183 protein-coding genes, 1 other RNA gene and 2 pseudogenes (1 of these 186 running past the window's edge) are annotated in these 193741 nt (G+C 62.6%); 85 read left to right on the top strand and 101 right to left on the bottom strand.

Annotated features, from left to right (window positions below; translation table 11 throughout):
- The 10 genes from APH25_RS01650 to APH25_RS01695 all read right to left on the bottom strand — a co-directional run.
- On the bottom strand, window positions 1-629 hold the 5' portion of the coding sequence (locus APH25_RS01650; RefSeq protein ID WP_060480854.1) for a MotA/TolQ/ExbB proton channel family protein. Its footprint begins 91 nt before the window's first position; 629 of the gene's 720 nt are visible here — the first part of the coding sequence; its start codon is at window positions 627-629; the stop codon falls past the left edge of the window.
- A 32-nt stretch (window positions 630-661) separates the two neighbouring features.
- Entirely contained in the window at window positions 662-1468 is an 807-nt protein-coding gene (locus APH25_RS01655) for an energy transducer TonB (protein ID WP_060480855.1), read from the bottom strand.
- Window positions 1469-1840: 372 nt separating this feature from the next.
- Window positions 1841-2815, bottom strand: a complete 975-nt coding sequence (locus APH25_RS01660; protein ID WP_028632110.1) for a sulfate/molybdate ABC transporter ATP-binding protein — start codon at window positions 2813-2815, stop codon at window positions 1841-1843.
- A gap of 3 nt (window positions 2816-2818) precedes the next feature.
- Window positions 2819-3691, bottom strand: a complete 873-nt coding sequence (gene cysW / locus APH25_RS01665; RefSeq protein WP_028632111.1) for a sulfate ABC transporter permease subunit CysW — start codon at window positions 3689-3691, stop codon at window positions 2819-2821.
- A gap of 11 nt (window positions 3692-3702) precedes the next feature.
- The gene (cysT, locus tag APH25_RS01670; RefSeq protein WP_028632112.1) at window positions 3703-4521 is read right to left on the bottom strand and encodes a sulfate ABC transporter permease subunit CysT; all 819 of its coding nucleotides are present in this window, start codon (window positions 4519-4521) and stop codon (window positions 3703-3705) included.
- Window positions 4522-4621: 100 nt separating this feature from the next.
- Window positions 4622-5629, bottom strand: coding sequence for a sulfate ABC transporter substrate-binding protein (locus APH25_RS01675; protein ID WP_028632113.1), 1008 nt, complete (start codon window positions 5627-5629; stop codon window positions 4622-4624).
- A 49-nt stretch (window positions 5630-5678) separates the two neighbouring features.
- Complete coding sequence (gene oscA, locus APH25_RS01680) at window positions 5679-5861, bottom strand: sulfur starvation response protein OscA (RefSeq protein ID WP_012274726.1); 183 nt, start codon at window positions 5859-5861, stop codon at window positions 5679-5681.
- A gap of 202 nt (window positions 5862-6063) precedes the next feature.
- A complete protein-coding gene (locus tag APH25_RS01685) occupies window positions 6064-9135 on the bottom strand; it encodes an efflux RND transporter permease subunit (protein WP_060480856.1) in 3072 nt (1023 codons plus the stop codon).
- Complete coding sequence (locus APH25_RS01690) at window positions 9132-10199, bottom strand: efflux RND transporter periplasmic adaptor subunit (protein ID WP_060480857.1); 1068 nt, start codon at window positions 10197-10199, stop codon at window positions 9132-9134. The genes APH25_RS01685 and APH25_RS01690 overlap by 4 nt, the downstream gene beginning before the upstream one ends.
- Window positions 10196-11284: an efflux RND transporter periplasmic adaptor subunit gene (locus APH25_RS01695; protein ID WP_060480858.1), complete on the bottom strand. Its 1089-nt coding sequence runs from the start codon at window positions 11282-11284 to the stop codon at window positions 10196-10198. Before APH25_RS01695 ends, APH25_RS01690 begins: the two co-directional genes overlap by 4 nt.
- Before the next feature lie 184 nt (window positions 11285-11468).
- Between APH25_RS01695 and APH25_RS01700 the strand changes: the two genes are divergently transcribed.
- The gene (locus APH25_RS01700; protein ID WP_060480859.1) at window positions 11469-11924 is read left to right on the top strand and encodes a transposase; all 456 of its coding nucleotides are present in this window, start codon (window positions 11469-11471) and stop codon (window positions 11922-11924) included.
- A 242-nt stretch (window positions 11925-12166) separates the two neighbouring features.
- Here APH25_RS01700 and APH25_RS01705 read toward each other — a convergent pair whose 3' ends face one another.
- The 7 genes from APH25_RS01705 to APH25_RS01735 all read right to left on the bottom strand — a co-directional run bounded on the left by APH25_RS01705 (window position 12167) and on the right by APH25_RS01735 (window position 20467).
- The gene (locus tag APH25_RS01705; protein ID WP_060480860.1) at window positions 12167-13060 is read right to left on the bottom strand and encodes an ABC transporter permease subunit; all 894 of its coding nucleotides are present in this window, start codon (window positions 13058-13060) and stop codon (window positions 12167-12169) included.
- On the bottom strand, window positions 13057-13977 hold the full coding sequence (locus APH25_RS01710; protein ID WP_060480861.1) for an ABC transporter permease subunit: 921 nt from the start codon (window positions 13975-13977) through the stop codon (window positions 13057-13059). Before APH25_RS01710 ends, APH25_RS01705 begins: the two co-directional genes overlap by 4 nt.
- Window positions 13974-15116, bottom strand: coding sequence for a polyamine ABC transporter ATP-binding protein (gene potA / locus APH25_RS01715; RefSeq protein ID WP_028632975.1), 1143 nt, complete (start codon window positions 15114-15116; stop codon window positions 13974-13976). Before potA ends, APH25_RS01710 begins: the two co-directional genes overlap by 4 nt.
- A 72-nt stretch (window positions 15117-15188) precedes the next feature.
- Entirely contained in the window at window positions 15189-16283 is a 1095-nt protein-coding gene (locus tag APH25_RS01720) for a polyamine ABC transporter substrate-binding protein (RefSeq protein WP_028632974.1), read from the bottom strand.
- A gap of 158 nt (window positions 16284-16441) precedes the next feature.
- Window positions 16442-17539 carry a polyamine ABC transporter substrate-binding protein gene (locus tag APH25_RS01725; protein WP_028632973.1) on the bottom strand — a complete coding sequence of 366 codons (1098 nt, stop codon included), beginning with the start codon at window positions 17537-17539 and terminating at the stop codon, window positions 16442-16444.
- A gap of 159 nt (window positions 17540-17698) precedes the next feature.
- Window positions 17699-19060 (bottom strand): aspartate aminotransferase family protein, encoded by a 1362-nt coding sequence (locus APH25_RS01730; protein ID WP_060480862.1) that lies wholly within the window; start codon window positions 19058-19060, stop codon window positions 17699-17701.
- Between the two features lie 48 nt (window positions 19061-19108).
- Window positions 19109-20467: a glutamine synthetase family protein gene (locus APH25_RS01735; RefSeq protein ID WP_028632971.1), complete on the bottom strand. Its 1359-nt coding sequence runs from the start codon at window positions 20465-20467 to the stop codon at window positions 19109-19111.
- A 574-nt stretch (window positions 20468-21041) separates the two neighbouring features.
- On the opposite strand from APH25_RS01735, the gene APH25_RS01740 reads away from it, so the two are divergent.
- A complete protein-coding gene (locus tag APH25_RS01740) occupies window positions 21042-22418 on the top strand; it encodes a glutamine synthetase family protein (protein WP_028632970.1) in 1377 nt (458 codons plus the stop codon).
- A 63-nt stretch (window positions 22419-22481) separates the two neighbouring features.
- Here APH25_RS01740 and argA read toward each other — a convergent pair whose 3' ends face one another.
- Together argA and argE are read right to left on the bottom strand one after the other, a co-directional pair.
- On the bottom strand, window positions 22482-23780 hold the full coding sequence (gene argA, locus APH25_RS01745) for an amino-acid N-acetyltransferase (protein ID WP_028632969.1): 1299 nt from the start codon (window positions 23778-23780) through the stop codon (window positions 22482-22484).
- 124 nt (window positions 23781-23904) lie between these two features.
- Entirely contained in the window at window positions 23905-25047 is a 1143-nt protein-coding gene (gene argE, locus APH25_RS01750) for an acetylornithine deacetylase (protein ID WP_060480863.1), read from the bottom strand.
- A 116-nt stretch (window positions 25048-25163) separates the two neighbouring features.
- On the opposite strand from argE, the gene APH25_RS01755 reads away from it, so the two are divergent.
- Window positions 25164-26531 carry a CYTH domain-containing protein gene (locus tag APH25_RS01755; protein WP_060480864.1) on the top strand — a complete coding sequence of 456 codons (1368 nt, stop codon included), beginning with the start codon at window positions 25164-25166 and terminating at the stop codon, window positions 26529-26531.
- A gap of 24 nt (window positions 26532-26555) precedes the next feature.
- On the opposite strand, the gene APH25_RS01760 is transcribed toward APH25_RS01755, so the two are convergent.
- Window positions 26556-27026 (bottom strand): Lrp/AsnC family transcriptional regulator, encoded by a 471-nt coding sequence (locus APH25_RS01760; protein WP_060480865.1) that lies wholly within the window; start codon window positions 27024-27026, stop codon window positions 26556-26558.
- Between the two features lie 125 nt (window positions 27027-27151).
- Here APH25_RS01760 and APH25_RS01765 point away from each other — a divergent pair, with 125 nt between their 5' ends.
- The 3 genes from APH25_RS01765 to APH25_RS01775 all read left to right on the top strand — a co-directional run bounded on the left by APH25_RS01765 (window position 27152) and on the right by APH25_RS01775 (window position 29629).
- Window positions 27152-27457, top strand: coding sequence for a hypothetical protein (locus tag APH25_RS01765; protein WP_060480957.1), 306 nt, complete (start codon window positions 27152-27154; stop codon window positions 27455-27457).
- Between the two features lie 100 nt (window positions 27458-27557).
- Entirely contained in the window at window positions 27558-29231 is a 1674-nt protein-coding gene (locus APH25_RS01770; protein ID WP_060480866.1) for a GspE/PulE family protein, read from the top strand.
- Window positions 29232-29314: 83 nt separating this feature from the next.
- Window positions 29315-29629 (top strand): DUF2388 domain-containing protein, encoded by a 315-nt coding sequence (locus APH25_RS01775; RefSeq protein WP_028632963.1) that lies wholly within the window; start codon window positions 29315-29317, stop codon window positions 29627-29629.
- Between the two features lie 51 nt (window positions 29630-29680).
- Here the strand turns inward: APH25_RS01775 and gcvH are convergent, their stop codons facing one another.
- From gcvH to APH25_RS01820, 9 genes are all read right to left on the bottom strand, one after another.
- Entirely contained in the window at window positions 29681-30064 is a 384-nt protein-coding gene (gene gcvH / locus APH25_RS01780; protein ID WP_028632962.1) for a glycine cleavage system protein GcvH, read from the bottom strand.
- A gap of 51 nt (window positions 30065-30115) precedes the next feature.
- Window positions 30116-31195, bottom strand: a complete 1080-nt coding sequence (gcvT, locus tag APH25_RS01785) for a glycine cleavage system aminomethyltransferase GcvT (RefSeq protein ID WP_060480867.1) — start codon at window positions 31193-31195, stop codon at window positions 30116-30118.
- Window positions 31196-31333: 138 nt separating this feature from the next.
- Complete coding sequence (locus APH25_RS01790) at window positions 31334-32956, bottom strand: iron ABC transporter permease (RefSeq protein ID WP_060480868.1); 1623 nt, start codon at window positions 32954-32956, stop codon at window positions 31334-31336.
- A 30-nt stretch (window positions 32957-32986) separates the two neighbouring features.
- Window positions 32987-33988: an extracellular solute-binding protein gene (locus APH25_RS01795; RefSeq protein WP_060480869.1), complete on the bottom strand. Its 1002-nt coding sequence runs from the start codon at window positions 33986-33988 to the stop codon at window positions 32987-32989.
- Between the two features lie 115 nt (window positions 33989-34103).
- Complete coding sequence (locus tag APH25_RS01800; RefSeq protein WP_177331149.1) at window positions 34104-35321, bottom strand: 2-octaprenyl-3-methyl-6-methoxy-1,4-benzoquinol hydroxylase; 1218 nt, start codon at window positions 35319-35321, stop codon at window positions 34104-34106.
- A 9-nt stretch (window positions 35322-35330) separates the two neighbouring features.
- Window positions 35331-35813, bottom strand: a complete 483-nt coding sequence (locus APH25_RS01805; RefSeq protein WP_060480871.1) for a DUF4442 domain-containing protein — start codon at window positions 35811-35813, stop codon at window positions 35331-35333.
- Complete coding sequence (gene ubiH, locus APH25_RS01810) at window positions 35810-37009, bottom strand: 2-octaprenyl-6-methoxyphenyl hydroxylase (protein WP_028632956.1); 1200 nt, start codon at window positions 37007-37009, stop codon at window positions 35810-35812. Before ubiH ends, APH25_RS01805 begins: the two co-directional genes overlap by 4 nt.
- Entirely contained in the window at window positions 37006-38331 is a 1326-nt protein-coding gene (gene pepP / locus APH25_RS01815) for a Xaa-Pro aminopeptidase (RefSeq protein ID WP_060480872.1), read from the bottom strand. The genes ubiH and pepP overlap by 4 nt, the downstream gene beginning before the upstream one ends.
- 22 nt (window positions 38332-38353) lie before the next feature.
- The gene (locus tag APH25_RS01820) at window positions 38354-38908 is read right to left on the bottom strand and encodes a YecA family protein (RefSeq protein WP_028632954.1); all 555 of its coding nucleotides are present in this window, start codon (window positions 38906-38908) and stop codon (window positions 38354-38356) included.
- Window positions 38909-39089: 181 nt separating this feature from the next.
- On the opposite strand from APH25_RS01820, the gene APH25_RS01825 reads away from it, so the two are divergent.
- The 4 genes from APH25_RS01825 to APH25_RS01840 all read left to right on the top strand — a co-directional run bounded on the left by APH25_RS01825 (window position 39090) and on the right by APH25_RS01840 (window position 40474).
- Window positions 39090-39272, top strand: coding sequence for a TIGR02449 family protein (locus APH25_RS01825; protein ID WP_029886233.1), 183 nt, complete (start codon window positions 39090-39092; stop codon window positions 39270-39272).
- Window positions 39269-39589, top strand: coding sequence for a cell division protein ZapA (locus tag APH25_RS01830; RefSeq protein ID WP_028632952.1), 321 nt, complete (start codon window positions 39269-39271; stop codon window positions 39587-39589). The genes APH25_RS01825 and APH25_RS01830 overlap by 4 nt, the downstream gene beginning before the upstream one ends.
- A gap of 17 nt (window positions 39590-39606) precedes the next feature.
- Window positions 39607-39786, top strand: a non-coding RNA gene (gene ssrS, locus APH25_RS01835) — 6S RNA.
- Window positions 39787-39865: 79 nt separating this feature from the next.
- Window positions 39866-40474: a 5-formyltetrahydrofolate cyclo-ligase gene (locus APH25_RS01840; protein ID WP_060480873.1), complete on the top strand. Its 609-nt coding sequence runs from the start codon at window positions 39866-39868 to the stop codon at window positions 40472-40474.
- A gap of 19 nt (window positions 40475-40493) precedes the next feature.
- On the opposite strand, the gene APH25_RS25610 is transcribed toward APH25_RS01840, so the two are convergent.
- Window positions 40494-40646, bottom strand: a complete 153-nt coding sequence (locus tag APH25_RS25610) for a hypothetical protein (RefSeq protein WP_177331150.1) — start codon at window positions 40644-40646, stop codon at window positions 40494-40496.
- A gap of 179 nt (window positions 40647-40825) precedes the next feature.
- On the opposite strand from APH25_RS25610, the gene APH25_RS01845 reads away from it, so the two are divergent.
- On the top strand, window positions 40826-41275 hold the full coding sequence (locus APH25_RS01845) for an EVE domain-containing protein (protein WP_028632950.1): 450 nt from the start codon (window positions 40826-40828) through the stop codon (window positions 41273-41275).
- 23 nt (window positions 41276-41298) lie between these two features.
- On the opposite strand, the gene APH25_RS01850 is transcribed toward APH25_RS01845, so the two are convergent.
- Window positions 41299-41703 (bottom strand): flagellar basal body-associated protein FliL, encoded by a 405-nt coding sequence (locus APH25_RS01850; RefSeq protein ID WP_028632949.1) that lies wholly within the window; start codon window positions 41701-41703, stop codon window positions 41299-41301.
- A gap of 158 nt (window positions 41704-41861) precedes the next feature.
- Here APH25_RS01850 and APH25_RS01855 point away from each other — a divergent pair, with 158 nt between their 5' ends.
- On the top strand, window positions 41862-42839 hold the full coding sequence (locus APH25_RS01855; RefSeq protein ID WP_060480874.1) for an NADPH:quinone oxidoreductase family protein: 978 nt from the start codon (window positions 41862-41864) through the stop codon (window positions 42837-42839).
- A gap of 13 nt (window positions 42840-42852) precedes the next feature.
- On the opposite strand, the gene APH25_RS01860 is transcribed toward APH25_RS01855, so the two are convergent.
- From APH25_RS01860 to trxA, 5 genes are all read right to left on the bottom strand, one after another.
- Window positions 42853-43503, bottom strand: a complete 651-nt coding sequence (locus tag APH25_RS01860) for a gamma-glutamylcyclotransferase (RefSeq protein WP_060480875.1) — start codon at window positions 43501-43503, stop codon at window positions 42853-42855.
- Window positions 43504-43783: 280 nt separating this feature from the next.
- A complete protein-coding gene (locus tag APH25_RS01865) occupies window positions 43784-44752 on the bottom strand; it encodes a CDP-6-deoxy-delta-3,4-glucoseen reductase (protein ID WP_060480876.1) in 969 nt (322 codons plus the stop codon).
- Window positions 44752-46218 carry a 4-hydroxy-3-polyprenylbenzoate decarboxylase gene (gene ubiD / locus APH25_RS01870; protein WP_060480877.1) on the bottom strand — a complete coding sequence of 489 codons (1467 nt, stop codon included), beginning with the start codon at window positions 46216-46218 and terminating at the stop codon, window positions 44752-44754. The genes APH25_RS01865 and ubiD overlap by 1 nt, the downstream gene beginning before the upstream one ends.
- A gap of 136 nt (window positions 46219-46354) precedes the next feature.
- Entirely contained in the window at window positions 46355-47614 is a 1260-nt protein-coding gene (gene rho, locus APH25_RS01875; protein WP_003253661.1) for a transcription termination factor Rho, read from the bottom strand.
- A gap of 224 nt (window positions 47615-47838) precedes the next feature.
- A complete protein-coding gene (gene trxA / locus APH25_RS01880; protein ID WP_060480878.1) occupies window positions 47839-48168 on the bottom strand; it encodes a thioredoxin TrxA in 330 nt (109 codons plus the stop codon).
- Between the two features lie 254 nt (window positions 48169-48422).
- On the opposite strand from trxA, the gene ppx reads away from it, so the two are divergent.
- Window positions 48423-49925, top strand: a complete 1503-nt coding sequence (ppx, locus tag APH25_RS01885) for an exopolyphosphatase (protein ID WP_028632943.1) — start codon at window positions 48423-48425, stop codon at window positions 49923-49925.
- On the opposite strand, the gene ppk1 is transcribed toward ppx, so the two are convergent.
- Window positions 49912-52155: a polyphosphate kinase 1 gene (ppk1, locus tag APH25_RS01890; RefSeq protein ID WP_060480879.1), complete on the bottom strand. Its 2244-nt coding sequence runs from the start codon at window positions 52153-52155 to the stop codon at window positions 49912-49914. The two genes, ppx and ppk1, sit on opposite strands and share 14 nt — an antisense overlap.
- A 213-nt stretch (window positions 52156-52368) precedes the next feature.
- On the opposite strand from ppk1, the gene APH25_RS01895 reads away from it, so the two are divergent.
- On the top strand, window positions 52369-52953 hold the full coding sequence (locus APH25_RS01895) for a DedA family protein (RefSeq protein WP_033727970.1): 585 nt from the start codon (window positions 52369-52371) through the stop codon (window positions 52951-52953).
- Window positions 52954-53055: 102 nt separating this feature from the next.
- Window positions 53056-53715, top strand: coding sequence for an isoprenoid biosynthesis glyoxalase ElbB (elbB, locus tag APH25_RS01900; RefSeq protein WP_028632941.1), 660 nt, complete (start codon window positions 53056-53058; stop codon window positions 53713-53715).
- A gap of 36 nt (window positions 53716-53751) precedes the next feature.
- Here elbB and APH25_RS01905 read toward each other — a convergent pair whose 3' ends face one another.
- Window positions 53752-54204, bottom strand: a complete 453-nt coding sequence (locus APH25_RS01905; RefSeq protein ID WP_028632940.1) for a YaiI/YqxD family protein — start codon at window positions 54202-54204, stop codon at window positions 53752-53754.
- A 167-nt stretch (window positions 54205-54371) separates the two neighbouring features.
- On the opposite strand from APH25_RS01905, the gene APH25_RS01910 reads away from it, so the two are divergent.
- Entirely contained in the window at window positions 54372-56825 is a 2454-nt protein-coding gene (locus APH25_RS01910) for a class I adenylate cyclase (protein ID WP_082428191.1), read from the top strand.
- Between the two features lie 27 nt (window positions 56826-56852).
- Here the strand turns inward: APH25_RS01910 and rnk are convergent, their stop codons facing one another.
- The 3 genes from rnk to cyaY form a co-directional block, all read right to left on the bottom strand.
- Window positions 56853-57263, bottom strand: coding sequence for a nucleoside diphosphate kinase regulator (gene rnk / locus APH25_RS01915; RefSeq protein WP_028632939.1), 411 nt, complete (start codon window positions 57261-57263; stop codon window positions 56853-56855).
- A 146-nt stretch (window positions 57264-57409) separates the two neighbouring features.
- Window positions 57410-57634 (bottom strand): DUF1289 domain-containing protein, encoded by a 225-nt coding sequence (locus tag APH25_RS01920; protein WP_028632938.1) that lies wholly within the window; start codon window positions 57632-57634, stop codon window positions 57410-57412.
- A 1-nt stretch (window position 57635) separates the two neighbouring features.
- Entirely contained in the window at window positions 57636-57968 is a 333-nt protein-coding gene (gene cyaY, locus APH25_RS01925; protein WP_060480880.1) for an iron donor protein CyaY, read from the bottom strand.
- A 274-nt stretch (window positions 57969-58242) separates the two neighbouring features.
- Here cyaY and APH25_RS01930 point away from each other — a divergent pair, with 274 nt between their 5' ends.
- Genes APH25_RS01930 through APH25_RS01955 form a run of 6 tightly spaced genes read left to right on the top strand, consistent with a single transcriptional unit; the run spans window position 58243 to window position 62865 of the window.
- A complete protein-coding gene (locus APH25_RS01930) occupies window positions 58243-58458 on the top strand; it encodes a lipoprotein (protein ID WP_060480881.1) in 216 nt (71 codons plus the stop codon).
- A gap of 9 nt (window positions 58459-58467) precedes the next feature.
- Window positions 58468-59715: a diaminopimelate decarboxylase gene (gene lysA / locus APH25_RS01935; RefSeq protein ID WP_060480882.1), complete on the top strand. Its 1248-nt coding sequence runs from the start codon at window positions 58468-58470 to the stop codon at window positions 59713-59715.
- A gap of 4 nt (window positions 59716-59719) precedes the next feature.
- The gene (gene dapF, locus APH25_RS01940; protein WP_060480883.1) at window positions 59720-60550 is read left to right on the top strand and encodes a diaminopimelate epimerase; all 831 of its coding nucleotides are present in this window, start codon (window positions 59720-59722) and stop codon (window positions 60548-60550) included.
- Window positions 60551-60563: 13 nt separating this feature from the next.
- Window positions 60564-61274: a DUF484 family protein gene (locus APH25_RS01945; RefSeq protein ID WP_060480884.1), complete on the top strand. Its 711-nt coding sequence runs from the start codon at window positions 60564-60566 to the stop codon at window positions 61272-61274.
- Window positions 61274-62173: a tyrosine recombinase XerC gene (gene xerC / locus APH25_RS01950; RefSeq protein ID WP_060480885.1), complete on the top strand. Its 900-nt coding sequence runs from the start codon at window positions 61274-61276 to the stop codon at window positions 62171-62173. The genes APH25_RS01945 and xerC overlap by 1 nt, the downstream gene beginning before the upstream one ends.
- Entirely contained in the window at window positions 62170-62865 is a 696-nt protein-coding gene (locus tag APH25_RS01955) for an HAD family hydrolase (RefSeq protein WP_028632932.1), read from the top strand. Before xerC ends, APH25_RS01955 begins: the two co-directional genes overlap by 4 nt.
- A gap of 79 nt (window positions 62866-62944) precedes the next feature.
- Here APH25_RS01955 and sutA read toward each other — a convergent pair whose 3' ends face one another.
- The 3 genes from sutA to glnK form a co-directional block, all read right to left on the bottom strand.
- Window positions 62945-63274 carry a transcriptional regulator SutA gene (sutA, locus tag APH25_RS01960; RefSeq protein WP_060480886.1) on the bottom strand — a complete coding sequence of 110 codons (330 nt, stop codon included), beginning with the start codon at window positions 63272-63274 and terminating at the stop codon, window positions 62945-62947.
- A 432-nt stretch (window positions 63275-63706) separates the two neighbouring features.
- Window positions 63707-65038, bottom strand: coding sequence for an ammonium transporter (locus APH25_RS01965; RefSeq protein WP_028632930.1), 1332 nt, complete (start codon window positions 65036-65038; stop codon window positions 63707-63709).
- 47 nt (window positions 65039-65085) lie between these two features.
- Window positions 65086-65424, bottom strand: a complete 339-nt coding sequence (glnK, locus tag APH25_RS01970) for a P-II family nitrogen regulator (protein WP_002555808.1) — start codon at window positions 65422-65424, stop codon at window positions 65086-65088.
- A gap of 361 nt (window positions 65425-65785) precedes the next feature.
- On the opposite strand from glnK, the gene APH25_RS01975 reads away from it, so the two are divergent.
- Both APH25_RS01975 and APH25_RS01980 read left to right on the top strand, forming a co-directional pair.
- A complete protein-coding gene (locus tag APH25_RS01975) occupies window positions 65786-66049 on the top strand; it encodes an accessory factor UbiK family protein (protein ID WP_028632928.1) in 264 nt (87 codons plus the stop codon).
- 26 nt (window positions 66050-66075) lie between these two features.
- Window positions 66076-66504, top strand: coding sequence for a molybdopterin-binding protein (locus APH25_RS01980; RefSeq protein ID WP_060480887.1), 429 nt, complete (start codon window positions 66076-66078; stop codon window positions 66502-66504).
- Here APH25_RS01980 and APH25_RS01985 read toward each other — a convergent pair.
- Window positions 66501-68528 carry a DUF4034 domain-containing protein gene (locus tag APH25_RS01985; RefSeq protein ID WP_060480888.1) on the bottom strand — a complete coding sequence of 676 codons (2028 nt, stop codon included), beginning with the start codon at window positions 68526-68528 and terminating at the stop codon, window positions 66501-66503. The two genes, APH25_RS01980 and APH25_RS01985, sit on opposite strands and share 4 nt — an antisense overlap.
- Window positions 68529-68986: 458 nt before the next feature.
- On the opposite strand from APH25_RS01985, the gene APH25_RS01990 reads away from it, so the two are divergent.
- The 3 genes from APH25_RS01990 (at window position 68987) to APH25_RS02000 (ending at window position 72254) form a co-directional block, all read left to right on the top strand.
- On the top strand, window positions 68987-69283 hold the full coding sequence (locus APH25_RS01990; protein ID WP_028632926.1) for a helix-turn-helix domain-containing protein: 297 nt from the start codon (window positions 68987-68989) through the stop codon (window positions 69281-69283).
- Window positions 69280-70587, top strand: coding sequence for a type II toxin-antitoxin system HipA family toxin (locus APH25_RS01995; RefSeq protein ID WP_060480889.1), 1308 nt, complete (start codon window positions 69280-69282; stop codon window positions 70585-70587). The genes APH25_RS01990 and APH25_RS01995 overlap by 4 nt, the downstream gene beginning before the upstream one ends.
- A gap of 176 nt (window positions 70588-70763) precedes the next feature.
- Complete coding sequence (locus tag APH25_RS02000; protein ID WP_060480890.1) at window positions 70764-72254, top strand: YifB family Mg chelatase-like AAA ATPase; 1491 nt, start codon at window positions 70764-70766, stop codon at window positions 72252-72254.
- A gap of 341 nt (window positions 72255-72595) precedes the next feature.
- Here the strand turns inward: APH25_RS02000 and APH25_RS02005 are convergent, their stop codons facing one another.
- Entirely contained in the window at window positions 72596-73882 is a 1287-nt protein-coding gene (locus APH25_RS02005; RefSeq protein ID WP_060480891.1) for an FAD-binding oxidoreductase, read from the bottom strand.
- A 128-nt stretch (window positions 73883-74010) separates the two neighbouring features.
- The gene (locus APH25_RS02010) at window positions 74011-75501 is read right to left on the bottom strand and encodes an aldehyde dehydrogenase family protein (RefSeq protein WP_028632922.1); all 1491 of its coding nucleotides are present in this window, start codon (window positions 75499-75501) and stop codon (window positions 74011-74013) included.
- A gap of 134 nt (window positions 75502-75635) precedes the next feature.
- Between APH25_RS02010 and APH25_RS02015 the strand changes: the two genes are divergently transcribed.
- Both APH25_RS02015 and APH25_RS02020 read left to right on the top strand, forming a co-directional pair.
- Window positions 75636-76529, top strand: a complete 894-nt coding sequence (locus tag APH25_RS02015) for a LysR family transcriptional regulator (protein WP_028632921.1) — start codon at window positions 75636-75638, stop codon at window positions 76527-76529.
- A 129-nt stretch (window positions 76530-76658) separates the two neighbouring features.
- Window positions 76659-78053: a VOC family protein gene (locus APH25_RS02020; protein ID WP_060480892.1), complete on the top strand. Its 1395-nt coding sequence runs from the start codon at window positions 76659-76661 to the stop codon at window positions 78051-78053.
- A gap of 40 nt (window positions 78054-78093) precedes the next feature.
- Here APH25_RS02020 and APH25_RS26160 read toward each other — a convergent pair whose 3' ends face one another.
- From APH25_RS26160 to APH25_RS02030, 3 genes and pseudogenes are all read right to left on the bottom strand, one after another.
- On the bottom strand, window positions 78094-78954 hold the full coding sequence (locus APH25_RS26160) for a methyl-accepting chemotaxis protein (RefSeq protein WP_371262490.1): 861 nt from the start codon (window positions 78952-78954) through the stop codon (window positions 78094-78096).
- Window positions 78949-79992 (bottom strand): annotated as a pseudogene (locus APH25_RS26165) (Cache 3/Cache 2 fusion domain-containing protein); the annotation flags it as partial. The pseudogene APH25_RS26165 and the gene APH25_RS26160, both read right to left, overlap by 6 nt.
- A gap of 155 nt (window positions 79993-80147) precedes the next feature.
- Entirely contained in the window at window positions 80148-81074 is a 927-nt protein-coding gene (locus APH25_RS02030; protein ID WP_028632918.1) for a LysR substrate-binding domain-containing protein, read from the bottom strand.
- Between the two features lie 157 nt (window positions 81075-81231).
- On the opposite strand from APH25_RS02030, the gene APH25_RS02035 reads away from it, so the two are divergent.
- Complete coding sequence (locus APH25_RS02035) at window positions 81232-82593, top strand: NorM family multidrug efflux MATE transporter (RefSeq protein ID WP_060480894.1); 1362 nt, start codon at window positions 81232-81234, stop codon at window positions 82591-82593.
- On the opposite strand, the gene APH25_RS02040 is transcribed toward APH25_RS02035, so the two are convergent.
- Window positions 82590-84248 carry a bifunctional diguanylate cyclase/phosphodiesterase gene (locus APH25_RS02040; RefSeq protein ID WP_028632916.1) on the bottom strand — a complete coding sequence of 553 codons (1659 nt, stop codon included), beginning with the start codon at window positions 84246-84248 and terminating at the stop codon, window positions 82590-82592. The genes APH25_RS02035 and APH25_RS02040 overlap by 4 nt on opposite strands.
- Before the next feature lie 291 nt (window positions 84249-84539).
- Between APH25_RS02040 and rep the strand changes: the two genes are divergently transcribed.
- Window positions 84540-86549 (top strand): DNA helicase Rep, encoded by a 2010-nt coding sequence (gene rep, locus APH25_RS02045; protein ID WP_060480895.1) that lies wholly within the window; start codon window positions 84540-84542, stop codon window positions 86547-86549.
- Window positions 86550-86614: 65 nt separating this feature from the next.
- Window positions 86615-87187, top strand: coding sequence for a xanthine phosphoribosyltransferase (locus tag APH25_RS02050; protein ID WP_028632914.1), 573 nt, complete (start codon window positions 86615-86617; stop codon window positions 87185-87187).
- Between the two features lie 80 nt (window positions 87188-87267).
- Here APH25_RS02050 and APH25_RS02055 read toward each other — a convergent pair whose 3' ends face one another.
- From APH25_RS02055 to dadA, 5 genes are all read right to left on the bottom strand, one after another.
- Window positions 87268-89130, bottom strand: a complete 1863-nt coding sequence (locus tag APH25_RS02055; protein ID WP_060480896.1) for an acetyl-CoA hydrolase/transferase C-terminal domain-containing protein — start codon at window positions 89128-89130, stop codon at window positions 87268-87270.
- A gap of 135 nt (window positions 89131-89265) precedes the next feature.
- Window positions 89266-89688: a cytochrome c5 family protein gene (locus tag APH25_RS02060; RefSeq protein ID WP_028632912.1), complete on the bottom strand. Its 423-nt coding sequence runs from the start codon at window positions 89686-89688 to the stop codon at window positions 89266-89268.
- A gap of 136 nt (window positions 89689-89824) precedes the next feature.
- Window positions 89825-90373, bottom strand: a complete 549-nt coding sequence (locus APH25_RS02065; RefSeq protein ID WP_028632911.1) for a cupin domain-containing protein — start codon at window positions 90371-90373, stop codon at window positions 89825-89827.
- A 108-nt stretch (window positions 90374-90481) separates the two neighbouring features.
- Window positions 90482-91555: an alanine racemase gene (alr, locus tag APH25_RS02070; protein WP_060480897.1), complete on the bottom strand. Its 1074-nt coding sequence runs from the start codon at window positions 91553-91555 to the stop codon at window positions 90482-90484.
- Between the two features lie 72 nt (window positions 91556-91627).
- Window positions 91628-93013 (bottom strand): D-amino acid dehydrogenase, encoded by a 1386-nt coding sequence (gene dadA, locus APH25_RS02075; RefSeq protein WP_156333126.1) that lies wholly within the window; start codon window positions 93011-93013, stop codon window positions 91628-91630.
- 75 nt (window positions 93014-93088) lie between these two features.
- Between dadA and dadR the strand changes: the two genes are divergently transcribed.
- The gene (gene dadR / locus APH25_RS02080) at window positions 93089-93577 is read left to right on the top strand and encodes a transcriptional regulator DadR (protein ID WP_003258963.1); all 489 of its coding nucleotides are present in this window, start codon (window positions 93089-93091) and stop codon (window positions 93575-93577) included.
- Window positions 93578-93579: 2 nt separating this feature from the next.
- Here dadR and APH25_RS02085 read toward each other — a convergent pair whose 3' ends face one another.
- Window positions 93580-93933: a YkgJ family cysteine cluster protein gene (locus APH25_RS02085; RefSeq protein WP_028632908.1), complete on the bottom strand. Its 354-nt coding sequence runs from the start codon at window positions 93931-93933 to the stop codon at window positions 93580-93582.
- Between the two features lie 176 nt (window positions 93934-94109).
- Between APH25_RS02085 and APH25_RS02090 the strand changes: the two genes are divergently transcribed.
- Complete coding sequence (locus APH25_RS02090; protein WP_060480898.1) at window positions 94110-95402, top strand: FAD-binding oxidoreductase; 1293 nt, start codon at window positions 94110-94112, stop codon at window positions 95400-95402.
- 17 nt (window positions 95403-95419) lie between these two features.
- Here APH25_RS02090 and APH25_RS02095 read toward each other — a convergent pair whose 3' ends face one another.
- Window positions 95420-95650 carry a DUF1127 domain-containing protein gene (locus tag APH25_RS02095; RefSeq protein WP_060480958.1) on the bottom strand — a complete coding sequence of 77 codons (231 nt, stop codon included), beginning with the start codon at window positions 95648-95650 and terminating at the stop codon, window positions 95420-95422.
- Window positions 95651-95828: 178 nt separating this feature from the next.
- Between APH25_RS02095 and APH25_RS02100 the strand changes: the two genes are divergently transcribed.
- Entirely contained in the window at window positions 95829-97247 is a 1419-nt protein-coding gene (locus APH25_RS02100) for a PLP-dependent aminotransferase family protein (protein WP_177331151.1), read from the top strand.
- 93 nt (window positions 97248-97340) lie between these two features.
- A complete protein-coding gene (locus APH25_RS02105) occupies window positions 97341-98867 on the top strand; it encodes a phospholipase D family protein (protein ID WP_371262491.1) in 1527 nt (508 codons plus the stop codon).
- Between the two features lie 12 nt (window positions 98868-98879).
- On the opposite strand, the gene APH25_RS02110 is transcribed toward APH25_RS02105, so the two are convergent.
- A complete protein-coding gene (locus APH25_RS02110) occupies window positions 98880-100019 on the bottom strand; it encodes an MFS transporter (RefSeq protein ID WP_060480901.1) in 1140 nt (379 codons plus the stop codon).
- A gap of 14 nt (window positions 100020-100033) precedes the next feature.
- Window positions 100034-101527: an aldehyde dehydrogenase gene (locus APH25_RS02115; RefSeq protein ID WP_060480902.1), complete on the bottom strand. Its 1494-nt coding sequence runs from the start codon at window positions 101525-101527 to the stop codon at window positions 100034-100036.
- A gap of 195 nt (window positions 101528-101722) precedes the next feature.
- Between APH25_RS02115 and APH25_RS02120 the strand changes: the two genes are divergently transcribed.
- Window positions 101723-102082: a cupin domain-containing protein gene (locus APH25_RS02120; RefSeq protein ID WP_060480903.1), complete on the top strand. Its 360-nt coding sequence runs from the start codon at window positions 101723-101725 to the stop codon at window positions 102080-102082.
- A 78-nt stretch (window positions 102083-102160) separates the two neighbouring features.
- On the opposite strand, the gene rpmG is transcribed toward APH25_RS02120, so the two are convergent.
- Together rpmG and rpmB are read right to left on the bottom strand one after the other, a co-directional pair.
- On the bottom strand, window positions 102161-102316 hold the full coding sequence (gene rpmG / locus APH25_RS02125) for a 50S ribosomal protein L33 (RefSeq protein ID WP_003253507.1): 156 nt from the start codon (window positions 102314-102316) through the stop codon (window positions 102161-102163).
- 10 nt (window positions 102317-102326) lie between these two features.
- On the bottom strand, window positions 102327-102563 hold the full coding sequence (gene rpmB / locus APH25_RS02130; RefSeq protein ID WP_028632900.1) for a 50S ribosomal protein L28: 237 nt from the start codon (window positions 102561-102563) through the stop codon (window positions 102327-102329).
- Window positions 102564-102924: 361 nt separating this feature from the next.
- Between rpmB and APH25_RS02135 the strand changes: the two genes are divergently transcribed.
- On the top strand, window positions 102925-104514 hold the full coding sequence (locus APH25_RS02135; protein WP_060480904.1) for an ABC transporter substrate-binding protein: 1590 nt from the start codon (window positions 102925-102927) through the stop codon (window positions 104512-104514).
- 122 nt (window positions 104515-104636) lie between these two features.
- On the opposite strand, the gene radC is transcribed toward APH25_RS02135, so the two are convergent.
- Complete coding sequence (gene radC, locus APH25_RS02140) at window positions 104637-105317, bottom strand: DNA repair protein RadC (protein ID WP_060480905.1); 681 nt, start codon at window positions 105315-105317, stop codon at window positions 104637-104639.
- Between the two features lie 126 nt (window positions 105318-105443).
- Between radC and coaBC the strand changes: the two genes are divergently transcribed.
- The 4 genes and pseudogenes from coaBC to argB all read left to right on the top strand — a co-directional run bounded on the left by coaBC (window position 105444) and on the right by argB (window position 109566).
- Window positions 105444-106655 carry a bifunctional phosphopantothenoylcysteine decarboxylase/phosphopantothenate--cysteine ligase CoaBC gene (gene coaBC, locus APH25_RS02145; RefSeq protein ID WP_060480906.1) on the top strand — a complete coding sequence of 404 codons (1212 nt, stop codon included), beginning with the start codon at window positions 105444-105446 and terminating at the stop codon, window positions 106653-106655.
- Window positions 106656-106660: 5 nt separating this feature from the next.
- Entirely contained in the window at window positions 106661-107116 is a 456-nt protein-coding gene (gene dut / locus APH25_RS02150) for a dUTP diphosphatase (protein ID WP_028632896.1), read from the top strand.
- Between the two features lie 140 nt (window positions 107117-107256).
- Window positions 107257-108627: pseudogene (locus tag APH25_RS02155) on the top strand (phosphomannomutase/phosphoglucomutase); the annotation flags it as partial.
- A gap of 30 nt (window positions 108628-108657) precedes the next feature.
- Window positions 108658-109566, top strand: a complete 909-nt coding sequence (gene argB, locus APH25_RS02160; RefSeq protein ID WP_028632894.1) for an acetylglutamate kinase — start codon at window positions 108658-108660, stop codon at window positions 109564-109566.
- A gap of 79 nt (window positions 109567-109645) precedes the next feature.
- Here argB and pyrE read toward each other — a convergent pair whose 3' ends face one another.
- The gene (gene pyrE, locus APH25_RS02165) at window positions 109646-110287 is read right to left on the bottom strand and encodes an orotate phosphoribosyltransferase (protein WP_028632893.1); all 642 of its coding nucleotides are present in this window, start codon (window positions 110285-110287) and stop codon (window positions 109646-109648) included.
- A gap of 80 nt (window positions 110288-110367) precedes the next feature.
- Here pyrE and APH25_RS02170 point away from each other — a divergent pair, with 80 nt between their 5' ends.
- A complete protein-coding gene (locus APH25_RS02170) occupies window positions 110368-111147 on the top strand; it encodes an exodeoxyribonuclease III (protein WP_003253401.1) in 780 nt (259 codons plus the stop codon).
- 79 nt (window positions 111148-111226) lie between these two features.
- On the opposite strand, the gene rph is transcribed toward APH25_RS02170, so the two are convergent.
- A complete protein-coding gene (gene rph / locus APH25_RS02175; protein WP_028632892.1) occupies window positions 111227-111949 on the bottom strand; it encodes a ribonuclease PH in 723 nt (240 codons plus the stop codon).
- A 227-nt stretch (window positions 111950-112176) separates the two neighbouring features.
- Here rph and APH25_RS02180 point away from each other — a divergent pair, with 227 nt between their 5' ends.
- Both APH25_RS02180 and gmk read left to right on the top strand, forming a co-directional pair.
- A complete protein-coding gene (locus tag APH25_RS02180; RefSeq protein ID WP_028632891.1) occupies window positions 112177-113040 on the top strand; it encodes a YicC/YloC family endoribonuclease in 864 nt (287 codons plus the stop codon).
- Between the two features lie 12 nt (window positions 113041-113052).
- Complete coding sequence (gene gmk / locus APH25_RS02185; RefSeq protein ID WP_028632890.1) at window positions 113053-113673, top strand: guanylate kinase; 621 nt, start codon at window positions 113053-113055, stop codon at window positions 113671-113673.
- Window positions 113674-113715: 42 nt separating this feature from the next.
- On the opposite strand, the gene APH25_RS02190 is transcribed toward gmk, so the two are convergent.
- Window positions 113716-115257, bottom strand: coding sequence for an APC family permease (locus APH25_RS02190; protein WP_060480908.1), 1542 nt, complete (start codon window positions 115255-115257; stop codon window positions 113716-113718).
- A gap of 406 nt (window positions 115258-115663) precedes the next feature.
- Here APH25_RS02190 and APH25_RS02195 point away from each other — a divergent pair, with 406 nt between their 5' ends.
- From APH25_RS02195 to APH25_RS02215, 5 genes are all read left to right on the top strand, one after another.
- A complete protein-coding gene (locus tag APH25_RS02195) occupies window positions 115664-116536 on the top strand; it encodes a LysR family transcriptional regulator (RefSeq protein ID WP_060480909.1) in 873 nt (290 codons plus the stop codon).
- A 181-nt stretch (window positions 116537-116717) separates the two neighbouring features.
- Complete coding sequence (rpoZ, locus tag APH25_RS02200) at window positions 116718-116981, top strand: DNA-directed RNA polymerase subunit omega (RefSeq protein WP_012312123.1); 264 nt, start codon at window positions 116718-116720, stop codon at window positions 116979-116981.
- A gap of 59 nt (window positions 116982-117040) precedes the next feature.
- On the top strand, window positions 117041-119149 hold the full coding sequence (gene spoT, locus APH25_RS02205; RefSeq protein ID WP_060480910.1) for a bifunctional GTP diphosphokinase/guanosine-3',5'-bis pyrophosphate 3'-pyrophosphohydrolase: 2109 nt from the start codon (window positions 117041-117043) through the stop codon (window positions 119147-119149).
- Window positions 119150-119172: 23 nt separating this feature from the next.
- Window positions 119173-119553 (top strand): RidA family protein, encoded by a 381-nt coding sequence (locus APH25_RS02210; RefSeq protein WP_009684531.1) that lies wholly within the window; start codon window positions 119173-119175, stop codon window positions 119551-119553.
- 55 nt (window positions 119554-119608) lie between these two features.
- On the top strand, window positions 119609-120340 hold the full coding sequence (locus APH25_RS02215) for a hypothetical protein (RefSeq protein ID WP_028632886.1): 732 nt from the start codon (window positions 119609-119611) through the stop codon (window positions 120338-120340).
- A 187-nt stretch (window positions 120341-120527) separates the two neighbouring features.
- On the opposite strand, the gene APH25_RS02220 is transcribed toward APH25_RS02215, so the two are convergent.
- Entirely contained in the window at window positions 120528-121391 is an 864-nt protein-coding gene (locus APH25_RS02220; protein WP_060480911.1) for an NAD-dependent epimerase/dehydratase family protein, read from the bottom strand.
- 165 nt (window positions 121392-121556) lie between these two features.
- On the opposite strand from APH25_RS02220, the gene exbB reads away from it, so the two are divergent.
- The 6 genes from exbB (at window position 121557) to APH25_RS02250 (ending at window position 128267) form a co-directional block, all read left to right on the top strand.
- Window positions 121557-122522 (top strand): tonB-system energizer ExbB, encoded by a 966-nt coding sequence (gene exbB, locus APH25_RS02225; protein ID WP_060480912.1) that lies wholly within the window; start codon window positions 121557-121559, stop codon window positions 122520-122522.
- Between the two features lie 3 nt (window positions 122523-122525).
- Window positions 122526-122954 carry a TonB system transport protein ExbD gene (gene exbD, locus APH25_RS02230; protein ID WP_028632883.1) on the top strand — a complete coding sequence of 143 codons (429 nt, stop codon included), beginning with the start codon at window positions 122526-122528 and terminating at the stop codon, window positions 122952-122954.
- Window positions 122951-123682, top strand: coding sequence for an energy transducer TonB (locus tag APH25_RS02235; RefSeq protein ID WP_060480913.1), 732 nt, complete (start codon window positions 122951-122953; stop codon window positions 123680-123682). The genes exbD and APH25_RS02235 overlap by 4 nt, the downstream gene beginning before the upstream one ends.
- 94 nt (window positions 123683-123776) lie before the next feature.
- Window positions 123777-124703 (top strand): hydrogen peroxide-inducible genes activator, encoded by a 927-nt coding sequence (locus APH25_RS02240; protein ID WP_028632881.1) that lies wholly within the window; start codon window positions 123777-123779, stop codon window positions 124701-124703.
- A 3-nt stretch (window positions 124704-124706) separates the two neighbouring features.
- Window positions 124707-126785, top strand: coding sequence for an ATP-dependent DNA helicase RecG (gene recG / locus APH25_RS02245; RefSeq protein ID WP_060480914.1), 2079 nt, complete (start codon window positions 124707-124709; stop codon window positions 126783-126785).
- 78 nt (window positions 126786-126863) lie between these two features.
- Window positions 126864-128267 (top strand): aminoacyl-tRNA deacylase and HDOD domain-containing protein, encoded by a 1404-nt coding sequence (locus APH25_RS02250; RefSeq protein ID WP_060480915.1) that lies wholly within the window; start codon window positions 126864-126866, stop codon window positions 128265-128267.
- A gap of 34 nt (window positions 128268-128301) precedes the next feature.
- On the opposite strand, the gene APH25_RS02255 is transcribed toward APH25_RS02250, so the two are convergent.
- The 4 genes from APH25_RS02255 to APH25_RS02270 form a co-directional block, all read right to left on the bottom strand.
- Complete coding sequence (locus APH25_RS02255; protein ID WP_060480916.1) at window positions 128302-128676, bottom strand: SCP2 sterol-binding domain-containing protein; 375 nt, start codon at window positions 128674-128676, stop codon at window positions 128302-128304.
- A 146-nt stretch (window positions 128677-128822) separates the two neighbouring features.
- The gene (locus APH25_RS02260; RefSeq protein WP_028632877.1) at window positions 128823-129122 is read right to left on the bottom strand and encodes an HU family DNA-binding protein; all 300 of its coding nucleotides are present in this window, start codon (window positions 129120-129122) and stop codon (window positions 128823-128825) included.
- A 186-nt stretch (window positions 129123-129308) separates the two neighbouring features.
- Window positions 129309-130457: an NAD(P)/FAD-dependent oxidoreductase gene (locus APH25_RS02265; RefSeq protein WP_060480917.1), complete on the bottom strand. Its 1149-nt coding sequence runs from the start codon at window positions 130455-130457 to the stop codon at window positions 129309-129311.
- A 14-nt stretch (window positions 130458-130471) separates the two neighbouring features.
- A complete protein-coding gene (locus APH25_RS02270) occupies window positions 130472-130639 on the bottom strand; it encodes a rubredoxin (protein WP_028632875.1) in 168 nt (55 codons plus the stop codon).
- Window positions 130640-130778: 139 nt separating this feature from the next.
- On the opposite strand from APH25_RS02270, the gene APH25_RS02275 reads away from it, so the two are divergent.
- From APH25_RS02275 to APH25_RS02295, 5 genes are all read left to right on the top strand, one after another.
- Complete coding sequence (locus tag APH25_RS02275) at window positions 130779-131336, top strand: chorismate lyase (protein ID WP_060480918.1); 558 nt, start codon at window positions 130779-130781, stop codon at window positions 131334-131336.
- A complete protein-coding gene (gene ubiA / locus APH25_RS02280) occupies window positions 131336-132226 on the top strand; it encodes a 4-hydroxybenzoate octaprenyltransferase (RefSeq protein ID WP_060480919.1) in 891 nt (296 codons plus the stop codon). Before APH25_RS02275 ends, ubiA begins: the two co-directional genes overlap by 1 nt.
- 147 nt (window positions 132227-132373) lie before the next feature.
- Entirely contained in the window at window positions 132374-133063 is a 690-nt protein-coding gene (phoB, locus tag APH25_RS02285) for a phosphate regulon transcriptional regulator PhoB (protein WP_003253341.1), read from the top strand.
- Between the two features lie 112 nt (window positions 133064-133175).
- Entirely contained in the window at window positions 133176-134483 is a 1308-nt protein-coding gene (gene phoR / locus APH25_RS02290) for a phosphate regulon sensor histidine kinase PhoR (protein WP_028632872.1), read from the top strand.
- Window positions 134484-134618: 135 nt separating this feature from the next.
- Entirely contained in the window at window positions 134619-135959 is a 1341-nt protein-coding gene (locus APH25_RS02295) for a hemolysin family protein (RefSeq protein WP_028632871.1), read from the top strand.
- A gap of 34 nt (window positions 135960-135993) precedes the next feature.
- On the opposite strand, the gene APH25_RS02300 is transcribed toward APH25_RS02295, so the two are convergent.
- The 8 genes from APH25_RS02300 to APH25_RS02335 form a co-directional block, all read right to left on the bottom strand.
- Window positions 135994-136890 (bottom strand): M23 family metallopeptidase, encoded by an 897-nt coding sequence (locus tag APH25_RS02300; RefSeq protein ID WP_060480920.1) that lies wholly within the window; start codon window positions 136888-136890, stop codon window positions 135994-135996.
- Between the two features lie 121 nt (window positions 136891-137011).
- Complete coding sequence (locus APH25_RS02305) at window positions 137012-137908, bottom strand: response regulator (RefSeq protein WP_060480921.1); 897 nt, start codon at window positions 137906-137908, stop codon at window positions 137012-137014.
- A 164-nt stretch (window positions 137909-138072) separates the two neighbouring features.
- Window positions 138073-138843, bottom strand: a complete 771-nt coding sequence (phoU, locus tag APH25_RS02310) for a phosphate signaling complex protein PhoU (protein WP_060480922.1) — start codon at window positions 138841-138843, stop codon at window positions 138073-138075.
- A 135-nt stretch (window positions 138844-138978) separates the two neighbouring features.
- Window positions 138979-139812 (bottom strand): phosphate ABC transporter ATP-binding protein PstB, encoded by an 834-nt coding sequence (gene pstB, locus APH25_RS02315; RefSeq protein ID WP_028632867.1) that lies wholly within the window; start codon window positions 139810-139812, stop codon window positions 138979-138981.
- Window positions 139813-139914: 102 nt separating this feature from the next.
- The gene (gene pstA, locus APH25_RS02320; protein ID WP_174435874.1) at window positions 139915-141531 is read right to left on the bottom strand and encodes a phosphate ABC transporter permease PstA; all 1617 of its coding nucleotides are present in this window, start codon (window positions 141529-141531) and stop codon (window positions 139915-139917) included.
- A gap of 71 nt (window positions 141532-141602) precedes the next feature.
- Window positions 141603-143891, bottom strand: coding sequence for an ABC transporter permease subunit (locus tag APH25_RS02325; protein ID WP_060480923.1), 2289 nt, complete (start codon window positions 143889-143891; stop codon window positions 141603-141605).
- A gap of 135 nt (window positions 143892-144026) precedes the next feature.
- Window positions 144027-145025 carry a phosphate ABC transporter substrate-binding protein PstS gene (locus tag APH25_RS02330; protein WP_060480924.1) on the bottom strand — a complete coding sequence of 333 codons (999 nt, stop codon included), beginning with the start codon at window positions 145023-145025 and terminating at the stop codon, window positions 144027-144029.
- A 129-nt stretch (window positions 145026-145154) separates the two neighbouring features.
- Window positions 145155-146444, bottom strand: coding sequence for an MFS transporter (locus APH25_RS02335; protein WP_060480925.1), 1290 nt, complete (start codon window positions 146442-146444; stop codon window positions 145155-145157).
- A gap of 362 nt (window positions 146445-146806) precedes the next feature.
- On the opposite strand from APH25_RS02335, the gene APH25_RS02340 reads away from it, so the two are divergent.
- On the top strand, window positions 146807-147205 hold the full coding sequence (locus APH25_RS02340) for an acyl-CoA thioesterase (protein ID WP_003253317.1): 399 nt from the start codon (window positions 146807-146809) through the stop codon (window positions 147203-147205).
- A 71-nt stretch (window positions 147206-147276) separates the two neighbouring features.
- Entirely contained in the window at window positions 147277-148173 is an 897-nt protein-coding gene (locus APH25_RS02345) for a D-hexose-6-phosphate mutarotase (RefSeq protein ID WP_060480926.1), read from the top strand.
- Window positions 148174-148226: 53 nt separating this feature from the next.
- On the opposite strand, the gene APH25_RS02350 is transcribed toward APH25_RS02345, so the two are convergent.
- From APH25_RS02350 to APH25_RS02370, 5 genes are all read right to left on the bottom strand, one after another.
- Window positions 148227-148760: a DUF3299 domain-containing protein gene (locus APH25_RS02350; RefSeq protein WP_060480959.1), complete on the bottom strand. Its 534-nt coding sequence runs from the start codon at window positions 148758-148760 to the stop codon at window positions 148227-148229.
- Between the two features lie 48 nt (window positions 148761-148808).
- Complete coding sequence (locus tag APH25_RS02355) at window positions 148809-149054, bottom strand: GlsB/YeaQ/YmgE family stress response membrane protein (RefSeq protein WP_028632860.1); 246 nt, start codon at window positions 149052-149054, stop codon at window positions 148809-148811.
- Between the two features lie 108 nt (window positions 149055-149162).
- On the bottom strand, window positions 149163-150245 hold the full coding sequence (locus APH25_RS02360) for a 5-(carboxyamino)imidazole ribonucleotide synthase (RefSeq protein ID WP_060480927.1): 1083 nt from the start codon (window positions 150243-150245) through the stop codon (window positions 149163-149165).
- 10 nt (window positions 150246-150255) lie between these two features.
- Window positions 150256-150747, bottom strand: a complete 492-nt coding sequence (purE, locus tag APH25_RS02365) for a 5-(carboxyamino)imidazole ribonucleotide mutase (RefSeq protein ID WP_028632858.1) — start codon at window positions 150745-150747, stop codon at window positions 150256-150258.
- A gap of 170 nt (window positions 150748-150917) precedes the next feature.
- Window positions 150918-151847: a LysR substrate-binding domain-containing protein gene (locus APH25_RS02370; RefSeq protein WP_028632857.1), complete on the bottom strand. Its 930-nt coding sequence runs from the start codon at window positions 151845-151847 to the stop codon at window positions 150918-150920.
- 182 nt (window positions 151848-152029) lie between these two features.
- Between APH25_RS02370 and aspA the strand changes: the two genes are divergently transcribed.
- From aspA to APH25_RS02390, 4 genes are all read left to right on the top strand, one after another.
- Window positions 152030-153454 (top strand): aspartate ammonia-lyase, encoded by a 1425-nt coding sequence (aspA, locus tag APH25_RS02375; RefSeq protein ID WP_060480960.1) that lies wholly within the window; start codon window positions 152030-152032, stop codon window positions 153452-153454.
- Window positions 153455-153602: 148 nt separating this feature from the next.
- Window positions 153603-154595 (top strand): AraC family transcriptional regulator, encoded by a 993-nt coding sequence (locus tag APH25_RS02380; protein ID WP_060480928.1) that lies wholly within the window; start codon window positions 153603-153605, stop codon window positions 154593-154595.
- A gap of 131 nt (window positions 154596-154726) precedes the next feature.
- Window positions 154727-155773 carry a histone deacetylase family protein gene (locus APH25_RS02385; protein WP_060480929.1) on the top strand — a complete coding sequence of 349 codons (1047 nt, stop codon included), beginning with the start codon at window positions 154727-154729 and terminating at the stop codon, window positions 155771-155773.
- Window positions 155770-156873, top strand: coding sequence for a polyamine ABC transporter substrate-binding protein (locus APH25_RS02390; protein ID WP_060480930.1), 1104 nt, complete (start codon window positions 155770-155772; stop codon window positions 156871-156873). Before APH25_RS02385 ends, APH25_RS02390 begins: the two co-directional genes overlap by 4 nt.
- Window positions 156874-156911: 38 nt before the next feature.
- Here the strand turns inward: APH25_RS02390 and APH25_RS02395 are convergent, their stop codons facing one another.
- A complete protein-coding gene (locus APH25_RS02395) occupies window positions 156912-158441 on the bottom strand; it encodes a PLP-dependent aminotransferase family protein (protein WP_060480931.1) in 1530 nt (509 codons plus the stop codon).
- 89 nt (window positions 158442-158530) lie between these two features.
- Between APH25_RS02395 and APH25_RS02400 the strand changes: the two genes are divergently transcribed.
- Genes APH25_RS02400 through APH25_RS02410 form a run of 3 tightly spaced genes read left to right on the top strand, consistent with a single transcriptional unit; the run spans window position 158531 to window position 160300 of the window.
- Window positions 158531-159160: an FMN-binding negative transcriptional regulator gene (locus APH25_RS02400; RefSeq protein WP_060480932.1), complete on the top strand. Its 630-nt coding sequence runs from the start codon at window positions 158531-158533 to the stop codon at window positions 159158-159160.
- A gap of 14 nt (window positions 159161-159174) precedes the next feature.
- Window positions 159175-159636 (top strand): GNAT family N-acetyltransferase, encoded by a 462-nt coding sequence (locus tag APH25_RS02405; protein WP_060480933.1) that lies wholly within the window; start codon window positions 159175-159177, stop codon window positions 159634-159636.
- A complete protein-coding gene (locus APH25_RS02410; protein WP_060480934.1) occupies window positions 159629-160300 on the top strand; it encodes a GNAT family N-acetyltransferase in 672 nt (223 codons plus the stop codon). Before APH25_RS02405 ends, APH25_RS02410 begins: the two co-directional genes overlap by 8 nt.
- A gap of 91 nt (window positions 160301-160391) precedes the next feature.
- On the opposite strand, the gene oadA is transcribed toward APH25_RS02410, so the two are convergent.
- Both oadA and APH25_RS02420 read right to left on the bottom strand, forming a co-directional pair.
- Window positions 160392-162200, bottom strand: coding sequence for a sodium-extruding oxaloacetate decarboxylase subunit alpha (gene oadA, locus APH25_RS02415; protein WP_028632848.1), 1809 nt, complete (start codon window positions 162198-162200; stop codon window positions 160392-160394).
- 97 nt (window positions 162201-162297) lie between these two features.
- Window positions 162298-163713, bottom strand: coding sequence for an acetyl-CoA carboxylase biotin carboxylase subunit (locus tag APH25_RS02420; RefSeq protein ID WP_028632847.1), 1416 nt, complete (start codon window positions 163711-163713; stop codon window positions 162298-162300).
- A gap of 189 nt (window positions 163714-163902) precedes the next feature.
- On the opposite strand from APH25_RS02420, the gene APH25_RS02425 reads away from it, so the two are divergent.
- Entirely contained in the window at window positions 163903-164865 is a 963-nt protein-coding gene (locus APH25_RS02425) for a LysR family transcriptional regulator (protein WP_060480935.1), read from the top strand.
- On the opposite strand, the gene APH25_RS02430 is transcribed toward APH25_RS02425, so the two are convergent.
- Together APH25_RS02430 and hexR are read right to left on the bottom strand one after the other, a co-directional pair.
- Window positions 164807-165025 (bottom strand): PA3496 family putative envelope integrity protein, encoded by a 219-nt coding sequence (locus APH25_RS02430; RefSeq protein WP_028632845.1) that lies wholly within the window; start codon window positions 165023-165025, stop codon window positions 164807-164809. The genes APH25_RS02425 and APH25_RS02430 overlap by 59 nt on opposite strands.
- Before the next feature lie 154 nt (window positions 165026-165179).
- Window positions 165180-166046 carry a transcriptional regulator HexR gene (hexR, locus tag APH25_RS02435; RefSeq protein ID WP_060480936.1) on the bottom strand — a complete coding sequence of 289 codons (867 nt, stop codon included), beginning with the start codon at window positions 166044-166046 and terminating at the stop codon, window positions 165180-165182.
- A gap of 103 nt (window positions 166047-166149) precedes the next feature.
- Between hexR and zwf the strand changes: the two genes are divergently transcribed.
- The 5 genes from zwf to APH25_RS02460 all read left to right on the top strand — a co-directional run bounded on the left by zwf (window position 166150) and on the right by APH25_RS02460 (window position 171814).
- On the top strand, window positions 166150-167592 hold the full coding sequence (zwf, locus tag APH25_RS02440) for a glucose-6-phosphate dehydrogenase (protein ID WP_060480937.1): 1443 nt from the start codon (window positions 166150-166152) through the stop codon (window positions 167590-167592).
- Between the two features lie 89 nt (window positions 167593-167681).
- Window positions 167682-167996, top strand: coding sequence for a hypothetical protein (locus APH25_RS02445; protein ID WP_028632842.1), 315 nt, complete (start codon window positions 167682-167684; stop codon window positions 167994-167996).
- Window positions 167997-168115: 119 nt separating this feature from the next.
- The gene (gene uvrD / locus APH25_RS02450) at window positions 168116-170302 is read left to right on the top strand and encodes a DNA helicase II (RefSeq protein WP_028632841.1); all 2187 of its coding nucleotides are present in this window, start codon (window positions 168116-168118) and stop codon (window positions 170300-170302) included.
- 134 nt (window positions 170303-170436) lie between these two features.
- A complete protein-coding gene (locus tag APH25_RS02455) occupies window positions 170437-171291 on the top strand; it encodes a Tim44 domain-containing protein (protein WP_028632840.1) in 855 nt (284 codons plus the stop codon).
- A 115-nt stretch (window positions 171292-171406) separates the two neighbouring features.
- Complete coding sequence (locus APH25_RS02460) at window positions 171407-171814, top strand: SMI1/KNR4 family protein (protein ID WP_060480938.1); 408 nt, start codon at window positions 171407-171409, stop codon at window positions 171812-171814.
- A 104-nt stretch (window positions 171815-171918) separates the two neighbouring features.
- Here APH25_RS02460 and APH25_RS02465 read toward each other — a convergent pair whose 3' ends face one another.
- On the bottom strand, window positions 171919-173679 hold the full coding sequence (locus tag APH25_RS02465) for a cation:proton antiporter (protein WP_028632838.1): 1761 nt from the start codon (window positions 173677-173679) through the stop codon (window positions 171919-171921).
- Window positions 173680-174016: 337 nt separating this feature from the next.
- Between APH25_RS02465 and APH25_RS02470 the strand changes: the two genes are divergently transcribed.
- A complete protein-coding gene (locus tag APH25_RS02470) occupies window positions 174017-174502 on the top strand; it encodes an acyl-CoA thioesterase (protein WP_060480939.1) in 486 nt (161 codons plus the stop codon).
- Here APH25_RS02470 and pdxY read toward each other — a convergent pair.
- Window positions 174499-175371 carry a pyridoxal kinase PdxY gene (pdxY, locus tag APH25_RS02475; protein ID WP_060480940.1) on the bottom strand — a complete coding sequence of 291 codons (873 nt, stop codon included), beginning with the start codon at window positions 175369-175371 and terminating at the stop codon, window positions 174499-174501. The two genes, APH25_RS02470 and pdxY, sit on opposite strands and share 4 nt — an antisense overlap.
- A gap of 110 nt (window positions 175372-175481) precedes the next feature.
- Here pdxY and APH25_RS02480 point away from each other — a divergent pair, with 110 nt between their 5' ends.
- Window positions 175482-175874 (top strand): DUF3301 domain-containing protein, encoded by a 393-nt coding sequence (locus APH25_RS02480; protein ID WP_028632835.1) that lies wholly within the window; start codon window positions 175482-175484, stop codon window positions 175872-175874.
- Here the strand turns inward: APH25_RS02480 and APH25_RS02485 are convergent, their stop codons facing one another.
- Genes APH25_RS02485 through zigA form a run of 3 tightly spaced genes read right to left on the bottom strand, consistent with a single transcriptional unit; the run spans window position 175875 to window position 178718 of the window.
- Window positions 175875-176846 carry a GTP-binding protein gene (locus tag APH25_RS02485; RefSeq protein WP_060480941.1) on the bottom strand — a complete coding sequence of 324 codons (972 nt, stop codon included), beginning with the start codon at window positions 176844-176846 and terminating at the stop codon, window positions 175875-175877.
- A 40-nt stretch (window positions 176847-176886) separates the two neighbouring features.
- The gene (locus APH25_RS02490; protein ID WP_060480942.1) at window positions 176887-177513 is read right to left on the bottom strand and encodes a DUF1826 domain-containing protein; all 627 of its coding nucleotides are present in this window, start codon (window positions 177511-177513) and stop codon (window positions 176887-176889) included.
- Window positions 177510-178718: a zinc metallochaperone GTPase ZigA gene (gene zigA / locus APH25_RS02495; RefSeq protein WP_060480943.1), complete on the bottom strand. Its 1209-nt coding sequence runs from the start codon at window positions 178716-178718 to the stop codon at window positions 177510-177512. The genes APH25_RS02490 and zigA overlap by 4 nt, the downstream gene beginning before the upstream one ends.
- A 113-nt stretch (window positions 178719-178831) precedes the next feature.
- Between zigA and APH25_RS25830 the strand changes: the two genes are divergently transcribed.
- A complete protein-coding gene (locus APH25_RS25830) occupies window positions 178832-179212 on the top strand; it encodes a hypothetical protein (RefSeq protein WP_060480961.1) in 381 nt (126 codons plus the stop codon).
- A gap of 24 nt (window positions 179213-179236) precedes the next feature.
- Window positions 179237-180142, top strand: a complete 906-nt coding sequence (folE2, locus tag APH25_RS02505; protein ID WP_060480944.1) for a GTP cyclohydrolase FolE2 — start codon at window positions 179237-179239, stop codon at window positions 180140-180142.
- Here folE2 and APH25_RS02510 read toward each other — a convergent pair.
- Window positions 180126-180653: a DUF3617 domain-containing protein gene (locus APH25_RS02510; RefSeq protein ID WP_028632829.1), complete on the bottom strand. Its 528-nt coding sequence runs from the start codon at window positions 180651-180653 to the stop codon at window positions 180126-180128. The genes folE2 and APH25_RS02510 overlap by 17 nt on opposite strands.
- Before the next feature lie 130 nt (window positions 180654-180783).
- Here APH25_RS02510 and cls point away from each other — a divergent pair, with 130 nt between their 5' ends.
- Complete coding sequence (gene cls, locus APH25_RS02515) at window positions 180784-182223, top strand: cardiolipin synthase (protein ID WP_060480945.1); 1440 nt, start codon at window positions 180784-180786, stop codon at window positions 182221-182223.
- A 63-nt stretch (window positions 182224-182286) separates the two neighbouring features.
- Here cls and cfaB read toward each other — a convergent pair whose 3' ends face one another.
- From cfaB to APH25_RS02540, 5 genes are all read right to left on the bottom strand, one after another.
- Complete coding sequence (cfaB, locus tag APH25_RS02520) at window positions 182287-183471, bottom strand: C17 cyclopropane fatty acid synthase CfaB (protein ID WP_060480946.1); 1185 nt, start codon at window positions 183469-183471, stop codon at window positions 182287-182289.
- A 120-nt stretch (window positions 183472-183591) separates the two neighbouring features.
- Entirely contained in the window at window positions 183592-185643 is a 2052-nt protein-coding gene (locus tag APH25_RS02525; protein WP_060480947.1) for a TonB-dependent receptor, read from the bottom strand.
- Window positions 185644-185818: 175 nt separating this feature from the next.
- Window positions 185819-187138 (bottom strand): aspartate aminotransferase family protein, encoded by a 1320-nt coding sequence (locus tag APH25_RS02530; RefSeq protein ID WP_060480948.1) that lies wholly within the window; start codon window positions 187136-187138, stop codon window positions 185819-185821.
- Entirely contained in the window at window positions 187135-188202 is a 1068-nt protein-coding gene (locus APH25_RS02535) for a phosphotransferase (protein WP_060480949.1), read from the bottom strand. Before APH25_RS02535 ends, APH25_RS02530 begins: the two co-directional genes overlap by 4 nt.
- A gap of 57 nt (window positions 188203-188259) precedes the next feature.
- Window positions 188260-189291, bottom strand: coding sequence for an ABC transporter substrate-binding protein (locus tag APH25_RS02540; protein WP_060480950.1), 1032 nt, complete (start codon window positions 189289-189291; stop codon window positions 188260-188262).
- 186 nt (window positions 189292-189477) lie between these two features.
- On the opposite strand from APH25_RS02540, the gene APH25_RS02545 reads away from it, so the two are divergent.
- Window positions 189478-190212, top strand: coding sequence for an SDR family NAD(P)-dependent oxidoreductase (locus tag APH25_RS02545; RefSeq protein WP_060480951.1), 735 nt, complete (start codon window positions 189478-189480; stop codon window positions 190210-190212).
- A gap of 67 nt (window positions 190213-190279) precedes the next feature.
- Window positions 190280-190948, top strand: a complete 669-nt coding sequence (locus APH25_RS02550) for a GntR family transcriptional regulator (RefSeq protein WP_060480952.1) — start codon at window positions 190280-190282, stop codon at window positions 190946-190948.
- Window positions 190949-190998: 50 nt separating this feature from the next.
- On the opposite strand, the gene APH25_RS02555 is transcribed toward APH25_RS02550, so the two are convergent.
- Window positions 190999-191949: an AraC family transcriptional regulator N-terminal domain-containing protein gene (locus APH25_RS02555; protein ID WP_371262489.1), complete on the bottom strand. Its 951-nt coding sequence runs from the start codon at window positions 191947-191949 to the stop codon at window positions 190999-191001.
- 84 nt (window positions 191950-192033) lie between these two features.
- Between APH25_RS02555 and APH25_RS02560 the strand changes: the two genes are divergently transcribed.
- Window positions 192034-193134, top strand: coding sequence for an aldo/keto reductase (locus APH25_RS02560; protein WP_060480954.1), 1101 nt, complete (start codon window positions 192034-192036; stop codon window positions 193132-193134).
- 30 nt (window positions 193135-193164) lie between these two features.
- Window positions 193165-193689, top strand: coding sequence for a nuclear transport factor 2 family protein (locus APH25_RS02565; protein ID WP_042141198.1), 525 nt, complete (start codon window positions 193165-193167; stop codon window positions 193687-193689).
- Window positions 193690-193741: the final 52 nt, after the last annotated feature.

Genomic DNA, 193741 nt, shown 5'->3' on the forward strand with positions numbered 1-193741 from the left:
AGGCTGTAGAAATCGTGGGCGAAATCGTCCAGGTCAGCGGCTGTCAGCTTCAGGCGGCGCAGGAAATAGTTGTACACAAGCACCGCCGGCACGGCCACGGCGATGCCCACGCCGGTAGCGACCAGTGCAGCGCCTATGGGCCCGGCTACGGTTTCCAGGCTCGCAGAGCCCGCCGCACTGATGCCCTTGAGCGCCTCCATGATGCCCCACACGGTGCCAAACAGGCCGATGAAGGGTGAGGTACTGCCGATGCTCGCCACCACCGCCAGGCCGGTTTCCAGCGAACGCCGCTCACGCACGATCTGCTGGCGCAGGGCCCGCTCCAGGCGGTCCTGGTGATTGATGGCGTGGCTCAGGTCACTGGCCTGGGCATCGCCCACCGCGATGGCAGCGTAGCCGGACTGCGCCACCCGTGCCGCAGGGCCTGGCAGCTCGTGGCTGAGCTCGGCAGCCGAGTCCAGGCTGGATGCCGCCCAGAATTGTTGATGGAAGCGTTTGTCCTGATTTTTCAGGCGCACGAACTGCAAGGTTTTCACCAGGGCCAGGCCCCAGGTGACAACGGAAAAGCCGACCAGCAGCCAGATGACGGCGCTTTCTACGGACTCGAGAGGGGATGCCAGCACGCTCATGGGATGTCTTCCTGTGTTCTGCAAAGGGGGAGTTAACGAAGCTTGAAGTCGATGGGCACACTGACCCAGCCGGTCTGGGCAACGTCCCCCTGCTTGGCGGGGACGAAGCTCCAGCGCTTGACTGCAGCCAGGGCTGCGGCGTCCAGCGCATCACGGCCACTGCTTTTCTGGACCTGAATCTGCCCGGGCTTGCCGCTGGGCAGCACCTCTACACGCAACAGCACCGTGCCTTCCCAGCCCCGCCGTTGGGCCATCTGCGGGTAGTCCGGCGCCGGGTTCTTCAGGTACGCAGCGTTGGCCGAGGCCGGGGTAACCGGCGCAGGCGCAGGTGGCGCGGGTGTGGCCGGCGCCGGGGGGGCGACCGGAGCTGGTGGTGGAGACTCCACCGGCTTGGGCTTGGGTGTCGGCTTGGGCGCCTGCTTCACCACGGGTTTGGGCACGGACTTGGGTTTTGGCTTGGGCTTGGCAGCCAGCTCGTCAATCACAGGCGGCGGTGGTGGTGGCTCGACCAACGGCGGTGCAGGTGCAGGCGGCGGGGGCTCGACCACAGGCGGTGCGGGTGCCGCAAACTCGATGGTCATGGGCGGGACCTGTGGCGGCACCACAGGCAGCTCGGGTGTGGGTGCTTGGCTGATCCAGTAAGCAGCAGCGCCGTGCAAGGCCAGCACCAGCAGCGCCAAGGCCAGTTTGTCCCGCCGTTTGAGGCCGCTGACGGGTGAGCGTTGCAGGCGCAGTTGGCCAAGGGGAAGACGCGCAGTGCGTCCAAGCTCGACCAGTTCGCCCGGTGCTGGGCGCCATGGCAGGTCGTAGGCCCTGACGGCCGAGTGGGCATTACCCATTGATCAAACTCCTGGGGCTGGATTCAGGTGAGTGGCTGAATCATCCGGCCAGAGGTATATCTCTGAAAGTAATGTTTAAATTTATTGTTATAACTTTATTGAATATTTATTTGGTAGGGTTGCGCGAAGGGCCCGGTTTTACGGGGCTTTGCAGGCGGGGGTTGGAAATGATGCAGCGCAGGCATTAAAACTATTCGTCAACGGCATGGAAGATGCCACTGTAGGAGCGACCGCTAGGTCGCGATGGGTCTGTAGGAGCGACCGCTAGGTCGCGATGGGCTGCATAGCAGCCCTAAGGGTATAACCCGTGCGCAAAACCGTACGGGGCTGCTGCGCAGCCCATCGCGACCTAGCGGTCGCTCCTACGCGCCCCTACAACGGCAGCTTCGGCCGGAAGAAAAGGGTTTCGCCACGGGCCAGGTCGGTCAGGCTGTCGTGGTCCTTGACCACTTCGGCCTCGATCAGGTCGCTCTGCCCTTCCACCTTCAGGGTGACCCGCGTGGTGGCACCCAAGGGCCGGATGTCACGCACCTCGGCGGCCTGATGCCCTTCGGTTTCGTGCCGCGACAACGACACTTCGTGCGGGCGGAACAGCACATGGTGGCCTTCGCTCAATGCCAGGCGGTTCGAATCACCTAGGAAGTGGTAGACGAAGTCGTTGGCCGGTTGCTCGTACACCTCACCTGGCGAACCGATCTGCTCGATCACGCCCTTGTTCATCACCACGATGCGGTCAGCCACCTCCATGGCCTCCTCCTGGTCATGGGTGACAAACACCGACGTCAGGTTGATGTCCTCGTGCAGCCGTGCCAGCCAGCGGCGCAGCTCCTTGCGCACCTTGGCGTCCAACGCCCCGAACGGCTCATCCAGCAACAGTACCTTCGGCTCCACCGCTAAAGCGCGGGCCAGGGCGATACGCTGGCGCTGGCCACCTGACAGCTGTTCCGGGTAGCGGTCGGCCAGCCAGTCCAACTGCACCATGTTCAGCAGTTCATGCACCTTCTCGGCGATGCGGCTTTCACTCGGGCGCTCGCCCTTGGGCTTCATGCGCAGCCCAAAGGCGACGTTGTCGAACACGCTCATGTGGCGGAACAGCGCGTAATGCTGGAAGACGAACCCCACGTTGCGGTCACGCACGTCGTGGCCGGACACATCCTCGCCATGGAACACGATGCTGCCTTGGTCCGGGGTTTCCAGGCCGGCAATGATGCGCAGCAAGGTGGTCTTGCCGCAGCCCGACGGGCCAAGCAGGGCGACCAGCTCGCCACTGTTGATATCCAGGTTGATGTTGTCCAGGGCCTGGAAGCTGTTGAAGCGCTTGCTGACGTTACGAACTTCGATCGACATGAATCATTCCTCCGCGGCGCTGTGGCGCAGGCGGTTAATACGGTTCTCGCTCCACTGCTTGAGCAGCAGGATGAAGAGCGCCAGGATCAGCAACAGGCTGGCCACGCTGAAGGCCGCCACGTGGTTGTATTCGTTGTAGAGGATCTCCACATGCAGCGGCAAGGTGTTGGTCACACCGCGGATATGGCCGGACACCACCGACACCGCGCCGAACTCGCCCATTGCCCGCGCGGTACACAGCACCACGCCGTAGATCAGGCCCCATTTGATGTTGGGCAGGGTCACGTGCCAGAACATCTGCCAGCCATTGGCCCCCAGCAAACGTGCGGCTTCCTCTTCCTGCGTGCCCTGCTCCTGCATCAGCGGGATCAGCTCACGGGCCACGAACGGCACGGTGACGAAGATGGTGGCCAGGACGATGCCCGGCAGGGCGAAGACGATCTGGATGTCGTGGTCCTGCAGCCACGGGCCGAGCAGGCCCTGGGCGCCGAACATCAGCACGTAGACCAGGCCGGCGATTACCGGCGATACCGAGAACGGCAGATCGATCAGGGTGACCAGGATGCTTTTGCCACGGAAGCTGTACTTGCTGACGCACCATGCCGCGCTGACGCCGAACACCAGGTTGAGCGGCACCGAGATCGCCACTGCAAGCAGGGTGAGCCGCAAAGCCGCCAGTGCGTCGGGTTCGAAGATGGCTTCGAAGAAGGTGCCGAAACCGTTTTTCAGCGCCTGCGATACCACAATCACCAGCGGCAGCAGCAGGAACAGCGCGAACACCAGCCAGCCAAGGCCGATGAGCACCCGGCGCGAGGTGGCGCTGCCGCGGCGGGCGGCATTGGCAGCGGCGGTTGCATTCAGGGATGAACTGGACATGCCGGCCTCCTTCAAGGGGTTTCGATGCGGCGCTGCAGCAGGTTGATCAGCAGCAGCAGGATGAAGGAAACCACCAGCATCAGCACGCCGATGGCAGTCGCGCCGGTGTAGTCGTACTGGTCGAGCTTGACCATGATCAGCAGTGGCAGGATCTCGGTTTTCATCGGCATGTTGCCGGCAATGAAAATGACCGAACCGTACTCACCCACGCCACGGGCAAACGCCAGGGCAAAACCGGTGAGCCAGGCTGGCAGCAATGCCGGCGCCAGCACATGGCGGAACACTTGCAGCGGCTTGGCACCCAGGCACGCAGCGGCTTCCTCGACCTCGCGCGGAATGTCGGCCAGCACCGGCTGCACCGTGCGCACCACGAACGGCAGGGTGACGAAGGTCAGCGCCAGGGTGATGCCCAGTGGGGTGTAGGCGATCTTGAAACCAAGGTCGGTGGCGAACTGGCCGACCCAACCGGCCGGCGCGTACAGGGCGGTCAGGGCGATACCGGCAACCGCGGTGGGCAGGGCGAACGGCAGGTCGATCATGGCGTCGATGATCTTGCGGCCAGGGAAGGTGTAGCGCACCAGCACCCAGGCCAGCAGGGTGCCGATCACGCCGTTGATGATGGCCGCGAACAGAGCAGTGCCGAAGCTCAGCTTCAACGCGGCGATCACTCGCGGCGCGCTGATGATGGTCCAGAACTGCTCCCAGGTGAGCTGGGCGGCATGCACGAACATGGCGGCCAGCGGTATCAGCACGATCAGGCTGAGGTACACCAAGGTGTACCCAAGCGTCAGCCCGAAGCCGGGTATGACGGGGGAAATGCGACGTGACATAAATATCCCTGGTTGAACGCACGAGGCCCGGCAGTCATGCCGGGCCGGTGCTGGCTTTCGATTCTGGGGCTGTCACACAGCCCCGCATCATCCTGGCCGCTTACTGTGCCTGATAGATCTGGTCGAACACACCGCCATCATTGAAGAACTTGGGTTGCGCAGTCTTCCAGCCACCGAAGTCCTTGTCGATCGTCACCAGGTCCAGTTTCGGGAACTGCTTGCCGAACTCGGCCGCGACTTTCTCATCACGCGGGCGGTAGAAGTTCTCGGCGGCGATCTTCTGCCCAGCCGGGCTGTACAGGTGTTTCAGGTACTCGGTGGCAATTTCCGTATTACCCTTTTTCTCGGCGTTCTTGTCCACCACCGCAACCGGTGGTTCAGCCAGGATCGACAGGGACGGCACCACGATGTCGAACTTATCGGCGCCGCCGTCTTCCTTCAGCGCCAGGAACGCTTCGTTTTCCCAGGCCAGCAGCACATCGCCCTGGCCATTGTTGACGAAGGTGATGGTGGAGCCACGCGCCCCGGTATCCAGCACCGGCACGTGCTTGAACAGTTCCTGCACATAGGCTTTGGCTTTCTCTTCGCTGCCACCGGTTTTCAGGCCATAGGCCCAGGCCGCCAGGAAGTTCCAGCGTGCGCCGCCGGAGGTCTTCGGGTTGGGCGTGATCACCGAGACGTCTTTCTTGATCAGGTCGCCCCAGTCCTTGATGCCCTTGGGGTTGCCCTTGCGCACCAGGAATACGATGGTGGACGTATAGGGGGTGCTGGCATCGGGCAGGCGCTTCTGCCAGTCCTCGGGCAGGGTCTTGCCCAGTTTCGCGATTTCGTCGATATCACCGGCCAGGGCCAGGGTTACCACGTCGGCACGCAACCCGTCGATCACCGCACGGCCCTGCTTGCCCGAGCCACCGTGGGACTGCTGGATTTTCACCTTGTCGTCCGGGTGGGACTGCTGCCAGTGCTTGATGAATTCGGCGTTGTACTGCTGGTACAGCTCACGGGTGGGGTCGTAGGACACGTTCAGCAGTTCGTAGTCCTTGGCGACGGCGGAACCGGCAAAAACAGCGCTGGCCAGGGCGGCGAGTGCATAGCGGCGGATGGACATGGTGAAGCTCCCGATTGGCATTTTTCTAGTTCTGAAGGGTATGGCGGGTTCAGCTGGGCTTGTTGCCAGGCTGTTGCAGGCGGAATTTTTCCTTGCGCTCGATCTGCACCACCTGGGCGTTGTGCACGGTGATCTCCACCGCACCGAAACGCAGGTCGCGCAGGGCGCTCTGGATTTCCCGCAGGATGGTGGCTTCGTCCTGACCGTCGATACTGCGCAGCGATGCACTCATGCTCGTTCTCCTTGGAGTGAGGTGCCGGGCTGAGAGATGGGAAGGGGAATGCGCCTGGCTTGAGGGCAATAGTAGTGAGGCGGGGATATTCTTAAAAATACTGTTTAAGAATGTTTATATAACCGAAAATATTAGGCCGCTTTTCAGGTGAGAAACCTGATCCCTGTGGGAACGGGCTGGCCCGCCCCCACAGGTTTTCATGTCAGGTTGGGCGCTGTCCTTGCGTAGTATTTTCAGGCTCGCGGATCTTGTACCACGCCACATACAGCGCCGGCAGGAACAACAGCGTCAGCAAGGTGGCGACGATGATGCCACCGATCATGGCGTAGGCCATCGGCCCCCAGAACACTTCCCGGGCAATCGGGATCATGCCCAGGCTCGCGGCGGCTGCCGTCAGCAGGATCGGCCTGCGACGGTGGTTGGTAGCCTCCACCACGGCGTCCCACGGCGAGAAGCCCTGCGCTTCGAACTCGTCGATCTGCGTCACCAGAATCACCGAGTTACGAATGATGATGCCTGCCAGCGCCAGGATGCCGAGAATCGCCACGAAGCCCATTGGCGTACCCGTGGGGACCAGCGCCAGCACCACGCCAATCAGCCCCAACGGTGCCACGCTGACCACCAGGAACAGCTTCTGCACGCTGTGCAGCTGAATCATCAGGAAGGTCGCCATCAGGAACAGCATCAGCGGCAGCACCTTGGCGATCGGGCCTTGCGCCTTGCCGCTCTCCTCTACCGTGCCGCCGGTTGCCACCTCGTAACCGGTCGGCAACTCGCTGGCGAATTTCTCGATATCGGGTTTCAGTTGCGCCACCAGGTCGGTCGGCTGGATATCGCCATTGACCGACGCCTTGAGGGTAATGGTGGGCTTGCGGTCACGGCGCCACACCAGCGGTTGTTCCAGCTCGTAGCGCACCGTGGCGAACGCCAGCAGCGGGATGGAGGTGCCGCTGGGGGTGAGGATCTGCAGGTTCTGCAAGGTGTCCGGCGAGCCACGCTCGCTGTCCACGGCACGGGCGACCACGTCGATCAGGTAGATATCGTCGTTGACCTGGGTGACCGGCACACCGGTGACGATGCTGTTCATCACGTTGGCCACGTCTTCCGAAGACAGCCCCAGCTGACGTGCCTTGTCCTGGGCGATCTCGATGCGCAGCACCTTACCGGGCTCGTTCCAGTCGTAGATCATCTCGCCAACATTGGGGTTCTTGTCCAGCAACGTAGCCAGTTCGATGGCGTGCTTGCGCACCTGGTCGATGTCCTTGCCACTGACCCGGTACTGGATGGGGCGGCCAACAGGCGGGCCCATCTCCAGTGACTGCACGTTGGAACCAATGCCCACGAAGTCTTCACGCAGGCGCTTCTGCAAGCGGGCGATCAGCTCGCCGCGCTGCTCCAGGCCTTTGCTGACGATGACCAACTGGGCGTAGTACGGGTTCTGCAACTGCTGGTCCAGCGGCAGGTAGAAGCGCACCGCGCCCTCGCCGATATAGGTGCTCCAGTGGTCGATGTCTTCATCGTCCTTGAGCGTCGCTTCCAGGCGGTCGACCACCTTGCGCGTCTCTTCGATAGAGGCGTTCTGCGGCAGGTTGAGGTCGACCAGGATCTCCGGGCGGTCCGAGGCCGGGAAAAACTGGTTCTGCACATAACGCATGCAGAACACCGACAGCGCGAACAGCACCACCGTGCCGATGATGGTCAGCCAGCGGTGGCGCATGCTCCACAACAGGCCATGTTCGAAGGCGCGGCCTACCCTGCCCGGCTGGTTGTCGTGGGCTTTCATTTTCTTGGCATTGAGAATATGCACGCCGAGCACCGGTGCGAAGAACACGGCCACCACCCAGGACACCAGCAACGCCACGGCAATCACCGCAAACAGGGTGAAGGTGTATTCCCCAGCCGAACTGGCATTGAGGCCAATGGGCACGAAGCCTGCCACGGTCACCAAGGTGCCGGTGAGCATGGGGAATGCAGTGGAGGTGTAGGCGAACGTGGCCGCCTGCTCCCTGGTCTCGCCCATTTCCAGGCGCGTGACCATGACCTCCACGGTGATCATGGCATCGTCCACCAGCAACCCCAGCGCGATAATCAGCGCCCCCAGCGAGATGCGCTGCATGGTGATGCCGCTGTACTCCATGAACACGAACACCATGGCCAGCACCAGCGGTATCGAACACGCCACCACCAAACCGGCGCGCACGCCCAGGCTGACGAAGCTTACCGCCAGCACGATGATCACCGCCTCGAACAGCGCACTGGTAAAGCCGCCGACCGCCTTCTCGACCACCACCGCCTGGTTGGACACCGTGTGCACGTCAACGCCTACAGGCAGCTCATGGGTGATGCGCTGCATGGTCTCTTTGAGCGCTGTACCGAACACCTGGATGTTGCCGCCTGCTTTCATGCCGATGGCCAGGCCCAGTGCCGTTTGCCCGTTGTAGCGGAACATCGGTGACGGCGGGTTGCTGTAGCCGCGCTCCACATCGGCGATATCCGCCAGCCGGAAGAAGCGGTCGTTGATGCGCAGGTTGACGTTCTGCAGGTCTTTCTCAGAGGCAAACTGCCCGGTGGTGCGCACCGATATGCGCTCTGGCCCGGCTTCGATCACCCCGGCCGGCGTTACCGTATTCTGTGCCTGCAACGCCTGCATCACCTGGCGCTGGTCGATACCCAGCGCAGCCAACTTGCGCGTGGAGAAATTCAGGTACAGCACCTCGTCCTGAATGCCGACCATCTCGATCTTGCCGATGTTGGGCACTTCCCGCACTTCGGCCCGCGCCCGCTCCACGTAGTCGCGAAGCTGGCGCAAGCTGAGCCCGTCGGCGGTAAAGGCATAGATGGAGCCAAACACGTCGCCGAACTCGTCGTTGAAGCCAGGCCCCTGGATGCCATCGGGGAAGTCACCGCGGATGTCCTGGATCTTCTTGCGCACCTGGTACCAGATCTGCGGAATGTCGCCGGCCTTGGTGGTGTCGCGCAGGTAGACGAATACCGTCGACTCCCCGGGGCGCGTGTAGCTTTTGGTGTAGTCGAGCGAGTCCAGTTCCTCGAGCTTCTTCTCGATGCGGTCGGTGACCTGCAACAGGGTCTCGTCCTGGGTAGCGCCTGGCCAGCGGGTCTGGATGACCATGGTCTTGATGGTGAAGGACGGATCCTCCTCACGGCCCAGGTTGAAGTACGAGAAGATGCCCATCAGCAGGCCAACGAACATCAGGTACCAGACGAAAGACTGATGCTTGAGCGCCCACTCGGACAGGTTGAAGCTTCCTTTCATTGCGCGTCCTCGTCGAAGGCGACTTTCTGGCCAGGCTTGAGGCTGTTGACGCCGGCGATCACCACTCGCTCGGCAGGCTGTACGCCGGCGGACACGATAATGCTGTCGCGGGTGCGGTCGATCAGGGTCACATCGCGCAGAGCAACGGTTTTTTGCTGCGGGTCGATGACCCACACCTGGGTTTTGCCCTCGCGCTCCATCAATGCGGTGGCGGGCAGTTCGCTGCGGGGGGTGACCTGCGAGCTCAGGGTGACGCTGATGGCCGTACCCAAGTGAAACGCCGCAGGGGTACTGGCCAGGGTCAGCCGCGCACGGCGGGTACGGGTGGTGGCATCGGCCCTGGGTTCCAGCTCGCGCAAGGTGGCTGTGGTGCTGAGCGCAGGGTCAAGCTGCGAGGCGACGATGAAGGTCAAGTCGGGGGTCAACTGCTCGGCAACGCCGATTGGCAAATCGATCACGGCTTCCTTCACATCGGGCCGGGCCAATGTGACCACGGCCTGGCCGGCGGTAACGGTTTGCCCCGCTTCGGCCTGCCAACCGGTGATAACGGCGCCGTGATCACTGCGCAGGGTACTGTAGCCCAGCTGGTCACGGGCCTGGTTGACCGAGGAACGGGCCTGTTCCAGCGACGCACCGGCGGTTTTCAGGTTGGTCTGCGCAATGTCCAGCTGCGCCTGGGCCCCCACGCCCCGGTCGTACAGCTGCTGCTGCCGACGGGCATCGGCCTGAGCGTTTATCCATTGCGCCTGAACCCGGGCCAGGTCACCCTCGGCTGCGCGCAGTTGGTTCTGCTGGTCGGTCGGGTCCAGGGTGGCCAGGGTGTCGCCAGGCCTGACCTGTGCGCCTACATCCAGCCACCTGCGGGCGATACGGCCGCCGACACGAAAGCCCAGGGTGCTCTCATAACGCGCCTCGATCACCCCGGCGAACCGGCCCAGCAAGGCTTCCACCTGGGGCTGCACCACCACGGACAGTACCGGGCGGACCGGATCGGCGGGCGGCTCATCTTCACTGCAGCCGGCCAGCAGCAGGCCTGCACACATCATCCACAGCAGCGGTTTCATAGCGGGCTCTCCGCAGCATCGGCTGCCACCTTTTCCACCTGCATGCCGGGGTGCAGCAATTGCCCACCGGTAACTACCACGGTTTCGCCGCTTTCAAGGCCCTTGCCGATCACCACCTTGCCGGTGAGATAGCGGCTGACTTCCACTTCACGCAACTGCACCTTGTCGCCCTCGCCTACCACCCATACCGCTGGCTGCTTGATGCCCTTGGTCAAGGCCGACCAAGGCAACGCCACGCTGGATTTGCCCCGGCCCTGGGTGCTGACCGTCACCGGTGCCCCCAACTGCATGGCCGCCGGTACATCCTTCAGCCCGACCTTCACCTGCACTGTGCCGCTCTGGGCAGAAACGGTCGGCGTGATCTCACGCACGGCGCCCCGGGCCTGCACCTTGGGGTCGTCCAGCAGGCTTACCACCACGCTGGCATCGCTCGGCTGGGCTGCCAGCAGGGATTCGTAAACGTTGAACACGGCATCGCGGTCGCCGTCACGGGCCAGGCCGAAAATCGGCATGGTCGCCTGCACCACCTGCCCGACTTCGGCCTGGCGCTCGGTGATTACACCGTCCGCTTCAGACACCAGCGCGGTGTAGCTCAACTGCTCGTTGGCATTGGCCAGTTGTGCCTGGGCGGCCTTGAGGGCGCTCTGGTTGCTGCGCAGGGCGGCCTCGGCGGCGTCGTATTCACTTTGGCTGGTATAGCCCTTGGGCAGGAGTTTCTGTTGGCGCACAAAAGCGGCTTGCGTCTGGGTGACCCGCGCCTGGGCAGCAAACACCTCGGCCTTGGCAGAGGTGACGTTGTTCTGCAGGTCTTTAGGGTCCAACCGCGCCAATACCTGGTTGGCCTTGACATGGTCCCCCACATCCACGCTGCGCGAAATGATCTTGCCACCCACGCGGAACGACAGGTCCGTCTGCACGCGCGCCTGTACATCGCCGGTCAGGGTGACCCGCGCAGCGAAGTCGGCAGGCTGCACCTGCTGCACGCCTACCCTGGGCAGCATTGGCGGCAGTTCTTCCTGGCTACAGCCGGCAAGCGCACACAGCAGCCCCAGGCCCACAACCGATAGCGCACGCGTCAACGTCATGCAGGCTCCTTTCTTGCGCGCAAAAGATTCTTGGCATGCGACTGTTAGCGTAGGTCAGGGTTCGATAAAGATCATCGACATGTTGCTTGCCTCGTACCTGGCCATATTCAGAAACCCTCTACTTCGCGCCGGCTCCTGGCCTGCACTAACTTGAACGGTGAACCACCCTGCAAGGAAGAACAGATTGCCCAGGGCCAACTCCCAGCTGCTTCGTCGCGGCCGTTTCTCAGAACCTGGCAGGCTGTATCTGCTGACCACGGTCACCCACGGGCGTGAGCCCCTCTTTCACAATTTCGCTCATGCGAGGCGGGTCATCCAACATATGTACCAGTCGGACAAGGAGCAAAGCTGTCGTTCCCTCGCCTGGGTGTTGATGCCAGACCACTTGCATTGGCTCATACAATTGGAGAACGCAACGCTAGGTACATTGATGCGCAGGTTTAAATCCAGGTCCAGTCGCGCATTACACCAGGCAGGGCTTGAGCATGATCCAGTGTGGCAACCTGGGTATCAGGATCGAGCTCTGCGACGGGAGGAAAGCATCGTGCATGTGGCCCGGTACATCGTCGCCAACCCCTTGCGGGCTGGCTTGGTAAGGCGTGTCGGGGACTATCCACACTGGGATGCGGTATGGCTCTGAGTCATGACTTCAGGCATTCGCGGGTAAGCCCGCTCCCACAGTGGCACCCACACTGCTAGTCAGAAAAATTGCCCAGTCCTTGTGGGCGAAACTTTCTTCCACAAGATCTCAAAGCTGGCGCAATCACTGTGGGAGCGGGTTTACCCGCGAACACCGGCGAAGCCGGTGCCATGCACCGCGCTGCCTGCTTCGCGGGTGAACCCGCTCCCACAGGATGGGGGTTCACCCGCGAAAGCGCCTGATCAGGCGGAAGCGCCCAACTGGCCTGGGCGTCGCACCTGGGGCTGCGAGGCGTTGGCGGCTGCGCCTTCTTCGATGGCCTGCTGAATCGCCTTGCGGCGGCGTTCTTCGGTGCGGCGGCTGAAGTACCAGACGAAGAAGGTCACCAACGAAACAGACAGCAGAATCAGGCTGGCCACCGCGTTGATCTCGGGCTTCACACCCAACCGCACCGCCGAGAACACTTCCATCGGCAAGGTGGTCGAACCCGGGCCCGACACGAAGCTGGCCAATACCAGGTCATCCAGCGACAGCGCAAACGACATCATGCCGCCAGCCGCCAGCGAAGGCGCGATCATCGGGATGGTGATCAGGAAGAACACCTTCCACGGCTTGGCACCCAGGTCCATCGCCGCTTCCTCGATCGACAGGTCCAGCTCGCGCAGCCGCGCCGACACCACCACCGCCACATACGCCGCACAGAATGTGGTGTGGGCGATCCAGATGGTGACGATGCCACGCTCCTGCGGCCAGCCGATCATCTGCGCCATGGCCACGAACAGCAGCAACAGCGAAAGGCCAGTGATCACCTCAGGCATGACCAGTGGCGCTGTGACCAGGCCACCGAACAGCGTCCGGCCCTTGAAACGGGTGACCCGGGTCAGCACGAACGCCGCCATGGTCCCCAATGCCACTGCCGCCACCGCCGTGTAGCAGGCGATTTCCAGCGAGCGCATCACCGACCCCATCAACTGGGTGTTGTCGAGCAGGCCGACATACCATTTGACCGACCAGCCGCCCCACACCGTCACCAGCTTGGAGGCGTTGAACGAATAGATCACCAGGATCAGCATCGGCAGGTAGATGAACAGCAAGCCGAGCACCAGCATCAGCTTGGAGAAACTGAAGCGCTTCATGCCCTGCCCTCCATTTCTTTGGCCTGGCTACGGTTGAACAGCAGAATCGGCACAATCAGAATCGCCAGCATCACCACCGCCAGCGCAGACGCCACCGGCCAGTCGCGGTTATTGAAGAACTCCTGCCACAGCACCTTGCCGATCATCAGGGTTTCCGGCCCGCCGAGCAGTTCAGGGATCACGAACTCACCCACCACCGGAATGAACACCAGCATGCAGCCGGCAATGATGCCGTTCTTCGACAGCGGCACGGTGATTTTCCAGAAGCTGTTGAAGGTGCTGGAGCCAAGGTCAGACGCGGCTTCGAGCAAGCTTGAGTCATGCTTCACCAGGTTGGCGAACAGCGGCAGGATCATGAACGGCAGGTACGAATAGACCACGCCGATATACACCGCCAGGTTGGTATTGAGGATCTGCAGCGGCCGGTCGATCAGGCCCGTCCACATGAGGAAGCCGTTGAGCAGCCCGTTGTTGCTCAAAATGCCCATCCACGCATAGACGCGGATCAGGATCGCCGTCCAGGTCGGCATCATGATCAGCAACAGCAGCACCGTCTGGGTTTCTTTCTTGGCATTGGCAATGGCATAGGCCATGGGGTAGCCGATCAACAGGCACAACAGGGTGCTGAAGAAGGCCATCTTCAGCGAGCCGAGGTAGGCCGAGATGTACAGGTCGTCTTCGGTCAGCAGGCCATAGTTGGCCAGGTTGAGCACCAGCTGGATCTTGTCTTCGACGTAGCTGTAGATCTCGGTGTACGGCGGGATCGCCACGTCGGCTTCGGCAAAGCTGATCTTCAGCACGATGAAGAACGGCAGCATGAAGAACAGGAACAGCCAAACGAACGGCACACCGATCACCAGGTGCCGCCCCTCAGGGGTAATGCGCCGGAAGGCTCGCTTGAGCTTGCGCAGCTTCATGACCGCAGCACCACGCCGCTGTCGTCTTCCCACCAGACGTAGACTTCATCGTCCCAGGTGGGCCGGGCGCCCTGGCGCTCGGCGTTGGCGACGAACGACTGGACGATCTTGCCGCTCGGCAGTTGCACATGGAACACCGAGTGGCCGCCCAGGTAGGCGATGTCGTGGATCTTGCCGCGTGACCAGTTGTATTCGAAGTCTGGCTGCTGGGTGGTGACCAGCATCTTCTCGGGGCGCAATGCGTAAGTGATGTGCTTGTCTTCCACCGAGGTGGAAACGCCGTGGCCCACGTAGATCTTGCGTTCGAGCTCTGGCGAGGCAATCAGGGCGTGGCCCTCGGCATCGTCGATCACCTCGGCGTCGAACAGGTTGACGTTGCCGATGAACTCGCACACCAGGCGGCTGGTAGGGGTTTCATAGATGTCCACCGGCGAGCCGATCTGGGCGATCCAGCCCAGGTGCATGATGGCGATGCGCTGGGCCATGGTCATGGCCTCTTCCTGGTCGTGGGTGACCATCACGCAGGTCACGCCCACACGCTCGATGATCTCCACCAGCTCCAACTGCATCTGCGAGCGCAGCTTCTTGTCCAGCGCGCCCATCGGTTCATCCAGCAGCAGCAGCTTGGGGCGCTTGGCCAGCGAACGGGCCAGGGCCACACGCTGGCGCTGGCCACCGGACAACTGGTGCGGCTTGCGCTTGGCGTACTGGGTCATGTGCACCAGTTTCAGCATCTCGGCCACACGGGCTTCGATGTCGGCCTTGGGCATGCGGTCCTGCTGCAGGCCAAAGGCGATGTTCTGCGCCACGGTCATGTGCGGGAACAGCGCGTACGACTGGAACATCATGTTGATAGGCCGCTCGTAGGGCGGCATGTCGGTGATGTCGACACCATCGAGGAAAATGCGCCCCTCGGTGGGCCGCTCGAAGCCGGCGAGCATGCGCAGCAAGGTGGACTTGCCCGAGCCGGAGCCACCGAGCAAGGCGAAGATCTCGCCCTTGCGGATTTCCAGGGACACGTCGTCCACGGCGACCGTTTCGTCGAATTTTTTCGTGACCCGGTCGATCTTGACCAGCACCTGCTTGGGTTGCTGGCCACCCTCGAGGGCTTTTTTATAGGCACCGGAGGCAACTGCCATGAGTGAAACTCCCAACAAGATTTTTTATGCCCGCCGGGCCTGACGCGCAGGCACCGGTGCGGGCCTGGTGGATTACTTGCCCGACTTGACCTTGGTCCAGCTACGGGTCATCAGGCGCTGCACCTTGGGCGGCAGCTCTGCGTTCACGAACATCTTGTCCAGTACGTCCTGCGGTGGGTAAACCGCGGCGTCAGTCCTCACGGCCTGGTCCATCAGGTCGCCAGCCTTTAGGTTGGGGTTGGCGTAACCGACGTAATCACTGACCTGGGCGATAACCTCAGGTTTCAGCAAATAGTTGATGAAGGCATGGGCCTGTTCGACGTTCTTGGCGTCCTTGGGGATGGCCAGTACGTCGAACCAGAGGTTGCCGCCTTCCTTGGGAATGGCATAGGCCAGGTTCACGCCCTTCTTCGCCTCTGCGGCGCGGGCCTTGGCCTGGAACACATCGCCCGAGAAACCCGCTGCCACACAGATGTCGCCGTTGGCCAGGTCGGTGATGTACTTGGAAGAATGGAAGTACGTCACGTACGGACGCACGGCCAGCAGCTTCTGCTCTGCGGCCTGGTAATCCTTGGCATTGGTGCTGTTGGGGTTCAGCCCCATGTAGTTGAGCACTGCCGGGAGCATTTCGTCTGCCGAATCGAGGAACGCCACCCCACACTTGGAGAGCTTTTTCATGTTCTCGGGTTCGAACAGCACAGCCCAGGAGTCGATGGTGTCCACGCCCAGCGCAGCCTTCACCTTGTCGACGTTGTAACCAATGCCGTTGGTGCCCCACAGGTAGGGCACGGCATACAGGTTGCCCGGGTCGTTCTTGTCCAGCCGCTTCATCAGCGACGGGTCAAGGTTGGAATAGTTTGGCAGCAGGTTTCTGTCGAGCTTGCGGAAGGCGCCTGCCTTGATCTGCTTGCCGAGAAAGTGGTTGGACGGCACGACCACGTCGTAGCCGGTGTTACCGGCCAGCAACTTGCCCTCCAGGGTTTCGTTGGAGTCGAACACATCCAGCACGGGCTTGATGCCAGTGGCTTTTTCGAAGTCCGCGAGTGTGGTTGGGCCGATGTAGTCGGACCAGTTGTACACGTGCACCGTAGGCGCCGCTTGGACGCTGCATGCCAGCGTCAGGCCCGCTGCAGCCATGAAGGCCTTGCGTAATACAGAATTGGACAAGTGGGAGGTCCTCACAATCAGTGCCTGGGTAGCGACAATGCTGCCGCACACGCAAAACCGGCGCGCAACTTACCTTCGCAGCCTCGATGCCGCAATCATCAATTGCCATTCTTGGCCTCCAGGCCGGGAAAGCCCGGCCCAGAGGTGCTGCAACGGGCTTACTTGCCCGATTTGATCTTGGTCCAGCTACGGGTGATAACCCGCTGTACAGCCGCATCAGGCGCTGCAATTGCGTACAGCTGCTTTTTCACTTCGGCGGACGGGTAGATGCTCGGGTCGCTGGTGATGTCCTTGTCCACAAACTGGGTGGCGGCCTTGTTACCGTTGGGGAAGCGCACGGCATTGGTGATCTCGGCCATGACTTCTGGCTGCATCAGGAAGTCCATGAACTTGTAGGCCGCTTCCTTGTGCTCGGCGTCCTTGGGCATGGCGACCATGTCATAGAACGTGCCGGCACCTTCCTTCGGAATCACGTAGTCCAGCTTGACCTTGTCGCCGGCTTCGTGGGCGCGGGTCTTGGACTGTTCCAGGTCACCCGAGTAACCGACCGCCAGGCAGATGTTGCCGTTGGCCAGGTCGCCGATGTACTTGGAGGAGTGGAAGTAGGTGATCGAAGGACGAATGGAAAGGAACAGGTCCTCGGCGGCCTTCAGGTCTTCTTTCTTGGTGCTGTTGGTCGGCAGCTTCAGGTAGTGCAGCGCAGCCGGCAGCATCTCGGTGGGGGCGTCGAGGAAGCTCACGCCGCAGCTCTTGAGCTTGGCGATGTTCTCGGGCTTGAACACCACATCCCACGAGTCGATCTTGTCGACGCCCAGTGCGGCCTTGATCTTCTCTGGGTTGTAGCCGATGCCGATCGAACCCCACATGTAGGGGAAGGCGTATTTGTTGCCCGGGTCGCTGGCATCACCCACGGCCTTGAGCAGGTCTTCGTCCAGGTTTTTCCAGTTCGGCAGCTTGGAGCGGTCCAGTTCCTGGTAGACACCCGCCTTGATCTGCTTGGCCAGGAAGTTGTTGGACGGCACCACGATGTCGTAGCCCGACTTGCCGGCCAGCAACTTGGCCTCCAGGGTTTCGTTGCTGTCGAAAACGTCGTACTTGACCTTGATACCCGACTGTTTTTCGAATTTGGCGATGGTGTCCGGAGCGATGTAGTCCGACCAGTTGTAGACGTTCAATTCCTTGTCTTCAGCCTGTGCAGCACCCGCCATCGCGCCCATCAGGGCTGCGGCCAGCAACGTCTTGCCCATTTTATTCATGCGTCATGCTCCAGATTGTTCGGTTAGCCATCCGTTCAGCTGCCAGGCCACGCAGTACCTGCGTTTGGGCGACTGCAGCAGCCGCTAGTCTGGCAAGTTACGAGGCTGTGTTTCAAGAAAACCACAACCTTGTAACGACTTAATGTCACATCGCTAGGTTCATTTGATCGCTTCGAGGGTGAGGTCCAGGCACTTGCGGGCCTTTTCCACCAGTTCGTCGATCTCCTGATGGCTGATGACCAGGGGCGGCGCGATGATCATCGTATCGCCCACCGCGCGCATGATCAGGCCGTTGTCGAAGCAGAAATTGCGGCAGATCATGCCAACACCCATGCCCTCGTAACGGCTGCGCGTGGCCTTGTCTTTCACCAGCTCGATAGCGCCGAGCAGGCCCAGGCCACGCACTTCACCCACCAGCGGGTGGCCCTGCAGCTCACGCAAACGCCGTTGCAAATACGGTGCCGCTTCGCTGCGGGCCTTCTCTACGATGTGCTCGTCGCGCAGGATGCGCAGGTTTTCCAGGCCCACTGCTGCGGCCACAGGGTGGCCAGAATAGGTAAAGCCATGGTTGAAGTCGCCGCCTTCGCTGAGTACCTGGGCCACCGTGTCACGCACAATCACACCGCCCATGGGGATGTAACCGGAGGTAAGGCCTTTGGCGATGGTCATCAGGTCGGGCGTGAGGCCGTAGTAATCCGAGCCGAACCACTCGCCGGTACGCCCGAAGCCGCAGATTACCTCGTCGGCCACGAACAGGATGTCGTACTTGGCGAGGATCTCCTTTACCTTCGGCCAGTAGGTGTCTGGCGGGATGATCACACCCCCGGCGCCCTGAACAGGCTCGGCAATGAACGCCGCAACGTTGTCTTCGCCCACCTCGAGAATTTTCTGTTCCAGCTGTTCGGCCGCCCAGACCCCGAAGGCGTCCGGCGTCATGTCGCCACCCTCGCCGTACCAGTACGGCTGGGGGATGTGCACGATGCCGGGTATCGGCAGGCCGCCCTGCTCGTGCATACCGCTCATGCCGCCCAGGCTGGCGCCGGCTACCGTGGAGCCGTGGTAGCCGTTGATGCGGCCAATCACGGTCTGCTTCTGCGGTTTGCCCTTCAGGGCCCAGTAATGGCGAACCATGCGCAGCACGGTGTCGTTGCCCTCGGAACCTGAGCTGGTGAAGAACACATGGCTCATGCCTGCCGGGGCAACCTCGGTGATGGCCTTGGCCAGCTCCAGGGCCGGGGGGTGCGCGGTCTGGAAGAACAGGTTGTAGTAAGGCAGCTCACGCATCTGCCGCTCTGCCGCCTGCACCAGTTCCTCACGGCCATAACCTACCGCCACGCACCACAGGCCGGCCATGCCGTCGAGAATCTTGTGCCCCTCGCTGTCCCACAAATGCACGCCCTGGGCCTTGGTAATGATGCGCGGCCCCTTTTCCTTCAACTGTTTGTAGTCGCTGAAGGGGGCGAGGTGGTGCTCGCCACTCAGGGTTTGCCATTCACGGGTTTGCGGGTTGTTGAGGCTCATGTGCTTCTCCGTAGACAGACAGCCGCGCTGCTGCGGCACCAGGGTTGATCAGACAGCAAACAGCAGGAACTCACGCTCCCAGGAACTGATGACGCGCTTGAAGTTTTCGTGCTCGGCACGTTTGGTGGCGACGTAGCCGGTGATGAACTTCTTGCCCAGGTACTGCACCAGGGCACGGCTATTCTCCATGCGCTCCAGGGCGTCCTCGATAGTCAACGGCAAGCGCAGGTTGCGCCGCTCGTAACCACGCCCCTGTACCGGCGCACTGGCGGCAATGCCTTCGACCATGCCGATGTAGCCGCACAGCAGGCTGGCTGCAATGGCCAGGTAAGGGTTGGCGTCGGCGCCAGGCAGGCGGTTTTCCACCCGCCGGTTTTGCGGGCCGGCGTCCGGTACGCGCAGGCCGACGGTACGGTTTTCTTCACCCCACTCCACATTCACCGGTGCCGAGGTGTCGGGCAGGAAGCGGCGGAACGAGTTGACGTTGGGGGCGAACAGCGGCAACGCCTCGGGGATGAACTTCTGCAGGCCGCCAATGTGGTTGAGGAACAGCTCGCTCATGCTGCCATCGGCATTGCTGAAGATATTCTTGCCAGTGGCCACGTCCACCACGCTCTGGTGCAGGTGCATGGCGCTGCCGGGCTCACCGGTCATGGGCTTGGCCATGAAGGTAGCCGCCACGTTGTGCTTGAGCGCCGCCTCACGCATGGTGCGCTTGAACACCAGGATCTGGTCTGCCAGGTGCAGGGCATCGCCGTGACGGAAGTTGATTTCCATCTGCGCCGTGCCGTCTTCATGAATGAGCGTGTCCAGGTCGAGCTGCTGCAGTTCGCACCAGTCGTAGACGTCTTCGAACAACGGGTCGAATTCGTTGGCGGCTTCGATCGAGAACGACTGGCGCCCCGTTTCTGGGCGGCCTGAACGGCCTACGGGCGGTTGCAGCGGGAAGTCGGGGTCTTCAACGCGCTTGGTCAGGTAGAACTCCATCTCGGGCGCGACGATGGGCTGCCAGCCCTTGTCGGCGTAGAGCTTGAGCACCTTTTTCAGCACGTTGCGCGGCGACAGCTCGACTGGGTTGCCCTTCTTGTCGTAGGTGTCGTGGATCACCTGCGCAGTCGGTTCGATGGCCCAGGGCACCAGGAACACGGCGCCCTCGTCGGGGCGGCAGATCATGTCGATGTCCGCTGGGTCCAGCAGCTCGTAGTAGATGTCGTCGTCCACATAATCGCCGGTCACGGTCTGCAGCAGTACGCTCTCGGGCAGGCGCATGCCTTTTTCGGCGATGAACTTGTTGGTGGGCGAAATCTTGCCGCGCGTGATGCCTGTCAGGTCGCTGATCATGCATTCGACTTCGGTGATCTTGTGCTCTTTCAACCAATCGGTGAGCTGGTCGAGGTTGTTACTCATAAATACCTCAGGAGGTAAGGTGGTCCGCGACTTGATTCTGGCTGCAGTAGGTAGCTAAAGCAAAACCCCCCGCCCACGCGGGGGGTGGATACACTGCACGTGGAGCGTATCCGTAATGGGGTATAGGGGCAGGAATACAGAGAAAAGGCGAAAACCAATGACGAGGGCGGGCCGAGCGATGCCAGACGTCAATTATTGCGGCCAGTGCGGGCCTTGTGTCGACGCACCGCGCAAGCATGACTGGAACACCCTGCAGCACTGTACGTGCAGCGCTTTCAGGCCGTGACAAGCCGACCATGTGACCCTCGTTTTATTGTGTTCTGGGGTGTGATCGAGCTTAGCCTCGTTCATTTTTTTACACAACTACCGCGTAAAAAATAAACGACGGCAAGCTTCAGATAGCCCTTCTCGATGGAAATAGCGGATAATGGCACGCCCCGATATGCAGCAAATCTGCCGTAGATGAGCCATTTCAGGGCATCATGGGGTCGGCTTGACATCAGTTGGGCTTTTCGATTGACTGGTCCTGCAAGCCCCCCTTGATTGATATTTTTAACAACAAAGGTGTTGCATCATGTCGGTACCCCCGCGTGCCGTTCAGCTTAACGAAGCGAACGCGTTCCTTAAGGAACATCCTGAGGTTCTCTACGTTGACCTTCTGATTGCAGATATGAATGGTGTGGTGCGCGGCAAGCGCATAGAGCGCACCAGCCTCCACAAGGTTTACGAGAAAGGCATCAACCTGCCGGCCTCCCTCTTCGCCCTGGACATCAACGGTTCCACCGTCGAAAGCACCGGGCTTGGCCTGGACATCGGCGATGCTGACCGCATCTGCTACCCGATTCCGGACACCCTCTCCAACGAGCCGTGGCAAAAACGCCCCACCGCCCAGCTGCTGATGACCATGCACGAGCTGGAAGGTGAGCCGTTCTTCGCCGACCCGCGTGAAGTGCTGCGCCAGGTGGTGAGCAAGTTCGATGACATGGGCCTGACCATCTGCGCCGCATTCGAACTGGAGTTCTACCTGATCGACCAGGAGAACGTGAACGGCCGCCCGCAGCCACCACGCTCGCCCATTTCAGGAAAACGCCCGCAGTCGACCCAGGTCTACCTGATCGACGACCTCGACGAGTATGCCGACTGCCTGCAGGACATCCTCGAAGGCGCCAAGGAACAAGGCATCCCGGCTGACGCCATCGTCAAGGAAAGCGCCCCCGCCCAGTTCGAAGTCAACCTGCACCACGTGCCCGACCCGCTCAAGGCGTGCGACTACGCGGTACTGCTCAAGCGGCTGATCAAGAACATCGCCTACGACCATGAGATGGACACCACCTTTATGGCCAAGCCCTACCCGGGCCAGGCAGGCAACGGTTTGCATGTACATATTTCCGTGCTGGACAAAGATGGCAACAACATCTTCACCAGCGAGGATCCCGAGCAGAACGCCGCGCTACGTCACGCTGTCGGCGGTGTGCTCGAGACCCTGCCCGCGTCCATGGCGTTCCTGTGCCCGAACGTCAACTCGTACCGCCGCTTTGGCGCGCAGTTCTACGTGCCCAATGCGCCGAGCTGGGGCCTGGACAACCGTACCGTCGCCCTGCGCGTGCCTACCGGCTCGCCGGACGCGGTGCGTATCGAACACCGCGTGGCCGGTGCCGATGCCAACCCGTACCTGATGATGGCTGCCGTGCTGGCAGGCGTTCACCATGGCCTGACCAACAAGGTCGAGCCTGGCGAGCCGATCGAAGGCAACTCGTACGAGCAGCTGGAACAGAGCCTGCCGAACAACCTGCGCGATGCACTGCGCGAGCTGGATGACAGCGAGATCCTCAACAAGTACATCGATCCGAAGTACATCGACATTTTTGTCGCGTGCAAGGAGAGCGAGCTGGAGGAGTTTGAGCACTCGATCTCTGACCTCGAGTACAACTGGTATCTGCACACCGTGTAAATGAAAACGCCGCCCATCCAGGCGGCGTTTTTTTGGGGCTCCCGCGAAGAGCCCACCCCAGGCTTACAGAGCCTTCTCGAAAATCTTCGAATTGCGCTGGTAGTTGTACAGCGAAGCCCTCGCCGCCGGCAGGCGCTCGACACCACTGGGTGCAAAACCGCGCTCGCGGAACCAGTGCGCCGTACGCGTGGTGAGCACGAACAAGGTACTCAACCCCAACTGCCGGGCGCGGCTCTCGATGCGCTCCAGCAGCTCGTCACCGCGCCCGCCGTGGCGGTACTCCGGGTTTACCGCCAGGCATGCCAGCTCGCCAGTATCGGATTCGGCAATCGGGTACAACGCCGCGCAGGCGATGATCATGCCTTCACGCTCCACCACGCTGAACTGCTCGATCTCGCGCTCCAGCACCTCACGCGAGCGGCGCACCAGGATGCCTTGCTCCTCCAGCGGGCTGATGAGGTCGAGCAAACCGCCCACGTCTTCGATGGTGGCCTCGCGCACGATCTCGAACTGCTCTTGCGACACCAGCGTACCGCCACCTCCCCGGGTAAACAGCTCGTTCAGCAGCGCACCGTCTTCGGCATAACTGACGATATGGCTGCGCGCCACGCCGCCTTTGCACGCCTCGGCTGCAGCATCCAGCAACTCGGCCTGGTAGTCACTGCCCAGCCGCTGTAGATGGGGCGCCACCTGCTGCGGGCGCAGTTCACGTATCAGGTTGCCCTGCTCGTCCAGCAAGCCCGACTCGGCACCGAACAGCAGCAACTTGTCGGCGCCCAGTTCGATGGCAGCACGGGTGGCGACGTCTTCGCAGGCCAGGTTGAAGATTTCACCGGTGGGCGAATAGCCCAGCGGTGACAACAATACGATGGAGCGCTCATCAAGCAGCCGGCTGATGCCCTTGCGGTCAACCCGGCGCACTTCGCCGGTGTGGTGGAAGTCCACACCCTCCACCACCCCGATGGGCCGTGCGGTGACCAGGTTGCCAGAGGCTACCCGCAAACGTGAACCCTGCATCGGCGAGGCAGCGATATCCATCGACAACCGTGCCTCGATGGCCAGGCGCAGCGCCCCCACCGCATCGATCACGCAGTCCAGCGTGGGCGCATCGGTGATGCGCAGGCCGCGATGGTAGCGCGGGGCAAGGCCACGCTCGGCCAGGCGGTTTTCGATCTGCGGGCGCGAACCATGCACCAGCACCAGGCGCACGCCCAGGCTGTGAAGCAGCACCAGGTCGTGGACGATGTTGCCGAAATTAGGGTGTGCAACCCCATCGCCGGGGAGCATGACTACGAAGGTGCAGTCGCGATGGGCGTTAATGTACGGGGAGGCATGACGCAGCCAGTTGACGTAATCGGGCATGACAGGGCCTGTGGGTAAGTGGACGGAGAACGGCGGTACAGGGGGCGTTCGGCATCATCGTCGGAACAGGCTTGCGGTCACGCGCGGTCTCCTCTAGGCAAAAACGATTGAATGCGATGGACGTTTACTGCAGGCAATAGTGCCGGATCAGGTCACGCAATAGACGCACGGTAGGCTCGATACGTGACATTTCAAGGTATTCGCCAGGCTGGTGGGCGCAGGCGATATCACCCGGGCCCAGCACGATGGTCTGGCAGCCCAGCTGCTGAAGATAAGGCGCTTCAGTGCCGAATGCCACCGCTTCGGCGCGGTGGCCGGTGAGGCGCTCGGCCACCTGGACAAGCTCGGCGTCGGCCGCCTGCTCGAACGGCGGCACCTCGGGGAACAGCGGCGCGTAGTCGATACGCACTTCGTGGCGCTCGGCGACCGGCTGCAACTTTTCACGAATGGCGGCACGCAACTGTTCCACGTCCATGCCCGGCAACGGCCGCAGGTCGAACTCCAGGGCGCATTGCCCACAGATACGGTTGGGGTTGTCGCCCCCGTGAATACAGCCGAAGTTCATGGTCGGCGCAGGTACCGTGAACTGCGGGTTACGGTAGGTAGCCTGCCATTGCCGGCGCAGGCCCATCAGTTCGCCCATGGCCTCGTGCATGGCCTCCATGGCGCTGTGGCCCAGGCTCGGGTCGGAGGAGTGGCCGCTGCGACCGAGGATGTCGATGCGGTCCATCAGGATGCCCTTGTGCATGCGGATGGGCTTGAGGCCGGTCGGCTCGCCGATGACGGCTGCGCGGCCAAGCGGCTGGCCGGCCTGCGCCAAGGCACGGGCACCCGACATCGAGCTCTCTTCGTCACAGGTGGCCAGGATCAGCAGGGGCTGCTTGAAGTCATGCTCAAGCAGCGGGATGACCGCCTCGATGACCAGCGCAAAAAAACCTTTCATGTCGCAGCTGCCCAGCCCCACCCAGCGGCCGTCCGCCTCGGTGAGTTTGAGCGGGTCACTGGCCCACAGTTGCTCGTCATAGGGCACGGTGTCGCTGTGCCCGGCCAGTACCAGCCCGCCCGGGCCGGTACCACGGCTGGCCAGCAGGTTGAATTTGCCGGGGGTGACCTGCTGAATGTCGCAGGCGAACCCCAGGTCACCGAGCCAACCCGCCAGCAGATCGATCACTTGGCGGTTGGACTGGTCCAGCGCAGGCTGGGTGCAACTGACCGAAGGCGCAGCGATCAAGGCGGCAAATTGGTCTTTCAGCGGCGGCAACGGCATGCGCGTACTCCTCGGAAGCGTTGCCCATCATAGGACTATCCGCTGTCTGGAATAAACCGTTGGCGGTCGACTGCTGTAGACTCTGCGTCAACCACGCCCCCTCCTTCGAGCCTGTGATGCACAAAGAAACCGAACTCAAGCTGCGCGCCAGCCGCGAGACCCTTGCCGCGCTACGCGAGCACCCGCTGCTGAAAAAGCGCAACAAGTCTGGCTGGCAGACCCGCGAACTGCTCAACCAGTACTTCGACACTCCCGAGCGCGAGCTTTCTGCCGCCCGCGTCGCCCTGCGCCTGCGCCGCGACGGCGATGCCGTCATCCAGACCTTGAAATGCCGCGGCCAGAGCGTAGCCGGGCTGTCCGAGCGCAACGAGTACGAGTGGCCGCTGGACAAGGCCAAGCTGGACCTCAAGAAGCTCGACGACAGCTGCTGGCCGGCACAACTGGCCAGCCTGGACAAAAAAACCATCAAGCCGCTGTTCACCACCGACTTCACCCGTGAATACGCCGAAATCGCCTGGGGCCGCGGCAAGAGCAAGGTTGTGATCGAAGCAGCCCTGGATCAAGGCTTTGTGGTCGCCGGCAAGCGCAAGGAAGCCATCTGCGAGTTGGAGCTGGAACTGCGCGAGGGTGACCCGCAGGCCTTGCTGGAGCTCGCCGCGGAGCTTGCCGCCAGCTTGCCACTGATGCCATGCGACATCAGCAAGGCCGAGCGTGGCTACCGCCTGCTGGAGCCTGACAGCTACGACCTGGGGCTGCCAGCCACCGAACTGGATGCCGAGATGGCCGTGGACGATGCCTACGCCGCCCTGGCCTGGCAACTGCTGGGCAGCAGCCAGCGACTGGCCGAGCAGTACCGCCACAATGGCCATTGGCGCCTGCTGCAGGACTGGGTGGAATGCCTGGGCGAACTGCGCGCCCTTACCGCCAGCCTGGGCCAGGCCGCCCCGCGTGCGGCTACCCGCGACCTGCGCGGGCGCCTTGATGCGCTGCTGGAAGACTGGCGCCCGCTGGTACAGGCTGGCAACGACGACGAAGACGTCCGCCGCGCAGCCCCCGAGCAGTTTGCCGAAGAGCTCGAAGACACCCGCTGGGGCCAGTTCTCGCTGGAAACCTCGCGCTGGCTGCTGGCCCGTACCTGGACGGTGGAACGCAAGGGCCGTGGCGAGCGTCAGGGCAAGGCGCAACTGGCCAGCTGGCTGGCACACCTGGTGGGTGAAGAAGGCCGCGCGCTCAAGTTGCCGCTGTACACCCAACGCCCCGAAGACCTGGCAGAACAGCTGCCGCGCATCGAACAGTTGCTGGCCTGGCTGCACCATGCCCGGCAGGTACTGGAAGCCCCGCAGATGGACCGCCTGTACGGCGACCTGAAAAAGCTCCATGAGCTGGCGGAGCAACCCATCAGCGATGAGTCGCTGGAAGCCCGTATCGAACAGGCGCGTGCCGTGGATCAGAGCCGGGGCTGGAAGCACCTGCTCAAGGCCTGACCCTGCTCACACCCCGCTGCGCCCTCAACGGGCCAGCGGCAGGCTGGTGGTGGACTTGATTTCCGAGAGGGCCACGATCGAGTTCACCTCCTGTATGCCAGGCACGTTCGACAGTTTTTCGAAGAAGAACCGCTCGTAGGCTTCGATGTCGGGCGTGACGATGCGTAGCAGAAAGTCCACAGACCCCATCAGCACATAGCACTCCAGCACCTCTGGAAACCCACGGATTGCGTCGGTGAACTCGGTGAAGTTGGAACGCCCGTGTGCGTTGAGTTTCACCTCGGCAAATATCTGCGTGTTCAGGCCAATTTTCTTGCGGTCCAGCAAGGTGACCTGGCCCCGGATGACGCCTTCCTCGCGCAACCGCTGAATACGGCGCCAGCACGGCGATTGCGACAGGCCCACGCGCTCGGCGATCTGTGCGCTCGACAACGACGCGTCTTCCTGCAGCAGTTCCAGAATACGACGGTCATAGCCATCCAGTTCGCTGCGCATTGATCAGTCTCTAATATGTCTTTTTTCGAATAACTTTATTCGCCTTACCGGCAAACGAGCTCGATGATAGCGAAACTATGCCGTTTCAGGCATGCAAGAATTTCCGCATGAACCTGGAGATGCCCATGAACCCGATGCCCCGTACCGACGCCTGGGCTGCCAGCAACGCCCACAGCACCGTGAGCTACCAGCTGCAGGCCGAAGCCGAGCCAGACAGCCTGTGCCGCGTGCTCAACCTGTTCGCGTTGCAGTTTCTGACGCCGCACAGCGTCCACGTGAGCCAGCACGCGGATTGGCTGGCCATTGAAATCGGCATTGCCGGGCTGAGCTGGCACCGCGCCGAGGTGATTGCGCAAAAACTGCGCAACCTGGTGTGCGTGGCCGATGTGAACCTGACCAACCAACATCGTGTGGAACTGGCAGTGATCTAGCGCCAGCGCAGCCCTGCAAAACCTCGAAACCCTTTGCAGCTGCCGCCTGCGGTCGCCCGGCTAGCCTTGATGGACGTACCCATCAGGCACGGACGCCCTCATGCACAACCCCGACACCCTCACACTCGACCTGCACCGCGTACTCGAAGCCCTGCTCGCCGACAGGCTGGTGGATGCCAACGACAGCCTGCGCGTGCTGCAACACGCGGCCGAACACCCTGTCGACCACCCGCTTGAGCAGATCGCCGCCTGCGCCCTGGACAACCGCAAATGCCCCGGCCAGCCACTGGACCTGGACCATTTGTGCCAGTGGCTGGCGGGCAAGGTCGGCCAGCCCTACCTGCGCATCGACCCGCTGCAACTGAACCTGCCCCAGGTGTCGGGCCTTGTATCGCCCGCCTTCGCCCGGCGACACGGCATCCTGATCGTCGCCGCCGACGCCCTCAGCGTCACCGTGGCCAGCGCCCAGCCCTATCAGGACGACTGGCAGGCAGACCTTGCGCGCAGCCTCGGCCGCAAGGTGCTGCGGGCGGTGGCCAGCCCCGCGCACATACGCGAGTGCGGGCAATCGTTCCAGCGCCTGGCGCAGTCGGTGAAAGGCGCCCAGACCCAGCAATCGACCAGCCTGGGCGAGCTGGAACAATGGCTGGAAGCGGGCAGGCGCCACACCGACGCAAACGCAGACGATGCCCACATCGTGCACATCGTCGACTGGCTGCTGCTGTATGCCCTGGAACAACGCGCTAGCGACATCCACCTGGAGCCGCGCCGCGACCAGGGCCACTTGCGCTACCGTATCGACGGCCTGTTGCACGCCGTCTACAGCTTCCCGGCCGGGGTGTCGCTGGCGCTGGTCAGCCGGCTGAAGCACCTGGCCGGCATGGACGTGGCGCAGAAACGTCGCCCTCAGGACGGCAGGTTGCATAGCCGTCTGCCCAGCGGCGAGGCAGTGGAGTTGCGGCTATCCACGCTGCCCACCTCGTTCGGCGAAAAGCTGGTATTGCGCCTGTTCGACCCGCAGCGGCTGCATGAGAGCTTCGAGCAACTGGGCCTGCAGGCGCAGCAACTGGCACAGTGGCAAACCCTGCTTGGCCAGCGCCAGGGCATTATCCTGGTCACTGGCCCTACCGGCTCGGGCAAGACCAGCACGCTTTACGCCAGCCTCAACTACCTGGCCACGCCCCAGGTCAACCTGTGCACCATTGAAGACCCTGTTGAGCGGATCGAGCCAGCCTTCAATCAGTTTCAGGTCCAGCACGGCCTGGGCCTGGGGTTCTCCGAGGGCGTAAGGGCGATGCTGCGCCAAGACCCGGACATCATCATGATCGGCGAGATACGCGACCGCGAAACCGCCCTGGTCGCCGTGCAGGCGGCACTCACCGGGCACCTTGTGCTGTCTACCCTGCATACCAACGATGCCTGTGCAACGATCATCCGTTTGCAGGAGCTGGGCGTGGCCGACTACCTGATAAAAGCGACCCTGGTGGGGGTGATGGCGCAGCGGTTGGTGCGCACGGTTTGCCGGCGCTGCCAACCCAACGCATCCGCAGCCTGCCGCACCTGCCGCGGCACAGGCTTCTGGGGCCGCACGGGGCTGTTCGAGCTGCTGGTACCCAGTGAGCGCCTCAAGGCAATGATCGGCCCCGGAACGGACCTGGCAGACCTGCGCCGCCAGGCACTGGCCGATGGCCTGATCGACTTGCGCCGCGCTGCCGAGGCAAAGCTCGCAAGCGGCCATACCGTGGAGCAGGAAGTGCTGCGAGCCTGCAACTGAACCACCTTGGGCATCAAGGAACTTGGCGTGCTGGAAAAGATCCAAATCGCATCTTAAACCCCCACCCTTCGAGGTGTTCAATCATGCGTCTCAAAACCGCCATCACCGTCGCTGCCTTGCTTTCGCTGCCCGTCGGCTCGGCCATGGCCGATACGTTCTGGCGTAATGTGCTTTCGTCCGGCGCAACCACCGGGTCGACGTACCTGACTTCGCGCGACCATAAGCTGGTCATGGCTGCACAGGACGATGCTGGGAGCTTCGTGGCCAGCGATGGCGCCATTCGCGGCCCCTTCCTGGAATCGGCGATGCGCCAGGTGCGGGTGGAGAACCCGGGCCTGAAGGCGACTGACATGGAGCTGGCCAACGCCATTCTGGCGAAGAATGCGGTGGCCGAGTAAACCTGTAACCGGGGGCTGCAAAAGGGCTGCCCGGCAGCCCTGAGCATTGCATCACTCGCCGATGGCGGCCTTGTAACCGGCAGCATCCAGCAGCTTTTGCAACTCTGCAGCATCACTTGGCTTGAGCTTGAAGATCCAGGCATCGTAAGGCTGTTCGTTCAACTGCTCAGGGCTGTCAGCCAACGCCTCGTTGACGGCGATCACTTCGCCACCCACCGGGGCGTAGATGTCCGAGGCCGCCTTCACCGATTCCACCACGCCCGCTGCGTCGCCAGCGGCGAACACCTTGCCCACTTCGGCCAATTCCACGAAAACCACATCACCCAAGGCTTCCTGGGCGTGGTCACTGATGCCTACGGTAACCGTGCCGTCGGCTTCCAGGCGAGCCCACTCATGGCTGTCGGCAAAACGCAGTTCGGCGGGGATATTGCTCATGTCTTGAATTCCTCGATTGGCTCAGCGGTACGCCCGCCGTTATGTGATGGTTCAGATCAGGACCTTGCCATGGCGCACGAAGGTCGGCTTGACCACGCGCACCGGGTACCATTTGCCACGAATTTCTACCTCGGCCCGGTCACCCGTGGCCATGGGCACGCGTGCAAGGGCGATGGACTTGCTCAGCGTAGGGGAGAAACTACCACTGGTGATCTCCCCTTCGCCAATCCCTGCTACACGCACGACCTGATGGGCGCGCAGAACACCGCGTTCTTCCAGTACCAGGCCGACCAGTTTTTCCTGGACACCCTGCTCGATTTCGGCCAGCAGGGCGGCGCGACCGATGAAGTCGCGAACGGGCTCCCAGGCAATGCTCCAGCCCAGGTTGGACGTCAACGGGGTATGGGTTTCGTCGATATCCTGGCCATACAGGTTCATGCCCGCTTCAAGGCGCAGGGTATCGCGGGCCCCCAGGCCACTCGGCGCGATACCGGCACCCACCAGGTCGTTGAAAAAGTTCACGGCCTGGTCGCCGGGGAAGATGATCTCCAGGCCATCCTCGCCGGTATAGCCGGTGCGTGCGAAGAACCAGTCGCCGTCGGCGAGGCCCTCGAAGGGGCGCAATTGGCGAATCAGGGCAGCACGCGAGGCACTGACCAGCGCTGCCACCTTTTCCCGGGCATGGGGGCCCTGAATCGCCAGAATGGCCAGGTCGGGGCGCACCTGAAACTGCACGGCAAAGCCCTCGCCCTGCAATTGCAGCCAGCCGAGCACCTGGGCCCGGGTGGCCGCGTTGGTGACCAGACGGTAGCCATTGGCGGTGCGATAGGCGATCAGGTCATCGATGACGCCGCCATGCTCGCTCAGCAGTGGGCTGTAGAGGGCCTGCCCGACCTCGCCCAAGCGGGCGACGTCGTTGGCCAGCAGCCGCTGCAGCCAGCCGGTGGCCTCATCGCCCTGGACATCGATGACCGTCATATGGGAAACGTCGAACACCCCACAGTCCTTGCGCACCTGGTGGTGCTCCTCAACCTGCGAGCCGTAGTGCAGCGGCATGTCCCAGCCGCCGAAATCGACCGTCTTGGCACCCAGTGCCAGGTGCAGGTCATACAAAAGCGTGCGCTGTCCCATGGGTTTCTCCTTCCGGGCGTGGCGAAGCGGCGGCGGTGCGAAACTGGGCGCCGTCCGGCTGTGCCAGACCTGCTGCTCCGCCATCACCTGCCGCGCGAATGCCGCGCATTGTAGCGGCAAGCCCGCCAAGTGGCACCCTCAGCGCGACTGCCCGGGCCGCCGTGCAGAACGCCTGATAAGGCCGACGACCGGCAGCAGGCCCACCAGCACCAGCGTCAGCGCCGGCAGCGACGCACGCGCCCATTCCCCCTCGCTGGTCATCTCGAACACCCGCACAGCCAGCGTATCCCAACCAAACGGGCGCATCAGCAGGGTGGCCGGCATCTCCTTGAGCACGTCGACGAACACCAGCAACGCGGCACTGAGTACACCGGGCACCAAGAGCGGGAGATACACCCTGAAAAACAACCTGGGGCCGCCCACGCCAAGGCTGCGGGAGGCCTCCGGCAGCGAAGGGCGAATCCGTTCCAGGCTGCTTTCCAGCGGCCCGTAGGCTACGGCGATGAACCGCACCAGGTAGGCCAGCAGCAGCGCCGCAAGGCTACCCAGCAACAAAGGCTTGCCGGCACCACCCAGCCAGGTGGACAGCGGAATCACCAGCTGGTTGTCCAAATAGCTGAACGCCAGCATGATCGACACGGCCAGCACAGAGCCCGGCAAGGCGTAGCCCAGGTTGGCCAGCCCTACCCCAATGCGGATACCGGGCGCAGGTGCCTGGCGCCGGGCAAAGGCCAGCAGCAAGGCCACGCAAACCGTGAGCAATGCCGCAGTGCCCCCCAGATACAGGGTATGCAGCACCAGGCCCACATAGCGCTCATCCAGGTCGAAACGCCCGCGCTGCCAGAACCACCACAGCAACTGCAGCACCGGGATGACGAATGCACAGGCGAATACCAGCAAGCACCAGCCACTGGCCATTAGCGCCTTCAGGCCGCGCAGCCGGTACAACGCCTGTCCGCGCGGCCGTTCGTTGCCAGTGCGGCTGGCCCCCCGGGCACGACGCTCGCCATACAGCACCAGCATGACGGCCAACAGCAGCAGGCTGGCCAGTTGCGCGGCAGTTGAGAGGCTGAAGAAGCCGTACCAGGTTTTGTAGATGGCCGTGGTGAAGGTGTCGAAGTTGAAGACCGCCACGGCGCCGAAGTCGGCCAGGGTTTCCATCAGCGCCAGTGCGATGCCTGCGCCGATCGCTGGCCGCGCCATCGGCAGGGCCACCCGCCAGAACGCCTGCAACGGCGACAGGCCAAGCACCCGCGCCGCTTCCATCAGGCCTTTGCCCTGGGCCAGGAAGGCCGTACGCGCCAGCAGGTACACGTAGGGATAGAACACCAGCACCAGCACGATGATCACGCCACCGGTAGAGCGTACCCGCGGTAGGCGCATGGGCCCGAAGGCCTCACGCAAGGCCGTCTGCACCGGGCCGGCGAAGTCCAGCAGCCCAACGAAGACGAACGCCAGTACGTAGGCGGGAATGGCAAATGGCAACATCAGCGCCCAATCCAGCCAGCGCCGCCCCGGAAACTCGCACAGGCTGGTCAGCCAGGCCAGGCTGACGCCCAGCACGGTGACACCGATGCCCACACCCACCACCAGCGTCAGGGTATTGCCCAGCAGCCGGCTCATTTGCGTGTCCAGCAGGTGTGACCAGATCTGCAGGTCCACCGCTTGCCAGGACAGCAGCAGCACGCTCAGCGGCAGCAGTACCAGCGCGGCGATCAGACCGACCGGCAGGTACCAGCGGCGTTGGGGGGTGTGGGGCAAGGTCTGGGTTCCGAGTGGGGTGAGGCGGGCTTAGTTGTAGCCTGCACGGTCCATCAGGCGAATGGCTTCAGCCTGGCGCTTGCCGGCGATTTCCACCGGGATGCTGTCGGCCTTGAAGCTGCCCCAGGCGGCGACTTCATCCGAAGGCTTGACCTTCGGGTTGGCCGGAAACTCCTGGTTGATGTCGGCAAACAGCTTCTGCGCCTCTTCACCGGTCATCCACTCCACCAGCTTTTTGGCCGCTTCCGGGTGCGGTGCATGCTTGGTCAGGCCGATACCGGACAGGTTGACGTGCACACCGCGGTCGCCCTGGTTGGGCCAGAAGATTTTCACCGGCAGGTTCGGGTTCTGCTTGTGCAGGCGGCCGTAGTAGTAGGTATTGACCACGCCTACGTCGCACTGCCCGGCCTCGATGGCCTGGATCACTGCGTTGTCGTCGGAGAACACATCGGTGGACAGGTTGTTGACCCAACCCTTCACGATCTGCTCGGCCTTGGCTTCGCCGTGGTTTTCGATGAGGGTGGCCGTCAGCGACTGGTTGTACACTTTTTTGGCCGTGCGCAGGCACAGGCGGCCTTCCCAGTCCTTGTCGGCCAGCGCCTCATAGGTGCTCAGCTCTTCAGGCTTGACCCGGTCACTGGCGTAGACGATGGTGCGGGCGCGCAGGCTCAGGCCAGTCCAGTCATGGGACGAGGCGCGGTATTGTGCAGGGATGTTGCGGTCGATGATGTCCGACTTGATCGGTTGCAGAATGCCCATCTGCTCGGCCTGCCAGAGGTTGCCGGCATCGACGGTGAGCAGCAGGTCCGCCACCCCGTTGTCGCCCTCGGCCTTGATGCGTTGCATCAGTGGCGCTTCCTTGTCGGTAATGAACTTGATCTTGACCCCGGTCTTGGCGGTGTAGGCATCGAACACCGGCTTGATCAGCTCATCGATGCGCGAGGAATACACCACCACTTCGTCAGCTGCCTGGGCAGTGCCACCGAACAGGGTAAGGGCCAGTGCGGCAAACAGGGGCTTGCGTGGCAACATGGAAAGCGCTCCTCGGATCGTTAGAGAGGCGCAAATGGTAGTGAATCCCATTTTCCAGCTCATCCCCTTAGCCGTTACCGGATGTTGCAGTGGGCCACGGGGTGACCCCGGCATTTCAGGCCTTGGCCAGTTCCGGCAGGTCGCCACTCAGGCCCAGCGCCTGGCGCACGAACACCGCCTTGGCTTCTGGCATCTGTTCCACCAGCTTCAAACCGCTGTTGCGCAACCAGCGCAGCGGCAGGGGGTTGGCCTGGAACAAACGCTCGAAGCCTTCCATGGCCGCCATCAGCGCCAGGTTGTGCGGCATGCGCCGGCGCTCATAGCGGCCCAGCACTTTCACATCGGCCAGCCGCTCGCCTCGCTCGCAGGCACCGATCAGTACCTCGGCCAGCACAGCAGCATCCAGGAAGCCCAGGTTCACGCCCTGCCCCGCCAGCGGGTGAATGGTGTGGGCGGCATCGCCAATCAATGCCAGGCCTTCATCCACGTAGCGTTTGGCATGGCGCTGGCGCAGCGGCACGCACACCCGAGGGTCGGTGTGCAGCACATCGCCCAGCCGCCCTTCGAATGCCTGCTGCAGCGCCTTGTTGAATGCCGGTTCGTCCAGCGCCATCAGCCGTTCGGCGTGCTCCGGGGTGGTCGACCACACGATCGAACACCAGTCTTGCGTGCCATCACGGTTTAGCGGCAGGAACGCCAGCGGGCCATCATCGGTAAAGCGCTGCCAGGCGGTGGCCTGGTGGCCGGCCGTGCAGCGCACGCTGGTGACGATGGCATGGTGCAGGTAGTCCCACTCGCGGGTTTCGCACCCGGCCAGGCGGCGTACCGCAGAGTTGGCGCCATCGGCAGCGACCACCAGCGGCGTTCGCAGTTGCCGGCCATCGTGCAAGGTCACCAGCCAGTCCTTGCCGGACCGGCGCAATTGCTCCAGCCGGGCGTTGGGCAGCAGGCCGACATCGCTGTCGTGCAGGCGCTCCAGCAGGCCGTCCTGCACCACACGGTTCTCGACAATGTGGCCGAGTACCTGGGCATGCACGCTGGCGGCCGAGAAGTGGATCTGACCCGTGCCGCTGCCGTCCCACACCTGCATGTGGCAGTACGGTGTAGCACGGCGCTGCGCGATGCCTTCCCAGGCCCCCAGCCGCTCGAGAATGCGCTGGCTGGCGGCCGAGAGGGCACTGACCCGTGGCTCGAAGGCGGCACTGGCATCGAAAGGCCGCACTGTCAGCGGCCCGCCATCGAGCAGCAGCACGTGCAAGCCGCTGTGGCGCAAGGCCAAGGCCAGGGCACTGCCGACCATGCCAGCACCTACTATCAGAAGATCTGCGCGCATTTCCATGCCTTACGCCAGCCTCGCTTGCGGCTTTAGCCGCACGTATAGGGTTTTGTCGACCCGCGCCACCAGCTCGCCGGCACCGTCGCGGATATCCACCTGCAGCCTGGGCAGGCATTTTTTGCCGGTGGCGGTCTGTTGGCGGATTTCGTCCAGCAGCACGTCATCAATGTGGAATTCGGCATACACCGGGCCCTTGCCCGGTGAGATGAAATCGATGCTGGCGGCCTTGTCCCAGACAATGTAGTCGCGCCCCAGTTGCTCGATCAGCAGCAGCATGTAGAACGGGTCGACCATGGCATACAGGCTGCCGCCGAACTGGGTACCGACGTAGTTGCGGTTCCAGCGCGTGAGCTTCATCGCCACCTGAATGCTGCGCATGTCCGGGCTGATGTGCTGCACACGGATACCCGCCCCCAGGTACGGCGGGTAGAGGTTGAGCATCCAGCGCAGCATGCGTGCACGCCGCGCCAGCTTGCGGGGGTTACTCATGCTTTGCTCCGCAGGTCCGGCCGGGTACCCAGGCCCATGGCCTGGCGCGCGAACCAGCGCTTGGCCGGCGGCAGCAGGTCGAGGCCGAGCAGGCCAAGGTTACGTGCCGCCGCTACCAGCGGCTGGTTGCTGCCGAACAGGCGCGTGACCTGATCGGAAAAACCAATGGTCAGGGCCTGGTCCAGTTGCTGGCGACGGTGGTACGCCTGCAGGGTCGGCAGGTCGCCCGGTATCGCAGGGCCGGCCAGAAGTGCCTCGGCCAGGGACTGCACGTCACGCAGCGACAGGTTGAAGCCCTGCCCGGCGATGGGGTGCAGGCTGTGCGCGGCATTACCCAGCACCACCAGGTGCGGCCGCACCTGTTCCTGGGCTTCGACCAGCGAAAGCGGATACAGGTGCCGGGCACCGACCTGGCGCAGCGCCCCCAGGCGATAGCCAAAAACACCCTGTAGCTCACGCAAGAAGCTGCGTTCGTCCACCTCGGCCAGGCGCTGTGCATCCATGCCCTGGCGCGTCCAGACCAGCGCGCAGCGGTTTTCAGGCAGCGGCAGCAAGGCCATGGGCCCGGCTTCGGTGAAGCGTTCGAAGGCCTGGCCGCCGTGTGCTTCACCCGGCGTGATGTTGGCAATCAGCGCGCTCTGCTGGTAAGGCGTGGTGCGCACATGGATGCCCAGCTGCTCACGCAGCCCCGACCGACCGCCATCGGCGAGCACAGCCAGGTCGCACTCGAACAGCGTGTCGTCGTTGAGCCGCACGCGGTAACCGCCTTCGATGGCCTGCAGCGCAGACACCTCTGCGGGGCAGCGCCAGCTCACCACGTCACGGTCCAGGCCTTGCCACAGGCACTGCCCAAGCCAGGCGTTTTCTACCACATAGCCAAGCGCTGGTACGCCCTCCTGGCCGGCGTCCAGGCGGGTGGTGCCAAAGCGGCCACGGTCCGACACATGGATTTGCGTGATCGGTTCGGCCCTGCGGCCAATGGCCTGCCACAGCCCCAGTTGCTCGTAGATCTGCCGGGTGCCAAAGGACAGCGCCGATGAACGGGCATCGTAGCTGGGCTGGAAGCTGTCGCCGGGCGCGAAAGGCTCGATCAGCAGGATCTTCCAGCCGCGGGCCTTGGCGCCCGCCTGCAGGGCCAGGGCCAGGCTTGCGCCCACCAGGCCACCACCGATGATCGCCAGGTTTACCCGGTTCATACGCGTGGGGCCTGCATCAACGCTTCGATTTCGGCGACCGTGCGCGGCACGCCCGACGTCAGGATTTCACAACCTTGCCTGGTCACCACCACATCGTCCTCGATCCGTACACCAATGCCGCGCCACTTCCTGGCCACAGCCTGATTGTCGGCACCTATGTAGATACCGGGTTCGACGGTCAGGGCCATGCCAGGCTCGAGCACCCGCCATTCACCCCCGACCTTGTAGTCGCCCACATCGTGCACATCCATGCCCAGCCAGTGCCCGGCACGGTGCATGTAGAACGCACGGTAGGCTTCGCTGTCGATCAACGCCTGCACCTCACCCTCAAGCAGGCCCAGTTCCACCAAGCCCTCGGTAATGACCCGTACCGTGGCCTCGTGGGCGTGGTTCCAGTGCTTGCCGGGGGCGATCTCGGCAAACGCCGCCGCCTGGGCCTTGAGCACCAGCTCGTAGATGGCCTTCTGCTCAGGCGAAAAACGCCCGCTGACCGGGAAGGTGCGGGTGATGTCGCTGGCGTAGCAGTCGATCTCACAACCGGCATCGATCAGCACCAGGTCGCCGTCCTTGAGCAGGGCGTCATTCTGCTGGTAGTGCAGGATGCAACCGTTGTGCCCCGCGGCCACGATCGACCCATACGCCGGCATCTTCGCCCCGCCCTTGCGGAACACGTAGTCCAGCTCGGCCTCCAGGCTGTACTCATACAGCCCGGCCCGGCACGCCTGCATGGCCTGCACGTGGGCCCGCGCAGAAATATCCGCGGCGCTACGCATCACCTTCACTTCCGCCGCCGATTTATACAGGCGCATGTCGTGCAGCAGATGATCCAGGGCAACGAACTCGTTCGGCGGCTGCGCGCCCAGGCGAGCCTTGGAACGAATCACGTTGATCCAGTCCATCAGCCGGCGGTCGAATTCCGGGTTGCTGCCCATGGCGCTGTACACCCGCTCGCGGCCTTCGATCAGGCCCGGCAGGATTTCATCGATGTCGGTGATGGGGAACGCATCATCGGCGCCGAACTCGCGTACCGCGCCTTCCTGGCCGGCACGCAGGCCATCCCACAGCTCACGTTCGGGGTTGCGCTCGCGGCAGAACATCACGTACTCGCCATGCTCGCGGCCAGGGATGAGGGCGATCACCGCCTCGGGCTCGGGGAAACCACTGAGGTACTGGAAATCGCTGTCCTGCCGGTACACATGCTCGACGTCGCGGTTGCGGATGGCAACCGCAGCGGCGGGCAGGATGGCAATGCTGTTGGGGACCATCTGCGCCATCAGCGCCTTGCGCCGGCGGGCATACTCGGCCTTGGGAATACGGCTCATGGGCAGAATACCCCCGGGTTGGTCAGTGCAGAGATGGCTTGGGCGCGGGTGCAGCCGGCGTGGCCAGCTCGGAGAACAGCAGCAGCGGCGCTACACGCAGGTATTCCATGACTTCCATGTAGTCACTTTCGCCGTCTTCGGACTCTTCCAGGGCTTCTTGCACCTGGGAGATGGCGACCAGGTCCTGCAGCACTTCCTTGGCCTCGATGGACAGGTCCTTGCCGCCGGCGTTCAGGCCGAAGCCGGTAATGAAGCCCTGGCACCACTGGCCCAGCGCGGTGGCGCGGTCGGTGAGGGCGGCATCATCGGAAGGCAACAGCAGGACGATGGCCATTTCGTCGCCGGTGAGTTCACCCTTGACCATTTCCTGCAGGCCGATCAGGGCGTTGCGTACGGTATCGCCGGGTTCGGTTTCCAGCAGTTGGGCCGCATCGGCCAGCCAGGCATCGGCATCGAAGCCGGCACCGGCGCAGCTGCGGCCAATGAGCAGGCCGTGCAACTCGGCCGGGGTGACAGGGTGACCATTGCTCGACAGCAGCATGGCGAAGGCGACGTAGGGCGATTGGGTATTGGGCATGGGCAGCTAGGCGCCAGACGGCGCAATGACTAGAATGGAGGCCTTGTATCCTAGCACCGGCAGGCGCGCCAAGACCATCGGCACTGGCCGGCGCCACCCAGGGAGAGGCATCATCGTCAGGTGAGTCAACGACGGAGCGAATCGAGTGCAACCCACGCAAGACAAAGACCTGCAGGCACTGATGAGCCGATTCGAGCTGCTGATCGAACGTGTCGAGCAACTTAAACGGCAAAATGCACTCCTAGTAGCTCAGGAAAAGTCCTGGCGCGAAGAGCGCGCCCACCTCATCGAAAAGAACGAGATCGCCAAGCGCAAGGTCGAGTCGATGATCTTACGCCTCAAGGCTCTGGAGCAAGACTCATGAGTTCAAGCAATAGCGTCACCGTGCAGATCCTGGACAAGGAATACTCGATCATCTGTCCACCCGAAGAGCGCAACAACCTGGTGAGCGCCGCGCATTACCTGGACAGCAAGATGCGCGAGATCCGCAGCAGCGGCAAGGTGATCGGGGCCGACCGCATCGCGGTGATGGCGGCGCTGAACATCACCCACGAAATGCTGCACCGCCAGGAAGACCGCACCGCTGCACCTGCGGGTGGGGCGAGCCGCGAGCAGGTGCGCGACCTGCTGGAACGGGTCGATCAGGCGCTGTCCGACGATGCGGATACCAAAATCAGCTGAGATTGGTATACTGGCGCCACTCCCTGGGGGATGCGCCAGTCGGTTATGTCCCTGAGCCGATACGCACAACCACGGGGGTTGCACGCTGGGGCCGGTGTGCATGTCCGCTCGACGGAAAGCCTTAACGCCCCCTGCAATCTCCACCTTGAACTTTCGGGTTCAAGGGCTACACCGATAGCGGTCTTATCGGGGAGCCTGAATTCTCTTGCCCGCCCTTCGGCGGGCAATTCGTTTTGGCCGCAAGCGTCGGCCAGTACCCCTGGGACCGCCTGTGCCATGACCGACACCGCGCCGCTCACCCGCCCCCAGCTTCGTCGCCTGCTTCGCAAAGCCCGCCGCGCACTCACCCCCGCCCAGCAACGCCAGGCCGCTGCCGGCCTGTATCGCCAACTGGCGCAGCACCCGCTGTTCCGGCGCGCCCGGCATATTGCCCTGTACCTGCCCAACGATGGTGAAATAGACCCTCGCCTGTTGCTGCGTGAAGCCCAGCGACGGGGTAAGCGCACCTACTTGCCGGTACTGCATGCATGGCCACGCACGCGCATGGTGTTCCAGCGCTTCGAACAGGGCGAAGCCCTCAAACCCAACCGGTTTCGCATCCCTGAGCCGGTCATCGACCGCAGGCGGCAACGCCCGATCTGGGCCCTGGACCTGATTTTGCTACCACTGGTCGGTTTTGATGATGCAGGCGGGCGCCTGGGGATGGGCGGCGGGTTCTACGATCGCAGCCTTGCCTACCAGGCACGCCGTAAAACGTGGAAAAAGCCACTGCTGCTGGGGCTGGCCCATGAATGCCAGAAGGTGGAGCGCCTGGCGCAAGCCAGTTGGGATGTACCGCTGCAGGGCACGGTCTCGGACCGCCACTGGTACCTGGCGCCGCAGTAGGCCGTGCCGCCTGTGGGGGTCAACGTTGCGGCTGGCTGGCCTCGGCGGCCGCCTGATAGGCGTTGTCCAGCTTGCGCTCCCAGAACCTTTGCGCATAACCGGTGGTGACCACACCCAAGCCAAAAATGAACACCAGGACCCACAGCAGGTCCGGCTTTTTACGTTGATTCATCGACGATTGCCCCCCAGGCAAACTGTTCAGTGCTCGGCGACTTTTTGGGTAGCGCCGTAGCATCGCACTTCAAACGGGGCGCATTCTCCGACAACATGCGTCCGCAAGCAAACCTTGACGTCAACCGGCTGTCGGTTTAGTTCAATACGTTATTTCAAAACTTTTCAGGAGCACCGCGCATGGCCTATTGGCTGATGAAGTCCGAGCCCGACGAGCTGTCCATCGAGGCCCTGGGGCGGTTAGGTGAGGCGCGCTGGGACGGGGTGCGCAACTACCAGGCGCGCAATTTTCTGCGGGCCATGAGCGTTGGCGATGAGTTCTTCTTCTACCATTCCAGCTGCCCGCAGCCTGGGATCGCGGGCATCGCCAAGGTGGTGCGCGCGGCGTACCCGGACCCGACCGCCCTCGACCCGCAAAGCCACTACCACGACGCCAAGGCCACCGCCGATAAAAACCCCTGGAGCGCGGTGGACGTGGCCCATGTGCAGACCCTGCCGCGGGTGCTGGAACTGGGCTGGCTGAAGCAGCAAGCCGAACTGGCCGAGCTGCCACTGGTGCAAAAAGGCAGCCGCCTTTCAGTGATGCCGGTCACCCCCGCGCAGTGGGCGGCGGTGTTGGCCTTGCGCTAGGCCTCACAGCCAGCCCGCCCGCGTTACTGGACGATGAGGTTGTTGAACAGCAGGTCCTCGACGATCGGCTTGCCCTCTTCGGCTTCCATCACTTGCTGAACCTGCTTCAGCGCCTCCTGGCGGAGGTGTTCCTTGGCCTCGACATTGCTCATGCTGTCTACCGTCTGCTGGGCGAACAGTGCCACTAGCTGGTTACGGATCAACGGCTCGTGGCTCTGTACGGCCTTGGCCGCTTCATCGCCGGTGACTCGCAGGGCTACGTCGGCCTTGTACACCCGCAGGCGAGGGCCACCGTCGAGGGCATAGTTGCCCACGAATGGAGGGTTGAGGCTGATATAGGCGACCTTGGGCGCGCCTTCCTTGGCTTCTTCGGCCAGGGCTGCGGCAGGTAGCACCAGGGCCAGTACCATCAAGATCCACGCTTTCACGAATTCGCTCCTCAATACAGTTGCCGCCAGCTTACCCAGCGCGCCGCGCAAACCCAAGCCCGGGCTTATGCCTGCCCATCAGGGCAGGCCATGCTCGTTGACCCGGCGGGCCGGCCTCCTACACTTATCGGCCATTACCCGCAAAGGAATAGCCCACGATGAAAGCCTTGCTGTGCAAAACCCTGGGCCCGGCAAGCGGCCTGGTACTCGAGGAGGTGGCAAGCCCGCGCCCCAAGCCAAACGAGGTGCTGCTGGATGTGCGTGCCGCCGGGGTCAATTTCCCGGACACCCTGATCATCGAAGGCAAGTATCAGTTCCAGCCTGCCCTGCCCTTTTCACCTGGCGGGGAGGCGGCGGGGGTGGTGGCGGCGGTTGGCGAAAAGGCTGGTGCCTTCAAGGTAGGTGACCGGGTGATGGCGCTGACCGGCTGGGGTGCATTCGCCGAGCAGGTGGCGGTACCGGCCTACAACCTGCTGCCGATACCGGCGGGCATGGATTTCACCATCGCCGCAGCCTTCGGCATGACCTATGGCACCTCGATGCATGCCCTGCGCCAGCGGGGCCGGTTGCAGCCAGGGGAAACCCTGCTGGTGCTGGGCGCATCCGGTGGCGTGGGCCTGGCGGCCGTTGAAATCGGCAAGGCCATGGGCGCCCGGGTGATCGCAGCGGCCAGCAGTGCCGAGAAACTGGCGGTGGCCAAAGCTGCCGGGGCAGATGAGCTGATCGACTACAGCGGGGGCAGCCTGCGCGAAGAAATCAAGCGCTTGACCGGGGGTAACGGTGTGGATGTGATCTACGACCCGGTGGGCGGCGAACTGTTCGAACAGGCGGTACGCGGGCTAGCCTGGAACGGCCGGTTACTGGTAGTGGGCTTTGCCAGTGGTGTGATCCCGCAGCTTGCAGCCAACCTGGTGCTGCTCAAAGGCGCGGCGGTGCTGGGCGTGTTCTGGGGGGCTTTCGCCCAGCGCCAGCCCCAGGACAACGCGGCAAACTTCCAGCAGCTGTTTGCCTGGTACGCCGAGGGCAAGCTGAACCCACTGGTGTCGCACACCTACCCACTGGCCGAGGCCGGGGCGGCCATCGACAAGTTGGGCCAGCGGCAGGCAGTGGGCAAGCTGGTGGTGTCAGTGCCGTGAGGGCGCTACCGCCTCAGGCCTCGCCCAGGTTGTGACAGCGCCTGAAACGCGCTTCCAGGGTGCGGTCAGGCATCTGGTGAGTACGCAGGGCGTTGAGTGTTTGCTCGACATAATCGCGCGTCGTGCCGTAGCGCCCTGCTGCACGGGCCAGAATGTGGCTGAGCAGCGTGTCTGGCAGGTTGCCTGCGTAGCACGGCAAATGGCGCTCCAGCACAAAGCCCAGTGCCTGCACCTTGCTGCCGTCGCCCAGCCGGCAATTCAGCCAATGAGGGCGGTACGCCGGGTAGGGCATCTCCCGTTGCCACAAGGCCATCAGCGAGGCGTCCAGTGTGCGCTCGTCCAGCCTGTAGGCAAAGCCGCTGCAGGAGCCACCACGGTCCAGGCCAAAGACCAGCCCAGGGGTTTCTGGCGTGCCACGGTGTTCGTGCGACCACAGGTACAGGCCGCGGTGATAGCCGTGCACCCGCGCCCGCTGACGCTCCACGGCGCTGCACTCGGGCCGCCAGATCAATGAGCCGTAGGCAAACAACCACACTGGCCCACCCGGGTGCTGCGACAGGGTGGCCTGCATGGAAGTGTGCAACTGCTCATGTGTGAGGGGTTGGCCAAAATCAAGTGACGGGGGATAGTTAACTTGCCAGGACGAACTTTCAAGTGCCGACATAAGCTGCCGCCAGGAGTCTCCGCATACAAAAACATGTAACCCAACTAGGCCTTGAGGCACACGCAGTGCCCACTCGCCGCGGCCGGCATGAGCCGGGACGCCAACAGAGCGGGCCCGGACCTTGTATAAGCTAAGTCAGGAAGTTGAGGCGGACAAGCGCATGTCGAAATTTTCATGCACGCAGCCGACGACCGGAACTTATTGTTTCCAGGCCAGTGAAAGTTAGTGATCAAGGCGGTAACAATTACCGCCTTATACCCCGATGTTCAAACTTCGGTTATTAGCCGCGGGGGGCGTAGGCGAACACGTCGGCACGCATACGGTGCGCATCCATGCCCGCTTCAACCAGGGCGTCGAGGGTGGCATAGATCATGTTGGGCGAACCGCTGGCATAGACGTGTACGGTGTTGAGGTCACTGATGTCCTCGCAGACCGCTTGGTGCAGCATGCCGCAGCGCCCTTCCCAACCACACAGGTCGCTGACCACCTGGTGCAGGTACAGGTTCGGCAACTGCAACCACTCTTCCCAGTGTTCGATCTGGTAGAAGTCCTCTGGCCGGCGCACGCCCCAGTACAGGTGGACCGGGTGCTTGAACCCTTGCGCACGGCAGTGCTCGACCAGGCTGTGCATCTGCCCCATGCCGGTGCCAGCAGCGATCAGCACCAGTGGCCCGTCAGGCAGTTCGGCCAGGTGCGTATCGCCAAAGGGCATTTCAATGCGCGCCAGGCGGTCATGCTGCAGTTGTTCGATCAACTTTACTGCGCTGGGCTCGCGCGCCAGCACATGCAGCTCAAGCTCCCGGCCCGCATGGGGGGCAGATGCCAGCGAAAACGCCGCCTGCTTGCCGCCCTGGCGTTCGATCATCAGGTACTGCCCGGCATGGTAACGCAGCGGCTTGCCCGCTGGGGCACGCAAGCGGACGCGCCAGACGTCGCCGCCAACCTCGCGGCACTCACTCACGGTGCACGCCAGTTTGCGCACCGGCAGTTCGCCCAGGGCGAGCACCCCATCCCACAGCAGCACGCAGTCCTCCAGGGGTTCGGCAAGGCAGGTAAACAGCTCACCATGATCGCGCACCTCACCGTCCTGGCGCACGCGGCCTTCTACCAACAACGCGGCGCAGACATGGCAATTGCCATTGCGGCAGCTGTTGGGGCAGTCATAACCCAGCCGGCGCGCGCCATCCAGGATCCTTTCACCGGGCTCGAGCGCCAACACCGCCCCGGACGGCTGCAACGTTACCTGCATCAATCTATTCCCAACTGATCCCACAGCTCATCGATACGCTGGGTAACGGCTTCGTCCTTGACGATAACCCGCCCCCACTCGCGTGTAGTCTCGCCCGGCCACTTGTGGGTGGCATCCAGGCCCATCTTCGAACCCAACCCCGACACCGGTGACGCGAAGTCCAGGTAGTCGATCGGCGTGTTGTCGATCATCACCGTATCACGCTTGGGGTCCATGCGCGTGGTGATGGCCCAGATCACGTCGTTCCAGTCGCGGGCATTGATGTCGTCGTCGGTCACGATAACGAACTTGGTGTACATGAACTGTCGCAGGAACGACCATACACCCAGCATCACGCGCTTGGCATGCCCCGGGTACTGCTTCTTCATGGTCACTACCGCCATGCGGTACGAACAACCTTCGGGCGGCAGGTAGAAGTCGACGATTTCCGGGAACTGCTTCTGCAGGATCGGCACGAACACTTCGTTGAGCGCCACCCCCAGGATGGCAGGCTCATCCGGCGGCCGACCGGTGTAGGTACTGTGATAGATCGGCTTCTGCCGATGGGTGATGCGCTCCACGGTGAACACCGGGAAACTGTCGACTTCGTTGTAGTAACCGGTGTGGTCGCCGTACGGCCCTTCGGGGGCCATCTCGCCTGGGTGAATCACCCCCTCAAGGATGATCTCGGCACTGGCCGGAACCTGCAGGTTGTTGCCCCGGCACTTGACCAGCTCGGTGCGGTTGCCGCGCAACAGGCCGGCGAAGGCGTATTCGGAAAGCGTATCGGGCACCGGGGTCACGGCGCCCAGAATGGTCGCAGGGTCGGCGCCCAGCGCAACAGCGACGGGGAATGGCTGCCCGGGATGCTTCTCGCACCATTCGCGGTAGTCGAGGGCGCCGCCACGGTGGCTCAGCCAACGCATGATGACCTTGTTGCGGCCAATCACCTGCTGGCGGTAGATGCCCAGGTTCTGGCGGTCCTTGTTCGGGCCGCGGGTAACGGTGAGGCCCCAGGTGATCAGCGGCGCCACGTCGCCTGGCCAGCAATGCTGCACCGGCAACGCACCGAGGTCGACATCATCGCCCTCCAGCACCACCTCCTGGCACGCGGCGTCCTTGACCACCTTGGGCGCCATCGACACGACCTTCTTGAAGATCGGCAGCTTGGACCAGGCATCCTTGAGGCCCTTTGGCGGCTCAGGCTCCTTGAGGAAGGCCAGCAACTTGCCGATTTCGCGCAACTCGTCGACAGACTCGGCGCCCATGCCCATGGCCACCCGCTGCGGGGTACCGAACAGGTTGCCCAGCACCGGCATGTCGAAGCCTGTGGGTTTCTCGAACAGCAATGCCGGGCCTTTGGCGCGCAGGGTACGGTCGCAGACCTCGGTCATTTCCAGGACGGGAGAGACCGGGACCTGGATGCGCTTGAGCTCGCCGCGCTGTTCCAGGCCACGGATGAAGTCGCGCAAGTCGCGATACTGCATGCAGAAGCCTCGTGTTGGCCGTGTCGATCGGGGGTGCAGAGTGTAGCGCAAATGAATTGGGGCCGCTTCGCAGCCCTTCGCGGGCAAGCCCGCAAAGGGCTGCAAAACAGCCCCAATCAATAACCGCCTGAAGTGCTTACTTGCGCTTCATCGACAGGAAGAACTCGTCGTTGGTCTTGGTCTGCTTGAGCTTGTCGACCAGGAACTCGATCGCGGCGATCTCGTCCATCGGGTGCAGCAGCTTGCGCAGAATCCACATGCGCTGCAGCTCGTCGTCGGCAGTGAGCAGCTCTTCGCGGCGGGTACCGGAACGGTTGATGTTGATGGCCGGGAACACACGCTTTTCGGCGATGCGGCGGTCCAGCGGCAGCTCCATGTTACCGGTGCCCTTGAACTCCTCGTAGATCACTTCGTCCATCTTCGAGCCGGTTTCAACCAGCGCGGTGGCGATGATGGTCAGCGAGCCGCCTTCTTCGATGTTACGCGCAGCGCCAAAGAAGCGCTTTGGCTTTTCCAGGGCGTGGGCGTCGACACCACCGGTGAGTACCTTGCCGGAGCTCGGGATCACGGTGTTGTAGGCACGTGCCAGGCGGGTGATGGAGTCCAGCAGGATCACCACGTCCTTTTTGTGCTCGACCAGGCGCTTCGCCTTCTCGATGACCATCTCGGCCACCTGCACGTGACGGGTGGGTGGCTCGTCGAAAGTGGACGCAACCACTTCGCCGCGCACGGTGCGCTGCATTTCGGTCACTTCTTCAGGGCGCTCGTCGATCAGCAGGACGATCAGGTGGCACTCGGGGTTGTTACGGGTAATGTTCGCCGCGATGTTCTGCAGCATGATCGTCTTGCCCGCCTTGGGCGGCGCGACGATCAGGCCACGCTGGCCTTTGCCGATCGGGGCGCACAGGTCGATGACGCGACCGGTGAGGTCTTCGGTGGAGCCGTTACCGGCTTCCATCTTCAGGCGCTTGTTGGGGAACAGCGGCGTCAGGTTTTCGAACAGGATCTTGTTTTTCGCGTTTTCCGGGCGGTCGAAGTTGATGGTGTCGACCTTCAGCAGCGCGAAGTAGCGCTCCCCTTCCTTCGGCGGGCGGATCTTGCCGACGATGGTGTCACCGGTGCGCAGGTTGAAGCGGCGGATCTGGCTTGGCGAGACGTAGATGTCGTCAGGGCCGGCCAGGTAGGACGCATCAGCGGACCGCAGGAAACCGAAACCATCCTGGAGAATCTCCAGCACGCCATCACCGGAAATCTCTTCGCCGCTCTTCGCGTGCTTTTTCAGCAGGGCGAAGATCACGTCCTGTTTGCGCGAACGGGCCATGTTTTCGATGCCCATCTGTTCGGCCATTTCCAAAAGATCGGTAATCGGCTTTTGCTTGAGTTCAGTCAGGTTCATAAGGGGAATGACGTAATCATGTAAGAAGGGAGAATTAAGCTTTGGCTTAATGAGGCCGCGCCGCTAGATGGCGAAAGGATCGCGTACTGATTCGAATTGGGGATGCTTCGGCGACGGCATGTAGAGGGCACTGGAGAAGCAGTGCGAGGCCGAATGTAACACTTGCTTTTTTCTGCGTCTAGTGCAGTAGAAAAGAAAAGCCCCGCATTTGCGGGGCCTTTGTATCACAGGTGGGCGTCGAGGAACGCTTGCAGCTGGGATTTGGACAGCGCACCCACCTTGGTGGCTTCGACGTTGCCGCCCTTGAACAGCATCAGCGTCGGGATGCCACGTACGCCGTGCTTGGCAGGGGTTTCCTGGTTCTCGTCGATGTTCAGCTTGGCGACGGTCAGCTTGCCCTCGTAGGTACCCGCGATGTCGTCCAGCACTGGAGCGATCATCTTGCAGGGGCCGCACCACTCAGCCCAGTAATCCACCAGCACCGGGCCTTGGGCCTTCAGGACATCCGCCTCGAAGGTGGCGTCGGTCACATGTTTGATCAGATCGCTGCTCATGGATATCTCCAGGTTCGTATGCAAAAAAACGTTGCCCATCATAGCTGCACCCGCCGCCTACAGGAAGCCGCAGACGATTGAGTGTAACTATAGTTGTGGAAGACGCTGCGAATCGAAACTGTCACATGGCCTTCATAGAATCGAATGGCACATTGCCTTGCATCAAGCACAGTACGAAGGCGAGGTGCCACGCGTTGGCGACAGCCTGCTATCGTGGCACGATTGCCAGGTTAACGACCGAGAACGACCAGATCATGCCGCAAACCACCGCGAAGAACCTGTCCCTGATCGCAGCCATCGACCTTGGCTCCAACAGTTTCCACATGGTAGTGGCCAAGGCCCACCATACCGAAATCCGCATCCTTGAGCGGCTGGGCGAAAAGGTGCAGCTGGCCGCCGGCATCGACGAAGAGCGCAGGCTCAGCGAAGAAGCCATGGAGCGGGGCCTGGAGTGCCTCAAGCGCTTTGCCCAGTTGATCAACGGCATGCCGGCAGGCGCCGTACGCATCGTGGGCACCAACGCCCTGCGCGAAGCACGCAACCGCAACACCTTCATCCAGCGTGCCGAAGCCATTCTGGGCCACCCCGTCGAGGTCATTTCCGGCCGCGAAGAGGCGCGCCTGATCTACCTGGGCGTATCGCACACCCTCGCTGACACCCCAGGCAAGCGCCTGGTGGCCGATATCGGCGGCGGCAGCACCGAGTTCATCATCGGCCAGCGCTTCGAGCCGCTGCTGCGCGAGAGCCTGCAGATGGGCTGCGTCAGCTTCACCCAGCGCTACTTCCGCGACGGCAAGATCACCCCGGCCCGCTACGCCCAGGCCTACACCGCCGCGCGCCTGGAACTGATGAGCATCGAAAATGCCCTGCATCGCCTGACCTGGGACGAGGCCATCGGCTCGTCCGGCACCATCCGCGCCATCGGCGCAGCCATCAAGGCCGGCGGCCTGGGCAATGGTGAGGTCAACGCCGAAGGCCTGGCGTGGGTCAAGCGCAAGCTGTTCAAGCTGGGCGAGGTCGACAAGATCGACTTCGACGGCGTCAAGCCAGACCGGCGTACCATCTTCCCCGCAGGGCTGGCCATTCTCGAGGCGATCTTCGATGCCCTCGAACTGCAGCGCATGGACCACTGTGACGGTGCGCTACGTGAAGGCGTGCTGTTCGACCTGCTGGGCCGCCACCACCACGAAGACGTGCGCGAACGCACCCTGAACTCGCTGATGGAGCGTTATCACGTGGACCAGGGCCAAGCGGCGCGGGTAGAGCGCAAAGCCCTGCACGCCTTCGACCAGGTGGCCGCCGCGTGGGACCTGCAGGGCGGTAACTGGCGCGACCTGTTGGGCTGGGCGGCCAAGGTGCACGAAATCGGCCTGGATATCGCCCACTACCACTACCACAAGCATGGCGCCTACCTGATCGAGCACTCCGACCTTGCCGGGTTTTCCCGCGAGGACCAGCAGATGATGGCCTTGCTGGTGCGCGGCCACCGCCGCAACATCCCCAAGGACCGCTATGCCGAACTGGGCGATGAAGGCGTGAAGTTGCTGCGCCTGTGCGTGCTGCTGCGCTTTGCCATTCTGTTCCACCACATCCGTGGTAACCAGCAGATGCCAAAAGTGGAACTCAAGGCAGACGATGACCGGCTTGAAGTGGTGTTCCCGCAGGGCTGGCTGGAGCAGAACCAGCTGACCCAGGCCGACTTCGCCAACGAGGCGGAGTGGCTGGCCCGGGTCGGGTTCATCCTCAGCGTACGTTGAGTACCGGGTTGCTCAGGCGCTCCAGCAGGGTCGCCTGGGCACTGCGCGGGTTCTGGTTGCCGGTTGGCGAGCTACGCACATAGCGGCCGTCCGGCTGCAGGGTCCAGGCATGGGTGTTGTCGGTGAGGTAGGCTTCCAGCTCCTTCTTCACCCGCAACAGCAGCTTCTTGCCTTCCACCGGGAAGCAGGTCTCCACACGCTTGTCGAGGTTGCGCTCCATCCAGTCGGCACTGGACAAGTAGATCTGCTCTTCGCCGCCATTGAGGAAGTAGAACACCCGGGTGTGCTCCAGGAAGCGGCCGATGATCGAGCGCACCTGGATATTGTGCGAAACCCCCGCAATGCCTGGGCGCAGGCAGCACATGCCGCGCACTACCAGGTCGATCCTCACGCCCGACTGGCTGGCCTTGTACAGCGCCTTGATGACCTTGGCGTCGGTCAGCGAGTTGAACTTGGCGATGATGTGCGCCGGTTTGCCGTCGAGGGCAAACTGGGTTTCCCGCGCGATCATGTCCAGCATGCCCTTCTTCAGGGTGAACGGCGCATGCAGCAGTTTTTTCATGCGCAGGGTCTTGCCCATGCCGATCAGCTGGCTGAACAGCTTGCCGACGTCTTCGGTGAGGGCATCATCGGAGGTGAGCAGGCTGTAGTCGGTGTACAGGCGGGCGTTGCCAGCGTGGTAGTTACCCGTGCCCAGGTGGGCGTAGCGCACGATCTCGCCCTGCTCGCGGCGCAGGATCAGCATCATCTTGGCGTGGGTCTTGAAGCCAACCACCCCATAGATCACTACGGCCCCGGCCGCTTGCAGGCGGCTGGCCATCTGCAGGTTGGACTCTTCGTCGAAGCGCGCCCGCAGCTCAATCACCGCGGTAACCTCCTTGCCGTTACGCGCTGCATCCACCAAGGCATCGACGATCTCCGAGTTGGCCCCGGAGCGGTAAAGGGTCTGGCGCACGGCGAGTACATGCGGGTCTTTGGCGGCCTGGCGCAGCAGGTCGATCACCGGCGTGAAGGACTCGAACGGGTGCATCAGCAGGATGTCCTGCTTGCCAATCACGCTGAAGATGTTGTCGGCATTCTGCAGCAGCTTGGGGATGGCCGGGGTGAACGGCAGGTACTGCAGCTCGGGGTGGCTATCCAGCCCGGTGATGCTGAACAGGCGCGTAAGGTTTACCGGGCCGTTTACCTGGTACAGCTCGCTCTCGCTCAGGCTGAACTGCTTGAGCAGGTAGTCCGACAGGTGTTTCGGGCAGGTGTCGGCCACCTCCAGGCGCACGGCATCGCCATAGCGGCGCGAGAACAGCTCACCGCGCAACGCGCGGGCCAGGTCATCGACCTCTTCGGAGTCCAGCGCCAGGTCTGCGTTGCGGGTCAGGCGGAACTGGTAGCAGCCCTTGACCTTCATGCCCTGGAACAGGTCGTCTGCGTGGGCATGGATCATCGACGACAGGAACACATAGTTGGCCCCCGCGCCGCCCACCTCCTCTGGCACCCGGATGACCCGGGGCAGCAGGCGCGGTGCTGGGATGATCGCCAGGCCCGAGTCGCGGCCAAAGGCGTCGACGCCTTCGAGCTCGACGATGAAGTTGAGGCTCTTGTTCACCAGCAGCGGGAACGGGTGCGTGGGGTCGAGGCCGATCGGGGTGATGATCGGGGCGATCTCGTCGCGGAAGTAGCGGCGCACCCAGGTCTTGAGCTTGGGTGTCCAGTAACGGCGGCGGATGAACCGAATCTGGTGCTTTTCCAGCTCGGGCAGCAGCACATCGTTGAGGATGGCGTACTGGCGGTCCACTTCGATGTGGACAAGCTCGCTGATGCGCGTCAGCGCCTGGTGCGGCTGCAAACCGTCGGCACCGGCCTGCTCACGGGCAAAATTGATTTGTTTCTTGAGGCCGGCTACGCGGATTTCGAAGAATTCGTCCAGGTTGCTGGAGAAGATCAGCAGGAACTTGAGGCGTTCGAGCAGCGGGTAGCTCTCGTCCAGCGCCTGTTCCAGTACGCGAATGTTGAACTGCAACTGCGACAGCTCGCGATGAATGTACAGGCTGGTGTCGTCCAGGCCTGGTACGGCGATGGCAGGCGCAGGGGCCGGCGGCGGCGTGACCGGCTCGGCGGCCTGCTCCACCAGAGGCTCTGGCACGGGGGGCAGGTCTGGCGGGGTCTGCACCAGTTCTTCCGGAAGCTCCTGGGCCTCCTTGATCACGACAGGGGTGAGCACTTCGTTGTTCATCTGGCGGTCCTGAGGACGTTAACGCCCTATCATCAATTGAGCGGCAAGATAAGCGCCCATTATGACGCCTGTGTTACATAACAGGGCAAGGCATGGCGCGTAGCATCAGGCATTGTCCGTGTAGGCATTGTTCACGTCGAGACACATTTGGACACTTTCCCGAATGCCCACGAAGGGGTAGGCTGCGCGTTCATTTCGCCAGCACCTCAGAAAATGCTCCAACAATTCCTGCAGGATTTCGGCTACTTTGCCCTTTTTCTAGGCACCTTCTTCGAAGGCGAGACCATTCTGGTGCTTGCAGGTTTTCTTGCGTTCCGCGGTTACATGGATATCAAGCTCGTGTGCCTGGTGGCCTTTCTGGGCAGCTATGCCGGGGATCAGCTGTGGTACTTCATGGGCCGGCGTCACGGGCGCAAGATCCTGGCGCGCAAGCCACGCTGGCAGGCCATGGGCGACCGCGCCCTGGACCACATCCGCCGCCACCCGGACATCTGGGTGCTGAGCTTCCGCTTTGTCTACGGCCTGCGCACGGTCATGCCGGTAGCCATTGGCCTGTCTGGCTACCCGCCACGGCGCTACCTGCTGCTCAACGGCATCGGTGCAGCCATCTGGGCAGTGGCCCTGGGTGCTGCGGCCTACCACTTCGGCGCCATTCTCGAAGGCCTGCTGGGCAACATCAAACGTTACGAGCTGTGGGTGCTGGGCGCCTTGCTGGTGCTGGGTGTGGGGCTGTGGCTGCGCAGGCGCTTCCGCACGCTGCGGGCAGAACGCCGGGCCGCGCGCGAGTCGCAGGACTGAACACCCGCGCGCCCGCGCAATCCAACCAAGCAGGACGTCCCCGCGCTGGGCAGCGCTGCCAGGCTGGCGGGTATCGAGCGCATCGACCCTGGAGAAATGAGCATGACAAAAAAAGTAGCGGTGATTCTTTCCGGTTGCGGCGTGTATGACGGCGCAGAAATCCACGAAAGCGTGATCACCCTCCTGCGCCTCGACCAGCGTGGTGCGCAGGTACAGTGCTTTGCCCCGGACATCGCCCAACTGCACGTCATCAACCACCTGACGGGCGAAGAGATGCCCGAATCGCGGAACGTGCTGGTGGAGTCGGCGCGCATTGCCCGCGGTGAGGTGAAGGATATCCGCGAGGCCAAGGCCGAGGACTTCGACGCGCTCATCGTGCCGGGCGGCTTCGGGGCGGCCAAGAACCTGTCCACCTTCGCGGCTGACGGGGCGGACTGCAGCGTCAACGCAGACGTACTGGCCCTGGCCGAAGCGTTCGCGGCCGCCTGCAAGCCGGTTGGCCTGATCTGCATTTCGCCGGCGCTGGCGGCCAAGATCTACGGGCCTGGCGTGGTGTGCACCATCGGTACCGATGCCGATACCGCCGCCGCCGTGGTGAAGATGGGCGGTACCCATGAAGAGTGCGACGTACACGACATCGTCGAAGACGTGCAGCGCAAGCTGGTGACGACCCCGGCCTACATGTCGGCCAAGACCATCAGCGACGCAGCCGGGGGCATCTACAAGCTGGTGGACCGGGTGCTGGAACTGACCCACGAGTAAACCCAGGCTCGCAGGGCCTGGCGCAGCGCCGTCGGCTCAGGCCTTGGACAGGCGGGCGATGATGCGGTCCAGCGCGTTGGCGAACGCCTGTTTGTCGCGCTCGGCGTAGGGCGGCTGCCCTCCCCCCGCCTGGCCCTGTTCGCGCAGTTCGGTGAACAGGTTACGTGCGGCCAACCGGTCGCCCATATTGCGCTCGTCGAACTCGCGCCCACGCGGGTCCAGCGCCGCCACGCCCTTCTTCACCAGGCGGTCGGCCAAGGGCACGTCGCTGCAGATGACCAACTCGCCCGGAGTGGCGTGTTCAACCAGGTAATCGTCGGCCGCATCAGGGCCACTGGGCACCACGATCAGCTTCACCAGCGAAAACGCCGGTTTGGCCACAGCCTGGCCCGCCACCATCACCACCTCGAACTTGCGTTTGAGGGCAAACTTCACGATCAGATCCTTGGCTGCCTTGGGGCAGGCGTCTGCATCGATCCACACTCTCATCAGAAACCTCACACTCAACTTGACCCGCCCATCATGCAGCAAGCCTGTGCAAAGCAGTAATTGCCGAGCAACCGACGGGCAAATGACGCCAATATCCCGATAATGCTGCTGAGGCACCGCGGGTAAGGCTAAACTCGCTGCAGCCCAACCGGCCTGCCGAGCGCCCCATGAACCACCCCCACGAAATCCGCCTTGACCTGGACCAAGGGATTGATCGCAAGCTCTTGGCGACGTTGCGTGGGCGTTTCATGCACATCAATCAGGGCCGGTTACTGCGCGCAACAGAGGGCCTGTCCACGCGCCAGCAGCAGGTGCTTACGCTGCTACCGCTGCTGCTGCACGTCAATCATCCCCTGCTGCCGGGGTACATCTCTGGCAATACGCCCGCCGGCGTGTGCGGCTTCGAACCGAGTGCCGCACAGGTGGCCGAGGCCCAGCGCCTGGCCCGTTCATTCAGCACCAAGCCCCGTGAAAACTCTTCGCCACGCCCGATACAGGGGCTGTTCCTGATCGGCAGCCTGGGCTCGCTGGCCCAGGCCGAGCAAAGTGACATGGACTTCTGGGTATGCCACGCCGCGGATCTGCAGCCCCAGGCGCTACAGGCCCTGCGCTGCAAGTGCCAATTGCTGGAGGCCTGGGCTGCCAGCCTGGGTGCCGAGGCGCACTGCTTTCTGATCGATACCCAAGCGTTCGCACAGGGCCAACGCACCGGCCAACTGGGTTCGGACGATTGCGGTACTACCCAGCACTACCTGCTGCTGGACGAGTTCTACCGCACTGCCATCTGGCTGGCTGGGCGCATCCCCGTGTGGTGGCTGGTACCGGTGGACCAGGAAGGCAATTACGCTGGCTACACCCAGGCCCTGCTGGGCAAACGCTTCATCCCCGACCAGGAAACCCTCGACCTTGGCCATCTGGCGCAATTGCCTGCCCAAGAGTTCGTCGGCGCCGGCCTGTGGCAATTGTTCAAAGGCATAGACTCGCCCCACAAGTCGCTGCTCAAGCTGCTGTTGATTGAGGTCTACGCCAGTGAACACGCCACCCAGCCCTGCCTGAGCCTGGAATACAAAGCGGCCGTGTTCGCCAACCAGACCGACCTGGACGCGCTGGACCCGTACGTGATGATGTACCGCCGCATCGAACGCTACCTGCTGCAACGCGGGCAACCTGCTCGCCTGGAATTGGTACGGCGCAGCCTGTATTTGAAGGTAAACAGAAAACTCAGCGACAAATCCCGGGCAAGTGGCTGGCAGCGCAGGTTGATGCAGCGCCTGACCGACGAATGGGGTTGGGGTCAGCGGCAGCTGGCCTTGCTTGACAGCCGCCCGCTATGGAAGGTGCAGCAGGCTACCCTGGAGCGGCGCGAACTGGTGGCCGAACTGAGCGGCAGCTACCGCTTTCTCAGCCACTTCGCCCGTGTGCGCGATGCGGCGAGCCGTGCCGACCAGCGCGACCTCAACGTGCTTGGCCGGCGACTTCGCGCAGCATTCGAGCGCCGTGCCGGCAAGGTCGAAGTGATCAACCCGGGCAGCGTGCAGGACCTTGCCGAGAGCCTCCTGACACTGGCCCAGGAACCTGATGGCAAGGCGCCCGGCAGCCATCGCTGGGCGCTTTACCGCGACAACCTCAGCACCTATGACATGGAACTTGCCAGCCCTCTCAGGCACGACCGGCACCTATTGCCCCTGCTGGCCTGGGCGCATTGCAACGGCGTGATCGACAGCAGCACCCGGCTGGCCATCCAGCCGGGGGCCAGCGACCTGGCAGAGCCGGAGCTGTCCGCGCTGCTGGGCTGCCTGCGGGCACTCATCAGCCTGCCAATGCCAGCCGCCAGCGAGGTACACCTGCTGCAACCCAGTGTGGCTGACCAGATTCTGCTGCTGGTAAACGTCGGGTTGGACCCCTTGCCCCATCACCGCGACCTGGACATCACCCTGACGACCGAGCGCACCGATTCGCTCAGCTATGGCGGCGTACGCGAAAACCTCGTGCTGACGGTGGACCAGGTAACCGTCAACACCTGGGGCGAAGTGCTGGTGGCGCGATACGAAGGTGAGCACGCGCTGGCCCGCTGCCTGCGCGACTATCTCGCCAGGCCCACGCGCGCGAATCACCGGCCGGGTGTACGGGTGCACTGTTTTTGCCAGAACCGCGCCCAGGCCATTCGCCAGCGCATCCAGGAGGTGTTCGATACGGTTCAAGGCCTGCATCAGCAGGGGCTGCCCTGCCGCTACCTGTTGCAGGTAGCGCACTACACCCATGTGCTGGAGCTGCTGCCGGGTGACGCCAGCCTCACTAGCCTGGCCGGGCATGACGAACTGCTGGCTTGCCTGGGGCAACCACGCAACCGTTACAGCCCCCTGCACCTGGACCCCAACGCCCTGCAAGGCACGGACCTTGCGCTGGCGCTGAAACAAGGCCGCCCTGGCTGCATTCAGGTGTTCCACAGGCTGCTGGGCGGCGTGGTAGAGGTGCATGTGCTGGATGAGTGCAATGCCCTGTGGCACCACCGCCTGCCGGTGCAAGACGACGCCGAACTGCCGCGCGAGCTCCAGCGCGTTTTGCACCCGCTGTTGCACGGCCGTAGCGCTGTGCCCGACATTCACTACGTGCCTCTGTAGCCATGAGGGCGTGAAGCCCCAGCTCGCTCAGAGGTCGAAATCACCTGCCGCTTCGGGCTGGTACTCGACCTCCAGCAGCTTCAGCTTGAGAGTTTTGCCCCCGGGCGCAGGCCAGTCGATCTGTTCGCCAACAGAAAGCCCCAGCAAGGCGCAACCAATGGGTGCCAGAATCGAAACCTTGCCATCTGGGCCGGCATCCTTGGGGTACACCAGGGTGAGGTGATAGTCCTTGCCGCTGGCTTCTTCACGGCAGTGCACCCGCGAATTCATGGTCACCACGCCGGCAGGTACGTCCTCGTGACCGACCACCTGTTCGGCGCGGTCCAGCTCGCCCATCAGGGCAAGCACGCCCGGCGTACTTTCGTCGAGGCTGTCAATAAGACGCTCCAGACGTTGTACGTCCAAACGGGTGAGGATGAGGGAAGGCTTGGTGCTCATGATCCAGTCAGACTCCTTTGAACAGGCAATTTTCGATGCACAGATAAAGCAAAACCCCGCCCAAGGGCGGGGTTTGTACAGGCTTTGGCGTCACCGACGCAGAACCCGACACTACCACAGCCGGGCAAATACTCAAGCCCTTGCGGTCACTGTGCCTTTGCCTGATCGCGCAGGCTCTGCGCCTCGCGGCAGATCTGCCGGCGGCGGTGGTCGTCGGCCGAACGCCACTCGCGGATATGCTCCACGTGGCGGTGGCAGCCGGTGCAGACGCGCTGTTCATCCAGCCGGCACACGCTGATGCACGGCGACGGGACGGCGGGGCTGACGTTGCTGTAAAGCGGCTTGGGCGGCCGGGCCTGAGGGGTGCTCATGTCAGATCTCTTCGAAGTCCAGCTTCTCGCCCTCCCGCTCCCAGACGATGCGCTCGAGCATTTCGCCCAGCAGCTCCTCGCTCTTTTCACACACCCACTTGCCGCTCTCTTCGTCGTAATCGAAGTGGAAACCGCCGGAGCGGTCGGCCAGCCACAGCTGGCGCAGGGGCTCCTGCCGGCTGAAGATAAGCTGGCTGCCGTTTTCGAACGTGATGGTCAGCACGCCTGCGGAGTTTTCCATGTCCAGGTCCATGCCGCTCTCGTCGAACAGGTCTTCCAGCGCCTGTTGGGTCGCATCGACCAGGTCGTGGAAACGCGCTTCAGTCAAACTCATTGCAGGAACCTCGAAATTGGCTGCATGACAGGCAAGCCGGGCAAGATACGGGCGCCAAGCGCCCGCCGCAAGCGGCAGATTGGAAGCTGCAAGCTGCAAGCCACAAGCTGCAAGAAAAGGCTCAGCGTACACCGGCCAGCTTTTTCTTGCCGCTTGTAGCTTGCAGCTTGTAGCTCGTGGCCTGCTGCTTGGGGCTGCCAGGCCCTCGCATAGGCAAGGCGCCGGTCGCTCGGTATACTCCGGCGCAATACTGCATTTTTTAAGGATTTCACCCATGAAGCGCCTGATTTCCTCCCTCGCGGCGCTGGTCGCTGTTGCCTGCCTCGTTTCCGCATGCGGCCAGAAAGGCCCACTGTACCTGCCAGATGATGGCAAGGACGGCAAGGATGTGCACAAGTCGCACCAGCACCAGAGCAAAGCCAAGCCCGCCCAGACCGACGAGCAACAGCCTGACGTGCAGTCGGAGCCTGAGCAATCGCCAGAGCAGTAAGGGAATCAGATGAACGCTTTCAACTACCGCGACGGTGAGCTGTTCGCGGAAGGTGTGTCGCTGTCGGCCATCGCCGACCGCCATGGCACGCCGACCTACGTGTACTCGCGGGCGCACATCGAAGCCCAGTACCGCAGCTATACCGATGCCCTGCAAGGCAGTGAGCACCTGGTGTGCTTCGCGGTCAAAGCCAACTCCAACCTGGGTGTGCTGAACGTGCTGGCACGCCTGGGCGCTGGCTTCGACATCGTTTCCGGTGGCGAACTGGAGCGTGTACTGGCTGCGGGCGGGCGGGCTGATCGCGTGGTATTTTCCGGTGTCGGCAAAACCCGCGAAGACATGCGGCGGGCCCTGGAAGTGGGCGTGCATTGCTTCAATGTGGAGTCCACCGACGAGCTGGAGCGCCTGCAAGTGGTGGCGGCCGAGATGGGCAAGGTGGCGCCGGTTTCATTGCGGGTAAACCCCGACGTGGACGCGGGCACCCACCCGTACATTTCCACCGGCCTCAAGGAAAACAAGTTCGGTATCGCCATCGCCGATGCTGAAGCCATCTACGTGCGCGCTGCTCAGTTGCCTAACCTGGACGTGGTGGGTGTCGACTGCCACATCGGCTCCCAGCTGACCACCGTGGAACCGTTCCTCGACGCGCTGGACCGCCTGCTGGTGCTGGTTGACCGCCTGGCCGAGTGCGGCATCCACTTGCGCCACCTGGACCTGGGCGGTGGCGTGGGCGTGCGCTACCGTGATGAGCAGCCGCCACAAGTGGCCGACTACATCAAGGCCATTCGCGAACGCGTGGGCCAGCGGGACCTGGCGTTGGTGTTCGAGCCGGGCCGCTACATCGTGGCCAATGCCGGCGTGCTGCTGACCCGGGTGGAATACCTCAAGCACACCGAGCACAAGGACTTCGCCATCATCGATGCGGCCATGAATGACCTGATCCGCCCGGCCCTGTACCAGGCGTGGATGGGTATTGATGCGGTCAAACCGCGCCACGGTGAAGGCCGCCCCTATGACCTGGTGGGCCCCATCTGCGAAACCGGCGACTTCCTGGGCAAGGACCGCATGCTGAACCTGGCCGAGGGTGACCTGCTGGCGGTGCAGTCGGCGGGCGCCTATGGTTTTGTCATGAGCTCCAACTACAACACCCGTGGCCGTTGCGCGGAAATCCTGGTCGACGGCGACCAGGCATTCGAAGTACGCCGCCGCGAAACCATCGCCGAATTGTACGCTGGCGAAAGCCTGCTGCCGGAGTAAGCCCATGCTGCTGCGCTTTACCAAGATGCATGGGCTGGGCAATGACTTCATGGTCCTGGACCTGGTCAGCCAGCACGCGCACATCCAGCCCAAGCACGCCAAGCAGTGGGGTGACCGGCACACCGGTATCGGCTTCGACCAGTTGCTCATCGTCGAAGCCCCGAACAACCCTGAAGTGGATTTCCGCTACCGCATCTTCAATGCCGACGGCTCCGAAGTGGAACAGTGCGGCAATGGTGCGCGCTGCTTCGCCCGCTTCGTGCTGGACAAGCGCCTGACCGCCAAGAAGCGCATCCGCGTGGAAACCAAGAGCGGCATCATCGTGCTGGACATCCAGCAAGATGGCCAGGTAAGCGTCGACATGGGCCCACCCCGGTTCATCCCTGCCGATATCCCGTTTATTGCCGATGAGCAGGCCCTGAGCTACCCGCTGGAAGTAGACGGCCAGGTGCATGCCGTTGCCGCCTTGTCCATGGGTAACCCCCATGCCGTGCTGCGTGTGGATGACGTGCAGGCCGCACCTGTGCATCAATTGGGGCCGAAGATCGAGCACCACCCACGCTTCCCGCAACGGGTCAATGCCGGCTTCCTGCAGGTGCTCGACCGCCATCGCGCCAGGCTGCGCGTGTGGGAACGCGGTGCCGGGGAAACCCAGGCGTGCGGCACCGGCGCTTGCGCCGCTGCGGTAGCCGCCATCAGCCAGGGCTGGATGGACTCCCCGGTATCACTGGAGCTTCCGGGCGGCCGCTTGCACATCGAATGGGCAGGCCCAGGCAAGCCCGTGCTGATGACTGGCCCGGCTGTGCGGGTTTACGAAGGACAGGTTCGACTTTAAGCGAGTAACCGTCATGACCGATCAGCCCAAGGTTGTACCCAAGCAGTCCGCTGACCTCGATGCCGAAGCGGTGGTCGCCTACCTGCGGGACCACCCCACCTTCTTCGCCGAGCACGACGAACTGCTGGTGGAGCAGCACATCCCGCACCAGCGGGGCGATAGCGTTTCGCTGGTAGAACGGCAGCTCAAACTGCTGCGCGACCGTAATATCGAGATGCGCCACCGCCTGTCGCAGCTGATGGATGTGGCACGCGACAACGACCGCCTGTTCGACAAAACCCGCCGGCTGATTCTTGACCTGCTCGATGCCGGCAACCTGGAAGAAGTGGTGATGGTGGTCGAAGACAGCCTGCGCCAGGAATTTCAGGTGCCCTTCGTCAGCCTTATCCTGTTTGGCGACAACGTCGCACCGGTGGGCCGCTGGGTCAGCAATGCCGAGGCCCAGCAGGCCATCGGCGCCCTGCTCGGTGGCGGCAAAACGGTCTGCGGCAACCTGCGCGAACACGAACTGGCGTTTCTGTTTGGTGAGGAACAACGCCGGGAAGTAGGCTCCAGCGCCGTGGCTGCCCTTGAGCACCAGGGCCTGCATGGGGTGCTGGCCATCGGCAGCCGCGACCCGCAGCACTACAAGAGCAGCGTCGGCACATTGTTCCTTGGCTACATCGCCGAGGTGCTGGGCCGGGTGGTGCCCCGCGTCAGCCAGACCCTGCGCCCGGTACGCTGATGAACCCCGCGCTGGAGGCTTATTGCGCGCACCTGCGCAACGAGCGCCAGGTGTCCGAGCACACGCTGCTGGCCTACCGTCGCGACCTGGAAAAGGTCATTGCCTACTGCAACCAGCACGGCATCGCCGGCTGGCAAGCCTTGCAGATCCAGCAACTGCGCCAGCTGGTCGCCAGGCAGCATCACCAGGGCCAGTCTTCGCGCAGCCTGGCACGCCTGCTGTCGGCGGTCAGGGGCCTGTACCGCTACCTCAACCGTGAAGGACTTTGCCAGCACGACCCGGCCAATGGCCTGAGTGCCCCCAAGGGCGAGCGCCGGCTGCCCAAGGTGCTGGACACCGACCGCGCCCTGCAATTACTGGATGGCGGGGTTGATGACGATTTCATCGCCCGGCGCGACCAGGCCATGCTCGAGCTGTTCTATTCCTCGGGCCTGCGGCTTTCCGAACTGACCCAGCTCGACCTCGACCATATCGACCTTGCCGGTGGCCTGGTACAGGTACTGGGCAAAGGGGGTAAGGCCCGGGTGCTACCCGTGGGGCGCAAGGCCCGCGAGGCATTGCAGGCCTGGTATCGCCTGCGCGGCATCGGCAACCCTCGGGACCGGGCCGTGTTCATTACCCGTCAGGGCAACCGCATCAGCGCCCGGGCGGTGCAACTGCGGGTAAAAGCAGCCGGTGAGCGCGAGCTGGGCCAGCACCTGCACCCGCACATGCTTCGCCATTCCTTCGCCAGCCATGTGCTGGAGTCCTCCCAGGACCTGCGGGCGGTGCAGGAGATGCTCGGCCATGCCGACATCGGCACCACGCAGATCTATACCCACCTGGACTTCCAGCACCTGGCCACGGTGTACGACAGCGCCCACCCCAGGGCTAAACGCAGCAAAGGCAGCGACTCATGAGCATCAAGCTGATCACGTTCGACCTCGACGACACCCTGTGGGACACCGCACCGGTGATCGCCAGCGCAGAAGTGGTGCTGCGCGACTGGCTGGAAGCCAACGCCCCGACCCTGGGCAGCGTGCCGGTGGAGCATCTGTTCGCCATTCGCGAGCGCCTGGTGCAGGCCGAACCTGGCCTGAAGCATCGCATCAGTGCCTTGCGCAGAAAGGTGCTTACGCACGCCCTGCAAGAGGTGGGCTACAGCGACCAGCAGGCCCTGGCACTGGCCAACGAGGGTTTCGAGGTGTTCCTGCATGCCCGACACCAGGTCGAAATCTTCCCGGAGGTGCAGCCGATGCTCGAAGCCTTGCGCCAGCACTACACCCTGGGTGTGGTGACCAATGGCAATGCCGACGTCAGCCGGCTGGGGCTGGCGGACTACTTCCGCTTTGCCCTGTGCGCCGAAGACCTCGGCATCGGCAAGCCCGACCCGGCGCCGTTTCTGGAGGCCCTGCGCCGGGGCGAGGCGACGGCCAGTGCCGCTGTGCACGTCGGCGACCACCCTGGCGACGATATTGCCGGTGCCCAGCGCGCCGGGCTGCGCGCCGTGTGGTTCAACCCGCAGGGCAAGCCCTGGGCAGGCGAGCGGGCGCCGGATGCGGAAATCCAGCAGCTGTCCCAGCTCCCCGGCATCCTCTCCCGCTGGGCCTGACAAGCCCTACCCCTCCAGCAAAAAACAACCACCCACAAAAAAGCCCGCAGCGACGGCGGGCTTTTGAGTACGCAACCACTCAGATAGGGCGGCTACCGTACTTGTTGTCTGGCTTCTTGGGCGGGTCGGCGACCACGTTGGCCTCCACTTCCTGAACCTTGCCGCCGCGCGCCAGGAACTCTTCCATGGCCTTGGCCAGGGCATCGCGTTCCTTCTGCTTGGCTTCCAGGCTGGGCATTTCGTCTACCGAGACAGCAGCCTTCGACTTGCCTTTGGCGGCAGGTGCCGGGCTGGTGTCGTCGTCGCCTGCATCTTCGGCAACGTCGTCAGCGGCTGCTTCAAGGCCTTCATCGCCTTCTTCTTCGTCACCGACCTCGAGGTCATCATTTTCCAGATCGTCGTCGCTCATGTTCTACCTCATGACTTGCAAAAGCAGGTTAGTTAGAGACCAGTGCAGCCGTAGACCGGCAGCCACTGGTGAAAATTCAACTGGCCGTGGGATATGGGCCACTGCCCCTGAGCCCGCACCCCTGATGGGAAGGCGGTGCCCGGCAGGCCCTGCTGATGGCAAGGCCTCGACATAACTTGCAACCCATGCTGGCTACCCGCCACTGGCAAGCCTAGCAAAGGCTGGTGAAGCGTGGGCGCTTCGCGTCCAACACCCTTCGGCGCGCATTCTAGCGCGCCCGCAGAAAAAGCAAAGCGCCATGAATGCGCCGTAATCTGTAAGTTTTATGCCTACGTGGCGAACGTGTGAGATAAACCGTTTGCCATGCAGGAAAAGCTAAAAAATTGGCAAAAAAATGCCCGGCAAGCCGGGCAAGTTTTTACAGGGCGGCAGTTACAGGTTGTAACCACGCTCGTTGTGCTGAGCCAGGTCGAGGCCGACCGACTCTTCTTCTTCGTTGACCCGCAGACCCATCACCAGGTCCAGCACCTTGAGGATCACGTAGGTGACGATGGCGGTGTAGGCCACGGTGAAGATCACGCCCTTGGCCTGGATCCACACCTGCATGCCGATATCGGTCACAGCGCCGAAGCCACCCAGTGCCGGGGCTGCAAACACACCCGTAAGCATGGCGCCAACAATGCCGCCGATACCGTGGACGCCAAAGGCGTCGAGCGAATCGTCATAGCCGAGCTTGCGCTTGAGGCTGGTTGCGCAGAAGTAGCAGATCACACCCGAGGCCAGGCCGATCACCAGGGCGCCCATTGGGCCCACGGTACCTGCAGCCGGCGTGATGGCTACCAAGCCGGCCACTACGCCCGACGCGATGCCCAGGGCGCTTGGCTTGCCGTGGCCGACCCACTCGGCAAACATCCAGCCCAGCGCTGCAGCAGCGGTGGCAATCTGGGTAACCAGCATGGCCATGCCGGCAGTGCCATTGGCCGCGGCGGCAGAGCCTGCGTTGAAGCCGAACCAGCCGATCCACAGCATGGCTGCACCCATCAGCGTATAGCCAAGGTTGTGCGGCGCCATGGGGGTGGTGGGGTAGCCTTTGCGCTTGCCCAGCACCAGGCAGCAGACCAGGCCGGCGATACCCGCATTGATGTGCACGACCGTGCCGCCAGCGAAGTCCAGTACGCCCCAGTCCCACATCAGCGCGCCGTCACCGCTCCATACCATGTGGGCGATCGGGGCATACACCAGGGTGAACCAGATGGCCATGAACACGAGCATGGCGGAGAACTTCATGCGCTCAGCGAATGCACCCACGATCAGCGCCGGGGTGATGATGGCGAAGGTCATCTGGAAGGTGATGAACACCGCTTCAGGGAACAGCGCGGTGGCCGAGGTCAGGTGGTCGGGTGTGACGCCATTGAGGAAGGCCTTGGAGAGGCCGCCCACAAAGGAATTGAAGTTGAGCACGCCTTTTTCCATACCGGTGGTATCGAACGCGATGCTGTAGCCGTAGACGACCCAGAGAATGCTCATAAGGCCGGTGATTGCAAAGCACTGCATCATCACCGACAGCAGGTTCTTGGAACGCACCATGCCGCCGTAGAACAGGGCCAGGCCGGGGATGGTCATGAACAGCACCAGCGCCGTGGCGGTCAGCATCCAGGCGGTGTCGCCGGAGTTGAGCACGGGCGCAGCTTCTTCTGCCAGGGCCAGCCCGGGCATTACGAAGGACAAAAGGGCTCCTAGCCCTGCGATCTTACGCAGAGTCATGTTGTTTTCTCCTGGGGCGTTGGGTTTGGTGAGGCTTTGTTGTTGCTTTAGATCGCGTCGGTATCGGTTTCGCCGGTGCGAATACGGATCGCCTGCTCCAGATTCACCACGAAGATCTTGCCGTCACCGATCTTGCCGGTGTTGGCCGCCTTGGTGATGGCTTCGATTACCCGATCAAGGTCCTTGTCGTCGATGGCGACATCGATCTTCACCTTGGGCAGGAAATCGACCACATATTCGGCACCCCGGTACAGCTCGGTGTGACCCTTCTGCCGGCCGAAGCCTTTGACCTCGGTGACGGTGATGCCCTGCACGCCGATTTCCGACAGTGACTCGCGCACGTCGTCCAGCTTGAACGGCTTGATGATGGCTGTGACTAGCTTCATGAAACTCTCTCCCGATTTGGTGGACTTGCCCCAGGAAAACAAACCCGTCTCAAGTCTAAGCGCAGCGGTTGGCTTTGTAACGCGTCGTCGGCATGCGCGCCGCCTGGTCACAAGGAACTGCATCAGTGCATGGCTCGATCATGTCATTGCAGAAACCTTGCCAGGTCAGGCAAACCCAGGAAAAACAGCACGTTATGCTTCATGCCAGGCATTGGCCAGTCGCCAGCATGGGCGGGGCGCACCCTTTCGGTGCGCCTGGCGCCGGCCCCCTGCGCGAAAAATGTGCAGCCGGTGGTGCGTCCGGCCGTTCAGGGCTGCGTGATACACTGGCTGCCATCATTCAATTGCAACGGACAGCCTCATGCTCGCGCCCAAAGCCCTCCTCGATGCCCTGAGCGATCAGGCCTCGCGCCTGTTCAACAGCGATACCAACCAGCCCCGCGCCGAACTCGAAAGCCAGTTCAAGGTGCTCATGCAGGGTGCCTTCAGCAAGCTTGACCTGGTCAGCCGCGAAGAATTCGACAGCCAGATGGTGGTACTGGCCCGCACCCGGGCGCGTCTGGAGGCCCTTGAGCAACAGGTGAGCGAGCTAGAGGCAAGGCTGTCCCCGAACCGACCCGATTAACCCGCCGTCCAAGGAGAGTCAACGCGATGAAAGTCAGTGCCCGCAATACGTTCGAAGGCAAAGTCAGCAATGTTCAACCCGGTGCCGTCAACGCTGAAGTGGAACTTACCCTGGCCGGCGGCGAGAAACTGGTAGCGGTGGTCACCATGACCAGCCTGCACAACCTGAACATCAACGTCGGCAAGCAGGCCGTGGCACTGGTAAAAGCCCCTTGGGTGGTGCTGCTCACCGACGCGGCGGGTTACAAACTGTCGGCCCGCAACGCACTTGAAGGTGAAGTGGTGCGGGTGGGCGACGGTGCCGTGAATGCCGAGGTGGTGCTGAAGCTGTCCGGGGGCACCGAGGTGTATGCCATCGTGACCCGCGAAGCCGTGCAGGAGCTGGGCCTGGCGCCAGGCGTGAAAGCGACCGCGTTGATCAAGGCATCGCACATCATCCTCGGCACCAAGCCCTAAAGTGGCTGGAAGGGCCGCTCAAGGCGCCTGGCGAAGGCGTGCGGGGCGGCCTTTGGCGGCAGCTCCCCGGGGCGCAGGTGGCCACGGAACAGGGCCGCACCACACTGAGTGAACAGGGTCTTTACCCGGTTGTTCGAATTGAGCACTTCGGCGTGGATGTGCTCGATCACGGAATCGCCCGGCTGCAGGGTGGCAGCATGGTTGACCCACTCGATGGCGGCATAGCGGCTTTGCCTGCGGGTGCCACGCCCCTGCATCCAGGCCAGGCCCAGTTCGGCACTGGCCCGGGCAGCGATCCACGGGTCCGGGTGTTCCACCAGGCTCAACAGGTAGGCCACCGCCTCGGCGCGTTCCCGTGCGTGGCCAAACTGGCGCAGCAGCATGCCCAGCCGGAGCCGCGCACAAGCGTTGGTTTGCGGGTGGCTCAAAGCGTCGATCAACAACCGCCGCACACCCAGCATGGTAGTACGGTCACGCAGGTTCGCATCGCCACGCATGCGCAGGCAGGCCAGCCGGTACTTGGCTTGCCGGCTCCCGGCCTCAACCGCACGCTGCAACCAGCGCTCGGCCACTTCATCGTCCAGGTAATGTTCCGGGGTGTGTCCCAGGTCGCCGTGATGCAGCTCGAACATTGCCAACGCGGCGCCCCGCAGGTTCAGTTCGGCGCAGCGCTCCAGCAGGTAGCAGGCCACTTCGTGCCGGTTCGCCGACCACAGCAGGCGCACCAGGTCGAGAAGCTCGAAGCCTGGTGCCTGGCCTGCACGCTGGCGCCTGACCGCGACCTGCAGCCAGTGCCGAGCCTGCTCGCCATTACGCGCCATCCCCCACAGGCCAAAACGATAGGCAGCAGCCCGCAAGGCGCAGGCAGCAGCATGGGAGCGCCCTTCACACAGGCGCAGCATGGCCGTGTGCAACAGGGCCTGCTCATTGGCCGCCCCGCTCGCCAGCGCAACACGCACCAGGCGGTTGAATGGCTGGCCCAGCGCCTGAATGGCCCCGATGTCAGCGTCACATGCCAGGCTGGCCACAAAATCGGCAAAGGCATCGCCACGTGCCGGTATGGCGCAGCTTCGCAGCGCGCCACGCCAGGCCAGCACCACGGCGTTATCCCTGGGCCTGAGCGGGCGCTTGGCCCAGGCATCGCATAACGCCTGGTAATCATCGACCGTTTGCGGCTGATCTAAGGCCGGTAACGCAAGCCGGTCTTCGATAGCCATCCAGCGCAGCGCGTTGCGCAGCGCCTCGCCCCAGTTTTCACACAGCGGCCCACTGGCCAGCAGCTCGACTGCCTGCAAGCTGCCCCCCCAACGGGGCAACAGGTACTGGGCATACGCCTGGATGGCCTCGAAGCAGCCGGGCCAGGCGGCCAGGGCATGGCGCATCCAGTAGTGGTGCGGAGCCTCCTGAGGATCGTCGTCGCGCGGCTGCAAGCCAGCCGGCAGCACTTTCGGCAGCTCTGCCAGCGGCAATACGCCATGCCTGACCAGAAACGGCGCTGCTGCCTCCTGGACTTCAACATCAGCATTGGCGTTGGGCCTGAAGCGCGCGGGCTGGTGCTGAAACAACTCGATGAGCCAGCCCGGTTCACGGAAGTGAGCGCTGATGTGCAGCATGCCGATGGCCGCCGCTGCGGGTTGACGGGAATGGGCCATTGCCCGCAGCAGGTGCGCCGTCGCTGTCTCGCACATCTGCTCCACAGCCAGAAAGCGTGCCGCGGTGCGCGTGCCACTCTGGTCCACCTGGCAAGCCCTGTTGAAGCAGTGAAAACCCATGACTACCTGGGGGTGATAAGCCCTGGGGCAGGCATCGATCCAGGCCTTGAGGACTTGGCTCAGCGCTCTGTCGCCCTGCTCGGGGGCGACCAGCATGTGCCCCTCGACAGCGGCCATGTAGGCGGGGAAGTCACCCGGCAGGGCCTGGCGCCAACGCGCCTCCAGGCTGTCGAAAAAACGATTGAGTTCAACGAATGCACTGGCCTGAACCAGCTCGCGGATCGCCTCCCGCGTGTGGGTGAGCGTTTGCACAGAGCAATACCTCAAGTCCATTTCAAGGTAGAAGCGGTGCCATCCAATGGCATCGACGGCTTGCCCAACAACAGTAAGCCAAAGCAGCCGAGCGCGCAAAATAATTGGATCCACTTGCAGGTTAAAACGAGCAGGTGCAAATGGCTTTCAGGCTTGGAAAAAGAACGTACCACACACCCCATTTGCAGCGTGCCGTTCTCCGTTGGCGCTAAACCCCGATGAAAACAGGGGCTAGGCGTGTTTCACATACGCAATTGTGCAGCAGAAAGCGCAATCAGTCAGATCTGACAGAGGAATGCTATTTTTAACCATTAATTAGTCATATTTGACTTTTAGCAGAGAATAGGGCCTCCCCCGACGCCAATTGACTATAATGGTCAGAAATGACTAATTGAGCTGTTCATACGCTCATAACTGGTCTGATTTGGCTTTTAGCCTATAAATCCAGGAGGATAGCAATGTCGTTCATGCATCTGCTTAGCTCTCCCGCAGAGATCGCTCGTGATGTAGGAAGAAATGCAAAAAAGCTACGGCTATCAAAAAACCTCACGAGGAAGACCTTGGCTAAGCTTTCAGGGGTGTCGGAGTCGTCGATCCAGCGGTTCGAGACGGCAGGCTCTATTACCCTTGAGTCGATGATTTTGCTGGCCACTGCGCTCGATGAGCTCACGCCTGTAACGGCCCTGTTCAGGCCCTCCCAGCCAAATTCCCTCGCAGAACTGAAAAACGCTAATCGTAAACGGGGGACCAGATGAATCCGCGCCAGGCTTATCCGAAGCTGAAGCGCTTCGAATCCCTCGAGGTCACCAAATGCGGTGTGAAAGTGGGTGATCTATACAGGGAAGAAGGCCGTGGGATTTTTTTCACATACGACCCTGGATGGCTCGCTACAGGCTTCAACCTTTCGCCATTTACGATGAAGTTTGACGACAAACCTCAGCTCGCACGAGCGCCTGAGCTGTTCGCTGGGTTGCATGGCCCATTTGCAGACTCTCTTCCTGACGGCTGGGGGATGCTGCTTATGGACAGATTCCTTAATTCTACATTCGGTGACGGGACTGCTTACACAGTGACAGCCCTGGATCGGCTCGCGTATATGAGCGACAGAGCCATGGGTGCGTTTGAGTACCATCCAAAGGCTGAACGGGAGTCATTGCGGGGTGCAGTCAACCTTGCGGAGCTCTTTGAGGCCGCCGTGGAAGTGCTATCAGGGGAAACCTCGACGGTGCTTACCAAGCTACGGCTTGCTGGAGGATCACCTGGTGGTGCCCGTCCAAAAGCGATCGTTGCCATGTCTCCAGATGGAAGTCATGCAACGTCCGCTTTCGGGCAAATTCCGCCTGGATACGATCACTGGATCGTCAAATTCAGAGCCCCAGGTCAGCCTGTTGAAACGGGTGCCATGGAGTATGCGTACTACCTGATGGCCAGGGACGCAGGTGTCGAAATGGCTGATTCGAGTGTCCTGAACGTGACCATGCCCGATGGTAGTCGTGAGGGCTTCTTTGCGACAAAGCGCTTTGATAGAGAAGGCGATAAGAAGCTGCATATGATCACTGTCTCTGCGCTTATGTACGCACCTTACACAGCGCCCTCCATGGACTACAGCGGGCTACTCAAGCTCACGAGCACGCTGACTCGCAGCGCCGCAGAAGTCGAAAAAATGGCCAGGGTAATGATCTTCAATGCCCTGTTTCACAACTATGACGATCACACCAAAAACTTTGCCTTCATCGGCCGTGACCCAGAACGGCCTGGCGAGGAAGCCAAGTGGACGCTAGCGCCGGCATATGATCTGACGTTCTCTGAAGCCAGGGGTGAGCACACCACGGCATACGGCGGTCGAGGAAAAGCCACCAGGCAGTTGATTCAGGAACTATGCGCTGACTACAAATACCTCAAGCCGCACGACTATATCGAGCAAACGCTAGCAGCATTTGCGAAATGGGATGAAGTCTTCAGGGACGTGAGGATTCCCCTGAAAGCAGGCGCCGGTTACAAAACCGTGCTGGAAAAAGATCATATTCATTTCAACCTGATCAGGCCCACCCGCCGATAACGCGGGTGCTTACGCTAGTGGCTTATGAGTACCCAGCTAGTGGTAGGGCCATATGAGGAATTGGAAGATCAGTGCTGAAATACCCTGACGCACACGTGTGGAACGCGCCTCCGCCTCACGCTCTATGCTTGCCCCAAGCCGCAGGAAGCGGCCCTTGCAGCGAACACGGAGCGTCCATGTCCTTAGCACTCGTCCACAGCCGCGCCCAGGTTGGCGTGCAGGCCCCCGCCGTCAGTGTCGAAACCCACCTGGCCAACGGCCTGCCGCACCTCACCCTGGTGGGCCTGCCGGAAACCACCGTGAAAGAAAGCAAAGACCGGGTGCGCAGTGCCATCGTCAACTCAGGCTTGAACTACCCTGCCCGGCGCATCACCCAGAACCTGGCCCCGGCCGACCTGCCCAAGGACGGTGGCCGCTACGACCTGGCCATCGCACTGGGCATCCTCGCCGCCGACGGGCAACTGCCTGCCACCATGCTGGCGGATATGGAGTGCCTGGGCGAGCTGGCACTGTCCGGGGCATTGAGAGCGGTTCAAGGGGTGCTGCCTGCGGCGCTGGCCGCGCGCGAAGCTGGCCGGGCGTTGGTGGTGCCGCGAGAAAATGCCGAGGAAGCCAGCCTGGCCAGTGGCCTGGTGGTGTATGCGGTGGGCCACCTGCTGGAACTGGTCGCTCACCTGAACGGCCAGGTACCGTTGCCGCCCTATGCCGCCAACGGCCTGGTACTCAACCCTCGGCCTTACCCCGACCTGAGCGAGGTACAGGGGCAGTTGGCCGCCAAGCGCGCACTGTTGCTGGCAGCTGCCGGGGCGCACAACCTGCTGTTCACGGGGCCGCCCGGTACGGGCAAGACACTGCTCGCCAGTCGCCTGCCGGGGCTGTTGCCGCCGCTGGATGAACACGAAGCGCTGGAGGTGGCTGCCATCCAGTCGGTCAGCGGCCATGCGCCGCTGAGCAGCTGGCCACAACGGCCCTTCCGCCACCCGCACCACTCCGCTTCAGGGCCTGCGCTGGTAGGTGGCGGCAGCCGCCCTCAACCGGGGGAAATCACCCTCGCCCACCACGGCGTGTTGTTTCTAGACGAGCTGCCGGAGTTTGAACGGCGGGTGCTGGAGGTGCTGCGTGAGCCGCTGGAGTCGGGCGAGATCGTTATCGCCAGGGCCCGGGACAAGGTGCGCTTCCCTGCCCGTTTCCAGCTGGTTGCTGCCATGAACCCGTGCCCATGCGGCTACCTGGGCGACCCCACAGGCCGCTGCCGTTGCAGCACTGAGCAAATCGCGCGCTATCGCAACAAGTTGTCGGGGCCACTGCTCGACCGCATCGACCTGCACCTGACCGTAGCCCGTGAAAGCACCACGCTGAACAGTCAGCCTTGTGGTGAAACCAGCGCAACGGTCGCCGCCAAGGTGGCGCAGGCGCGTGACGTTCAGCAACGCCGGCAAGGCTGTGCAAACGCGTTTCTGGACCTGGATGGGCTACGCCAACATTGCATCCTTGCTGCAGCCGACCAGGCATGGCTGGAAGTCGCCTGCGAGCGGCTTACCCTGTCATTGCGTGCCGCGCACCGGTTGCTGAAAGTGTCGCGCACCCTGGCCGACCTCGACCAGTGCCCGGCCATTGGCAGGGCACACCTGGCCGAGGCATTGCAGTACCGACCGGGAAACACTTAGGCATACCCTCTCCGCCTACGTGTTTGTGCACCTTTGGTGCGCGAACGCCTTGGTGCATGGCGCGATATCGTGTCGTACAAACCAGGCGGTCGCGTGCGTCTGCCACAGGCGTTACTGGCCCGAAACAAGCGTAGGAGCGAGCGCAGCTCGCGATGCGCCGCGCGGGCGGCGCTCGGTCTCACAGGCGCAGCCTCTGTCGCGGCAAACACCTGGCCGCCCTCACGCGCCCTCAAACCGCCCCCTTCGCCAAACAATACGCTGGGACTGGAAGGTGTTCACCAGCGCACTTGCAGTACCTGTCGCAGATAAACCAGACCGATTCGCCCGCTAAAGCCCAACGCTTACAACACCACCCGCAAACACTGCCCCGCGTGATACAGCGAGAACCCGGACTCATAGAACGCTGTGCGCAACGAAGGCGCACTCACCCCCTTCATCGGTGAGAACGGTATCGGCAGGCTGCCCGCCTCGCCCTTCAGCAGAAACTCGGCAAAGGCGCGGCCAATCACGGTACCGGTGGTATTGCCCCGGCCGTTGTAGCCGGTCACCGCCACCAGGCCCGGCGCTGGTTCGAACAGGCGCATCAGGTGGTCGGGGGTGAAGTCGATACAGCCGGTCCAGTGCATTTCCCACTCCACCTTGCCCAGCCCAGGGTAGTAGTGGCCCTGGATCCGGTCAGCCCAACTGCGCACAAACCACGCCGGTTTGTTGTCGACCCGCCCAAGGCTACCGAGCAGCAGGCGGCCCTGGTCGTCGCGGCGGATGCTGCTGAGCACAGTGCGGGTATCCCAGGAGCCTTGCCCATACGGCAAGACCTTGTCGGCGGCTTCGCCCTGCAGCGGCTTGGAGGCAACCTGGTAGTAGTAACCGCGGAAGAACTGCTTCTGCAGGTTGCTCCAGTCACCTTCGGTGTAGGCGCCCGTGGAAATCACCACCTTGCCCGCGCGCACCGAGCCGCGCGCTGTCTTCACACGCCAGGCATCGCCATCACGCTCAAGGCCTTCGACGGAAGACCGCTGGAACAGCTTGCCGCCCAGGCGCACCACGGCAGCGGCCAGGCCCTGGGTGTAGCCCATGGGGTTGATGGTGCCGGCGCGGCGGTCGAGCAGCGCAGCGGCAATTTTGTCGGTGCCGCAATACGCCTGGCACTGGGCGCCGGTCAGCAACTCCACGTCGGCACCGCGGCGGCGCCATTGCTGGTGGCGGGCCTCGAGGTCGGCGATGCCGGTGGCGTTGTGCGCCATGTGCAGCGTGCCTTTGTGCTGGGCCTGGCAGTCGATGCCCAGGCGCTCGATCATGGCGAATACTTCGCCGGGGGCATCGCCGAGCACCTTGTTCAGGCGGCTGCCCTGTTTCTGGCCCAGGGTGGCCTCGACGTCGTCGGGGCGGATCCAGGTGCCGGCGTTGACTAGGCCGACGTTGCGCCCTGAGCCACCGTAGCCCACTTTCCAGGCCTCCAGCACGATCACTGACTTACCCTGTTCGAGCAAGTGAATGGCCGCCGACAGCCCGGTGATGCCACCACCGATCACGCAGACATCAGCCTTGTGCTCACCTGCCAGGGCCTGGGCGGCGACGGCCGGTTTGCTGACGGACTCCCACAAGCATTGTTGATGCAGTTCGGACATGGCCCGGCTCCAGCATTGTTGTTCTTGTTGGGGCTGCTTTACAGCCCATTCGCGGGCAGCAGAGATGCTGTAGGGGCGCGCTTGCCCGCGAGACGGGGGCCACGCCCCCGCCACGCTGCATCACAGCCTCAGTCGAACACAATCCCCTGGGCCAGCGGCAATTCGCGGGAATAGTTGACCGTGTTGGTCTGGCGACGCATGTAGCCCTTCCAGGCATCAGAACCCGATTCACGCCCGCCACCGGTTTCCTTCTCGCCGCCAAATGCACCGCCAATTTCGGCGCCACTGGTACCGATGTTGACGTTGGCGATGCCGCAGTCGCTGCCCGAGGCACTCTGGAAGCGTTCGGCTTCACGGATATCCGTCGTGAAAATGCACGACGAAAGGCCCTGTGGCACTTCGTTGTTGAGGCGCAGGGCCTCTTCGAAGTCGTCATAGGCAAGCACGTAGAGGATCGGAGCGAAGGTTTCGTGGCGTACCACGTCGCTTTGCGCCGGCATTTCGGCAATGGCAGGCGACACGTAGTAGGCGTTCGGGTACTGGTCGGCCAGCTGGCGCTCGCCACCAAACACCTGGCCACCCTCGTCGCGAGCCTTGGCCAGCGCGCCCTGCATGGCGTCGAACGACAGCTTGTCGATCAGCGGGCCGACCAGGTTGTCCTTGCGCGGGTCGCCGATACGCACCTTGCCGTAGGCGGCTTTGACGCGGGCCACCACTTCGTCCTTGATCGAGCGGTGCACGATCAGGCGGCGCAGGGTGGTGCAACGCTGGCCAGCAGTGCCCACAGCGGAGAACAGAATACCGCGCACCGCCAGGTCCAGGTCGGCGCTCGGGGCCAGGATCATGGCGTTGTTGCCACCCAGCTCGAGAATGCTGCGGCCAAAACGGGCCGCCACACGCGGGCCCACTTCACGCCCCATTCGCGTACTGCCGGTGGCGCTGACCAGCGGCACACGCGGGTCGTCGACCATGGCCTCGCCAGCTTCACGGCCACCGATCACCAACTGGGCCAGGCCTGCCGGGGCGTCGCCAAAGGCCTTCAGGGCTTTATCGAACAATGCCTGGCACGCCAGGGCAGTGAGCGGGGTTTTCTCGGACGGCTTCCACAGCACGGCATTACCGGCCACCAGGGCCAGGGCCGTGTTCCAGGCCCATACGGCGACGGGGAAGTTGAAGGCACTGATTACCCCTACCACGCCCAGCGGGTGCCAGGTTTCGCGCATGTGGTGGCCCGGGCGCTCGGAGGCGATGGTCAGGCCGTACAGCTGGCGCGACAGGCCCACGGCGAAGTCGCAGATGTCGATCATTTCCTGCACTTCGCCCAGGCCTTCCTGGGTAATCTTGCCTGCTTCGATCGACACCAGTTCACCCAAGTCGGCCTTGTGCTCGCGCAGCACTTCGCCAAACAGCCGCACCAGCTCGCCACGGCGTGGGGCCGGGACGCTGCGCCAGGCTTCGAAGGCACGCTGGGCGTGATCGATGCAGGCCACGGTCTCGGCCTTGCCGAGCAGTTTCACCGAGGCGATCTGGCTGCCATCGATGGGCGTGTAAACAGGGTAATCGCCCTGGGTATGAGCCTCGGCGGCAACCCCCAGGCGCTCGAGCAGTGCGGCAACCATTGGTGTACTCCTACATCGGATGACAGGTTGGAAAATGATGTGGATCAGTATTAATCCGATCACTTCGGTGCAACAAACGACCTTTATTCCGCATATCATTCCCCCAGGTAATGATCTGAGCCACTGAGAACGCTATGTCAAAACGCCTGGTGCCTTCCATGACCGCCCTGCAGTGCTTCGAAGCTGCAGCCCGTCACCTCAGCTTCACCCGCGCTGCCGAAGAGCTGCACCTGACCCAGAGTGCCGTCAGCAAACAGGTGGCGCAGCTCGAAGACTTGTTGCGCCACCACCTGTTCCTGCGCATCCGCCGGCGCCTGCAGCTCACGCCGGCGGGCAGCCTTTACCTGGCCGAAGTGAACAAGATTCTTACCCAGGTGGATATGTCCAGCCGCTACGTGCTCACCTATGGCGAACAGACCGAAATATTGAAGGTAGCCACTCAACCGAGTTTTGGCGTGCGTTGGCTCATTCCTCACCTCAAGGGCTTTGGCAAAAGGCACAGCAACATCCACCTGGACATCCGCAACGAAATGGAACCGTTCGCCCTGTTGCAGGGCTCGGCGGACGTGGTGTTCTTCTACGGCCAGGGTACGTGGCCGGGGGCCACCTGCGTGGAGCTGTTCCGCGAAGAGGTGGTGCCGGTGTGCGCGCCTGAACTGCTGGCCGGCCGCACGCTCGAGCACGCGGCGCAGCTTGCTGACCTGGTGCTGCTGCAGAGCACTTCGCGGCCCGAGGCCTGGCACGAATGGTTCGACGACTTGGGCCTGCAAAGTGTAAGTGCCTACCACGGCCCGCGTTTCGACACGTTCTACATGGCGTTAAGCGCAGCGCAGGCAGGGTGTGGGGTGGCGCTGGTGCCGCGTTACCTGGCAGCAAAGGAACTGGCCGAAGGTAGCCTGGTGGTGCCGTGGCGCCATGCCATGCGCAGCACGGGGGCACACTACCTGGCGTATGCCGAGCATGCCGCAGAGGTGCCCAAGGTGCGGGCGTTGGTGGAATGGATTGGCGAGCAGCTTCAGGCTTGCTGAGTGATTGAGGACAAGCCCGCGTCGCTAGGTCGATCAAAAAAGGAATGACCCATTCACTTTTTTTCGCTTGTGAGCGCGGTACATTCCCAGCTTTCATGTAAGTGTCCAAACCCAACCAGGAAGCTAGCGATGCCCGCCCACGATTTCGTCAGCCCCGACAGCATCCGCGCGCAGTTCTCTGCCGCCATGTCGCTCATGTACAAACAGGAAGTGCCGCTGTACGGCACGCTGCTGGCGTTGGTGAGCGAAATCAACCAGCAGGTCATGGCCCACCAGCCAGACGTGGCGCAGGCCCTGCGCTGGACGGGAGAAATCGAGCGGCTGGACCATGAACGCCACGGTGCGATCCGGGTGGGTACGGCCCAGGAGCTGGCGACCATCGCCCGCCTTTTTGCGGTCATGGGCATGCAGCCGGTGGGCTACTACGACCTCAGCAGTGCCGGGGTGCCCGTGCACTCCACCGCGTTCCGTGCCGTGCATGAGCAGTCTTTGCACATCAGCCCGTTCCGCGTTTTCACTTCGCTGCTGCGCCTGGAGCTGATCGACAACCTGCAGTTGCGCGAAATGGCCCAGGGTATCCTGGCCAAACGCCAGATCTTCACCCCCCGTGCACTCCAGCTGATCGAGCAGCATGAACGCGATGGCGGCCTGAACACCGCAGATGCCCAGGCTTTCGTACAGGAAGCCCTGCATACCTTCCGCTGGCACCGGGACGCCACCGTCACCGCCGAACAGTACCAGCAGCTGCACGACCAGCATCGCCTGATTGCCGATGTGGTGGCGTTCAAAGGCCCGCATATCAACCACCTCACCCCGCGCACCCTGGACATCGATGCCATCCAGCTCGGCATGCCGGCCAAGGGCATCACACCCAAGGCCGTGGTCGAAGGGCCCCCGCCCCGCCGCCACCCGATCCTGCTGCGCCAGACCAGCTTCAAGGCCCTGCAGGAAAAGGTCGCATTCAGCGGCCAGCACGGTAGCGAAGGCAGCCACACCGCGCGCTTTGGGGAAATCGAGCAACGTGGCGCGGCGCTGACGCCGAAGGGGCGCCAGCTGTACGACAAGCTGCTCGACGCTACCCGCGCCGCACTGGGTGGCGCACCCGCCGAGGCCAATGCCGCGCAGTACATGGCAATGCTCACCGACACCTTCGCCGCCTTCCCGGACGACTTGGCGCAGATGCGTGAGCAGGGCCTGGCGTACTTCCGCTACTTCGCTACCGAGAAAGGTCTGTCTGCGCGCGATCAGCAAGGCAGGCCCACTACCCTGCAAGGGCTGATCGACGCAGGCCACGTGCATTTCGAGGCACTGGTGTACGAGGATTTCCTGCCCGTAAGCGCCGCCGGGATCTTCCAGTCCAACCTGGGCGACGATGCCCAGGCCGAGTACGGCAGCAACGCCAACCGCACGGCCTTCGAAGCGGCGTTGGGGTTGCAGGTGCAGGATGAGCTGGCGCTGTACGCGCAAAGCGAGCGCCGCTCGCTGCAGGCCTGTGCGCAGGCGCTGAGCCTGGCATCGCTGTAAGGCAGCAGATCGAAGGGGGCGCCTGGGGCGCCCCACCGTTTCAGCGGAAGCGGTCCACTTCCTGACGCAGCTGCGCTGCCAGCCCTTCCAGCTCCCGCGCTGTGAATGCCAACTCGTTGGCCACCTCGCGCTGTTCACCGTTGGCCTGGGCGATACTCTGCAAGTTGCGGCTCAGCACGGTCGCGGTGCTGCTCTGCTCCTGGGTCGCCGTACTGATCACGGCAAACTGCTCACCCGCCGCCCGGCTTTGTTCGTCGATGCGGGCGAGCGCCTGCGCGACTTTGCCGTTGCGCGCCAGGCCGTCCTGCATCAGCTGGGTACTCTGCTCCAGCGTGGTGATGGCGTGCCCGGTCTGCTGCTGGATGCTGGTGATCATGCCGGAGATTTCATCCGTGGCCTGGCGGGTTCGCGCTGCCAGCCCACGCACCTCGTCAGCCACCACTGCAAAGCCGCGCCCCTGCTCACCGGCACGGGCCGCTTCGATGGCAGCGTTCAAGGCCAGCAAGTTGGTCTGCTCCGCGATGGCGGTGATGACGCTGATGATGCTGCCGATCTCCTGCGAACGCGCACCCAGGCTGTTCATCACCGTGGCGGTACCACCGAGGGCATCGGCAATCTGCGTGAGCGAGTGCGACGCTTCTTCCATGGCACCGCGGCCCACGCGGGTCTGCTGGGCATTGTCGCGGGCCAAGCGCTCGGTGTCCGCCATGTTGTCGGCGATGTTCATGGAGGTGGCGCTGAACTCTTCCACCGCGCCTGCCATGCTGGTGATTTCGCCTGATTGCTGGTCCATGCCCTCGCAGGCGCCAGCCGAGAGGCCAGACAGCGAACGGGCCCGGGTGCTGACCTGCTCGGAAGCACTGCGAATATGCTCGACCATGTTCGAGAGGGCTTCACCCATCTTGTTGAAGCTGCGCGCCAACTGCCCGATTTCATCGTGGCTGGTCACGTTCAGCCGTGCGTTCAGGTCACCCGCACCCAGCGCTTCGGCCTGGCGCACCAGGTCGTCCAGCGGCCGCAGCTTGCGCCTGAGCAACCACAGCGTGGCAGCCACGGCCATGAGCATGGCCAGCAGGCTGCCGACGGCAAGGCGCAGGCCCACGCTCCAGGTCACCTCGCGGATCTCCGCCAGCGGCATGCTCGCAACCACCGTCCAGGGCCCCTCGGCAAAGGGCGCAGTGGCGCTGTACAGCGGTTGCTCGGCATTGGCCGGCGGCACCAGCCACTGGCCCTTTTCATCCTGCAGTGCCAACGAACCGGTCTGGCCAATGCGGAAGCGTTTGAGGTTGGCGAACTGGGCATTCTGCGCATCGGTGTAGTCGAAACCCACGAACAGCACCGCGATCACCCGGCCATTGCCGTCGGTCATCGGCACGTAGCGCGTCATGTAGTTGCGGTCGAACAACACGGCGCGGCCAACGTACATCTGCCCGGCCAGCAGCTTGGCGTAGGCCGGGTGCTGGCGGTCGAGCTGGGTACCGATGGCGCGGCTGCCATCCTGTTTCTTCAGGTTGGTGCTGATGCGCACGAAATCGTCGCCGCTGCGCACAAACACCGTGGCGATACCGGCAGTCATCTGCTGGAAGTCGTCCACCTGCTGGAAGTCGTTGTTCAACAGCTGATCGCCCAGGTACAGGGCCGGGGTTGCCTGGCCTGCGACCTGCACGGTCTGCCCTGCATGCAGCGACAGCCCTGATGCGAAGCGGCGCTCGAACAGGCCGCTCAGGCGCTGGGTATTGTCCTTGAGCGAGCCGTGGAACGTGTCGAGCTGGTCGGCCAGCAAGCGCGCCTCACTGGCCAGGTGGGCCTGGCGGGTGGCGAGGTTGGCATCGTCCAGTGAACGCAGGGCAAAAAGGGTACTGCCGGAAATCACCAGCGCCAGCACGATGGCGAGGGCGATACCGAGTTGCGAGGCAATTCGGGCACGCGGTTGAGGCATGGGGAAGCTCCTGGCAAGAGGCCGGGATCATCCTGATCACGCTGACCGCCCGCTTCTATTCGACGGGAAGCGCGCCCTCTTCCGGGACGCTGGTGCCACTTGATCGGCGTCGCCACTGAATACTTGAGTGCCGGGCCGGGATATACCGTTCGCCATCAAAGGGCTGGCAGGATCGCCACCTCGGGTAGCGCCATGGCAGCCACCTCTGCTTGCAGAAAGGCACTCAGGCGGCGTAGCCGCTCGCCGCCCGGCCGTGTGCGCGGCCATACCAGGTAGTAGTCCATGCCGCTGGGTACCGCCGTCGGCCATGGCAGGCTCATGCGCCCCTGCGCCACATCTTCGGCCACCATCGTCAGGTCGCCGATAGAAACACCGTAGCCGCGGGCCGCCGCAATCATGCCCAGTTCCAGGGTGTCGAACACCTGCCCGCCCTTGAGCGAAACCTTGCCACCCAGGCCCAGGCGCTCCAGCCATACCCGCCAGTCGCGCTTGTCCATCGTAGGGTGCAGCAGCTCGCTGCTCGCCAGGCGCGCCGCGGTCCAGGGCCCGTCATCCAGCAGCCCGGGTGCGCCCACCGGCACCAGCAGTTCGGGGAACAGCTTGCGCACCTCCCACTCTGCCGGGAATACCCCATCGCCCAGCAGCACCGCGCAATCGAAGGGTTCCTGGTTGAAGTCCACATGGTCGACGTCCATCCAGGCACTGGTCAGTTGCACTTCGTTGCCAGGCTGCAGCCGGCGGAAGCGGCTCAGCCGGGCCAGCAACCAGCGCATGGTCAGGGTGGACGGCGCCTTCATGCGCAGCATGTCGTCTTCACCGCGCAACGTGTCACAGGCACGCTCAAGCGCGGCAAAGCCTTCGCGCACACCCGGTAGCAACACCCGTGCAGCTTCGGTCAGTTGCAGGCTACGGCCACTGCGCATGAACAGGCGGCAGGCAAAGTGATCCTCCAGCGTGCGAATGTGCCGGCTGACGGCGCTCTGGGTAATGGACAGTTCTTCGCCGGCACGGGTGAACGAGTTCAGCCGCGCCGCGGCTTCGAATGCGCGCAGCGCATAGAGGGGAGGCAGCTTGCGTTGCATGAGGCTCCTGGCACACGGGCCCTTGGGGCAAATGATCAGGAAGCTTACATACATGAGTCAGACTCATGCCAATGATCGCATTTATCCTTTTGTGCAAAGCTGACCCAGGCCTCAGAATCGCCCTTCGTTCCCGCCTGTCATCACCAAGGACCGCCCCATGCACGTCGCCCCCACTACCGAGTTCAAGGCATTGCTGCGCCTGGCAGGCCCGCTGATCGCCTCGCAGTTGGCGCACATGCTGATGGTACTCACCGACACCTTGATGATGGCCCGCATCAGCCCGCAGGCCTTGGCCGGTGGCGGCCTGGGTGCGGCGAGCTACTCGTTCGTGTCGATCTTCTGCCTGGGCGTGATCGCGGCGGTCGGCACCCTGGTGGCCATCCGCAAGGGTGGCAACGACATAGAAGGGGCCACGCGCCTGGCCCAGAACGGCCTGTGGCTGGCATGGGGCCTGGCGCTGTTTGCGGCGCTGGTGCTGTGGAACCTGGAGCCGGCGCTGCTGCTGTTCGGGCAAAAGCCCGAGAACGTGGCCTCGGCCGCCGAGTTCCTGACCCTGCTACCCCTGGCCCTGCCCGGCTACCTCACATTCATGGCGTTGCGCGGGTTTACCAGCGCCCTGGGCCGTTCGGCACCGGTGATGGTGATCAGCCTCGTGGGTACGGTGCTCAACTACCTGCTGAACGTTGCTTTAATCGAAGGCATGTTCGGCCTGCCAAAGCTCGGCCTGATGGGCATCGGGCTGGTAACTGCCGTGGTGTCGATGGGCATGGCCATTGCCCTGGCGCTGTACATCCGCTGGCACCCGGCCTACGCCGCCTACCCACTGCGCAAAGGCCTGTCCCGCCCGTCGCTGCCGGCGTTGCGCGAGCTGTGGCGGCTGGGCCTGCCGATTGGTGGCACCTACATGGTGGAGGTGGGGCTGTTCGCATTCGCGGCGCTGTGCATGGGCGTGTTGGGCAGCACGGAGCTGGCGGCGCACCAGATCGCCCTGCAGATCGTGTCCACCGCGTTCATGGTGCCGACCGGCCTTTCCTACGCCGTGACCATGCGTGTGGGCCTGTACTACGGTGCGGGCAACCTGCTGGCAGCCCGCAGCGCCGGGCGGATTGGCATCGCCCTGGGGGGCCTGATCATGTTCACCTTTGCCGCGCTGTTCTGGCTGCTGCCCGACGCCCTGGTGGGGCTGTTCATCGACCGGAATGACCCTGCGTTCGCGGCGATCTTCCAGCTGGCCGTGCAGTTGTTGATGGTGGCCGCTTGGTTTGAGCTGTTCGACGGCATGCAGACCATCGCCATGGGTTCGATCCGCGGGCTGAAAGACGCCAAGACCACGTTCCTGATCGGGCTGGTGTGCTATTGGCTGGTGGGCGCGCCAAGCGCCTGGCTGTTCACCTTTACCCTGGGCGGCGGCGCGGTCGGGGTGTGGTGGGGCCTGGCATTGGGCCTGGCGTGTGCAGCGGTGGCGCTTACGTTCGGCTTTGAATGGCGAATGAAGCGCATGCTGGGTAAAGCCGGCTAGCCGGCCTCGGCCTGCTGGCACTGCAACAGGAACGCCATCAGTTCGTCCACGGGCAATGGCTTGCTGACCAGAAAACCTTGCACCTGGTCACAGCCAAAGCCCCGCAACAAGCCGAGTTGCTCGTCGCTTTCCACCCCTTCAGCCACCACCTCCAGGTTGAGGTTGTGGGCCAGGTTGATCATGGCGTGCACCAGCTTGCGGTTTTCTTCGCGCATTTCCATCTCGGCGACGAAGCTGCGGTCCACCTTGAGCAGGGCGATGGGCAGGCTGTTGAGGTGCACGAATGACGAAAACCCGGTGCCGAAGTCATCCAGCGAGAAGCGCACGCCAAGGCGCCCCAAGGCGTCCATGGTCTGGCGCACCAGCTCGTTGCGGCGCATTACGGCCGTTTCGGTCAGTTCGAATTCCAGCCAGCGGGCATCGACCCCATATTCCTGAATGAGCCGGCTCAAGGTGGCCAGCAACTGGCTGTCCTGAAACTGGCGGAAACTCAGGTTGACGGCCATGTGCAGCGGCTCCAGCCCGGCAGCTCGCAGCGCCTGCATGTCCCGAAGCGCACGGGCGATGACCCAGTAGCCCAATGGCACGATCAGCCCGCTCTGCTCGGCCAGGGGCACGAACTCGCTGGGCGGCAACAGACCACGCTCGGCATGACGCCAGCGCACCAAGGCCTCCAGGCCGACGATGTGGCCGTCCGCCAAGTTCAGCCGCGGCTGGTAGTGCAGCTCCAGCTCATCGCGGCGCAGGGCACGGCGCAGCTCGCTCTCCAGGTCTGCCAGGCTGCGGGCATTGCGGTTTATGCGCTCGTTGAAGACATGGTACGTGCAGCCCTGGCTGCCTTTGGCCTGGCGCATGGCGATGTGGGCGTGCCACATCAGCGGGTCGGCCCCACCTTGGGCGCGGGCATGTGCCAGGCCCAGGCTGCAGCCCAGCAGCAGGCTTTCACCGTCAATCCAATAAGGTTCGGCCAGCGCCTCTATGATGCGTTCGGCCATCCACTCGGCGCGTTTGGGGTCGCGGCGGGTGTCGATGAGCAGGGCGAACTCGTCACTGCCCAGCCGCGCCAGCTGGTCGCCGGCTTCCAGCTGGTGGGTCAGGCGGTTGACCACCTGCAGGATCAGCCTGTCCCCACTTTGGTGGCCTAGGGCATCGTTGACGTGGCGGAAGTTGTCCAGGTCCAGGTGGCCCAGGGCCAAGCCGCGGCCTTCGTTTTCGGCCAGGCGAGCAGTGAGCAGCGCCTGGAAACCCTGACGGTTGGCTATACCGGTGAGGGGGTCCTGCTCTGCCAGGCGCTGCAAGGTGGCCACCAGCACACCCCGCTCGCGCACATGGCGCAGGCAGCGGCGCAAGGTATGGGCACTGAGCTGGTCACTGACCAGCCAATCGCTGACACCCGCAGGCACCGTTTCAGGTTCGTCGTTCAGCAACAAGATGGTGGGCAGCTCGCACCGGCCCGCTGCCGGCAACAGGGCCGGGGTCGCCAGCACGATCGCCTGGCGGTCCTGGCTGAACAGGCTGTCGACCGCCTCCCAGCTGGGTGCCGTTACCAGCACGGTTGTACCGCGCAAGGCAGGCATGCACGCGTGCAGCAAAGTGGCCCATTCCGGCTCATTGGCCAACAGCAGCAAACGCAGAGGTTCGACAGGCGTAGGCAAGGGGGCTCCTTAAAGCTTTACGGTGCAACGATGAACGGCGGCCATATTACTGCATTTAATGAAAATGATTTTCACTTTTAAAAATGTTCTTGTGTGATGTCATTCCGACGTATTTTGTCGTGCATCGTGCGCGAATCCTGACCACCCGGCAAATACGATTTTTTCAGCTGCAACCATTAGTGCCACTAATGATGCTGCAAAAGTCTGACTCGCGCGTCAGACGGTCGCGCCACAATAGGCCCATGCCTGATAGAATGCGCGGCTATTTTCTGGCGACCCCCGGTTTCTAGCATGTCCCGACTCAATCCCCGGCAGCAGGAAGCCCGTGACTATGTCGGCGGCCCTCTATTGGTGCTCGCCGGTGCAGGCTCGGGCAAGACCAGCGTGATCACGCGCAAGATTGCCCACCTCATCCAGAACTGCGGCATCCGTGCCCAGTACATCGTGGCGATGACCTTCACCAACAAGGCCGCCCGCGAGATGAAGGAGCGGGTCGGGACCCTGCTGCGCCCAGGGGAAGGCCGTGGGCTCACGGTGTGCACGTTCCACAACCTGGGCCTGAACATCATCCGCAAGGAGCACGGTAAGCTGGGCTACAAGCCAGGCTTCTCGATCTTCGATGAGTCCGACATCAAGGCATTGCTGTCGGACATCATGCAGAAGGAGTACTCCGGCGACGACGGCATCGACGAGATCAAGAACATGATCGGTGCCTGGAAGAACGACCTGATCCTGCCACCCGAGGCCCTGGAAAAGGCGCGCAACCCGCGTGAGCAAACCGCCGCGATCGTCTATACCCACTACCAGCGCACGCTCAAGGCGTTCAACGCGGTGGATTTCGACGACCTTATCCTGCAGCCGGTAAAGCTGTTCCAGGAGCACCCCGAGGTGCTGGAGCGCTGGCAGAACCGCGTGCGCTACCTGCTGGTGGACGAATACCAGGACACCAACGCCAGCCAGTACCTGCTGGTGAAGATGCTGATCGGCATGCGCAACCAGTTCACCGTGGTGGGCGACGACGATCAGTCGATCTACGCCTGGCGCGGCGCGCGACCGGAAAACCTGATGCTGCTCAAGGAGGACTACCCCTCCTTGAAAGTGGTCATGCTGGAGCAGAACTACCGCTCCACCAGCCGCATCCTGCGCTGCGCCAACGTGCTGATCGCCAACAACCCCCATGCGTTCGAGAAGCAGTTGTGGAGCGAAATGGGTGTTGGCGACGAGATCCGCGTCATCCGCTGCAAGAACGAGGAAGCCGAAGCCGAGCGCGTGGCCATGGAAATCCTCACGCTGCACCTGCGCACCGACCGCCCCTACAGCGACTTTGCCATCCTGTACCGTGGCAACTACCAGGCCAAGTTGATCGAGCTGAAACTGCAGCACCACCAGGTGCCCTATCGCCTGTCGGGGGGCAACAGCTTCTTTGGTCGCCAGGAGGTCAAGGACCTCATGGCCTACCTGCGCCTGCTGGTGAACCCGGACGATGACAACGCCTACCTGCGGGTCATCAACGTCCCCCGCCGGGAGATCGGTTCCACCACCCTGGAAAAGCTTGGCAACTATGCCACCGAGCGCGGCACGTCGATGTACGCCGCCAGCGAGGAGCTTGGCCTGGGTGAACACCTGGACGCCCGCTACACCGAGCGCCTGCAGCGCTTCAAGCACTGGCTGGACGGTGTGCGCCAGAAGGTCGCGCTGGACGACCCGATTGCCGCACTGCACGAAATGATCCGCGACATCGACTACGAAAACTGGATTCGCCAGCAGACCGCCAGCGACAAGGCGGCCGAGTTTCGTATCAGCAACGTCTGGTTCCTGGTCGACGCACTGAAAAACACCCTCGAGAAGGAGGAAGAGGGTGACATGACCATCGAGGACGCCATCGGCAAGCTGGTGCTGCGCGACATGCTGGAGCGCCAGCAGGAAGAGGAAGAAAACGCCGAAGGGGTGCAGATGATGACCCTGCACGCGTCCAAGGGGCTGGAGTTCCCCTACGTGTTCATCATGGGCATGGAGGAAGAAATCCTCCCGCACCGCTCCAGCATCGAGGCCGACACCATCGAGGAAGAGCGCCGCCTGGCTTACGTGGGCATCACCCGCGCGCGCCAGACCCTGGCCTTCACCTTTGCCGCCAAGCGCAAGCAGTACGGGGAAATCATCGACTGTACGCCCAGCCGCTTCCTCGACGAACTGCCCCCGGAAGACCTGGCCTGGGAAGGCCTGGACGATGCCCCGGTCGAGGTCAAGGCCGCACGCGGCAACAATGCCCTGGCCGACATCCGGGCAATGCTCAAACGCTGATCAACCATTACTCTTAAACGCTGCCGCTGTTTGCGGCCACCTTTGTTACATCGAGGAATACCATAGTGGAAGCACTGCATCAGAAGATTCGCGAAGAAGGCATCGTGCTTTCCGATCAGGTTCTCAAAGTCGATGCGTTTCTCAACCACCAGATCGACCCCGCGCTGATGCAATTGATCGGTGACGAGTTCGCCCGCCTGTTCGCCGACGCCGGTGTGACCAAGATCGTCACCATCGAAGCCTCGGGCATTGCCCCGGCGGTGATGACTGGCTTGAAACTGGGCGTGCCGGTGATCTTTGCCCGCAAGCACCAGTCGCTGACGCTGACCGAGAACCTGCTGACGGCATCGGTTTACTCGTTCACCAAGCAGACCGAGAACACCGTGGCCATTTCGCCCCGCCACCTCAACAGCAACGACCGCGTGCTGGTAATCGATGACTTCCTGGCGAACGGCAAGGCGTCGCAGGCGCTGATCTCGATCATCAAGCAGGCCGGGGCAACCGTGGCTGGCCTGGGCATCGTCATCGAGAAATCGTTCCAGGGTGGGCGTGCCGAACTGGACAGCCAGGGCTATCGCGTCGAGTCGCTGGCGCGGGTGAAGTCGTTGGCCGGTGGCGTGGTGACGTTCATCGAGTAAGGGCCTGAACGGGCGCCGCCTGGCACTGGCCCCGCCGGTGTTCGCGGGTGCCCCCAACACCGACCGGGCACGGCGCATTTCTAGGGCGCTGTGGCGGCGAGGGCGGCCAGCAACAAGCGCTGGTAAAGGTCTTCTTTCAGGCCGTCGGGCTGCTCCAGCGCCATGCGCGCCAGATGCGCCTCATAACCTTCCGGCCCGGGCGCATCGAGGGTTGCCTTGCCCAGCGCCAGCACTTCGCTCAGCTTGAACTTGCTCTTCAACCAGCCAAGTGCCCGCAGCAAGTCCTGCTCCACATCGGTGAAGTCGGTGCCCAGCGGGTACTCGGCAAACAGCTGGCTGTGCTGTGCGCGAACCGCCTCAAGGCGTTCGGGGGTGTTGTACGTGAAGCGCGCGTCCAGCTGGAAACCTTTGGCCAGCTTGCCAGCGCTTTTCGCCTCCTCCATCAGCGCCTGCTGAAAGCGTGAGTCGCACACGGCCAGCAACCGCGCAATTACCTCGCTGTCGGTCTGCCCCCGCAGGTCGGCAACCCCATACTCGGTGACCACGATGTCGCGCAGGTGCCGGGGGATGGTGCAGTGGCCGTAGCGCCAGAACAGGTTAGAGGTGACCTCACCACCGGCCTCACGCCAGCTGCGCAGCAGCAGTATCGAGCGGCCGCCCTCCAGCGCATGGCCCTGGGCGACGAAGTTGTACTGCCCGCCTACCCCGCTGAGCACGCGCCCGTCTTCCAGCTGGTCCGCCACACCGGCGCCCAGCAGGGTCATGCCGAATGCCGTGTTGATGAACCGCGCATCACGGCGCTGGCGACGCTTCAGGGCTTCATCGCCATACAGTTCGTTGACGAAGCTGATGGCCGTCATGGCAAACCGTGCACGCTGCTCCAAGGGCATGTCACGCAGGCGCTGGTAGAACGACTGGGGCCCAAGGAAAAAACCACCGTGCAGCACCACCTCCTGCTCGTCTGCAGTACGTCGCAGCAGGCCCGCATCGGCCAGTTCCAGCAGGCCGTTGACGAACATCTCGCTGCAGCCGTAAAGGCCCTCATCGAGCGGGGCCAGACCGCCCTCTCGCTCGATCAACGGCTGCCAGGCGGCGGCGCCCAGTGCATCCAGTGCCTCACGATAGGCGGCATTATCGCCCTGGCGCGCCAGCAGCGCCGCCGCTACCGCGTCGCCCATGGCGCCGATACCAATCTGCAAGGTGCCACCATCGCGCACCAGGCTGCTGGCGTGCAGGCCGATGCAGTGGTCCTGAGTATTGACCGGCATGTTGGGCGTGGAAAACAGGCGCCGCTGCTCGGCCTCATCCAGCAACAGGTCGAAGGCATCCATCGGCAGCTCTGCGTCGCCTGGCATGTAGGGCAGCTGGGCATGCACCTGGCCGAGCATGAGGATGGTTTCGCCTGCTGCACGCCGGCGCTCGACCATGGGCAGCAAGTCCAGGGTGATGTCGGGGTTGCAGGCCAGGCTCAGGTGCACAGGCCGTTCTGGCGTGGCGGCTACCAGTTGCGCGATCAGGTTCAGGCCCTTGGCGTTGATGTCCCGGGCGGCGTGGCTGTAATTGCTACTGACATAGTCCTGCTGGGCCGGCTCGCTGTGCAGCAGGCTGCCCGGCTGCATGAAGAACTGCTCCACACGAATGTTCGGCGGCAGGCTGTCGTTACGCAGGTCGGCCAGGTAATCGAGCTCTTCATAGTCGGCAAAGACACGCTCGACGAAGGGTTCTAGAAAGCGCCTTTGCAGGCCATCGCCCAGCGGTGGCCGGCCGAGGGACAACGCGGTGTAGAGGGTAAGCTGCCGCTCGGGCAGCTCGCGCACCCGGGCATAGAGGGCGTTGACGAACGCATTGGGCTTGCCCAGGCCCAGCGGCAGGCCCATGTGGATATGGGCCGGCAGGCGCGACAGCACCTGGTCGACGGCATGTTCGACAGAGCAGAGGTGCATCGGGGGCCTCCTGAGTCACCCATGGATTCACGGGGTTGGACAGAAGGCTGGCAGCATTGGTTGCCGTGACGTTGCAGCACCCCACAAAAACAAAACCCGCCATCAGAGGCGGGCTTCGTGCAATAACGCGGTGCCCTACAGGCCGGACATCTTCTTGATGGCGGCTTTCAGGTCGTCATCCGAGCAATCGGCGCAGGTGCCTTTGGGCGGCATGGCGTTGATGCCGGTGATGGCCTTGGCCAGGATGCCATCCAGCCCACCCTGGTGGTCGGCGCGCTCTTTCCAGGCTGCGGTATCACCCACCTTCGGCGCGCCCAGCAGGCCAGTGCCATGGCAGGCGTTGCAGTGCTTGGCGATGATGTCATCCGGCGTCTTGGCGGCCCCACCGCCGGCTGTGGCGGCCACTTCCATGCCTTTGCATTCCTGGCCCTGAACACACACCTGGCCTACCGGCGCCAGGCGCTTGGCAATATCGTCGTTGGTTGCAGCGGTTGCGCTCATTGCCCAGAGGGCGAGTAAGGCGGCTGGTAGGGCCAGCATCTTCTTGATTTGGTTCACGCGAACACCCTCATGGTGGCTAATCATGCTCGCGGCCACGGATCCTCGAGCGCTGAAAAGTATAGCGGTAACCATAAGGGCGGGAAACGACCCTACACCGGAAAGGGGTATTGGCGAAACAATGCACTGCGCTGGATCAAAAGTTTGAAGGCGTTGCCGCACTGATCAGCCGTGCTGGCTGGTCGTAGGGGTTGCGAAAACGGTGCGGGCGGGTGCTTTCGAAGTAGTAGCTGTCGCCTGCTTCGAGGATGAACAGCTCGGTGCCAACGACCAGCTCCAGGCGGCCTTCCAGCAGAATGCCGGTTTCTTCGCCGTCATGGGTCAGCATTTCTGCGCCGGTATCGGCACCTGGCGGGTATACCTCGGTGAGGAAGGCGATGGCACGGTTGGGGTGCGACTTGCCAACCAGCTTCATGGTGACGGCACCATCGGAGATGTCGATCAGCTCATGGGCCTTGTACACGATCTGTGCCGGGCTTTCAGGCTCAAGTTCCACGGAAAAGAACTCGACCATGGACATGGGTATGCCACTGAGCACCTTGCGCAGGGAGCTGATCGAAGGGCTGACGCTGTTCTTCTCGATCATCGAGATCGTGCTATTGGTCACCCCGGCACGCTTGGCGAGTTCACGCTGGGACAGGCCCTTGAGCTTGCGGATGGCTTGCAGTCGTTCGCCGACGTCCAAAGCTGGAGCCTCCTGAAACGGTGTGGGGGGGGTGGATGTGAACGATATCATGGCAACGCCGTTCAGTATTTACAACACACCGCCCCAACGCCATTCATTACAGCACCCCTACTCGCCGCAGTATTCCAGCGGCACGCGTTTGACGTTGCAGAACACCTGATACGGGATCAGGCCCGCATGGCCAGCCACTTCGCTGGCCAGCACCTGCTTGCCCCACAGCTCCACCGGGCTGCCCAGCGTGGCATGGGGCACGTCGGTAAGGTCCACGCTGAGCATGTCCATCGACACCCGGCCAATCAGTTGCGCGCGCGTGCCGGCCACCAGCACAGGTGTGCCATTGGGTGCCTGCCGCGGGTAACCGTCGGCGTAGCCCATGGCGACCACGCCAACCCGTGTGGGCCGGGTGCTGACGAACTTGGCGCCATAGCCCACCGGCTCGCCTGCAGGCAGCTCACGCACGCTGATGATCCGCGATTGCAGGGTCATGACCGGCTGCAGGCGCTGCGCCTGAGGCTGGGCGGCGTCGAACGGCGTGGCCCCATACAGCATCAGGCCGGGCCGTACCCAGTCGCCCTGAGCCTGCGGCCAGCCCAGCACACCTGGCGAGTTGCGCAGGCTGCACTCGGCTGCCAGGCCCTCCCGGGCCGCCTCGAATACGGCGATCTGGCGGGCAGTGGCGTCGGCTTCAAGCTCATCGGCCCGGGCGAAGTGGGTCATCAGCACGATGCGTGCGACCTTGCCGGTGGCCAGCAGCCGCTGGTAGGCGTCGTGGTAGTCCTTGGCGTGCAGGCCAACGCGGTGCATGCCGCTGTCCAGCTTGAGCCAGACGGTGATGGGCTTCTGCACCGGGGTGTTCTCTATGGCCTCCAGCTGCCACAGCGAATGCACGGCACACCACAGGTCATGCTCGGCGATAAGGGCCAGCTCGCTGGCTTCGAAAAAACCTTCCAGCAACAGCACAGGCGCCTTGATGCCCGCGGCGCGCAGTTCCAGGGCCTCTTCGATACAGGCCACGGCGAAGCCATCGGCTTCGGCTTCCAGTGCCAGGGCGCAGCGCACGGCGCCATGGCCATAGGCATCAGCCTTGATCACGGCAAGGGCTCTGGCACCGGTGAGTTCACGGGCTAGACGGTAATTGTGGCGCAGGGCCTGGAGGTCAATCAGGGCGCGGGCGGGGCGCATGGCGGCTGCCTTATGGTGATTCAGGTTGAAAACGGTATGGGTTTGCCGGCGATGAGGCCGGCACCGTCACACTTACTGCTGGTGAACCGGTGCGGCATGCCCCTGCCTGGCCACTTCCCGGCCACTGCCGTAGCGCGAAATGTCCAGCCCTTCGGCGCTGATCTGCGGCTGCTTGCGTGCAATCAGGTCCGCCAACAGGCGCCCCGAGCCACACGCCATGGTCCAGCCCAGCGTACCGTGCCCGGTGTTCAGGAACAGGTTGCGGAACGCCGTCGCCCCCACAATCGGGGTACCGTCCGGCGTAGCCGGGCGCAGGCCGGTCCAGAAACTGGCCTGGCCAAGATCACCGCCGCGAGGATAAAGGTCGTTGACGATCATCTCCAGCGTTTCGCGCCGACGCGGGTTCAGCGACAGGTCAAAACCGGCGATTTCGGCCATGCCGCCCACGCGGATACGGTTATCGAACCGGGTGATCGCCACTTTGTAGGTTTCATCCAGAATGGTCGATGTGGGCGCCATTTCAGCGTTGGTGATCGGCACAGTCAACGAGTAGCCCTTGAGCGGGTAAACCGGCGCCTTGATACCCAGCGGCTTGAGCAACTGCGGCGAATAACTGCCTAGCGCCAGCACGTAGCGATCGGCCGTTTCCAGCTTGCCATCGATCACCACACCGTTGATGCGATCGCCGGCGGCATCGAGGCGCTGGATGTCCTGGCCGAAGCGAAACTCCACGCCCAGCTTCACGGCCATCTCTGCCAGCTTGTTGGTGAACAGCTGGCAGTCGCCGGTCTGGTCGTTGGGCAGGCGCAAGGCACCTGCCAGGATATCCTTTACGCCAGCCAGCGCGGGTTCCACACGGGCGATGCCGTCGCGGTCGAGCAGTTCGTAGGGCACGCCAGACTGCTCAAGCACCGCGATGTCCTTGGCCGCAGCATCCACCTGGGCCTGGGTGCGGAACAACTGGGTGGTACCGAGGCTGCGGTTCTCGTAGGCAATGCCGGTTTCAGCGCGCAGTTCGTCCAGGCAGTCGCGGCTGTACTCGGACAGGCGCACCATGCGCTCTTTGTTCACCGCATAGCGGTTGGCGGTGCAGTTGCGCAGCATCTGCGCCATCCACAGGTACTGATCAACATCGCCAGTGAGCTTGATGGCCAGCGGGGCGTGGCGTTCCAGCAACCACTTGATGGCCTTCAGTGGCACCCCCGGGGCAGCCCAGGGCGAGGCATAGCCGGGCGAGATCTGGCCGGCGTTGGCAAAACTGGTTTCCATGGCCACCGCTGGCTGGCGGTCGACCACCGTCACGTCGAACCCTTGCCGGGCCAGGTAATAGGCACTGGCGGTTCCGATCACGCCGCTACCAAGTACCAGAACTCGCATCGTCTTGTTCCTCACACGCGGCACGCCGCAGGTTGTTATTGAGTGGCCATTGATGAGCGCAGTATAGGAATTCGCGACCAGTGCATTTCACTATATAAAAGCCTAATATTGGCGAGAATTCTCGGCAGAATCGCCTTTGACGGAGGGGCATCCCCTATGAGAACCCAGCACCAGAGCAAGCGTGAACTGGACAAGATTGACCGCAACATTCTGCGCATCCTGCAAAACGACGGGCGGATTTCCTTTACCGAGCTGGGCGAAAAGGTCGGGCTCTCGACCACCCCCTGCACGGAGCGGGTTCGCCGCCTGGAGCGCGAAGGCATCATCATGGGCTACAACGCGCGCCTGAACCCTCAGCACCTCAAAGGCAGCCTACTGGTGTTCGTGGAAATCAGCCTGGACTACAAGTCGGGCGACACGTTCGAAGAGTTCCGCCGCGCCGTGCTCAAACTGCCCCATGTACTGGAGTGCCACCTGGTGTCCGGCGACTTCGACTACCTGGTCAAGGCGCGCATTTCGGAGATGGCGTCGTACCGCAAACTGCTGGGCGATATCCTGCTGAAGCTGCCGCACGTGCGGGAGTCCAAGAGCTACATCGTGATGGAAGAAGTGAAGGAAAGCCTCTGCCTGCCGATCCCGGACTGACCCTACACCAGCACCTGCCGGGTAGTGGCAATGAACTGGTGAACCAGCTGTTCGGCGGCGGGGTCGATCATCGGTTCCGGGCCCCGGCCACGCGGGCAGGCCAGGCGCGGGGTGGTGCCGAACAGGCGGCAGATCATCGGGCGCTCCTGGTACACCGTGCAACCTTGAGGCCCCAGGTGCACGCAGTCCAGCCGCTCCAGTGCGGCGTCCTGTTCGGCCTGGGTTTTGCGCGGCAGGCGGGCCATCTCCTGGGCGGAGGTGGTGACCGGGCCGCAGCAGTCGTGGCAGCCAGGTTCGCATTCGAACGAGGGGATGAGTTCGCGCAGGAAGTGGATTTTGTGGCGGTTGCAGGGCATGGCGAAGTACAGGCTGACGAAGTGGGTGGATTATAGGCCCATTCGCGGGTAAACCCGCCCCACCGAATACCCCACCCTCGCAGGTTTACCCGCGAAACCGGGCATGGTCTGGCTGGTTGCCGCGCCTGCGCGGCACAGCTTATCCTCGCCGCTCTCTCCAGCTCAGGGCCAGCCCGATGATCCACAGCGCGCAGCACGCCGCCTCCTACTACGCCGCCAGCCGCTTGCCACACCCGGATCACGCGTTCCTGCAGGGCGAACACAGCGCCGATGTATGCGTTGTGGGCGGAGGCTACTCGGGCCTTAACACCGCCATCGAACTGGCCGAGCGCGGCTTTTCGGTCATCCTGCTGGAGGCCCGCAAGCTGGGCTGGGGCGCCAGTGGGCGCAACGGCGGGCAGCTGATACGCGGGGTTGACCACGGGCTGGAGCAGTTTCTGCCGGTGCTCGGCGAGCAGGGTGTGCGCAGCCTGCAACTGATGGGGCTGGAGGCGGTGCAGATCGTGCGCGATCGCGTGGAGCAGCACGGCATTGCCTGTGACCTGAGGTGGGGCTACTGCGACCTGGCGAACAAACCTTCGCAACTGCAGGGTTTTGCCGAGGAAGCCGAGCATCTGCGCAGCCTGGGCTATGCCCACACGCTACGCCTGGTGGGCAAGGACGATCTCCACAGCGTGGTAGGCGCCGACTGCTACGCCGGGGGGCTGGTGGACATGGGCTCAGGGCACTTGCACCCACTCAACCTGGCCTTGGGCGAAGCGGCCGTGGCCAGCCGCCTGGGCGTGCGCCTATACGAACAGTCCGAAGTCACGCGGATAGACTACGGCCCCCAAGTGCAGGTGCACACCGCGCAAGGCCGGGTGCGTGCCAATACCCTGGTGCTGTGCTGCAACGCCTACCTGAACGGGCTGGACCGCGAACTGGCTGGCAAGGTGCTGCCGGCCGGTAGCTACATCATCGCCACCGAGCCGTTGGGTGAAGAACGTGCTCGCGCCTTGTTGCCGCAGAACATGGCGGTGTGCGACCAGCGCGTGGCACTGGATTATTACCGCCTGAGCGCCGACCAGCGGCTGCTGTTTGGCGGCGCCTGCCATTATTCCGGCCGCGACCCTGGGGACATCGCTGCGTACATGCGCCCCAAGATGCTCAAGGTGTTCCCTCAACTGGCCGATGTGCGCATCGATTACCAGTGGGGTGGCATGATCGGCATCGGCGCCAATCGCCTGCCCCAAGTGGGCCGCTTGGCAGACCAGCCGAACGTGTATTACGCCCAGGCGTATTCAGGCCATGGGCTCAATGCCACCCACCTTGCCGCGCGGCTGTTGGGCGAGGCCATCAGCGGCCATGAAAGCGGGCGCTTCGACCTGTTCGCCAAGGTGCCGCACATGACCTTCCCTGGCGGCAAGCACCTGCGCTCGCCATTGCTGGCGTTGGGGATGTTGTGGCATCGGCTCAAGGAACTGGTTTGAAGGTTGGGCGTGGAGCGTCACGCCTTCCAGAAGGGCTTGCGGCCTTCGGTTCGGGCTTGCTCCCAGCTAAGCCCTATGTCGCGTAGCTCGTCGTCGGTCAGCTGCAACAGCGTTCTGCGGGTCTGCCAGCGGTGCAGCATCAGCCCCCAGCGGCCCAGCCCCTGCGGGGCATTGAATACCCTGGCTTGCTGGCCCGCCTCCAATTCCTTTGCCAAAAGCTGCAAGCGTACATCACTCATGCCAGCCATCACTGCGCCCTCCACGTGTGCCGAATCCATAGGCAAAGCATGGGGGTTGGCGGCGATGGCAATACAGAGCCAATGCAGCCTTATTATTCCCATACAGAATTGGCCGCAAGCCGACTGAATGCTGTATTTTCCGCTCATCTGTACCGGTTGCTACGCCAAGTCAGCGCAGGAGTATGCCGTGACCCTTTACCTGAACCTCGCCGAGCTGCTCGGTGCCCGCATCGAACAAGGCCTTTACCAGCCTGGCCAGCGGCTGCCCTCGGTACGTGCCTTGAGTGCCGAACATGGGGTCAGCCTGAGTACCGTGCAGCAGGCGTATCGCATGCTGGAAGACGGTGGCATGGTCTCGCCGAGGCCCAAGTCCGGCTATTTCGTCAACGACCATCGCCAACTGCCGGCATTACCGGCCGTCAGCCGCCCGGCGCAGCGCCCGGTGGAAATCTCCCAGTGGGAACAAGTGCTTGAGCTGGTGCGCAGCACCCCGCGCCAGAACGTCATACAGCTGGGCCGCGGCATGCCCGATATCGAAGCCCCAACGCTCAAGCCACTGCTGCGCAGCCTGGCCCAGTTGAGTCGGCGCCAGGACATGCCAGGCCTGTATTACGACAACATCCACGGTAACCTGGCCCTGCGCGAACAGGTGGCACGCCTGGCGCTGGATTCGGGCTGCAGGCTGGCGCCCGCCGACCTGGTGATCACCACGGGTTGCCACGAGGCGCTGTCCTGCAGCATCCGGGCGGTGTGTGAGCCGGGCGACATCGTTGCGGTGGACTCGCCCAGCTTCCATGGCGCCATGCAAACCCTGAAGGGCCTGGGCATGAAGGCGCTGGAGATCCCCACCGACCCAGTCACAGGTATCAGCCTGCAAGCGCTGGAACTGGCCCTTGAGCAGTGGCCGATCAAACTTATCCAGATCACCCCAAGTTGCAACAACCCCCTCGGCTACATCATGCCCGAGGCCCGCAAGAAAGCCTTGCTGAGCCTCGCCCAGCGCTACGACGTGGCCATTCTGGAAGATGATGTTTACGGCGACCTGGCCTACACCTACCCGCGCCCGCGTACGGTCAAGTCGTTCGACGACGATGGCCGCGTGTTGCTGTGCAGCTCGTTCTCCAAGACCCTGGCCCCAGGCCTGCGGGTGGGCTGGGTAGCCCCGGGGCGTTACCTGGAGCGGGTGCTGCACATGAAGTACATCAGCACGGGCAGCACCGCCAGCCAGCCGCAGCTGGCCATCGCCGACTTCATCGCCGCGGGGCATTACCAGCCCCATGTTCGGCGCATGCGCAGCCAGTACCAGCGCAGCCGCGAACTGATGAGCGACTGGGTAACCCGGTACTTTCCGCCGGGCACACGGGTAAGCCGCCCCCAAGGCGGCTTCATGCTGTGGGTGGAGCTGCCTGAACACTTCGACACGCTACGGCTGAACCGGGCGCTGCTCGAGCAGGACGTACAGGTGGCCGTGGGCAGCATCTTTTCGGCCTCGGGCAAGTACCGGCACTGTTTGCGCATGAACTTCGCCGCCCGCCCCACGCCACAGATCGAAGCCGCCGTGCGCAAGGTGGGGGAAACCGCCCTGCGCCTGCTGGATGAAGAATAAGCACCCACGTAACTTTGCACAGCCCGGCACGGTCAAACCCGCAAGCCTTTCCTCGTACAGGACGACCCTCCCTTGAAAACCCAGCGAGCCCTGATGCTGGTGCTGCTGCTTGGCCTTGCCGGCTGCACCAGCGTCAGCACGCCCCGCGAGACCAGCCAGGCGCTACCGGCCAACGACTCAGCCTTCGGGCGCTCGGTGCTGCGCCAGGCTGCACCCTATGAGGGGCGCTCGGGCTTTCGCCTGCTGCCCAACAGCAACGAGGCATTCCGCGCGCGGGCCGAGCTGATCCGTAATGCCCAGGCCAGCATCGACCTGCAGTACTACATCGTCCATGACGGCCTCAGTACCCGCGCCCTGGTCCACGAACTGTTGCGCGCAGCCGACAGGGGGGTGCGCGTGCGCATCCTGCTGGACGACACCACCAGCGATGGCCTCGACGCCATCATGGGCACGCTCGCCGCCCACCCCAACATCCAGATCCGCGTGTTCAACCCTTTGCACCTGGGCCGCAGTACAGGGGTAACGCGGGCAATGGGGCGGCTGTTCAACCTGTCGCGCCAGCACCGGCGCATGCACAACAAGCTGTTCCTGGTGGATAACAGCATGGCCATTGTTGGCGGCCGCAACCTGGGTGACGAGTACTTCGACGCCGAGCCCAACCTGAACTTCACCGACATCGACCTGCTGAGCGTCGGGCCCATTGCCGAGCAGCTGGGGCACAGCTTCGACCAGTACTGGAACAGCGCACTGAGCCGGCCGATTACCGACTTTCTGTGGCACCAGCCCAACGAAAACGACCTGCGCAGCAGCCGTCACCGCCTGGAAGTGTCCCTGGCCGAAGCACGAACCCAGCGCAAGGAACTGTACGACCGCCTGATGGCTTACCAGTCCCAGCCACGCCTGGACACCTGGCGTAACGAGCTGATCTGGGCCCATGCCCAGGCGCTGTGGGACGCACCGAGCAAGGTACTGGCCGACGATGAGCCCGACCCGCAACTGTTGCTCACCCGCCAGCTGGGGCCGGACCTGCGTAACGTGCGCCACGAGCTGATTCTGGTGTCGGCCTACTTCGTCCCTGGCGAACCCGGGCTGCTGTACCTTACCCACAGTGCCGACGCAGGCATTTCGGTGAAACTGCTGACCAACTCACTTGAGGCCACCGACGTACCGGCCGTGCACGGTGGCTACGCGCCTTACCGCAAAGCCTTGCTGGAGCACGGGGTGAAGCTGTACGAGCTGCGCCGCCAACCGGGCGACCCAAGCGCCGGCAAGCTGAACTTCCAGGGCGGCTCCGATTCCAGCCTGCACAGCAAGGCCATCGTTTTCGACCGGCACAAGACGTTCATCGGCTCGTTCAACTTCGACCCACGCTCGGTACTGTGGAATACCGAAGTCGGCGTGCTGGTCGACAGCCCGGAACTGGCGGAGTACACCCGGGCGCTGGCCGTACAGGGTATGGCCCCGGCCCTGAGCTACCAGCCGGAGTTGGTGGGCGGCAAGCTGATATGGGTGACGGAGGAAAACGGCCAGCGCCGCGTGCTGACGTCAGAACCGGGCGGCCTGTGGCGGCGCTTCAATGCCTGGATCAGCAAGGCGGTTGGCCTGGAGAAGATGCTGTAGGGAAAAGCCCGTTTAGCCCGGCACCGGCTCGAAAGCCCCACGGCGTCGGGTGAGCACCACCAACCCGGCGGCGCCTGCCGCCATCAGCAACGGCAGCGCGTGGCCACTGATCCATTGGCTGCCCGCCCCCGCCAGCAACGGCCCGAGCAGGCAACCGACACCCCACAACTGCGCCACGTGGGCATTGGCGCGTACCAGGGCGTCGTCCCGGTAGCGCTCACCGATCAGCACCAGTGACAAGGTAAACAAGCCCCCGGCACTGGCCCCGAACAGCACCCACAACGGCCAGATGGCAGGCGTGTGCAGCAACAGCGGAATCGCCAGGCTGGACACCAGCAAGGTCGTGGCGCACCCGGTGAAGAGGGTTTGCCGTGACATATGGTCAGCCAGCACGCCAATGGGCAACTGCAGCACTGCATCGCCTACCACCACGGTACTGACCATGAACAGGGCGATTTCCGTGCTGAAACCCTGCTGCAGGCAATAAACCGGCAGCAGCGTGAGAATCATCGCTTCGAACGAAGCGAACAGGGCAATGGCCCAGGCGATTACCGGCAAGCGCTTACAGAACGCGTACAGGTCGCCGAACGTGACACTGCAGGCTTCGGTGGAGGGTGCTCCGCCGCGCCCCAGCAGAAGCAGCGGCGCCAGCAGCAACAGGCCGGTCGCCGCCCAGAACCCGAAGTCATCGTCCGAGCCGAGCACGCCCAGCACCAGCGGGCCGGCCAGCTGGCTCAGTGCATAGCTGCTGCCATACAGCGCCACCAGCCTGCCCCGCCATTGCTCGACCACCAGCTGGTTGATCCAGCTTTCGCCAAGGATGAAGACCACGGTCAGGGCCATGCCGATCAGCAGGCGCAGCAGCAACCACAACGGGTAGCTGGGCAGCAGTGCCAGCAGGCCGATCGACAGCGCACCACCCCACAGGCACAGGCGCATGGCAGAAGGCACGCCCACCCAGCCCGCCAGGCGGCTGGCAAGGCTGGCGCCTGCCAGCACACCCAGCGCGGGCATGGCCGCCATCACCCCGATAGCGAAGCTGCCGTAGCCCCAGGCTTCGAGGCGCAAGGACACCAACGGCATGCTGACGCCGAGCGCAAGCCCGACGCTCAGCACCGACGCCAGTACGGCGAAGTAGGTACCCCAGCGCATCGCAGCCCCCGGGCTTACAGCTTGATCCAGGTCGCTTTCAGCTCGGTGTATTTCTCCAGTGCATGCAGGGACTTGTCACGGCCGTTGCCTGACTGCTTGAAGCCACCAAACGGGGCAGTCATGTCGCCGCCGTCGTACTGGTTGACCCAGACACTGCCGGCGCGCACGGCGCGGGCAGTTTTGTGCGCCTTGGAAATGTCCGAAGTCCAGATGCCGGCGGCCAGGCCATACGGGGTGTCGTTGGCAATGGCCACCGCTTCCTCGGCGGTATCGAAGCTGATCACCGAAAGCACCGGGCCGAAGATCTCTTCCTGGGCGATCTTCATGGCGTTGGTTACGCCATCGAAGATGGTCGGCTCTACATAGGTGCCGCCGGTTTCTTCCAGGGTGCGCTTGCCGCCGGTCAGCAGCTTGGCGCCGTCCTTGTGGCCTGCCTCGATGTACGACAGCACGGTGTTCATCTGCTGGGTATCGACCAGGGCACCCACGGTGGTCTGTGGGTCCAGCGGGTTGCCTGGCTTCCAGCCCTTCAGGGCCTCCACCACCATGGGCAGGAACCTGTCCTTGATGGACCGTTCGACCAGCAGGCGCGAGCCTGCGGTGCACACCTCACCCTGGTTGAAGGCGATGGCACTGGCAGCGGCCTGCGCGGCAGCCTGCAGGTCTGGCGCGTCGGCGAACACGATGTTCGGGCTTTTGCCACCGGCTTCCAGCCAGACGCGCTTCATGTTCGACTCGCCCGCGTACACCATCAACTGCTTGGCAATCTTGGTGGAGCCGGTGAATACCAGGGTATCGACGTCCATATGCAGGGCCAGGGCCTTGCCGACGGTGTGGCCGTAACCCGGCAGCACGTTCAGTACACCGGCCGGAATGCCAGCCTCGATGGCCAGCTGCGCAATACGAATGGCCGTGAGCGGTGATTTTTCGGACGGCTTGAGCACCACCGAGTTACCGGTGGCCAGGGCTGGGCCCAGTTTCCAGCAGGCCATCATCAGCGGGAAGTTCCAGGGGACGATGGCGCCTACCACCCCTACCGGCTCGCGGGTAACCAGGCCAAGCTGATCGTGGGGCGTGGGGGCAACCTCGTCGTACACCTTGTCGATAGCCTCGGCTGTCCAGTGAATGGCATTGGCTGCACCAGGGATGTCGATGGTGGAGGAGTCGCCGATCGGCTTGCCCATGTCCAGGGTTTCAAGCAGTGCCAGCTCTTCGACGTTCTTGCGCAGCAGGTCGGCAAAGCGGACCAGCTTGGCTTTACGCTTGGCCGGGGCCAGCTGTGACCAGACACCGGCATTGAAGGTGGCGCGGGCATTTTCAACGGCGCGGTTGGCATCGGCCAGGTCGCAACTGGCAACCTTGGCCAGGAAGCGTCCGTCAACCGGGCTCAGGCATTCGAAGGTGTCACCGGATGCGGCATCGGTGTATTCGCCGTTGATGAAGGCGCGGCCTTCGATCTTCAGTTGCTGGGCACGCTGTTCCCAATCTGCACGAGTCAGGGTGGACATACGAAACTCCTCCTCTTGTTTAAATGCAATGCCGCTCTGAGGGCTCACGGGCATTGTCGGAATAGGGCCGGGCGACACGCGCACACTGGCATGCGATACCCTAAACCAGCCCCTTCAAACTATCAATATATTTGACACCCAAGGCCCAAAAGCCTACTCATGTTAATTTTATTGAACAACCACAGGAGCCGACTCATGAGCATCGACCGTATCATCGACTTCGCCCAGGCCATAACCGAGGCAGAGCGCTACCGACCTGCCGCAGAAAAGATCATTAAAGGCGCGCCTGACCAGGCGGTATACAACCATTACTCCAGCCCTTGCGGGCAGTTTGCTGCCGGCGTCTGGGAAGGCGAGGTGGGGCAATGGGTGGTGAATTACACCGAGCATGAGTATTGCGAAATCGTGCAGGGTGTTTCGGTGCTGCGCGACCAGGACGGCGGGGCCAAGACCCTGCGCGCCGGTGACCGTTTCGTCATTCCGGCCGGGTTCAAGGGCACATGGGAAGTACTTGAGCCGTGCCGTAAGATCTACGCACTGTTCGAGCAGAAGTAACCTGTGGCTTCAACGCCTGACAGGTATAAAAAAACCCGCGTCCTTTCGGATGCGGGTTTTTTTCAGGTCGCCGATCAATTACTTGATCTTGGCTTCCTTGTACACCACGTGCTTGCGAACAACGGGATCGTATTTCTTGATCTCGATTTTGTCCGGTGTGGTGCGCTTGTTCTTGTCGGTGGTGTAGAAGTGGCCAGTGCCAGCACTCGAAACCAGACGGATCAATTCACGCATGACGTTCTCCTTAGAACTTTTCGCCGCGAGCACGCAGCTCGGACAGCACTACTTCGATACCACGCTTGTCGATGACACGCATGCCCTTGGCAGATACGCGCAGACGCACGAAACGCTTCTCGGATTCAACCCAGAAACGGTGGTGTTGCAGGTTCGGCAGGAAACGACGACGGGTTTTGTTGTTTGCGTGGGAAATGTTGTTCCCGGTTACTGGACCCTTACCAGTAACTTGACAGACTCTCGACATGACTCAGCCCTCTAAAACCACATGCCCAACCCGGCATGGGTTGGCCGCTTAATCTCTCAGTCTTTGGCGCCAGGGCGCCGTGATTCTGGAGGTCTTATCGACCGGATTCGCTGATGCGACAGGCCGAGCCCCTAGAAAAGAGCGCTGCTTTATACCAGAAAGACTCGCTTGCAACAACATCTGATGCACACCGGCAACAGGCTGAATGCCGCGGGCCAGCATACCGGCAGGCCTGGCTGGCGGTTGACCGCTCGTCGCCAGTTGCACAAAAAAGGGTGTGGTCATTTCCAGGCAGGGGCACTAGGGTAGGCCTTTTCCAGACTGCACTGGCAGATGGGCCACTGACAGCCAAGGAGCCACCATGCGTGCCACCGCCTATTCGTTATTGTTTACCTGCCTGTGCGCCGCAGGCCTCGCCCAGGCCGCGCCGCTCAGCGTTTGCACCGAGGCCAGCCCCGAAGGCTTCGACGTGGTGCAGTACAACTCGCTCACCACCACCAATGCTACCGCCGACGTGCTGATGAACCGCCTGGTAGACTTCGATGCCGCCCAAGGCAAGGTGGTGCCGAGCCTTGCAGCCAGCTGGAAAGTATCTGCCGATGGCCTGGTGTACGACTTCACCTTGCGTGATGGCGTGAAGTTTCATAGCACGCCCTACTTCAAGCCTACCCGCGAGCTGAATGCCGATGACGTGCTGTTCAGCTTCCAGCGCATGCTCTACCCGGCCCACGCGTGGAACAAAACGGCACCTGGCGGCTATCCGCACGCCCAATCACTGCAGCTGGGCAGCCTGATCAAGGCGATCGATGCCCCTGCGCCGAACACCGTGCGCTTCACCCTCAGCCACCCGGACGCCACGTTCCTGGCCACCTTGAGCATGGGCTTCGCCTCGGTCTACTCCGCCGAGTACGCTGACAAGCTGATGAAGGCTGGCACACCAGACAAGCTCAACAGCCAGCCGATCGGTACCGGGCCCTTCGTGTTCCAGCGCTTCCAGAAGGATGCGGTGGTGCGCTACCGCGCCAACCCGGACTACTTCGCCGGCAAGCCAGCGGTGGACCCGTTGATCTTCGCCATCACCACAGACGCCAATGTGCGGTTGCAGAAGCTCAAGCGTGGCGAATGCCAGGTTGCCCTCTCGCCCAAGCCGCTGGACATTGCCGAGGCGGGCAGCAACGCTGACCTGAAGGTGGCCAGCACCCCGGCATTCATGACAGCCTTCGTCGCCATCAACAGCCAGCACCCGCCGCTGGACAAGCCAGAGGTGCGGCAGGCCATCAACCTAGCGTTCGACAAGCAGGCCTACCTCAAGGCGGTGTTCGAGGATTCGGCGGTGGCCGCCAACGGGCCCTACCCCCCCAACACCTGGAGCTACGCCAAGGACCTGCCGGGTTACCCGCTGGATTTGAACAAGGCCAAGGCCCTGCTGGCCAAAGCAGGTATGGCCGATGGCTTCAGCACCACGATCTGGACCCGGCCGTCGGGCAGCTTGCTGAACCCTAACCCCAGCCTGGGTGCACAGATGCTGCAGGCGGACCTGGCCAAGATCGGTATCAAGGCAGAGATCCGTGTGATCGAGTGGGGTGAGCTGATCCGCCGCGCCAAGGCTGGCGAACATGACCTGCTGTTCATGGGCTGGGCAGGCGACAACGGCGACCCGGATAACTTCCTGACCCCGCAGTTTTCCTGTGCGGCGGTGCAGTCGGGTACCAACTTCGCGCGCTTCTGCGACAACCGCCTGGACCAGCTGATCAGCGCTGGCCGCACTACCAATGACCAGAGCGTGCGCAGCAGGCTGTACCAGCAGGCACAAACGCTGATTCAGCAGCAGGCGCTGTGGGTACCCCTGGCGCACCCTACCGCGGCTGCGTTGTTGCGCAAGGACGTGGAGGGGTACCAGGTGAGCCCGTTCGGGCGGCTGGATTTCAGCAAGGTTTCGGTGGCCCCGTAAACCTGCACCGGCCTCTTCGCGGGTAAACCCACTCCCACAGGGACCGTATGGCGCTCAAGAGCAGCGCCATACTTGTGGGAGCGGGTTCACCCGCGAAAGGGCCAGCACAGGAACACAATGGCCTAGGCCACCATCCAGCCCTCCTCCACCATCGATAACGGCTCCCCGTCGCCAATGATGATGTGGTCCAGCACCCGCACGTCGATCAGTGCCAAACCCCGCTTGAGCGACAGGGTCAGGTGCACGTCATCCTGGCTCGGCTCGCTGATGCCGGAAGGGTGGTTGTGGCACAGGATCAACGCCGCCGCGTTATGCAGCAAGGCCCTTCGAACCACCTCGCGCGGGTAGACACTGGCGCGGTCTATGGTGCCTCTGAACAGGATCTCGAACGCCAGCGGGCGGTGCTTGGTGTCCAGAAAGAGGCAGCCAAACACTTCACTGGCCTCATGCCGCAGCATGGCCTTGAGATAACGCCGTACCGCCACTGGCCCCTCTAGCGCCGAGGCGCGCTCGATGTTCTCATCCAGGTGCCGTCGACCAATCTCCAGAAGCGCCTGAAGCTGCGCATACTTCACGGCCCCGATACCCGGCTCGCGCAGTACGGTTTCGCGATCGGCCTCCAGAAACTGCCTCAGCCCGCCAAAACGCACCAACAGCCCCCGCGCAAGGTCCAGGACATTGCGCCCGGCAACGCCAGAACCCAGCAGCACGGCAAGCAATTCGGCATCCGTCAGCACCGCAGCCCCACGCTGCAGCAACTTCTCCCGCGGCCTTTCTTCAGCTGGCCACTCCCTGATATTCATCCCCCGCCCCCTGCCCTTGCTGCGGGCCATTTCGGCCCTGTGTTAATCTATTTCGCTTCGTACATGCGACGTTCTGCCGCACGCAGTTCCTGTCGCCGCCCGCTTTCACCGGAAAAAGGCAAGCCTATGCAGCGGCTGTATCGCAAGCGCATCGTTCTCGGCGTCGGTGGTGGCATCGCCGCCTACAAAAGCGCCGAATTGATTCGCCGACTTCTTGAGCACGGCGCCCAGGTGCGCGTCGTCATGACCCGCGGTGGTGCCGAATTCATCACCCCGCTGACCCTGCAGGCGTTGTCTGGCCACCCCGTACACATGGACCTGCTGGACCCGGCCGCCGAAGCCGCCATGGGCCACATCGAACTGGCCAAATGGGCCGACCTGGTGCTGATCGCGCCGGCCACTGCCGACCTGATGGCCCGCCTGGCCCAAGGCATGGCCGACGACCTGCTGACCACCCTGGTACTGGCCACCGATGCCACCGTCGCCGTTGCCCCGGCCATGAACCAGGCGATGTGGCGTGACCCGGCCACCCAGGCCAACCTCGAGCTGCTGAAGAGCCGGGGCATTCAGGTGTTCGGCCCCGCATCGGGTAGCCAGGCCTGCGGCGACGTCGGCCTGGGCCGCATGCTCGAAGCCACCGACCTGGCCTGGTGCGCGGCCGAAAGCTTCAAGCGCCAGGCACTGACCGGCAAGCACGTGCTGATCACGGCGGGCCCCACCCAGGAAAACATCGACCCGGTGCGCTACATCACCAATCATAGCTCCGGCAAGATGGGCTTTGCCCTGGCCGAGGCGGCTGCAGAAGCCGGGGCCAGGGTCACCCTCGTGACCGGCCCGGTGCACCTGCCCCCCCCTGACCGTGTCAGCCGTATCGACGTGGTGAGCGCGCGGGACATGCTCGCAGCCTGTGAAGCCGCCATGCCATGCGACCTGTTCATCGCCTCGGCAGCGGTTGCAGACTACCGGCCAGAGGTAGTTGCCCCACAAAAACTCAAGAAAGACCCTACGACCGGCGACGGCATGCTGCTGCAGATGGTGCGCAATCCCGATATCCTTGCCACCATCGCCGGCCGTGCCGACCGCCCGTTCAGCGTCGGCTTCGCTGCCGAAACCGAGCACCTGCTCGACTACGCCACGCGCAAGCTCAAGGACAAGAACCTCGACCTGATCGTCGCCAATGATGTGGCCAACCCCAGCATCGGCTTCAACAGCGAAGAAAACGCCTTGACCGTGATCGACCGGCAACAGCACCAGACCCTTTTCGCGCAGACCAGCAAGGGCAAGATCGCCCGGCAACTGGTCGCCTTCATCGCCGAACGGCTCAACCAGGTTCAGTAAGTTACATGCACGCACTTCAAGCCAAGATTCTCGACCCACGCCTGGGCAGCGAATTCCCGCTGCCCAGCTACGCCACCCCAGGCTCCGCCGGCCTCGACCTGCGCGCCCTGCTTGCGCAGGACACCGTGCTCGAACCAGGCCAGACCGTGCTCATCCCCACCGGCCTGTCGATCTACATCAGCGACCCTGGGCTCGCGGCGCTGGTACTGCCTCGCTCGGGCCTGGGCCACAAGCACGGTATCGTGCTGGGCAACCTGGTGGGGCTGATCGACTCGGATTACCAAGGCGAGCTGATGGTGTCCTGCTGGAACCGTGGCACTACCCCGTTCACCATCGCGGTCGGCGAGCGTATCGCCCAGTTGGTGCTGGTGCCGGTGGTACAGGCGCGTTTCGACATCGTCGAGGCGTTCGACGAAAGCCAGCGGGGCGCTGGCGGCTTTGGTCACTCTGGCAGCCACTGAGCAGCAGCTGACCGTTACGGCCAAGGATGGCGAACTCTCTGGCGAAACCTTCGTCCAAGCGTTCTATTTGCGCCAGCCCACAGCGTTTTTGACTGATGGAGTACCCAGCGATGAACGACATGGCCGATCTGGTCCCCGCCACCTTGCCCCAGAGCATCTTCCGCGCCTACGACATCCGCGGCGTGGTCGGCAAGACGTTGCATGCCGAAACCGCCTACTGGATTGGCCGCGCCATCGGCGCCCAGAGCCTGGCAGAGGGCGAGCCGCAAGTGTGCGTAGGCCGCGACGGGCGCTTGTCTGGCCCGGTGCTGGTGGAGCAGTTGATCAAGGGCCTGGTGGATGCCGGCTGCCAGGTCAGCGACATCGGCCTGGTACCCACCCCCGCCTTGTACTACGCAGCCAATGTACTGGCCGGCCGCTCGGGCGTGATGCTCACCGGTAGCCACAACCCCTCGGACTACAACGGCTTCAAAATCGTCATTGCCGGCGACACGCTGGCCAACGAGCAGATCCAGGCACTGCTCACTCGCCTGCAAACCCACGACCTGAGCTTTGCCACTGGCCGCCTGGAGCAGGTAGACATCCTGCCGCGTTATGCCCGGCAGATCCTCGACGACGTCAAGCTGGCCAGAAGGCTGAAGGTGGTAGTGGACTGCGGCAACGGTGCGGCTGGCGTCATCGCGCCACAGCTGATCGAAGCCCTGGGCTGCGAGGTGATCCCGCTGTTCTGCGAGGTGGATGGCAACTTCCCCAACCACCACCCCGACCCTGGCAAGCCCGAGAACCTGCAGGACCTGATTGCCAAGGTGAAGCAGACCGGGGCCGACATTGGCCTGGCGTTCGACGGTGACGGCGACCGCGTAGGCGTTGTCACCAATACCGGCAGCATCGTCTACCCCGACCGCCTTTTGATGCTGTTCGCCCAGGACGTGCTGGCCCGCAACCCGGGCGCCGAGATCATCTTCGACGTCAAGTGCACCCGTCGCCTGACGCCCCTGATCGAACAGCAGGGTGGCCGCGCCTTGATGTGGAAGACCGGCCACTCGTTGATCAAGAAGAAGATGAAGCAGACCGGCGCGTTACTGGCCGGCGAGATGAGTGGTCACATCTTCATCAAGGAGCGCTGGTACGGTTTTGACGATGGCATCTACAGCGCCGCACGCCTGCTGGAAATTCTCAGCAAGGCCGAGCAAAGCGCCGAGGACCTGTTCGCCGCCTTCCCAAACGATATTTCCACGCCGGAAATCAACATTGATGTGACCGACGAGGGTAAATTCAGCATCATTGATGCACTGCAACGCGACGCCGACTGGGGCGAAGCCAGCCTGACCTCCATCGATGGGGTGCGGGTGGACTACCCCAGGGGCTGGGGCCTGGTCCGCGCCTCCAACACCACGCCGGTGCTGGTGCTGCGTTTCGAGGCCGACAGCGAAGCCGAACTGCAACGTATCAAGGATGTTTTCCGCACTCAGTTGCTGCGGGTTGAGCCTGCGTTGCAACTGCCGTTCTGACCGACTATCTGTCCTTCACAGGAGCCCTGCATGACCCTCGATCGCGATGCCGCTTCCCATGTAGCCGAGGTTTTGTCCGAAGCACTGCCTTACATCCGCCGCTTCGTCGGCAAGACCCTGGTGATCAAGTACGGCGGCAACGCGATGGAAAGCGAGGAGCTCAAGACCGGCTTTGCGCGCGACATCGTGCTGATGAAGGCTGTGGGCATCAACCCGGTGGTGGTGCACGGTGGCGGCCCGCAAATCGGTGACCTGCTCAAGCGTCTGTCGATCGAAAGCCACTTCATCGACGGCATGCGCGTGACCGACTCGGCGACCATGGACGTGGTGGAGATGGTGCTGGGCGGCCAGGTCAACAAGGACATCGTCAACCTCATCAACCGTCACGGTGGCAGCGCCATCGGCCTCACCGGCAAGGACGCAGAGCTGATCCGTGCGCGCAAGCTCACCGTCAGCCGCCAGACCCCTGAGATGACCACCCCGGAAATCATCGACATCGGCCATGTGGGTGAAGTGGTCAGCGTCAATACCGACCTGCTGAACATGCTGGTGAGGGGTGACTTCATCCCGGTTATCGCGCCGATTGGCGTAGGTAGCAACGGTGAGTCGTACAACATCAACGCCGACCTGGTGGCTGGCAAGGTGGCCGAGGCGCTGAAGGCCGAGAAGCTGATGCTGTTGACCAACATCGCCGGCCTGATGGACAAGCAGGGCCAGGTGCTGACGGGCCTCACCACCGAGCAGGTCAATGAACTGATCGCCGACGGGACCATTTACGGCGGCATGCTGCCGAAAATCAAATGTGCCCTCGATGCCGTGCAGGGCGGCGTGAACAGCTCGCACATCATCGATGGCCGCGTGCCGAATGCCGTGCTGCTGGAGATCTTCACCGACAGCGGCGTGGGCACCCTGATTACCAACCACAAGGCGCGCTCGTAACGGGCGACAGGGCCTGAACTGGCGACACAAAAAAGGCGACCTCACACCGAGGTCGCCTTTTTAGTTGCCGGGCGCCGGGTCAGATCCCGTATTGCGCCCGGTAGGCTTCGACCGCCGGCAGATGCTGCTTGAGCTGCGGATCATCTGCCAGGAACTCCAGTACTTGGGTCAGCGACACGATGCTGACCACCGGGATACCGAAGTCGCGCTCGACTTCCTGGATCGCCGAGAGCTCACCGTTGCCGCGCTCTTCGCGGTTGAGCGCGATCAGCACGCCTGCGGCCTTGGCCTGCTGGGCGTTGATGATCTGCATGACTTCGCGAATGGCGGTACCGGCGGTGATCACGTCGTCGATGATGAGGACGTCACCGGCCAGCGGTGCCCCTACCAGGCTGCCGCCCTCGCCATGGTCCTTGGCCTCTTTACGGTTGAAGCACCAGGGCACGTCCAGCTGGTGCTGCTCGGCCAGGGCCACGGCGGTGGCTGCCGCCAACGGGATGCCTTTGTAGGCGGGGCCGAACAGGACGTCGAAGGGGATCTTGCTGTCGACGATGGCCGCTGCATAGCAACGCCCCAGCTGAGCCAAGGCGGAGCCGCTGCTGAACAGGCCGGCATTGAAGAAATACGGGCTGGTACGCCCCGATTTCAGGGTGAACTCACCGAAACGCAGTACACCGCGATCGATGGCAAAACGGATGAAGTCGCGCTGATACGGCTGCATGAAAAGTCCCGGACACCACGGATTTAGCTAAATGGGTTGAGCTCGGGTATCATACACGCACGAGATTTTTGGGGCCATTTATGCGGATCATCAGTGTGAACGTTAATGGCATTCAGGCTGCGGCCGAGCGTGGTTTGCTCAGCTGGCTACAAGCCCAGAATGCCGACGTCATCTGCCTTCAGGATACCCGCGCCTCGGCCTTTGAACTCGACGACCCAGCTTTCCAGCTCGATGGCTATTTCCTTTATGCCTGCGATGCGGAGGTGCCTGCCCAAGGTGGCGTGGCGCTCTACTCGCGCATGCAGCCCAAGGCAGTCATCACCGGCCTGGGCTTCGAGACAGCCGACCGCTACGGGCGTTATCTGCAAGCAGATTTCGACAAAGTCAGTATTGCCAGCCTGCTTTTGCCTTCGGGCATGAACGGGGACGAAGACTTGAACCAGAAATTCAAGTTGATGGACGACTTCGCCAAGTACCTGGACAAGCAGCGCCGCAAGCGCCGCGAGTACATCTATTGTGGCTCGTTCTATGTGGCGCAGCAGAAGCTCGACATCAAGAACTGGCGCGACAGCCAGCAGTCACCGGGCTTCCTGGCGCCGGAACGCGCCTGGATGGATGCGATCACGGGCGAGATGGGTTATGTGGACGCCCTGCGCGAAGTCAGCCGCGAAGGCGACCAGTACAGCTGGTGGCCAGACAACGAGCAGGCCGAGATGCTCAACCTGGGCTATCGCTTCGACTACCAGATCCTTACCCCAGGCCTGCGTCGCTTCGTGCGCAACGCCCGCCTGCCGCGTCAGCCGCGCTTCTCACAGCACGCGCCGCTGATCGTCGATTATGACTGGACGCTGACGATCTGACGGCTGACAGGGGGGTGGCTTCATCGCGAGCTGCGCTCGCTCCTACGGGCCTGTGTAGGAGCGGCGCCTGGCTCAAGCCTTAGTCAGCCAAAGCCGCCTGCTGCAGGGCAAAGATCTCATCCATACCCTTCTGCGCCAACGCCAGCATGGCGTTGAAGTCTGCAGGCTGGAACGGCGCACCCTCAGCGGTACCCTGCACTTCAATGAAACCACCTGCGCTGGTCATGACCACGTTCAGGTCGGTTTCGGCCGCCGAGTCCTCCAGGTAGTCCAGGTCAAGCACAGCCTCACCCTGATACATGCCCACCGACACCGCGGCAATCATGTGCTTGAGCGGGTTGCCGGCCTTCAGGCCGCCGCGCTTCTTGATCACGGCCAGGGCATCGCACAGGGCAACCATTGCACCGGTGATTGAAGCGGTGCGGGTACCGCCGTCGGCCTGAATGACGTCGCAGTCGATGTACAACGTGATGTCACCGAGCTTGCTCATGTCCAGCGCAGCGCGCAGCGAGCGGCCGATCAGACGCTGGATTTCCAGGGTGCGGCCACCCTGCTTGCCACGGCTGGCTTCGCGCTGGTTACGCTCGCCGGTAGCGCGCGGCAGCATGCCGTATTCGGCGGTCAGCCAGCCTTGGCCCTGGCCTTTGAGGAAGCGCGGCACACCGTTTTCCACGCTGACCGTGCAGATGACCTTGGTGTCACCGAACTCGACCAGTACCGACCCTTCGGCGTGCTTGGTGTAGTTGCGGGTGATGCGGATCGAGCGGAGCTGATCGGCGGCGCGACCACTTGGACGTTTCATCTGGGATACCTGTACTGGGGCTTTAGAATCTGACAGGCATTATAGAGCCCGTGGCCTGCGCACGACATGCCTATCGTCGCGCCTGGCACTGCCCGTCGCCTTTTCCGAGCGCTCTGGCGGCCGCTCTGTAACATGGCCGGATTGGGCGGCGAGGCCCCATTGCGCTACAATCCTGCGCCTTGCAGCCTGCGGGCTTCCAACGTTATCCATCTATGCGAGGTACTCCCATGGTGCACAGCATGACCGCCTTTGCGCGCGTCGAGCGCGCCGGCAGCCAAGGCACCCTGGTCTGGGAGCTGCGCTCGGTCAACCACCGCTACCTTGAACCCCACCTGCGCCTGCCAGATGCCCTGCGCGACCTGGAAGGCGGTGTGCGTGAGGGCCTGCGCCAGGGGCTGTCACGGGGTAAGGTGGAGTGCACCTTGCGCCTCAACGAAGACAGCGCCGGCAAACCACTGAAGGTCGACCACCAGCGCGCGGCCCAGTTGGTTGCCGCCGCCGAGCAGGTCGCAGGCCTGATCAAGCAGCCGGCACCGCTCAACCCGCTTGAAGTACTGTCTTGGCCAGGCGTACTGGTGGCCGATACCAGCGACCCCCAGGCCCTCAATGCCGAAGCCATGGCGCTGTTCGATGAAGCCCTGGCCGAACTGAAAGCCGGGCGCCAGCGCGAGGGTGTGGAGTTGGCCAGGCTGATCAACGAACGCCTGGACAGCATGGCCAACGAGGTGACCACCCTGCGCGCACTCGTGCCGCAGATGCTGGCCACCCAGCGTCAGAAGGTGCTCGACCGTTTCAGCGATCTGCAGGCCGAACTGGACCCGCAACGCCTGGAGCAGGAGATGGTACTGCTGGCCCAGAAGAGTGATGTGGCCGAGGAACTCGACCGCCTCAGCACCCACGTCACCGAAGTGCGCCGCGTACTGAAGGGCGGTGGCGCTGCCGGCCGGCGCCTGGATTTCCTGATGCAGGAACTCAACCGCGAAGCCAACACCCTGGGCTCCAAGGCCTTCGACCCACGCAGCACGCAAGCAGCGGTCAACCTGAAGGTGCTGATCGAACAGATGCGTGAACAAGTACAGAACATCGAGTAAGGCCACCCGACCATGAACCACTGCAGCGGCACCCTCTACATCGTTTCGGCCCCTTCGGGCGCCGGCAAGACCAGCCTGGTCACTGCCCTGACCGCAGAAGACCCGCACATCCGCGTCTCGGTCTCGCACACCACCCGCACCATGCGCCCAGGCGAGGAGCACGGGGTCAATTACCACTTCGTGGCGCACGACGCATTCAGGGCGCTGATCGACCAGGGCGACTTCCTGGAGCATGCCGAAGTGTTCGGCAACTTCTACGGCACGTCCCGCAGCGCCTTGCAACAAACACTCGACGAGGGCTATGACCTGATTCTGGAAATCGACTGGCAAGGCGCCCAGCAGGTGCGCAAGCTGATGCCCAACGCGCTGTCGGTGTTCATCCTGCCGCCCAGCCAGGAGGCCCTGCGCCATCGCCTGGATAACCGTGGGCAGGACAGCGAGCAGATCATCGCCGGGCGCATGAAAGAAGCGGTCAGCGAGATGCAGCACTACGCCGAATACGACTACGTCATCATCAATGACGATTTCGCAACAGCGCTGCTGGACCTGAAAGCAGTGTTCCGCGCCAATCGCCTGCTGCTGAAAAACCAGCAACAGCGCCACGGGGCCCTGCTGACCGAGCTGGTTGGCTGAAGCCTGCGTCCACGGGCCGGGGCGCGCAGCGCCCCTTGCGCATCATTCCGGGATAGACAGCGTGGCCTGCTGGCGCAGCGTCGCCCCCAGGAAGTAAGCCGGTGCACGCAACCGCGACAGCAGCATCAGCACGATGCCCAGCACCGAGATGAGGGCGGCGATCACGAACACCAGGCCCAACCCACCGACATGCGAACCGCTGCCGAAATCCGGTGAAGCGCTGTCGATGGCCGTGCGCACGAAGATCACCGACAGGATCACCCCACCCACCAGCGGGCACAGGCCCCGCATGAAGAAGTGGCGCAGGCTGTCGAACAGGCTGCGGCGGAAGTACCAGACGCAGGCGAAGGCCGTCAGCGAGTAGTAGAAGCAGATCATCATGCCCAGCGCGGTGATGGTGTCCGCCAGCACGTTTTCACTGAGGGTGCGCATCGTCACGTAGAACAGGCCCGCTGCCACACCCGCACAAATGGTGGCGTACCGCGGGGTTTGGGAGCGGGGGCAGACCTTGGCGAACTTCTGCGGCACCGCACCGTAGTAACCCATGGCCAACAAGGTGCGGGCCGGCGACACAAAGGTCGACTGCAACGAAGCCGCGGTGCTGGCCAGCACCGCCACGGACATCAGAATGGCCAGCGGCCCCATCACCGGCCCTGCCAGGTGGGCGAATACGTTTTCCTGAATGCGCGGGTTGTTCAGGCCCAGGCCCTGTTCGCTGATGCCGGCAAACTGCAGGGTGGCAATGGCGGTAAGCAGGTACAAACCCAGAATCAGCAGCACCGTCCAGGTGGCGGCTTTGCCCGGTACTTCTTCACTGCCTACCGACTCTTCGCTGACGGTCAGGCACACATCCCAGCCCCAGAAGATGAAGATCGACAGCGAAAGCCCGGCCGCGAAGGCTGAGAACGATTCGACGCCGAACGGGTTGAACCAGGCGAAATCGAATTCCAGCGGCGGCGGCGCGGTGGTTTCACCGAACGCCGCGAAGGCAAAGCCGACCAGTACCAGCAGCTGCAACGCCACCAGGCCGTATTGCACCGTCATGGTCGTAGCCATGCCGCGGCAGCAGATCCACACTGCCAGCGCGATGAACACGCAACAGGTGACAATGTTGATCAGCAGGTGGTCCGCGAGCGCGGCGAGGCCGTGGTTGCCGGTGATCTGGCCGAGGAACAGGTAGAAGAAGTCCACCGCCACGCCGGCCAGGTTCGACAGCACGATGGTAGTGGCCACCACCAGCCCCCAACCGCCGATCCAGCCGATCATGGGGCCGAACGCCCGTGCCGACCAGGTGAACGAGGTGCCACTGTCAGGCTCTGCCGAATTCAGCTCACGATACCCCAGCGCCACCAGCAGCATGGGCAGGAAGCCGACGATGAACACGGCAGGCAAGTGGGCGCCCACCTCGCGCACGGTAGGGCCAAGGGCGCCAGTCAGTGTATAGACGGGCGCAATGGTCGAGATGCCCAGAACCACGCTGGCGAGCAGCCCCAGCCGCCCTTTTGCCAGGCCCTTGCCCTGGGCCTGTGTACCCGCATCGGCTGCCACATCGGGTGGGCGGCCGGCTTCTGTGTAGTTGCTCATGAGTATTAGCCGCCGGTGTTGGAATTGTTTTTCACAGGCCTTTGCAAAGGCCCGTGCTCACTCGTCGAGAATCTGCGGTCAGGGCCGGATCATCCGGGGCCCATGCCTTGGCCTGCAACGGGGGCGCCATTGTAAAGAAGAGGCGCAGGATTAGAAGGCGAACCGTTGAAAAGCCTTGCCTGCGGGGGGACCGACGTCATGGCTGTACATCCTTGGGTTTACTGCGGCGATGTGATGCTACGGATGACGCCTCGAGGGCGGCGATGGTTGCTGCTGTTGTTATTGTCACGTTCCCATCGTGGGGATTGATTGCCGCATCGGGTGCATTGCTTCCCGAGGGCCGTTTCACTATAAAATGGCCAAAACGCAACAGACATTGGCAATTCGGCAAGCAGAGCGTGCACCAATGCAATATCAGATTACCCATGCCGACCTGACCCTGGTGCTCGCACTGGAACGCGGGCGCTCTCTGGCCAAGGCGGCTGAACTGCTGAAGGTAGACGTGTCGACGGTGTTCCGCTCCATCCGCCGGCTGGAATCGGCGCTAGGCACCGCGCTGTTCGTGAAAAGCCGCAAAGGCTATCTGCCAACCGACACTGCCCAGGCACTGGCCGAGCAGGCCGAGCGCGCGGAACAGGCGCTGGATGCCGCACGCATCGCCCTGACCAGTGGCGAGCAGGTGGTCAGCGGGACCGTACGCCTGACGTGCACCGAGGCGGTCATGCACAGCCTGTTGCTGCCCGCACTGGCCGAATTCATGCCCAACTATCCGGCCCTGTCGCTTGAGATGGGCACGTCCAACACATTTGCCAACCTCAGCCGGCGCGACGCCGATATTGCCCTGCGCCTGACCAACACGCCGCCGGAACACCTGGTGGGTCGCAACCTGGGGTCCACCTCCTATGTGATCTGCGGCCAGTCCCATTGGCGCGACGCCCTGGCCGAGTCGACGAACAGTGTGCCGTGGATTGCGCCAGACGATTCCATGCAGGACCACCCAACCGTGGTCTGGCGCAACCAGCACCACCCGGGGCTGAGCCCGCGCTACCAGTGCAGTGGGATGTCGACCATTGCCCAACTGGTAACGGCCGGCCTGGGTGTGGCCGCCCTGCCCGACTACATGGTGCACACGTTGCCGGGGGTGGACGCCCTCAGTGGCCCACTGCCCGGTTGCGATACCCAACTGTGGCTGTTGACCCGGCCCGACTGTCGCGCGCTGCGCTCGGTACAGACCCTGTTCGAAGAGCTGACCCCGCGGTTGCGTGACGCGATGCTCTGAGGTTATCGTCAGGCCTATGCAGGAGGCTGTCTGGCCCGGCCATTTTGCGGCAATCGCCGCGGTCTCAGGCGCTGCCGGAGCAAAACAGCGCTTCCCTATTGGCTGGTGAATTTTTATACTATCGAGTCCGCCTGCCCACTATTGGGCTGCACGCCCACCGCATTTGCTACTGAGGAAGACCATGGCCCGCGTAACTGTTGAAGACTGCCTGGAACACGTGGATAACCGCTTTGAGCTGGTCATGCTCTCGACCAAGCGCGCTCGCCAGCTGGCGACCGGCGGCAAAGAGCCACGCGTTGCGTGGGAAAACGACAAGCCGACCGTTGTTGCCCTGCGTGAAATCGCCGAAGGCATCGTCACCAACGAGTTCATCGCTGCTGAAGAGATCGTCACTGAGGATCCGGTCTTCGCCGCATTCGAGGACGAGTCGAACGAGGCTGTCTGATTGATGCCTGGTCGACGTCGCACGGCGCAAGGCCCTCTCCCTCGGCAGGAGGTGAACCCATGCCGGGTATAGAAGTCTTGGCCGAACGGCTGTCGACCTACCTAGGGCCCGAACAGGTCAACCTGGTTCGCCGCGCCTATTTCTACGCAGAACAGGCCCACGACGGGCAGCGCCGCCGCAGCGGCGAGCCCTACGTTACCCACCCGCTGGCTGTGGCCAGTATCCTTGCCGACATGCACATGGACCATCAGAGCCTGATGGCAGCCATGCTGCACGACGTGATCGAAGACACCGGCATTGCCAAGGAAGCCCTCAGCCAGCAGTTCGGCGAGACGGTGGCCGAACTGGTCGATGGGGTCAGCAAGCTGACCCAGATGAACTTCGAGACCAAGGCAGAAGCCCAGGCTGAAAACTTCCAGAAGATGGCCATGGCCATGGCCCGCGATATCCGCGTGATCCTGGTTAAGCTGGCCGACCGCCTGCACAACATGCGCACGCTGGAAGTGCTGTCCGGTGAAAAACGCCGGCGCATCGCCAAGGAAACCCTCGAAATCTATGCCCCCATCGCCAACCGCCTGGGGATGCACACCGTACGCGTAGAGTTCGAAGACCTCGGCTTCAAGGCCATGCACCCGATGCGCTCGTCGCTGATCAACCGTGCCGTGAAGAGCGCACGGGGCAACCGCAAGGAAATCGTCGCCAAGATCGAGCAATCGCTGGCCCATTGCCTGGCCGCCGACGGTATCCAGGGCGAGGTCAGCGGCCGGCAGAAACACCTCTATGGCATCTACAAGAAGATGCGTGGCAAGCGCCGCGCCTTCAACGAGATCATGGACGTGTATGCCTTCCGCATCGTGGTCGACAAGGTCGACACCTGCTACCGCGTGCTGGGCGCCGTGCACAACCTGTACAAGCCGCTGCCGGGCCGTTTCAAGGACTACATCGCCATCCCCAAGGCCAACGGCTACCAGTCGTTGCACACCACCCTGTTCGGCATGCACGGGGTGCCCATCGAAATCCAGATCCGCACGGCGGAGATGGAAGAGATGGCCAACAACGGCATTGCGGCGCACTGGCTGTACAAGTCCAACGAGGACGAGCAACCCAAGGGCAACCACGCCCGGGCCAGACAATGGGTGAAGGGCATCCTCGAGCTGCAGCAACGTGCGGGCAACTCGCTGGAATTCATCGAGAGCGTGAAGATCGACCTGTTCCCGGACGAGGTCTACGTGTTCACGCCCAAAGGCCGCATCATGGAGCTGCCCAAAGGCTCCACCGCGGTGGACTTCGCCTACGCGGTGCACACCGATGTGGGCAACAGCTGTATCGCCTGCCGCATCAACCGGCGCCTGGCACCGCTGTCCGAGCCCTTGCAAAGCGGCTCGACGGTTGAAATCGTCAGTGCCCCCGGTGCACGGCCGAACCCGGCCTGGCTCAACTTCGTGGTCACCGGCAAAGCGCGCACCCATATCCGCCACGCGCTCAAGCAACAGCGCCGTTCGGAGTCCATCAGCCTGGGCGAGCGCTTGCTGAACAAGGTGCTCACCGGCTTCGACAGCAGCCTGGAGCAGATTGCGCAGGAGCATATCCAGGCCATTCTGGCGGAGTATCGCCTGGAGCTGATCGAGGACCTGCTGGAAGACATCGGCCTTGGCAACCGCATGGCCTACGTGGTCGCGCGCCGGCTGCTGTCCGCCGATGGCGAGCAACTGCCCGCACCCGAAGGCCCGCTGGCCATCCGTGGCACCGAAGGGCTGGTGCTCAGCTACGCCAAATGCTGTACGCCCATCCCTGGCGACCCCATTGTCGGCCACCTGTCGGCGGGCAAAGGCATGGTGGTGCACCTGGAAAATTGCCGGAACATCAGCGAAATCCGCCATAACCCAGAAAAGTGTGTGCAGCTTTCCTGGGCCAAGGACATCACCGGCGAATTCAATGTCGAGCTGCGTGTCGAGCTTGAGCACCAGCGTGGCCTGATCGCGCTGCTGGCCAGCAGCGTCAATGCGGCCGATGGCAACATCGAGAAGATCAGCATGGACGAGCGCGACGGCCGTATCAGCGTGGTCCAACTGGTGGTCAGCGTGCACGACCGCGTGCACCTGGCGCGTGTGATCAAGAAACTGCGTACCTTGACCGGTGTGGTCCGCATCACCCGTATGCGTACGTAGTCCGCCAACCGCAAGGAGTCATCATGAGCAAGACCGTCATCAACAGCGACAAGGCCCCAGCCGCCATCGGCACCTACTCGCAGGCGATCAAGGCCGGAAACACCGTGTACATGTCGGGGCAGATCCCGCTCGACCCGAAGACCATGGAACTGGTCGAAGGCTTCGAAGCCCAGACCGTGCAGGTGTTCGAAAACCTCAAGGCAGTGGCTGAAGCTGCCGGTGGCTCGTTCAAGGACATCGTCAAGCTGAACATCTTCCTGACCGACCTGAGCCACTTCGCCAAGGTCAACGAGGTGATGGGCCGCTACTTCGAGCAGCCATACCCGGCCCGTGCCGCCATCGGCGTTGCTGCGCTGCCAAAAGGTGCGCAGGTCGAAATGGACGCGATTCTGGTCATCGAATGATGCCTGCGGCGGCAGGCTCTGCCTGTCGCCCTCCTCTTCTGCAAGGTTTTCCGTCATGCGTCTAGCACTGCCTCTCACGCTGGCAGCCCTGCTTCTGGGCGGCTGCGCCAGCCACAAACCTGAAGATTTCAATGGCACCTGGATCAACCAGCAGGCCATCACCGCTGCCGTAAAAGGCAACAACCTGCGCCAGGCCCTGGATGCCAATGGCCCGGTATTCGAGTGGAAGCTCGATGTGGCCCAACAGCGGGCCAGTTACAGCAACGGTTTTGAGGGTGCCGACGGGCAACTCAGCGCCAATGACAAACAATGGGTAGCCACCTTCGACGGTGGTGCCACCGAGCAGCTGTCCTTGAATGGCGATGAACTGCAAACGGTAGACCCACAGGGCGCCAAGCAAACGTTCGTACGTGCCAAGGCACCTGCTGCGGGCAACGCGCAGCTGGGTAGCAGCTTCGAGCAGGCGCTGTATCAGGCCTACCTGGGCGGCGACTGGAAGATCATCGAAGGCCAGGGCACAGGTGGCACGGTACGCTTCAGCGATACCGGTAGCGTTACCGGCCTGCCCGGCCCGGATCGCTTCGCCCTGTGCCTGGCGGGGGATTGCGCGACCATGGGCGGCAGCAATGACAGCCTGTGGCTTGAGCGCAACCAGCAAGGTGCGCCGTTCATCATCAAGCGCACGGGCAAGCAGTTGGAGATTTCCCAGGCAGTCAACCGCGCGCAGCCGGACGAAATGCCGCAACTGGCGGCCGGCAAGCGGCAGTGGTTGCTGGAGCAGAACTGAGGCCGGGCGCCGCACCGCAAGCTGCTCTTACCGGCCTGCAACTGTACATAACATGTTGATATAGCAGGGCCGTGTGGGAGCGGCTTCAGCCGCGAACACCGGCGAAGCCGGTGCCATCCACCGCGCTGCTTGCTTCGCGGGTGAACCCGCTCCCACAGGGGTGTGATGTGCAGCCCAAAGAGCTGGGTTAGTTGCTAGCCGAACCCTGCAAAATGGCCGCATACCCTTCTTTATAGCTCGGGTATGCCGGCACCCAACCCAGGGCCCGCGCACGTGCATTGCTGCAGCGCTTGCTGCCAGTGCGCCGCACCCGCTGCTCATCGGACCAGTGTGTAACGCCCATGTACTCACGCAGCCAGCCGACCACGTCGGCCAGCGGTGCAGGGTCGTCATCCACGCCGATGTAGCAATCGTCCAGCGCCCGGCCATCGGCATCGGCCTGCAACAGGAACGCCAGCAGGCTGGCAGCGTCCTCGGCGTGGATGCGGTTGCCGTACAACGGCGGCTGCTCGGCAACCCGGTAACCCTGGCGAACCTGGCTGAGCAGCCACTCGCGGCCCGGGCCGTAGATACCGGTCAGGCGCACCACACTCGCCGGGCACTCACCCGCCAAGGCCAGTTGCTCCGCCTCCAGCATCACCCGCCCTGAATACCCTTCAGGGCTGGTAGGCGACTGCTCATCCACCCATTCCCCGCCCTTCTGCGCAAACACACTGCTGCTGGAGACGAACAACAGCCGACGCGGGCGCTGCCCTCGCTCAGCCAACCAGCCTTGCACATGGCGCAGGCCCTGCACGTAGGCCGCCTGGTAGCCGGCTTCGTCATGCTGGCTGGCCGCCACGCAGTACACCAGGTAGTCCGGTGCATGGCTTGGCCAGGCAGACGGTATTGCCGGCTCGGCCAGGTCAGCGGCCACAGGTACCACCCCGTGGGGCAGTTGCCCCACAGCGCGACGCAGCCCACTGACATGCCAACCACGCGCCAACATCTGCCGGGCCAGACGGCCGCCGACATCGCCACAACCTACTATCAAGACCGAAAGGTCCGACATCTGAAACCCCCTTAGACCGACAGATCCGCCCAACCGAGGGCGAAAAAAGCAACAAGATTACTTTTGTTAACAAGAATTACTTGCAATAATGGCGACCTAATTGTTCTCGGCCTACCTCGAGGCCTTGAAGAACATCCACCTTTATCTTCATCAGGTCCGGCCAGCATGACACGTAATCAACCTTCCGCTTCGCCAACCCAGTCGCGCGCCTGGCGCGCCATCGCCGCGCTGGCCTTCAGCCTGGTGCTGGCCCCGATGGCCATGGCCGATGAGCCTAACGCCAATGCCGCCGCCGCGCCGGCCGCTGCTTCTGCTCCGGCAAACACCGCTGCCGCTCCGGCCGGCGAAGCGGCCCCGGTTAACGCTGCAGATGCCCCGGCTGCTGTCGACCCAAGCGTCGAAGCCCTGGTTGAAGATACTTCGCTGGGCATGGCCCACGACCTGTCCCCATGGGGCATGTACAAAAACGCCGACGTGGTGGTCAAGGCGGTCATGATCGGCCTGGCCATCGCGTCCATCATCACTTGGACCATCTGGATCGCCAAAGGCTTCGAGCTGCTGGGTGCCAAGCGTCGCCTGCGTGGCGAGATCGCCCAGTTGAAGAAGTCCGCCAGCCTGAAAGAGGCCAGCGAGGTCTCCAACAAGGAAGGCACCCTGGCCCACACCCTGGTCCACGACGCGCTCGAAGAAATGCGCCTGTCAGCCAACGCCCGCGAAAAAGAAGGTATCAAGGAACGCGTCAGCTTCCGCCTGGAGCGCCTGGTACACGCCAGCGGCCGCAACATGAGCAGCGGCACCGGGGTACTGGCAACCATCGGCTCCACCGCGCCCTTCGTCGGCCTGTTCGGTACGGTCTGGGGCATCATGAACAGCTTCATCGGCATCGCCAAGACTCAGACCACCAACCTGGCAGTAGTAGCACCTGGTATTGCCGAAGCCTTGCTGGCCACGGCCCTGGGCCTGGTAGCGGCGATTCCTGCCGTGGTCATCTACAACGTCTTCGCCCGCTCCATCGCGGGTTACAAGGCACAGGTATCCGACGCCTCCGCCCAGGTACTGCTGCTGGTCAGCCGTGACCTGGACCACCAGGGTGGCGAGCGCGCTGCCCCGCACATGGTGAAAGTGGGGTAAGCCATGGGCCTGCATCTTAACGAAGGTGGCGATGACCTCGCCGAAAACCACGAGATCAACGTCACCCCCTTCATCGACGTGATGCTGGTGCTGTTGATCATCTTCATGGTCGCAGCCCCCCTGGCCACGGTCGACATCAAGGTCGACCTGCCCGCCTCCACGGCGAAGCCGGCGCCAAGGCCTGAGAAACCGGTGTTCGTCAGCGTCAAGGCCGACCAGAAGCTGTATGTCGGCGACGATCAGGTTCCAGCACCCGACCGGCTTGGCCCGATGCTCGACGCCAAGACCAAGGGTGACAAGGAGACCACCATCTTCTTCCAGGCCGACAAGGGCGTGGACTACGGTGACCTGATGGAAGTGATGAACAACATGCGCGCGGCCGGCTACCTGAAAGTCGGTCTGGTAGGTCTCGAGACGGCAGCCAAGAAATGACGAAGACGCGGCGCAATCTGGCGCGTTACAGCGGCAGCCTGGCGCTTGTGCTGGGTGTCCATGCCGTCGCTGTGCTGCTCATGCTCAACTGGTCGGTGCCCCAGGCCATCGAGCTGCCACCGGCAGCCATGATGGTCGAGCTGGCGCCGTTGCCCGAGCCTGCGCCACCGCCTCCACCCAAAGCGGTACCCCAGCCACCGGCGCCGGTCGAAGAGCCTCCATTGCCCAAGCTGGCGGAAGCCCCGAAACCCAAGATCGCCATCCCCAAGCCGCCCAAGCCCAAGGCCAAGCCACAACCGCCCAAGCCTGAGAAAAAGCCTGAGCCGCCCAAGGAAGCGCCGCCAACCGAACAGACCGTGGACGCACCGCCCAGCAACACGCCACCGCAGAAATCGGCGGCTCCGGCACCAAGCATTGCGTCCAACAGCAACGCCTTGCCAACCTGGCAAAGCGACCTGCTGCGTCACCTGGCGAAATACAAGCGTTACCCTGAAGATGCACGTCGCCGCGGCCTGCAGGGCATCAACCGCCTGCGTTTCGTGGTGGATGCCGAGGGCAAGGTGGTGTCGTATGCCATGGCCGGGGGGTCGGGCAGTGCTTCGCTGGACCGGGCAACGCTGGAGATGATCCGCCGGGCCGGCACGGTACCCAAGCCACCGCCGGAATTGCTGAACAACGGCACCATCGAAGTCGTGGCACCGTTTGTGTACTCCCTGGACCGCCGCTGATACTTTTGTTTCTGTCACAAATCAGCAAGTCTGATAACGTGCGTCTATCGATTGCAGCCGCTATGCTGGGCTCGCAACTTCATGGACGCACGTTATGACCCTCACAGAACTCCGCTACATCGTCACACTCGCTCAGGAACAGCACTTCGGCCATGCCGCCGAACGTTGTCATGTGAGCCAGCCCACCCTGTCGGTCGGTGTGAAGAAGCTCGAGGACGAGCTTGGCGTGCTGATCTTCGAACGCAGCAAAAGCGCGGTGCGCCTGACCCCGGTCGGCGAAGGCATCGTTGCCCAGGCGCAAAAGGTGCTCGAGCAGGCCCAGGGCATTCGCGAGCTGGCGCAGGCCGGTAAAAACCAGCTCACAGCACCACTCAAAGTCGGCGCCATCTACACGGTCGGCCCTTATCTGTTCCCGCACCTGATCCCGCAGCTGCACCGTGTGGCCCCGCAGATGCCCCTGTACATCGAAGAAAACTTCACCCATGTGCTGCGTGAAAAACTGCGCAACGGCGAGCTGGATGCAGTGATCATCGCCCTGCCGTTCAACGAAGCCGACGTGCTGACCTTGCCGCTGTATGACGAGCCGTTCTGCGCTCTGATGCCAGCCGATCACCCCTGGACGGCCAAGAAAACCATCGACACGGCCATGCTCAACGACAAGAGCCTGCTGCTGCTCGGCGAAGGCCATTGTTTCCGCGACCAGGTACTGGAAGCCTGCCCAACCCTGAACAAGGGTGGCGAAGGTGCCCGCCACACCACGGTCGAGTCCAGTTCGCTGGAAACCATCCGCCATATGGTGGCATCTGGCCTTGGCGTGTCGATCCTTCCGCTCTCGGCCGTGCACAGCCATCACTATGCCCCCGGCGTGATCGAGGTGCGCCCACTCACCGCACCCGCGCCCTTCCGCACGGTGGCCATCGCCTGGCGCGCCAGTTTCCCGCGGCCCAAGGCCATCGAGATTCTGGCCGACTCGATCCGCCTGTGCTCGGTCGCCAAAGCCCCTGCCGAACAAACCGCCTGAGCCATGAGTGAGTTGTCGAAGGTACCGGTAACGGTACTCAAGGGCGTAGGCGATGCCATGGCGGAAAAACTCGCCAAGGTTGGCCTGGAGAACCTGCAGGATGTGCTGTTCCACCTGCCCCTGCGCTATCAGGACCGCACCCGTGTAGTGCCCATCGGGCAGTTGCGCCCGGGGCAGGATGCGGTCATCGAGGGCGTGGTCAGCGGTGCCGATGTGACCATGGGCAAACGCCGCAGCCTGGTGGTGCGCCTGGGTGACGGCAGCGGCGTACTGAGCCTGCGCTTCTACCACTTCAGCAACGCGCAAAAGGAGGGCCTCAAGCGGGGTACCCATTTGCGCTGTTATGGCGAAGCACGGCCCGGTGCCTCGGGCCTGGAAATCTACCACCCCGAATACAGGGCGTTGAATGGCGACGAGCCGCCACCGCCGGTTGAGCAGACCCTCACACCGATCTACCCATCCACCGAAGGCCTTACCCAGCAACGTCTGCGCGTGCTGTGCCAGCAAAGCCTGGCCATGCTCGGCCCCCGTAGCCTGCCAGACTGGCTGCCCGACGAACTGGCCCGCGACTACCAGCTGGCACCGCTGGACGAGGCCATTCGCTACCTGCACAACCCGCCAGCCGATGCTGACCTGGATGAGCTTGCCGAGGGCCATCACTGGGCTCAGCATCGCCTGGCGTTCGAAGAACTGCTCACCCACCAGCTGTCGCAGCAGCGCCTGCGTGAAAGCCTGCGCAGCCTGCGCGCCCCGGTATTGCCCAAGCCCAGCCACCTGCCGGTGAAATACCTGGCGAACCTGGGCTTCCAGCCAACCGGCGCGCAACAGCGGGTGGCCAACGAGATTGCCTACGACCTGAGCCAGCACGAGCCGATGCTGCGCCTGGTACAGGGCGATGTGGGCGCCGGCAAGACGGTGGTCGCCGCCCTGGCAGCATTGCAGGCACTGGAGGCGGGTTACCAGGTGGCGCTCATGGCCCCCACCGAGATTCTTGCCGAGCAACATTACATCACCTTCAAGCGCTGGCTCGAACCGCTGGGCATCGAAGTCGCCTGGCTGGCCGGCAAGCTCAAGGGCAAGGCGCGGGCCAGTGCCCTGGAGCAGATCGTCAACGGCGCACCCATGGTAGTCGGTACCCATGCGCTGTTCCAGGAAGAGGTGAAATTCAAGAACCTCGCCCTGGCGATCATCGACGAGCAACACCGCTTTGGCGTGCAGCAGCGCCTTGCCCTGCGCAAGAAGGGTGTTGCCGGTACGCTGTGCCCCCATCAGCTGATCATGACCGCCACACCCATCCCGCGCACACTGGCCATGAGCGCCTACGCCGACCTGGACACCTCGGTGCTGGATGAACTGCCGCCTGGTCGTACCCCGGTCAACACCGTGCTGGTGGCTGACAGCCGCCGCTTCGAAGTGGTCGAGCGGGTACGTGCAGCCTGCGCCGAGGGGCGCCAGGCCTACTGGGTGTGCACCCTGATCGAAGAGTCCGAAGAACTGACCTGCCAGGCCGCCGAAAGCACCTATGAAGAGCTGGGCAGCGCCTTGGGCGAACTTCGTGTCGGGCTTATTCATGGCCGCATGAAGCCTGCCGAGAAGGCCGAGATCATGGCCGAGTTCAAGGCCGGCAACCTGCAGCTGCTGGTTGCCACCACGGTTATCGAAGTCGGCGTGGATGTGCCCAACGCCAGCCTGATGATCATCGAGAACCCTGAGCGCCTGGGCCTGGCACAGCTGCACCAGCTGCGGGGCCGGGTGGGCCGGGGCAGCGCCGCCAGCCACTGCGTACTGCTGTATCACCCGCCGTTGTCGCAGATCGGCCGCGAACGCCTGGGCATCATGCGCGAAACCAACGATGGTTTCATCATCGCCGAAAAAGACCTGGAGCTGCGTGGCCCCGGCGAAATGCTCGGCACCCGGCAAACCGGGCTGCTGCAATTCAAGGTGGCCGACCTGATGCGTGATGCCGACCTGCTGCCGGCGGTGCGCGACGCGGCCCAGGCCTTGGTGGCACGCTGGCCAGAGCATGTCAGCCCGCTGCTTGACCGCTGGCTGCGCCACGGTCAGCAATATGGCCAGGTGTGACCTGCGTCCCACAATGGATCCAGTTTTGCGCCGTGGCTGGTTATACTTCGTGTTTAAAAGAATCAGTGGATACGGACCATGACTCAAGTTGCCCTGGACACCGCAGCCCCACATACGCCTTCGGTCATACGCCTGCTGCTCGACAAGCTCGGCGTTGCCTACCGCGAGGTGTTGGCCCACCCGCTACCGCCTGCGGCCGCCTGCGTACAGGCTGTACTGCTGGATGACGAGGTCGGGGCACTCATGGTGCTGTTCCCACAGAGCCAGTTGCTGGACCTCAACCGCCTGGCCGAGCTGACCGGTCGCAAGCTCACTGCAGTGCCAATGCCACGTTTGCGGCAGATGCTCGACAAGCACCAGCTGAAGGTGCTGCCGGGCATCCCCGCACTTACCAGCTCGCCGTGCCAGTATGAAAAAAGCCTGCTCGACGTCGAGCAGGTGTTTATCCAGTCCGGTGAAACCGGCCTGCTGCTGGAGATCGAGCGCGAGCCGTTCAAGCGCCTGCTGGCCAAGGCCAGCGCCAGCAGCTTCGGCCAGGACGTAAAGGCCATCCGGCCTAACCTCGACCGCCCGGATGACGATACCCGGGAAATCAGCCAAGCCGTCCAGGCCTTCACCGCCCGACGCATCCAGAAGCGCCTCGAAGAAACCATCGAGATCCCGCCGCTGGCCGATACCGCGCAGAAAATCATGAAGCTGCGTGTAGACCCCAACGCCAGCATCGACGACATTACCGGCGTGGTTGAAACCGACCCGGCACTGGCGGCCCAGGTGGTCAGCTGGGCGGCATCACCCTATTACGCCTCACCGGGCAAGGTACGCTCGGTGGAAGACGCCATTGTTCGCGTGCTGGGCTTCGACCTGGTCATCAACCTGGCCCTTGGCCTTGCGCTTGGCAAAACCCTGAGCCTGCCCAAGGATCAGCCTCAGCAGGCGACCCCCTACTGGCAACAATCGATCTATACCGCTGCGGTGATCGAAGGGCTCACCCGCGCCATGCCTCGGGCCGAGCGCCCGGAAGCGGGGCTCACCTACCTGGCAGGGCTGCTGCATAATTTTGGCTACCTGCTGCTGGCCCATGTGTTCCCGCCGCACTTTTCGCTGATCTGCCGCCACCTGGAAGTGAACCCGCACGTGTGCCACACCTACGTCGAACAGCACCTGCTGGGCATCAGCCGGGAGCAGATCGGTGCCTGGCTGATGAAGCTGTGGGACATGCCCGATGAGCTGTCGACGGCGCTACGCTTCCAGCACGACCCAGGCTATGACGGGGAGTACTCCGCGTTCCCCAACCTGGTGTTTCTGGCCACCCGGCTGCTGCGTTCTCGGGGCATCGGCTCTGGGCCGCAGGACGAAATACCCGATGAATTGCTGGAGCGGCTGGGCCTGGTGCGGGAAAAAGCCGAGGATGTCGTCAGCAAGGTGCTTGAGGCCGAGAGCCTGCTGCGGGAACTGGCTTCGCAGTTCCAGACGCCGCACTAACATGACAGGGGCCGCCTAGGCGGCCCCTGTTTTTTCAGCGTTTCTTTTTGGGTTTCAGGTATTTCATCAGGCCCTGGAACCACATCACCAACGCCGGGTTGCCCTTGATCTGGATGTGCTTGTCCTGAATACCCTGCATGAATGCCAACTGCTTGTTGGCGGCCTGCAATGTGGCAAAGCCGTAGGCGGCGTCCTTGAACGCAATGGCGAAGGCCGGCTCCGGGTATGAACCGCCCTTGCTGCTGACCCGCTCGTTACTGACGATGAAGTGCCTTGCCACCTTGCCGTCCAGCGTTTGCATCTGGAAAACCAGGTCCTTGCCCTTGAGCTGCTGCTGGAAGGCAGGGTTGTTGCGGCTGGCCCTGGCCATCAACAGCCCCATGGCCCAGAGAAGAAAGCGGAACTTCATCAACGCGCCTCGAATAAAAAGTGACTAAGCGCCGCAGTTTATCCTTTTATTGAGCAAATTAATCTATTTCGGAACATTTTCCTGCATTCATGAGAAGGGCGCCCTCAGGCGCCCGTCAGGCCATGTTCAACAGGCGCCAAGCGCAGTTACTTGCTCTTCTTCGCGGGTTTTGCAGGGCTGTTCACACCCTCGCGCAGGTCCTTGCCAGGTTTGAAAGCAACCGTGTTGCTGGCCTTGATTTTCACGGGCTCGCCAGTTTGCGGGTTTTTGCCGGTGCGGGCGCCCCGGTGGCGCTTCTCGAAGGTGCCAAAACCCACCAAGGTCACATTGCCCGTGTTAACGGCAAGGGTGATTTGCTCGAGAATTGTGTTCAATACCTCGTTGGCCTTGTCCTTGGACAGGTCAGCCTTCTCGGCGATGACGTTGGCGAGATCTGGTTTGCGCATGGTATAGCCTCTTTGACGGAGTTCTTGTTGTTATGCCGTGCTGCCCTTGGAGCAGCGCTCAAGGCACCGCAGGCTCTAATCTGCGGCAGACGAGAGTGAGAATGGCACGAGCATCAGGGCCGCGCCAGTATCAGCGCGGCCATTGTGTGGGCCATAAAAAGCCATTAGCGACAAAACATAAGCCATTCACGCCATTACAGGAGGGAGCTGACGATTCAATGCCAGCCGCTCCGTTACGGCCGCGCCGGTCAGCGCATAGCCCAGCAAGCTGCCCTCAGCATCGAGGCACAGCGCCTTGATGTCATTGCCTTGGCCCTCTACCTGCCAAGCACCAGGCTGGCTCGTTGGCGGGGGCGACACCACCAGCGGGCATGCCGGCGTCTTGACGGTGATGGGCATTGGGCCGTAGGCGACCGCTGTGGGGTTACCGACCAGGGTCTGTGCCAAGGCCCGTACACAGCTCATCAGCGGCATGACATACAGCAGGTTGATGCCATCGACCTCTGCGCAATCGCCCAAGGCGTGGATGTTGGCATGTGAGGTACGCAGGTAGCGGTCAACGCTGACGCCGCGGCCAGCCTGCAAACCAGCAGCCGTGGCCAGGTCTGTGCGAGGTCGCAGGCCGATTGCCGAGATCACCAGGTCACAATTAACCACTAGGCCATCGGAGAGATGCGCTTGCAGGCCGCCGTCGCAGCGTTGCAAGCGCGTCAGCACCGGCCCCAAGTGAAAGCGCACACCCAACTGCTGCAGCCCTGCCTGCACCGCTTTGGCCGCTGCAGGCGGCAGCAAGGTCGGCATCAATTGCTCGCACGGCGCCACCACGTCCACCTGGAAGCCGCCCAGGCTCATGTCATTGGCAAACTCGCAGCCGATCAGCCCAGCCCCCAGGATCAACACCCGCTGCTTCCCTGCGGCGGCCGCGCGAAGGCGTGCGTAGTCTTCCAAGTCGTTGACCGGGAAGACCAGGTCGCCTGCATCACCGTCGACAGGCACTGCAATGGTTTGCGCGCCCACGGCAAGCACCAGGTCGCGATAGGGCACAGCCTCTTCACCCATCCACAGGCGCTTGTGACCCAGGTCGATACCACTGATGCGCGTGTGCGTGCGCACCTCGGCATTCAACTGCTCGGCCATGGCCCCCGGCTCGGCCATGCACAGGCCGTCGGCGTCTTTCTGCTTGGCGAAGCCGGTAGACAGCATGGGCTTGGAATAGGAACGGCCATCGTCCGCGGTTATCAGCAGCAACGGCGTCTGAGCGTCGAGTTTGCGAAATTCACGCGCCAGGTTGTAGCCCGCAAGGCCGGTACCGATGATCACCACAGGGGACGTCATGTGCCGCTCCTTTATCAGCCGATGGAAATCATTTCGAAGTCACCCTTGCCCACGCCGCAATCCGGGCATAGCCAATCCTCCGGCACGTCTTCCCATCGGGTGCCAGGGGCGATGCCGTCGTCAGGCCAGCCAGCAGCCTCGTCATAGATCAGGCCGCAGACAATACATTGCCACTTCTTCATAGAGACGCGTTTCCTCGATTCAGGCTTGGTCAGGTTCGTGGTGGCACTCAGGTGGTGCCTGCACGGCCGGCTATTATGCTAGCAGCCGGGGCAATCATGCTAAGCTCGCGGCCTCTTTGGTTGTTACAAGCAGACCGACGTGTCGTACGCCTCCCCGCAAGCAGCCGCTGTCGCGTGGCTACCGTATTCACAGCTGGCCACCCCCCTCGACCAGCCCATTCTGGACTGGCTGCTGGATGAGGGGTCACTGACCCGCCGTCTGACCCGCCTGTCATCCGACCACTTTTCGGTAACCCCTCTGTTCGAGGGCTGGCAGCCCTTGCGCCTGGATGAATGCCAGGCGCTGGGCATTGCCGAGGGTGCCGAAGGCTGGGTACGCGAAGTGTTCCTGCGCGGTCATGGCCAGCCGTGGGTGTTTGCCCGCAGCGTCGCCAGCCGCAGCGCCCTGGAACGCGGCGGGCTGGACCTGGAAACACTCGGCACCCGCTCACTCGGCGAGCTGCTGTTCTGCGACCAGGCGTTCATGCGCCACCCGCTGCAGGTTTGCCGGTACCCCCAGGCCTGGCTACCCGCCGAAGCGGCCTGCGAAGGCCTTTGGGGCCGTCGTTCGCGTTTTTCACGCGACGGGCTGGACCTGCTGGTGGCGGAGGTATTCTTGCCGGCGCTGTGGCAAGCCGCGCAACAGGAGGCCCGCTGATGTACCTGCAACTGCTCAAGTCGCTCAACCGGTTGCACCCCCGGGCCTGGGATTTCGTACAGCTCAGCCGCATGGACCGGCCCATCGGCATTTACCTGCTGCTGTGGCCGACGCTGTCGGCGGTGTGGATCGCGGGCAACGGCTCACCGACGCTGGCCAACGTGCTGATCTTCGGCCTGGGCGTGGTGTTGATGCGGGCCGCGGGCTGCTGCATCAACGACTTCGCCGACCGCAAGGTCGACGGGCACGTCAAACGAACCGCAGACCGCCCATTGGCCAGTGGCCGGGTGAAGCCGCGCGAGGCCCTGGCGCTGTTCGCGATACTGGTGGGCGTGAGCTTTGCCCTGGTGTTGTGCACCAACAGCCGCACGGTGTGGTTGTCATTTGGCGCGGTAGCACTGGCGTTCTGCTACCCATTCATGAAGCGCTACACCTATTACCCGCAGGTGGTGCTGGGCGCGGCCTATTCCTGGGGCATCCCCATGGCGTTCACCGCAGCCGGTGGCCACCTGCCAGCCGCCGCCTGGCTGCTGTACATCGCCAACCTGCTGTGGACGGTGGGTTACGACACCTATTACGCGATGGTCGACCGTGATGACGACCTGAAGATAGGGGTGAAATCAACCGCCATTCTGTTCGGCGATGCCGACCGGGTGATTATCCTGAGCCTGCAGATGCTGTCGCTGGGGTGCCTGTTGCTGGCGGGCAGCCAGTTCGACCTGGGCGGCTGGTTCCACCTGGGCTTGCTGGGCGCGACGGTGTGCTTTGCCTGGGAATATGGGTCTACCCGCAAGCTGGACCGCGAGTCCTGCTTCAAGGCGTTCTTGCACAACCACTGGGCGGGCATGCTGATCTTTATCGGCGTGGTGCTGGATTATGCGCTGCGCTGAAAGCCTGGGCCGCTCACCGCTACGGCCCCGCCCGCCCTGGCCCAGTCATGGAATGTAGCCAGAACCGCCAATACCCTGTCACACAGCTGCAATAATTCCGTTATCTAATGCGGGGCCAAGACAGCGAATCCAGGAGAGGTTTTGAGCATGGTTGGCAGAAACATTCTGATCGTCGACGACGAAGCGCCTATTCGCGAGATGATTGCCGTCGCCCTGGAAATGGCCGGTTACGACTGCCTGGAGGCAGAAAACTCGCAACAGGCCCACGCGATCATCGTCGATCGCAAACCAGACCTGATCCTGCTCGACTGGATGCTGCCCGGTACCTCGGGTATCGAGCTCGCCCGGCGCCTGAAGCGCGATGAGCTGACCGGTGACATCCCGATCATCATGCTCACCGCCAAAGGTGAAGAGGACAACAAGATCCAGGGCCTGGAGGTGGGTGCAGACGACTACATCACCAAGCCGTTCTCGCCGCGTGAGCTGGTGGCGCGCCTCAAGGCCGTGCTGCGCCGCACCGGCCCGAGCGACAGCGAAGCACCGATTGAAGTCGGCGGCCTGCTGCTCGACCCCATCAGCCACCGCGTCACCATCGATGGCAAGCCCGCTGAAATGGGCCCTACTGAATACCGCCTGCTGCAATTCTTCATGACCCACCAGGAACGTGCCTACACCCGCGGCCAACTGCTCGATCAGGTCTGGGGTGGCAATGTGTATGTGGAAGAACGCACTGTCGATGTGCATATCCGCCGCCTGCGCAAAGCCCTGGGTGAGGCCTACGAAAATCTGGTACAAACCGTACGCGGTACCGGCTACCGCTTCTCCACCAAGAGCTAGCTGCAAGCCATTCGTTTCAAGCTAGAAAAAGGACTATCAGCATCACAGATCCGCTTCATCTTGCAGCTTGAAGCTCGCAACGTGCCGCCGGATCCGAAGGATTCCCCCCAAATTGAACCAGAACTGGCACGCGACGCTGATTCGCCACCTGCTGCTGCTGATTACGCTCTGCCTGATCGGCGGGCTGGTCAGTGGCTACTACGGCTGGAGCCTGGCCATCGGCCTGGCGCTGTACCTGGGCTGGACCCTCAAACAGTTGCTGCGCCTGCACGACTGGCTGCGCAACCATCAGCCCGATGAGGCCCCCCCCGATGGCTACGGCCTGTGGGGCGAAGTGTTCGACAGCATCTACCACCTGCAGCGCCGCGATCAGCGTGTACGCGGCAGGCTGCAGGCTGTGATCGACAGGGTGCAGGAGTCCACCGCGGCGCTGCGCGACGCCGTGATCATGCTCGACAGCCACGGCAACCTTGAATGGTGGAACCGTGCTGCCGAAACCCTGCTGGGCTTCAAGACCCCCCAGGATGGCGGCCAGCAGGTGACCAACCTGGTGCGCCACCCGCGCTTCAAGGAGTACTTCGAGGCCGAAAACTACCTTGAGCCCCTGGAAATCCCTTCACCGATCAACGACCGCATGCGGGTGCAGCTGCACATCACCCGTTACGGCAACAACGAACACCTCATGCTGGTGCGAGATGTCACCCGTATTCATCAGCTTGAACAGATGCGCAAGGATTTCGTCGCCAACGTTTCCCACGAATTGCGCACGCCACTCACCGTGATCACCGGCTACCTGGAAACCCTGCTGGACAACGTCGAAGACGTGAATCCACGCTGGCGCCGCGCTTTGCAGCAGATGAGCCAACAGGGCTCGCGCATGCAGACACTGCTCAACGACCTGCTGCTGCTGGCCAAGCTGGAGGCCACCGACTACCCGTCCGACAACCAGCCCGTGGCGGTCGATGCCCTGCTCGCCGCAATCAGGAACGATGCCCAGGCACTGTCCGGCGGGCGCAACCAGCGCATTACCCTGGACGCAACGCCAGGGGTGCGGCTCAAAGGCAGCGAATCGGAGCTGCGCAGTGCGTTTTCCAACCTGGTGTTCAACGCCGTCAAGTACACCCAGGACGAAGGCAACATCCGTATCCGCCTGTGGGTCGATGCCCAGGGTGCGCACCTGTCGGTGCAGGACTCAGGGGTGGGCATCGACGCCAAGCACTTGCCTCGCCTGACGGAGCGGTTCTACCGCGTGGACTCCAGCCGGGCCTCCAACACTGGCGGCACCGGGCTTGGCCTGGCGATCGTCAAGCATGTGCTGATGCGCCACCGCGGCAAACTTGAGATCAGCAGCGTGCCTGGGCACGGCAGCACCTTCACCTGTCATTTTGCGCCGGTACAATTGGCCAGCGACAAAGGCTGAAGCGGCTGCCTCACAGGCAGATGAACCCGTCACCCTTTGCTTTTGCAGCACCAGCCGCTACATTGGACCCCCAGTGCCGGCTGGAGCCGGCATTTTTCTTCCTATCTCATAGACGGACCCCGTAAAAACTCCATCATGGACCCTTCCCCTGGTATCAGCCTCACCTCTCTGTTCGCCGATTTCGGCATGATCATCTTTGCTTTGCTCCTGGTACTGCTCAACGGCTTCTTCGTTGCGGCAGAGTTCGCCATGGTCAAACTGCGTGCCACGCGTGTGGAGTCCATTGCCGAGCAGCACGGCTGGCGCGGCAGCATCCTGCGCAAAGTGCACAACCAGCTCGACGCCTACCTCTCGGCCTGCCAGCTGGGTATCACCCTCGCCTCGCTGGGCCTGGGCTGGGTGGGCGAGCCGGCCTTTGCCCACCTGCTCGAGCCGCTGCTGGCCTATATGGGCGTGGATACGCCCGAGCTGATCAAGGCGGTGTCGTTCTTTGTCGCCTTCTTCGTGATTTCGTACCTGCACATCGTGATCGGTGAGCTGGCGCCGAAATCGTGGGCCATCCGCAAGCCTGAGCTGCTGTCGTTGTGGACGGCGGTGCCGCTGTACCTGTTCTACTGGCTGATGTACCCGGCCATCTACCTGCTCAACGCCAGCGCCAATACCATTTTGCGCATTGCCGGCCAGGGTGAGCCAGGGCCCCACCACGAACACCATTACAGCCGTGAAGAACTCAAGCTGATCCTGCACTCCAGCCGTGGCCAGGACCCCAGCGACCAGGGCATGCGCGTGCTGGCCTCGGCCGTGGAAATGGGCGAGCTGGAGGTGGTGGACTGGGCCAACTCCCGCGAGGACATGGTCAGCATCGATGCCCATGCCCCGCTGAAGCAGATTCTAGGGCTGATACGCCGCCACAAGTTCAGCCGCTACCCGGTGTACGACGCCGAGCGCGAGGAATTCACCGGCCTGTTGCACATCAAGGACCTGCTGCTGGAGCTGGCCGAGCTGGAACAGCTGCCAGAAACCATCGACCTGGAAGACCTGGCTCGCCCGCTGGAGCGCGTCTCGCGGCACATGCCGCTGTCCCAGTTGCTGGAGCAGTTCCGCAAGGGTGGTGCCCACTTTGTGCTGGTGGAAGAGGCCGACGGCAAGGTCATCGGCTACCTGACCATGGAAGACGTTCTGGAAGTGCTGGTCGGCGACATTCAGGACGAGCACCGCAAGACCGAACGCGGCATCCTGGCCTACCAGCCTGGCAAGCTACTGGTGCGTGGCGATACCCCCCTGTTCAAGGTGGAACGCCTGCTGGGTGTGGACCTGGACCATATCGAGGCCGAGACGCTGGCCGGGTTGATCTATGAAACGCTCAAGCGCGTGCCTGAAGAGGAAGAAGTGCTGGAGGTCGAAGGGTTGCGCATCATCATCAAGAAGATGAAAGGGCCGAAGATCGTACTGGCCAAGGTGCTCAAGCTGGACTGAGGCTAACCGGGCTGTGCGTCAGCCCCTCATGCCCTCACGGGTTGCCTGCGGTGTAGTCAGGCGACCCGCTGATCGGCTTGTCGAACCGGTAGGGTATCGATTCCACAGCCAGCCCCACGTTGCGTTGCACCACAAAATGCAGGTGCGGGCCGGTGCTGTTGCCGGTGTTGCCTGATTTGGCCAGCACTTGCCCCTGCCGCACCCGCTGGCCAGGGGTAACTACCACCGAGCCGCGCATCAGGTGCAGGTACACGCCCATCGTCCCGTCCGGGTGCAGGATCCGCACAAAGTTGCCCGACGGGTTCTCGCCCCGCCCGCTCTGGCTGTTCTGCAGGCTCACCACCACCCCTTCCCGCGCAGCCACGATCGTGGTGCCTTCAGGCATGGCGATATCCATGGCATAACGCCCCTTGGGCCCGAAATGGCTGACCCGCCCGTTTGGCCCCTGGCTTATGCGAAAGGGCCCACCTACCCAGGGGAAAGCATAGCGATAGCCCTGCGGGCGCGCCCCGGGGTCGCCCATGGCCTGCAGCAGGGTGGAGCGATAATTGAGCAGGGTACCGGGCCGGCCCCGCAGCACGCTGAGCATTTGCGTTGACCGCGGCGGCAGCACACGCCGCACGATGCGCGGTGCATTGCCACCCTGCGCGTTCACCAGGTTGTCCAGGCGCAGCTCCACCTGCACGGCTACCGGCAGCTCGTTGCGCGCCGAAAAACTCACCCCGCCCTGAAACACGATGGCGTTGAGGCGCACGTCTTCGGGCTGGATCTCGATCATGGATTCGTCCGACAGCATGGCCTTCACCCCAGGCCCTGGGCGGTCGGCATAGGACACCGCACCCGATGCATCGGTGACAGGGTGCAGCGTCACCGCCAGGCTCGACGCCGAGGCCAGGAGCAACGCGCAAACAAGCAGCAGGCGTGCAGGCATGATAGTGGCTTTTTGACAGTTGGCGATCTGTCGAAGCCTAGCAGCGGGTGACGCGATGACCATGGCAGTTGGTCGGATGGCACAGGCCCCTGGCGAAGCCGGCCACCCGCCGAACCGTGCGTCAGGCGCCCGGGGTGAAGTGTTTCTGGGCAGTGCCGCGGGCAATCAGCCGCGACAGGTAATCGAGCTTCTGGGCGTCCTGGTCGACGAATTTGAACGTGAGTTGCAGCCAGTCGCTGTCCGGTTTCGGCTCGAATGCAACGATCGCGTGCAGGTAGCCGTTCAAGCGGGCGACCTCGGCGTTCTCGCCTTGCTCCAGGTCCAGCACGGCCCCTTCGAGCACCTGGGGCAGGGTTTCACTGCGCCGCACCACCAGCAGCGCCTCCTTCAGGCTCAGCGCCTTGATCACACAAGGCTGAGCGCCGCTGGCAAGGCGCAGCTGGCCCTGGCCGCGCCCACTGGGTGCAGCGGCAGGTGCAGCGGCTGCAGGCCTGGCTGCGCTGGGCACCGGCTTGGCGGGCGCTGGCGCGGCAACCTTCACTGCCTCCGGTTTGCCGGCAGTGAGAGCGTTGAGCGAGTCGTTGGCGAATGCCCCGCTGGAGCGTGCCGGCGCAGGCGCCATCAGGCTGTCGAGCTTGCCGATCTTGGCCAAGGCCTTTTTCACCTTGGTCAGCAGCTGCTCGTTGGTGAACGGCTTGCCGACGAAATCGGAAACCCCTGCCTGGATCGCCTGGATCACGTTTTCCTTGTCGCCGCGGCTGGTCACCATGATGAACTGAAGGTGTTTAAGCTCCGGTTGCTGGCGACACCAGGTGAGCAGTTCCAGGCCAGACATTTCTGGCATCTCCCAGTCGCAGAGCACCAGGTCGAAAGGCTCCTTGCCCAGCAGAGCCATGGCTTTGCGGCCATTCACAGCGTCATCTATGGCCATGCCGGGGAAGGCATTGCGCAGGCACTTGCGGACCAGGTCGCGGATAAACGGGGCGTCATCCACGACCAGCACATTCACTTTACTCATCGATACTCCTTCTGATCCCGACTAGCCTACTGCCAATTGCTGGCCACTTGCTACTGCCTATCCAACGTCGGGACTTTTCCAACGGTTCGCCACGGCCCTGCTGGCTCTACGACCACAAACGAAAACGCCCGGCAGAGGCCGGGCGTCGATGCTCGGGAGCAACCTTATTTATCGTCCGCTTCACCCGGAACATTAGCCTTTTCGCCATCCACCGCCGCGCTGCCCTGCACTTCTGCCGTCATGCGCTTGAGGCCCATGTGGCGCACATCGGTGCCGCGTACCAGGTAAATGACCAGTTCGGAGATGTTACGCGCGTGGTCGCCGATGCGCTCCAGCGAACGCAGCGCCCAGATCACGCTGAGTACCCGGGAGATCGACCGCGGGTCTTCCATCATGTAGGTCACCAGCTCGCGCAGCGCTGTCTTGTATTCGCGATCGATGGTCTTGTCGTATTGGGCCACCGACAAGGCCAGGTCGGCATCAAACCTTGCAAAGGCATCCAGGGCATCGCGCACCATGTTGCGCACCTGGTCACCGATGTGTCGCACTTCGACGTAGCCACGGGGCGACTCGCCCTCCTCGCACAGCTGGATGGCCCGGCGAGCGATCTTGGTGGATTCGTCGCCGATGCGCTCCAGATCGATCACCGACTTGGAGATGCTGATGATCAGGCGCAGGTCGGAGGCAGCAGGCTGACGACGGGCCAGAATGCGCACGCACTCTTCGTCGATGTTGCGCTCCATCTGGTTGATCTGCTCATCCACTTCGCGCACTTGCTGGGCCAGCCCGGAGTCCGCCTCGATGAGGGCCGTCACGGCATCATTGACTTGCTTTTCCACCAGCCCGCCCATGGCCAGCAGATGGCTGCGCACTTCTTCGAGCTCGGCGTTGAACTGCTGAGAGATATGGTGGGTAAGGCTTTCTTTGTTGATCATGGGTCGCTCCGCGAAGTTGCAAGCTTCAAGCTGCAAGCTTCAAGTAGTTCGTGTTGTTCACTAGCTAAGTGCTAGCCGCAGCCGCTTTGACTTGCAGCTTGCCGCTTGCCGCTTGCCGCTTGCGGCTTGCCGCTGCTAGCCGTAGCGACCGGTGATGTAGTCTTCGGTCTGCTTTTTCGCAGGGTTGGTGAACAGGGTGTCGGTGTCGCCGAACTCCACCAGCTTGCCCATGTACATGAACGCCGTGTAGTCCGAGACCCGCGCGGCCTGCTGCATGTTGTGGGTGACGATGACGATGGTGTACTTGGCTTTCAGTTCGTAGATCAGCTCTTCGACTTTCAGCGTCGAGATCGGGTCCAGAGCCGAGCAGGGTTCGTCGAGCAGCAGCACCTCGGGTTCGACAGCGATGGTACGGGCAATCACCAGGCGCTGCTGCTGGCCACCGGACAAACCCAGCGCCGAGTCGTGCAGGCGGTCCTTCACCTCGTCCCACAACGCAGCGCCCTTCAGCGCCCACTCCACGGCTTCATCGAGCACACGCTTCTTGTTGATGCCCTGAATGCGCAGGCCGTACACCACGTTCTCGTAGATCGTCTTGGGGAACGGGTTGGGCTTCTGGAACACCATGCCCACCCGGCGACGCAGCTCGGCCACGTCTTCGCCCTTGCGGTAGATGTTGTTGCCGTAGAGGTTGATCGCACCCTCTACCCGGCAACCGTCGACCAGGTCGTTCATGCGGTTGAAGGTGCGCAGCAGCGTGGACTTGCCGCAGCCCGACGGGCCGATGAAGGCGGTAACGCGCTGCTTGGGGATGTTCAGGCTGACATCGAACAGGGCCTGTTTGTCACCGTAGAACAGGCTCAGGCCCGGTACTTCGATGGCGACCGTTTCTTCGGCCAGGCGCAGGCTCTGCTTGTCGCGGCCCAAGGCAGACATGTCGATGCCGTGGGCGTGATTATCGTGTTGCATCGTCTCACTCCATTCGAAGCTGCAAGCTTCGCGCTGCAAGCTGCAAGTTTGAGCAAAGCGGCAATCAGCTTGATGCTTGCCGCTTGTGGCTTAAGGCTTGAATTAGCTGTCGAGCGCCTTGTACTTCTCGCGCAGGTGGTTGCGAATCCACACCGCCGAAAGGTTCAGCGACGCAATCACCAGCACCAGCAACAGCGCGGTGGCGTACACCAGCGGGCGGGCCGCCTCCACGTTGGGGCTCTGGAAGCCCACGTCGTAGATATGGAAGCCCAGGTGCATGATCTTCTGGTCCAGGTGCAGGTACGGGTAGTTGCCATCCACCGGCAGCGAGGGCGCCAGCTTCACTACACCTACCAGCATCAGCGGCGCGACTTCGCCGGCAGCGCGCGCCACCGCCAGGATCATGCCGGTCATCATGGCCGGGCTGGCCATGGGCAGGACGATCTTCCACAGCGTCTCGGCCTTGGTGGCGCCCAGCGCCAGCGAGCCTTCGCGCACCGTACGCGGGATGCGTGCCAGCCCTTCTTCCGTGGCCACGATCACCACCGGCACCGCCAGCAGCGCCAGGGTCAGCGATGCCCACAGCAGGCCGGGCGTACCCAAGGTAGGTGCCGGCAGGGCCTCTGGGAAGAACAGGCGGTCGATCGACCCGCCCAGCACGTAGACAAAAAAGCCCAGCCCGAACACACCGTAGACGATCGCCGGCACACCGGCCAGGTTGTTCACCGCGATGCGAATCAGGCGCGTCACAGGGCCCTGGCGCGCGTACTCACGCAGGTACACCGCCGCAAGTACACCGAACGGGGTGACGATCACCGCCATGATCAGGGTCATCATCACAGTGCCGAAGATAGCCGGGAAAATCCCGCCTTCGGTGTTGGCTTCACGCGGGTCGTCGCTGAGGAATTCCCAGACCTTGCCGAAGTAGGTGCCCAGCTTGGTGAAGCCGGACATGGCATTGGGCTGGATGGCATGCACCACCTTGCTCAGGTTGATTTCAACCTCCCGGCCATTGCCATCACGCGCCACCAGGCTGTCGCGGGCGAAAGCCTGGTGCAGGCCGGTCAGGCGCTCTTCCACGGCCTTGTAGCGGCTGTTCAGCTCGGCCCTGTCAGCGTCCATGTCAGCCTGGGCTGCGGCGTCCAGCTTGCCTTCCAGCTCAAGCTTGCGGGCCTGCAGGCGCAGACGTTCCAGGCCATGGTTGATGGCGCCGATGTCTTTCTTTTCCAGCGCCTGCAGCTGCCTGTTGAGCGTGTTGGCGCGCTGCAGGCGAGCCTGCAGCTCACCCCAGGCAGCGGGCCCTTGGGCGACCACGCGGCCTTCTTCCTTGACGCTGACCAGGTAGCCGTAGAAATTGCCCCACTCGCGACGCTCAAGGGCCATCAGCTCGGACGGGCGTTTTTCATCGACCAGCCATTCGCCCACCACCCAGGTGAAGTCGCTGCCGTTGAGGTCGCGGTTACCCACCTTGATCAATTCGCGGGTCATGAACTCCGGGCCCTGGTCGGGCACCGGCAGGCCGGCGCCCTTCAGGCGCGCACGCGGCACTTCTTCCTGCTGCACCACCTCGCCGATGACGGTCTGCTGCGCCTGGCCCGGCACCTTGTAGGTGGCCTGAACCAGGTCTGCCGGCCAGAAGTGGCCCAGCCCGCGTACGGCAATGACGGCCAGCAGCCCGACGGTCATGATCACCGCCATGGCCACCGCGCCACCGCTCATCCATACGCCGGGGGCGCCGCTCTTGAACCAGCCTTTGAGGGAATCCTTTTTCACGGATCGCTACCTTTCTATCAAAGCGACGAGTATTTCTTGCGCAGACGCTGGCGAATCAGCTCGGCCAAGGTGTTCATGACGAAGGTGAACATCAGCAGCACCAGGGCGGCCAGGAACAGCACCCGGTAATGGCTACCGCCGACTTCCGACTCCGGCATCTCCACGGCCACGTTGGCGGCCAGGGTGCGCATGCCCTCGAACAGGTTCATTTCCATCACTGGGGTGTTGCCAGTGGCCATCAGCACGATCATGGTTTCGCCTACCGCCCGGCCCATACCGATCATCAGCGCCGAGAAGATACCGGGGCTGGCGGTAAGGATGACCACGCGTGTCAGGGTTTGCCAGGGCGTCGCACCCAGGGCCAGCGAGCCCAGGGTGAGGCTGCGTGGCACGCTGAACACGGCATCTTCGGCAATGGAGTAGATGTTCGGGATAACCGCAAAGCCCATGGCGATGCCCACCACCATGGCGTTGCGCTGGTCATAGGTGATGCCCAAGTCGTTGGTGATCCACAACCGCATGTCGCCGCCGAAGAACCAGCTTTCCAGGTGCGGGCTCATGGTCAGGGCGAACCAGCCGGTGAGCAGAATGACCGGGATCAGGATCGCCGCTTCCCAGCCATCGGGTACACGCAGGCGCAGCGACTCGGGCAGCCTGCTCCAGGTGAACCCTGCCAGCAGGATGCCCAGCGGCATCAGCAGGAACAGGCTGAACACGCCTGGCAGGTGGCCTTCCAGGTACGGCGCCAGGAACAGGCCGGCGAAGAACCCGAGAATGACCGTGGGCATGGCTTCCATCAGCTCGATCACCGGCTTGACCTTGCGGCGCATGCCCGGGGCCATGAAGTAGGCCGTGTAGATAGCAGCAGCGATGGCCAGCGGGGCCGCCAGGATCATGGCGTAGAACGCCGCCTTCAGCGTACCGAAGGTGAGCGGAGACAAGCTGAGCTTGGGCTCGAAGTCGGTGTTCGAAGCCGTCGACTGCCAGACATACTTGGGCTCATCGTAGTTTTCGTACCACACCTTGCCCCACAGCGCGCTGAAGGATACCTCTGGGTGCGGGTTGCGCAGGCTCAGCGGCAGCAGCTTGCCCGCTGCTTCGATGATGATGCGGTTGGCCCGGGGCGACAGGGCGAGGATGCCCGCGCCAGGAGCTACGGGTTCCACCAGCAAGGTGCGGTGCGCGGTGCTGTGGAACACGCCCAGCTTGCCGTCTGCATCCAGGGCGATGAAGCCCTTGCGGCGTTCCTCGGCGTCGATCTGCACGATAGGCGCCGTGCCCATCTGGAACGTCCGAATCTGTTTGAAACGCGACTCGCCATCCGGGTCGCGGGCCATGAACCACTGGGCCAGGCCGCCATCGGAGTTACCCACGATCAGCGAAATGCCACCGACCAGCTGGGTGGTCGCGGTCACTTCGGTGCCGGCGTTTTCAGACAGCTTGTAGCGGCCATTAAGGCTTTTGTCGCGCAGGCTGAACACGTCCGCGCTGGCGCGGCCGTTGATCACGTACAACCATTGCTGACGGGGGTCGATGAAGATGTTCTTCACCGTTTCGGTCATTTGCGGCAGGGCGATACGGTTCTGCTCGGTGGAGACCTCGTCGGTCATCATGTTTTCGCTACGGGTCAGCGCCAGTACCTGCAACTGGGCCCCGGTGGAGCCGGCCAGCAGCAGGGTGTCACCATTGACGTTGACGCTGACGTGGTCCAGCCCACGGCCCTGCTCGTCCAGCACAAAGGGCTGTTCCCCATACGGGTAGTCGATGCCGGGGGTGATGGTCTTGTGGTTGTCCGGGTAGGTGATCTTGTAGCTGTGGTGGAACACCAGCGCCTGGCCGTTGGACAGGCCCAATACCACCACCGGGCTGCCCGGCTGGTCGGCACCAATGGAGGTGACCTGGGTGCCGGTTGGCACGGGCAAGTCCACACGCTTGAGTTCATTACCCGTCTTGGTGTCGAAGAACAGCGCTTGGCCTTTGTCCGAAACGCGCATGCCAACCAGGTTCTGCTCTTCAAGGGCGATCATCAGCGGCTTGCCGGCATCCTGCTGCAGCCAGGCCGGGGTCAGGGCTTGCTTTTTGGTCAGCTCGGCGCCCTGGAACAACGGCAGCACCACGTAGGCCAGGTAGAAGAAGATCAACGTGATGGCGGCCAGCACAGCCAGCCCGCCCACCAGTACGTACCAGCGGGTCAGGCGGTCCTTCAAGGCGCGAATGCGCCGCTTGCGTTGCAGCTCCGGCGTATTGAAATCAATGCGCACAGGCTGGGAATTTTGGGTCATTGTGGAGTTGGCCAGATCATTCATGGGCACACCCTAGCGGTCCCGTATGACAAAAACATGACAATGCGATGACGCACGGAAGCCCGACGCACAGTAAGCCTGGCTTCGGGCTGGGAGTTGTGAAGGAGGCCGGTTTACCCCGGCCCCTTCATCGGTCAATTACTGCTTGGCAACATTACCGGCGTGGGACAGGCCCAGGTCAGCCAGGGTCTTGTCGACCACCTTGGCCGGCAGCGGAATGTAGCCGTCCTTCACCACCACCTGCTGACCGGCCTGCGACAGCACCAGCTTGACGAACTCGGCTTCCAGCGGCGCCAGCGGCTTGTTCGGCGCCTTGTTGACGTAGACGTACAGGAAGCGCGAGAGCGGGTAGCTGCCGTTCAGGGCGTTGGTCTCGTTGTCTTCGATGAATTCCCCGCCTTCTTTCTTGGCCAGGGCCACGGTCTTGACGCTGGCGGTCTTGTAGCCGATGCCCGAGTAGCCGATGCCGTTTAGCGACGAGCTGATCGACTGCACCACCGAAGCCGAGCCAGGCTGCTCGTTCACATTAGGCTTGAAATCGCCTTTGCACAGGGCTTCTTCCTTGAAGTAGCCGTAGGTGCCGGATACCGAGTTGCGGCCGAACAGCTGGATTGGCTTGTTGGCCAGGTCGCCGGTTACACCCACGTCGCCCCAGGTCTTGATGTCAGCCTTGGCGCCGCACAGGCGGGTGGAGGAGAAGATTGCGTCAACCTGGGCCATGGTCAGGCCTTTGATCGGGTTGTCCTTGTGCACGAACACGGCCAGGGCGTCGACAGCCACCGGGATGGCAGTTGGCTTGTAGCCGTACTTCTGCTCGAACGCCTGCAGCTCCACGTCCTTCATCTTGCGGCTCATCGGGCCGAGGTTGGCGGTGCCTTCGGTCAGCGCAGGTGGCGCGGTGGAGGAGCCAGCAGCCTGGATCTGGATGTTGACGTTCGGGTATTCCTTTTTGTAGGCCTCGGCCCACAAGGTCATCAGGTTCGCGAGGGTGTCGGAACCAACGCTGGAGAGGTTGCCCGAAACACCGGTGGTCTTGGTGTAGGTCGGGATTGCAGGGTCGACAGCAGCTACCGCGTTGGCGGTTGCAACGCCAGCGGCGGCAAAGGTGAGGGCCGCCATCAAACGCTTCAGTTTCATGCCTTGCTCCTAGCAGGAATAGAGGGGTGCAGCAGTGGAACGGGGCCCAGTATCAGCAGCTCGCATGAACAGCATATGACTCGATTGTGACAGTTGGATGAAATGCCATCATTGCACCCTGCCCCTCGGTCAGCGCTTGTTGGCAAGCAGATACACCCCCACTGCCAGCCCTACCCCGCACAACACCGCCACATAATAAGCAGGCGCCATCGGGCTGACTTTCAGCAGACCGGTCACCGCCATCGGAGTAAGCCCGCCGAAGATCGCGTAGGCCACGTTGTACGAGAACGACAGGCCGCTGAAGCGCACGGCGGCCGGAAACGCCTTGACCATCACGTACGGCACCGCGCCGATCACCCCCACGGACAGGCCGGTCAGCGCATACAGCGGGAACAGCAGCTCAGGCCGGGTGGGCAGGCTGTGGTAGAAGGTCCAGGAGCTGGCCAGCAGCAGCAGGCTGCCGACCACGAACACCCGGCCCGCGCCAAACCGGTCAGCCAGGCTGCCCGCGCCGATACAGCCGACGCTGAGCAGCACGATGGCCAGGCTGTTGGCCTTGAGCGAGTCGGTGGGGCTGATGTGGTAGAGGCTCTGCAGCAGCGCCGGCGTCATCAGGATGACCACCACGATGCCGGCCGACAGCAGCCAGGTGAGCAGCATCGACAGCAGGATCGGGCCGCGGTGGTCGCGCAGTACGGCGCGCAGTGGCAGCTCTTCGGCCAGTGCCTTGCGCTGCTGCATCTCGGCGAATACCGGGGTTTCGTGCAGCCAACGGCGCAGGTAAACCGAGAACAGGCCGAACACGCCACCGAGCAGGAACGGGATTCGCCAGGCGTAATCGGCGACTTCCTCCACGCTGTACACGCTGTTGATCAGCGTCGCCACCAGCGAACCGAGCAGAATGCCCGCCGTCAGGCCGGCGGTGAGGGTGCCGCAGGCATAGCCAGTGTTGCGGGCGGGTACGTGCTCGGACACGAATACCCAGGCGCCAGGCACCTCCCCACCAATGGCTGCACCCTGCACGACGCGCATGAGCAACAGCAGAATCGGCGCCCACAAGCCAATCTGCGCATAGGTAGGCAACAGGCCCATGATCAGCGTGGGCAAGGCCATCATGAAGATGCTCAGGGTGAACATCTTCTTGCGCCCCAGCAGGTCGCCGAAGTGGGCCATGATGATCCCGCCCAGCGGGCGCGCCAGGTAACCTGCGGCAAAGATGCCGAAGGTTTGCATCAGGCGCAGCCACTCCGGCATGTCGGCAGGGAAGAACAACTTGCCCACCACGGTGGCGAAGAACACGAAGATGATGAAGTCGTAGAACTCCAGCGCCCCGCCCAATGCAGACAGCGAAAGGGTCTTGTAGTCATTGCGGGTCAGCGGCCGTGGGGCCTGCTCGATACTGCTGGGCACGGAAGTCATTGCGGGGCGTTCTCTTTATAAGGCGTGCGGGCCGCTTGGCATGCAGCTTCTTGATGTGGGGACAGGCGAAGATAGCAAATTGCCTGGCCAGGCCGAAAGCGATACAAAAACCATACAGATATTCACGAATGTACGGTCGTCGCTTGGGATGATGCTCTATATACTGGCGTTTCGTAGGAAAAGTGTGCTGCTAGCGTGGGATGTTGTGCGAAAACGCCGGTCACTATACTCAGGCGGTTTCGCAGAGTTTCCCTACGGCCGCCCCGTTATACGAAATCGGCGTAGTATGTTGTCAGCTGAATCGTCTACCCGGCCTTTGCGCCACACCAACGAAAAGCGTCACGGGTCAGAGGCCCCACCGCATGATTGAGCTCGAACAAGAAGATCCAATCCCCCAAGGCGACCTGGCCTTGCAGATCACGGCCCTGCCGCGCGAAACCAACGGCTTCGGCGACATCTTCGGCGGCTGGCTGGTTGCGCAGATGGACTTGGCCGGCACCGCCATGGCCAGCCGCGTGGCCGGTGGGCGCGTTGCCACCGTGGCCATCGACCGCATGGCGTTTCTGGTACCGGTCGCCGTCGGTGCGCAGCTGTCCTTTTATACCCAGACCCTGGAGATCGGCCGCAGCTCGATCCAGATGATGGTCGAGGTGTGGAGTGACGACCCGTTGTCCAGCGAATGGCGCAAGGTTACCGAAGCCGTCTTCGTGTTCGTCGCCATCGACGGCAGTGGCCGTACCCGCTCCGTCCCTCGTCGCTGAGCCCCGCCGGCGGTAAACTCGTTGCCTGTGCCCGGGTCCAAGGCCCACTGGCAATCAACGAGATGAATGCAATGGCTACCTTCCAGGTCGTAACCGAGCAACATGGCGAACTGAGCTGCTGGCGGATCAGCAGCGACCACGCCGAACTCCTGATCGCCCAGCAGGGCGCACAGATCCTCAGCTACCAGCGGCTCGGCGAACCGCCGCTGCTGTGGCTGAGCGACCAGGCCATCTTCCGCCAGGGCAAGTCGGTACGCGCCGGGGTGCCGGTGTGCTGGCCATGGTTCGGCAACCTGCAGCGCAACCCCACTGCCGTTCAGGCCATGTACCGGGGTGAACAAGCCCCTGCCCACGGCCTGGCGCGCACCCGCGACTGGCAATTGCTGGGTATCGAGGAAGCGGGTGAGGGCCTGCGCATTGAGCTGCAATTGCCCGAAGCCCAGGGGCAGCTCCCCGGCTGGCCCCACAAGGTAGAGCTGAAACTGGTGGTGCAGTTGGGCAATGACCTTGGCCTCACCCTCACAAGCCGCAACACCGGCAGCACCCCGGTGACCATCAGCCAGGCCCTGCACAGTTACCTTGCCGTCAGCGATGTACGCCAGGCGCGTGTAGAAGGCGTCGAAGGGTTGGGGTATATCGAAACCCTGGCCGACTGGGAGCAGCGCCAACAGCAAGGCGCCCTGACGTTTACCGGTGAAACCGATCGCATCTACCTGGGCACCCCGAACACGCTGAGTATCGTCGACCCGCAATGGAACCGGCGCATCAACCTGACCAGCAGCGGCTCACGTTCTGCCGTTATCTGGAACCCCTGGACGGACCGGGCCAGGGAACTGCCAGACATGGCCGATGACGGCTGGCAGCGGATGCTGTGTATCGAAACAGCCAATGTGTGGGATGACGTGGTGACGTTGCAGCCGGGGGCGAGCCATTCGCTGGGCTTCAGGGTCGGTTGCGAAGTGATTTGAATATTGCAGTGGGCTGCGGGCCTCTTCGCGGGTGAATCGGATCGCACAGGCAATCAAAGGTCCGCATCTACCACCACCCTCACTTTCCCCGCATCCAGGGCATAGGCGGCATCGGCTAGGTCATTGCTGACCTTTTCCACCTTCAGCTTGCCGCTGACCCACAACGGTGTGTAGATGTCGTCGATCTTCAACCCCTTGGGGTAGCGCACCAGCACCAGCTGGTTAGGTGGGGGCGGCGGTACATGGATGCACGCGCCAGGGTATGGCACCAGGAAAAACAGCGTGCTGTTGCCCTTGGCGTCGCTTTCCAACGGCACCGGGTAACCGCCCAGGCGTATGTCCTTGCCATTCATGGCCGCTACGGTCTTGGTGGAATACATCACCGCAGGCAGGCCCTTGCCCTGCTTCATCCCGCCCTTGGCCGTGAAGGTCCCCATGGCTTCGGGTGAGTTGTGGTCGATTTCGGGCATCGCTTCGAGCGCCTTCTGGTCCGACTTGGGCATCAGCTCCAGCCAATCGGTTTCGGGCAGCTCGGCATGGGCCAGGGCACTGGCCAGCAGCAGGGGGAAGAGGAAAAAGACACGCATGGACATGCTCGGCAACTCGGAAGAATTGCCGGGCATTCTAACCAGAATTCAGCGTTTCTTGATGAATCCGTAGATCACCAGAAGAATGATGGCACCGACCAGCGCACCGAAGAAGCCAGCCGCTTGCCCAGCCTGGTAGATACCCAGCGCCTGGCCGCCATACGTGGCCAGCAGCGAGCCTGCAATACCCAGCAGGATGGTCATGATCCAGCCCATGCTGTCGTCACCCGGCTTGAGGAAGCGGGCCAGCAGGCCGACGATGAGGCCGATGAAGATGGTTCCTATGATGCCCATGGCTATCCCTCTGCAGTGAAGATGAAGCACGTCAACGCATGGGTGCGCGTTGACGTGTTGCCTCTTCAGAGGGCCTGACGCCTGCAGAAGTTCGATACCTGCGCGTGATCACTCGCCGATCAGTGCTTGCACTTCGGCGATCTTGCGCTCCAGGGTAGCCATGTCGCTGCAACGCAGGGTCGCGTGGCCGACCTTGCGCCCGACCTTGAACGCCTTGCCGTAGTGATGCAGGTGGCAGTCATCGATGGCGATCACTTTAGCCACAGCAGGCACTTCGCCGATGAAGTTGAGCATCGCGCTCTCCCCCACCTTGGCGGTGGAGCCCAGCGGCAAGCCGGCGACGGCACGCAGATGGTTCTCGAACTGGCTGCACTCGGCACCTTCGATGGTCCAGTGGCCGGAGTTGTGTACCCGGGGTGCGATTTCATTGGCCTTGAGGCCACCGTCCACCTCGAAGAACTCAAAGGCCATGACGCCGACGTAGTCCAGGTGCTGCAATACGCGGCCAACGTAATCCTCGGCCAACGCCTGCAACGGGTGCGCCTGGCTGGCCACCGACAAGCGCAGGATGCCGCTCTCGTGGGTGTTGTGCACCAGCGGGTAGAAACGCGTTTCGCCGTCGCGGGCGCGCACGGCGACCAGCGATACTTCACCCGTGAACGGCACGAAGCCTTCCAGCAGGCAGGGCACGCTGCCCAGTTCGGCGAACGTACCCACGACGTCTTCGGGCGTGCGCAGCACCTTCTGGCCCTTGCCGTCGTAACCCAGCGTGCGGGTTTTCAGCACCGCCGGCAGGCCGATGCTGGCAACTGCCGCGTCCAGGTCTGCCTGCGACAGGATATCGGCGAAGGCCGGGGTGGGGATGCCCAGGTCACGGAACATGCTCTTTTCGAACAGGCGATCACGGGCGATGCGCAGCGCCTCGGCGCTGGGGTACACCGGCACGAACTGCGAAAGAAACGCCACGGTCTCGGCCGGAACGCTCTCGAACTCGAAGGTGACCAGGTCGACCTCGTCGGCCAGCTGGCGCAGGTGCTCCTGATCGCCGTAGTCTGCCCGCAGGTGCTCGCCCAGCGGCGCGGCGCAGGCATCTGGCGCCGGGTCGAGGAAGGCGAAGTTCATGCCCAGCGGGGTACCCGCCAGAGCCAGCATACGGCCCAGCTGGCCGCCACCGATAACACCGATCTTCATGGGTTGGGCCTCAAGCCTGACGCGGGTCTGGGTTGTCCAGCACGGTGTCGGTCTGTTCCGTGCGGAACTGCTTCAACGCGGCGTGGAACTGCGGGTGCCTGGCACCGAGGATGCTGGCCGACAGCAGGGCAGCGTTGACTGCACCGGCCCGGCCAATGGCCAGGGTGGCGACAGGGACGCCAGCGGGCATCTGCACGATCGACAGCAACGAATCGACACCCGACAGCATCGACGACTGCACAGGTACACCCAGCACCGGCAGGTGGGTCTTGGCGGCGCACATGCCTGGCAGGTGCGCGGCACCACCGGCACCGGCGATGATCACCTCGATGCCACGGCCATCGGCCTCTTCAGCGTACTGGAACAGCAGATCCGGGGTACGGTGGGCGGAAACCACCTTCACCTCGTAGGGAATGCCGAGTTTTTCCAGCATATCGGCGGTGTGGCTAAGGGTGGACCAATCGGACTTGGAGCCCATGATCACGCCAACCAGTGCACTCATCGTCGAGCCTCTTCGCTTGTGCGCCCGCAGGCGCGTCAAAAAACAACAAGCCACGCGGGACGACCGGCGTGGCTTGTTTGCTGATCAGGACCGGACGCATCCGGTCAGAAGGCCGCGCAGTATACCGTAAGCAGGTGCGGTTAAGGCACCCCGGCGACCAACTGTCGGCCTTATTTTTCGGGGCTTTGGCTGACTTTCAGGTCAACCGTGGCGCCCTCCAGTTTACGCCACAGCAGGCGGACGTTGGCCTTGCGCACCAGCGCGCAGCGGTACAGGCGGATTTCCAGCGGCACGTGCCACTGGCTGCCGCCACAAATCACCAGTTCGCCACGCTCCAGCTCGCCACGCATCGACAGCCGAGGCACCCAGGCGATACCCATGCCTTCGAGCGCCATGCTTTTGAGGCTGTCGGCCATGGCCGTTTCATACACGGTGGTGTAACGCAGGTTGCGCTGACGCAGCAGCAAACTCACCGAGCGGCCCAGAAACGCCCCGGCGGTATACGCCAGCAGCGGCACGCTGGCGTCACCTTCAAGGTCGAACAGCGGCTTGCCCTGAGCATCCACCGCGCACACTGGCAACATCTCGGTGGTACCCATGTGCAGCGAGGGAAAGATCTCGGCATCCATCTGCAGCGCAGCATCAGGGTCGTAGAACGCCAGCATCAGGTCACACCCCCCTTCACGCAGGGCATGCACGGCATCACCGACGTTGGTCGCAACCAGGCGCGTGGCGATATTCAGGCCGTCATTGCGCAATTGCGCCACCCAGCGAGGGAAAAACCCTGACGCCAGGGAGTGCGCGGCAGCCACCTGCACCACTTCACCCTGCCCCCCTTCCAGATGATGCAAATGGCGCAGAATTTCGCTCAACTGGTCGACAACGGTACGTGCGGTAACTAAAAAAAGCTGCCCCGCCTCGGTCAGTTCAATAGGCGTGCGCGACCGGTTGACCAGTTGCAGGCCAAGGGCGGCCTCCAGGCTGCGTATACGCCGGCTGAATGCTGGCTGGGTGACGAAACGGCGTTCCGCCGCCTGGGAAAAACTGCGCGTGGCAGCCAGGGCACTGAAGTCTTCCAGCCATTTGCTTTCAAGGTTCATGAAGCACATCTCCCGGCGTGCACCAAAATGGACCACGCTCGAATATCAATTGGCGTCACATCAATCCCTATGCCGTTTGTGCATAGGTTAGCGTGCAACAGCATTGGCCGCAAAAACCCCTTCAGGCCTAGGATTGGCGCCATTCCGGCATGTGCCGGGTCAAACTCGAGATGATATACATCATGTCCTCCGCTGCATCGTTCCGCGTCGAAAAAGATTTGTTGGGTACCCTTGAAGTGCCAGCCGATGCCTACTACGGCATCCAGACCCTGCGCGCTGCCAACAACTTCCACCTCTCCGGTGTTCCGCTGTCGCACTACCCCAAGCTGGTCGTGGCCCTGGCCATGGTCAAGCAGGCAGCTGCCGACGCCAACCGTGAGCTGGGTCACCTGAGCGATGCCAAGCACGCTGCCATCAGCGCAGCCTGTGCACGCCTGATCAAGGGCGACTACCACGAGCAGTTCGTGGTGGACATGATCCAGGGCGGTGCGGGTACTTCTACCAACATGAACGCCAACGAAGTCATCGCCAACATCGCGTTGGAGGCCATGGGCCACCAAAAGGGTGAGTACAAGTACCTGCACCCCAACAACGACGTGAACATGGCGCAGTCGACCAACGACGCCTACCCCACGGCCATCCGCCTGGGCCTGCTGCTGGGTCATGACGCCCTGCTGGCCAGCCTCGAAAGCCTGATCCAGGCCTTTGCCTCCAAGGGCAAGGAGTTCGACCACGTCCTGAAGATGGGCCGTACCCAGCTGCAGGACGCTGTACCGATGACCCTGGGCCAGGAATTCCGCGCCTTCGCCACCACCATGACCGAAGACCTGCAGCGTCTGCGTTCGCTGGCACCGGAACTGCTCACCGAAATCAACCTGGGTGGTACCGCCATCGGCACCGGCATCAACGCCGACCCTGGCTACCAGGCCCTGGCCGTGCAGCGCCTGGCAACCATCAGCGGCCAGCCGCTGGTGCCGGCCGCCGACCTGATCGAGGCCACCTCCGACATGGGTGCCTTCGTACTGTTCTCGGGCATGCTCAAGCGTACCGCGGTCAAGCTGTCGAAGATCTGCAACGACCTGCGCCTGCTGTCCAGCGGCCCACGCACCGGCATCAACGAAATCAACCTGCCGGCTCGCCAGCCAGGCAGCTCGATCATGCCGGGCAAGGTCAACCCGGTCATTCCGGAAGCCGTCAACCAAGTCGCCTTCGCCATCATGGGCAACGACCTGGCACTGACCGTCGCGGCCGAGGGTGGCCAGCTGCAGCTGAACGTGATGGAGCCGCTGATCGCCTACAAGATCTTCGACTCGATCCGCCTGCTGCAGCGCGCCATGGACATGCTGCGCGAGCACTGCATCGTCGGCATCACCGCCAACGAACAGCGCTGCCGTGAACTGGTCGAGCACTCCATTGGCCTGGTCACTGCACTGAACCCGTACATCGGTTACGAAAACGCCACCCGTATCGCCCGTGTTGCCCTGGAGACAGGCCGCGGCGTGCTGGAACTGGTGCGCGAAGAGAAGCTGCTGGACGACGCGATGCTCGACGACATCCTGCGCCCGGAAAACATGATCGCCCCCCGCCTGGTTCCGCTGAAAGCGTAACCGCGGCTGTAAACAGTCTCACCAGGTCGAGGGACTAGACACCTCTCAACCTTTACCTAGCCCGGGGCGCTTGCCCTGGGTTTTTTTTTGCCTGAACCGGCACGCAACTTGCTCTGGAATGCGCTCCAGCCCGACGGGATCGCCCAGCATGCTGCACAGCCACCTGACCACCCTGAATGCGGTTTCGCTGATCCTCAACGTCTTCCAGGCGGACGGTTGCGAGGCCTCTGCGCTGCTGGCCGGCAGCGGCATCGGCCCGGCAGACCTGGGGCATGCCGATGCCCGTATCACCACCCAGCAAGAGCTGCAGGTGTGTGCCAATGCCGTGGCCAGGCGGCAGGACATCGGCCTTGAACTGGGCCGGCGCATGCATGTGTCCAGCTACGGGATGCTGGGTTACGCCCTGCTCTCCAGTGCCACTTTGGGTGACGCCTTGCGCCTGGCCCTGCAATATCCGGCACTGCTGGGAACAGTTTTCAAGTTGCGCTTGCAGGAAGACGGCCAGCGCGTCTGGCTCAACGCCAGCGATTATCACGATAGCCCGGCGCTGAGCGCGTTCAACGCAGAGTTCTGCCTGGTATCGCTGAAGGTCATCTGCGACGACCTGCTGGGCCGTACCCTGCCACTGGTCGGCACCCGCTTCGAACACCCCCGGCCCACTTATCACGCCCTGTACACCGATGCCTTCCAGTGCCCCGTCATCTTCGCCGCAGCAGGCAATGCCTTCGGCTTCGACAAACGCTGGCTGGATACACCGCTGCCGCTGGCCGACCCCATTACCCACAAGGCCATGAGCGAGCGTTGCCGGCGCCTGAACCTGGAATTCACCGGCCGGCAGGCCTGGCTTGGGCGGATCCGCCACCTGCTGGCGCAACAACTGGCCGCAGCACCCGGCCTGGAAGGGCTGGCCCGGCAAATGAACTGCTCCTCACGCACCCTGCGCCGCCATTTGCAGGCGCTAGGTAGCAGTTATCAACAGTTGCTGGACGAGTTGCGCTTCGAGCGGGCCAAGCAGTTGCTGGCCGATGAGCAAATGCCCATCTACCGGATTGCCGAAGCCCTTGGCTTCAGTGAAACCGCCAGCTTCCGGCATGCGTTCCAGCGCTGGAGTGGTGTAGCACCCAGCCAGTTTCGCGGCTGACTCGTGCGCAGGGAGCCTTGAAAGGCCACAGCACTTGGCCACATCGATCCCCTTTTGGCCACTTGGGTCGTTCTCCCGCACTGGCCAGCCAGTGACAATTGGCCCACGCCAGTCCTTACCGGAGAACAACAATGCTGACGATCTATTCCGATGACCACCGCCTGCACCATGGCCGCTGCGAGCTGATCGATGGCAAGCTCATGCCCTGTTTCGAAATGCCATCGCGGGCCGACCATGTGCTGGAGCAGGTCAAAAAGCGCAACCTCGGCGCCATTCAGCCGCCCACCGACCATGGGCGGGCGCCTCTGCTGAGGGTTCACAGTGCCGAATACCTGGCCTTCTTCGAGGGCGCCTGGGCACGCTGGGCCGCGCTGGGCCAGGAAGGCGACCTGCTGCCGTTTACCTGGCCGGCCCGTACCCTGCGCCAAGTAAAGCCTACAGGCCTGCACGGCGAACTGGGCTACTACAGCTTCGATGCCGGCGCCCCAATTACCGCCGGCACCTGGCAGGCCGCCTACAGCGCTGCGCAGGTTGCCCTGAGTGCCCAGGCGGCGATTGAGCAAGGCGCGCACGCAGCCTTTGCGCTGTGCCGCCCGCCAGGGCACCACGCGGCCGGTGAGGTCATGGGCGGCTACTGCTACCTCAACAACGCCGCTATCGCCGCCCAGGCGTTTCTTGACCAGGGCCGGCGCAAGGTCGCCATCCTGGACGTGGACTACCACCATGGCAACGGCACCCAGGACATCTTCTACCAGCGCAACGACGTGTTCTTCGCATCGATCCACGGCGATCCGCAGGACGAATTCCCCTATTTTCTGGGCTACGCCGATGAAACCGGCGAGGGCGCTGGCGAAGGCTACAACGTCAACTACCCCCTGCCTGCCGGCAGTGACTGGGCTGCCTGGAGCACCGCCCTGGAAGACGCCTGCCAGCGCATCGCCGGCTACGACGCCGAGGTGCTGGTGGTCTCGCTGGGTGTGGACACCTTCAAGGATGACCCCATTTCGCAATTCAAGCTCGACAGCCCCGACTACCTGGAGATGGGCAAGCGTATTGCCCAGTTGGGCAAGCCCACCTTGTTCGTGATGGAAGGTGGCTATGCCGTCGAGGAAATCGGCATCAACGCAGTCAATGTGCTGGAAGGCTTCCAGCGCGCCCAGCCTGGAGCCCGGCCATGATCCGTCTCAAGCACCTGCTCGCCCCATTGGTCGCTGCATCGCTATTCGCCGGCGCACTGCACGCGCAGGCCGAACAGCGCACCCTGCGGGTGTATAACTGGTTCGACTACATCACGCCTCAGACCCTGACCGGCTTCCAGCAGGACAGCGGCGTGAAACTGATCTATGACATCTTCGATACCAATGAAGCCCTTGAGGCCAAGCTGCTGACCGGTAATTCCGGCTATGACGTGGTGGTGCCCTCGAACGTGTTTCTGGCCAAGCAGATTGAGGCCGGGGTGTTTCAGCCACTGGACCGCAGCAAGCTGCCCAACTGGCAACACCTTGACCCGGCCCTGATGAAACTCATCGAGGCCAACGACCCTGGTAACCAGTTTGCAGTGCCCTACATGTACGGCACCGTACTCATCGGCTTCAACCCGGCCAAGGTCAAGGCGGCGCTGGGTGACAACGCGCCGGTAGACAGCTGGGACCTGATCTTCAAGGAAGAGAACATCGCCAAGCTCAAGCAATGCGGCGTGGCGCTGCTCGACTCACCGTCGGAAATCCTGCCGTTGGCCCTGCAGTACCTGGGCCTGCCGCCCAACAGCGACAAACCTGCGGACTATGCAAAGGCTCAGGCGCTGCTGCTGAAGATCCGCCCGTACATCACCTACTTCCACTCTTCCAAGTACATGGCTGACATCGCCAATGGCGATATCTGCGTGGCGGTCGGGTACAGCGGCAGCTTCTCCCAGGCCGCCAACCGCGCACGCGAGGCCAAGAACGGCGTGGTCGTGGACATGCGCCTGCCGAAGGAAGGCGCACCGATCTGGTTCGACATGCTGGCGATTCCGAAGAACGCGGCCAACCCAGAGGATGCCTACACGTTCATCAACTACCTGCTGCGCCCTGAGGTGATTGCGCCGATCAGCGACTTTGTCGGGTACCCCAACCCGAACAAGGATGCGACCAACAAAGTGGACCCTGCTATCCGCAACAACCCCAACCTGTATCCGACCGCAGAGGCCATGGCCAAGCTGTATACGCTCACGCCGCTCGCTCGCGATGCTGAACGGGCGCGGACACGGGCCTGGACGCGGATCAAGTCCGGCACCTGACGGCGCGAGCCTTTGGCAGCGGAAAACCGTGGCGAGTCTCAGGCTCGCCACGCTCTGCGCAGGCGCATCAGCGCTTCGGCGATCTCCCCTTCCGGTACTGCCGCGAACCCCAGCACCAGCCCTGCCTGTTTATCCACAGGCACCGTGCTGTCGTTCAACCAGAAGTTGCTGAGCGCCGTCACCTCTACCCCGGCTGCACGGGCTTTGGCGACCAGAGCCTGCTCACGGGCAAAGTTATCCACATCCACCTTCACGTGTAGCCCTGCCGACACGTCGGGCATCGCTGCCAACCCGGGAATATCCATAGGCCAACCGGCCTTGAGCATGTTGCGCCGGCTCAGCGCGGCCTTGCGCATGCGGCGAACGTGCCGCTGGAAGTGCCCTTGGGCCATAAACTGCGCCATCACACATTGCGAGCTCACTTCTGAGTGGCGCACGGCCAACGCCTTGGCCTGCCCGAACGCTTGTGCCAGCGGTGGGGGTAATACCAGGTAGCCCATGCGCAACGCCGGGAAGGCGATCTTGCCAAAGGTGCCGACGTACAGCACCCGCCCCTGTGTGTCCAGGGCGGCAAGCGGGGCCAAGGGGGCTCCGCTGTAGCGGTATTCCCCATCATAATCGTCTTCGATGATCCAGCCCTGATTGCGCTCCGCCCAGGCAAGCAACTGCAGGCGTCGGGCCAGGCTCATGGTGACGCCGGTGGGGTACTGGTGCGCCGGGGTCACATAGGCCAGGCGGCACGCCGGCCATTGCTCAAGCTGATCGCAGGCGACCCCTTCCTCATCCACCGCCACGCCGTACAAACGCGCACCCGCCAATGCAAAGGCATGCCCCGCTGCGCGATAGCCCGGGTTTTCCACAGCCACAGCCTCACCCGGCTGCAACAGCAGCTGTGCACAAAGGCTGATGGCTTGCTGCGCACCACTGGTGATCACAATTTGTTCAGCGGTGCATACAAGGCCCCTTGAACTGCGCAGGTAGGCTGCGATCAACTCACGCAGCTCACGCTCACCTGCAGGGTTGCCGTAGCCCAGCTTTGCAGGGTCGGGGTTACGCCAGAAAGCCGCCTGCAGCTTGGCCCAGACGCCGAACGGGAAAAGGTCGAAGGCAGGCAGGCCCAAACGAAATGCCTTGGGTGCGCCCTCCGGGGGTGGCACCAAATGATGTTTTTTCAGCCGCTGCAAAGGCCCGTTACTGGCGCCTGAACTGGATAAATCATCAGTGTCAGACGGTGAATTTGTGGATAAACCTGTTGATAAGCACTGGGATAACCCTGTGGACAACTGTGTGGACAGTTTTGGCAGCTGGCTGACGTAGGTACCGTCCCCAACCCGGCTCTCGATGTAGCCTTCTGCATACAATTGATCATAGGCACGCACCACGCTGTTACGCGACAGGGCCAGCATGGCGGCGAGTTCGCGAGTGGCCGGCAAGCGTGTGCCACTGCCAAGGCGGCCATCAAGCACGCGAATCCGCAGCGCCTGGTACAACTGCCGGCTCAGCCCACGGCTACGGTCCAGGGTGATGCCCGTGGGGTCGAACGGTAACGGGGGGCGAGTTTCACTCATGAATTGGACCTTCCAAATTTGCAGTCAATGGCTCTTACCCGGAGCCAATCATCTGCCTAGGATGGCACCATTGCATAAGGAAACCGAGCATGTACTCCAGCAAGCCTCATCAAGAGCACGATGTTGCACAGTTGCACGCAGCGATGCTGGCTACACGCCTGGCCATTCTGATCACCCATGGCGCACATGGCTTGCTGGCTACCCACCTGCCTGTGCTGGTCGAAACGGCAGAAGGTGAATTGGGTACCGTGTATGCCCACCTGGCACGGGCCAACCCCCAATGGCAGGATTTGGCCCAGGCAAGCGAGGCGCTGCTGGTGTTTCCGGGTGCCGATGCCTACGTCAGCCCCGGTTTCTATCCCAGCAAGCAAGCCAACCCCAAAATCGTCCCTACCTGGAATTACCTGGCTGTGCATGCCTACGGCACCGCCGAAGTTATCCACAAGCCCGAGTCGCTGTTGGCGATCGTCCGCCGGCTCACCGACCTGCATGAACAAGGCGCCAGCATGCCTTGGCGCGTCAGCGACGCACCGGCTGATTACCTGGCCAGCATGCTCAAGGCCATCGTCGGCGTACGCCTGCCCATCAGCCGCGTGCAAGGTGCTCGCAAGCTCAGCCAGAACCGCCCGCCGCAGGACATTGCCGGCGTGCGTGAGGCACTGAGCGCCAGCCCCGACCCTCTCGACAACCAACTGGCGGCGCACATGCGCCACCTCTAAGGAAGGCATCGCCCATGACCAGCGTTATCCTGCGCCCTGTAACCGCCCAAGACCATGCAGCCTGGCTTGAACTGTGGCAGGCCTACCTGTGCTTCTACGAGTCCGAGGTGGCAGACCCGGTCAGCCTCAGCACCTGGCAGCGCCTGCTCGACCCCAACGAGCCCACCCACTCGGCCTTGGCCTGGGCCGATGGCAAGGCCGTCGGCATGGTCAACTGGATCTATCACCGCTCCAACTGGAGCATCGAGAACGCCTGCTACCTGCAGGACCTCTACGTCGACAGCGCCCAGCGCGGCGTGGGTATCGGCCGCCGCTTGATCGAGCATGTGTATGCGGCGGCCAAGGCCGATAACTGTATCAAGGTGCACTGGCTCACCCACGAAACCAATGCCACGGCCATCAGCCTGTACCAGCAGGTGGCCGAACGCTCTGGCTTCATCCAATTTCGCAAAGGGCTGGAGGGCAACCATGACTGATGCCTTGAACTGGAAACCGGCCGCGATACCCAAGGCCGACACCCTTGAGGGCCGCTTCGTGCGCCTGGAAAAGCTCGCCCCCGCGCGCCATGGCGATGACCTGTGGCAGGTGCTGCAAGGCCCCGGGGCAGACCCCTCCCTTTGGGATTACCTGCCCTACGGCCCCTTCACCGAGCGCGGAGCCTTTGACCGCTGGCTGCAAGCCAATGCGGCCGGTACCGACCCGTTGTTCTATAGCGTCATCGACCGCAGCAACGGGCAGGCACAGGGCATCCTCAGCCTGATGTCGATCGTGCCTGATCACGGCCGCATCGAAATAGGCCACATCGCCTTCGGCGCGGCCATGCAGCGCACGCCCAAAGGCACCGAGGCGGTTTACCTGCTGGGCAAGCTGGGTTTCGCACTGGGCAACCGGCGCCTAGAGTGGAAGTGCAACAACGCCAACGCCCGCTCCAAGCGCGCGGCCGAGCGCTTCGGCTTCACCTTCGAAGGGGTGTTCCGCAAGCATCTGGTGGTGAAGGACCACAACCGCGATACGGCGTGGTACTCGATTACCGACGATGAATGGCCGGCGGTGGCTGCGGGGTTCGAGCGATGGTTGAGTGATGCCAACCAACAACCGCAAGGCCAGGTTGAAACGCTCGAAGTGTGCCGTAGAGGCTGAGGGTTGGTTTCACTGCGCAGCAGGCCATACGACCGAAAAAAAGGGGAGCATGCGCTCCCCAGAGGTAAACCATTACAGCCCCGGGCGTGTATCAGCCCTCGATTTCGATCAGGATCTCGCCGGGCGTGACGCGGTCGCCCTTGGCCACGTGGATGGCCACGACCTTGCCGGCGATGGCCGCCTGCACTTCGGTTTCCATCTTCATGGCTTCGGTGATCAATACAGCCTGGCCAGCCTTGACCGTGTCGCCCTCCTTCACCAGCACATCGACGATGTTGCCAGGCATGGTGGTGCTGACATGGCCGGGTGCGCTGGCTTGCTTGCGCTTGCTGCCGCCACCACCGACGAACTCGTTCAAAGGCTCGAATACCACCTCTTCGGGCATGCCATCAATCGACAGGTAGAAGTGGCGTTTGCCTTCGGCCTTGACGCCGACCCCGGTGATATCCACCCGGTAGGTTTCACCGTGCACGTCGATGACGAACTCGGTGGGCACACCCTCGCCACCCGGGGCAGCGACGGCGCCAGCCTCAGGAATGGGCAGCAACACTTCTGGGGTGAGCGTGCCGGCCTCGCGCTCTTCAAGGAACTTGCGCCCGATGTCCGGGAACATGGCGAAGGTCAGCACGTCCTCTTCGCTGCGGGCCAGGGCACCGATCTCGGTGCGCAGCTTGGCCATTTCCGGCTTCAACAGGTCGGCCGGGCGCACGTCGATCACATCTTCGCTGCCGATGGCCTGGCGGCGCAGTTGCTCGTTCACCACGCCAGGTGCCTTGCCGTAACCGCCTTGCAGGTAAAGCTTCACCTCGTTGGTGATGGTTTTGTAGCGCTCGCCGGCCAGCACGTTGAAGAACGCCTGGGTGCCGACGATTTGCGAGGTTGGCGTGACCAGCGGCGGGAAGCCCAGGTCTTCACGCACACGCGGGATCTCGGCGAGCACTTCGCTCATGCGGTTGAGGGCGCCCTGCTCCTTCAGCTGGTTGGCCAGGTTGGAAATCATGCCACCCGGCACCTGGTTGACCTGCACGCGGGTGTCCACGGCGGTGAACTCGCTTTCGAACTGGTGGTACTTCTTGCGCACGGCGTAGAAATACAGGCCGATTTCCTGCAGCAGTTCCAGGTCGAGGCCTGTGTCGAACTCGCTGCCCTTGAGCGCGGCGACCATCGATTCAGTACCCGGGTGGCTGGTGCCCCAGGCAAAGCTGGAGATGGCCGTGTCGATATGGTCGGCGCCGTTTTCCACAGCCTTGAGCTGGCACATGGCAGCCAGGCCTGCAGTGTCGTGGGAATGAATGAACACCGGCAGCGACTGTTCGGCTTTCAATGCCTTGACCAGCTCGCCCGTGGCGAACGGTGTCAGCAGGCCTGCCATGTCCTTGATTGCGACCGAGTCGCAGCCCATGGCTTCCATCTGCTTGGCCTGGTTCACGAAGGCTTCGATGGTGTGCACCGGGCTGGTGGTGTAGGCGATGGTGCCCTGGGCATGCTTGCCCGCCGCCTTGACCGCTTCGATGGCCACACGCAGGTTACGCACGTCGTTCATGGCGTCGAAAATGCGGAATACATCGATGCCGTTTACAGCAGCCTTGGCCACGAACGCCTTGACCACGTCATCGCTGTAGTGGCGGTAGCCCAACAGGTTCTGGCCGCGCAGCAGCATCTGCAGACGCGTGTTGGGCAGGGCGGCGCGCAGCTTGCGCAGGCGCTCCCAGGGGTCTTCCTTGAGGAAGCGCACACAGGCGTCGAAGGTGGCACCACCCCACACTTCCAGCGACCAGTAGCCAACCTTGTCGAGCTTGTCGCAGATCGGCAGCATGTCTTCGGTACGCATGCGGGTCGCCAGCAAAGACTGGTGGGCGTCGCGCAGGATCGTGTCGGTTACGTGGATTTTCTTGGACATTGTTATCTCCTTTTAGCGGCAAGCTCGTAGCGGTAAGCCGCAAGAAAAGCCGATTCGCTTCTACTTGCAGCATGCCGCTCGCAGCTTGCCCCTGCATTCAGATGCCGGCGTGGGCGGCGATGGCGGCGGCGATGGCCAGGGCCAGCTCTTCGGGTTTGCGCTTGATCGAGTAGTTGGTCAGTTCAGGGTGGCTTTCGACGAAGCTGGTGTTGAACTGACCGCTACGGAATTCGGGGTTGCGCAGGATTTCCTGGTAGTACGCGGCGGTGGTCTTCACGCCTTGCACGCGCATGTCGTCCAGGGCCCGCAGGCCGCGGTCCATGGCTTCTTCCCAGGTCAACGCCCACACCACCAGTTTCAGGCACATGGAGTCGTAGAACGGCGGAATGGTGTAGCCCGTGTAAATGGCCGTGTCGGTACGCACACCAGGGCCACCGGGGGCGTAATAACGCGTGATCTTGCCGAAGCTGGGCAGGAAGTTGTTTTTCGGGTCCTCGGCGTTGATCCGGAACTGCAACGCGTAGCCGCGGTGCTGGATGTCTTCCTGTTTCACCGACAAAGGCAGGCCGGAGGCGATGCGGATCTGCTCGCGGACAATATCGATGCCGGTGATTTCTTCGGTGATGGTGTGCTCTACCTGCACCCGCGTGTTCATTTCCATGAAATACACTTCGCCATCGGCCAGCAAGAACTCGACGGTACCGGCGTTCTCGTAATCCACTGCCTTGGCTGCGCGCACGGCCAGGTCGCCGATGTAGGCGCGCTGCTCAGGCGTGAGCTGTGGGCTGGGTGCGATTTCAATGAGCTTCTGGTTGCGGCGCTGAATGGAGCAGTCACGCTCGAACAGGTGCACCACGTTGCCGAAGCTGTCACCGAGGATCTGCGCCTCGATGTGCTTGGGGTTGACGATGCACTTCTCCAGAAACACTTCGGCCGAACCGAATGCCTTGGTGGCCTCGGAGATGACCCGCGGGAAGTTCTGTTCCAGCTCTTCGCGGCTGTTGCAGCGGCGGATGCCACGCCCGCCGCCACCGGAGGTCGCCTTGAGCATCACCGGGTAACCGATGCGCTCACCCTCGCTGAGGGCTTCGTGGATGTCGGCCACGTTGCCTTCGGTACCCGGGGTTACCGGTACCCCCGCCGCGATCATGGTGCGACGCGCTTCGGTCTTGTCGCCCATGCGGCGAATCACGTCGGCGGCCGGGCCGATGAACTTGATGCCACGCTCTGCACAGATTTCCGCCAGTTCGGCGTTTTCCGACAGAAAACCATAACCCGGGTGCAGCGCATCACAGCCGGTTTCCACCGCCAGGTTCACCAGCTTGCGCGGGTTCAGGTAGCCAGCCAGCGGCTCAGCACCAATGCTGTGGGCTTCGTCGGCGCGCTTCACATGCAGGGCGTGCCGGTCGGCGTCGGAAAAGATCGCTACCGAGCGGATGCCCATCTCGGCGCAGGCGCGCACGATCCGAACTGCAATTTCACCTCGGTTGGCGATCAGGATTTTTTTTATCACTGGAGTCTTCCCAAAGCCGTAGGAACAGTCGAGCCGGTTCTACCGGTCGGCGCGTGGCCAGGCGTTGCTGGCCAGTCGCACTTTCACCCTAGCGCTGTAGGTTGATAAACAAAAATCAATATTTGTTAGAGGCAGTATTAGCAAAAGCTTATAGTGAAGTAACAAGGTATTGCCCAAGAGCCTAATAAAATGCGTAAGTCCTTGATGCGTATGACATTGCGTCAATTACAAATCTTCAATGAGGTGTGCGACCTGCGGTCTTACAGCCGCGCCGCAGAAGAAATGGCGTTGACGCAACCCGCCGTAAGTCTACAGATACGCCAGTTGGAAGAGCTCGTCGGTCAGCCATTGTTCGAATACGTGGGCAAGAAGTTGTACCTGACCGAGGCCGCCGAAGCCTTGCAGCGCGCCAGCCATGACATTTTCGGGCGCCTGGAGAGCCTGGACATGCAACTGTCGGACATGCAGGGGTCATTGCAGGGGCAGTTGAAACTGGCCATCGAGTCCAGCGCCAAGTACTTCGTTCCACACCTGTTCGCCGCCTTCAAGCAGCGTCACCCGGAAGTGAACCTGACCTTGACGGTGGTCAACCGTGCCCAGGCCATCCGGCGCCTTTCCGACAACCGCGACGACCTGATCATCATGTCCATGGTGCCGCAGGACATGGGCCTTGAGTTCCTGCCTTTCCTCAATAACCCGATCATTGCCGTGGCCCCGCCCGATCACCCGCTGTGCAAGCTGGCGCAGTTGCGCCTGCAGGACCTGGAGCCTCATACGCTGCTGATCCGCGAGCAGGGGTCGGGAACCCGCAGAGCCTGCGAGGAATACTTCAAGGAAAAGCGCGTCCACTTCACCCAGACCCTGGAGGTGGCATCCGCCGACGCCCAGCGCGAGTGCGTGATCGCCGGCCTGGGCATCGCCCTGCTGACCCGGCATGCGGTCAACCTTGAACTGGCTACCGGGGCGCTTGCGGAACTGCCGGTAGAAGAACTGCCGTTGTACCGCAGCTGGTGCGTGGTGCAGTCCAAGGCCAAGCGGCAATCGCCAGTGGCGCTTGCCTTCCAGGCATTCATCCGCAGTGAACGAACGTTGATCAGCGGCCTGGTTGAGCGTTTTTCGGGGCGCTTGCCGCCGACGCCTGCCACACCGTGAGTTCTTGCAGTTCGGGGTAATCCACCAGGTCGCGCAGCAGCTGACGCTGATCGCAGTAGCTTTCGATCGCGCGGCGGTATTCCATGCGGCGCTGGTCCTTTTCCTGCTGCTTGCGAGCTTTGGCGTTGGGTTGGTAGATACCGTCGTGGTCACGAGCCATTGCCTGTCTCCCTGGTAGGATGCGGGAGTTTCAGACTGGCCCAGGGGGTTTACGGTTTTGCGCCGAAATGGTGACAGGATCGTGAATTTTCACTGCTACAGGGTACTACCGCATGCACAGTGCTGCCTGGCTGAACAGGCGCGCAGGGTGCTGCTCAGTCGTCGGTCGCCTTGATCGATTTAGGCGACAGGCGCAGGCTGCGCAAACTGCGCTTCACGCTCTTGAGGTGGTTGACCAGGCTGGGACCCCGCGCCATGGCAACGCCCATGGCCAGCACGTCGATGACCACCAGGTGGGCGATGCGTGAGGTGAGCGGGGTGTAGATTTCGGTGTCTTCGTGCACGTCGATGGCCAAATTGACCGTGGACAGCTCGGCCAGCGGGGTCTGGCTGGGGCACAGGGTGATCAGGTTGGCACCGCTCTCGCGTACCAGGTTGGCAGTGATCAACAGGTCTTTGGAGCGGCCCGACTGGGAAATGCACACTGCCACGTCACCTGGCTTGAGCGTGACGGCCGACATCGCCTGCATGTGCGGGTCGGAGTACGCCGCCGCGCTTAGCAGCAAGCGAAAGAACTTGTGCTGAGCATCCGCCGCTACCGCACCAGACGCACCAAAGCCGTAAAACTCCACACGCTGTGCCTGGGCCATGGCACTTACCGCCTGCTGCAATGCGTGCGGGTCGAGGTGCTCGCGCACCTCCATCAGGGTATGCAGGGTGGTGTCGAAGATCTTCAGGCTGTAGTCGGCGACGGAATCGTCTTCGTGAATGGCAAACTGCCCAAAACTGGCCCCGGCGGCCAAGCTCTGCGCCAGCTTGAGCTTGAGGTCCTGAAAACCCGTACACCCAATGGCCCTGCAGAAACGTACGATGGTCGGTTCGCTGATACCGACGCTGTGCGCGAGGTCGGCCATGGAGCTGTGCATCACGGCAGCCGGGTCGAGCAGCACGTGGTCGGCCACTTTCAGTTCCGATTTGCGCAGCAGGTGGCGCGATTGGGCGATATGTTGCAACAGATTCACGGGCTGGACTCGGTTATGATCGGCTGGCCGGGTTGTAGCTTTCTTGTAGTTATACTACATGGACGCCAACCCGCCCAGTTAAACGAACGTGGAGCGTGGTGGTTTGACTATTCCTTGCGACATTCTGGTCTTCGGCGGCACTGGCGATCTGGCCCTGCACAAATTGCTCCCGGCGCTTTACCACCTGTTTCGCGAGGCTCGCCTGGACCCGGCCGTCAGGGTCATCGCCCTGGCCAGGCGGCAACTGCCACGCAACGACTACCTCAAGCTCGCCGAGCGCCACTGCCGCGCGCAAATTGCCCGTGGCGAATTCGACGATGAAATCTGGCGGCGCTTTTGCGCACGCCTGGACTACTTCGCCATGGATGCCTCGCAAAGTGCAGACTTCGGCCGCCTGGCACGCTACCTGGGTGAGCCCGGGGGGCTGACGCGTATCTTCTACCTGGCTACGGCGCCCTCGCTGTTCGTGCCTATCGCCACGCACCTGCGCATCGCCGGGCTGGCTGACAGTGAAGCGCGCATCGTGCTGGAAAAACCCATCGGCCATTCGCTGGCGTCGGCCACGGCCATCAACGAATCGATCGGTGCAGTGTTCGAAGAACGCCAGGTGTTTCGCATCGACCATTACCTGGGCAAGGAAACCGTGCAGAACCTCATGGCCCTGCGCTTTGCCAACGCCTTGCTGGAGCCGGTATGGCGCAATAGCCAGGTCGACCATGTGCAGATCAGCGTGGGGGAAACCCTGGGGGTAGAAAACCGCGGCGGTTACTACGACCGCGCAGGGGCGACGCGCGACATGCTGCAGAACCACCTGCTGCAGCTGTTATGCCTGGTGGCCATGGAGCCCCCGGCGCAGTTCGAGGCAGAAGCGGTGCGTGACGAAAAGGTGAAGATTCTTCGCGCACTGAAACCGATCACCGGGCAGGATGTGCAGGACAAGACCGTACGCGGCCAGTACGGTGCCGGGCATATCGGCGGCCAGGAAGTGATGGCCTATTACTTCGAAAAGGATGTGGACAACGATAGCGACACGGAAACCTTTGTCGCGATCGAGGCGCACATCGACAACTGGCGCTGGGCTGGCGTGCCCTTCTACCTGCGCACAGGCAAGCGCATGGCGCGGCGCTCTTCGCAGATCGTCATCCAGTTCAAGCCGGTACCCCATGAGCTGTTCAACGGTGGCCAGGTGAACCAGTTGCTGATCCAGCTGCAACCGGACGAGCGCATCAGCCTGCGCATGATGACCAAGACCCCTGGGAAGGGCATGCGGCTGGAGCCGGTAGACCTGAACCTGAACCTGGCGCAGGTGTTCAGCCAGACCCGCCGCTGGGAAGCCTACGAGCGGCTGCTGCTGGATGTGCTGGAGGGCGACTCGACGCTGTTCATGCGCCGCGACGAAGTGGAAGCAGCCTGGGCGTGGGTGGACCCGATCATCGCGGGCTGGGAAGAGCACTTCCAGGCGCCCCGCCACTACGCGGCCGGCAACAACGGGCCGGAGCAGGCCAACAGCCTGCTGGCCCGTCATGGCAGAACCTGGCACGGGTGAAGCATTGCCAAATCCAAGCCTTGCGCAGACTAGGGGAAAGTGGCTGTGCGCTCCGGCGCTACTTTCACCCCCTACAGGACTCTACCTAAATGGCTAAATGCACCGATTTTGTCGCTTACAACCAAACCGCTGCGGGCGAACAGACCTTCCGCGTCCACGGCACCGTCACTGTACCTAGCCCGGCATTCGAGCCGGTACTGGTCGAGCCGGACGTCCGCCACCGCGGCAATTGGGAGGTACTGCATCTGGAGCTGGTGGATACCGGCGTGGTGGCCAATGCCGTTCTGACCGAAAAAACCGTCGAATTTCTTCGCGACGGCGCCTGCCCGTTCAGCCAAGTAGAAATCATTCATTCGGAAGGTTCCTTCAAGGTTGAGATCGAACCGGCCCAGGCCTGCGATTGATACGCCCAGCCAGGTGGCATACGGTTGCCGCCTGGCTCCCCACCGCTGGCCGTCGGCCGGGGTGAATATTCATACAGTAGGCGTTTGCCCCCGGGTCAGCCTCCCCCTAGAATGGCGGGATGCACACAGACGACCTCTCCCTCCTGCTGAACTCCCTCAACGATGCCCAACGCCAGGCCGTAGCCGCCTCGGTCGGGCGTCAACTGGTGCTTGCCGGCGCCGGTTCCGGTAAAACCCGCGTGCTGGTTCATCGCATTGCCTGGCTCATCCAGGTAGAGCAGGCCTCGCCGCATTCGATCCTGTCGGTGACGTTCACCAACAAGGCGGCGGCAGAAATGCGCCACCGGATCGAGCAACTGCTGGGCATCAACCCGGCGGGCATGTGGGTGGGCACGTTCCACGGGCTGGCCCATCGCTTGCTCCGGGCCCACTGGCAGGAAGCAGGCCTGGTGCAGAACTTCCAGATTCTCGACAGTGACGACCAGCAGCGGCTGGTCAAGCGGGTAATGCGCGAGCTGGGCCTGGACGAGCAGAAGTGGCCGGCACGCCAGGCACAGTGGTTCATCAACGGGCAGAAGGACGAGGGCCTGCGGCCGCAGCATATCCAGCCTGGGGGCGACCTGTTCCTGTCCACCATGCGCGACGTGTACAGCGCCTACGAGCAAGCGTGCGAGCGGGCCGGGGTCATCGATTTCTCCGAGCTGCTGCTGCGCGCGCTGGACTTGTGGCGGGACCACCCCGGTTTGCTGGAGCACTACCAGCGGCGCTTCCGCCATGTGCTGGTCGACGAGTTCCAGGATACCAACGCCGTGCAGTACGCCTGGCTGCGCCTGCTGGCGCGCGGCGGCGACAGCCTGATGGCGGTGGGCGACGACGACCAGTCGATCTACGGCTGGCGCGGCGCCAAGATCGAGAACATCCACCAGTACACGGCCGATTTCCCTGACGCCGAGCTGATCCGCCTGGAGCAGAACTACCGCTCCACAGGCGGCATCCTCAAGGCTGCCAACGCCTTGATCGCCAACAACAGCGGCCGCTTGGGCAAAGAGCTGTGGACCGACATGGGTGAAGGCGAACCGCTCACCTTGTACGCCGCCTACAACGAGCATGATGAAGCGCGCTACGTGGTGGAAACTATCGAAAGCCTGATCAAGCAGGGCAATACCCGCAGCGACATCGCCATTCTGTACCGCTCCAACGCCCAGTCGCGGGTATTGGAAGAAGCCCTGCTGCGCGAGCGTATTCCTTACCGTATCTATGGCGGCCAGCGCTTCTTCGAGCGTGCGGAAATCAAGAATGCCATGGCCTACCTGCGCCTGATCGAGGGCCGGGGCAACGACGCCGCCCTGGAGCGGGTAATCAACGTACCGCCTCGCGGAATCGGCGAGAAAACCGTCGAGGCCATCCGCGAGCATGCGCGTCACAGCCAGGCTTCAATGTGGCAGGCCATGTGCCAGCTGATTGCCGCCAAAGCGCTGAAAGGCCGCGCCGCCAGTGCGCTTGGCGCGTTCATCGAGCTGATCGAAGGGTTGGCTGCCAAAGTGGCGGACATGCCGCTGCACACCATGACACAGACCACCATCGAGCAGTCGGGCCTGATTATCTACCACCAGGAAGAAAAGGGTGAAAAGGGCCAGGCACGGGTAGAAAACCTTGAGGAACTGGTGAGCGCGGCGCGTAACTTCGAATCGACCGAAGAAGACGCCGACCTTTCGCCGCTGTCCGCCTTCCTCGGCCATGCCTCGCTTGAAGCGGGCGATGCGCAGGCTGACGAGCATGAAGACAGCGTCCAGCTGATGACCTTGCACAGCGCCAAAGGCCTGGAATTCCCTTATGTGTTCCTGGTGGGCATGGAAGAAGGCCTGTTCCCGCACAAGATGAGCCTGGAAGAGCCTGGGCGCCTGGAAGAAGAGCGTCGCCTGGCCTATGTGGGCATCACCCGGGCCATGCGCCAGCTGGTCATGAGCTATGCCGAGACGCGTCGGCTTTACGGTAGCGAAACCTACAACAAGGTTTCACGGTTCGTACGTGAAATTCCGGCAGGCCTGGTTCAGGAAGTGCGTTTGTCCAACAGCGTCAGCCGCCCCTTCGGCGGGGCCAAAACAGCTGCTGGCAGCAACCTGTTCGCCAACGCCAACATCCCGCAGACCTCGTTCAACCTCGGCCAGCGCGTACAGCACGCGGTATTTGGCGAAGGCGTGATCCTGAATTTCGAAGGCTCAGGCGCCCAGGCGCGGGTTCAGGTGAATTTCGACGAAGGCAGCAAGTGGTTGATGCTGGGGTATGCCAAGCTGGAAGCGATCTGAACCCTGGGCCGTACCTTGCGGGTGCGGCCCTGCAACATTTAGGCAAAAGCTCGAAACATTATGTCGCTGGCCATGTGCCCAGGAACCTGTGCACCATGACGCGCGTGCAATCCACAACAGGGGATATCCCACTTATGCAACGTTTTCTTAGCATCGCACTGGCGCTTTGCGTCGGCCTGACGCTGAGCCTGGACGCCAACGCCAAACGCTTTGGCGGCGGCAAGAGCTCGGGCTCCGCGCCTATCCACCAGACCCGTCAAGCTACGCCAACCACGCCCGCTGCCACGCCGACCGCGCCTGGCCGTGCACCGGCAGCTGCCAGCGGTGCTTCGCGCTGGCTGGGCCCACTGGCAGGCTTGGCCGCCGGTGGCCTGCTGGCGTCCATGTTCATGGGCGACGGCTTCGAGGGCTTCCAGATCATGGACTTCCTGATCGTCGCGCTCATTGCCTTCCTGGTGTTCCGCTTCATTGCCGCACGACGTCGCCAGCAGCAGCCACACATGGCTGCGCCTGGCCATGCGCCGATGCAGCGTGAGGTGTACGGCCAGCCTGCGCAGCCCTCCATCTTCGGCGGCTCGGCAGCACCTGCTGCGGCAGCGGCGCCGGTGATCAACGCGCCAGCCTGGTTCAACGAGCAGAGCTTCCTGGCCGCTGCCCGCAACCACTTCCAGTCGCTGCAGCAGCACTGGGATGCCAACGAAATGGACAAGATCGGCGAGTTCGTTACCCCGCAGATGCTCGAGTTCCTCAAGCGCGAGCGTGCCGAACTCGGTGATGGCTTCCAGTCGACCTATATCGACAATCTCGAAGTGCAGCTGGACGGTGTTGATGATCGCGCCGACCGCACCGACGCTACCCTGACCTTCCGCGGCGTGTCGAAAAACTCGCGCTTCGACCAAGGTGAGGCATTCAGCGAAAGCTGGCACATGGTTCGCGCCCAAGGCGACAACCAGCCATGGCTGGTTGCCGGTATCCGCCAAAACGGCTAACCGCGCACGCTGCACCCAAAAACCCCGGGGCCCTCCCCGGGGTTTTTGCTTTTGTCATAGCGGCCTACTAGGGTATAACCCGCAGCGTTGTCATCTAGGTCTGAGGAAGTGAACCGTGGAAGAAGTGATCGAACAACTCCGTGAAGCCAACGAGCCAGTGCCGGTGCCCCTCGAGCTTCCGGATGAGGAATTGTTGGTCGAGATCGAAGAACAACTGTTCATCAACATTCCGTTTGTGTTCAAAGAGTTCTTGTTGAACGTAAGTGACGTTGTATACGGCTCACTGGAGCCTGTTACGGTCACTGACCCGCAATCGCATACCTACCTGCCTGAAGTCGCCGCCAATGCATGGGACGTCGGCGTACCGCGTGAGTTGATCCCGCTGTGCCAGGATGGCGAGAACTACTACTGCGTTGAAGAGGACGGCACGGTGGTGTTGTGGGATGCCGAGGATGAGCTGGTCGGTGAAGAGAGCTGGGAGTCGGTGTGGCACTGGGCGCGGGATGTCTGGCTGGAAAGCTGAGCTAATGGCCGGGTGATTGGCCTGTAAGAGCGGGCTTTGCGGCGATGGGGGCGGGCGCCGCTTTGGCGGCGCATCGCGAGCTTTGCTCGCTCCTACGGGCGGTGTTAGTGGGTGTTCTCCCGGCTGTTCTCCAAGGTTTCCAGCAAGGCGATCTGCATGCGTGTATGGACGCGGATGAACCAGCGCCACAGCAACGCCACTACTACCGCCGCAACCACCGCGATAATCAGCAACAGCTCGTTGGTAGGCAGAATGCTCGCCGACAGTGCCGAGAGCAGCAGGAAGATCACCAGCAGCGACAACAGCGGTATCACCTCTGCGATTACACGCCGTACACGTTGGGTATGGCGCCCGGCCATTTCTGGCTTCACACCCATCTCGGCCAACAGCATCGACAGCGCCTTGAGCTTGCGATAGGCCGCAATCAGGAAGGGCAGCGACAACAACAGTGCCGCCCCCCAGATCATCGCCTTTTGCTGGCTGATATCGCCCACCCATTGCGTGAGCCAGGCACCGATACGCCCTGCAAAGTAACCGCCACTGAAGAAGATGGCGATCACCAGGGCCAGGTTTACCCCGACCTGCATGAGGATGCGCCGTATCATCGCCGCCACCATGGCACCCTCACCCTGGGGCTGGATGCTGCGCAACCACTCGCCATATAACGACAACACCCTGGCCAGACGACCAGGCACCACCTTGCCCAGCTTGATCGACAACGGGTCAGCGGCACGAATCAGGTAGGGGGTAAGCAGTGTGGTGATGGCCGAGACGGCAACGGCTACCGGGTACAAAAAGTCACTGGTGACCTGCAGGGTCATACCCAACGCGGCGATGATGAATGAAAATTCGCCAATCTGGGAAAGGCCCATGCCAACCCGTAACGAAGTGCGCCCATCATTACCGGCAATGAAGGCCCCCATGCCGCACGACAGCATCTTGCCCAGCACCACCGCCAAGGTGATCACCACGATGGGCCAGGCGTAATCGATCAGCACCTGCGGGTCGATCATCAGGCCGATGGCGACGAAAAAGATGGCGCTGAACATGTCGCGCACCGGCTCGATCAGGCGTTCGATTTTCAGCAACTGGCGCGATTCGGCCATGATCGCGCCAATCAGGAACGCCCCCAGCACCATGCTGTATTCCAGCTTCACCACCAGCAGGCAGAAGCCGAAACACAGGCCCAGCACGGTGATGAGCAGCATCTCGTTGCTTTCAAACTTGGCTACATAAGCCAGCAGGCGCGGTACCAGCAAAATGCCGATAACCAGGGCAACGATCATGAACAGCGACAACTTGCCAACGGTGGAGAACACCTCACCGGAGCTGACCGTGCCACTGACGGCGATACCCGAAAGCAGCGCAATGATGCCGATGCCCAGAATGTCCTCGACAATCAGCACGCCGAAAATCAGCTGGGCAAAACGCTCGTTTTTCATCTTCAGGTCGTTGAGCGCCTTGACGATGATGGTGGTTGAAGAGATGGCCAGGATGGCGCCCAGGAACAGCGAATCCATGGTGTTCCAGCCAAACCAGCGGCCAATTTCGAAGCCGATCCATATCATCAGCACGATTTCCAGGAAGGCCGCGATGAACGCGGTAGCGCCAACCTTGAACAACTTGCGCAAGCTGAATTCCAGCCCCAGGCAGAACATGAGGAAGATCACCCCCAGTTCGGCCAGGGTCTTGATGGTGTCCTCATCGTGGATAAGGCCGAAAGGCGGGGTATGCGGGCCGATGATGAAACCGGCAACGATGTAGCCCAGTACCACGGGCTGCTTGAGGCGATGAAAAAGGATGGTGACCACGCCCGCGACCAGCATGATGACCGCCAGGTCCTGGATGAAGCTGATGGCATGCATGGCGCGATACTCCTTTTCTCGTCATTTGGTGAATGCCCAGGCAGACCGCGCCTGCGCCGAGGCAAGCCAAGCAAGCAGTACAGACTGTATTGAACAATGGAAGGCCCGTGGTTCACGGGTGTACTCAGGTTAACATTGCACCCAGGCGCAAAATGCCAGTGCAATATGATGAAACAGATCGGCTGGGAAACCGCCGCCGATGGCAGTATCGGCGTGACGCCCGCGCGCCCACCGACGTCCCGTATTGGCCTGGCAACTCAACGAGAGGGGAACTGCGATGCCTGAAGATAACGCCCCCCATTTGCCCGATTCAGCGCAACCACACCGTGAGCACACTATGGAACCTGGAAACGCCCAGCTGAGCATGACTGTCCTGATGACCCCGGACATGGCCAACTTTTCTGGCAACGTACATGGCGGCACCCTGCTCAAGTACCTCGACGAGGTGGCCTATGCATGCGCCAGCCGCTATGCCGGCTCCTATGTGGTGACCCTGTCGGTCGACCAGGTGATCTTCCGCGAGCCCGTGCACGTGGGCGAGCTGGTGACCTTCCTGGCGTCGGTGAACTACACCGGCAACACATCCATGGAAGTAGGCATCAAGGTGGTGACCGAGAACATCCGCGAGCGCTCGGTACGCCACTCCAACAGCTGCTTCTTCACCATGGTGGCTGTGGATGACAACCGCAGGCCGGTGTCGGTCCCGCCGCGCCAACCCCAAACCAGCGAAGAAAAGCGCCGCTTCCTGCAAGGCCAGCAGCGCCGTGAGATTCGCCAGGAACTGGAAAAGCGCTACCAGAACCTGAAAACCGACGCGACCTAGAACGCCAGCGGCTGCGCCTCGAAGCGTACCCGGGGGTGAGCGATGCGATCCTGGGCACGCACCAGTTGCAGTTCGTAGCTGGCGCACGCCTGGGTTTCCAGCAGCACCTCGTGCACGGCCGCTGCGGCGAATTCGAAGGCCTGCTCCCAACTGTCGCCCAGCAGCACCCGGGCCAGAAAAAGGCCAGAGGTAAGGTCGCCAACCCCTACCGGCTGACGCGGGAACGCCAGCAAAGGCCTGCGCAGGTGCCAGCTGTGCTCAGCGGTTACCAGCAGCATTTCGAAGTGGTCTTCGCCACGCCCCGGGTAGGCCAGGTGCTTGACGAGCACTACCTTGGGCCCCCGTTGCAACAAACTGCGTGCCATGCCGACGCAATCCTGCAGGGACTGCGCGCGGCGCCCGCAGAAGCTGTCCAGCTCCAACTGGTTGGGGCACAGGATATCGGCCTTGCCAACGGCTTCTTGCAGCAAAAATTGGCTGACTTCCTGCGGCACGCTGCAGCCCTTCTCCGGGTGCCCCATCACCGGGTCGCACACATACAGTGCTTTGGGGTTTACCGCCTTGATGCGCGCCACACCGGCCAGAATCGCCCTGCCCTGTTCAGCACTACCCAGGTAACCGGACAACACCGCGTCACAGTGCCCCAACTCACCGATATTGGAAATGCCTTCCACCAACGCAGGAATTTGCGCAGGGGCGAGCACTTCGCCGGCCCACTGGCCATACTGTGTGTGGTTGGAGAACTGCACGGTATTGAGCGGCCAGACATTGACCCCGATACGCTGCATGGGAAACACCGCAGCGCTGTTGCCGGCGTGGCCGAACACCACATGGGACTGAATGGCGAGCAGGTGCGGAGTACGTTTCATGCAGGGGTTCCAAAGCGGTTTCAAGACTGCGCAGTATGAACTCGATTGCCACCTGTACGACAGGCCAGGGACGCAGTTAAGCTGGATCTACCTGTTTGGAGCATACGCAAATGTTGACCCTGGAGAACCTCTTCCTGCTGATGCTGGTGGCCACCGCAGGCGCCTGGCTGTGGCACAACCACGGCTTGCGCGAAAAAGCCCTGGAACGGGTCAAGCAGCATTGCGCCAAGCTGGACCTGGAGTTGCTGGACGATGCGGTCGCCCTCAAGCGCATCGCCTTCGTGCGCGATGCCAAGGGCCGCAAACGGCTGGCGCGCATCTATGGGTTCGAATTCACCGTGACCGGCGAGCAGCGCCACCCAGGGACCGTGACCCAGTTCGGCGCGCACAGCGTGCAAATTGAGCTGGCGCCCTACCCGTTCGAAATCAAGACGCCGCCGCGCACCGATAACGTCATCGAAATGCAGCAGTGGCGCCAGCAGCATAACCGCTGGCATAACTGATCAGCTGACCCGGCACGCAGCGAACACGGCCTGAAGCGACGCCTCGGGTTGCGGTTCATCGAAAATCAACTCGATACGGCTATCGGTGCGCCAATCGCTGGGTTGCCAGGCTGGGACACTGCCATCCAGCCCGTTGAAAGACTGCCAACCAGCCGCAGTGTGGATAACCCCCTTCGCTCGCCGCCACGGCAGGCGCTCCACCGCGGCTGCGATGACTTGTGGATAAAACTGCTGGCTCGGGTGCCAACGCCAGCCAATGCTCCAGCCGCCCTCCCCCTGCTGCGTCATGGACAGTGGCAGCGTAGGATCCGCCCAGACGACCAAGGGCCTGCCGTGCAGATTGTCGACAATCTGGTTATCCACAGGTGAATGTTGGATAACGCCGCTACTGCGCAGTGGAAGGTTTGCCAGAGGCAGGCGCCCCTGCTCCACCCAAGCAAGCTTAGCTGTTGATAATTTGTTATTTATCAACAGCTTAGTATTTTCATCCACAGTGTCTGACTTGTTGATTACCAGTAGCTCGCAAGCTGCCAGAGCACGCCTTTGTGCATCCGACAGTAGATCATCCACCAGCAGAGAGCGGGCATCGACCACCATGATCAGAGGCTGCACCGTCAACACATGCTGCCAAGGTTCGCTTTTCAGTTGATCCAGCAACTGCAACGGGTGCCCCAACCCGGAAGGCTCGATGAACAGCCTGTCGGGCTTGGCCTTACGCAGAAGCCGACCCAAACCAACCTGGAAAGGCACACCACTCACGCAACACAAACAACCGCCAGCCACTTCGCCTATCGCGACGCCATCGTCGTCGCGGGCCAGCAAAGCGGCGTCCAGGCCCACCAAGCCGAATTCGTTCACCAGCACTGCCCAGCGCTCGCTGGCAGGCCGTTGTGCCAGCAAATGGCGGAGCAGAGTGGTCTTGCCGGCCCCCAAGGGGCCTGCAATCACGTGGGTGGGGATATCGTGGAACATGGCTGATCTATGGCTGGCTGGGGTAGCCCACTATGCGCCGTCACGCCAGCCAGTCAAGGCTGAGCAGCAGGCGGCGCTGTGGCCCGGCAGGTGATCGGTGCACAAGCCCCGCCCCCTCATTGCCCTGCCACTTCTCACCTTTGAGCAATGCCACCTCACCCGCGTGCAGACGATTTATGCTGTGCAGATCAACCACCGCTGTGGATAAGTTTTCTCGGGTGTGGGTATCACTCTCCAGCCATTCACTCCCTGGCCCTGAGTAGGTACACAGCAGCCTCACAGGCACGTTATCCACATGGAAGCGCGGGCACATCGGCCCTTCCAGCACGCGAATGCGCAGCCCTACCCGGCGAGCGCCCAGCAGGCAGGTGTAGGCCTCGACCAACCATGTCACGTCAGCGACGAAGGCCCCGTAACCCTCCACGTCGGCGGCCTCCGCCAAGAGGTCGGCAAGTACCGGCGCCCTGTGCTCATCCACCTCGATCACGCGCTGGTCTGCCAGTGATGGGCCAAGGCCCACCACGACTGCGGCGAAGTCCTCCAACTGCGGCGGCAAATGCCTGCGCCACACAGACATGTTCACACCGTCCTGCAGCACATCCGCCAGTATCTGAGGAGAATCGCCGAATACCTGGCGGATATCCACAAGCTGAAGGGCCTGATTCATGCGGCAGCCTGCTCAAGCCATGGCCCAAACGGGTCCTCCAGCCGCAGCCAGCCCATCGGGCCGAGTTCCATCTCTTCATCGGTGAGCAAGCAAGCCTCCAGCGCTGTGGATAACTCATCGAAATCGATGTTTTGCCCTATGAACACCAGCTCTTGCCGGCAGTCGCCGGTGTCAGGCGTCCAGTGCTTGAGAATGGCAGCGGTGTTATCCACATCCTCCGGCCACTGATCCTTCGGTACGAATCGCCACCATCGCCCTGCCAAGCCATGGCGCATCATGCCGCCCGCCTGAGACCAGCTTCCGGCCTCCTGGTACTTGCTGGCCAGCCAGAAGAAGCCTTTCGAGCGCAGTAGGCGCCCATTGGTCCAAGGGGTGTGGATAAAGTCGAAGAAGCGCTGTGGATGAAGCGGGCGCCGTGCCTGCCATGTGCTGGCGGCGATGCCGTATTCCTCGGTTTCAGGCACGTGCTCGCCGCGCAGTTCCTGCAGCCAGCCCGGCGCCTGGGCTGCCTCGTCAAAATCGAACAGGCCGGTGTCGAGAATCCTGGCCAATGGGACTTGGCCCATGACCATAGGCACAATCTGCGCCCGGGCGTTGAGGCTACGCAGAATCGCGATGAGTTCTTCCCGTTCTGCCTGGCTGATCAGGTCGATCTTGCTCAGCAACAATACGTCGGCAAACTCCACCTGCTCGATGAGCAGGTCGGTAATCGAGCGCTCGTCTTCATCGCCTAATGTTTCGCCACGGCTGGCCAGGCTATCGGCAGCTTGATAATCACTCATGAAATTCAGGCCATCGACAACGGTGACCATGGTGTCCAGCCGCGCCAGGTCTGACAGGCTGCGCCCTTGCTCGTCCCGGAAGGTGAAGGTTTCTGCAACGGGTAGCGGCTCTGAAATGCCCGTCGACTCGATAAGCAGGTAATCGAAACGGCCTTCTTCAGCCAGCCGCGCAACCTCCTCCAGCAGGTCTTCGCGCAATGTGCAGCAGATACAACCGTTGCTCATTTCCACCAGCTTTTCTTCGGCACGGTTCAAGCTGACGTTGCGTTGCACCTCGCTGGCATCAATGTTGATTTCACTCATGTCGTTGACGATAACCGCCACCCGAAGGTTGTCGCGGTTACGCAGTACATGGTTGAGCAACGTGCTTTTGCCGGCCCCCAGAAAGCCGGAGAGCACGGTAACGGGAAGGCGATCAGACATGGCAAACCTCTACAGGCAGAAGCATTCGAAACGATGCATTGCACAATGTTATAAAGTAACAATACAATTTCGCCAAGCTGTTCCTGACAAACGAGAGCTCGCCAGTGCCCCAGATGAACGTGCAACGCATCCTCATGCTACTGATGCTCGCCTTGCCCTGCAGCGCGTTGGCGATGCCTCCCAGCCCTAAACTCGCCCTTTGCACCCGTAGCGCCACGCTGCTGGCCTGCCAGGACCGCGCCGGCGGCTACTACAGCGTGCGAACAGAGGGCAGCACGTTTTATTTACGTGGCTACGACGTCCAGAGCAGGCGCCTATGGGCACAGACTAATAGCCGTTACGGCAGCCTGACTTTCTTCACAGGCCTGGCAAGCAATGGGGAAGCGTGGGTTGGATACAGCCGCAGGGTGGGCTGGACCACGTTGAACAGGGTATCCAGCTCAAGCGGCCAGCGTTTCAACCTGCACTGCAGCCTGGTCGGCGGATGCCGCTGAACACACTACTTTCTGGAATACCCAATGACTCAGCTGAAGCTACCCGATATCGCCGCACAGAACCTGGACCAGTCCCAGCCGTTGGATTGGGTAGGCATGTGCGGCATCGCTTTGCCCATCACCTTCGAAGGGCGTACGGCGGCTGCAAAAATCGATGCGGGAGTAAGCCTGGTGGATGGCGGCTCCAGAGGCATTCACATGTCGCGGCTTTACCTGGCGCTGGAATCTCTGGAGCAAGTGCCGTTGACGCCTGTCGTACTACGACGGCTACTGGCCAACTTCCTCACGAGCCATGAGGGGCTTTCATCCGCGAGTTACATCCGCCTACGCTTCGAGCATCTGCTGAAAAGACCTGCACTGGTTAGCCCTCTGGCTGGCTGGAAGAGCTACGAAGTAGAAGTGAATGCGCGTATCGAAAACGAAATGTTCCACGTGGAACTATCCGTGTCAGTCCCCTACTCGTCTACCTGCCCATGCTCGGCGGCGTTGGCCAGACAACTCATCCAGCAGCAGTTCCAAGCCACATTCACGGCTGAGCACGTGGACCGGGAAGCGGTACTGAGGTGGCTGGGCACGGCAGAGGGCATCGTTGCAACCCCCCATAGCCAAAGAAGCCTGGCCAAGATTCAAGTAAGGCTGCGGAGTAATCAGGCGGCGTTACCCATCACCGAGCTGATCGATCAGGTGGAGACCAGCCTGGGTACTGCCGTGCAGACAGCGGTAAAGCGTGGTGATGAGCAAGCCTTCGCACTGGCCAATGGCCAAAACCTGATGTTCTGCGAGGACGCCGCACGAAGGCTGCATGAAACATTAAAGCAGACGCCGTGGAGCAGCGCGTTCAAGGTACGCGTGGAGCATGCAGAAAGCCTGCATGCCCACGACGCTGTGGCGACAAGCCAGTGGGGCTGGGAGGTCAGGTGCGAGGCTTGACCGCGCCGCAATCGTTACCCAGCCATACTGCGCGGGTATTCATGCTGCCCTGCTGCTGCACCCCAGAGGCATTGAAGGTACCGTTCACCTGCGTGGTGAATTCCCTGTCACTGAGGAACGTGGCCTGACCGCTGCCTTGGGCTTTGGGGCAGCTGAACTGAAACTTCCAGACGTTGCCCGTGCGGTCAGTAATTTTCTGCGTGCAGCCCGACTTCGGGTCCTGCAAGGGGATGTCGTTGGTTGCCACCTGCTGCGGGGTCAGGCAAGAGCGCACGCCCTTACCGCCCACGGTAACGCCCTGCTTGGCCAACACACCTTCCATCATTGCCCGTTGCTCGGGTGGCAGGTTCTTCAACTGGCTGAGCATGAATTCCATATCGGGTAGCGGTTTACCGTCCACCTGCATGTTGCTGGTGGTCAACTCCCACAAACCCGGTTGCAGCATCTGGGCCTGCGCACCGGCACTGCTCAAACCCAGGGCCAACGCCAACAGCGGCAGACGAATCTTCATGGACAAACGCTCCTGAAAAAGCCGGACGACCCGGACAATATCCCGCTTAGACGCTAAAAATAAGCGGTTGTTGCAGGCGAACCCGGAACGTGTTCTGTTACCTAAGGTGTATTCAATAAGCAGGACGCATATGGATTACCACAGCCCCTACTTCTTCGGTTACCTCTTGGGTGTTGTTCACCTGTTGGGAATCGTCGCCGCGCTGCACGCGCTGTTTACCGTGCGCACTGCCCAAGGTGCGATAGCCTGGGCGATGCCGCTGTTTTTCATCCCGTACTTCACGTTGATCCCTTACCTGATATTCGGTGCCCGCTCGTTCTACGCCTACATCAAGGCCAGGCGCCAGGCCAATCAGGAGATGCACGTGGCAATGGCCAACCTGAACTGGCGACCGTGGGTTGAAGAAGCGCTGGCGGCCCGCGCCTCGGCCAGCTACGCCGCGCTAAGGGCGATGCCCAAGCTCAGCCGCATGCCATGCCTGGCCAATAACCAGGTGGAGTTGCTGATTGATGGCAAGCAAACCTTCGATGCGATCTTCGAAGCCATCGAGAACGCCAAGGAAGTCGTGCTGGTACAGTTCTTCATCATCCACAACGACGCTTTGGGTAAAGCGTTGCAAGCGCTGTTGCTGCGCAAGGCTGCCGATGGCGTGAAGGTGTTCGTGCTGTACGACCGGGTAGGCAGCCACGCTTTGCCGGCGAGTTACAGCCAGCGGTTGCGCGAAGGCGGTGTACAGATCCATGCCTTCGCCACACGCCGAGGCTGGTTCAACCGCTTGCAGGTCAACTTCCGCAACCATCGCAAGATCGTCGTGGTGGACGGCGTGGTGGGCTTCATCGGCGGGCACAACGTCGGTGACGAATACCTGGGGGCCGACCCCAAGCTGTCACCCTGGCGGGATACGCACGTACGCATCAGCGGGCCTGTGCTGGCCTGCCTGCAGGAATCCTTTGCCGAAGACTGGTACTGGGCCACCCGCCAGCTACCGCCGTTGATTCTGCTGGATACCTACCCCGATAACGGCGTGCTCTGCCAGGCCCTTGCCAGCGGCCCGGCCGACTCGCAGGAGACCTGCGCGCTGTTCTTCCTGGAAGCGATCCACTCCGCCACCCGGCGAGTCTGGATCACCAGCCCCTACTTCGTTCCCGACGAGGCGGTATTCGCCGCACTGCGCCTGGCGGTGTTGCGGGGTGTGGACGTGCGGGTACTGATCCCGTCACGCCCGGACCACCGTGTGGTCTACGCCGCCTCCAGCCTGTTCGCGTTCGAAGCCGTGCGCGCGGGTGTGCGCATGTTCCGTTATCAGCCGGGGTTTCTGCATCAGAAAGTGGTGCTGGTGGATGACGAGATCAGCGCGATAGGCAGCGCCAACCTGGACAACCGTTCGTTCCGCCTTAATTTTGAAATTACCTTGCTGACCGTGGACCGTGACTTCGCCGACAAGGTCGAGCAGATGCTCAATGACGACTTTGCACAAGCACGGGAGATAACCGCCGAAGACAGCCAGACCACTCACCGGGTGCAGCAATTGGGCATGCGCATTGCGCGCCTGATTTCACCCGTTCTGTAGGCGCCATACACAACCAAGGCGACCCTGCCATTTCGGTAGGGGTCGCCCGGTTTGCGACGGCGGTCAGCGATACAGGTGTTCGCGGGTCCAGGGCAGGTCGTGGTGCCCATCAGCGTAGGGCTTCACTGCCAGTATCTGGTGCAGGTTGATCCAGCCCTTTTCGAAGGCATAGGCACAACCTGCCAGGTACAGCCGCCAGATACGCAGGGTTTTTTCCGGGACCAACGCAGCGGCATTGTGCAGCTGGTTTTCCAGGTTCTCGCTCCAGTGGTGCAAGGTCTTGGCGTAGTGCATGCGCAAGCTCTCGACATCCACCACCTCAAGCCCCGCTTCGCATACGCTGGCCGTAATCATCGACAAGTGCGGCAGCTCCCCATGGGGGAATACGTAGCGGTCGATGAACTCACCCGCCCCCCGCCCTACAGGCCGACCATCCACATGCTTGGCCGTGATGCCGTGGTTCATGACCAGGCCGCCTTCACGTACCGCATTGAATAGCGTCTGGGAATACAACGGCAAGTTGGCGTGCCCCACGTGCTCGAACATGCCCACACTCACGACCTTGTCGAAGCGACCGTCCTGGGGTAAATCCCGGTAGTCCAGAATCTGCAGGTCGACCTGGTCGCCCAGGCCCTCATCCTCGACGCGCTGCCGCCCAAGTTTGAGCTGCTCTTTGCTCAAGGTTATGCCGAACACCTTGGCGCCGTACTCACGCGCCGCGAAGCGGGCCAGGCCACCCCAGCCGCAGCCGACATCCAACAGATATTCACCTGCACCCAGGCGCAGCTTGCGGCAGATATGGTCGAACTTGTCCTGCTGGGCCTGCTGCAACGTGTTGTCCGGCTCACGGAAATAGGCGCAGGAATACACCATGTCCGGGTCCAGCCACAGCGCGTAGAACGCGTTGGAAACATCGTAGTGGTAAGAGATCGCCTCGGCGTCGGTGTCCTTGTCGTGGGCCAGCCGCTGGGGGATACGCTCATCCTCACCACCCAGCAAGGCTTCACTGAGCTCGTCACACACCCGGATGGCTTCGGCAATGTCGCCTTCCAGTTCGAGCTTGCCCTCGACGAAGGCAGTACCCAGCTCATTCATGCTCGGATGCGTGAGCTGGGTAATCAGCTGTGGCTCCTTGACCAGGATAGTCACCTGAGGGCTGGGCCCAAGGTCAAAGTAGTTGCCGTCCCACAGCTTGAGGCGCAGTGGCAGATGCAGATGCTGCAATGCCGGTGGAAGTTGAGCAAACATGAAGCACCCTCCCGTCCCCTGTGCAGGGGAAGACCCATGTCATTTCGAAAGCCACCGGCATAGCGTAGTTCATTGGCAGGGAGTTTCTGTTAAACGAAGGGCGTAGGTGAGCACTGGCGCCTAAAGCTTCATGTTGAGCGACACGAATGCAGAGCGGCCCGGTGCAGGGGAGAACATGGCCTGATCATTACCGCCCCAGAAGAAATTGTCGTACCAGACATACTCGTACTGGCGGTCAAACAGGTTTTTCACCTGCAGGTCGACGCTGGTGACAGGCGTTATGCGATAGCTGACGCTGGCATCTGCAACCACGAAGCCACCGTACTTGCCCTTCTCGTTCAGCTCATCGATGTAGTAGCTGCCCTGGGCCCGCCCTTGCACGCCGAACTTCCAGTCATCGTTATAGCGATAGTCCACGCCCACATTGCTGATGTACCGGGGGGTAGAAAACACTTCCTTGCCAGACAGCGACTGGCCGGACGCAGAGTAGGCCTTCACTACCTTGGCCTCCTGAATGGCGTGAGAAGCCCAGACCGTCCACTGTTCATCCAGTTGCGCGGTGATCTGCATGTCTACACCCCGCCGGCGCGTTTCACCCAACCCTACGGTAGTGCCCGTACTTGGCATGTTGGCCACTTCGTCGGTGGCATCCTGTTGCCAAAGTGCAACCCGGGCCTGGGCGCCTTCGAAGGGGCGGAACTTGATACCGACTTCCTTGCCGGTGTTGATAGAAGGGTCGTAAGAAGCCTGGCCTGGCGTCATATAAGCGGGCGGGGTAGACCCCGTCAGAATCTGGAAGGTTCGCCCCCAGTTGGCGTACAGGTCGATATCGGGGGTAAGGCTGTAGATCACGCTGAGCTTGGGTTGACGGATCCAGCCGTAGTCCTGCAGCGGCGCTTTTACGCCCCCGAGCAGCTCGGTGTTGCCAGAGAACTTGTCCACCCGCATGGCCGGGATGATCTTCAGTGACTCGGTGGGCTGGATCACAGCCTGCACATAGCCGCCGATGTTGCGCAGGGTGTAGCTGTCGTCATTCTGCACCCGGGCCGGCTTTACATCGAAATCGGTAGGGATACCGAAGCTGTAGCGCAGGCGCCTATAAGTGTTGTCCTGCTCTTCGTAATTGATGCCGCCATCGAGGGTGAGCAGGTCGTTGATGCGCCAGGTGAGGTTGTTGAGCACCCCGGTTTGCTGCTCATCCCACTGCCGGCGCTGCCGCGGCGCATTGCCTGGCCGATAGTCTGTAAAGGTGATGGTGCGGTCATCGTTGTAGCTGTTGAAGTACAGCTTGCTGCTCAGGTTGAGGTCGTCGTTGATCTGCCAGTCGCCGTGCAGGCTGAGGTGCTTCATGTCCCGGTCATCGCCATCGTTGGCATTTTTTTCGGGGGACTGCGTACGGCTGGCGTGCATCTGTTCGCGGGTCAGAAAACCCGGCTCTTCAGCCTGGTGATGGTACAGCCGTGCAATCAGCCCAATGCGGAAGTTCTGTTCATCATTGCTGACAAACCACTTACCGCCCAGTGCGTACTTGTTGGACTGGCTATGGTCACGGTAGCCGTCGCTGTCCTGCTTGGCGAGTATGTAGTTCTGGGCGACGTTGCCTTCTTCGTGGCCGACCGCCAGCTGTATTTCGCGGGTGTCGAAGCTGCCGTAGGTAACCCGGCTATCAACGTAGTTGCCACCCTGGCGGGTGGCGAAGTTGATGTTGCCGGCAATGTTGTGCAGGCCGTAACGCGGGTCGTTGGTACCGCGCACCACTTCGATGTAGTCGATATCCAGCGGGAAGATCATGTCGATGAAGCGCTGGTTGCCGCTGTTCACGTTGCTGGGAATGCCGTCGATGAGGGTCTTGATGCCGTTGATGTAGCCCTCGCCATTGAATGCACGGAACGTGACCTTGCCAGACTCGGCGCCCTGCCCCGTTTCCGTGAGCTGAATACCCGGCATCTGGCCCAGCAACTGCCAGCTGTTCATCACGTTCTTTTCCTGCACCTGGTCGCCACCCAGCACATCCACCGAAGTGAGTACATGTTCGGTGCTCAGTGCCACCCCTGCATTTTGGGTGATGTTCACCTCGCCAAGGGTGATGGTGGAGTTGCCGGTCTGGTCGGCGAACAGTTCAGGGGAGAACATCACCGTAAACATGGCGAGGGAGGCCGGGGTGAATCGCATGGGAGCTCCTGGGCTGCAAAGATGAAAGTGTGGGCGGCGCAGGTCTGGGCCTGCTTTATCTGCAAACGTTATATCATAACTAATAATGACTGTAATGAGCCTGATATTGGCCGAGCACATGCGCCCCGTAAGGGGCTCCCAGAATGCTCACTTCATCAGTTCAAAGCAGCTAACGTCAGCCGATATCCGCCATGGCCGTGTCCACCGCCTCAATCAACATGTCTGCATGCTCTTTGGTATAGGTCAGCAGTGGTCTGATCTTGAGCACGTTTTCCAGTGGCCCTGAGGCACTGATCAGCACACCCTTTTCCCGCATGCTGTTAACCACCTTCCGAGCCTGCTCGGCTGCCGGCTGCCGGGTAACGCGGTCGGTCACCAACTCGACACCCAGGAACATCCCCGCGCCGCGCACCTCGCCCATGCACGCATGCCGCTGCGCAAGCCGGGACAACCCCTCAAGCAGGTAGCCGCCAATGACGTGCGACTGCTGCTGCAGGTTCTGCTCCTGAATAACATCCAGCACCGCCTTGCCCGCCGCGCACGACACCGGGTTACCCCCAAAGGTGTTGAAATAGCGCATGTGCCTGCCAAAGCAATCGACCACCTCACTGCGCCCCACCAGGCCAGCAATGGGTTGCCCGTTGCCCATGGGCTTGCCCAGCGTGACCATATCCGGCTGCACGCCATGGCGCATGAAGCCCCACATGTTCAACCCGGTGCGAGCGAAGCCTGGCTGAACTTCGTCGGCGATATACAGCAAGCCTTCGGCCTGGGCCGCTGCAATGCCCGCGGCCATGAAGCCAGGGGGCCCAACCAGTACACCGTCACTGGAGAAAATGCCATCCATGACGATGGCGGCGGGGCGTATGCCGTGTGCTTGCATGTCCTGGATGGCTGCCTTTATGTCGGCTTCAAACAACGCGGAAACGTTGTCGGTACCCAGCCGGTAGGCATCCGGCGCCCTGACGGTGCGCACATGGCTGGGCAACACCATACCGCGACCCAGGGAGGGCGACAGCTCAGCCACATCGCCGGTAACACCGTGATAGGCAAACTGGGTGATGATGATGCCGGTACCGCCGGTATAGTGCCTGGCCATGCGCAGTGCCAGGTCGTTCGCTTCACTGCCGGTACAGGTGAACATTACCCGGTCCAAGTCACTCGGGAAGGTCCCCAGCAGCTGCTCGGCGTAGTCGAGAATGCCCTCCTGCAAATAGCGTGTATGGGTGTTGAGCTGCTGGGCCTGGCGATGCATTGCCTCCACCACGCGCGGGTGGCAGTGCCCAATTGATGCGACGTTGTTGTAGGCATCCAGGTAGCGACGGCCCTGCTCATCGAACAGCCACACGCCCTCGCCTCGCACCGTGTGCAGCGGCCGTTCGTAGAACAACCTGTAGGCAGGGCCCAGCAAGCGTTCACGACGTTCTACAAGGCGCCGCTCCTGCTCCGTGAGCCGCGCCGCATCGTCTGGGGTGAAGCCATTGACCATGCTCATGCCCTGCCCTCCCGGCTGCAGGCCGCCAGTATTCGGTTTTCGATCTCCGCCCGCGGCAGGGCCGCGATCGATGCAAGGCTCGCCCATGCACGCTGGGAGTTACGGTGGATGTAGGCGCGGTTTTCCGGGTGCAGCTGCGCACGCCATGAATTTATGCACAGGGCCGAGGCCAGCCGGGTGCGCAGCAGCTCAGGCAGCAGTTGCAGCTCTTCGCGGGCAAGCGGGTTGTGCTGGTGATATGCGGCGATGACATCCAGCGCCGGCGCCAGGGCGTCGCCATCGTGGCCAAGATGGTACGAAGCCGCCACAGCCACTTCATTGATCAGGGGCGCGTGGACCATGTCTCCGAAGTCGAGGATGTTGCGCAATATATCCGGGTTGTCAGCATCCACGATGATGTTATGGGGGTTCATGTCGTTGTGGATAACTTGCCTGCGCAGCCCAGCCATTGTCGGCACCACTTGCGCTTCGAACTGATCCAGGCTCTGCTCCACCAGCGCGCGACCCTGCCCCGGTTCGAGATGGGCAAGCAGGGGCCGAAGGTGCGCCGCATGTTGCATGTCCCAGAGCAACGTGTGGCGGGCAGCCGGGTGATCGAAAGCTTCCAGCGCAACATCCAGGCGGGCGAGAGACGCCCCCAATGACCGACGAAACGCTTGGGTAGTGCGGCCTACCCGGTGCAGTTGCATACCGTCGACGAATGACAGAAGCCGGGCCAGCATACGTTGACCGTTGACTTCGACGCGCACGAAGTGGTCGCCGGCCAGTGAGGTGTGTACGCGCTGCACAGGCAAGGCTGGGTCACGCAAGGCGATGCAGCGCATTGCCTGATTATGAAAATCGACAACGTCAGGGTTTTCCAGCGGATGGGAAAGCTTCAGCAAGCGGGATGCCCCGTCAGGCAATAGCACCCGAAAATTCAGGTCTCTTTCACCGCCAAGTTTTTCGAGCGTGCCGCTTAAGCCGAAGTGCCGATGCAGCATCTCCCCCGCCTGGGCATCACTGACGTGCGCCGGGGCGACTTCCAGCAAGCTGTCACCGATTGCGAAATTTTCAAGCGGCATACCCCTACCCCTTATCTGGCGCGAAATCGGCGCCTGCCCCGCAGGCGCCATCATGCATTACTTGTTGACCCAGGCGTTGAAGCGCTCTTCCAGGTCTTCGCCATGGTCGATCCAGAACTCGGCATCCGTAGCCCGGGCGTTCTTGAGGTTGTCTGGCGCGGTTGGCAATTTGTCGCCGACTTTTCTGTCCACCAGCTCTACCGCATGCCTGTTGCTTGGCCCGTAGGGAATGGCTTCGACGAAATGCTTCTGTTGCACAGGTTCGCTTGCAAAGGCAATGAACGTTTCTGCCAGGGCTTTGTTCGGGCTGCCTTTCACAATTGCCCAGTGGTCCAGGTCGTACAGGCTGCCGTTCCACTGCATGGCAAATGACTGGCCCTCGTCCTGGGCCGACGTCACCCGGCCGTTGTAGGCCGAGGTCATTACCACATCACCGGATACCAACCATTGCAGAGGCTGTGCGCCGGAATCCCACCACTGGATATTGGGCTTTATCTGGTCCAGCTTCTTGAACGCGCGCTGCACACCGGCTTCGGTTCCCAGCACCTGGTACAGATCCTTCAGGGGGACCCCATCGGCAATCAGGGCGAATTCCAGGGTGAACTTGGCACCCCGGCGCAGGCCCCGCTTGCCCGGGTACTTCTTTACATCCCAGAAGTCGGCCCAGCCCTGGGGCGCCGAGGCGACTTTTTTGGGGTCGAATGTGAGGACAGTCGACCAGATGAAAATACCGACCCCACAATCGCTCACCGCAGCAGGGATGAAGTCTCCTTTCTTGCCGATCCGGCCCCAATCCAAAGGCTCGAACAGGCCTTCACTGCACCCGCGAATCAGCTCGGGCGACTCCACTTCCACCACATCCCAGCTGGTTTTGCCGGTATCGGCCATGACTTTGATCTTGGCCATTTCGCCGTTGTAGTCATCTGCCGTAATGGGGGTGGCGTACTGTGCAGTGAAGGGTTGGTAGAAGGCCTTTTCCTGGGCCTGGCGGTTGTTCCCGCCAAAGGACAGGACGGTCAGCCTCTCAGCGGCGCTGAGGGGGCCTGCGAGTGTTCCAAGTATCAGTACCGCTGCGATTTTCTTGTTCATGCGTCTCTCCAGGTGCGCTACGAGGTCGTGGGCAGCTTCAAGGGATGGCAGTTTTTTTGTAGTGGCAGCAAACAGATCAGGCAGTGCGCCTCTCAGGAGGCGGCGAGTCATTTAACCACAATCCAAATATGATGCATCATATTTTTAAGCTATGCTCTTCCCACTCATCACCGAAAGGACGCCACCATGACCGAATCACGCACCTTGTTGCTCACCGGCGCCAGCCGCGGCATCGGCCACGCGACGGTTAAGCACTTCAACGCGGCTGGCTGGCGAGTCTTCACCGCCTCTCGCCAGGACCTTGGCGAAGGCTGCCCATGGGCTGAAGGCCTCGCCAACCACATTCACCTCGACCTGGGCAACATCGAGGACGTCCAGGCCAGGCTGCCGGAGATCCGCGAAAAACTGGGCGGCCGCCTGGACGCGTTGGTGAACAACGCCGGCATTTCACCCAAGGGCGAGCACGGCGAGCGCCTGGGTGTGCTGGAGTCCGACTACGCCACCTGGCTGAACGTGTTCAACGTCAACCTGTTCTCCACCGCCCTGCTCGCCCGCGGGCTGTTCGAGGAACTGAAGGCTGCAAAGGGCTCGGTCATCAATGTCACCTCCATCGCAGGCTCCCGGGTACACCCCTTTGCAGGCGTGGCCTATGCCTGTTCCAAGGCGGCGCTGTCTGCGCTCACCCGGGAAATGGCCCATGATTTCGGCCAGCACGGCGTAAGGGTCAACGCCATTGCACCCGGTGAAATCGACACGTCGATCCTGTCTGCAGGCACCGAGCTGATCGTTGAGCGTTCGATCCCGATGAAGCGCATGGGTAAACCGGAGGAAGTCGCAGCGCTGGTGCACTTCCTGTGTACCCACGGGGCGTCTTACGTGAACGGTGCAGAAATACACGTGAATGGTGGGCAACATGTTTGAGTTATTCGATAATCTGCCGTGGAAGGTTCCCCTCCGCCGCCGGTCCTGTGCCGTACACGAGTAAGCAATGAACTACCCCATCGAGAACCTGAAACACTCCTACTTGGGCAGCGGCATCTATGGCCTGTTACGCGAGGCGTTGATTACCGGTCGCTTCCAGCCCAACGACAGGCTGCGTATTCGCGACCTGGCCGAGCAACTGGGCACCAGCGTTACGCCGGTACGGGATGCGATTCTGCAACTGGCCAAGGAGCAGGCGCTGGTTCTCAAAACGCCCAGGGACATCCGCGTCCCGATGCTGACCTCCAAGCAGTTTCTGGAAATCCGCCGTATACGCCTTTCCCTGGAAGGCCTGGCTGCCGAAACAGCAGCCGCGCACGTGACAACGCCACAGCTCGAACGGCTCGAAAGCTGTATCGAGGACAACCTGGCTGCGATCCAGGCCAACCACTTGGCGGCCGCACTTACCCACAACCACGAATTCCACTATGCGCTCACCGAAATAGCCGACATGCCGATGCTGTCCAGCCTGCTTGATGGCCTGTGGATGCGCACAGGGCCGCTGATTGCGCGGGCGTATGGCAGCTTCAATGAACGCATGGCCATCGACCATCACTGGGAAGTGCTGGCGGCGCTAAAGAACAAGGACGGGGCTGCCGCCCGGGAGGCGATCTGTGCGGATATTCTGGATGGGAGCCAGAAGATGCTCGAGTATGTGCAGCTTGAGCATGACTAGGTGGGCAGCTCAGCGACCGCTCGCCTGCCGAACCCAAGCCAACGGATGAACTAGGCCGCGCCGCTGCGCAGGCGCAGGGCATCCCGAGCGGGCGGAAGGCCGAAAGCGCGGGCGTAGTCACGGCTGAATTGGGACGGGCTTTCATAGCCTACTCGGTAACCCGCACCGGCAGCATCCAGGGCCTCCGCCACCATCAGGCGCCGCGCCTCCTGCAAGCGCAACTGGCAACGGAATTCAAGCGGGCTCATTGATGTGACCGCTTTGAAATGAGCGTGGAAGGTGGACCGGCTCATGCCTGCGATGCCGGCAATATCGTCGATGCGCACCGCTTCCTGGTAATGGGCACGCAGCCAGGTAATGGCTTTTGCAATCTGACGCAGGCGGCTGTCGGCCTTGGCCATCTGCAACAGCACGCAGTTGCCAGGGCGGGTAAGCAGGCGATAAAGCACCTCACGTACTACCAGCGGCGCCAGCTCCGCTGCATCTTGCGGGGTGTCCAGTAAGCGTGCCAGCCTGCCCACTGCGTCTAACAGCTCGGGTGTGCTGCCATTGAGTTCGATGCCACTCGGCATTGAATCGGCTGTTTGGTGGCTGGCGCCTGGGTTGCGCAAGGCAAGCTCACTGAGCACCGCCATATCCAGGTCGAGTACCAGGCACAGATACGGTTCTGCCTCGCTGGCTTCGATAATGGAGCCCATCACCGGAATGTCTACTGAGGCGACAAGGTAGTTGGCCGCGTCGTAAACATAGGTCGCGGGCCCAATGGATACCTGCTTACGGCCTTGGACGATGTAGCAGAGGGTGGGTTGATACACCACAGGCATGGGGATTGTCGGGGTATCTGAACGCACCAACGTAACCCCTGCCAATGGCGTCGAGTGAAAGCCATTGGAAGGTGCATGACGGCTGATGACGTCGATCAGTGTGCGCCGCACATTCATGGTAAGCCCCAAAACGTTATGCGGTGGAACGCCCGGTAACTCGGAGGATGCTGCAAGCATGCGGGACGATCCGTATACGTGCAAGCCGCCGCCCTGTCGCAAAGTCCCCTTACGCAATCACCCTCTGATTCGTAAGGAGCCCCTATGTCCACTCGCTCAGCACTCGATCAATACCGCCTGCTTGGCCGCTCCGGCATTCGCGTTTCCCCACTGGCACTCGGCACCATGACCTTCGGCTCTGACTGGGGATGGGGAACGGATGAAGCCGGAGCCCGGCAAATTTTCGACCGCTATGTCGAGGCAGGCGGCAATTTCATCGATACCGCCGTCAATTACACCAACGGTGCCTCGGAGCGCATGCTTGGCCAGCTCATGAAAGGCCAACGCGAGCGTTTGATCATTTCAACCAAGTACACGATGGCCCGTTCCCCCGGTGACCCCAACTCAGGCGGCAATCACCGTCTCAACCTGATGCGCTCGGTGGAAACCAGCCTTCGCCAGTTGGACACAGACCGTATTGACCTGCTGTACCTGCACGCCTGGGACTTCACCACAAGCGCAGAAGAAGTCATGCGTGGCCTGGATGACATCGTGCGCAGCGGCAAGGTGCTGTACCTGGGCATCTGCAACACACCTGCTTGGAAGGTGGCGCAGTTGCAAGCGCTCGCCGATCTGCGCGGTTGGTCGCCGTTGGTGGCCCTGCAAATCGAATACAGCCTGGTGGAGCGCACAGTGGAGCACGAGTTACTGCCCATGGCCCGGGAAATGGGGCTGGCCGTAGTCCCGTGGTCGCCGCTGGGCGGCGGCATCCTGACCGGGAAATATGGGCCCGAAGACCTGAGCGATAGCAAGGAAGCCGCCGTAGCGGCAGACCGCAAGGGCGTGATCAGTGCCACGGGGCATTTGACCGAGCGCTCGTTACAGATTGCCAGCGTGGTGGTCGAGATCGCGAGGGAAATAGGCGCCACACCTTCCCAGGTTGCGGTTGCGTGGGCCTTGCACAACCCGGCCGTGGTCGCGCCCATTATCGGAGCAAGAACATTGACTCAAGCCGAGGACAACCTGAACGCACTCAGCATCGAGCTGGATGTAACACATATCGCCCGTTTGGATCAGGCAAGCGCCCCAGCGCCCATTTTCCCAGGCCGGTTTATTGCCACACCGATGGTGCAGCAATTGGTATTTGGCGGCGCCCAGGTCCAGAAGCGAGCGGGCCAGGAAGCGCCAGCGCCTATCACCCGCTAACCGCCATGTTTATTAACAGGAGGCACAACCATGGCCTGTATCCGTATACCCGATTGCGTCTGCCGCATCGTCCTCTGTGCGTCGCTTGCCTGCTTTGCGACCGCAGCCTCGGCCACTTCCGTGCAAAACCAGGAGGCCGCTGCCGCAGACAACAAAGCGGTGGTTGCCGCGGCCTTTGATCGCTGGGCGGCAGGGGGGGCAGACTTCTTCAACGAAGTGGTGGCACCGGAGGTGGTGTGGACCATCGAGGGATCAGGACCCAACTCGGGGACTTACAACGGGCGGGATGATTTGATGCAGAGGGCTGTTCGCCCCCTCACCACACGCCTGAAGACGCCGATCCGGCCGGTATCGAAGCAGCTTTGGGCCGATGGGGAGTACGTCATCATCAGCTGGAAAGGCGAAGCCATTGCTGGCGATGACAGGCCGTACACCAACAGCTATGTGTGGATACTGCGGATGGAAAAGGCGCGCGCGGTTGAAGTGACAGCCTTTCTGGATCTGCAAGCTTATGACGAGGTGCTGCGTCGCGTTCCTCAACCTCGGGAGGGGTGATTTGTACGCTTGGCGAGCTGGGGCCCCTGGAACGGGGGCCCCGCGTAGCAGG

The sequence above is a fragment of the Pseudomonas sp. NBRC 111119 genome (assembly GCF_001320125.1).
Classification (GTDB): Bacteria; Pseudomonadota; Gammaproteobacteria; order Pseudomonadales; family Pseudomonadaceae; genus Aquipseudomonas; species Aquipseudomonas parafulva.

What these genes read in the sequence shown, in the direction of transcription:
- APH25_RS01655 (WP_060480855.1), bottom strand. Translation starts at nt 1,468, where the DNA reads ATGGGTAATGCCCACTCGGCCGTCAGGGCCTACGACCTGCCATGGCGC.
- APH25_RS01660 (WP_028632110.1), bottom strand. Translation starts at nt 2,815, where the DNA reads ATGTCGATCGAAGTTCGTAACGTCAGCAAGCGCTTCAACAGCTTCCAG.
- cysW (WP_028632111.1), bottom strand. Translation starts at nt 3,691, where the DNA reads ATGTCCAGTTCATCCCTGAATGCAACCGCCGCTGCCAATGCCGCCCGC.
- cysT (WP_028632112.1), bottom strand. Translation starts at nt 4,521, where the DNA reads ATGTCACGTCGCATTTCCCCCGTCATACCCGGCTTCGGGCTGACGCTT.
- APH25_RS01675 (WP_028632113.1), bottom strand. Translation starts at nt 5,629, where the DNA reads ATGTCCATCCGCCGCTATGCACTCGCCGCCCTGGCCAGCGCTGTTTTT.
- oscA (WP_012274726.1), bottom strand. Translation starts at nt 5,861, where the DNA reads ATGAGTGCATCGCTGCGCAGTATCGACGGTCAGGACGAAGCCACCATC.
- APH25_RS01685 (WP_060480856.1), bottom strand. Translation starts at nt 9,135, where the DNA reads ATGAAAGGAAGCTTCAACCTGTCCGAGTGGGCGCTCAAGCATCAGTCT.
- APH25_RS01690 (WP_060480857.1), bottom strand. Translation starts at nt 10,199, where the DNA reads ATGAAACCGCTGCTGTGGATGATGTGTGCAGGCCTGCTGCTGGCCGGC.
- APH25_RS01695 (WP_060480858.1), bottom strand. Translation starts at nt 11,284, where the DNA reads ATGACGTTGACGCGTGCGCTATCGGTTGTGGGCCTGGGGCTGCTGTGT.
- APH25_RS01705 (WP_060480860.1), bottom strand. Translation starts at nt 13,060, where the DNA reads ATGAAGCGCTTCAGTTTCTCCAAGCTGATGCTGGTGCTCGGCTTGCTG.
- APH25_RS01710 (WP_060480861.1), bottom strand. Translation starts at nt 13,977, where the DNA reads ATGAAGCTGCGCAAGCTCAAGCGAGCCTTCCGGCGCATTACCCCTGAG.
- potA (WP_028632975.1), bottom strand. Translation starts at nt 15,116, where the DNA reads ATGGCAGTTGCCTCCGGTGCCTATAAAAAAGCCCTCGAGGGTGGCCAG.
- APH25_RS01725 (WP_028632973.1), bottom strand. Translation starts at nt 17,539, where the DNA reads ATGAATAAAATGGGCAAGACGTTGCTGGCCGCAGCCCTGATGGGCGCG.
- APH25_RS01730 (WP_060480862.1), bottom strand. Translation starts at nt 19,060, where the DNA reads ATGAGCCTCAACAACCCGCAAACCCGTGAATGGCAAACCCTGAGTGGC.
- APH25_RS01735 (WP_028632971.1), bottom strand. Translation starts at nt 20,467, where the DNA reads ATGAGTAACAACCTCGACCAGCTCACCGATTGGTTGAAAGAGCACAAG.
- APH25_RS01740 (WP_028632970.1), top strand. Translation starts at nt 21,042, where the DNA reads ATGTCGGTACCCCCGCGTGCCGTTCAGCTTAACGAAGCGAACGCGTTC.
- argA (WP_028632969.1), bottom strand. Translation starts at nt 23,780, where the DNA reads ATGCCCGATTACGTCAACTGGCTGCGTCATGCCTCCCCGTACATTAAC.
- argE (WP_060480863.1), bottom strand. Translation starts at nt 25,047, where the DNA reads ATGCCGTTGCCGCCGCTGAAAGACCAATTTGCCGCCTTGATCGCTGCG.
- APH25_RS01755 (WP_060480864.1), top strand. Translation starts at nt 25,164, where the DNA reads ATGCACAAAGAAACCGAACTCAAGCTGCGCGCCAGCCGCGAGACCCTT.
- APH25_RS01760 (WP_060480865.1), bottom strand. Translation starts at nt 27,026, where the DNA reads ATGCGCAGCGAACTGGATGGCTATGACCGTCGTATTCTGGAACTGCTG.
- APH25_RS01765 (WP_060480957.1), top strand. Translation starts at nt 27,152, where the DNA reads ATGAACCCGATGCCCCGTACCGACGCCTGGGCTGCCAGCAACGCCCAC.
- APH25_RS01770 (WP_060480866.1), top strand. Translation starts at nt 27,558, where the DNA reads ATGCACAACCCCGACACCCTCACACTCGACCTGCACCGCGTACTCGAA.
- APH25_RS01775 (WP_028632963.1), top strand. Translation starts at nt 29,315, where the DNA reads ATGCGTCTCAAAACCGCCATCACCGTCGCTGCCTTGCTTTCGCTGCCC.
- gcvH (WP_028632962.1), bottom strand. Translation starts at nt 30,064, where the DNA reads ATGAGCAATATCCCCGCCGAACTGCGTTTTGCCGACAGCCATGAGTGG.
- gcvT (WP_060480867.1), bottom strand. Translation starts at nt 31,195, where the DNA reads ATGGGACAGCGCACGCTTTTGTATGACCTGCACCTGGCACTGGGTGCC.
- APH25_RS01795 (WP_060480869.1), bottom strand. Translation starts at nt 33,988, where the DNA reads ATGTTGCCACGCAAGCCCCTGTTTGCCGCACTGGCCCTTACCCTGTTC.
- APH25_RS01800 (WP_177331149.1), bottom strand. Translation starts at nt 35,321, where the DNA reads ATGCGCGCAGATCTTCTGATAGTAGGTGCTGGCATGGTCGGCAGTGCC.
- APH25_RS01805 (WP_060480871.1), bottom strand. Translation starts at nt 35,813, where the DNA reads ATGAGTAACCCCCGCAAGCTGGCGCGGCGTGCACGCATGCTGCGCTGG.
- ubiH (WP_028632956.1), bottom strand. Translation starts at nt 37,009, where the DNA reads ATGAACCGGGTAAACCTGGCGATCATCGGTGGTGGCCTGGTGGGCGCA.
- pepP (WP_060480872.1), bottom strand. Translation starts at nt 38,331, where the DNA reads ATGAGCCGTATTCCCAAGGCCGAGTATGCCCGCCGGCGCAAGGCGCTG.
- APH25_RS01820 (WP_028632954.1), bottom strand. Translation starts at nt 38,908, where the DNA reads ATGCCCAATACCCAATCGCCCTACGTCGCCTTCGCCATGCTGCTGTCG.
- APH25_RS01825 (WP_029886233.1), top strand. Translation starts at nt 39,090, where the DNA reads ATGAGCCGATTCGAGCTGCTGATCGAACGTGTCGAGCAACTTAAACGG.
- APH25_RS01830 (WP_028632952.1), top strand. Translation starts at nt 39,269, where the DNA reads ATGAGTTCAAGCAATAGCGTCACCGTGCAGATCCTGGACAAGGAATAC.
- APH25_RS01840 (WP_060480873.1), top strand. Translation starts at nt 39,866, where the DNA reads ATGACCGACACCGCGCCGCTCACCCGCCCCCAGCTTCGTCGCCTGCTT.
- APH25_RS25610 (WP_177331150.1), bottom strand. Translation starts at nt 40,646, where the DNA reads ATGAATCAACGTAAAAAGCCGGACCTGCTGTGGGTCCTGGTGTTCATT.
- APH25_RS01845 (WP_028632950.1), top strand. Translation starts at nt 40,826, where the DNA reads ATGGCCTATTGGCTGATGAAGTCCGAGCCCGACGAGCTGTCCATCGAG.
- APH25_RS01855 (WP_060480874.1), top strand. Translation starts at nt 41,862, where the DNA reads ATGAAAGCCTTGCTGTGCAAAACCCTGGGCCCGGCAAGCGGCCTGGTA.
- APH25_RS01860 (WP_060480875.1), bottom strand. Translation starts at nt 43,503, where the DNA reads ATGTCGGCACTTGAAAGTTCGTCCTGGCAAGTTAACTATCCCCCGTCA.
- APH25_RS01865 (WP_060480876.1), bottom strand. Translation starts at nt 44,752, where the DNA reads ATGCAGGTAACGTTGCAGCCGTCCGGGGCGGTGTTGGCGCTCGAGCCC.
- ubiD (WP_060480877.1), bottom strand. Translation starts at nt 46,218, where the DNA reads ATGCAGTATCGCGACTTGCGCGACTTCATCCGTGGCCTGGAACAGCGC.
- rho (WP_003253661.1), bottom strand. Translation starts at nt 47,614, where the DNA reads ATGAACCTGACTGAACTCAAGCAAAAGCCGATTACCGATCTTTTGGAA.
- trxA (WP_060480878.1), bottom strand. Translation starts at nt 48,168, where the DNA reads ATGAGCAGCGATCTGATCAAACATGTGACCGACGCCACCTTCGAGGCG.
- ppx (WP_028632943.1), top strand. Translation starts at nt 48,423, where the DNA reads ATGCCGCAAACCACCGCGAAGAACCTGTCCCTGATCGCAGCCATCGAC.
- ppk1 (WP_060480879.1), bottom strand. Translation starts at nt 52,155, where the DNA reads ATGAACAACGAAGTGCTCACCCCTGTCGTGATCAAGGAGGCCCAGGAG.
- APH25_RS01895 (WP_033727970.1), top strand. Translation starts at nt 52,369, where the DNA reads ATGCTCCAACAATTCCTGCAGGATTTCGGCTACTTTGCCCTTTTTCTA.
- elbB (WP_028632941.1), top strand. Translation starts at nt 53,056, where the DNA reads ATGACAAAAAAAGTAGCGGTGATTCTTTCCGGTTGCGGCGTGTATGAC.
- APH25_RS01905 (WP_028632940.1), bottom strand. Translation starts at nt 54,204, where the DNA reads ATGAGAGTGTGGATCGATGCAGACGCCTGCCCCAAGGCAGCCAAGGAT.
- APH25_RS01910 (WP_082428191.1), top strand. Translation starts at nt 54,372, where the DNA reads ATGAACCACCCCCACGAAATCCGCCTTGACCTGGACCAAGGGATTGAT.
- rnk (WP_028632939.1), bottom strand. Translation starts at nt 57,263, where the DNA reads ATGAGCACCAAGCCTTCCCTCATCCTCACCCGTTTGGACGTACAACGT.
- APH25_RS01920 (WP_028632938.1), bottom strand. Translation starts at nt 57,634, where the DNA reads ATGAGCACCCCTCAGGCCCGGCCGCCCAAGCCGCTTTACAGCAACGTC.
- cyaY (WP_060480880.1), bottom strand. Translation starts at nt 57,968, where the DNA reads ATGAGTTTGACTGAAGCGCGTTTCCACGACCTGGTCGATGCGACCCAA.
- APH25_RS01930 (WP_060480881.1), top strand. Translation starts at nt 58,243, where the DNA reads ATGAAGCGCCTGATTTCCTCCCTCGCGGCGCTGGTCGCTGTTGCCTGC.
- lysA (WP_060480882.1), top strand. Translation starts at nt 58,468, where the DNA reads ATGAACGCTTTCAACTACCGCGACGGTGAGCTGTTCGCGGAAGGTGTG.
- dapF (WP_060480883.1), top strand. Translation starts at nt 59,720, where the DNA reads ATGCTGCTGCGCTTTACCAAGATGCATGGGCTGGGCAATGACTTCATG.
- APH25_RS01945 (WP_060480884.1), top strand. Translation starts at nt 60,564, where the DNA reads ATGACCGATCAGCCCAAGGTTGTACCCAAGCAGTCCGCTGACCTCGAT.
- xerC (WP_060480885.1), top strand. Translation starts at nt 61,274, where the DNA reads ATGAACCCCGCGCTGGAGGCTTATTGCGCGCACCTGCGCAACGAGCGC.
- APH25_RS01955 (WP_028632932.1), top strand. Translation starts at nt 62,170, where the DNA reads ATGAGCATCAAGCTGATCACGTTCGACCTCGACGACACCCTGTGGGAC.
- sutA (WP_060480886.1), bottom strand. Translation starts at nt 63,274, where the DNA reads ATGAGCGACGACGATCTGGAAAATGATGACCTCGAGGTCGGTGACGAA.
- APH25_RS01965 (WP_028632930.1), bottom strand. Translation starts at nt 65,038, where the DNA reads ATGACTCTGCGTAAGATCGCAGGGCTAGGAGCCCTTTTGTCCTTCGTA.
- glnK (WP_002555808.1), bottom strand. Translation starts at nt 65,424, where the DNA reads ATGAAGCTAGTCACAGCCATCATCAAGCCGTTCAAGCTGGACGACGTG.
- APH25_RS01975 (WP_028632928.1), top strand. Translation starts at nt 65,786, where the DNA reads ATGCTCGCGCCCAAAGCCCTCCTCGATGCCCTGAGCGATCAGGCCTCG.
- APH25_RS01980 (WP_060480887.1), top strand. Translation starts at nt 66,076, where the DNA reads ATGAAAGTCAGTGCCCGCAATACGTTCGAAGGCAAAGTCAGCAATGTT.
- APH25_RS01990 (WP_028632926.1), top strand. Translation starts at nt 68,987, where the DNA reads ATGTCGTTCATGCATCTGCTTAGCTCTCCCGCAGAGATCGCTCGTGAT.
- APH25_RS01995 (WP_060480889.1), top strand. Translation starts at nt 69,280, where the DNA reads ATGAATCCGCGCCAGGCTTATCCGAAGCTGAAGCGCTTCGAATCCCTC.
- APH25_RS02000 (WP_060480890.1), top strand. Translation starts at nt 70,764, where the DNA reads ATGTCCTTAGCACTCGTCCACAGCCGCGCCCAGGTTGGCGTGCAGGCC.
- APH25_RS02005 (WP_060480891.1), bottom strand. Translation starts at nt 73,882, where the DNA reads ATGTCCGAACTGCATCAACAATGCTTGTGGGAGTCCGTCAGCAAACCG.
- APH25_RS02010 (WP_028632922.1), bottom strand. Translation starts at nt 75,501, where the DNA reads ATGGTTGCCGCACTGCTCGAGCGCCTGGGGGTTGCCGCCGAGGCTCAT.
- APH25_RS02015 (WP_028632921.1), top strand. Translation starts at nt 75,636, where the DNA reads ATGTCAAAACGCCTGGTGCCTTCCATGACCGCCCTGCAGTGCTTCGAA.
- APH25_RS02020 (WP_060480892.1), top strand. Translation starts at nt 76,659, where the DNA reads ATGCCCGCCCACGATTTCGTCAGCCCCGACAGCATCCGCGCGCAGTTC.
- APH25_RS26160 (WP_371262490.1), bottom strand. Translation starts at nt 78,954, where the DNA reads ATGGGTGAAGCCCTCTCGAACATGGTCGAGCATATTCGCAGTGCTTCC.
- APH25_RS02030 (WP_028632918.1), bottom strand. Translation starts at nt 81,074, where the DNA reads ATGCAACGCAAGCTGCCTCCCCTCTATGCGCTGCGCGCATTCGAAGCC.
- APH25_RS02035 (WP_060480894.1), top strand. Translation starts at nt 81,232, where the DNA reads ATGCACGTCGCCCCCACTACCGAGTTCAAGGCATTGCTGCGCCTGGCA.
- rep (WP_060480895.1), top strand. Translation starts at nt 84,540, where the DNA reads ATGTCCCGACTCAATCCCCGGCAGCAGGAAGCCCGTGACTATGTCGGC.
- APH25_RS02055 (WP_060480896.1), bottom strand. Translation starts at nt 89,130, where the DNA reads ATGCACCTCTGCTCTGTCGAACATGCCGTCGACCAGGTGCTGTCGCGC.
- alr (WP_060480897.1), bottom strand. Translation starts at nt 91,555, where the DNA reads ATGCGCCCCGCCCGCGCCCTGATTGACCTCCAGGCCCTGCGCCACAAT.
- dadR (WP_003258963.1), top strand. Translation starts at nt 93,089, where the DNA reads ATGAGAACCCAGCACCAGAGCAAGCGTGAACTGGACAAGATTGACCGC.
- APH25_RS02085 (WP_028632908.1), bottom strand. Translation starts at nt 93,933, where the DNA reads ATGCCCTGCAACCGCCACAAAATCCACTTCCTGCGCGAACTCATCCCC.
- APH25_RS02090 (WP_060480898.1), top strand. Translation starts at nt 94,110, where the DNA reads ATGATCCACAGCGCGCAGCACGCCGCCTCCTACTACGCCGCCAGCCGC.
- APH25_RS02095 (WP_060480958.1), bottom strand. Translation starts at nt 95,650, where the DNA reads ATGGCTGGCATGAGTGATGTACGCTTGCAGCTTTTGGCAAAGGAATTG.
- APH25_RS02105 (WP_371262491.1), top strand. Translation starts at nt 97,341, where the DNA reads ATGCTGGTGCTGCTGCTTGGCCTTGCCGGCTGCACCAGCGTCAGCACG.
- APH25_RS02110 (WP_060480901.1), bottom strand. Translation starts at nt 100,019, where the DNA reads ATGCGCTGGGGTACCTACTTCGCCGTACTGGCGTCGGTGCTGAGCGTC.
- APH25_RS02115 (WP_060480902.1), bottom strand. Translation starts at nt 101,527, where the DNA reads ATGTCCACCCTGACTCGTGCAGATTGGGAACAGCGTGCCCAGCAACTG.
- APH25_RS02120 (WP_060480903.1), top strand. Translation starts at nt 101,723, where the DNA reads ATGAGCATCGACCGTATCATCGACTTCGCCCAGGCCATAACCGAGGCA.
- rpmG (WP_003253507.1), bottom strand. Translation starts at nt 102,316, where the DNA reads ATGCGTGAATTGATCCGTCTGGTTTCGAGTGCTGGCACTGGCCACTTC.
- rpmB (WP_028632900.1), bottom strand. Translation starts at nt 102,563, where the DNA reads ATGTCGAGAGTCTGTCAAGTTACTGGTAAGGGTCCAGTAACCGGGAAC.
- APH25_RS02135 (WP_060480904.1), top strand. Translation starts at nt 102,925, where the DNA reads ATGCGTGCCACCGCCTATTCGTTATTGTTTACCTGCCTGTGCGCCGCA.
- radC (WP_060480905.1), bottom strand. Translation starts at nt 105,317, where the DNA reads ATGAATATCAGGGAGTGGCCAGCTGAAGAAAGGCCGCGGGAGAAGTTG.
- coaBC (WP_060480906.1), top strand. Translation starts at nt 105,444, where the DNA reads ATGCAGCGGCTGTATCGCAAGCGCATCGTTCTCGGCGTCGGTGGTGGC.
- dut (WP_028632896.1), top strand. Translation starts at nt 106,661, where the DNA reads ATGCACGCACTTCAAGCCAAGATTCTCGACCCACGCCTGGGCAGCGAA.
- argB (WP_028632894.1), top strand. Translation starts at nt 108,658, where the DNA reads ATGACCCTCGATCGCGATGCCGCTTCCCATGTAGCCGAGGTTTTGTCC.
- pyrE (WP_028632893.1), bottom strand. Translation starts at nt 110,287, where the DNA reads ATGCAGCCGTATCAGCGCGACTTCATCCGTTTTGCCATCGATCGCGGT.
- APH25_RS02170 (WP_003253401.1), top strand. Translation starts at nt 110,368, where the DNA reads ATGCGGATCATCAGTGTGAACGTTAATGGCATTCAGGCTGCGGCCGAG.
- rph (WP_028632892.1), bottom strand. Translation starts at nt 111,949, where the DNA reads ATGAAACGTCCAAGTGGTCGCGCCGCCGATCAGCTCCGCTCGATCCGC.
- APH25_RS02180 (WP_028632891.1), top strand. Translation starts at nt 112,177, where the DNA reads ATGGTGCACAGCATGACCGCCTTTGCGCGCGTCGAGCGCGCCGGCAGC.
- gmk (WP_028632890.1), top strand. Translation starts at nt 113,053, where the DNA reads ATGAACCACTGCAGCGGCACCCTCTACATCGTTTCGGCCCCTTCGGGC.
- APH25_RS02190 (WP_060480908.1), bottom strand. Translation starts at nt 115,257, where the DNA reads ATGAGCAACTACACAGAAGCCGGCCGCCCACCCGATGTGGCAGCCGAT.
- APH25_RS02195 (WP_060480909.1), top strand. Translation starts at nt 115,664, where the DNA reads ATGCAATATCAGATTACCCATGCCGACCTGACCCTGGTGCTCGCACTG.
- rpoZ (WP_012312123.1), top strand. Translation starts at nt 116,718, where the DNA reads ATGGCCCGCGTAACTGTTGAAGACTGCCTGGAACACGTGGATAACCGC.
- spoT (WP_060480910.1), top strand. Translation starts at nt 117,041, where the DNA reads ATGCCGGGTATAGAAGTCTTGGCCGAACGGCTGTCGACCTACCTAGGG.
- APH25_RS02210 (WP_009684531.1), top strand. Translation starts at nt 119,173, where the DNA reads ATGAGCAAGACCGTCATCAACAGCGACAAGGCCCCAGCCGCCATCGGC.
- APH25_RS02215 (WP_028632886.1), top strand. Translation starts at nt 119,609, where the DNA reads ATGCGTCTAGCACTGCCTCTCACGCTGGCAGCCCTGCTTCTGGGCGGC.
- APH25_RS02220 (WP_060480911.1), bottom strand. Translation starts at nt 121,391, where the DNA reads ATGTCGGACCTTTCGGTCTTGATAGTAGGTTGTGGCGATGTCGGCGGC.
- exbB (WP_060480912.1), top strand. Translation starts at nt 121,557, where the DNA reads ATGACACGTAATCAACCTTCCGCTTCGCCAACCCAGTCGCGCGCCTGG.
- exbD (WP_028632883.1), top strand. Translation starts at nt 122,526, where the DNA reads ATGGGCCTGCATCTTAACGAAGGTGGCGATGACCTCGCCGAAAACCAC.
- APH25_RS02235 (WP_060480913.1), top strand. Translation starts at nt 122,951, where the DNA reads ATGACGAAGACGCGGCGCAATCTGGCGCGTTACAGCGGCAGCCTGGCG.
- APH25_RS02240 (WP_028632881.1), top strand. Translation starts at nt 123,777, where the DNA reads ATGACCCTCACAGAACTCCGCTACATCGTCACACTCGCTCAGGAACAG.
- recG (WP_060480914.1), top strand. Translation starts at nt 124,707, where the DNA reads ATGAGTGAGTTGTCGAAGGTACCGGTAACGGTACTCAAGGGCGTAGGC.
- APH25_RS02250 (WP_060480915.1), top strand. Translation starts at nt 126,864, where the DNA reads ATGACTCAAGTTGCCCTGGACACCGCAGCCCCACATACGCCTTCGGTC.
- APH25_RS02255 (WP_060480916.1), bottom strand. Translation starts at nt 128,676, where the DNA reads ATGAAGTTCCGCTTTCTTCTCTGGGCCATGGGGCTGTTGATGGCCAGG.
- APH25_RS02260 (WP_028632877.1), bottom strand. Translation starts at nt 129,122, where the DNA reads ATGCGCAAACCAGATCTCGCCAACGTCATCGCCGAGAAGGCTGACCTG.
- APH25_RS02265 (WP_060480917.1), bottom strand. Translation starts at nt 130,457, where the DNA reads ATGACGTCCCCTGTGGTGATCATCGGTACCGGCCTTGCGGGCTACAAC.
- APH25_RS02270 (WP_028632875.1), bottom strand. Translation starts at nt 130,639, where the DNA reads ATGAAGAAGTGGCAATGTATTGTCTGCGGCCTGATCTATGACGAGGCT.
- ubiA (WP_060480919.1), top strand. Translation starts at nt 131,336, where the DNA reads ATGTACCTGCAACTGCTCAAGTCGCTCAACCGGTTGCACCCCCGGGCC.
- phoB (WP_003253341.1), top strand. Translation starts at nt 132,374, where the DNA reads ATGGTTGGCAGAAACATTCTGATCGTCGACGACGAAGCGCCTATTCGC.
- APH25_RS02295 (WP_028632871.1), top strand. Translation starts at nt 134,619, where the DNA reads ATGGACCCTTCCCCTGGTATCAGCCTCACCTCTCTGTTCGCCGATTTC.
- APH25_RS02300 (WP_060480920.1), bottom strand. Translation starts at nt 136,890, where the DNA reads ATGCCTGCACGCCTGCTGCTTGTTTGCGCGTTGCTCCTGGCCTCGGCG.
- APH25_RS02305 (WP_060480921.1), bottom strand. Translation starts at nt 137,908, where the DNA reads ATGAGTAAAGTGAATGTGCTGGTCGTGGATGACGCCCCGTTTATCCGC.
- phoU (WP_060480922.1), bottom strand. Translation starts at nt 138,843, where the DNA reads ATGATCAACAAAGAAAGCCTTACCCACCATATCTCTCAGCAGTTCAAC.
- pstB (WP_028632867.1), bottom strand. Translation starts at nt 139,812, where the DNA reads ATGCAACACGATAATCACGCCCACGGCATCGACATGTCTGCCTTGGGC.
- pstA (WP_174435874.1), bottom strand. Translation starts at nt 141,531, where the DNA reads ATGAGCGGTGGCGCGGTGGCCATGGCGGTGATCATGACCGTCGGGCTG.
- APH25_RS02325 (WP_060480923.1), bottom strand. Translation starts at nt 143,891, where the DNA reads ATGAATGATCTGGCCAACTCCACAATGACCCAAAATTCCCAGCCTGTG.
- APH25_RS02330 (WP_060480924.1), bottom strand. Translation starts at nt 145,025, where the DNA reads ATGAAACTGAAGCGTTTGATGGCGGCCCTCACCTTTGCCGCCGCTGGC.
- APH25_RS02335 (WP_060480925.1), bottom strand. Translation starts at nt 146,444, where the DNA reads ATGACTTCCGTGCCCAGCAGTATCGAGCAGGCCCCACGGCCGCTGACC.
- APH25_RS02340 (WP_003253317.1), top strand. Translation starts at nt 146,807, where the DNA reads ATGATTGAGCTCGAACAAGAAGATCCAATCCCCCAAGGCGACCTGGCC.
- APH25_RS02345 (WP_060480926.1), top strand. Translation starts at nt 147,277, where the DNA reads ATGGCTACCTTCCAGGTCGTAACCGAGCAACATGGCGAACTGAGCTGC.
- APH25_RS02350 (WP_060480959.1), bottom strand. Translation starts at nt 148,760, where the DNA reads ATGCGTGTCTTTTTCCTCTTCCCCCTGCTGCTGGCCAGTGCCCTGGCC.
- APH25_RS02355 (WP_028632860.1), bottom strand. Translation starts at nt 149,054, where the DNA reads ATGGGCATCATAGGAACCATCTTCATCGGCCTCATCGTCGGCCTGCTG.
- APH25_RS02360 (WP_060480927.1), bottom strand. Translation starts at nt 150,245, where the DNA reads ATGAAGATCGGTGTTATCGGTGGCGGCCAGCTGGGCCGTATGCTGGCT.
- purE (WP_028632858.1), bottom strand. Translation starts at nt 150,747, where the DNA reads ATGAGTGCACTGGTTGGCGTGATCATGGGCTCCAAGTCCGATTGGTCC.
- APH25_RS02370 (WP_028632857.1), bottom strand. Translation starts at nt 151,847, where the DNA reads ATGAACCTTGAAAGCAAATGGCTGGAAGACTTCAGTGCCCTGGCTGCC.
- aspA (WP_060480960.1), top strand. Translation starts at nt 152,030, where the DNA reads ATGTCCTCCGCTGCATCGTTCCGCGTCGAAAAAGATTTGTTGGGTACC.
- APH25_RS02380 (WP_060480928.1), top strand. Translation starts at nt 153,603, where the DNA reads ATGCTGCACAGCCACCTGACCACCCTGAATGCGGTTTCGCTGATCCTC.
- APH25_RS02385 (WP_060480929.1), top strand. Translation starts at nt 154,727, where the DNA reads ATGCTGACGATCTATTCCGATGACCACCGCCTGCACCATGGCCGCTGC.
- APH25_RS02390 (WP_060480930.1), top strand. Translation starts at nt 155,770, where the DNA reads ATGATCCGTCTCAAGCACCTGCTCGCCCCATTGGTCGCTGCATCGCTA.
- APH25_RS02395 (WP_060480931.1), bottom strand. Translation starts at nt 158,441, where the DNA reads ATGAGTGAAACTCGCCCCCCGTTACCGTTCGACCCCACGGGCATCACC.
- APH25_RS02400 (WP_060480932.1), top strand. Translation starts at nt 158,531, where the DNA reads ATGTACTCCAGCAAGCCTCATCAAGAGCACGATGTTGCACAGTTGCAC.
- APH25_RS02405 (WP_060480933.1), top strand. Translation starts at nt 159,175, where the DNA reads ATGACCAGCGTTATCCTGCGCCCTGTAACCGCCCAAGACCATGCAGCC.
- APH25_RS02410 (WP_060480934.1), top strand. Translation starts at nt 159,629, where the DNA reads ATGACTGATGCCTTGAACTGGAAACCGGCCGCGATACCCAAGGCCGAC.
- oadA (WP_028632848.1), bottom strand. Translation starts at nt 162,200, where the DNA reads ATGTCCAAGAAAATCCACGTAACCGACACGATCCTGCGCGACGCCCAC.
- APH25_RS02425 (WP_060480935.1), top strand. Translation starts at nt 163,903, where the DNA reads ATGCGTAAGTCCTTGATGCGTATGACATTGCGTCAATTACAAATCTTC.
- APH25_RS02430 (WP_028632845.1), bottom strand. Translation starts at nt 165,025, where the DNA reads ATGGCTCGTGACCACGACGGTATCTACCAACCCAACGCCAAAGCTCGC.
- APH25_RS02445 (WP_028632842.1), top strand. Translation starts at nt 167,682, where the DNA reads ATGGCTAAATGCACCGATTTTGTCGCTTACAACCAAACCGCTGCGGGC.
- uvrD (WP_028632841.1), top strand. Translation starts at nt 168,116, where the DNA reads ATGCACACAGACGACCTCTCCCTCCTGCTGAACTCCCTCAACGATGCC.
- APH25_RS02455 (WP_028632840.1), top strand. Translation starts at nt 170,437, where the DNA reads ATGCAACGTTTTCTTAGCATCGCACTGGCGCTTTGCGTCGGCCTGACG.
- APH25_RS02465 (WP_028632838.1), bottom strand. Translation starts at nt 173,679, where the DNA reads ATGCATGCCATCAGCTTCATCCAGGACCTGGCGGTCATCATGCTGGTC.
- APH25_RS02470 (WP_060480939.1), top strand. Translation starts at nt 174,017, where the DNA reads ATGGAACCTGGAAACGCCCAGCTGAGCATGACTGTCCTGATGACCCCG.
- pdxY (WP_060480940.1), bottom strand. Translation starts at nt 175,371, where the DNA reads ATGAAACGTACTCCGCACCTGCTCGCCATTCAGTCCCATGTGGTGTTC.
- APH25_RS02480 (WP_028632835.1), top strand. Translation starts at nt 175,482, where the DNA reads ATGTTGACCCTGGAGAACCTCTTCCTGCTGATGCTGGTGGCCACCGCA.
- APH25_RS02485 (WP_060480941.1), bottom strand. Translation starts at nt 176,846, where the DNA reads ATGTTCCACGATATCCCCACCCACGTGATTGCAGGCCCCTTGGGGGCC.
- APH25_RS02490 (WP_060480942.1), bottom strand. Translation starts at nt 177,513, where the DNA reads ATGAATCAGGCCCTTCAGCTTGTGGATATCCGCCAGGTATTCGGCGAT.
- zigA (WP_060480943.1), bottom strand. Translation starts at nt 178,718, where the DNA reads ATGTCTGATCGCCTTCCCGTTACCGTGCTCTCCGGCTTTCTGGGGGCC.
- APH25_RS25830 (WP_060480961.1), top strand. Translation starts at nt 178,832, where the DNA reads ATGAACGTGCAACGCATCCTCATGCTACTGATGCTCGCCTTGCCCTGC.
- folE2 (WP_060480944.1), top strand. Translation starts at nt 179,237, where the DNA reads ATGACTCAGCTGAAGCTACCCGATATCGCCGCACAGAACCTGGACCAG.
- APH25_RS02510 (WP_028632829.1), bottom strand. Translation starts at nt 180,653, where the DNA reads ATGAAGATTCGTCTGCCGCTGTTGGCGTTGGCCCTGGGTTTGAGCAGT.
- cls (WP_060480945.1), top strand. Translation starts at nt 180,784, where the DNA reads ATGGATTACCACAGCCCCTACTTCTTCGGTTACCTCTTGGGTGTTGTT.
- cfaB (WP_060480946.1), bottom strand. Translation starts at nt 183,471, where the DNA reads ATGTTTGCTCAACTTCCACCGGCATTGCAGCATCTGCATCTGCCACTG.
- APH25_RS02525 (WP_060480947.1), bottom strand. Translation starts at nt 185,643, where the DNA reads ATGCGATTCACCCCGGCCTCCCTCGCCATGTTTACGGTGATGTTCTCC.
- APH25_RS02530 (WP_060480948.1), bottom strand. Translation starts at nt 187,138, where the DNA reads ATGAGCATGGTCAATGGCTTCACCCCAGACGATGCGGCGCGGCTCACG.
- APH25_RS02535 (WP_060480949.1), bottom strand. Translation starts at nt 188,202, where the DNA reads ATGCCGCTTGAAAATTTCGCAATCGGTGACAGCTTGCTGGAAGTCGCC.
- APH25_RS02540 (WP_060480950.1), bottom strand. Translation starts at nt 189,291, where the DNA reads ATGAACAAGAAAATCGCAGCGGTACTGATACTTGGAACACTCGCAGGC.
- APH25_RS02545 (WP_060480951.1), top strand. Translation starts at nt 189,478, where the DNA reads ATGACCGAATCACGCACCTTGTTGCTCACCGGCGCCAGCCGCGGCATC.
- APH25_RS02550 (WP_060480952.1), top strand. Translation starts at nt 190,280, where the DNA reads ATGAACTACCCCATCGAGAACCTGAAACACTCCTACTTGGGCAGCGGC.
- APH25_RS02555 (WP_371262489.1), bottom strand. Translation starts at nt 191,949, where the DNA reads ATGCTTGCAGCATCCTCCGAGTTACCGGGCGTTCCACCGCATAACGTT.
- APH25_RS02560 (WP_060480954.1), top strand. Translation starts at nt 192,034, where the DNA reads ATGTCCACTCGCTCAGCACTCGATCAATACCGCCTGCTTGGCCGCTCC.
- APH25_RS02565 (WP_042141198.1), top strand. Translation starts at nt 193,165, where the DNA reads ATGGCCTGTATCCGTATACCCGATTGCGTCTGCCGCATCGTCCTCTGT.